226 protein-coding genes, 1 tRNA gene, 1 pseudogene and 1 other annotated feature (2 of these 229 cut by a window edge) are annotated in these 223,030 nt (G+C 63.8%); of the genes and pseudogenes, 123 read left to right on the top strand and 105 right to left on the bottom strand.

The features are described from left to right. A protein-coding gene (locus BMY84_RS03630) for a ComF family protein (protein ID WP_093080653.1) crosses the window boundary here: on the bottom strand, nt 1-653 show its 5' portion. The gene continues 85 nt to the left of window position 1, outside the view; the window shows 653 of its 738 coding nt (coding positions 1-653); the start codon lies at nt 651-653; the stop codon falls past the left edge of the window. A gap of 41 nt (nt 654-694) precedes the next feature. Between BMY84_RS03630 and BMY84_RS03625 the strand changes: the two genes are divergently transcribed. The 3 genes from BMY84_RS03625 to BMY84_RS03615 all read left to right on the top strand — a co-directional run bounded on the left by BMY84_RS03625 (nt 695) and on the right by BMY84_RS03615 (nt 2,179). Further along, nucleotides 695-1,546 carry a class I SAM-dependent methyltransferase gene (locus BMY84_RS03625; protein WP_093080651.1) on the top strand — a complete coding sequence of 284 codons (852 nt, stop codon included), beginning with the start codon at nt 695-697 and terminating at the stop codon, nt 1,544-1,546. Between the two features lie 76 nt (nt 1,547-1,622). Beyond that, complete coding sequence (locus BMY84_RS03620; RefSeq protein ID WP_093080648.1) at nt 1,623-1,889, top strand: CopG family ribbon-helix-helix protein; 267 nt, start codon at nt 1,623-1,625, stop codon at nt 1,887-1,889. Continuing rightward, on the top strand, nt 1,886-2,179 hold the full coding sequence (locus BMY84_RS03615) for a type II toxin-antitoxin system RelE/ParE family toxin (protein ID WP_093080646.1): 294 nt from the start codon (nt 1,886-1,888) through the stop codon (nt 2,177-2,179). Before BMY84_RS03620 ends, BMY84_RS03615 begins: the two co-directional genes overlap by 4 nt. Nucleotides 2,180-2,200: 21 nt before the next feature. Here BMY84_RS03615 and BMY84_RS03610 read toward each other — a convergent pair whose 3' ends face one another. Together BMY84_RS03610 and BMY84_RS03605 are read right to left on the bottom strand one after the other, a co-directional pair. Beyond that, the gene (locus BMY84_RS03610) at nt 2,201-3,682 is read right to left on the bottom strand and encodes a SulP family inorganic anion transporter (protein WP_093080643.1); all 1,482 of its coding nucleotides are present in this window, start codon (nt 3,680-3,682) and stop codon (nt 2,201-2,203) included. Nucleotides 3,683-3,752: 70 nt separating this feature from the next. Further along, nucleotides 3,753-3,808, bottom strand: a sequence feature (sul1 is cis-regulatory element that is thought to sense ions involved in sulfur or methionine metabolism; They are found in Alphaproteobacteria). Nucleotides 3,809-4,019: 211 nt separating this feature from the next. Then, complete coding sequence (locus tag BMY84_RS03605) at nt 4,020-4,901, bottom strand: metallophosphoesterase family protein (protein WP_093080641.1); 882 nt, start codon at nt 4,899-4,901, stop codon at nt 4,020-4,022. A gap of 70 nt (nt 4,902-4,971) precedes the next feature. Between BMY84_RS03605 and BMY84_RS03600 the strand changes: the two genes are divergently transcribed. Continuing rightward, on the top strand, nt 4,972-5,865 hold the full coding sequence (locus BMY84_RS03600) for a diacylglycerol/lipid kinase family protein (protein ID WP_093080638.1): 894 nt from the start codon (nt 4,972-4,974) through the stop codon (nt 5,863-5,865). A gap of 98 nt (nt 5,866-5,963) precedes the next feature. On the opposite strand, the gene rpsI is transcribed toward BMY84_RS03600, so the two are convergent. The 4 genes from rpsI to BMY84_RS03580 all read right to left on the bottom strand — a co-directional run bounded on the left by rpsI (nt 5,964) and on the right by BMY84_RS03580 (nt 8,946). Next, complete coding sequence (gene rpsI / locus BMY84_RS03595; RefSeq protein WP_093010607.1) at nt 5,964-6,506, bottom strand: 30S ribosomal protein S9; 543 nt, start codon at nt 6,504-6,506, stop codon at nt 5,964-5,966. Further along, nucleotides 6,506-6,985: a 50S ribosomal protein L13 gene (gene rplM / locus BMY84_RS03590; protein ID WP_084438944.1), complete on the bottom strand. Its 480-nt coding sequence runs from the start codon at nt 6,983-6,985 to the stop codon at nt 6,506-6,508. The genes rpsI and rplM overlap by 1 nt, the downstream gene beginning before the upstream one ends. A gap of 147 nt (nt 6,986-7,132) precedes the next feature. Beyond that, complete coding sequence (locus BMY84_RS03585) at nt 7,133-7,915, bottom strand: hypothetical protein (protein WP_093080634.1); 783 nt, start codon at nt 7,913-7,915, stop codon at nt 7,133-7,135. Beyond that, nucleotides 7,912-8,946 (bottom strand): COX15/CtaA family protein, encoded by a 1,035-nt coding sequence (locus tag BMY84_RS03580; protein ID WP_371262392.1) that lies wholly within the window; start codon nt 8,944-8,946, stop codon nt 7,912-7,914. Before BMY84_RS03580 ends, BMY84_RS03585 begins: the two co-directional genes overlap by 4 nt. Nucleotides 8,947-9,082: 136 nt before the next feature. Between BMY84_RS03580 and BMY84_RS03575 the strand changes: the two genes are divergently transcribed. After that, complete coding sequence (locus BMY84_RS03575) at nt 9,083-11,116, top strand: hybrid sensor histidine kinase/response regulator (RefSeq protein WP_256215031.1); 2,034 nt, start codon at nt 9,083-9,085, stop codon at nt 11,114-11,116. Between the two features lie 6 nt (nt 11,117-11,122). Here BMY84_RS03575 and BMY84_RS03570 read toward each other — a convergent pair whose 3' ends face one another. Further along, complete coding sequence (locus BMY84_RS03570) at nt 11,123-11,755, bottom strand: 2-dehydro-3-deoxy-6-phosphogalactonate aldolase (RefSeq protein ID WP_093080625.1); 633 nt, start codon at nt 11,753-11,755, stop codon at nt 11,123-11,125. Then, entirely contained in the window at nt 11,752-12,657 is a 906-nt protein-coding gene (locus BMY84_RS03565; protein WP_093080622.1) for a 2-dehydro-3-deoxygalactonokinase, read from the bottom strand. The genes BMY84_RS03570 and BMY84_RS03565 overlap by 4 nt, the downstream gene beginning before the upstream one ends. 138 nt (nt 12,658-12,795) lie before the next feature. Between BMY84_RS03565 and BMY84_RS03560 the strand changes: the two genes are divergently transcribed. The 4 genes from BMY84_RS03560 to BMY84_RS03545 all read left to right on the top strand — a co-directional run bounded on the left by BMY84_RS03560 (nt 12,796) and on the right by BMY84_RS03545 (nt 18,014). Beyond that, nucleotides 12,796-14,598: an IlvD/Edd family dehydratase gene (locus BMY84_RS03560; RefSeq protein ID WP_093080620.1), complete on the top strand. Its 1,803-nt coding sequence runs from the start codon at nt 12,796-12,798 to the stop codon at nt 14,596-14,598. A 158-nt stretch (nt 14,599-14,756) separates the two neighbouring features. Then, the gene (locus BMY84_RS03555) at nt 14,757-16,334 is read left to right on the top strand and encodes an aldehyde dehydrogenase (NADP(+)) (RefSeq protein WP_093080617.1); all 1,578 of its coding nucleotides are present in this window, start codon (nt 14,757-14,759) and stop codon (nt 16,332-16,334) included. Continuing rightward, the gene (locus BMY84_RS03550; protein ID WP_093080615.1) at nt 16,331-17,254 is read left to right on the top strand and encodes a Gfo/Idh/MocA family protein; all 924 of its coding nucleotides are present in this window, start codon (nt 16,331-16,333) and stop codon (nt 17,252-17,254) included. Before BMY84_RS03555 ends, BMY84_RS03550 begins: the two co-directional genes overlap by 4 nt. 19 nt (nt 17,255-17,273) lie before the next feature. Further along, a complete protein-coding gene (locus BMY84_RS03545) occupies nt 17,274-18,014 on the top strand; it encodes a FadR/GntR family transcriptional regulator (RefSeq protein WP_093080612.1) in 741 nt (246 codons plus the stop codon). A 106-nt stretch (nt 18,015-18,120) separates the two neighbouring features. On the opposite strand, the gene BMY84_RS03540 is transcribed toward BMY84_RS03545, so the two are convergent. The 4 genes from BMY84_RS03540 to BMY84_RS03525 are packed head-to-tail and all read right to left on the bottom strand — an operon-like array spanning nt 18,121 to nt 19,932. Next, nucleotides 18,121-18,810, bottom strand: a complete 690-nt coding sequence (locus BMY84_RS03540) for an aspartate/glutamate racemase family protein (RefSeq protein ID WP_093080610.1) — start codon at nt 18,808-18,810, stop codon at nt 18,121-18,123. Between the two features lie 48 nt (nt 18,811-18,858). Next, on the bottom strand, nt 18,859-19,524 hold the full coding sequence (locus BMY84_RS03535) for an NAD(P)(+) transhydrogenase (Re/Si-specific) subunit beta (RefSeq protein ID WP_093080607.1): 666 nt from the start codon (nt 19,522-19,524) through the stop codon (nt 18,859-18,861). Then, nucleotides 19,521-19,799 (bottom strand): hypothetical protein, encoded by a 279-nt coding sequence (locus tag BMY84_RS03530; RefSeq protein WP_093080603.1) that lies wholly within the window; start codon nt 19,797-19,799, stop codon nt 19,521-19,523. Before BMY84_RS03530 ends, BMY84_RS03535 begins: the two co-directional genes overlap by 4 nt. A 25-nt stretch (nt 19,800-19,824) precedes the next feature. Beyond that, nucleotides 19,825-19,932, bottom strand: a complete 108-nt coding sequence (locus tag BMY84_RS03525; RefSeq protein ID WP_177184892.1) for an aa3-type cytochrome c oxidase subunit IV — start codon at nt 19,930-19,932, stop codon at nt 19,825-19,827. 168 nt (nt 19,933-20,100) lie between these two features. On the opposite strand from BMY84_RS03525, the gene BMY84_RS03520 reads away from it, so the two are divergent. The 3 genes from BMY84_RS03520 to BMY84_RS03510 all read left to right on the top strand — a co-directional run bounded on the left by BMY84_RS03520 (nt 20,101) and on the right by BMY84_RS03510 (nt 22,902). Next, complete coding sequence (locus BMY84_RS03520; protein WP_093080600.1) at nt 20,101-21,549, top strand: sigma-54-dependent transcriptional regulator; 1,449 nt, start codon at nt 20,101-20,103, stop codon at nt 21,547-21,549. A 236-nt stretch (nt 21,550-21,785) separates the two neighbouring features. Then, the gene (locus BMY84_RS03515; protein ID WP_093080597.1) at nt 21,786-22,412 is read left to right on the top strand and encodes a hypothetical protein; all 627 of its coding nucleotides are present in this window, start codon (nt 21,786-21,788) and stop codon (nt 22,410-22,412) included. 4 nt (nt 22,413-22,416) lie between these two features. Continuing rightward, a complete protein-coding gene (locus tag BMY84_RS03510; RefSeq protein ID WP_093080595.1) occupies nt 22,417-22,902 on the top strand; it encodes a GNAT family N-acetyltransferase in 486 nt (161 codons plus the stop codon). Between the two features lie 277 nt (nt 22,903-23,179). On the opposite strand, the gene BMY84_RS28995 is transcribed toward BMY84_RS03510, so the two are convergent. From BMY84_RS28995 to BMY84_RS03500, 3 genes are all read right to left on the bottom strand, one after another. Beyond that, complete coding sequence (locus BMY84_RS28995; RefSeq protein ID WP_143074974.1) at nt 23,180-23,998, bottom strand: hypothetical protein; 819 nt, start codon at nt 23,996-23,998, stop codon at nt 23,180-23,182. Between the two features lie 89 nt (nt 23,999-24,087). Further along, the gene (gene folP, locus BMY84_RS03505; protein ID WP_093080592.1) at nt 24,088-25,218 is read right to left on the bottom strand and encodes a dihydropteroate synthase; all 1,131 of its coding nucleotides are present in this window, start codon (nt 25,216-25,218) and stop codon (nt 24,088-24,090) included. A gap of 124 nt (nt 25,219-25,342) precedes the next feature. Next, nucleotides 25,343-26,470: a site-specific DNA-methyltransferase gene (locus BMY84_RS03500; protein ID WP_093081691.1), complete on the bottom strand. Its 1,128-nt coding sequence runs from the start codon at nt 26,468-26,470 to the stop codon at nt 25,343-25,345. A gap of 289 nt (nt 26,471-26,759) precedes the next feature. Here BMY84_RS03500 and BMY84_RS03495 point away from each other — a divergent pair, with 289 nt between their 5' ends. After that, a complete protein-coding gene (locus BMY84_RS03495; RefSeq protein WP_093010642.1) occupies nt 26,760-27,098 on the top strand; it encodes an ArsR/SmtB family transcription factor in 339 nt (112 codons plus the stop codon). Between the two features lie 194 nt (nt 27,099-27,292). Here the strand turns inward: BMY84_RS03495 and BMY84_RS03490 are convergent, their stop codons facing one another. Both BMY84_RS03490 and BMY84_RS03485 read right to left on the bottom strand, forming a co-directional pair. Further along, nucleotides 27,293-27,613 carry a hypothetical protein gene (locus BMY84_RS03490; RefSeq protein ID WP_093081688.1) on the bottom strand — a complete coding sequence of 107 codons (321 nt, stop codon included), beginning with the start codon at nt 27,611-27,613 and terminating at the stop codon, nt 27,293-27,295. A gap of 64 nt (nt 27,614-27,677) precedes the next feature. Further along, on the bottom strand, nt 27,678-28,136 hold the full coding sequence (locus tag BMY84_RS03485) for a hypothetical protein (RefSeq protein ID WP_093080590.1): 459 nt from the start codon (nt 28,134-28,136) through the stop codon (nt 27,678-27,680). Between the two features lie 112 nt (nt 28,137-28,248). Between BMY84_RS03485 and betI the strand changes: the two genes are divergently transcribed. The 3 genes from betI (at nt 28,249) to ahpF (ending at nt 31,350) form a co-directional block, all read left to right on the top strand. Continuing rightward, entirely contained in the window at nt 28,249-28,887 is a 639-nt protein-coding gene (betI, locus tag BMY84_RS03480; protein ID WP_093080587.1) for a transcriptional regulator BetI, read from the top strand. A 139-nt stretch (nt 28,888-29,026) separates the two neighbouring features. Continuing rightward, the gene (gene ahpC, locus BMY84_RS03475; protein ID WP_093080585.1) at nt 29,027-29,590 is read left to right on the top strand and encodes an alkyl hydroperoxide reductase subunit C; all 564 of its coding nucleotides are present in this window, start codon (nt 29,027-29,029) and stop codon (nt 29,588-29,590) included. Nucleotides 29,591-29,769: 179 nt separating this feature from the next. After that, nucleotides 29,770-31,350 carry an alkyl hydroperoxide reductase subunit F gene (ahpF, locus tag BMY84_RS03470; RefSeq protein WP_093081686.1) on the top strand — a complete coding sequence of 527 codons (1,581 nt, stop codon included), beginning with the start codon at nt 29,770-29,772 and terminating at the stop codon, nt 31,348-31,350. Between the two features lie 8 nt (nt 31,351-31,358). On the opposite strand, the gene BMY84_RS03465 is transcribed toward ahpF, so the two are convergent. Continuing rightward, nucleotides 31,359-32,654, bottom strand: coding sequence for an MFS transporter (locus BMY84_RS03465; protein WP_256215029.1), 1,296 nt, complete (start codon nt 32,652-32,654; stop codon nt 31,359-31,361). 253 nt (nt 32,655-32,907) lie between these two features. On the opposite strand from BMY84_RS03465, the gene BMY84_RS03460 reads away from it, so the two are divergent. Beyond that, the gene (locus BMY84_RS03460) at nt 32,908-35,337 is read left to right on the top strand and encodes a TonB-dependent receptor (RefSeq protein WP_093080582.1); all 2,430 of its coding nucleotides are present in this window, start codon (nt 32,908-32,910) and stop codon (nt 35,335-35,337) included. Nucleotides 35,338-35,390: 53 nt separating this feature from the next. On the opposite strand, the gene BMY84_RS03455 is transcribed toward BMY84_RS03460, so the two are convergent. Beyond that, nucleotides 35,391-36,065, bottom strand: coding sequence for a L,D-transpeptidase family protein (locus BMY84_RS03455; protein ID WP_093080580.1), 675 nt, complete (start codon nt 36,063-36,065; stop codon nt 35,391-35,393). 89 nt (nt 36,066-36,154) lie between these two features. Continuing rightward, the gene (locus BMY84_RS03450; protein WP_093080577.1) at nt 36,155-37,036 is read right to left on the bottom strand and encodes a LysR family transcriptional regulator; all 882 of its coding nucleotides are present in this window, start codon (nt 37,034-37,036) and stop codon (nt 36,155-36,157) included. 190 nt (nt 37,037-37,226) lie between these two features. Here BMY84_RS03450 and ilvD point away from each other — a divergent pair, with 190 nt between their 5' ends. The 8 genes from ilvD (at nt 37,227) to BMY84_RS03405 (ending at nt 47,644) form a co-directional block, all read left to right on the top strand. Continuing rightward, the gene (gene ilvD, locus BMY84_RS03445) at nt 37,227-39,077 is read left to right on the top strand and encodes a dihydroxy-acid dehydratase (protein ID WP_093080575.1); all 1,851 of its coding nucleotides are present in this window, start codon (nt 37,227-37,229) and stop codon (nt 39,075-39,077) included. A gap of 124 nt (nt 39,078-39,201) precedes the next feature. Then, nucleotides 39,202-40,101 (top strand): hypothetical protein, encoded by a 900-nt coding sequence (locus BMY84_RS03440; protein WP_093080572.1) that lies wholly within the window; start codon nt 39,202-39,204, stop codon nt 40,099-40,101. A 279-nt stretch (nt 40,102-40,380) separates the two neighbouring features. Then, nucleotides 40,381-41,160 carry a sulfite exporter TauE/SafE family protein gene (locus BMY84_RS03435; RefSeq protein WP_093080570.1) on the top strand — a complete coding sequence of 260 codons (780 nt, stop codon included), beginning with the start codon at nt 40,381-40,383 and terminating at the stop codon, nt 41,158-41,160. A gap of 512 nt (nt 41,161-41,672) precedes the next feature. Further along, nucleotides 41,673-42,794 carry a hypothetical protein gene (locus tag BMY84_RS03425; RefSeq protein WP_093080565.1) on the top strand — a complete coding sequence of 374 codons (1,122 nt, stop codon included), beginning with the start codon at nt 41,673-41,675 and terminating at the stop codon, nt 42,792-42,794. A gap of 328 nt (nt 42,795-43,122) precedes the next feature. Continuing rightward, nucleotides 43,123-45,309, top strand: a complete 2,187-nt coding sequence (locus tag BMY84_RS03420) for a penicillin acylase family protein (RefSeq protein WP_093080562.1) — start codon at nt 43,123-43,125, stop codon at nt 45,307-45,309. 47 nt (nt 45,310-45,356) lie between these two features. Then, a complete protein-coding gene (locus tag BMY84_RS03415; protein WP_093080560.1) occupies nt 45,357-46,031 on the top strand; it encodes a glutathione S-transferase family protein in 675 nt (224 codons plus the stop codon). A gap of 5 nt (nt 46,032-46,036) precedes the next feature. Continuing rightward, nucleotides 46,037-46,690: a hypothetical protein gene (locus BMY84_RS03410; RefSeq protein ID WP_093080557.1), complete on the top strand. Its 654-nt coding sequence runs from the start codon at nt 46,037-46,039 to the stop codon at nt 46,688-46,690. A gap of 105 nt (nt 46,691-46,795) precedes the next feature. Next, nucleotides 46,796-47,644 (top strand): sulfite exporter TauE/SafE family protein, encoded by an 849-nt coding sequence (locus BMY84_RS03405; protein ID WP_093080555.1) that lies wholly within the window; start codon nt 46,796-46,798, stop codon nt 47,642-47,644. A gap of 70 nt (nt 47,645-47,714) precedes the next feature. Here BMY84_RS03405 and ndk read toward each other — a convergent pair whose 3' ends face one another. After that, nucleotides 47,715-48,137, bottom strand: a complete 423-nt coding sequence (ndk, locus tag BMY84_RS03400) for a nucleoside-diphosphate kinase (RefSeq protein ID WP_093010670.1) — start codon at nt 48,135-48,137, stop codon at nt 47,715-47,717. Between the two features lie 290 nt (nt 48,138-48,427). On the opposite strand from ndk, the gene BMY84_RS03395 reads away from it, so the two are divergent. Continuing rightward, nucleotides 48,428-49,213, top strand: coding sequence for a hypothetical protein (locus tag BMY84_RS03395; protein WP_143074973.1), 786 nt, complete (start codon nt 48,428-48,430; stop codon nt 49,211-49,213). A gap of 213 nt (nt 49,214-49,426) precedes the next feature. Here the strand turns inward: BMY84_RS03395 and BMY84_RS03390 are convergent, their stop codons facing one another. Both BMY84_RS03390 and BMY84_RS03385 read right to left on the bottom strand, forming a co-directional pair. Next, complete coding sequence (locus BMY84_RS03390) at nt 49,427-49,864, bottom strand: DNA polymerase III subunit chi (RefSeq protein WP_093080550.1); 438 nt, start codon at nt 49,862-49,864, stop codon at nt 49,427-49,429. A 107-nt stretch (nt 49,865-49,971) separates the two neighbouring features. After that, nucleotides 49,972-51,417, bottom strand: a complete 1,446-nt coding sequence (locus BMY84_RS03385) for a leucyl aminopeptidase (protein ID WP_093080547.1) — start codon at nt 51,415-51,417, stop codon at nt 49,972-49,974. 164 nt (nt 51,418-51,581) lie between these two features. On the opposite strand from BMY84_RS03385, the gene BMY84_RS03380 reads away from it, so the two are divergent. The 6 genes from BMY84_RS03380 to BMY84_RS28990 all read left to right on the top strand — a co-directional run bounded on the left by BMY84_RS03380 (nt 51,582) and on the right by BMY84_RS28990 (nt 58,153). Further along, nucleotides 51,582-53,861, top strand: a complete 2,280-nt coding sequence (locus tag BMY84_RS03380) for an LPS-assembly protein LptD (RefSeq protein WP_177203880.1) — start codon at nt 51,582-51,584, stop codon at nt 53,859-53,861. An 88-nt stretch (nt 53,862-53,949) separates the two neighbouring features. After that, nucleotides 53,950-55,335 carry a peptidylprolyl isomerase gene (locus BMY84_RS03375; protein WP_093080542.1) on the top strand — a complete coding sequence of 462 codons (1,386 nt, stop codon included), beginning with the start codon at nt 53,950-53,952 and terminating at the stop codon, nt 55,333-55,335. Next, a complete protein-coding gene (gene pdxA / locus BMY84_RS03370) occupies nt 55,313-56,350 on the top strand; it encodes a 4-hydroxythreonine-4-phosphate dehydrogenase PdxA (protein ID WP_093080540.1) in 1,038 nt (345 codons plus the stop codon). Before BMY84_RS03375 ends, pdxA begins: the two co-directional genes overlap by 23 nt. Then, nucleotides 56,343-57,179, top strand: coding sequence for a 16S rRNA (adenine(1518)-N(6)/adenine(1519)-N(6))-dimethyltransferase RsmA (rsmA, locus tag BMY84_RS03365; protein ID WP_093080537.1), 837 nt, complete (start codon nt 56,343-56,345; stop codon nt 57,177-57,179). Before pdxA ends, rsmA begins: the two co-directional genes overlap by 8 nt. Nucleotides 57,180-57,204: 25 nt before the next feature. Next, a complete protein-coding gene (locus BMY84_RS03360; RefSeq protein WP_093080534.1) occupies nt 57,205-57,756 on the top strand; it encodes a pseudouridine synthase in 552 nt (183 codons plus the stop codon). 151 nt (nt 57,757-57,907) lie between these two features. Then, nucleotides 57,908-58,153, top strand: coding sequence for a hypothetical protein (locus BMY84_RS28990; RefSeq protein ID WP_143074972.1), 246 nt, complete (start codon nt 57,908-57,910; stop codon nt 58,151-58,153). A 265-nt stretch (nt 58,154-58,418) separates the two neighbouring features. Here the strand turns inward: BMY84_RS28990 and BMY84_RS03355 are convergent, their stop codons facing one another. The 3 genes from BMY84_RS03355 to guaB form a co-directional block, all read right to left on the bottom strand. After that, entirely contained in the window at nt 58,419-58,937 is a 519-nt protein-coding gene (locus tag BMY84_RS03355) for a tetratricopeptide repeat protein (protein ID WP_093081681.1), read from the bottom strand. 77 nt (nt 58,938-59,014) lie between these two features. Further along, nucleotides 59,015-60,190, bottom strand: a complete 1,176-nt coding sequence (locus tag BMY84_RS03350; RefSeq protein ID WP_093080532.1) for an RsmB/NOP family class I SAM-dependent RNA methyltransferase — start codon at nt 60,188-60,190, stop codon at nt 59,015-59,017. 156 nt (nt 60,191-60,346) lie between these two features. Continuing rightward, nucleotides 60,347-61,804, bottom strand: a complete 1,458-nt coding sequence (guaB, locus tag BMY84_RS03345) for an IMP dehydrogenase (protein WP_093081678.1) — start codon at nt 61,802-61,804, stop codon at nt 60,347-60,349. A 256-nt stretch (nt 61,805-62,060) separates the two neighbouring features. Here guaB and BMY84_RS03340 point away from each other — a divergent pair, with 256 nt between their 5' ends. Then, on the top strand, nt 62,061-63,167 hold the full coding sequence (locus BMY84_RS03340; protein WP_177203879.1) for a glycosyltransferase family 61 protein: 1,107 nt from the start codon (nt 62,061-62,063) through the stop codon (nt 63,165-63,167). Nucleotides 63,168-63,334: 167 nt separating this feature from the next. On the opposite strand, the gene BMY84_RS03335 is transcribed toward BMY84_RS03340, so the two are convergent. The 7 genes from BMY84_RS03335 to ptsP all read right to left on the bottom strand — a co-directional run bounded on the left by BMY84_RS03335 (nt 63,335) and on the right by ptsP (nt 72,713). Continuing rightward, entirely contained in the window at nt 63,335-64,957 is a 1,623-nt protein-coding gene (locus tag BMY84_RS03335; protein WP_093080527.1) for a family 43 glycosylhydrolase, read from the bottom strand. A gap of 158 nt (nt 64,958-65,115) precedes the next feature. Further along, the gene (ftsH, locus tag BMY84_RS03330; protein WP_093081675.1) at nt 65,116-67,065 is read right to left on the bottom strand and encodes an ATP-dependent zinc metalloprotease FtsH; all 1,950 of its coding nucleotides are present in this window, start codon (nt 67,063-67,065) and stop codon (nt 65,116-65,118) included. Nucleotides 67,066-67,147: 82 nt separating this feature from the next. Further along, entirely contained in the window at nt 67,148-67,339 is a 192-nt protein-coding gene (locus BMY84_RS03325; protein ID WP_093080524.1) for a hypothetical protein, read from the bottom strand. Nucleotides 67,340-67,477: 138 nt separating this feature from the next. After that, the gene (gene tilS / locus BMY84_RS03320; RefSeq protein ID WP_093080522.1) at nt 67,478-68,422 is read right to left on the bottom strand and encodes a tRNA lysidine(34) synthetase TilS; all 945 of its coding nucleotides are present in this window, start codon (nt 68,420-68,422) and stop codon (nt 67,478-67,480) included. After that, the gene (locus BMY84_RS03315; RefSeq protein WP_093080519.1) at nt 68,413-69,339 is read right to left on the bottom strand and encodes a YbgF trimerization domain-containing protein; all 927 of its coding nucleotides are present in this window, start codon (nt 69,337-69,339) and stop codon (nt 68,413-68,415) included. Before BMY84_RS03315 ends, tilS begins: the two co-directional genes overlap by 10 nt. 75 nt (nt 69,340-69,414) lie before the next feature. Further along, entirely contained in the window at nt 69,415-70,362 is a 948-nt protein-coding gene (locus BMY84_RS03310; protein WP_093080516.1) for a helix-turn-helix domain-containing protein, read from the bottom strand. Between the two features lie 74 nt (nt 70,363-70,436). Then, nucleotides 70,437-72,713 carry a phosphoenolpyruvate--protein phosphotransferase gene (ptsP, locus tag BMY84_RS03305; protein WP_093080513.1) on the bottom strand — a complete coding sequence of 759 codons (2,277 nt, stop codon included), beginning with the start codon at nt 72,711-72,713 and terminating at the stop codon, nt 70,437-70,439. Nucleotides 72,714-72,874: 161 nt separating this feature from the next. On the opposite strand from ptsP, the gene BMY84_RS03300 reads away from it, so the two are divergent. From BMY84_RS03300 to BMY84_RS03290, 3 genes are all read left to right on the top strand, one after another. Beyond that, complete coding sequence (locus BMY84_RS03300) at nt 72,875-74,032, top strand: pyridoxal phosphate-dependent aminotransferase (RefSeq protein WP_093080511.1); 1,158 nt, start codon at nt 72,875-72,877, stop codon at nt 74,030-74,032. Between the two features lie 124 nt (nt 74,033-74,156). Next, entirely contained in the window at nt 74,157-75,323 is a 1,167-nt protein-coding gene (locus tag BMY84_RS03295; protein ID WP_093080508.1) for a pyridoxal phosphate-dependent aminotransferase, read from the top strand. Between the two features lie 168 nt (nt 75,324-75,491). Continuing rightward, nucleotides 75,492-76,760, top strand: coding sequence for an oligogalacturonate lyase family protein (locus BMY84_RS03290; RefSeq protein WP_256215027.1), 1,269 nt, complete (start codon nt 75,492-75,494; stop codon nt 76,758-76,760). Between the two features lie 87 nt (nt 76,761-76,847). On the opposite strand, the gene BMY84_RS03285 is transcribed toward BMY84_RS03290, so the two are convergent. The 5 genes from BMY84_RS03285 to BMY84_RS03265 form a co-directional block, all read right to left on the bottom strand. Then, nucleotides 76,848-77,315 carry an SRPBCC domain-containing protein gene (locus BMY84_RS03285; RefSeq protein WP_093080506.1) on the bottom strand — a complete coding sequence of 156 codons (468 nt, stop codon included), beginning with the start codon at nt 77,313-77,315 and terminating at the stop codon, nt 76,848-76,850. Further along, nucleotides 77,312-77,803 (bottom strand): VOC family protein, encoded by a 492-nt coding sequence (locus BMY84_RS03280; RefSeq protein WP_093080503.1) that lies wholly within the window; start codon nt 77,801-77,803, stop codon nt 77,312-77,314. The genes BMY84_RS03285 and BMY84_RS03280 overlap by 4 nt, the downstream gene beginning before the upstream one ends. Continuing rightward, nucleotides 77,803-78,600, bottom strand: a complete 798-nt coding sequence (locus BMY84_RS03275) for a VOC family protein (RefSeq protein ID WP_093080501.1) — start codon at nt 78,598-78,600, stop codon at nt 77,803-77,805. The genes BMY84_RS03280 and BMY84_RS03275 overlap by 1 nt, the downstream gene beginning before the upstream one ends. Nucleotides 78,601-78,714: 114 nt before the next feature. Beyond that, complete coding sequence (locus BMY84_RS03270; RefSeq protein ID WP_093080498.1) at nt 78,715-79,077, bottom strand: DUF1428 domain-containing protein; 363 nt, start codon at nt 79,075-79,077, stop codon at nt 78,715-78,717. Between the two features lie 23 nt (nt 79,078-79,100). Further along, nucleotides 79,101-79,541: a VOC family protein gene (locus BMY84_RS03265; protein WP_093080494.1), complete on the bottom strand. Its 441-nt coding sequence runs from the start codon at nt 79,539-79,541 to the stop codon at nt 79,101-79,103. Nucleotides 79,542-79,653: 112 nt separating this feature from the next. Between BMY84_RS03265 and BMY84_RS03260 the strand changes: the two genes are divergently transcribed. Next, nucleotides 79,654-80,337 carry a winged helix-turn-helix transcriptional regulator gene (locus tag BMY84_RS03260; protein ID WP_093080491.1) on the top strand — a complete coding sequence of 228 codons (684 nt, stop codon included), beginning with the start codon at nt 79,654-79,656 and terminating at the stop codon, nt 80,335-80,337. On the opposite strand, the gene BMY84_RS03255 is transcribed toward BMY84_RS03260, so the two are convergent. Continuing rightward, nucleotides 80,312-80,632 carry a DMT family transporter gene (locus tag BMY84_RS03255; protein ID WP_093080489.1) on the bottom strand — a complete coding sequence of 107 codons (321 nt, stop codon included), beginning with the start codon at nt 80,630-80,632 and terminating at the stop codon, nt 80,312-80,314. The genes BMY84_RS03260 and BMY84_RS03255 overlap by 26 nt on opposite strands. A 209-nt stretch (nt 80,633-80,841) precedes the next feature. Continuing rightward, nucleotides 80,842-81,582, bottom strand: coding sequence for an SDR family oxidoreductase (locus BMY84_RS03250; RefSeq protein ID WP_093080486.1), 741 nt, complete (start codon nt 81,580-81,582; stop codon nt 80,842-80,844). Between the two features lie 99 nt (nt 81,583-81,681). Between BMY84_RS03250 and BMY84_RS03245 the strand changes: the two genes are divergently transcribed. Beyond that, a complete protein-coding gene (locus BMY84_RS03245) occupies nt 81,682-82,116 on the top strand; it encodes a winged helix-turn-helix transcriptional regulator (RefSeq protein ID WP_093080484.1) in 435 nt (144 codons plus the stop codon). Nucleotides 82,117-82,119: 3 nt separating this feature from the next. Here BMY84_RS03245 and BMY84_RS03240 read toward each other — a convergent pair whose 3' ends face one another. The 3 genes from BMY84_RS03240 to BMY84_RS03230 all read right to left on the bottom strand — a co-directional run bounded on the left by BMY84_RS03240 (nt 82,120) and on the right by BMY84_RS03230 (nt 85,508). After that, nucleotides 82,120-83,016, bottom strand: coding sequence for a hypothetical protein (locus BMY84_RS03240; protein ID WP_093080481.1), 897 nt, complete (start codon nt 83,014-83,016; stop codon nt 82,120-82,122). An 86-nt stretch (nt 83,017-83,102) separates the two neighbouring features. Beyond that, the gene (locus tag BMY84_RS03235) at nt 83,103-84,116 is read right to left on the bottom strand and encodes an NAD(P)H-dependent flavin oxidoreductase (RefSeq protein WP_093080479.1); all 1,014 of its coding nucleotides are present in this window, start codon (nt 84,114-84,116) and stop codon (nt 83,103-83,105) included. Nucleotides 84,117-84,242: 126 nt separating this feature from the next. Further along, nucleotides 84,243-85,508 carry an aspartate kinase gene (locus BMY84_RS03230; protein ID WP_093080476.1) on the bottom strand — a complete coding sequence of 422 codons (1,266 nt, stop codon included), beginning with the start codon at nt 85,506-85,508 and terminating at the stop codon, nt 84,243-84,245. A gap of 203 nt (nt 85,509-85,711) precedes the next feature. Here BMY84_RS03230 and ubiG point away from each other — a divergent pair, with 203 nt between their 5' ends. The 3 genes from ubiG to BMY84_RS03215 all read left to right on the top strand — a co-directional run bounded on the left by ubiG (nt 85,712) and on the right by BMY84_RS03215 (nt 88,882). Continuing rightward, the gene (ubiG, locus tag BMY84_RS03225; protein WP_093080473.1) at nt 85,712-86,449 is read left to right on the top strand and encodes a bifunctional 2-polyprenyl-6-hydroxyphenol methylase/3-demethylubiquinol 3-O-methyltransferase UbiG; all 738 of its coding nucleotides are present in this window, start codon (nt 85,712-85,714) and stop codon (nt 86,447-86,449) included. An 80-nt stretch (nt 86,450-86,529) separates the two neighbouring features. After that, nucleotides 86,530-87,132 carry a YdeI/OmpD-associated family protein gene (locus BMY84_RS03220; RefSeq protein WP_093080471.1) on the top strand — a complete coding sequence of 201 codons (603 nt, stop codon included), beginning with the start codon at nt 86,530-86,532 and terminating at the stop codon, nt 87,130-87,132. Between the two features lie 175 nt (nt 87,133-87,307). Continuing rightward, nucleotides 87,308-88,882 carry an ABC-F family ATP-binding cassette domain-containing protein gene (locus tag BMY84_RS03215; protein ID WP_093080468.1) on the top strand — a complete coding sequence of 525 codons (1,575 nt, stop codon included), beginning with the start codon at nt 87,308-87,310 and terminating at the stop codon, nt 88,880-88,882. Here BMY84_RS03215 and BMY84_RS03210 read toward each other — a convergent pair. Genes BMY84_RS03210 through BMY84_RS03200 form a run of 3 tightly spaced genes read right to left on the bottom strand, consistent with a single transcriptional unit; the run spans nt 88,876 to nt 93,060 of the window. Next, nucleotides 88,876-90,402 carry a DHA2 family efflux MFS transporter permease subunit gene (locus BMY84_RS03210; RefSeq protein ID WP_093080465.1) on the bottom strand — a complete coding sequence of 509 codons (1,527 nt, stop codon included), beginning with the start codon at nt 90,400-90,402 and terminating at the stop codon, nt 88,876-88,878. The genes BMY84_RS03215 and BMY84_RS03210 overlap by 7 nt on opposite strands. Nucleotides 90,403-90,416: 14 nt before the next feature. Next, nucleotides 90,417-91,553, bottom strand: coding sequence for an EmrA/EmrK family multidrug efflux transporter periplasmic adaptor subunit (locus BMY84_RS03205; RefSeq protein WP_093080463.1), 1,137 nt, complete (start codon nt 91,551-91,553; stop codon nt 90,417-90,419). Continuing rightward, complete coding sequence (locus BMY84_RS03200) at nt 91,546-93,060, bottom strand: efflux transporter outer membrane subunit (protein WP_093080460.1); 1,515 nt, start codon at nt 93,058-93,060, stop codon at nt 91,546-91,548. Before BMY84_RS03200 ends, BMY84_RS03205 begins: the two co-directional genes overlap by 8 nt. Nucleotides 93,061-93,149: 89 nt before the next feature. Here BMY84_RS03200 and BMY84_RS03195 point away from each other — a divergent pair, with 89 nt between their 5' ends. Further along, entirely contained in the window at nt 93,150-93,821 is a 672-nt protein-coding gene (locus BMY84_RS03195; protein ID WP_093080458.1) for a TetR/AcrR family transcriptional regulator, read from the top strand. A 53-nt stretch (nt 93,822-93,874) separates the two neighbouring features. Next, on the top strand, nt 93,875-94,498 hold the full coding sequence (locus BMY84_RS03190; protein ID WP_256215094.1) for a response regulator transcription factor: 624 nt from the start codon (nt 93,875-93,877) through the stop codon (nt 94,496-94,498). Here BMY84_RS03190 and BMY84_RS03185 read toward each other — a convergent pair. The 4 genes from BMY84_RS03185 to argH form a co-directional block, all read right to left on the bottom strand. After that, on the bottom strand, nt 94,484-95,236 hold the full coding sequence (locus tag BMY84_RS03185) for a precorrin-2 dehydrogenase/sirohydrochlorin ferrochelatase family protein (protein ID WP_093080453.1): 753 nt from the start codon (nt 95,234-95,236) through the stop codon (nt 94,484-94,486). The genes BMY84_RS03190 and BMY84_RS03185 overlap by 15 nt on opposite strands. After that, entirely contained in the window at nt 95,236-96,498 is a 1,263-nt protein-coding gene (gene lysA / locus BMY84_RS03180; RefSeq protein ID WP_093080450.1) for a diaminopimelate decarboxylase, read from the bottom strand. Before lysA ends, BMY84_RS03185 begins: the two co-directional genes overlap by 1 nt. 116 nt (nt 96,499-96,614) lie before the next feature. Next, a complete protein-coding gene (locus BMY84_RS03175; protein ID WP_093010758.1) occupies nt 96,615-96,872 on the bottom strand; it encodes a hypothetical protein in 258 nt (85 codons plus the stop codon). Continuing rightward, nucleotides 96,869-98,239 carry an argininosuccinate lyase gene (gene argH, locus BMY84_RS03170; RefSeq protein ID WP_093080447.1) on the bottom strand — a complete coding sequence of 457 codons (1,371 nt, stop codon included), beginning with the start codon at nt 98,237-98,239 and terminating at the stop codon, nt 96,869-96,871. Before argH ends, BMY84_RS03175 begins: the two co-directional genes overlap by 4 nt. Before the next feature lie 43 nt (nt 98,240-98,282). Here argH and BMY84_RS03165 point away from each other — a divergent pair, with 43 nt between their 5' ends. The 8 genes from BMY84_RS03165 (at nt 98,283) to BMY84_RS03130 (ending at nt 107,129) form a co-directional block, all read left to right on the top strand. Then, complete coding sequence (locus BMY84_RS03165) at nt 98,283-98,876, top strand: TlpA family protein disulfide reductase (RefSeq protein ID WP_093080445.1); 594 nt, start codon at nt 98,283-98,285, stop codon at nt 98,874-98,876. A gap of 243 nt (nt 98,877-99,119) precedes the next feature. Beyond that, nucleotides 99,120-101,651, top strand: coding sequence for a TonB-dependent receptor plug domain-containing protein (locus BMY84_RS03160; protein WP_093080442.1), 2,532 nt, complete (start codon nt 99,120-99,122; stop codon nt 101,649-101,651). A 72-nt stretch (nt 101,652-101,723) separates the two neighbouring features. Then, nucleotides 101,724-102,221, top strand: coding sequence for a RidA family protein (locus BMY84_RS03155; RefSeq protein ID WP_093080439.1), 498 nt, complete (start codon nt 101,724-101,726; stop codon nt 102,219-102,221). Nucleotides 102,222-102,311: 90 nt separating this feature from the next. Beyond that, nucleotides 102,312-103,898 carry a flavin monoamine oxidase family protein gene (locus BMY84_RS03150; protein ID WP_093080437.1) on the top strand — a complete coding sequence of 529 codons (1,587 nt, stop codon included), beginning with the start codon at nt 102,312-102,314 and terminating at the stop codon, nt 103,896-103,898. A gap of 2 nt (nt 103,899-103,900) precedes the next feature. Next, nucleotides 103,901-104,299, top strand: a complete 399-nt coding sequence (locus BMY84_RS03145; protein WP_093080434.1) for a c-type cytochrome — start codon at nt 103,901-103,903, stop codon at nt 104,297-104,299. Next, nucleotides 104,296-105,426 (top strand): aminotransferase class I/II-fold pyridoxal phosphate-dependent enzyme, encoded by a 1,131-nt coding sequence (locus BMY84_RS03140; RefSeq protein WP_093080431.1) that lies wholly within the window; start codon nt 104,296-104,298, stop codon nt 105,424-105,426. Before BMY84_RS03145 ends, BMY84_RS03140 begins: the two co-directional genes overlap by 4 nt. Next, a complete protein-coding gene (locus tag BMY84_RS03135; protein WP_093080429.1) occupies nt 105,423-106,679 on the top strand; it encodes an aminotransferase class V-fold PLP-dependent enzyme in 1,257 nt (418 codons plus the stop codon). The genes BMY84_RS03140 and BMY84_RS03135 overlap by 4 nt, the downstream gene beginning before the upstream one ends. 18 nt (nt 106,680-106,697) lie before the next feature. Next, nucleotides 106,698-107,129, top strand: coding sequence for a RidA family protein (locus BMY84_RS03130; protein ID WP_093080426.1), 432 nt, complete (start codon nt 106,698-106,700; stop codon nt 107,127-107,129). A 6-nt stretch (nt 107,130-107,135) separates the two neighbouring features. Here BMY84_RS03130 and BMY84_RS03125 read toward each other — a convergent pair whose 3' ends face one another. The 7 genes from BMY84_RS03125 to BMY84_RS03095 all read right to left on the bottom strand — a co-directional run bounded on the left by BMY84_RS03125 (nt 107,136) and on the right by BMY84_RS03095 (nt 112,084). Further along, nucleotides 107,136-107,330, bottom strand: a complete 195-nt coding sequence (locus BMY84_RS03125; RefSeq protein ID WP_256215026.1) for a Trm112 family protein — start codon at nt 107,328-107,330, stop codon at nt 107,136-107,138. Further along, nucleotides 107,327-107,941 (bottom strand): LON peptidase substrate-binding domain-containing protein, encoded by a 615-nt coding sequence (locus BMY84_RS03120; protein ID WP_093080421.1) that lies wholly within the window; start codon nt 107,939-107,941, stop codon nt 107,327-107,329. Before BMY84_RS03120 ends, BMY84_RS03125 begins: the two co-directional genes overlap by 4 nt. A gap of 5 nt (nt 107,942-107,946) precedes the next feature. Continuing rightward, complete coding sequence (locus BMY84_RS03115; RefSeq protein ID WP_093080418.1) at nt 107,947-108,858, bottom strand: tetratricopeptide repeat protein; 912 nt, start codon at nt 108,856-108,858, stop codon at nt 107,947-107,949. An 88-nt stretch (nt 108,859-108,946) separates the two neighbouring features. After that, nucleotides 108,947-109,795 carry a MipA/OmpV family protein gene (locus tag BMY84_RS03110; protein ID WP_256215025.1) on the bottom strand — a complete coding sequence of 283 codons (849 nt, stop codon included), beginning with the start codon at nt 109,793-109,795 and terminating at the stop codon, nt 108,947-108,949. 75 nt (nt 109,796-109,870) lie between these two features. Continuing rightward, nucleotides 109,871-110,224 (bottom strand): DUF2141 domain-containing protein, encoded by a 354-nt coding sequence (locus tag BMY84_RS03105; RefSeq protein WP_093081668.1) that lies wholly within the window; start codon nt 110,222-110,224, stop codon nt 109,871-109,873. Nucleotides 110,225-110,298: 74 nt separating this feature from the next. Next, nucleotides 110,299-111,027: a sterol desaturase family protein gene (locus BMY84_RS03100; protein WP_093080416.1), complete on the bottom strand. Its 729-nt coding sequence runs from the start codon at nt 111,025-111,027 to the stop codon at nt 110,299-110,301. Nucleotides 111,028-111,193: 166 nt separating this feature from the next. Then, nucleotides 111,194-112,084, bottom strand: coding sequence for a prephenate dehydratase (locus BMY84_RS03095; RefSeq protein WP_093010786.1), 891 nt, complete (start codon nt 112,082-112,084; stop codon nt 111,194-111,196). A 162-nt stretch (nt 112,085-112,246) separates the two neighbouring features. On the opposite strand from BMY84_RS03095, the gene BMY84_RS03090 reads away from it, so the two are divergent. Both BMY84_RS03090 and BMY84_RS03085 read left to right on the top strand, forming a co-directional pair. Then, on the top strand, nt 112,247-112,867 hold the full coding sequence (locus BMY84_RS03090; protein WP_093080413.1) for a c-type cytochrome: 621 nt from the start codon (nt 112,247-112,249) through the stop codon (nt 112,865-112,867). Between the two features lie 33 nt (nt 112,868-112,900). After that, complete coding sequence (locus BMY84_RS03085; RefSeq protein ID WP_093080411.1) at nt 112,901-113,470, top strand: GNAT family N-acetyltransferase; 570 nt, start codon at nt 112,901-112,903, stop codon at nt 113,468-113,470. Nucleotides 113,471-113,473: 3 nt separating this feature from the next. Here BMY84_RS03085 and BMY84_RS03080 read toward each other — a convergent pair whose 3' ends face one another. Continuing rightward, nucleotides 113,474-114,484, bottom strand: a complete 1,011-nt coding sequence (locus tag BMY84_RS03080; protein ID WP_371262400.1) for a S66 peptidase family protein — start codon at nt 114,482-114,484, stop codon at nt 113,474-113,476. A gap of 38 nt (nt 114,485-114,522) precedes the next feature. Next, a complete protein-coding gene (locus tag BMY84_RS03075) occupies nt 114,523-114,966 on the bottom strand; it encodes a cupin domain-containing protein (protein ID WP_093080408.1) in 444 nt (147 codons plus the stop codon). 57 nt (nt 114,967-115,023) lie between these two features. On the opposite strand from BMY84_RS03075, the gene dapE reads away from it, so the two are divergent. Beyond that, a complete protein-coding gene (gene dapE, locus BMY84_RS03070; RefSeq protein ID WP_093080406.1) occupies nt 115,024-116,163 on the top strand; it encodes a succinyl-diaminopimelate desuccinylase in 1,140 nt (379 codons plus the stop codon). Nucleotides 116,164-117,614: 1,451 nt separating this feature from the next. Here dapE and BMY84_RS03065 read toward each other — a convergent pair. The 4 genes from BMY84_RS03065 to BMY84_RS03050 all read right to left on the bottom strand — a co-directional run bounded on the left by BMY84_RS03065 (nt 117,615) and on the right by BMY84_RS03050 (nt 121,868). Next, the gene (locus BMY84_RS03065; protein ID WP_093080403.1) at nt 117,615-119,300 is read right to left on the bottom strand and encodes a putative bifunctional diguanylate cyclase/phosphodiesterase; all 1,686 of its coding nucleotides are present in this window, start codon (nt 119,298-119,300) and stop codon (nt 117,615-117,617) included. 101 nt (nt 119,301-119,401) lie between these two features. After that, complete coding sequence (locus BMY84_RS03060) at nt 119,402-119,950, bottom strand: Smr/MutS family protein (RefSeq protein ID WP_093080400.1); 549 nt, start codon at nt 119,948-119,950, stop codon at nt 119,402-119,404. A gap of 3 nt (nt 119,951-119,953) precedes the next feature. Further along, nucleotides 119,954-121,207 carry a murein transglycosylase A gene (locus BMY84_RS03055; protein ID WP_093080397.1) on the bottom strand — a complete coding sequence of 418 codons (1,254 nt, stop codon included), beginning with the start codon at nt 121,205-121,207 and terminating at the stop codon, nt 119,954-119,956. A 7-nt stretch (nt 121,208-121,214) separates the two neighbouring features. Further along, entirely contained in the window at nt 121,215-121,868 is a 654-nt protein-coding gene (locus BMY84_RS03050) for a Tim44/TimA family putative adaptor protein (RefSeq protein WP_093080395.1), read from the bottom strand. A 192-nt stretch (nt 121,869-122,060) separates the two neighbouring features. Between BMY84_RS03050 and secB the strand changes: the two genes are divergently transcribed. The 10 genes and pseudogenes from secB (at nt 122,061) to nadB (ending at nt 133,284) form a co-directional block, all read left to right on the top strand. Then, entirely contained in the window at nt 122,061-122,561 is a 501-nt protein-coding gene (gene secB, locus BMY84_RS03045) for a protein-export chaperone SecB (protein ID WP_093010802.1), read from the top strand. 213 nt (nt 122,562-122,774) lie between these two features. Then, on the top strand, nt 122,775-124,364 hold the full coding sequence (gene murJ, locus BMY84_RS03040; protein WP_093080392.1) for a murein biosynthesis integral membrane protein MurJ: 1,590 nt from the start codon (nt 122,775-122,777) through the stop codon (nt 124,362-124,364). A 17-nt stretch (nt 124,365-124,381) separates the two neighbouring features. Then, nucleotides 124,382-125,386, top strand: a complete 1,005-nt coding sequence (trpS, locus tag BMY84_RS03035; RefSeq protein WP_093080389.1) for a tryptophan--tRNA ligase — start codon at nt 124,382-124,384, stop codon at nt 125,384-125,386. Nucleotides 125,387-125,623: 237 nt separating this feature from the next. Next, nucleotides 125,624-126,280 (top strand): DUF4136 domain-containing protein, encoded by a 657-nt coding sequence (locus BMY84_RS03030; RefSeq protein WP_093080387.1) that lies wholly within the window; start codon nt 125,624-125,626, stop codon nt 126,278-126,280. A 189-nt stretch (nt 126,281-126,469) separates the two neighbouring features. Then, complete coding sequence (locus BMY84_RS03025; protein ID WP_093080384.1) at nt 126,470-127,705, top strand: dicarboxylate/amino acid:cation symporter; 1,236 nt, start codon at nt 126,470-126,472, stop codon at nt 127,703-127,705. 157 nt (nt 127,706-127,862) lie between these two features. Continuing rightward, nucleotides 127,863-128,957, top strand: a complete 1,095-nt coding sequence (gene purM / locus BMY84_RS03020; RefSeq protein WP_093080382.1) for a phosphoribosylformylglycinamidine cyclo-ligase — start codon at nt 127,863-127,865, stop codon at nt 128,955-128,957. A 102-nt stretch (nt 128,958-129,059) separates the two neighbouring features. Next, nucleotides 129,060-130,010, top strand: coding sequence for a phosphoribosylglycinamide formyltransferase (purN, locus tag BMY84_RS03015; RefSeq protein WP_093080379.1), 951 nt, complete (start codon nt 129,060-129,062; stop codon nt 130,008-130,010). Nucleotides 130,011-130,278: 268 nt separating this feature from the next. Beyond that, a complete protein-coding gene (locus BMY84_RS03010) occupies nt 130,279-131,208 on the top strand; it encodes an ABC transporter ATP-binding protein (protein WP_093080375.1) in 930 nt (309 codons plus the stop codon). Continuing rightward, nucleotides 131,205-131,543 (top strand): annotated as a pseudogene (locus BMY84_RS03005) (endonuclease domain-containing protein); the annotation flags it as partial. The gene BMY84_RS03010 and the pseudogene BMY84_RS03005, both read left to right, overlap by 4 nt. Nucleotides 131,544-131,679: 136 nt before the next feature. After that, nucleotides 131,680-133,284 (top strand): L-aspartate oxidase, encoded by a 1,605-nt coding sequence (nadB, locus tag BMY84_RS03000; RefSeq protein ID WP_093080373.1) that lies wholly within the window; start codon nt 131,680-131,682, stop codon nt 133,282-133,284. Between the two features lie 120 nt (nt 133,285-133,404). Here nadB and BMY84_RS02995 read toward each other — a convergent pair whose 3' ends face one another. Next, the gene (locus tag BMY84_RS02995; RefSeq protein WP_093081663.1) at nt 133,405-134,235 is read right to left on the bottom strand and encodes an alpha/beta fold hydrolase; all 831 of its coding nucleotides are present in this window, start codon (nt 134,233-134,235) and stop codon (nt 133,405-133,407) included. Between the two features lie 184 nt (nt 134,236-134,419). Here BMY84_RS02995 and BMY84_RS02990 point away from each other — a divergent pair, with 184 nt between their 5' ends. Beyond that, nucleotides 134,420-135,568, top strand: a complete 1,149-nt coding sequence (locus BMY84_RS02990) for a serine hydrolase (RefSeq protein ID WP_093080370.1) — start codon at nt 134,420-134,422, stop codon at nt 135,566-135,568. Nucleotides 135,569-135,782: 214 nt separating this feature from the next. Here BMY84_RS02990 and BMY84_RS02985 read toward each other — a convergent pair whose 3' ends face one another. Then, a complete protein-coding gene (locus BMY84_RS02985) occupies nt 135,783-136,595 on the bottom strand; it encodes a transporter (RefSeq protein ID WP_093080367.1) in 813 nt (270 codons plus the stop codon). A gap of 106 nt (nt 136,596-136,701) precedes the next feature. Here BMY84_RS02985 and BMY84_RS02980 point away from each other — a divergent pair, with 106 nt between their 5' ends. From BMY84_RS02980 to BMY84_RS02955, 7 genes are all read left to right on the top strand, one after another. Continuing rightward, the gene (locus BMY84_RS02980; RefSeq protein ID WP_093080364.1) at nt 136,702-137,790 is read left to right on the top strand and encodes an FUSC family protein; all 1,089 of its coding nucleotides are present in this window, start codon (nt 136,702-136,704) and stop codon (nt 137,788-137,790) included. Nucleotides 137,791-137,979: 189 nt separating this feature from the next. Next, nucleotides 137,980-139,233 (top strand): glycosyltransferase family 4 protein, encoded by a 1,254-nt coding sequence (locus BMY84_RS02975; RefSeq protein ID WP_093080362.1) that lies wholly within the window; start codon nt 137,980-137,982, stop codon nt 139,231-139,233. Nucleotides 139,234-139,239: 6 nt separating this feature from the next. Continuing rightward, nucleotides 139,240-139,758: a sigma-70 family RNA polymerase sigma factor gene (locus BMY84_RS02970; protein WP_093080359.1), complete on the top strand. Its 519-nt coding sequence runs from the start codon at nt 139,240-139,242 to the stop codon at nt 139,756-139,758. Further along, complete coding sequence (locus tag BMY84_RS02965; RefSeq protein WP_093080356.1) at nt 139,748-140,473, top strand: anti-sigma factor family protein; 726 nt, start codon at nt 139,748-139,750, stop codon at nt 140,471-140,473. Before BMY84_RS02970 ends, BMY84_RS02965 begins: the two co-directional genes overlap by 11 nt. Before the next feature lie 40 nt (nt 140,474-140,513). Next, nucleotides 140,514-143,297, top strand: a complete 2,784-nt coding sequence (gene polA / locus BMY84_RS02960; protein ID WP_093080353.1) for a DNA polymerase I — start codon at nt 140,514-140,516, stop codon at nt 143,295-143,297. Then, entirely contained in the window at nt 143,279-143,590 is a 312-nt protein-coding gene (locus BMY84_RS28980; protein WP_143074970.1) for a hypothetical protein, read from the top strand. The genes polA and BMY84_RS28980 overlap by 19 nt, the downstream gene beginning before the upstream one ends. A 60-nt stretch (nt 143,591-143,650) precedes the next feature. Then, nucleotides 143,651-143,944, top strand: coding sequence for a GIY-YIG nuclease family protein (locus BMY84_RS02955; RefSeq protein WP_093080350.1), 294 nt, complete (start codon nt 143,651-143,653; stop codon nt 143,942-143,944). Between the two features lie 140 nt (nt 143,945-144,084). Here BMY84_RS02955 and BMY84_RS02950 read toward each other — a convergent pair whose 3' ends face one another. From BMY84_RS02950 to BMY84_RS02940, 3 genes are all read right to left on the bottom strand, one after another. Next, nucleotides 144,085-144,378 (bottom strand): TFIIB-type zinc ribbon-containing protein, encoded by a 294-nt coding sequence (locus BMY84_RS02950; protein ID WP_093080347.1) that lies wholly within the window; start codon nt 144,376-144,378, stop codon nt 144,085-144,087. Then, the gene (locus BMY84_RS02945; protein ID WP_093080343.1) at nt 144,378-145,088 is read right to left on the bottom strand and encodes a Bax inhibitor-1/YccA family protein; all 711 of its coding nucleotides are present in this window, start codon (nt 145,086-145,088) and stop codon (nt 144,378-144,380) included. Before BMY84_RS02945 ends, BMY84_RS02950 begins: the two co-directional genes overlap by 1 nt. 256 nt (nt 145,089-145,344) lie before the next feature. After that, a complete protein-coding gene (locus BMY84_RS02940) occupies nt 145,345-146,109 on the bottom strand; it encodes a MerR family transcriptional regulator (RefSeq protein WP_093080340.1) in 765 nt (254 codons plus the stop codon). Nucleotides 146,110-146,208: 99 nt separating this feature from the next. Between BMY84_RS02940 and cysS the strand changes: the two genes are divergently transcribed. From cysS to BMY84_RS02925, 3 genes are all read left to right on the top strand, one after another. Beyond that, nucleotides 146,209-147,723, top strand: a complete 1,515-nt coding sequence (gene cysS, locus BMY84_RS02935; protein WP_093080336.1) for a cysteine--tRNA ligase — start codon at nt 146,209-146,211, stop codon at nt 147,721-147,723. 93 nt (nt 147,724-147,816) lie between these two features. Further along, entirely contained in the window at nt 147,817-150,756 is a 2,940-nt protein-coding gene (locus tag BMY84_RS02930; RefSeq protein ID WP_093080333.1) for a CHAT domain-containing protein, read from the top strand. Between the two features lie 107 nt (nt 150,757-150,863). Then, nucleotides 150,864-151,361 (top strand): GNAT family N-acetyltransferase, encoded by a 498-nt coding sequence (locus BMY84_RS02925; RefSeq protein WP_093080330.1) that lies wholly within the window; start codon nt 150,864-150,866, stop codon nt 151,359-151,361. On the opposite strand, the gene BMY84_RS02920 is transcribed toward BMY84_RS02925, so the two are convergent. Then, nucleotides 151,358-153,229 (bottom strand): ABC-F family ATP-binding cassette domain-containing protein, encoded by a 1,872-nt coding sequence (locus tag BMY84_RS02920; protein ID WP_093080328.1) that lies wholly within the window; start codon nt 153,227-153,229, stop codon nt 151,358-151,360. The two genes, BMY84_RS02925 and BMY84_RS02920, sit on opposite strands and share 4 nt — an antisense overlap. Before the next feature lie 494 nt (nt 153,230-153,723). Between BMY84_RS02920 and BMY84_RS02915 the strand changes: the two genes are divergently transcribed. Genes BMY84_RS02915 through BMY84_RS02905 form a run of 3 tightly spaced genes read left to right on the top strand, consistent with a single transcriptional unit; the run spans nt 153,724 to nt 158,038 of the window. Then, the gene (locus BMY84_RS02915; protein ID WP_093080325.1) at nt 153,724-155,862 is read left to right on the top strand and encodes a TonB-dependent siderophore receptor; all 2,139 of its coding nucleotides are present in this window, start codon (nt 153,724-153,726) and stop codon (nt 155,860-155,862) included. 2 nt (nt 155,863-155,864) lie between these two features. Next, nucleotides 155,865-156,596: a hypothetical protein gene (locus tag BMY84_RS02910; RefSeq protein ID WP_093080321.1), complete on the top strand. Its 732-nt coding sequence runs from the start codon at nt 155,865-155,867 to the stop codon at nt 156,594-156,596. Continuing rightward, complete coding sequence (locus BMY84_RS02905; RefSeq protein WP_143074969.1) at nt 156,593-158,038, top strand: PstS family phosphate ABC transporter substrate-binding protein; 1,446 nt, start codon at nt 156,593-156,595, stop codon at nt 158,036-158,038. Before BMY84_RS02910 ends, BMY84_RS02905 begins: the two co-directional genes overlap by 4 nt. Before the next feature lie 240 nt (nt 158,039-158,278). Here BMY84_RS02905 and BMY84_RS02900 read toward each other — a convergent pair whose 3' ends face one another. The 21 genes from BMY84_RS02900 to BMY84_RS02805 form a co-directional block, all read right to left on the bottom strand. Beyond that, a complete protein-coding gene (locus BMY84_RS02900; protein WP_093080316.1) occupies nt 158,279-160,414 on the bottom strand; it encodes a TonB-dependent receptor domain-containing protein in 2,136 nt (711 codons plus the stop codon). A 334-nt stretch (nt 160,415-160,748) separates the two neighbouring features. After that, nucleotides 160,749-163,034, bottom strand: a complete 2,286-nt coding sequence (locus tag BMY84_RS02895) for a glycoside hydrolase family 3 N-terminal domain-containing protein (protein ID WP_093080313.1) — start codon at nt 163,032-163,034, stop codon at nt 160,749-160,751. Nucleotides 163,035-163,152: 118 nt separating this feature from the next. Continuing rightward, the gene (locus BMY84_RS02890; RefSeq protein ID WP_093016766.1) at nt 163,153-163,410 is read right to left on the bottom strand and encodes a hypothetical protein; all 258 of its coding nucleotides are present in this window, start codon (nt 163,408-163,410) and stop codon (nt 163,153-163,155) included. A gap of 293 nt (nt 163,411-163,703) precedes the next feature. Continuing rightward, nucleotides 163,704-163,937, bottom strand: coding sequence for a helix-turn-helix transcriptional regulator (locus BMY84_RS02885; RefSeq protein WP_093080311.1), 234 nt, complete (start codon nt 163,935-163,937; stop codon nt 163,704-163,706). A gap of 274 nt (nt 163,938-164,211) precedes the next feature. After that, the gene (locus tag BMY84_RS02880) at nt 164,212-165,486 is read right to left on the bottom strand and encodes an AAA family ATPase (protein ID WP_177203877.1); all 1,275 of its coding nucleotides are present in this window, start codon (nt 165,484-165,486) and stop codon (nt 164,212-164,214) included. Nucleotides 165,487-165,541: 55 nt separating this feature from the next. Further along, the gene (locus BMY84_RS29605) at nt 165,542-165,919 is read right to left on the bottom strand and encodes a hypothetical protein (RefSeq protein WP_218146910.1); all 378 of its coding nucleotides are present in this window, start codon (nt 165,917-165,919) and stop codon (nt 165,542-165,544) included. Further along, nucleotides 165,916-166,179 (bottom strand): hypothetical protein, encoded by a 264-nt coding sequence (locus tag BMY84_RS02875; protein WP_093080306.1) that lies wholly within the window; start codon nt 166,177-166,179, stop codon nt 165,916-165,918. The genes BMY84_RS29605 and BMY84_RS02875 overlap by 4 nt, the downstream gene beginning before the upstream one ends. Nucleotides 166,180-166,188: 9 nt before the next feature. Then, a complete protein-coding gene (locus tag BMY84_RS02870) occupies nt 166,189-166,485 on the bottom strand; it encodes a hypothetical protein (RefSeq protein ID WP_093080303.1) in 297 nt (98 codons plus the stop codon). Further along, a complete protein-coding gene (locus BMY84_RS02865; RefSeq protein ID WP_093080301.1) occupies nt 166,482-167,315 on the bottom strand; it encodes a DUF6551 family protein in 834 nt (277 codons plus the stop codon). The genes BMY84_RS02870 and BMY84_RS02865 overlap by 4 nt, the downstream gene beginning before the upstream one ends. Then, on the bottom strand, nt 167,312-167,572 hold the full coding sequence (locus BMY84_RS02860; RefSeq protein ID WP_093080298.1) for a hypothetical protein: 261 nt from the start codon (nt 167,570-167,572) through the stop codon (nt 167,312-167,314). Before BMY84_RS02860 ends, BMY84_RS02865 begins: the two co-directional genes overlap by 4 nt. Next, nucleotides 167,569-169,716: a ParB/RepB/Spo0J family partition protein gene (locus tag BMY84_RS02855; protein ID WP_177203875.1), complete on the bottom strand. Its 2,148-nt coding sequence runs from the start codon at nt 169,714-169,716 to the stop codon at nt 167,569-167,571. Before BMY84_RS02855 ends, BMY84_RS02860 begins: the two co-directional genes overlap by 4 nt. Before the next feature lie 233 nt (nt 169,717-169,949). Continuing rightward, nucleotides 169,950-170,300 carry a hypothetical protein gene (locus BMY84_RS02850; RefSeq protein ID WP_093080293.1) on the bottom strand — a complete coding sequence of 117 codons (351 nt, stop codon included), beginning with the start codon at nt 170,298-170,300 and terminating at the stop codon, nt 169,950-169,952. Beyond that, nucleotides 170,293-170,796 carry a hypothetical protein gene (locus tag BMY84_RS02845; RefSeq protein ID WP_093080290.1) on the bottom strand — a complete coding sequence of 168 codons (504 nt, stop codon included), beginning with the start codon at nt 170,794-170,796 and terminating at the stop codon, nt 170,293-170,295. Before BMY84_RS02845 ends, BMY84_RS02850 begins: the two co-directional genes overlap by 8 nt. Continuing rightward, nucleotides 170,793-170,984, bottom strand: coding sequence for a hypothetical protein (locus BMY84_RS02840; protein WP_256215023.1), 192 nt, complete (start codon nt 170,982-170,984; stop codon nt 170,793-170,795). Before BMY84_RS02840 ends, BMY84_RS02845 begins: the two co-directional genes overlap by 4 nt. Further along, nucleotides 170,981-171,160: a hypothetical protein gene (locus BMY84_RS02835; protein WP_093080285.1), complete on the bottom strand. Its 180-nt coding sequence runs from the start codon at nt 171,158-171,160 to the stop codon at nt 170,981-170,983. The genes BMY84_RS02840 and BMY84_RS02835 overlap by 4 nt, the downstream gene beginning before the upstream one ends. Further along, complete coding sequence (locus BMY84_RS02830; protein ID WP_093080282.1) at nt 171,160-171,510, bottom strand: hypothetical protein; 351 nt, start codon at nt 171,508-171,510, stop codon at nt 171,160-171,162. The genes BMY84_RS02835 and BMY84_RS02830 overlap by 1 nt, the downstream gene beginning before the upstream one ends. After that, on the bottom strand, nt 171,510-171,752 hold the full coding sequence (locus tag BMY84_RS02825; RefSeq protein ID WP_093080279.1) for a DUF2312 domain-containing protein: 243 nt from the start codon (nt 171,750-171,752) through the stop codon (nt 171,510-171,512). The genes BMY84_RS02830 and BMY84_RS02825 overlap by 1 nt, the downstream gene beginning before the upstream one ends. Then, nucleotides 171,749-171,940 (bottom strand): hypothetical protein, encoded by a 192-nt coding sequence (locus BMY84_RS02820; protein ID WP_093080277.1) that lies wholly within the window; start codon nt 171,938-171,940, stop codon nt 171,749-171,751. The genes BMY84_RS02825 and BMY84_RS02820 overlap by 4 nt, the downstream gene beginning before the upstream one ends. A 3-nt stretch (nt 171,941-171,943) precedes the next feature. Further along, on the bottom strand, nt 171,944-172,336 hold the full coding sequence (locus tag BMY84_RS02815) for a helix-turn-helix domain-containing protein (protein ID WP_093080274.1): 393 nt from the start codon (nt 172,334-172,336) through the stop codon (nt 171,944-171,946). Between the two features lie 113 nt (nt 172,337-172,449). Then, entirely contained in the window at nt 172,450-172,911 is a 462-nt protein-coding gene (locus BMY84_RS02810) for a hypothetical protein (RefSeq protein WP_093080272.1), read from the bottom strand. Nucleotides 172,912-173,224: 313 nt separating this feature from the next. Then, a complete protein-coding gene (locus BMY84_RS02805; protein WP_093080269.1) occupies nt 173,225-173,482 on the bottom strand; it encodes a transcriptional regulator in 258 nt (85 codons plus the stop codon). A gap of 83 nt (nt 173,483-173,565) precedes the next feature. Here BMY84_RS02805 and BMY84_RS02800 point away from each other — a divergent pair, with 83 nt between their 5' ends. From BMY84_RS02800 to BMY84_RS29600, 8 genes are all read left to right on the top strand, one after another. Further along, nucleotides 173,566-173,985, top strand: a complete 420-nt coding sequence (locus BMY84_RS02800) for a helix-turn-helix domain-containing protein (protein ID WP_093080267.1) — start codon at nt 173,566-173,568, stop codon at nt 173,983-173,985. Then, nucleotides 173,982-175,085: a hypothetical protein gene (locus BMY84_RS02795; protein WP_093080264.1), complete on the top strand. Its 1,104-nt coding sequence runs from the start codon at nt 173,982-173,984 to the stop codon at nt 175,083-175,085. The genes BMY84_RS02800 and BMY84_RS02795 overlap by 4 nt, the downstream gene beginning before the upstream one ends. Before the next feature lie 75 nt (nt 175,086-175,160). After that, nucleotides 175,161-175,727 carry a hypothetical protein gene (locus tag BMY84_RS02790; RefSeq protein WP_093080262.1) on the top strand — a complete coding sequence of 189 codons (567 nt, stop codon included), beginning with the start codon at nt 175,161-175,163 and terminating at the stop codon, nt 175,725-175,727. A 25-nt stretch (nt 175,728-175,752) separates the two neighbouring features. Beyond that, nucleotides 175,753-175,944, top strand: coding sequence for a hypothetical protein (locus BMY84_RS02785; protein ID WP_093080259.1), 192 nt, complete (start codon nt 175,753-175,755; stop codon nt 175,942-175,944). A 129-nt stretch (nt 175,945-176,073) separates the two neighbouring features. Beyond that, nucleotides 176,074-176,397, top strand: coding sequence for a hypothetical protein (locus BMY84_RS02780; RefSeq protein WP_093080257.1), 324 nt, complete (start codon nt 176,074-176,076; stop codon nt 176,395-176,397). A gap of 74 nt (nt 176,398-176,471) precedes the next feature. Next, nucleotides 176,472-176,930 (top strand): LexA family protein, encoded by a 459-nt coding sequence (locus tag BMY84_RS02775; protein ID WP_143074968.1) that lies wholly within the window; start codon nt 176,472-176,474, stop codon nt 176,928-176,930. Then, nucleotides 176,836-177,513, top strand: a complete 678-nt coding sequence (locus BMY84_RS02770; protein ID WP_256215022.1) for a hypothetical protein — start codon at nt 176,836-176,838, stop codon at nt 177,511-177,513. The genes BMY84_RS02775 and BMY84_RS02770 overlap by 95 nt, the downstream gene beginning before the upstream one ends. Nucleotides 177,514-177,521: 8 nt before the next feature. Further along, nucleotides 177,522-177,686, top strand: coding sequence for a hypothetical protein (locus BMY84_RS29600; RefSeq protein WP_177203874.1), 165 nt, complete (start codon nt 177,522-177,524; stop codon nt 177,684-177,686). Here the strand turns inward: BMY84_RS29600 and BMY84_RS02765 are convergent. From BMY84_RS02765 to BMY84_RS02755, 3 genes are read right to left on the bottom strand one after another with little or no spacing between them, the layout of a single operon-like run. Further along, on the bottom strand, nt 177,683-178,126 hold the full coding sequence (locus tag BMY84_RS02765) for a hypothetical protein (protein ID WP_093080252.1): 444 nt from the start codon (nt 178,124-178,126) through the stop codon (nt 177,683-177,685). The genes BMY84_RS29600 and BMY84_RS02765 overlap by 4 nt on opposite strands. After that, a complete protein-coding gene (locus BMY84_RS02760; protein ID WP_093081658.1) occupies nt 178,113-178,325 on the bottom strand; it encodes an HNH endonuclease in 213 nt (70 codons plus the stop codon). The genes BMY84_RS02765 and BMY84_RS02760 overlap by 14 nt, the downstream gene beginning before the upstream one ends. A 29-nt stretch (nt 178,326-178,354) precedes the next feature. Next, the gene (locus BMY84_RS02755; RefSeq protein ID WP_093080250.1) at nt 178,355-178,648 is read right to left on the bottom strand and encodes a hypothetical protein; all 294 of its coding nucleotides are present in this window, start codon (nt 178,646-178,648) and stop codon (nt 178,355-178,357) included. A gap of 216 nt (nt 178,649-178,864) precedes the next feature. Here BMY84_RS02755 and BMY84_RS02750 point away from each other — a divergent pair, with 216 nt between their 5' ends. The 19 genes from BMY84_RS02750 to BMY84_RS02660 all read left to right on the top strand — a co-directional run bounded on the left by BMY84_RS02750 (nt 178,865) and on the right by BMY84_RS02660 (nt 190,746). Next, on the top strand, nt 178,865-179,149 hold the full coding sequence (locus BMY84_RS02750) for a hypothetical protein (RefSeq protein WP_093080248.1): 285 nt from the start codon (nt 178,865-178,867) through the stop codon (nt 179,147-179,149). Between the two features lie 13 nt (nt 179,150-179,162). Then, a complete protein-coding gene (locus tag BMY84_RS28975) occupies nt 179,163-179,348 on the top strand; it encodes a hypothetical protein (RefSeq protein WP_143074966.1) in 186 nt (61 codons plus the stop codon). Further along, nucleotides 179,345-179,974 carry a host-nuclease inhibitor Gam family protein gene (locus tag BMY84_RS02745; RefSeq protein WP_093080245.1) on the top strand — a complete coding sequence of 210 codons (630 nt, stop codon included), beginning with the start codon at nt 179,345-179,347 and terminating at the stop codon, nt 179,972-179,974. The genes BMY84_RS28975 and BMY84_RS02745 overlap by 4 nt, the downstream gene beginning before the upstream one ends. Next, nucleotides 179,971-180,282 carry a hypothetical protein gene (locus tag BMY84_RS02740; RefSeq protein WP_093080242.1) on the top strand — a complete coding sequence of 104 codons (312 nt, stop codon included), beginning with the start codon at nt 179,971-179,973 and terminating at the stop codon, nt 180,280-180,282. The genes BMY84_RS02745 and BMY84_RS02740 overlap by 4 nt, the downstream gene beginning before the upstream one ends. 1 nt (nt 180,283) lies before the next feature. After that, nucleotides 180,284-180,703: a hypothetical protein gene (locus BMY84_RS02735; RefSeq protein WP_093080240.1), complete on the top strand. Its 420-nt coding sequence runs from the start codon at nt 180,284-180,286 to the stop codon at nt 180,701-180,703. 522 nt (nt 180,704-181,225) lie between these two features. Further along, entirely contained in the window at nt 181,226-181,738 is a 513-nt protein-coding gene (locus BMY84_RS02725) for a P27 family phage terminase small subunit (RefSeq protein WP_093080235.1), read from the top strand. After that, nucleotides 181,725-182,015: a hypothetical protein gene (locus tag BMY84_RS02720; protein WP_093080232.1), complete on the top strand. Its 291-nt coding sequence runs from the start codon at nt 181,725-181,727 to the stop codon at nt 182,013-182,015. The genes BMY84_RS02725 and BMY84_RS02720 overlap by 14 nt, the downstream gene beginning before the upstream one ends. Before the next feature lie 3 nt (nt 182,016-182,018). Then, nucleotides 182,019-183,776, top strand: a complete 1,758-nt coding sequence (locus BMY84_RS02715) for a terminase large subunit (protein ID WP_093080229.1) — start codon at nt 182,019-182,021, stop codon at nt 183,774-183,776. A gap of 9 nt (nt 183,777-183,785) precedes the next feature. After that, on the top strand, nt 183,786-185,129 hold the full coding sequence (locus BMY84_RS02710) for a phage portal protein (protein WP_218146909.1): 1,344 nt from the start codon (nt 183,786-183,788) through the stop codon (nt 185,127-185,129). After that, nucleotides 185,116-186,003, top strand: a complete 888-nt coding sequence (locus tag BMY84_RS02705; protein ID WP_218146908.1) for a head maturation protease, ClpP-related — start codon at nt 185,116-185,118, stop codon at nt 186,001-186,003. The genes BMY84_RS02710 and BMY84_RS02705 overlap by 14 nt, the downstream gene beginning before the upstream one ends. A gap of 11 nt (nt 186,004-186,014) precedes the next feature. Further along, nucleotides 186,015-187,292: a phage major capsid protein gene (locus BMY84_RS02700; RefSeq protein ID WP_093080224.1), complete on the top strand. Its 1,278-nt coding sequence runs from the start codon at nt 186,015-186,017 to the stop codon at nt 187,290-187,292. A 95-nt stretch (nt 187,293-187,387) separates the two neighbouring features. Beyond that, nucleotides 187,388-187,825, top strand: coding sequence for a hypothetical protein (locus tag BMY84_RS02695; RefSeq protein ID WP_093080221.1), 438 nt, complete (start codon nt 187,388-187,390; stop codon nt 187,823-187,825). A 14-nt stretch (nt 187,826-187,839) separates the two neighbouring features. Further along, nucleotides 187,840-188,379, top strand: a complete 540-nt coding sequence (locus BMY84_RS02690; protein WP_093080218.1) for a head-tail connector protein — start codon at nt 187,840-187,842, stop codon at nt 188,377-188,379. Continuing rightward, nucleotides 188,379-188,750: a phage head completion protein gene (locus BMY84_RS02685; RefSeq protein ID WP_093080215.1), complete on the top strand. Its 372-nt coding sequence runs from the start codon at nt 188,379-188,381 to the stop codon at nt 188,748-188,750. Before BMY84_RS02690 ends, BMY84_RS02685 begins: the two co-directional genes overlap by 1 nt. Next, on the top strand, nt 188,747-189,226 hold the full coding sequence (locus BMY84_RS02680; RefSeq protein ID WP_093080211.1) for an HK97 gp10 family phage protein: 480 nt from the start codon (nt 188,747-188,749) through the stop codon (nt 189,224-189,226). The genes BMY84_RS02685 and BMY84_RS02680 overlap by 4 nt, the downstream gene beginning before the upstream one ends. Beyond that, the gene (locus tag BMY84_RS02675; protein ID WP_093080208.1) at nt 189,223-189,633 is read left to right on the top strand and encodes a hypothetical protein; all 411 of its coding nucleotides are present in this window, start codon (nt 189,223-189,225) and stop codon (nt 189,631-189,633) included. Before BMY84_RS02680 ends, BMY84_RS02675 begins: the two co-directional genes overlap by 4 nt. A gap of 5 nt (nt 189,634-189,638) precedes the next feature. Next, complete coding sequence (locus BMY84_RS02670) at nt 189,639-190,070, top strand: phage tail tube protein (protein ID WP_093080206.1); 432 nt, start codon at nt 189,639-189,641, stop codon at nt 190,068-190,070. Continuing rightward, a complete protein-coding gene (locus BMY84_RS02665; RefSeq protein ID WP_093080203.1) occupies nt 190,070-190,411 on the top strand; it encodes a hypothetical protein in 342 nt (113 codons plus the stop codon). Before BMY84_RS02670 ends, BMY84_RS02665 begins: the two co-directional genes overlap by 1 nt. A gap of 86 nt (nt 190,412-190,497) precedes the next feature. Then, nucleotides 190,498-190,746, top strand: a complete 249-nt coding sequence (locus tag BMY84_RS02660) for a hypothetical protein (RefSeq protein WP_093080200.1) — start codon at nt 190,498-190,500, stop codon at nt 190,744-190,746. Here BMY84_RS02660 and BMY84_RS02655 read toward each other — a convergent pair. Together BMY84_RS02655 and BMY84_RS30800 are read right to left on the bottom strand one after the other, a co-directional pair. Continuing rightward, complete coding sequence (locus tag BMY84_RS02655; RefSeq protein ID WP_143074965.1) at nt 190,731-190,979, bottom strand: hypothetical protein; 249 nt, start codon at nt 190,977-190,979, stop codon at nt 190,731-190,733. The two genes, BMY84_RS02660 and BMY84_RS02655, sit on opposite strands and share 16 nt — an antisense overlap. A 92-nt stretch (nt 190,980-191,071) precedes the next feature. Beyond that, entirely contained in the window at nt 191,072-191,494 is a 423-nt protein-coding gene (locus BMY84_RS30800) for a zinc ribbon domain-containing protein (protein WP_093080195.1), read from the bottom strand. 41 nt (nt 191,495-191,535) lie between these two features. Here BMY84_RS30800 and BMY84_RS02645 point away from each other — a divergent pair, with 41 nt between their 5' ends. From BMY84_RS02645 to BMY84_RS02600, 11 genes are all read left to right on the top strand, one after another. Then, nucleotides 191,536-193,908: a hypothetical protein gene (locus BMY84_RS02645; protein WP_143074964.1), complete on the top strand. Its 2,373-nt coding sequence runs from the start codon at nt 191,536-191,538 to the stop codon at nt 193,906-193,908. Next, nucleotides 193,905-194,498 carry a hypothetical protein gene (locus tag BMY84_RS02640; RefSeq protein WP_093080190.1) on the top strand — a complete coding sequence of 198 codons (594 nt, stop codon included), beginning with the start codon at nt 193,905-193,907 and terminating at the stop codon, nt 194,496-194,498. The genes BMY84_RS02645 and BMY84_RS02640 overlap by 4 nt, the downstream gene beginning before the upstream one ends. Further along, complete coding sequence (locus BMY84_RS02635; protein WP_093080188.1) at nt 194,495-195,154, top strand: hypothetical protein; 660 nt, start codon at nt 194,495-194,497, stop codon at nt 195,152-195,154. Before BMY84_RS02640 ends, BMY84_RS02635 begins: the two co-directional genes overlap by 4 nt. Then, nucleotides 195,151-195,555, top strand: a complete 405-nt coding sequence (locus BMY84_RS02630; RefSeq protein WP_093080185.1) for a DUF6950 family protein — start codon at nt 195,151-195,153, stop codon at nt 195,553-195,555. The genes BMY84_RS02635 and BMY84_RS02630 overlap by 4 nt, the downstream gene beginning before the upstream one ends. After that, complete coding sequence (locus BMY84_RS02625; RefSeq protein ID WP_093080183.1) at nt 195,555-197,159, top strand: hypothetical protein; 1,605 nt, start codon at nt 195,555-195,557, stop codon at nt 197,157-197,159. Before BMY84_RS02630 ends, BMY84_RS02625 begins: the two co-directional genes overlap by 1 nt. Beyond that, complete coding sequence (locus BMY84_RS02620; protein WP_093080180.1) at nt 197,159-198,736, top strand: tail fiber domain-containing protein; 1,578 nt, start codon at nt 197,159-197,161, stop codon at nt 198,734-198,736. Before BMY84_RS02625 ends, BMY84_RS02620 begins: the two co-directional genes overlap by 1 nt. 27 nt (nt 198,737-198,763) lie before the next feature. Continuing rightward, nucleotides 198,764-201,934: a hypothetical protein gene (locus tag BMY84_RS02615; RefSeq protein WP_093080177.1), complete on the top strand. Its 3,171-nt coding sequence runs from the start codon at nt 198,764-198,766 to the stop codon at nt 201,932-201,934. A gap of 6 nt (nt 201,935-201,940) precedes the next feature. After that, nucleotides 201,941-202,129: a hypothetical protein gene (locus BMY84_RS02610; RefSeq protein ID WP_093080175.1), complete on the top strand. Its 189-nt coding sequence runs from the start codon at nt 201,941-201,943 to the stop codon at nt 202,127-202,129. 7 nt (nt 202,130-202,136) lie between these two features. After that, a complete protein-coding gene (locus tag BMY84_RS02605; RefSeq protein ID WP_093080172.1) occupies nt 202,137-202,736 on the top strand; it encodes a glycoside hydrolase family 108 protein in 600 nt (199 codons plus the stop codon). Then, nucleotides 202,733-202,900: a hypothetical protein gene (locus BMY84_RS29595; protein ID WP_177203872.1), complete on the top strand. Its 168-nt coding sequence runs from the start codon at nt 202,733-202,735 to the stop codon at nt 202,898-202,900. Before BMY84_RS02605 ends, BMY84_RS29595 begins: the two co-directional genes overlap by 4 nt. A gap of 452 nt (nt 202,901-203,352) precedes the next feature. Next, entirely contained in the window at nt 203,353-204,525 is a 1,173-nt protein-coding gene (locus tag BMY84_RS02600; RefSeq protein WP_093080170.1) for a tyrosine-type recombinase/integrase, read from the top strand. A 198-nt stretch (nt 204,526-204,723) separates the two neighbouring features. On the opposite strand, the gene BMY84_RS02595 is transcribed toward BMY84_RS02600, so the two are convergent. The 3 genes from BMY84_RS02595 to BMY84_RS02585 all read right to left on the bottom strand — a co-directional run bounded on the left by BMY84_RS02595 (nt 204,724) and on the right by BMY84_RS02585 (nt 206,970). After that, nucleotides 204,724-205,449, bottom strand: coding sequence for a hypothetical protein (locus BMY84_RS02595; RefSeq protein ID WP_093080167.1), 726 nt, complete (start codon nt 205,447-205,449; stop codon nt 204,724-204,726). A 19-nt stretch (nt 205,450-205,468) separates the two neighbouring features. After that, complete coding sequence (locus tag BMY84_RS02590; protein WP_093080165.1) at nt 205,469-206,722, bottom strand: tyrosine-type recombinase/integrase; 1,254 nt, start codon at nt 206,720-206,722, stop codon at nt 205,469-205,471. A gap of 161 nt (nt 206,723-206,883) precedes the next feature. Beyond that, a tRNA-Tyr gene (locus BMY84_RS02585) sits at nt 206,884-206,970 on the bottom strand. A gap of 105 nt (nt 206,971-207,075) precedes the next feature. Here BMY84_RS02585 and rlmB point away from each other — a divergent pair. Continuing rightward, a complete protein-coding gene (gene rlmB / locus BMY84_RS02580; protein WP_093080162.1) occupies nt 207,076-207,816 on the top strand; it encodes a 23S rRNA (guanosine(2251)-2'-O)-methyltransferase RlmB in 741 nt (246 codons plus the stop codon). A 23-nt stretch (nt 207,817-207,839) separates the two neighbouring features. Beyond that, a complete protein-coding gene (locus tag BMY84_RS02575; RefSeq protein ID WP_093080160.1) occupies nt 207,840-208,580 on the top strand; it encodes a hypothetical protein in 741 nt (246 codons plus the stop codon). Between the two features lie 340 nt (nt 208,581-208,920). Here the strand turns inward: BMY84_RS02575 and BMY84_RS02570 are convergent, their stop codons facing one another. Then, the gene (locus tag BMY84_RS02570; protein ID WP_093080157.1) at nt 208,921-209,238 is read right to left on the bottom strand and encodes a 2Fe-2S iron-sulfur cluster-binding protein; all 318 of its coding nucleotides are present in this window, start codon (nt 209,236-209,238) and stop codon (nt 208,921-208,923) included. 78 nt (nt 209,239-209,316) lie between these two features. On the opposite strand from BMY84_RS02570, the gene BMY84_RS02565 reads away from it, so the two are divergent. Continuing rightward, the gene (locus tag BMY84_RS02565; RefSeq protein WP_093080155.1) at nt 209,317-209,946 is read left to right on the top strand and encodes a DNA-3-methyladenine glycosylase family protein; all 630 of its coding nucleotides are present in this window, start codon (nt 209,317-209,319) and stop codon (nt 209,944-209,946) included. Between the two features lie 34 nt (nt 209,947-209,980). Here BMY84_RS02565 and BMY84_RS02560 read toward each other — a convergent pair whose 3' ends face one another. The 5 genes from BMY84_RS02560 to BMY84_RS02540 all read right to left on the bottom strand — a co-directional run bounded on the left by BMY84_RS02560 (nt 209,981) and on the right by BMY84_RS02540 (nt 217,091). Beyond that, entirely contained in the window at nt 209,981-211,705 is a 1,725-nt protein-coding gene (locus BMY84_RS02560; protein ID WP_093080152.1) for an acyl-CoA dehydrogenase family protein, read from the bottom strand. Between the two features lie 175 nt (nt 211,706-211,880). Continuing rightward, nucleotides 211,881-212,465, bottom strand: a complete 585-nt coding sequence (locus BMY84_RS02555) for a TetR/AcrR family transcriptional regulator (RefSeq protein ID WP_177203871.1) — start codon at nt 212,463-212,465, stop codon at nt 211,881-211,883. 449 nt (nt 212,466-212,914) lie between these two features. Further along, entirely contained in the window at nt 212,915-213,844 is a 930-nt protein-coding gene (locus BMY84_RS02550) for a diguanylate cyclase (protein ID WP_093080149.1), read from the bottom strand. After that, the gene (locus tag BMY84_RS02545) at nt 213,841-216,672 is read right to left on the bottom strand and encodes a response regulator (protein WP_093080147.1); all 2,832 of its coding nucleotides are present in this window, start codon (nt 216,670-216,672) and stop codon (nt 213,841-213,843) included. Before BMY84_RS02545 ends, BMY84_RS02550 begins: the two co-directional genes overlap by 4 nt. Beyond that, entirely contained in the window at nt 216,669-217,091 is a 423-nt protein-coding gene (locus tag BMY84_RS02540; RefSeq protein ID WP_177203870.1) for a hypothetical protein, read from the bottom strand. The genes BMY84_RS02545 and BMY84_RS02540 overlap by 4 nt, the downstream gene beginning before the upstream one ends. Before the next feature lie 491 nt (nt 217,092-217,582). Here BMY84_RS02540 and BMY84_RS02535 point away from each other — a divergent pair, with 491 nt between their 5' ends. The 4 genes in view from BMY84_RS02535 to BMY84_RS02520 are tightly spaced (at most 5 nt apart) and all read left to right on the top strand, a layout consistent with a single transcriptional unit that may run on beyond the window. Beyond that, entirely contained in the window at nt 217,583-217,918 is a 336-nt protein-coding gene (locus tag BMY84_RS02535; protein ID WP_093080141.1) for a hypothetical protein, read from the top strand. A 5-nt stretch (nt 217,919-217,923) separates the two neighbouring features. Next, nucleotides 217,924-218,640 carry a cellulose synthase operon protein YhjQ/BcsQ gene (locus BMY84_RS02530; RefSeq protein WP_093080139.1) on the top strand — a complete coding sequence of 239 codons (717 nt, stop codon included), beginning with the start codon at nt 217,924-217,926 and terminating at the stop codon, nt 218,638-218,640. Next, entirely contained in the window at nt 218,637-223,022 is a 4,386-nt protein-coding gene (gene bcsA / locus BMY84_RS02525) for a UDP-forming cellulose synthase catalytic subunit (RefSeq protein WP_093080136.1), read from the top strand. The genes BMY84_RS02530 and bcsA overlap by 4 nt, the downstream gene beginning before the upstream one ends. Continuing rightward, on the top strand, nt 223,019-223,030 hold the start of the coding sequence (locus tag BMY84_RS02520; RefSeq protein WP_093080133.1) for a cellulose biosynthesis protein BcsC. 3,360 nt of this gene lie beyond the right edge of the window; 12 of the gene's 3,372 nt are visible here — the first part of the coding sequence; its start codon is at nt 223,019-223,021; the stop codon falls past the right edge of the window. Before bcsA ends, BMY84_RS02520 begins: the two co-directional genes overlap by 4 nt.

The raw sequence follows: 223,030 nt of genomic DNA, 5'->3' as shown, positions 1-223,030 counted from the left end.
GCCGCCGCCGTCGCCCCGCTGGTATGGATATCGTCGATCAGCAGCACCCGCCGCCCGCGCAACCCATGCCCCGGCCCCAGCGCAAAGGCGCCTCGCACCGTGCGCGCGCGCTGAGCCGGGTTCATCCCTCGCAACGGCGCGGTGCGCTTCACCCGTTGCAACGCCCGCTTGTCCACCCGCCATCCGGTCATCCGCCCCAGATGATCGGCGATCAGCGCCGACTGGTTGAAGCCCCGCTGCCACAGGCGCCAGCGATGCAGCGGCACCGGCACGATCACCGCCTCCTCGCGCCCCACATGGCGCAGCATCTGCCGCGCGATCAGCCGCGCCATGCCTATCCGTCGGCCATATTTCAGCCGGAGCGCCACCGTTCGCGCGACATCGCCATAGGCCAGCACCGCCCGCGCCCCATCCCAGGCCGGCGGATCGGCCATGCACGCGCCGCACTCCGCCCCCTCCCCCATGTCATGCGGGAAAGGCAGGCCGCACCGCGCGCAGCAGGGCTCGCCCAGAAAGTTCATCCCACCCCAGCAGGACAGGCAGAAAGCGAAATCCTCCGCCACGATCATCCCGCATCCCGGACAGCGCGGCGGCAGCGCATAATCGACCATCGGGCGCAGCGCACCCTTGAGAAGCGGGAGGACAGCCATCATCTGCCTTGTCCGCACTTCGCGCCCGATGCACAAGGCCCGCCATGGAATCCCGTCCCGACATTTTCGACCGCGCCCGCCGCGCCCGCCACCGCGACCGCATGCTGCCCCGTTTCGCCGATCATGACTTTCTCCACCGCGCGATGCTGGACGAACTGCTCGATCGCCTGACGGACGTGCAGCGCGACCTGCCCGAAGTGTTGCTGATCGGCTGTCCCGATGGCAGCGCCCGCGCCGCGCTGGAGGCGATGGGCAAGCGCGTCGCCTGCGCCGACCCCGGCTTCCTCGCCGCACAGGCCACAGGCGGGGTGCAGGCGGACGAGGACGCCCTACCCTTTGCCGATGACAGTTTCGATCTGGTCATCGCCTGCGGCACGCTCGACAGCGTCAATGATCTGCCCGGCGCGCTGATCCTGATGCGCCGGGTGCTGCGGCCCGACGGCTTGATGCTCGCCGCCTTCACCGGCGCGGGCAGCGTCCCCCGCCTGAAATCCGCCTTGCTCGCGGCCGAAGGCGATCGGCCCGGCCAGCATGTCCATCCGCAAGTCGATGTGCGCTCCGCCGGCGATCTGCTCAGCCGCGCCGGCTTCACCATGCCGGTCGCCGACGGCGATGTGCTGAACGTGCGTTATGGCGACATCGTCCGCCTGATGCACGACCTGCGCGGCATGGGCGCGGGCAATATACTGGCGACCCAGCCCCCCGCACTGACCCGTGACGTACTGATGCGCGCCGCCACCCATTTCGCCGCCGCCGCCGACCCGGACGGCCGCACGGCAGAGCAGATGGCGATCATTTACCTGTCCGGCTGGAAACCCGATCCCAGCCAGGCGGGACCGGCCCGGCGCGGCAGCGCGACCGTATCACTGGCGGCGGCACTCAAGGGGAAGGAGTAGCGCCTTCGTCGCGGCCGACTTGTGCCCAACCGGCCAAAGGATTAGATTTCAATCAAACCGATTGGGAGCCCATCTCATGGCCGCCACCCGCGTCATCACCGCCCATGTCCCCACCGATCTCGCCGATCAGGTCGATGCCCTGGCTGCACGGCTCGATCGCTCGCGCGGATGGATCATGAAACAGGCGCTGTCTGCCTGGGTGGATCAGGAAGAAATGCATCACCAGATGACGCTGGAGGCGCTGGCCGATGTCGATGCCGACCGGGTGATCGATCATGCAGCGATCCGCGCCTGGGCGGATAGCCTGTCCACTGACAGCCCCCTGCCACCACCAGAGGCATGAAAATCGTCTGGACCGGCAAGGCCACCGCCGACCTCGTCCGCCTCCACAACCATCTGAAGCCCATCGCCCCCGATGCCGCCGCCCGCATCGTCCAGACCCTCGCCAGAGCACCATCGCGCCTGATCGACTATCCCCGCCTTGGCGAAAGGCTCGACACCTACAACCCGCGCGAAGTCCGCCGCATCATCATCGGCCATTATGAGATGCGTTACGAAATAGCGGGCGAGCGGATCATCATCCTGCGGCTATGGCACGGCCGCGAAGATCGGGCGTCTGGCGAACCGGGATAATATGCGGCATTGCCACGCCACTCAAGATATGGTCGCCCCCACCCCCGGTGCCAGCCGGTCGACCAATATGGCGCTGGCGTCGTTCAGGCCGATCAGCTCCACCGTGATGCCATGATGGCGCATCCGGGTGACGACTTCCTCCAGCGCGCCAACCGCCGTGATGTCCCATAAATGGCTGGCGGTCAGGTCGATCCGCACATGCCGGGCCATGTCGCGCAGATCGAACCGGTCGGCGAAGATATCGGCGCTGGCGAAGAAGATCTGGCCTGATACGTGATAGGTCCGCGTGTCGCTCGCCGCGTCATAGCTTGCGCGCACGTCCATCAGGCGCGTCACCTTGAACGCGAAGAAGACACCGCTCAGCAGCACACCCACGGCGACACCCGCCGACAGGTCATGCGTCGCGACCGTCACGATGACGGTGGCGACCATGACGATGCCCGACACTTTGGGATGCCGGGCCAGATCGCGGATCGATCCCCAGGAAAAGGTGCTGATCGACACCATGATCATGATCGCCACCAGCGCCGCGACCGGCACCTGCGCGACCCATGGCCGCAGCGGCACCATCACCAGCAGCAGGAAGACCGCCGCGACCAGCGTCGACAGGCGCCCGCGACCACCATAGCGTATATTGCCGACCGTCTGCCCGATCATCCCGCATCCCGCGATGCCGCCGAACAGGCCCGCCGCGACATTGGCGAGTCCCAGCCCGGTACATTCGCGCGCCTTTATACTGGTGGTTTCGGTCAGGTCGTCGACCACGCTGGCGGTCATCATCGATTCCAGCAGGCCCACCGCCGCCATGGCCAGCGCATAGGGCGCGACGATGCGCAGCGTCTGCCAGTCGAACGGCACCATCGGCCAAGCGAAGGAGGGCAGCGAAGACGGCAGGCGGCCAAGATCGGCAATGGTGTGGATCGGCATCGGAAAGGCGATGCTGATCCCGGTCAGCACCAGGATGCAGATTAGCGGTGACGGGATGGCCGTGGTGATGCGCGGCACCAGATAGATGATCGCCAGCCCGCCCGCGATCATCGCATAGCTGTGCCAGCTCACGTCCAGCATCTGTGGCACCTGCGCCGAAAAGATCAGAATGGCCAGCGCATTGACGAAGCCGGTCCGCACCGATCGCGACACGAAGCGCATCAGCACGTCCAGCTTCATCAGGCCGAACATAATCTGGAACAGGCCGGCCAGCACCGTGGCGGCGAGCAGATATTGCAGCCCATGGGCATGGACCAGCGCCGCTGCGACCAGCGCGACCGATCCCGCCGCGCCGGAAATCATGGCCGGACGGCCACCGGCAAAGGCGATGACGATGCCGATGATGAAGGAGGCAAACAGGCCGACTTCGGGATCGATCCCGGCGACGAAGGAAAAGGCGATGACTTCCGGGATCAGGGCAAAGGTGCCGACCATCCCGGCGAGAATGTCGCGCCGGGCATTGACCGCGCCGCTGAACCATTCGGCGCGATAGCGTGAAAGGGTGATATTGTTCATGATGAGGAGTAACCGACGATTGTCGCGGGGAAGACCGCAGCGGGGCGCGGCAATATCACTGGGCGACATACGTTGTCCGGCGGATCGGCGGCCGGAATAGCCACCCGGAATTTCACCGGGTCCATACGAATGGCTGCTTCCCTAGCGGCCCTGCACCCAAAGCACAATCGCCACGGCCGCTGTCCTACGATGAAGGGGACAGGATATTATGGCCGACGTTCTTTCCTATCGTCAGCCACCCCACCCCCGCCGTCGCTCGCACGATAATTTCCAACATGGGTTATGAAATGTCGAAACTTGCGGGAAATGTGCGAAGTTAAGCGCGCGATTTCCTATTTCACGCCCTGCTCCTTTGCGGGGCCGTGACCTCTCCCACCGTCGGCGCATCCACCATGTCGCGCGATGCCCAGCCCGCCTCGCCATGCCGATATTCGACATGGCTCGCCCGGCGGAAAGCCGCGCCGTCCCACACGATCACCTGCAATTCCATCTCGTTATTGCGCCGGACATGCAGCCAGTTGAAGCTCTGGGGTTCGGCATTGCGCAGCCGGGTGGAGGTCGCGGTGCCCGCCTGTATCACCAGCGCCCCGCCGCTATGCTCCACCATCTTCTGCGCCGCCTCGGCATAGGTGCGATGGAAATGCCCGGCCAGCGCTACATGCACCCCCGCTTCGCAAGCCGCTCGCACCGCATCCTCATGCTGGCCCACCGCCTCGCTCCATTCATTCCCCTTGCCGATCGGCATGGAAAAGAGCGGATGATGGGTCACGAGAATGCGGGTCTTGTCCGGCTGCACCTGGGCAAAGCGGTCGCGCAGCAAATCCATCTGCGCATGGTTGATCCGCCCGTCCTTGATCGTCAGCGACCGCGCGGTGTTCAGGCCCAGTATCGCCACCTCCCGATCCTCGTAAAAAGGGCAGAGGTCATGGCTGATATAGCGTTTGTAGCGATCGAGCGGCGCGCCAAAGCGCCGCACCACATCATAGAGCGGCACGTCATGATTGCCCGGCACGACCAGCGTCCTGAGGCCCGCAGCATGCAGCCGCCCCAGCCAGCCAGCCGCCTGCCGGAACTGCTCGACCCGCGCCCGCTGGGTAAAATCCCCGCTGATCACGACCAGATCGGGCCGCCGCTCCTCCAGCCAGGCGGTGGCGGCGTCCACGATCCGCTGATCATTGGCGCCAAAGTGAATGTCGGAAAGATGTGCGATGCGAGCCATGCCGGAGTAACGAATCCACGCGATATGGTTTCCCGTCGGACCCGAATCCCTCGCGCGGAGTTATTGCGGCATGGAAACGAAACCCCTGCCCAAGGAAGCCATCCTCGTCGTCAACGCCCATAGCCGCCGCGGACAGGACATGTTTGCCCAGGTCCGGGACGGGCTGGAAGCGGCCGGCGTCCGCCTGATCGAGGCGCATGCGGTGGAAGAGCCGGAGAAGATGGCCGCGACTGTCCGCGCCGCGGTGGCAAGCGGCGCGCCGATGGTGATCGTGGGTGGCGGCGATGGCTCCATGTCCGGCACGGTGGACGAACTGGTCGGCAAAGACTGCGTGTTCGGCGTGCTGCCGCTCGGCACCGCCAACAGCTTCGCCCGCACGCTCGGCCTCCCGCTCGATCTGGACGGTGCGATGCAGGCGATCGCCAACGGCCAGCGCCGTCGCGTAGACCTGGGCATGATTGACGATGATTATTTCGTCAACGCCGCCTCGCTGGGCCTGTCGCCCATGATCGGCCGCACCGTGCCGCATAAGCTGAAGCGCTATCTGGGGCGGATTGGCTATCTGCTCTGGGCGGTCAAATGCTCGGTCGGCTTCCGCGCCTTTCGCCTGACGATCGACGACGGCCAGAATGCACGGCGGATGTGGTCGACCGAGGTGCGCATCCTCAACGGCCCCTATCATGGCGGGGTGGAGCTATCCGACAATGCCGCCGTCGATACGGGCGAGATCGTGGTGCAGGCCGTGGTCGGCCGCAGCAAGCCGCGCCTTGCCTGGGACTGGTACGCCAAATTCTTCAAACTGCGCGACCGCGACGCCCATACGGAGGAATTTCACGGCAAATCCTTCCGCATCAAAACCAAACCGCGCCAGCGTATCTCCATCGACGGCGAGGTGCTGGCCAAGACGCCGGTCACAGTGAAGATCGCAGCAGGCGCGATTGAAGTAGCGGTGCCTGCTTCCTGACAGAGCCTCTCCCCTTCAAAGGAGGCGCTTAAGATCGAAGACAACAAAAAAGGGACCGGAAACCGGCCCCTTCTCTGTTTTCGCTGTTCCGAAGAAACTCAGCGCTTAGAGAACTGGAAGCTCTTGCGTGCCTTCGCCTTGCCGTACTTCTTACGTTCGACAACGCGGCTGTCGCGGGTCAGGAAGCCTTCGGCCTTGACCGCGCTGCGCAGGGCAGGCTCATACTTGGTCAGCGCCTGGGCGATGCCGTGCTTCACGGCGCCGGCCTGACCCGACAGACCACCACCCTTGACAGTGGCGATCACGTCATACTGACCTTCACGCTCGGTCACGCCGAACGGCTGGTTGATCACCAGACGCAGGGTCGGACGGGCAAAGTAGATTTCCTGATCGCGGCCGTTGACCGTGATCTTGCCGGTGCCGGGCTTCACCCACACGCGGGCCACGGCATCCTTACGACGGCCGGTGGCATAGGCACGGCCGAGACCGTCGATTTCCTGGGCGCGCAGCGGAGCCGAGGGCTGAACCGGAGCGACGGGCGCGTCGACGGCGTCCGAAACCGGAGCAGCGGCAACCGGAGCGGCAGCGGCTTCAGCGGCGATCGCCGCGAGGTCGGACAGAGACTGGCGGTTATCGGTCATTATGCACCCACCTTGTTCTTGCGGTTGCGCGACGCGAAGTCGAGCACTTCGGGGTTCTGGGCTTCATGGGCGTGCTCGGCGCCGGCGAAAATGCGCAGGTTGCGCATCTGCTGACGGCCCAGCGGACCACGGGGGATCATACGCTCGACGGCCTTTTCCAGGACGCGCTCGGGGAAACGGCCTTCCAGAATCTTCTGGGGGGTGGTTTCCTTGATGCCGCCGGCATAACCGGTGTGCTTGTAGTACACCTTGTCGGTCAGCTTGCGACCGGTGAACTTCACCTTGCCAGCGTTGATGATGATGACATTGTCACCGCAATCGACGTGGGGCGTGAAGCTGGTCTTGTGCTTGCCGCGCAGGATATTCGCGACGGTCGAAGCGAGACGGCCCACGACGAGGCCTTCGGCGTCGATCAGGATCCACTTCTTTTCGACCGTTGCCGGGGTTGCCGGCTTGGTGGTCTTCATCAGCGCCTTCATGGTGCCAATACTCCAGAATGAAAAAATGAAACCGGACGCCGTTGCCGACGTCCGGAAGTGGGGCGCTAATGACGACTGCACCCCGCGAAGTCAAGAGATTCGGCGCGTTTCACGACGGGTAAAATAATACCATGCCTGATGAACGCCTCATTTAGCCGGAGTCAGGCTCCGGCTTTCGACCAGTGGCTGGCCACCCGCGATCAGGCTGCGTTCCTGATTTTCGACAAGGCCGGTGACGCGCGAGAGATGATAGCGGATGGCCACCTGCACTCCCTCGCCCGCCAGCTTTTCCTCCAGATCCAGTCCGTTGCCGTCCTGCTTGGCGAGCGTCAGCGCGCCCTCCACCGGTACCGGTCGGACCAGCGGCGATCCCGCAACGGTGCGAACGCCCCGGCCCGCGCCATCCTCGACATCGCTCGCGGCAAACAGGAAGAGCGGCTGCAATTCGCCCGCCAGCAGCGCCAGCCGTCCTTCCGGCGAGAGGCTGGCGAACAGCGCCTGCACATTCTTCGCCGCGCGCTGCCGGTCGCTGTCCCCGCTGACTAGCATGGAATCGACACCGGCCTGCACCTTCGCCCAGACCGCATCCAGATCATCGACCGCCACGATCTTGCCCGCGTCATTCAGGCGGAAGCGCATGGCTATGCCGACCAGCGGTTCCAGGGCCGCGCGATAAGGTACGGCTCCCGCAGTGGCCGCATCAGTATCAATCGCCCGCAAGGTTACTGTGACGCTATAGCCCTCCCCCGTCCGCTCGAAGCGCAGGTCGCGTGTGGCGGTAAAGGCGCTGACCTTGCCCGCGATCGGCCGATGCTGTTCGATGCGATAGACCAGCGCATGGTCGACCGGCGGCGCAAAGGGGATCACGACAGTCCCTGCCGTAGCGGGAGCGGCGATAGCGAGCGATGCGAGGGCGAAGACCATTTTCATGCCCGGCGCGCTCCGATGGCATGCGCGCCCCATGCGGCGGCGGCCACGACCAGCGCGCCAACCGCCTGATGCAGCACGGCGAGCGGCAGGGCGATACCGCTGATAACGGTGGCGATGCCCAGCAATATCTGCGTGCCCAGTGCGGCCTGTATCGCAATCGACGCACCGCGCTGCCCCGCCCGCTTCGCCCGGCGCGCCAGTATGAACAGCGCGACCGCCGCGACCCAGGCCCACCAGCGATGCAGGAAGTGGACGAGATAGGGATCGGACGAGACGGTCGCCCAGAGCGATCCCATCCAGCTAATCCCCTCCGGCACGAAATGATCGTTCATCAGCGGCCAGGTGCTGGAAACATAGCCCGCATCCAGCCCGGCGGTAAAGGCCCCCAGCATCAGTTGCACCATCAGCACCAGCAGCACGACCAGCGCGAAGGGGCGCAATATTGCCGGTTTCGCGCGTGAAGAGCGGGCCAGCACAAACAGATCCAACGCGGTCCAGATCAGCCCGCCGATGATGAACAGTGCGGTCAGCAAATGCACCGCCAGCCGATAATGGCTGACATCGGTCCGCACCGACAGGCCGGACTTGACCATCCACCAGCCGATCGCCCCCTGCAACCCACCCAAAGCCAGCAACGCGACCAGACGCGGCCCATATCCCGCCGGAATGGCGCGCTTCCACGCGAACCAGATCAGCGGCAGCGCGAAAGCCACGCCGATCAGTCGCCCCAGCAGCCGGTGCATCCATTCCCAGAAGAAAATGAACTGGAAATCCGACAGGGTCATGCCCTGCCGCAACTGCTGATATTCCGGAATTTGCTGATAGAGGCGAAACGCCTCCATCCACTGGTCGCGCGTCAGCGGCGGGATGGCGCCCGTAATCGGCTTCCACTGGGTGATCGACAGGCCGGATTCGGTCAACCGGGTGATGCCTCCCACCACCACCATGCAAAAGACCAGAAAGGCCACGATGAGCAGCCAGCGGGCGATAGCGGCGGGCCGCGCGGAGCGGGAAAATGCGGTCGAACTCATGGCCCGGTCCATGCGCCCAAGCCCTGTCCTTTTCAAGCCATCGGACATGGACAAAGGGTCCAAGGAAAGGCTAGCCGGGGATACAAAGATCAGCCGATGCGTATCTGACTGACAGGGTATGAAGCAGGATATGTCGATGACCAGCGCGCCAACAGGCACAGCCGCGATGATCGCAGCGCAGGGGCCACTGGGCGCCCTGACCGCCGCCATCGATGCGCCATCGCCGCTCGGCCCGGTCAATCAATGGTCGCCTGCGCTAGTATCGACCGTGCGCATGATGCTGTCGTCCAAGGCCGAAATCGTGCTTTTCTGGGGCCCGGATTTTTGCGCGCTTTATAATGAAGCCTATGCCCCCACGATCGGCGACAAGCATCCCCACGTCCTGGGGCGGGCAGGTCGGGAGGGCTGGGCCGAATTATGGGACGATCTTGGCCCGTTGCTGCAATCCGTGCGCGAAACGGGCGAGACATTCCATGCCAAGGACCGCCCTTTCTATATCGAGCGGGATGGCGGACGCGGCGAGGACGTCTATTTCGATATCAGCTATTCGCCCGTGTTCGAAGCCGACGGATCGATCGGTGGCGTGCTGTGCATCGTCAGTGAGACGACCAAGCGCGTATTGGCCGAGCGGGCCATGCTGGCCGACCGCAACCGGCTATGGGCGCTGGCCCGCGATCCGTTCCTGATCGCCGACACGGCAGGCGTCTGGATCGCCGCCAGTCCGGCCTGGACGGACATATTGGGTTGGAGCGAAGAGGAACTGATCGGCCATACGTCGCAATGGATGGAGCATCTCGACGATGTGTCGGCCACCCGCGAGCGGATCGACGATCTGGCCCACGGCCAGCCAGTGCTGCGTTTCGACAACCGGTTCCGCGCCAAGGATGGCAGCTACCGCACGTTCAGCTGGACGGCCGTACCCGAAGGCGACCTGATCTATTGCGTTGCCCGCGATGTGACGGAACATCGCGCCCATGCCCTCGCGCTGGCTGACGCGGAATCGGCCCTGCGTCAGGCGCAGAAGATGGAAACGCTGGGCCAACTCACCGGCGGGGTCGCGCATGATTTCAACAATCTGCTCCAGATCGTGACCGGCAATCTGGACCTGCTCCGGCGCGCATTGCCCCATACCGACGAGCGGCTGCGGCGCATGGCGGACCGGGCCATGGCGGGGGCCGAACGCGCGGCGATCCTGACCCAGAGGCTACTGGCCTTTTCCCGCCGACAACCGCTCGATCCCCGCCCGATAGCTCCCGCCCGCCTGGTGGCCGCCATGTCCGATCTGCTGTTGCACACGCTAGGCGAAACCATCGCCGTCGAAACGAAGGTCGCGCCGGATGCGTGGACCATCGAGGTCGATGTCAACCAGATGGAGAATGCGCTACTCAACCTGGCGGTCAATGCGCGGGACGCGATGCCAGACGGTGGTCGCCTTTCCATCGCGGTCGACAATGTCGTGATCGGCACCGAAGAAAGCGATATTGCACCGGGTCAGTATCTGGCGATCACCATGACCGATACCGGGAAAGGCATGGATGCCGATACGCTGGCCCATGCGATCGAGCCCTTTTTCACCACCAAGGAAGTGGGGCGCGGCACCGGGCTGGGCCTGTCCATGGTCTATGGCTTTATCAAACAGTCCGGCGGCCATGTCCGCGTCCAGTCCGATCCCGGCCATGGCACGAGCGTCCTGCTCTATCTGCCTCGTCACCATGGCTATGTCGCAGCGAATGAGGATGAGGCGCCCGGCCGCGCAAAAACAGTTATCGGCGGGCGGGAAACCATCCTGCTGTGCGAGGATGACGACAATGTCCGTGCTTATTCGGTCGAGGTGCTGCGTGAACTGGGCTATCGGGTCATGCCCGCCATCGACGGTGCTGCGGCGCTTGCCGCGCTGGAGGCAGCAGAAAGCCCGGTCGACTTGCTCTTCACCGATGTCGTTCTGCCCGGCGGCATGACCGGCGCCGACCTGGCCAACGCGGCGTCCGCGCACCAGCCCGGTCTGCGCACGCTGTTCACCACCGGCTATGCCCGCGACGCCATCGTCCATCATGGCCGACTGGACGCGGGCGTGGACCTGCTGCCAAAGCCCTTCAGCTACAGCGACCTAGCCGCCAAGGTTCGGGAGGTGCTGGATCGTCCCGAGAAGGTAGAGCAGCGGGCAGGCTGAAAGCTGTCAGCCTTGCGTCGCCTTCCACGCCGCCACCAGATCGCGACCCCGCTGGCCCACGGTCACGGCATCGTCGCCCGGCTTGTAGAGTGCGCCGCCCACGCCAATGCCCTCACAACCGCCCGCCAGCCATTCGCCGATCGTGTCCGCGCCCGTGCCGCCCACGGCCCAGACGCCGACATGTTTGGGCAGCACATCCTTGACCGCCTTCACATAAGCCGCGCCAAGGCGGGCGGCCGGGAACAGCTTGATCCGCTTGGCTCCCGCTGCAATCGCGGCAAAGGCTTCGCTGGGCGTCATGAAACCGGGCAGCAATTCCAGCCCCAGTTCCGCGCCGCGCCGGATGACGTCGGGGTTGGTGTTGGGCGTCACCATGATCCGACCGCCTGCCTGATGCAGGTCCTCCACCGCTTCGACGCTCAGCACCGTGCCGCCACCGATCAGGGCGACGTCGCCAAAGGCCTGCTGCATCGCCGCGATGCTCTTGAGCGGTTCGGGCGAATTGAACGGCACTTCGAGGATACGGATGCCCGCTTCGACCAGCGCAGCGCTGACGTCCAGCGCTTCTTCCGGCTTGATGCCGCGCAGGATGGCGCAGACCGGCGGCGCGCCGTCGGCCAGCAATTCGTCCAGGGTCATGCCGTCACTTCTCCCAAATATCCAAGCCCGGCGAGCGCACAGGCATCGCCATCGATCGCCGCAGAGCCAACGCCCTGCGCCTCCAGCGCCTGCGCATAGCGGGCCGAAAGCCGCTTGTCGCCGATCAGCAGCACGTCGGCATCCTCGCCCAGGCTGGCGCGCACTTCAGCGACTTCGCACCCGATCAGCAAGCCGGACAGATAGCCCAGCGCCCAGTCGGTAGAGCGCCCGGCGCGCAGCCGCATCGCGCGCGCGGCGAACAGCGATTGCAACAGCTTGCCGACGCCCGCCTTTTCAAGACCTTCGGCAAAACCGGCGGCTTCCTCGGCCGGATCGGTGAGTTCAACCTTCGGTCCTAGCGTGGACTGATCGCGCAGCAGGGCGAACATCTCGCCGGTCGGCACAGTGCGGAAAGCGACGACCCGGCCATCCTCGACCAGCGACCATTTATTATGGGTGCCGGGCAAAACGATCAGATGCCGCCCCTGCGCCAGCGCCGGATCGCGGGCTATCGCGCCGAAAATCTGGGCTTCCTCGCCGCGCATTACATCCGGGATGCCGTCTGCGCCCTCGCAGGCCAGACCCGCCATGATCGCCAGCGGCGCGCCGCGCCAGTCGAAGCGGACCGCCGCCTGCCGCCATGTCGCTGCATCGGCGGGACAATCAGCATAGGGCGCCTCCACCCAGCCGTCGCGCGCGCCGACCATGCCGCACAGGGTAATGGACTGCGGCGTGCCATCGGCCAGCCAGGGCGCGATCGTGTCGGCAAAGGCAGTTTCCGCAGCACGCCCGACCGCACCGATCCCCGGCCCATCGCGACGGGCAGTGATCACCCCATTTTCCACCCGGAACAGCCGCAGGCGACTTGTCCCCCAATCACCGATCACGGCATAATCGGTCATCGGGCACCCCTCTGAAGAATATTTATGGTAGCGCTCACATTTCCCCACTTCGGGTTCTTGAAATTCAATTTGTATGAGTATATCAGGACGGTGAGCGCGTCAACGCGCCATGCCCTATTTTTGCGTCAGGATGCCCCGATGAGCGATTCGCCGAAGACTGCCCCCAAGCTGCGCAGCCGCGCCTGGTTCGATAATCCAGAGAATATCGACATGACCTCGCTCTATCTGGAGCGATATCTGAACTTCGGCCTGTCCCTCGAAGAACTGCGCAGCGGCAAGCCGATCATCGGCATCGCCCAGACCGGCAGCGACCTGTCGCCCTGCAACCGCCATCACCTCGTGCTGGCCGAGCGCATGCGCGAAGGCATTCGCGAAATGGGCGGCATCGCGCTCGAATTCCCGGTCCATCCGATCCAGGAAACCGGCAAGCGTCCGACCGCCGGTCTGGACCGCAACCTGGCCTATCTGGGCCTCGTCGAAGCCATGTATGGCTATCCGCTCGACGGCGTAATCCTGACCAGCGGTTGCGACAAGACGACCCCCGCACTGCTGATGGCCGCCGCCACCGTCAATATTCCCGCCATCGCTCTGTCGGTCGGCCCGATGCTGAATGGCTGGCACAAGGGCGAGCGCACCGGTTCCGGCACCATCGTCTGGCATGGCCGCCAGCTGCTGGCCGCCGGCAAGATCGATGATGAAGGCTTCATCAAGCTGGTCGCGTCTTCCGCGCCCTCGACCGGTTTCTGCAACACCATGGGCACCGCCAGCACCATGAACGCCCTTGCCGAAGCGCTGGGCATGATGCTGCCCGGCAGCGCGGCAATTCCCGCCCCCTATCGCGACCGTCAGGAAGCGGCCTGGCGCACCGGCAAGCGCATCGTGGAAATGGTGCATGAGGACTTGAAGCCCTCCGACATCATGACGCTCGACGCCTTCCACAACGCCATCGTCGCCAACTCGGCAATCGGCGGTTCGACCAACGCGCCGATCCATCTGGCCGCGATCGCCCGCCACATGGGCGTCGAACTGCCGCTCAAGGATTGGGAAACGGTCGGCCACAAGGTGCCGCTGCTGGTCAACATGCAGCCGGCCGGCGAATATCTGGGCGAGGATTATTACCGCGCCGGCGGCCTGCCTGCCGTCATCAGCCAGTTGATCGACCAGGGCCTGATCAAGGAGGGCGCCATGACCGTCAATGGCAAGACCATGGGCGAAAATTGCAAGGGCGTGGAGATCGAGGATGAAAAGGTCATCCGTCCGTTCAACCAGCCGCTGAAGGACGAAGCGGGCTTCCTGGTCCTGACCGGCAATCTGTTCGACGAAGCTGTCATGAAGACCAGCGTCATCAGCGAAGAATTTCGCATGCGCTATCTGTCGAACCCCGACGATCCCGAAGCCTTTGAAGGCCCGGCGGTCGTGTTCGATGGCCCCGAAGACTATCACCACCGCATCGACGATCCGTCGGTCGGCATCACCGCCGACACGCTGATGTTCATGCGCGGCGCCGGCCCGATCGGCTATCCGGGCGCGGCCGAAGTCGTGAACATGCGTCCGCCATCCTATCTGATCACCGAAGGCGTTTCGGCCCTGCCCTGCATCGGCGACGGCCGTCAGTCCGGCACCTCGGGCAGCCCGTCGATCCTGAACGCTTCGCCCGAAGCGGCGGCGATGGGCGGCCTCGCGCTGCTGGAAACCGGCGATCGGGTTCGCATGGACCTGAAGAAGGGTGTCGTGAACGTCCTGATTTCCGACGAGGAACTGGAAGCACGCCGCGCGAAGCTGGTCGCCGAGGGCGGATTCAAATATCCCGCTTCGCAGACGCCGTGGCAGGAAATCCAGCGTTCGGTGGTCGGTCAGATGAACACCGGCGCGATTCTGGAAGGTGCGGAAAAATATCAGCGCATCGCCCAGACCATGGGCCTGCCGCGCGATAACCATTGATCGGGCACTCAACCGTCAACGGCGCGTCATCGAAAAGGGGCAACAGGACATAATTTCCGTGCAGTCATGCTCGAAATCATATCCTGCCACCCCCATCTGACGCACGCGCCGTTCCGGCAAGATTTTCAAAACGTTCCACGACATTTCGGGAGATATCCATGTTTAACGGAGCCATTCTGGTCGGTGCCGCCGAGCGCACCGGCGGTGAGCCTTTCTTCGCGGTCGATCCTTCGACCGGCGCCAAGGGCGAGGTCGCCTTCCACAACGCCTCGACCGCCGATGTCGCCGATGCCTGCGCGCTGGCCGACAGCGCGTTCGAGAGCTTTTCGACCCTGTCGCCTGAAACCCGCGCGGCCTTTCTGGAAGCCGTTGCCGACCAGATCATGGCAATCGGCGACCTGCTGATCACCACCGCCATGAGCGAAACCGGCCTGCCGCGTGGTCGCCTGGAGGGCGAGCGTGGCCGCACCGTCGGTCAGCTCCGTCTGTTCGCTTCTTATGTCCGTCAGGGCGACTGGCTGGACGTCACCATCGACAAGGCGCTGCCGGAACGTGCGCCCCTGCCCCGCAGCGACCTGCGCCGCGTCAACCAGTCGGTCGGCCCGGTCGCCGTGTTCGGCGCGTCCAACTTCCCGCTCGCCTTCTCCGTCGCGGGCGGTGACACCGCATCGGCCTTCGCTGCCGGTAGCCCGGTCGTCGTGAAGGGCCACCCCGCCCACCCCGGCACCGGCGAACTGGTCGCCCGCGCCATCGCCGCCGCGGTCAAGGCCAGCGGCCTGCACGAAGGCGTCTTCTCCTACCTGCCCGGCACCACCAATGATCTGGGCGGCGCGCTGGTCGCCGATCCGCGCATCAAGGCGGTCGGCTTCACCGGTTCGCGCGGCGGCGGCATTGCGCTGATGAAGATCGCCGCGAACCGCGAAGAGCCGATCCCGGTCTATTCGGAAATGTCGTCGATCAACCCGGTCGTGCTGCTGCCGGGCGCGCTCGCGGCCCGCGCCGAAGCACTGGGCACCGCCTTCGTCGGTTCGCTCAGCCTCTTCGCCGGCCAGTTCTGCACCAACCCCGGCATGGTGATCGCGCTCGACAGCCCCGATCTCGACCGTTTCGTCGCTTCGGCGGCAACGGCCCTGTCGGCCAACCAGCCCCATGTCATGCTGACGCCGGGCATCCACGCCGCCTATGAAAAGGGCGTCGAGGCGCTGGCTGGCGCGGAAGGCGTCACCACCGTGGCGCGCGGCGCCGAAGCCGAAGGCGTGAACCTGGCCCAGTCGGCCCTGTTCGCCACCAGCGGCGAGCAGTTCCGCACCAACCCGGCGCTGTCGCATGAAGTGTTCGGTTCCTCCTCGATCCTGGTGAAGTGCGCCACGATCGAGGAAGTGATCGCCACCATCGCCCAGATGGAAGGTCAGCTGACCGCCACGCTGCAGATGGACGCAAGCGACACCGACAATGCCGCCAAGCTGCTGCCGACGCTGTCCCGCAAGGTCGGCCGCGTGCTTGCCAATGGCTGGCCGACCGGCGTCGAAGTGACCCATGCCATGGTCCATGGCGGTCCCTTCCCGTCGACCTCGGACGGCCGCACCACTTCGGTCGGTACGCTGGCGATGATGCGCTTCCTGCGTCCGGTCTGCTATCAGGACGTAATTGATGCCGTGCTGCCGCCCGCGCTGCAGGATGCCAATCCCTGGGGCCTGACGCGCCGCATGGAAGGCAAGCTGGAAGTGGCCGCCTGATGATCAGGGCAGGTCTTGTAGGCCTCGGCAAGATCGCGCGCGACCAGCACCTGCCCGCGATCGAGAAGATCGACGGCATCGAGCTGGTCGCCGTCGCCAGCCGCAACGCGCAGGGCGAAGGGGTGAATAATTACCCCGACCTCGGCGCGATGCTGGCGGGTGAACCCGATCTGGATGCCGTCATCCTCTGCCAGCCGCCGCAGGTCCGCTATCAGGCGGCCCGGCAGGCGCTGCTGGCGGGCAAGCATGTGTTCCTGGAAAAGCCGCCCGGCGCGACCGTGTCCGAAGTGGAAGCGCTGACCGCGCTGGCCAGGGCACAGGGCGTGACGCTCTATGCCAGCTGGCACAGCCGCTATGCCGCCGCCGTGGCACAGGCCAAGGCGTGGATCGCGGAGCGAAAGGTCGAGCGCATCGACATTCAGTGGCGTGAAGATGTGCGCCACTGGCATCCGGGTCAGCCCTGGATCTGGGAAGCTGGTGGTTTCGGCGTGTTCGATCCGGGCATCAACGCCCTGTCGATCCTGACCGAGATCGTCGGCGAGCCGATCACGGTGCTGTCGGCTTCGCTGGAAGTCCCGTCGAACAAGCATGCGCCGATCGGCGCGACGCTGAGCATGGCGACGGCTTCGGGCGCGGCGATCGACACCGTGTTCGACTGGCGCCAGACGGGTCCGCAGACCTGGGACATCGCGGTCGATACCGACAAGGGCAGCCTGCTCCTGTCGGAGGGCGGCAATACCCTGCGGCTGGACGGCGAAGTGCAGATGAAGGCGCCGGACGAGGAATATCCGACCATGTACCGGCGTTTCGTGCGCCTGGTGGCGGATAAGGCGATCGACGCCGACACCGCGCCGCTGCGTCTGGTGGCCGATGCCTTCCTTTGCGGACGGCATTGCCCTACGGCTGCGTTTGAGGACTGATATCAAAGGAAGAAGAGGCATGGGGAGCGCGCGCAGGGAAGGACCGTTCGGATCGGACGAGGGCGCGCTCCGCATCCATCAGGCGATCGCCCGCGATCTGGGCACCGCCATATTGACCGGCAAATACAAGCCCGGCGACCTGTTCGAGGGCGAGATCGAGGCGTCCGAGCGGCTGGGCGTGTCACGCACCGCTTATCGCGAAGCGGTGCGCATCCTGATTGCGCGGGGCATGGTGGAAAGCCGGCCCAAGGCCGGCACCCGCGTCCTGCCGCGCAACCGCTGGAACGTGCTGGACCCCGAAATGCTCGCCTGGATGTTCGCGGGCGAGCCGGACCCCGACTTCATCCGCGACCTGTTCGAATTGCGTGGCGTGATCGAACCGGCGGCGGCTGAGTTCGCTGCGCGCCGCCGCACCGATGACCAATTGGCGACCATGGATGCCGCGCTGGAGGAAATGGGCCGCTATGGCCTGTCGACGCCCGAAGGGCGCGCCGCCGACCAGCGTTTCCATCATGCGATATTGGCGGCCACCCGCAATGATGCACTGTCGGCGCTCGCCAGTTCGGTCGGCGCGGCGGTCAGTTGGACCACCAAGTTCAAGCATCGCAAGAAGCTGATGCCGCGCGATCCCCTGCCCGACCATCGCGCCGTCTATCAGGCGATCGCCGCCCGCGACACGGCGGCAGCGCGCGCGACCATGGCCGAACTGCTGCGGCTGGCGCTGGCGGACATGGATATCGCGATCAGCGAGCCGGGTTGATCCCGGAACCGACGTGTTCCTGCCAAGGCAGGAACCCAGTCCCGCGCTTACGATAATCTCCGCGTTCCGAACTGGGCTCCTGCTTTCGCAGGAGCACGTTCCGGCATCAGCCCAATATGAAGTCCACGCCTGCCTTCGCATGAATGCCGGTGCAGTCGTAGATCGGCAGGACATTGGCCTTCACATCGACGATCATCTCCAGTTCGGTGCAGGCCAGCACCACCGCCTGCACATCTTCCTTGGCGATGTCGGTCAGTTCCGACTTCATATAGCGTTCGGATTCCTTGCTGACCTTGCCCAGAGTCAGCTCGTCATAGACGATGCGGTCGATCCGGTCGGCCAGTTCCATGTCGGCGGGCAACAGCGATACGCCATGCGCCACCAGACGCTGGCGGTAGAATTTTTCGGTCATGACGTTGCGGGTGCCGATCAGCGCGGCCTTTTCGATCCCGTCGGCCTGCATCCTGTCGCCCACCACTTCGGCGATGTGGATGATGGGAATGCCGACCTCTGCCTGCACCTGATCATAGACGCGGTGCATGGAATTGGCGCAGATCAGGATGCTGCCGGCCCCGCCCTGTTCCAGTCGGCGCGCGGACGCGATGAGCTGCCCGGCGGCGCAATCCCAATCCTGCTGCGTGGCGCAGCGGGCGACTTCGGCGAAATCCAGGCTGTCGATCAGCAGCGGGGCGCTATGCTGGCCGCCCAGCGCGCGATGCACCGCCTTGTTGATGATCTCATAATAGCGGGCGGTGGACGTCCAGCTGAGACCACCGATAAGGCCGAGTTTGCGCATTGCTTCTCCAAGGGGGCGCGACCGGAACTGGCCGCTATCGCCCAAGGGTTAGGGCAGGCCCGGCGCGCGGGGCAAGCCCCCAGATGCCGTCGGTCCCATCTTCCTCACGCGCCAGCCCAGCGTCAGGCTGCCCGATGCGGCGAGCGCCCCGCCGATGACCATCGCGCTGTTGCCGATCGCAAGGCCCAGCACCGCCCCCGCTCCGCCCGCGCCGGCGATGAGCCAGAGCCGCACCAGCCCGTCGCCGATCCGCCCGGTCCACCCTGCAAGCAAGGCCGCGAAGAGCTGAGCCGCACCGATCAGGCCGCCGATGATCGCACAGATTGCAGCGCCCCCCTCAAGATCAAATGGCCCGCGATTGCGCAGGATCGCCGCCGCCAGCGCCATCGCCGCCGCGCCCAGCAGGCCCAGACCAAGGCCGATCAGCGTCGGCAAGACCGCCTGCGCGGCGCGGCGGACCAGCAGCAGGCCGATGCCCCCGCCGATGATGACCGCACCGACCATCTCCGGCAGGTTGACGACATCATGGCTGTAGACCGCCGCGCCACAGGCCAGCACCAGACCAGCCAGCGCCAGCCGATTGCCGCGCCGTTGCGGGCTGCGCATGGCAATGAGGAAGATCAGGCCCGCCAGCAGATAGACGCCCGCGACGAAAGGCGACGGATCGACGCCATCGATCCGGATGCCCAGCAGAGCGGTAAGAGGCCCGGTCATGGCGCGTCATCCTCCGCCTGATCCGGTCGCCAGTCTTCGCCCGCGCCAAAGGCCAATATGCCTGCGATACTGGCGCAAGCCACGGCCAGTAGCGCCAGATAGCGCGCGGCCACGCTGCCGGTTTCGGCGGCGGCGATCAGGGCACCGACCAGAATCACGGACGCGATACCCGTACCCAGAGTGGGCAGAAAATCGACAGTCGCCCGCCGCCCGACGACGAGGCCAGCGGCGCAGGCGATCAGAAACAGCGGCAGCAGCGCGAGAGGAGCCGTCATCGGCCCGCTGCCCTGACAATCCCGATCAGGTGGAAATCAGCAGGACCACCAGCGCGGCCAGAGCGACGCTGACGATCGTGCCCCATTTCACGAAGCCGACAAAGCTCGCATAGGTCTGATCCGCAGCCTTCATATTCCCGTCCGACGCCATATCCTGTCCCCTGTTCCGGTGCTTATGCTCCCTCTCATATCCACTCGGCCCGCCCCCCTCAACCCGCGCGCCAAGAAAATGACAGTCGGTTAAGCCCACCTTTACCCGCGCGCCCTAGCATCGGTCCCCTGTTGCAGATGAGGGGTTTGAATGACGCGCGACGGCGTACCGATGCTGATGCTGATCGACGACGAGCCGGCCCAGAGGCGGCTAGTGTCGGCGCTGGCCGCGCGCGCGGGATGGCGCACCATCTTCGCGCCCGATGGCGAAACCGCCATTGCCACGCTCGGCACGCAGGACGGGATGCAACTGGACGCGATCGTGCTGGACCAGTGGAGCCCGGACTATGAGCCCTCTGGCCTGATTCGCGAAATTCATGGGCGCCGCCCCGCGCTGCCGATCCTGATCCTGACGGCGCATAATAATGTCGCCGTTGCCGTGGAAGCGATGCGGGCGGGCGCCACCGATTATCTGTCCAAGCCGATCGCGCCGGAACGGCTGCTTGCCGCGCTCAACGCCACTTTGGTCGAAGGCGCCAGCGCGGGCGAATTGCGGCCGCTCACCGAAAAGATCACCGCCCCCCTCTCCTTCGAGGATGTCGTCGGTTCCGCGCCGCAGTTTCGCGCGGCGCTGGCCATTGCGGCAAAGGCAGCGCGCGCCCGCGTGCCCGTGCTGATCGAGGGGGAAAGCGGCGTCGGCAAGGATGTGATCGCCCGCGCCATCCATGCCGCCTCGCCCCGCCACAAGCAGGCGATGGTCACGGTCAATTGCGGTGCGATCCCCGCCAATCTGGTCGAATCGGAATTGTTCGGCCATGAACGCGGCGCCTTTACCGGGGCGTTCGAACGGCATGTCGGCAAATTCGCCAGCGCCGACATGGGCACCATCTTCCTGGACGAAGTCAGCGAAATGCCGCTTGATGCTCAGGTGAAGTTGCTGCGCGTGTTGCAGGATGGCGAAGTGCAGCCGATCGGCGCGCGGCGGCCGGTTCATGTCGATGTCCGCGTGATCGCGGCGACCAACAAGCGGCTGATCGAGGAGATCGAGGCGGGGCGCTTCCGCGAGGATCTCTATTATCGGCTGAATGTCGTTCAACTCACCGTACCGCCGTTGCGCGAGCGGATGGGGGATATTCCCGCACTCTGTCGCCATCTGCTCACCCGCATCGCGACCCAGCCGGGGCTGCGCGGTCTGGGCCTGACCGACGATGCGCTGGCGCTGCTGATGCAGCATGGCTGGCCGGGCAATGTCCGCCAGCTTCAGAACGCCCTGTTCCGCGCCGCCGTGCTGTGCGAGGGCGACGCGCTGACGGCGCAGGATTTCCCGCAGATTGCGGCCCAAATTCAGGCGCAGGGGTCGCAGGCAGTCCACCCGCTGCGCCCGCGTGCTGCCTCCCAACCACATCGCGACGGGGCGGGCATCACCCTGTTCGAAGGGGACGGCCATGTCCGGCAACTGGCGGAGATAGAGGCGGACGTCATTCGCCTGGCCATCGGCCATTATCGCGGCCGGATGACCGAAGTCGCCCGGCGGCTGGGGATCGGCCGTTCGACCCTGTATCGCAAGCTCGCTGAACTGGGCATCGACAGCGCGGCTTAAGAGTCTTTTGGGAAATACGCCTCCGGCGCATCCGCACCAGCCCACACCCCCACCCGACCTCCCAGACATGGTACCCTGATGGGCGGTCGGGTGGGGGTGTGGGCTGGTGCGGGATCGGAAATGCGCTCTTCCGCGCATTTTCCAGAAAGACTCTGACCGATCACTGGCCACGCACCGCCGCGCGATATGATCGTGCGGCGTTGAAATCCGGTGGCGGCTATGCTTTTGAATGAGGCATGAAAAACGCCCCCCTCGCTTATTGCCTGCCCGTCCTGTTGCCAGTTCTGCTGATCGCAGCTTGTGGCCGCACCGAACCGGTGGGCGACTTGCCGAGTCAGGAGGAACTGGCGGCCGCCGCCAATGCCGCCGCGGCCAGCGCGCTGGCCAACCAGCAGGCCGAAGCGCAGGAACTGGCCGAGAATCGCAATTATGTGAATATGGCGCACGGCTTTTCCGTCACGCTGCCCGAAGGCTGGGTGATGGACAAGGCGGCCAGCAATGCCGAAGGCATCGTCTATCAGGACCCCGGCGCCGGGGCGGATGTGCGGGTCTTCTGGCAGAAGAATGACGGCGACCAGACGCTCCAGCAGATTGTCGAGGCGATCAACGACAGTTCCGAAGGGGTGGATGGCGATTTCGTCGGCGATAAGGAGTATCGCGGCACCGCCAATGATGGCGAAGGCAATGCTGTGTCGCTGCGCCTGCTCAAGCAGCCCGACGGATCGATCGTCACCGCGACCTTCGTCTATCCCGAAATGCTGAGCGAACAATATCAGGCCATGGCCGACACGGCGCTGGCCAGCCTGCGCCTGTTCACGCCGAAGGCCGAAACGGAAGAGGCCGCGCCCAAGGCTGCCAACTGAACCGATGGTCCGCATCGCCCCCTTCACGCCTGCCGACCAGCCGGCGATCCTGGACCTGATCCTGTCGATCCAGCGCGACGAATATGGCATCGCGATCAGCGCGGCGGACCAGCCGGACCTGACCGACATTGAGGACTTCTATCTGCCGGGTGCGGGCGGTTTCTGGGTGGCGCATGAGAACGACCGGCTGGTCGGCACGATCGCGCTCAAGGATATTGGTGCGGGTCAGGCCGCGCTGCGCAAGATGTTCGTCGCGGCCAGCCATCGGGGCGCGGCGGCGGGTGTAGCGCAGGGGCTGCTCGACACGCTGATCGCGGCGGCCGGGGCGCGGGGGCTGTCGCACATCTACCTCGGCACCACGGATCTCTTTCTGGCCGCGCATCGCTTCTATGAAAAGAACGGCTTTGCGCTGATGCAGCCCGAAGCCCTGCCATCCGCCTTTCCCAGAATGGCCGTCGACAGCCGCTTTTATGCGCTGACCATCGCCTGACTGGCGGCGGCGGGGAAGGCTCCGGAATAGGACATGCGCCACTTAACTTCGCACATGTCCCGCAGATTTTGACATTCCGGAACAAGAGTTGGACATTTTATTTCGCGGGGTGATGTGAGGCGAGGGTTCGGGTGACACCCTAATGGAGGGCGCCGGAATAGGATAGGCTGGGGGCTGCCAAGGCAGATCGTAGAAATACGGTTAGCGCCATCAAGCCGCTCAAGCGCCCAAAACACCTAATCTTCCCGCATCAGTGAATGGCTGGGAAGCTGACATTCTAAGGCGTTCGAAACACGTCGTTCACAAACGAAGCTTTCAGTCTTGCACGCGCGCGTTCAAACTCAAATGGAGCGTCTACAATATCCCTTAGCTGGTCTGTTACTTGAAGATAGACTGTCTCACCCACCTTTTCAAACAGTGACGCTTGTTGAGCTAAACTTACTGCATTGTAGCGACCAGAAAACTCCGGACCAAAGACATTTGCCCAAGAGAGTTCCGAGAGAAACCTGTAATGTCGACGCTCCTCAAAGCGAAAACTGTCGGGCCGACGCCAATCACCTGAAGACGAAAGCCACGACGTGAAATGGGTTTCATGAGCGATTGGCCCATTAAAGGCGAAGCGTTGCCGTTCATCTATCATACTAAGCTCCCGCTCAGTGAAAATGTGAAGCATCGCATAGGAAGGCGAGAATATGGATACCAGAGAACGGAATAGCTTAACCCAATCGAGGCTTTCCGAAAAATTGTGCTCTAGCGTGACAGTGTGCGATCCTCTCGGATCGGTGTCGGGGGTGAAAAGAACCTGTCCACCTCCAGAAAATACCCCCTTAGTTCGCCATTCGGCTCCCCTGTGGGAGACGTATCTGTCAACTATATTCCCGCCTTTTCGATCTAATATTTCTACAGGAATCGCCGTATGCCAGTGCGCGGCAAAATCTTTTGCGGAGTTGACGGGGTATCTTTCAGAGTCGACGGCGACCTGATACGGCACGATTCTGCTTGAGACGGCCTCATAGGCCTCAAATAAAAGCTTACCGAAATCTGCATCGAGAATTGGTTTGTAGGTGGTAATGCCGATTGCAACTCTAGGTTTCATATTCGCTCTGATAGCCCCCTGACCTAACCCTAATTAGCCCACCTTGCCAAAGGTCCGCTAATAGGCGCTACCTGTCCTCCGCCACCCCATCAAACCGCGCTCAGCCCCGCATCGGCCAGGCCGCGCCACAGGTGCAGCGCCTGTACGCTTTCGCGAACATCATGCACGCGCACCATCTGGGCGCCCTGTTCCGCCGCGCGGAAGGCCAGGGCGACGGAGCCGCCAAGACGGTCCGCTGCCGGCGCTTCGTTGGATAGCGCACCGATCAGGCGCTTGCGGCTGCCCGCGAAGAGCAGGGCCACGCCCAGTCCCTGAAAGGTCGCGAGGCCATTCACCAGCGCCAGATTGTCGGCCAGCGACTTGCCGAAGCCCAGACCCGGATCGACCATGATCTTTTCGCGCGGGATGCCTGCCGCCTCCGCCACCGCGATGCGGGCTTCGAGATGGTCGAACACATCGGCCACGACATCGCCATAGCCGCCCGGATTCGCATGGGGATCGTCACCGGCCGAGGGTGCATGCATCAGGATGACCGGGCAGCCGGCCGCCACCACCACTTCCAGACTGCGGGGATCATGGGCCAGCGCGCTGACATCGTTGACGATATGGCCGCCGGCGGCCAGCGCCGCCTCCATCACTGCCGCCTTGCGCGTGTCGACCGACACCGGCACGCCCGAAGCCGCCAGCCGCTCGATCACGGGGACGATGCGGGCGATCTCATCCCCTTCCCACACCTTGGGCGCTTTGGGCCGGGTCGATTCGCCGCCCACGTCGATCAGCGCGGCACCGGCCGCCGCCATGGCGAAACCGGCATCGGCCGCCGCCTGCGGATCGGCCATATGCTTGCCGCCGTCGGAGAAGCTGTCGGGCGTGACGTTGAGGATCGCCATCACCTGTGGCGCGTCGAAGCGGATGGTACGATCGCCCAGATGCAGCGGCGGGCGGACGGCGGAAATATGGGCCGCCAGTTGCCGGGCGCGCCGGGTGAGCGGATCGGGCAGCGTAGCGATCGCATCCTCGAACCCGGCGACCGGCACGGTGAGGCGCGCGATCCGGCGGGCGCCGTCCAGCGCGGTCAGTTCATAGCCCTGAAACCAGAGCAGCCCGTTGGCCATCCGCGCCGCCGATCCGTCCGGCAGGCCGATCGGGCTCGGCACGAACCAGACGGGCTTGAGGTAGAGGCGGGCGTGGGGCGGGATGGTGGGCAGCGAGACAGACATGATGGACCCCGTTCGTGCTGAGTAGGGGCTGAGCTTGCCGAAGCCCCGTATCGAAGCATCGCCCTACCCTTCGATACGCCCCTTCGACAAGCTCAGGGGCTACTCAGGGCGAACGGATATGGGATCAGGGTTCGTTGGCGAGGAGATAGGTCTGGCGCAGGCTGTCGATCGGGGCGAGCTTGCCCTGCGTTTCGACATGCCAGAAGGTCCAGCCATTGCAACTCGGCGCGCCTTGCAGGGTGGCGCCCATCTTGTGGATGGAGCCGCTGTCGGTGCCGACGCTGAGCGATCCGTCGGCGCGGACCACGGCCTGCCAGCGGCGCTTGCTGTCGGTCAGCACCGCGCCGGGGTTCAGATAGCCGGTTTCGACCAGCGTGCCGAAGGCGACCTTGGGCTGCTGGCGCGCGGTCTGCATGATGGTGAGCGAGGATTCGTCGAGCGGCAGGGCGGCTTCGATGCGCTCCAGCGCGACTTCGATATAGTCCGGTTCGCGCTCGATGCCGATCCACTGGCGGCCCAGGCGCTTGGCAACCGCGCCGGTGGTGCCGGTGCCGAAGAAGGGATCGAGCACCACGTCGCCCGGCTTGGTGCAGGCGAGCATGACGCGATAGAGCAGCGCCTCGGGCTTTTGCGTCGGGTGCGCCTTGGTCCCGTTGCGCTTCAGCCGTTCCTGCCCGCTACAGATGGGCAGCACCCAGTCGGAGCGCATCTGCAACTCGTCATTGAGCGTCTTCATCGCCTTGTAGTTGAACGTATATTTGGCGTCTTCGCCCTGGCTGGCCCAGATCAGCGTTTCATGCGCGTTGGTGAAGCGTGTGCCCTTGAAATTGGGCATGGGGTTGGACTTGCGCCAGATGATGTCGTTGAGAATCCAGAAGCCTTCGTCCTGGAGCGCGGTGCCGACGCGGAAGATATTATGATAGCTGCCGATCACCCAGATCGAGCCGTTGGGCTTCAAAATGCGGCGCGCTTCGCGCAGCCATGCCTTGGTGAAGCGATCATAACTGCCCAGCGTGTCGAACTTGTCCCAGTCATTGTCGACCGCGTCCACCCGGCCGCCTTCGGGGCGGAACAGGTCGCCGCCCAACTGGAGGTTATAGGGCGGATCGGCAAAAATCATGTCGATGCACGCATCGGGCAGCTTGGCCATTTCGGCGATGCAATCGCCCCGCAGCAGGCGGTTCGCCTCGATCTCGACGGGCGCAATCGCCTTCTTCCGCCGCGGCGCTGCAACGCGCTCCATAACACCCATGATCTTGGCCCCCATTTCGTCTTGAGGAACTGCGATGAGTCCTCGGGAGTCCGGCGTCAAGATCAGCAACTTAGGCGTCGAGCTTCAGAAAAAGGTTAACAAGGGGCGGAACGAAGCGTGGACCCACAAGATGTAGAGTCGGTCGAGTCGCGACAGACTCCATATGGGGCGGTGTGACTCAAAAGACTCAGCCATGACAGGCCCGCGACTTTTTTTGGTTAACGCCGCTTTCGCACCGTCCGACGCACCGAAACTTGACCAACTCATAACCCGATGATTATGGGAACACATGAATCAGTCTCTTTCTTCCCCCGATCATCAGCTTGCCACCGACGCCCTGTTCAAGGCCCTATCCGATGGCACGCGCCGCGCCCTGCTGGAAGCGCTGGTGCGCGACGGCGAACAGAATGTGCAGACCCTGACCGACGGGTCGGGCGTATCCCAGCCGATGGTGTCGCGCCATCTGGCCAAGCTGAAGCGTGCCGGCCTTGTGACCGCGCGCCGCACCGGGCGCGAAACCTGGTATGCCGCGCGGGTGAAGGGGCTGGGGCCGGTAATCCAGTGGATGGCCGTGCATGGTGCACTATGGTCGCAGCGGTTTACGGCGCTGGAAGGGTTGAGCGGGTAGAGCTTCGCGCGTTAAGCCTGCACCACCTCCGTTCGGTTCGAGCCTGTCGAGAACGCACGCGCTGCCTTCTCGACAGACGGTTCTCGACTTCGCTCGAACCTGCTTGAAGCGAACGGGCAGATTAGAAGCATGACATTTTGGGCACGAATTGAGTTGCCCATCGTTGGGCAGCCCCTCTCACCGACGCCCAAAGCTCAATTCCCGTCGGCGTCGACCTCGAACGTGACCGGCTTGCCGCGGGAGGTGGGCTCCCATCCGGCTTCAAGGGCCGCGCGGACGCCGCGTGTGATGATCGCGTCGTTGATCTGGAGGCGACCGGGTTTCAGCCCCTTCATCAGGCGCTTGGGCGGGGGAAATTCCAGCAGGGCGCCGCGCTGCATATCCACCTGCATCAGCGCGACGACCATGCCCAGCCAGCCGTCAAAATCATTGCGCTGCGGTTCGCGCCGCAGTTCCCATTCATATTGGATGCCATCGACGGTCACGACACCGCTGAGCGTATTCACATGTTGCATGGCTGCGCCCATATCATGCTTCTGATCCCGTGCCACCCATGCGCATGGACTTTGCGACCCGCGCTTATCGGCAATAGCCCTCCTGCCCCGGCACGACGATCAGGCAATCCTGCTTGCCGGCCAGATATTTGAAGCCCGTTTCGTCGCCGGTGCCGGGGCGGATCGCCAGATCCTTCCCATCGCGGACGAATCGGATGGTCGATCCTTCGGCGACGCCCTGATAATCACCCTGCCGGTCCAGATTATCCTTGTTGGTCAGGGCATAATGGCCGGGCTTTCCGTCCGGGGCGGGCTGGATATCGAGGAACAACCCTTCCGGCCCGGTCCATTTTCCGACCCAGTCGTCCGTCGGCAGGCGCGCGTCCGCAACGCCATTGACCGGCGCGGCATCGGCATCATCGACATTCTCGATCGTCGGCGCTGCCGCCATATTATTGGCCGTCGCCTGATTGTCCGTGCCTTTGGCGCATCCGGCCAGCAGCACAGGCAGAGCCAGCGGAATGAGAAGGGCGCGCATCATCATAACATCTCCTGAAGGGACTATTTGTGTCGAAACCCCTTTCCGGCCCGGTTCGATCCCTTGTCACCCGCCTGTCATAGGCTCAAAGGGTGGCGTAGGGCGCCGGGGGTAAAGAATGACGCAAAAAAGGGAAAATAACGTGAGCAGGACGCGCGAGCGGGCGCGCTTCGTGCGCGAGGCGGCGGATGTCAGGCGGCAGGCGCTGATCGATGCGACGGCGCGATGCCTGGCCGAAAAAGGCGTTGGCGGCACGTCGGTCCGCGCCATCTGCGCGCGGGCGGGCGTGTCATCCGGCCTGCTGACCCATTATTTCGACGGTGTTGATGCGCTGATCCTTGCCACCTATGCCGAGGTCGGTGCGAAAGTGTCGGCCGCGCTGGATGCGGCGATCGAGGCGGCCGGGGATGATCCCAAACAGCGGCTGAGCGCCTGCCTTCAGGCCAATTTCAAGGCGCCGATCCTGGACCCGGACCTGCTCGCCACCTGGATCGCCTTCTGGAGTCTGGTCAAGTCCGACGCGCAAATCGCTGCCATCCATGCCGATGTCTATGGCGGGTCGCGCGCCCAGATGGAAAGTCTGCTGCGCGCGGCCGCGCCGGGGATGAGCGAAGCGCAGGCCCGCATCGCGGCGATCAGCCTGACCGCGCTGGTCGATGGACTGTGGCTGGAGCTTTGCCTCGACCGGTCGGCTTTCTCGCCGGAAGAGGCGCAGGCGATGGTGGAAAAGGCGATGCACCAGGCGATATCGGTATAAGTCGATCCGGTCGATCAATAAGATCGGCTGTGATCGCTTTTCTCACTTAACGCATCCGAGAAAACCAATTTCCCCCGAATCGTCCGTATCCCTACATGGGTCAGGCAACAGCAACCCCGTTAAAGGAACTGGACAGCCCATGGCTCTTATCAACACCCCCCTGAAGCCCTTCAAGGCGACCGCTTACAAGGAAGGCAAGTTCGTCGACGTCACCGATGCCGACGTGAAGGGCAAGTGGGCCGTATTCTTCTTCTACCCCGCCGACTTCACCTTCGTCTGCCCGACCGAACTGGAAGATCTGGCCGACATCTACCCGACCCTTCAGGGCATGGGCGTGGAAGTCTATTCGGTGTCGACCGACACCCATTTCTGCCACAAGGCCTGGCATGACACCTCGCCGGCGATCGGCAAGATCAACTATTATATGCTGGGCGACCAGAACCACGACATTTCGAACCAGTTCGGCGTTCTGCGTGAAGGCGTTGGCCTGGCCGACCGTGGCACCTTCGTCCTCGATCCCGAAGGCGTGATCCAGCTGGTCGAAATCACTCCCGAGGGCGTGGGTCGCAACGCGGCCGAACTGCTCCGCAAGGTGAAGGCGCTCCAGTACTGGACCAGCCATCCGGGCGAAGTCTGCCCCGCCAAGTGGGAAGAAGGCGAAGCCACCCTGGCGCCTTCGCTCGACCTCGTCGGCAAGATCTAAGTAAAGACCTGCAAAGGCACCTGCCGGACCGGGTCGAGCCAGACGCTCCCCGGCCCGGCGGGGTTTTTATACCGAAATTCATCGCTATCTTTGACGCCGGGCCTTCGGGTCGCACCATCCCGGCGACAGGATAGTCGCGTGCCCCGCAGCGGCGCGCCAACCCCATGGAGAAGCACAAGATGTTGGACGCAAATCTCAAGGGCCAGTTGAAGGCCTATATGGCGAACATCACGCAGCCCATCGAGCTGGTGGCGTCGCTGGACGATGGCGCGAAGTCGCGCGAAATGAACGAATTGCTGACCGAAATCGCGGAACTATCGGACAAGGTTTCGGTGGCGACCGGTAACGACAAGCGCAAGCCCAGCTTCATGATCCGCCGCGTCGGCACGGATATCGGCGTGACCTTCGCCGGCCTGCCGATGGGGCATGAATTCACCTCGCTGGTGCTGGCGCTGTTGCAGGTCGGCGGCCATCTGTCGAAGGCGGCGCAGGATCTGATCCAGCAAGTCAAGGATCTGGACGGCGATTTCGCGTTTGAAACCTATTTCTCGCTGTCGTGCCAGAACTGCCCCGACGTGGTGCAGGCGCTGAACCTGATGAGCGTGCTCAATCCCCGGATCAGCCATGTCGCGATCGACGGTGGCCTGTTCAAGGATGAGGTCGATGCGCGCAAGGTGATGGCCGTGCCCACCATCTTCCTGAACGGCGAACCCTTTGGGCAAGGCCGGATGGAACTGGAGCAGATCGTCGCCAAGATCGACAGCGGCGCCGAAGCGCGTGCCGCCGAAAAGATCAAGGCGCAGGACCCGTTCGAAGTTCTGGTGATCGGCGGCGGTCCTGCCGGCGCGGCATCGGCCATCTATGCGGCGCGCAAGGGCATCCGCACCGGTGTCGCGGCCGAGCGTTTCGGCGGTCAGGTGCTGGACACGATGGATATCGAGAATTTCATCTCGGTATCGCGCACCGAAGGGCCCAAGCTGGCGTCGGCTCTGGAAGCGCACGTCAAGGATTATGATGTCGAGATCATGAACCTGCAAAAGGCAGCGAAGCTGATCCCGGCCAAGGTCGAGGGCGGCTATCATGAAGTCGTGCTGGAAAATGGCGCATCGCTCAAGGGCCGCACCATCATCCTGTCGACCGGTGCCCGCTGGCGGCAGATGGGCGTGCCGGGCGAAGACCAGTATCGCAACAAGGGCGTGGCTTACTGCCCGCATTGCGACGGTCCGCTGTTCACGGGCAAGCGTGTGGCGGTGATCGGCGGCGGCAATAGCGGCGTCGAAGCGGCCATCGATCTGGCCGGTATCGTCGCCCATGTGACGCTGATCGAATATGACAGCCAGTTGCGGGCCGATGCGGTGCTCCAGCGCAAGCTCGCCAGCCTGCCCAATGTGAAGATCATCACATCGGCGCTGACCACCAAGGTCGACGGCAATGGCGAGCGGGTGACGGGCCTGTCCTACAAGGACCGCAACCATGGCACCGAACATGATGTCGAACTGGAAGGCATTTTCGTCCAGATCGGTCTGGTGCCGAACACCGAATGGCTGAAGGATGCAATCGCTTTGTCGCCACGCGGCGAGATCGAGATCGATGCGCGCGGCGAAACCAGCCAGCCGGGCATTTTCGCGGCGGGGGACTGCACCACGGTTCCCTATAAGCAGATCGTGATCGCCATGGGCGCGGGATCGACGGCGGCGCTTTCCGCTTTCGACTATCTGATCCGCTTGCCCGCCAGCGAAGAGGCAGCGCAGGCGGCATAAGGCAAGGTTTATGCAGGCGGCCGATCCGGTGACGGGTCGGCCGCCTTGCTTTTGCAGGGCGCAGTTTCCGGCAGCAGCGCCAGTATAGGCAGCACGCAGAGCGCCACCACCGCGATCATCGCGCCCGGCGCCGGCGCCCAGCCGCTGCGCTCCACCAGCAGATGCGCCAGCCAGGGCGTCAAGCCACCAAACAGGGCGGTGGCGCTGGTCGCGCCGAAAGCGAGGCCGCTCAGCCGCCCTTCACCCGGAAATTGCTCCGCCGTGGCGACGGCCCCCACCGCGCTGACCGCGCCGCCCAGACAGGCGAGAACCACCGCGCCAGCCAGCGCCATGGCAAAAGCGCCCTGCATCATCGCAAACATCAGGACGGGCAGCACCATGCCCGCCAGCGCGAGCCCTACCAGCACCGGGCGTCGGCCGATCCGGTCCGTCAGCCATCCGGTGAACGGCGTCACGATGATGACGGCCAGCGCCGCCAGCGTCGCCAGCCACAATGCGTCCGCCTCCCCCGTCGTCCCCATGGCGGACAGGAAAGCGGGGACATAGGTGATGCCGACATAATAGCTGATCGATCCCAGCGCCGAAATCGCAAACCCCCGGCCGATCGCGGCACGATGATGGCGAATGCTGTGGCGCAGCGGATTTTGCGGGATCGTGGCTTCGGCCCGCTGGCGGAGAAAATCGGGCGTTTCTTCCATGGTCGATCGCGCCAGCAGGATGATCCCGGCCAGTGCCGCCCCCACCAGAAAGGGAATGCGCCAGCCCCATGCCGCCAGCGCGGCTTCATCCAGTGAGGCGACGACGATGGCCGAGACTCCCGCCGCCAGCAGCGCGCCCACTTCGCTCGCCGCCGACGCCAGCGACGTCACCAGTCCGCGCCGTTCGGCTCGTGCGCCTTCCAGCAGATAGGCGACCACGCCGGTATATTCGCCGCCGACGGAGAAGGCCATCAGGCAGCGCAGGCCGATCATCAGCCATCCCGCCATCGGCCCGACCTGCGCATAAGTGGGCAGCATGGCCGTCGCCAGCATGGCCGCCGTCATCATACCCATGGACAGCAGCATCGCCCGCCGCCGCCCGTGCCGATCGCCGATATGACCGAAGATGATCGCGCCGACCGGGCGCATCAGATAGGCGATGGCAAAGCCCGCCAGCGCATCGCCCAGCCCCACCGCGCCACCACCGAAGAAGGTGCTGGACAACAACGTCGCAAGATAGAGATAGAGGGTGAAATCATACCATTCGACAATGGTGGACAGGCCCGCGATCAGCAGCGATCGGTTGGACATGCGATCGGCCAGCATCGGCCCTCCTTCTCTGCTTTCCTCGGCATCAACACGCATCGTGCAGGAAAAGCGATCCCAGTCCAACCGCGCATCGGCGCAGGAGTCGCATCGGGCGATCCCCCGCTACGCCATGCGCCGCGATCCGACCGATAAAATTGTACTAAATTGTAACCGGGCAGACATTCATTGCTAACGCCTCGCAATTGATATTGCATAATTTGGCAATCATTCGCATTAGCGCTCCAGCAAAAGACTGATTCAGGGAGTTTCCATGTCAAAATCTGCCCATGCGTCCAAGCTGACGCCGACTTTCCTTGCGCTCAGTTGCGTCGGCATGGTGTCGATGCCGCTGGCTGCTGCCGCACAGGAGCAAGGTGCCACCGAAGGCCAGAAGCTGGGTTCGGTGACCGTCACCGATACCGCGATCGACGAGCAGGGCTATAAGGTCGACAAGCCTTCCTCCCCCAAATATACCGCGCCGCTGGTGGACACGCCCAAGAGTGTGACCGTCATTCCCGCGCAGCTGATCAAGGACACCGCCGCCGCGTCGCTGACCGAAGCGCTGCGCACCGTGCCGGGCATCACGCTGGGCGCCGGTGAAGGCGGCAATCCGCTGGGCGACCGCCCCTTCATTCGCGGCATGGATTCGCAGGCCAGCACCTATCTGGACGGCGTGCGCGACGTCGGCGCGCAGAGCCGCGAAGTCTTCGCGGTCGAGCAGATCGAAGTGGTCAAGGGTTCGGACAGCAGCATGGGCGGTCGCGGCAATGCCGGCGGCTCCATCAACCTGGTCACCAAGGCGCCGACGGCGGATCGTTTCGTCGCGGCTACCGGCGCGCTGGGCAATGCCGATTACAAGCGCGCGACGATCGACATCAACCAGCCGATCAACGATTTCGTCGGTGTGCGCCTGAACGCCATGTGGCATGATCAGGATGTCGCCGGTCGCGACGCCATCTGGTCGAAGCGCTGGGGCGTCGCGCCCTCGATCAAGCTGGGTCTTGAAGGCCCCACCAGCCTGACCGTCAGCTATTATCATCTCGAAACCGACGAACTGCCGGATTCGGGCATCCCCTATCTCTATACCATCGCCAATGCGCCCAGCGGCGTGACCGAAACCGGTCCGGCAAAGAGCTACACCAACTCGGCTGGCCAGACGGTGTCGGTTCCGCGTGGCGCTTATTATGGTCTGGCCGATCGCGATTTCCGCAAGACCAATGTCGACAATCTGACCTTCCGCTTCGAACATCAGTTCGACGGCGGCGTGACCCTGCGCAACACCAGCCGTTACGGCACCAGCAAGCAGGGCTATGTCTGGACCCAGCCCGACGACAGCCAGGGCAATGTCGCCAATGGTCAGGTGTGGCGCCGCGTCAACAGCCGTTACAGCGAAACCTGGGGTCTGCTGAACCAGACCGACCTGTCGGGCGAATTCACCATCGGCGGCATCAAGAACAGCTTCGCCGCCAGCGCGGAGTTCAGCGAAGAGGTCGCCTGGAACGGCAGCTATGTCTCCAACGCAGCGACCGGCGCAGCCATCGCCACCGGCACGAGCGCGACGGGCGGCCGTTGCGGTACGGCCTCGATCTCGCGCTACAACTGCACCAGCCTGACCGATCCCAACCCCTATGATCCCTGGGTCAGCTATGCCAGCGACGCATCGTCGGTTGAATCGCCCATCGTGTTGAGCGCGAAGAAGACCTGGACGAAGTCGGCCACCACGACCAAGGCGGCGTCCTTCTTCGACACGATCACCTTCAGCGATGCGCTGTTGCTGAACATCGGCGGCCGTTACGACCGCTATGAAACGACGGTTACGCCGGGCATCGCCGTCACCTCGACCGCGAATCGGGTCAGCTACAGCCGCACCGACAATCTGTGGACCTATAATGTCGGTCTGGTCTTCAAGCCCGCGTCGAACGGCAGCATCTATGTGTCGACCGCGACCGCCGCGACGCCTCCGGGCGCTTTCCTGGCCAACGGTTCGGAAGGCAACGCCATCAGCACCACGTCGCAGGCTGCGACCGACGCGCTGAAGGTCGAAAAGACCAAATCCTATGAAGTCGGCACCAAGTGGAACCTGCTGGATGACAGTCTGGCGCTGACGCTGGCGGCCTTCCGCACTGAAACGAAAAATGCCCGCGCCACCGACGCCAATGGCACGGTCAGCTTCATCGGCGAAAAGCGGGTGCAGGGCATCGAATTCAGCTTCAACGGCAATATCACGCCGGAATGGAATGTGTTCGGTGGCTATACCTATATGGACTCGGAAGTCGTTGATGGCGGCTATACCGCCACGACCGTATCGGGCGTGACGCTCTATGCGCCGTCGGCCACCACCGGCAAGCGCTTCCCCAACACGCCCAAGCACAGCCTGACCACTTTCACCAATTACAAGATCACGCCTGCCTTCACCGTCGGCGGCGGCGCGATCTACATGGGCAAGGTCTATGGCGGCTATGCCGACACCCGCACGATCAGCAACGGTGCGGTGGTCATCACCAAGCAGCTGGCGCGCATGGTGCCCAGCTACTGGCGGTTCGACGGCAACGCCTCCTACAGCTTCAGCGATGCGATCCAGTTGCAGGTCAATGTCCAGAACGTGCTGAACAAGCGCTATTATGACAAGGCCTATAGCTCGCATTATGCGAACCAGGCGGCAGGCCGCACGGCCATCGCCACGCTGAACATCAAATATTGATGATGGATCAGGGGGCTGCCAACCGCAGCCCCCTTTTTCTTATCTGGCAGATATCAGGGGGGCGACAGGCGCAATCCGAAGATCGCCGGATCGACTTCCAGCATCGGCACGCCATCCTGTTCGGAATCGGGCGGCGCGATCATGCCGGTCCCCCGCCCCGTCCCGAAACTCACCACCGCGCTGCCGGGATCGCTCAGCACCAGCGGATCGAGCTTCAGCGCCGCCGTCAGCCGCGCCTGCGTCACTTCGACCAGCGTGCCGATCCGGGTGAGCGTGAAGAGTTGCCGGGCGAAGGCATAGGGCAGACGGATGCAGCCATGGCTGGCCGGATAGCCCGGATTATGGCCCGCATGCAGCGCAATCCCGTCCCAGGTCAGGCGCTGCATGAACGGCATGGGCGCATTGCTGTAGAGGTTGGAGCGGTGCCATTCCCGCTTTTGCAGGATCGGATAGGCGCCGGTCGGGGTGCGATGCCCCTTCATGCCCGTAGAGACGCTGGCGATGCCGATCAGCCGGTCGCCGCGATAGACATGGACCCGCTGCTTTTCGATGCTGACGATCATGTAGAGCGGGCCGTCGCTGCCGCCCTCCTCCAGCCAGCGATAGCCGCCCGGCGCCAGCGTGGCGTCCGCCAGCATATCCGCCGCACCCGCTGGCGCAGCGGACAACAATCCTGCCGCGAGCCCAAGGGCTAACAGGCGCAGGGGCGGGAGGCGGAAAACATGCATAATGCTTTCTTAACCATGATTTTGGGCATCGCCAGCCCCGTTTCGGGCACGCGCTGTCCGGTCCCGCCTTGGGACAATATTTGCGCGGATCAGCCCTGCAACAGCGAGCGGATCAGGGCTGCGGTCGCACCATAGGTGGCGGTGGCACGCAGGCGCGCGGCATCGGCATGGGGCGCCACCAGCAGGCCGATGGTGCGGGTCAGGGTGAAGCCCGCCAGTTCCGGCATGGCAATGCCCGACTGGGCGAAGCAGGCAGGCATCACCGTCACCCCCAGCCCCGCCCGCACCAGCGCCACCGCGCGATCGTCATTCGCGGTCTTGGCCGCGAAGAAGGGACGCACGCCACGCGCGGTGAAGTGGCGACTGGTATCGGCCAGCGCCTCACAATTGCGGCGCGCGATCATGACATTGTCGGCCAGCGCCTCCGCCGGCACGGAGGATGTGGCGGCCAGCGGGTGATCCAGACTTAACGCCAGCCGATAGGCTTCATCGAACAGCGGTTCGGCGACAAAGCGATCATCCTCCGCCCGCACCAGCGTCAGCGCCAGATCGATCCGCCCTCGTGCCAGCCGGTCGATCAGGTCGCGCTCGCGTGCTTCGACAAATTCGACCCGCTCCGTGGCTGCATGGGGGCGCAACGCGCGCGCCAGCGCTTCATGCCATGCCGTGGGGATGGTCGTCAGCATCCCCAGCCTGATCGTCGCCTGCGCATCCTGCCCATGGACCGAACGTTCGGCCTGATTAAACTCCGCCTCGATCCGCCGGGCGTGGACGGCGAAGCGCGCACCGGCCGGCGTCAGTTCGACCCGCCGGTTGCTGCGTTCGAACAGGGCCGTGCCCAGCGCGCGCTCCAGCTTGGCGATGCCAACCGACAAGGTGGGTTGCGATACATGGCATTGCGCGGCGGCGCGGGAGAAATTGCCATGGTCGACGACGGCCAGAAAATAGCGGATGGGATAGCGATCGATCATAGATGTTATCTATGGCGGGGGAAGCGCGCGGGCAATGCCGCTTGCGCTGGCCCATGCGCCGGAATGTCGAGCGAGTGCGATAATCGGACGCAAGAAAATGACGCAATGCATCCAAAAAAGGAATAATATGTTTCAAAGCCCGGTCCTCGGCTGTAGAGGGACCGCGAATATTCCCTGAAGGATCTGAGTCATGCCTGCCTATCGTTCCCGTACCACCACCCACGGCCGCAACATGGCGGGCGCGCGCGGCCTGTGGCGCGCGACGGGGATGAAGGACGAGGATTTCGGCAAGCCGATCATCGCCATTGCCAACAGCTTTACCCAGTTCGTGCCCGGTCACGTCCACCTAAAAGACCTTGGCCAGCTCGTCGCGCGCGAGATTGAGGCGGCGGGCGGCGTCGCCAAGGAATTCAACACCATCGCGGTCGATGACGGCATCGCCATGGGCCATGGCGGCATGCTCTATTCGCTGCCCAGCCGCGACCTGATCGCCGACAGCGTCGAATATATGGTCAATGCCCATTGCGCCGACGCGATCGTGTGCATCTCCAACTGCGACAAGATCACGCCCGGCATGCTGATGGCCGCGATGCGCCTCAACATCCCGGTCGTGTTCGTGTCCGGCGGGCCGATGGAAGCGGGCAAAGCCACCGTGCGCGGCAAGAAGGTCGCGCTCGATCTGGTCGACGCGATGGTCGTTGCCGCCGACGAAAATTATACCGATGAAGAAGTGAAGACCATCGAACGGTCGGCCTGCCCGACCTGCGGCAGCTGTTCGGGCATGTTCACCGCCAATTCGATGAACTGCCTGACAGAAGCGCTGGGCCTGTCGCTGCCGGGCAATGGATCGACGCTGGCCACCCATAGCGATCGCGAACGGCTGTTCCGCGAAGCGGGGCATCTGATCGTCGACATCACCAAGCGCTATTATGAGCAGGATGACGAGAGCGTCCTGCCGCGCAACATCGCCAATTTCGCCGCGTTCGAAAATGCGATGAGCCTGGATATCGCCATGGGCGGCTCGTCCAACACCGTGCTGCACCTGCTAGCCGCCGCGTTCGAGGGCGGCATCGACTTCACTATGGCCGATATCGACCGGCTGTCGCGTCGCGTTCCCTGCCTGTGCAAGGTCGCGCCCGCCAAGAATGACGTGCATATGGAGGACGTCCATCGCGCCGGCGGCATCATGGCCATCCTGGGTGAACTGGAGCGGGGCGGCCTGATCGACGGATCATTGCCGACCGTGCATGCGCCGACCATGTCGGCCGCGCTCGCCCGCTGGGATATTGGCCGCACCAATAGCGAGGAAGTACGCAACTTCTATCGCGCAGCGCCCGGCGGCGTGCCGACGCAGACCGCCTTCAGCCAGTCCGAACGCTGGGAAGAGCTGGACACCGACCGCGAAAAGGGCGTGATCCGCTCGGTCGAACATGCTTTCTCGAAGGATGGCGGCATCGCCGTGCTCTATGGCAATCTGGCGCCCGAAGGCTGCATCGTGAAAACGGCGGGCGTGGATGAAAGCATCCTCGTCTTCCACGGCACGGCGCGTGTCTATGAAAGCCAGGACGCGGCGGTCGCGGGCATCCTTGGCAATGAGGTGAAGGCGAATGACGTCGTCATCATCCGTTATGAAGGGCCAAAGGGCGGGCCGGGCATGCAGGAAATGCTCTATCCGACCAGCTATCTGAAATCGAAGGGCCTGGGCAAGGCCTGCGCGCTGATCACCGACGGGCGCTTCTCCGGCGGCACGTCGGGCCTGTCGATCGGCCATGTTTCCCCCGAAGCGGCCGAGGGCGGCATGATCGCGCTGGTCCAGACTGGAGACCCGATCGTCATCGACATCCCGGCGCGCGTCATCAAGGTCGATCTGGACGATGCGCTGCTGGCCGAACGCCGCGCCGAAATGGAAGCGCGCGGCGCCAAGGCGTGGAAGCCCTTCGGCCGCAAGCGCGAAGTCTCCCCGGCCCTGCGCGCCTATGCTGCGATGACCACCAACGCCGCCAAGGGCGCGGTGCGCGACGTCAGCCAGATCGAACGCTGATCCTGAAAGGGCGACGGCCTGTGCCGTCGCCCGTAAAATTCTCCACGTCATCTGCGCCATTTGGCGTTCATATGCGTTGGTCCATGAAATATTCCACCCGATGACGGGCGAGAAAGGATCTTTCATGGACGTCAAAGCCTGGATCATGCTGCCTCTGGCGATCGGCGGGACAGCCGCTATCGCCGCGCCGCGCACATTGCTCGACATGAATTTCGACAAGGAACGCCCGGCCGCTCGCGCCCAGATGGGGGCCATCCACGGACCGGCAGGCGAAGAGCGCCTGCCCACCGTGGACAAGGGCACACGCGCCGATCTCGACAATGGCGTCGTCCAGTCGGGCTGCCTGTCGCCACCATCTTGCTTGCGCGTATCGATGGCACCCACCACGCCCAAGGCGATTAAGAACAAAATCATGTATCATGTCTGGTCGCACTATAAGCCGAACCCTGGCGGCGATGCAGGACCATTCCGCATCGGCGACGGCAAACCGCTGCGGCTGCAATTCGCGATGAAATTGGGGCCACGCTATGACACGCCGGTTCATCAGATGATTCATTTTCAGGTATTCCAGCCCAAGGGCGGTCCCAATAAGGGCAAGGCCGTGCCTGGTGTCGATGCGGGTGGCGCGATCCTGACGTTGCGCATCGTACCCAAATCTCGGCGCGTGAACAAATCTCCCGATGTGGAAGAGTTTATTGTCGCAGTCCGCAATGCCAAGGCGCAGAAACTCAAGACATTCGACAAACGCGATGCTGCAGTGATCTATCGGGGTACTATGCGCAAGGGGGTGTGGACCCGTTTCACCTTCGACCTGCTTTCCACCCGGCAAGGTGACGCCACAGGCGGCCGGATTCAGGTCGGAGTCGATGGCCGCAAGGTAGCCGACTATCGCGGCCCCTGGGGCTTTGCGCCCGATGTCTATAATGTCAGTCCGACGATGGGCTTGGATCTGGGCATCTATCGTTCGGCCGATGCAACCGGTTATCAGACCGCCTTTTTCGATAACGTTTCGGTTTCTCGCTAAATATACCCTCCGTCACATCGTCCCTGCCAACCACCATCTCATCCCTGCAAGTGGCATGACCGCTTGCAGGGATCGATAACATGTTGCACATGCAGCATAACAAACGTCGGGGGACACAGCGACATGCGGGACTGCACGAAAGCAACAGGCGCGCGCCGAAAGGAAATGGCGACTGCTTTGTCTGTGCGTCAATAGTATGAAGCGGACGGCGTCGGCGCTTAATCTCTCCCATGTCCCGCGATCGCCAATGGCATCCTCGCGTCTCTTTCGGGACCGCCCATGACTTTCATAAACCCCCTTTATTCACTTGCCGGCTTTGCTGTTGGCGTTCTGGTCGGCCTGACCGGTGTGGGTGGCGGATCGCTGATGACGCCGTTGCTGGTGTTGATGTTCAACTTTCATCCGGTCGCGGCCGTGGGCACCGATCTGCTCTATGCTTCCATGACCAAGAGCGTTGGAACGCTGGTGCATGGCTGGCGTGGGTCTGTAGACTGGCGCATCATTGGTTGGATGGCGCTGGGCAGCCTTCCGGCGGCGATCCTGTCCCTGCTGTTGCTGGCCCAGCTTGGTCCGCCTTCTGCCGGGGTCATCGATCCGATCAAGGTTGCGTTGGGAGTGATGCTGTTTTTGACCGGCCTCGCTTTGCTGGCCAAGAACTGGATCATCAGTTGGTCGCGCCATCACGGACAGGATCGTAGCCCGTTACTGACCCGCAACCTGACTGTTCTGCTGGGCATAGTGGTGGGTGCCGCTGTCACCGTGACCTCCATAGGCGCGGGTGCGATCGGCGCCACTGCGCTGATCATTCTCTATCCCCGCGTGCCGCTGGCGCGGATCGTGGGCAGCGACGTGGCCCATGCCGTACCGCTAACGCTCATCGCCGGGATCGGCCATTGGTGGCTGGGATCGGTGGATTTTACGCTGCTCGGATCGCTGCTTGTAGGCTCTGTGCCGGGGATCATCCTGGGCAGCATGCTGGCATCGCGGGTACCGGAAGCCGTGCTCCGCCCGATCCTCGCCTGCATCCTGATCGTCGTGTCCCTCAACCTGCTTCTGTGACAAGAAGGGGTGATGAAGCAGGATGAAAATGACTGGAAATTATTATATCTTCAGGCATAATTCTGTGAAATTTTATCGAAATCATGTCGATTAGCCTACCGAAACAGGAGGTGGCGTAAGTGACCAGGTTCATTATTCATGGCGCGACGCCCCGAATGCGGCAGCACCATGCGACGAATAGACAGGCTGGTGACAGCAGGCAGGCGCCGCATCACGCAGCAATCCAAAAAAGCAGATAGAATGATGGGTCGCCTTGATGGCATGCCCCTGTTCTATCAGTTCGGCCTCATTGAGGCAGGATCGTTCACAGAAGTCTGAATATAATTGAATTATCCTTCCACCATCCAAAAAATTGCAAATAATATTCTAATTCAATGTTTAATGATTGTCATATTTACATAGTTTTTGGATATTTATTTTCAATTTTGATAAATTTCTCGAAAATTGACATGGGATTTTTTCGATAACCAAAATCGAAAATTGAACATTATTTTATATTTTGAGGTCCACATATGGCTGCGAAAATCATCCTGCACATCGGCGACGCAAAATGCGGAAGCAGTTCGATCCAATCCAGCATGCAGGTAGCACAGAAAGAATTGCTGGAAGCCGGCATCCTATATCATGCGCCAAGCAAGACCAGCGGCCATTTTTCCTATATAACCTTAATGAATGGAAAGACGCGAGGCGACAACGAAAAACAGAAAGAAATTGCCAAGCGCAACATTTCTGAAATAAAAGAACTGATAGAACAACATTCTCCGAAATATATCGTTCTTTCCGCTGAAAATTTTTTCAACACCCATCCCAGCAAAATATTAAATTTGTTGAAAGACATATTGGGCGCATTTCCCGAGGAACTGCACGTCGTAGCTTATGTGCGCCACCCTATATCGCATTATCTTTCCACAATTCAGCAAATGCTGAAGGCGAACTCCCAATTTATTCAACCGCAAACATATTGCCGCGACACCGCTTCGACATTTTCCAGATGGCTTAATGAACCCCTTTGCACCAGCGTCGACGCACGCCTGTTTGACCGGACCCGATTGAAGGGCGGATCGACTGTTACGGATTTTCAGGACTATCTTCGGGGTGTCACCGGAATAGAGAATTTCGAACTCGAAGATATTAGCGAGAATAACGGACTTTCGACTGAGCAAATTATTTTGCTTCAGCGGTTCCGGCGCGACTTTATGGCCAATCAGGATGGACGTTTTCTGCCGGAATCGACGCATCTGTTGAAATTATTCGAGGAATTGAATGAGATAAACGGGCGCATTGGTTCACGCGCTGAACTCCTGCCGGAAGTACGCGCCTGCATCGGGCAGCAAAATGCGGCGTTTGTCGATCGACTGAACGAACTCTTTCCCTCGTTGCAAATGACCGGCCCCGTTGATGAGACAGATCTCGAATGGGCAGAAGCAGCGAAAGAATGGAATGGCGATGTTCAAAGCATTTTGAAGCCATCCGATGACAATATCGTATCATTACTAGCTGATCTTATTCCAGAATATAATGAGTCTTTAAAATCTGGGGATGACAGGACCGCTCGGAAAAATGTGAAGATTTTGACGAATAGCAAAGCTGCGAACAAATCTCTGAAAAAATATATGAAGAAGCGCGGCATATAGTTTAGCATTTTGATAGTGCTTTAGCTTGAAGAGGCTGCTGCATGCCCTGTGCATGGCGACGCTACCGCGCGCAGGGCTGAAGAAGGCCGATAAGGACGCTTTGCCAGCCGCACTGCGGCATGGATGCGGGCAGCACAGACCGCACCGTTCGATTATCCGCCGGCCGCTCATTGAAGGTTCATCCAGACGCCCTATATAGGTCTTGTCACTCCTTTCCCCCTTTGGAGTGGCACCTCCCTGAACCTTGGCCCCGCCGTGCAGCTTTTGCTCCGGCGGGGTTACTTTTATCCTGCTGGCGCGGGCGGCGCTTCCGGTCTAGCGATGGGCCATGAAAAGCCTTCGCGCGCTGCCGCTGCTCGCCGCCCCGCTCCTCTTCATCCAGCCGGTTCTGGCTCAGCCTGATCGCTTGGCCGATCCCATGGCAGGTTGGCGCACGCAGGCGGCCCGCGTGACGATCGTCCGGGACGATTGGGGCATCGCCCATATCCATGGGAAGAGCGATGCGGATGCAGTGTTCGGCATGATCTATGCCCAGGCGGAGGATGATTTCCCCCGGATCGAGGCCAATTATCTGACCGCGCTGGGCCGCACCGCCGAAGCGGAGGGGGAAGCAGCGCTGTGGCAGGATCTGCGCGCACGGCTCTATATGGACCCGGCCAAGCTAAAGGCGGACTATGCCGCCAGCCCTGCCTGGCTGAAGCAGTTGATGACCGCATGGGCCGATGGGCTGAACTATTATCTGGCGACCCACCCGCAGGTGAAGCCGCGCGTCATCACCCGCTTCGAGCCCTGGATGGCGCTCAGCTTCACCGAAGGCAGCATTGGCGGCGATATCGAGCGCATTCCGCTCGATGATCTCAAGAGCTTCTATGCCGGTCCCGGCGGCCCGGCGATCGCCATGGCGGACCCAGACCCCGAACCGCGCGGATCGAACGGCTTTGCCCTTGCGCCGAAGAAGAGTGCGAGCGGCCATGCGCTGCTGTGGATCAATCCGCACACCAGCTTCTTCTTCCGGTCCGAATTGCAGATGCGCAGCGATGCGGGGCTGAACAGCTATGGCGCCGCGACCTGGGGCCAGTTCTTCATCTATCAGGGCTTCAACGAAAGCGCGGGATGGATGCACACGTCCAGCACGGTCGATGCGGTCGACGAATTTCTGGAAAGCGTCACCCGCCATGACGACGGATCGCTGACCTATCGCTATGGCACGCAGCAGCGGCCGGTGAAGAGCAGCGACATCACCCTGTCCTATCGCACCGAGAGTGGCGAGATGGCGCAGCGCCGCTTCACCACCTATGCCACCCATCATGGCCCGATCATCGGCCAGAAGGATGGCAAATGGATCGCCTTCGCCATGATGGACAAGCCGATCGCGGCGCTGGAGCAATCCTATCTGCGCACCAAGGCGCAGGATTATGCCCAGTTCCTGAAGGTCGCGCAGCGCAAGGCCAATTCGTCCAACAACACGATCTTCGCCGACGCGAAGGGGACGATCGCCTATCTGCATCCGCAGTTCATCCCGCTGCGCGACAACCGGTTCGATTATCGCAAGCCCGTGGACGGCAGCGACCCGGCGACCGACTGGAAGGGGCTGACACCGCTTAACAAGGTGCCGCATCTGCTGAACCCGGCGGGCGGCTGGGTCCAGAATACCAATAACTGGCCATGGTCGGCGGCGGGCAAGGATAGCCAGAAGGCGTCCGACTTCCCCCGCTATATGGACATGGTGGGCGAAAATCCGCGCGGCGACCATGCCGTCATGCTGCTGGAAAAGGGACAGGGTTTCACGCTCGATACGCTGACCGCCGCCGCCTTCGATTCCTTCCAGCCCGCCTTCGCGCGATGGATACCGGACCTTGTGCGCGACTGGGACGCCCTGCCCGCCACCGATCCTCTCAAAGCGAAACTGGCCGAACCCGTCGCCGTGTTGCGGGGATGGGATTATCGCTGGAGCCTGAAATCGATCGCCAACAGTCTCGCCTGCCTGTGGGCCGAGGATTTGCGGCAATGGACGCTGACCCGGAAGGCCGACGACAGCCAGACCCTCTATGACCGGATGAACGCCGCCCCGTCCGCCGAACGGCTGCGCCTGCTGTCCGGCGTGATCGACCGGATGGAGACGGATTTCGGTGGCTGGCGCACGCCCTGGGGCCAGATCAACCGCTATCAGCGGCTGACCGGCGCGATCACCCAGGACTTCACCGATGACGGCGTCAGCCTGCCCGTGCCCTTCCCGTCCGCACGCTGGGGATCGCTCGCTTCCTTCGGCGCGAAACCCTATCCCGGCACGAAGCGCTGGTATGGCACCAGCGGCAACAGTTTCCTGGCGGCGGTCGAATTCGGCAAGCGGGTCGAGGCGAAGGCGATCAGCGTCGGCGGCGAAAGCGGCGATCCCGCTTCCCCCCATTTCAACGACCAGACGCAGCGCTATATCCACGGGCAATTGCGCCCCGTCTATTTCCACGCCGACGAACTGGCCGGCCATGTCGCGCGGACATATCGGCCGGGGGAATGATGGACAGGCTCTCGACACCGGCTTCCTCCCCCGTCTAAGACTATGCCATGATGAAGCTCTTTATCGGTAACAAGGCCTATTCGAGCTGGTCGCTGCGCGGCTGGCTGGCATGCAAGCTTTCGGGCCTGCCTTTCGAGGAAGTGGTCGTCCCCCTCTATGACGAGGCATGGGAGAAGCGGCGCGAAGGCGACGAGTTCGCCCCCTCCTCCGGCAAGGTGCCGATCCTGTGGGATGGCGATGACATCGTCGTCTGGGACAGTCTGGCCATTGTCGAATATCTGAACGAAAAGACGGATAATGCAGCATTCTGGCCGACCGATCCGGCTGCACGCGCCATGGCCCGGTCAATGGCGGCCGAAATGCACAGCAGCTTCGCCGCGCTGCGTCGCGAGCACAGCATGAACATCCGGCAAATCTATCCGGCCGTGCCGCCATCCGAAGGCGTGGCGCAGGATATCAGCCGCATCATGCAGCTCTGGGCACAAGCCCGTGCCCGTCATGGCGGCGATGGCGAATTTCTGTTCGGCCAGTTCAGCGCGGTGGACGTGATGTTCGCGCCGGTCGTGACCCGCTTCATCACCTATCAACTGCCGGTCGCCCGCTTTGCCGAAGCCTATATGGCCGCGATCATCGCTCATCCCTGGATGCAGGAATGGATCGGCGGCGCGCAGGCGGAAGACTGGGTAATCGACCGGTTCGAAGCCCCGCCCCAGCCGGTATAAGCAGCATGAGCGACACGCCCGACAGCCCGACACCGGAAAGCCCCAAGGAAGCGCGCGCGGCCGAAGCCGCCGCCATTCGTCGTCGCTGGATCACGCTGGGCGAGATCATCGCCGTGCTGGCGGTGTCGATTTCCGCCCTGACTTTGTATCTCAACTGGTCGGACAAGCGGGACGAGCGCGCCGACAAGGCGTCGGAAAGCCGCAAGGCATCGAGCCGCGCGTCTGCTCTGGTGCTGAATGCGGAAACGGTGAAGGATGACCGGATCGTCCTGAAACCCACCGATCCCGAGCAGATCGTGCAGAGCCAGACCATCGCCTTCCCCCGCGCGCTAGGCATCGATCCCGTCGACACCACCGGCGATCCGCGAATAGAGGCCGGCTGGTTCGCCGACGCGCTCAAAAAGGCACGAGCGAAGGCCAAGCTGCCCGACGACAGCGTGGGCGACGAGCGGCTGCCGGTAGCGATCACCACCCGCTTCGTAGTTGGCGGCGATGCCTATGAGAATGTCGCCCTCTATGACATCGGCTATGGCATAGCCGGGCGCTGGATCGCGGGGCACAGCCTGTCTCTGCGCGGTCTGTCGCGGGTCGAAACGGTGAAGGCCAGCAACGCCCAGGCGCGCATCGACGCGCGCTGGGCGCGGTTGAGCCAGAAATAGTCCAGCCCTGTTTCCCCCCGAAACGCCTGACCTGAACGCCTTTTCCGCCGCGAGCGGCTGGAAGCGCGGACACAGGGTTGGGACAATAAGGATAAGACGCGCATCATGAATCTGATGGCATCGATCGACTTGTTTCACGCGATCGCCGGCCTGCTGGTCGGCCTGCTGGTGGGCGTGACCGGGGTAGGCGGCGGATCGCTGATGACGCCGCTGCTGGTGCTGATGTTCGGCGTCAGCGCGAAAACGGCGGTCGGGACCGACCTGCTGTTTGCGGCGCTGACCAAGATCGTCGGATCGACCGTCCATAGCAAGCGCGACACGATCGAATGGCCGATCGTGCGGCGGATGGCCGCGGGCAGCATTCCGGCCGCCATCGCGACGCTGCTGATATTGGGCTGGATCGGCGACATCGGCAAATCCAGCGAACATATCATCCTCTATTCGCTGGCGAGCCTGCTCGCCGTGACGTCGGCGGCTGTCATCGGCCGCAAATGGCTGTTCCGCCATCGCGGCGATCTGGGCGCCAGCCATTCGCATGCCGCCATCCTCTATGGCACGACGGGGCTTGGCGCGCTGATCGGCGTGGCGGTGTCGCTCTCGTCGGTCGGCGCGGGCGCGATCGGGGTGACGGTGCTGCTGTTCCTTTACCCCCGCCTGCCGGTTGCGCGCATCGTGGGATCGGACATCGCCCATGCCGTGCCGCTGGCGCTGATCGCGGGGACGGGGCACTGGCTGATGGGCGACGTCAACGGCGTGCTGCTGATGAACCTGCTGATCGGATCGATACCGGGCGTGATCGTCGGCAGCTATCTGTCGTCCCATGCGCCGGACAAGGTGCTGCAACCGCTGCTGGCCGCCGTGCTGGCGGTGAGTTCGTGGCAGCTTTTCGTTAAAGCGCGGACGCCCGATCCGGTGAAGGTCGAGGCCCCCGCACCGGCTCAGCCTCACCCCTGACCCAAAGAAAAGCCCGGCCGCTCCATGGGGAGCGCCGGGCCTTTTTTTCATCCGTCAGGATGATCGGCTATCAGCCGACGATTTCTTCCGGCTTGAAGAAATAGGCGATTTCGATCGCGGCATTTTCTTCGCTGTCCGAACCATGGACCGAATTGGCTTCGATCGATTCGGCCAGTTCCTTGCGGATGGTGCCGGCGTCGGCATTGGCGGGGTTGGTGGCGCCCATGATGTCGCGGTTGCGCTTCACGGCGTCTTCGCCTTCCAGAACCTGGACGACGACCGGGCCGGAAATCATGAAGGCGACCAGATCGGCGAAGAAGGGGCGTTCCTTATGAACGGCATAGAAGCCTTCGGCCTGTTCGCGGCTCATGCGGATGCGCTTGGAAGCGACGATGCGCAGACCGGCTTCCTCCAGCATCTTGGCGACCGCGCCGGTCAGGTTGCGACGGGTCGCGTCGGGCTTGATGATCGAGAAAGTGCGCGTGACGGCCATGGCCCTCAATACTCCAGATGGTGGGAAATAAAGTTGCGCGCCCTTTAGACGCGGGCGGGCCGGGCCGCAAGAGGCTTAACCGTGTGGGGTGGAGTGGGGTTGAGGGAGGAGATGGGGGGAGGGGGTGAGATGGGTGGTTGGTGGACGCTCTGCTTATGGGGAAACCGAACCAACTCTTCTCGCAGCGTGTCGCCCTTTATTTAGGAAATTTCTTGTAGGATGCGCTGAACCTGAACGCGCCGGATGGAAATTTGATAATGCACTCCTGGTCCCGAATATTGAGCATATGTGTGTTGCCTGCTGCGCTTGTAGCATGTGCCAAGATTAGCGATCCACCGGGTATGATTGGCGACCCGCCGGAATATCTGGCTGCGAACTACTATCGTGGACCAGCGGATATCCGCAAAGTCGTTCCTGATGGGAAAGGCATGATCATCGCGCTGAGCTACTTCACTGAAGCGCAGATGCGAGATGCGCGCTGGGAATTCTCTAGAGTACAAATGACGGACGGCTTTATGTGCGGCACAAACGTCGACATCGTGAGGCGTGATATCAGGTGGTATAACCCTACCCCGGTTAGCAAAGTCGCGTGCGCAAAGGTAGTTTACTCACTTTACTGCAAGCCTGAAGCGTATTGGGGCACGGACTACGACCATATCTTGCCAGAGGCATTTGATGATGATGTGGCGAAGGTTTTAGCTGCTCCGATTTCATCACCTATACCCGAAAATTGTGGTGAGAAAGATGGATATGCGCGTTGGGAGAAAGAGGTGGCGGAGAAAAACCCCAGCCTGGTTCAGCCTACGATGCTGGAACTCAGGCAGAAGGAGGTGGAGAGGCTCGCAAAAGTCACACTACAAAATATCGATCCACCTAAAACGCCTTATGCTGAGATTGCGCTCCGCGACATCAGCATACGAAATGTCATTTGCCGGCCACAATCTCTCAAAGGCTTCTACTGTAAATATGAATTGAAAATCGATTATGAAGGGCATCCCGACAAGGGAAAATGGACAGTCCGCCGTATCGTGATGATCGCGCCTGCCGGCGTTTGGCACCAAAGCGAATATTTATAGCCGGGCAATAGGCTTTAGGAGGGTGGAAATAGATATGACGGCCCGACACCAGCCCCTGAGATTGGATAGTATCTGATCCTACCTGTGTCGGCTTTCGGTTCCGCATCCGTCGCGCCATCGGGTCCATTGACCAAAAGGAGGAATGGACCCTGAAACAAGTTCAGGGTGACGGCGATGGAGATGTTCGCCTTTGGTACAGAACCAACCCGCCCGTCAAGGCCCCTGCACCCATTTGCGGCCTTCCTGCCGCCAGAAGCGGGGTTCGACGCCGTCTGCCTTGCTGAGCGCGCGCCAGCTTGACCGGGCCCCGTCGATCGTGTCGGCGTCGAAGAAATAGAAAGCGCGTTCGAAGCCCAACGCCTCCTCCCGCCAGATGCCGTCGGCCAGCGCGATATGGGCCGCGCCGTTGAGCGGGGCACATTGCCCGCTCAGCAGAATCGGCTGATGCGCCTCCCCGCCCTCGCCCGCCCGGCCATGGGCCAGGAAGCTGTCGGGCGGGCCAGCCCACAGGCCTTGCGAAATCCGTTCCAGCCGTTCGGGCTCCTGCGCCACCACCAGCAGGCGCGCGCCCATGCCCAGGATGCGGCCCGCGATGGCGGGCAACACCTGATCCACCGGATCGCGGCTAAGCTGGTAGAAGTCGACCTGCATGGGCTCCATCCAAATGCCGTTCGCCCTATGCTTGCAGAAGGCCCGCTCTTCCCCAAAGAAAAGAGCAGGGCTTCGACAGGCTCAGCCCGAACGGTTGAGAGGGTCGTTTACGCCTCGAACTTGTCCGCGACCAGACGGTCGATCAGGCGCACGCCATAGCCGGTTGCGCCCTTGTCCCAGGTGCCGCCGGGCTTGTCGGACCAGACCATGCCGGCAATGTCGAGATGCGCCCATTTCACGCCCTCTTCGACGAAGCGCTTGATGAACTGGGCGGCGGTGATCGATCCGGCGAAACGGCCGCCGATATTCTTCATGTCGGCGATCGGGCTGTCGATCAGCTTGTCATAAGCGGCCGACAGCGGGAAGCGCCACAACTGGTCGCCGGTCGCCTTGCCCGCCGCGATCAGATCGTCGGCCAGGGCATCGTCATTGGCGAACAGGCCGCCATATTGATCGCCCAGCGCCACGATCATCGCGCCAGTCAGGGTCGCAAGATCGATCACGACCTCCGGCTGATAGGTACGCTGCGCCCAGGTCAGCGCGTCGCACAGCACCAGACGGCCTTCGGCGTCGGTGTTCAGCACTTCGATCGTCTGGCCCGACATGGAGGTCACGATGTCGCCGGGGCGCTGGGCATTGCCGTCCGGCATGTTTTCCACCAGCCCGCAAATGCCCACGACATGCGCCTTCGCCTTGCGCCCGGCCAGCGCCTTCATCGCGCCAACGACGGCGCCCGCGCCGCCCATGTCCCACTTCATGTCTTCCATGCCGGCGGCCGGCTTGATCGAGATGCCGCCCGTGTCGAAGGTCACGCCCTTGCCGACGAAGACGACCGGCTTTTCAGATGCGCCATTGGTACCGTCCCATTCCAGCGCCAGCAGCCGGGCTTCGCGCACCGAACCCTGCGCCACGCCGAGCAGCGATCCCATGCCCAGCGCTTCCATCGCCGCCTTGTCCAGCACGGTGATCTTGATGCCCAGCGCTTCGAGTGGGCGGCAGCGTTCGACGAAGCTCTCAGGGTAGAGGATGTTCGCCGGCTCCGACACCAGTTCGCGGGTGAAGGCGACGCCTTCGGCAATCGCCGCTTCCTTCGCCCAGGCGGCGTCCGCGCCGGTCGCGACCAGCGTCAGCCTCTTGAGCGTCGGCTTGGCCTTTTCCGGCTGGCGGGTGCGATAGGTGTCGATGCGCCAGCCACGCAGCCGCGCGCCAAAGGCCAGCCGGGCAGCCTGTTCGCCGGCGGCGCCGCCGAAAAACTCGACAGCGGCATGAACCGCGCCGCTGGTCGACAGCTTCGCGGTCAGCGCGGCGCCGGCCTTTTCATAATCCAGTTCGCCGGCCGAACCCACGCCCAGCAGCAGCACGCGCACCGTCTTGCCGCCTTCTTCCACGAAGCTCTCGAAGCTCGTTCCGGTTTCGCCCGTGAAGCGCGACGCGGCAGCCCCCGCCGCCAGCGTCGGCGCGGCGGCCAGCGGCAGCGCGTCGAATCCGCCCTTGGGCACAATGAAGGCCAGGGTGTCGGCATCGGGGCGGGTCGGGCTGAACTGGATATCCATCGGGGCTATGCTTCCTCTTATCTTGATCGGCGGGAAAACCGCCTTCTTGCCTGTCAGATAGTGCGGCTTTCCCCGTCTGGCAAAGCCGTTCGACCGATTTTGCATGGCCATGGATGCAGCGGGCGATTGCGGACCGGCCCGCTGTGCGATAGGCGAGAGGTCCGATGCGCCCGTCTATAAGGCCCGACCGCTTGCGAAACACCCTGTTCCTTCTTTCCTTCCGCGCCGCATTGCTGGGCGGCGCCGCGCTCGCGGCCAGCCAGTCCGCGCTGGCGCAACAGCTTAACGAACCGCAGACCCCGATCAGCGCGCCCGACGCGCCCGTCCCCGACAATCAGGATGAGATCGGCTTTGCCGCCGACGCGCTGCAATATGACAGCAACAGCGAAATCGTCACCGCGACCGGCAATGTCCAGTTGCTGCGCGACGGCAATCGCCTGCGCGCCGACAAGGTCGTGTGGGACCGCAATACCGGCAAGGTGGAGGCGCAGGGCAATGTCTCGGTCGTCGATCCCGAAGGCAACACCGCCTATGGCGATCGATTCGACGTTACCGACACGCTGAAGGACGGCGCGGTCGACAATATGCTGCTGGTGCTCCAGTCGGGCGGTCGTCTGGCGTCGCAAAAGGGGGAGCGGGTAGACGGCGTCTACACGCTGCACCATGCTTCCTACACCGGTTGCACCGTCGAGGGTGGCGATGGCTGCCCCAAGGAACCGACCTGGCAGATCAACGCCGTGCGCGTCATCTATGACCCGGTGCGGCAGCGCGTGACGTACAAGAACGCCAATATCGAACTGTTCGGCCTGCCGCTGATCCCGTTGCCGGGCCTGTCCCATCCGGTCGGCGATGGCGGTGCCAGCGGCCTGCTGGTGCCCAATCTGCGCTATGACCGTAATAATGGCTTCGAAGCGGCGCTGCCCTATTATTTCAAGCTGGCGCCCAATCGCGACCTGACCGTCACGCCGCATGTCTATTCCGACACGCTGCCGATGCTGGAGACGACCTATCGGCACCTGACCGATCGGGGCGCCTATCAGATTACCGGCTATGTCACCCATGGCCGGCGCGTGGGCATTGGTGACAGCGACACGACGACCGCCAATACCGAAAAGGATATTCGCGGCTATCTGGATGCCAGCGGCAAGCTGCAACTCTCGCCGGAATGGAGCGTCGACGGGTCGATCCGGGCCGTGACCGACCGCACCTTCCTGCGCCGCTACGACATCAGCCGCGAAGACCGGCTGCGATCGACCATCGGCGCCCAGCGCATGGACGATGACAGCTATCTGTCGATTCGTGGCTGGGTGGTGCAGACGCTGCGTCAGGGCGATTCGCAGGGGCAGACCCCGATCGCGCTGCCGGTCGTCGATTATCGCAAGCGCATCAAGGACCCGTTGCTGGGCGGCGTGCTGCAATTGCAGGCGAACACGCTGGCCATCACCCGCACCCATGGGCAGGATACGCAGCGCGCCTTTGCCGCGGCCGAATGGAATCTGCGCACGTTGACGGGCATGGGGCAGGAAGTGACCTTCATCGGCTATCTGCGCGGTGACCTCTATCATAGCGGCGACAATGATCTGACGTCCGTCGCCAGCTATGCCGGCAGTCCGGGCTGGCAGACACGCGGTATCGCCGCCGCTGCGGTCGACATGCGCTGGCCGTTCGTGGGTGAAGCCTTTGGCGGCGTGCAGCGCATTGCCCCGCGTGTCCAGATCGTCGCCTCCCCCCATATCGCCAATCTGTCGCTGCCCAATGAGGATGCGCGCGCGGTCGATCTGGAGGACAGTAATCTCTTCGCGCTCAACCGCTTCGCCGGTTATGACCGCTATGAGGATAGCTCGCGCATCACCTACGGGCTGGAATATAGCCTGGACCTGCCCAATTTCTCGCTGCAGAGCAATGTCGGCCAGAGCTATCGCCTCGACAGCCGGGAAAGCATCCTGCCCGACGGCACCGGCCTGTCCGATCGCACGTCCGACATCGTCGGCCGCACGACGATCCGCTACAAGGATTTCATCAGCTTCACCCACCGGTTCCGGCTGGACAAGGATAATCTGTCCGTCCGCCGCAACGAGATCGACGCCACCATCGGCAGCAAGAACACCTATGTGATGGCGGGCTATCTGCGCCTGAACCGCGACGTGATTTCGGGGCTGGAAGATTTGCAGGATCGCGAGGAATTGCGCCTGGGCGGCCGGGTGCAGTTCGCGCATTTCTGGTCGGTGTTCGGATCGACCGTGATCGACCTGACCGATGCGCGGGAAGACCCGGTCAGCGTGTCGGACGGATATCAGCCGGTGCGCCATCGATTGGGCATTGCCTATGAGGATGATTGCCTCACGCTGGGCTTCACCTGGCGGCGCGACTATCAGACCAATGGCGACGCGCGGAAGGGAAATGGCTTCGCGCTACGTCTAGCTTTCCGTAATATTGGCATATAAGGGTCACGCATCCCGTGTTCCCTGTCAGGGCTGGTTAAGGCGGACCGGCGCATCACGCGCCGTACCGTATTGGAGATTTTTGCCGACGATGCTGTCTGTCGTTCCCTCGCCCAACCGCCTGTCGCATGGCGTTCGTTCGGGCCTGCGCACCCTGCTTTTGTCCTCGGCGCTGCTCAGCGCCGTCGCCCAGCCTGTTCTGGCACAGACGGTCGGCGACGATGATGGCATCGGGGCGCAGCAGCTCAACCTGCCCAAGGACGTCACCGTCTTTGGCAAGAGCGACCCCAATGTCCGCAAGGCGACCGCGATCGTCAACGGCCGCATCATCACCGGCACCGATGTCGACCAGCGCCTCGCCCTGATCATCACCGCCAATGGCGGCAAGGTGGCGGATGACGAGAAGGAGCGGCTGCGCGTGCAGGTGCTGCGCAACCTGATCGACGAAACGCTGCAAATTCAGGAAGCTGCCGCCAACGACATCAAGATCGACCCGGCTGAGGTCAACCAGAGCTATGAGCGGGTGGCGAGCAATTTCCGCCAGTCGCCGGCCCAGTTCGACGGCTATCTGCGCGAAAAGGGCAGCTCGGCCGCCAGCATCAAGCGCCAGATCGAAGGCGAACTGGCCTGGAGCCGTCTGCAACGCCGCAATATCCAGCCCTTCGTCAATGTGTCCGAAGAAGAAGTGAAGTCGGTGGTCGACCGGCTGAACGCGGCCAAGGGCGCCGACGAATTCCGTCTGGGCGAAATCTATCTGTCGGCGACGCCGGAAAATCGCGAACAGATTGTCGCCAACGCCCGCAACATCATCGAACAGATTCAGAAGGGCGGCAGCTTCCAGGCCTATGCCCGTCAATTCTCCGAAGCATCGACCGCTGCGGTCGGTGGCGATCTCGGCTGGATCAAGCCGGGGCAGTTGCCCAGCGAACTGGCCACGGCCGCCGCAGACATGCAGGTCGGCCAGATTGCCGGCCCGATCGAAACCGTCGGCGGCGTGTCGATCATCTATGTGATGGACAAGCGCAAGGTGCTGACCGCCGATCCGCGTGATTCGCTGCTCAGCCTGAAACAATTGTCGGTCCTCTTCCCGCAGGGCACGACCAAGGAAGCGGCCAGCAGCAAGGCCGCCGCCTTCGCCGCCGCGGTCAAGGAGATCAAGGGCTGCGGTCAGGCCAATGAGATTGGCGGCAAGATCGGCGCCGATGTCGTTGACAATGACAATGTGAAGATCCGTGACCTGCCGCCGCAGTTGCAGGACATTCTGCTGAACTTGCAGGTCGGCGAAACCACGCCGCCCTTCGGTTCGATCACCGATGGCGTGCGCGTGCTGGTGGTCTGCGGCCGCGACGATCCGGCATCGGCCAATGCGCCCAATCCGGACCAGATCATGGCCCAGTTGGAAGAAGAACGGGTCAACAAGCGCGCCCGCATCTATCTGCGCGATCTGCGACGCGATGCCATCATCGAATATAACTGATACCGGCGCGCCGGATCGAACCGATCTGGCGCCCTTCGCCGTCTCGCTGGGCGATCCGGCGGGCATAGGGCCGGAAATCGTCGCCAAAAGCTGGGTGATGCGGGAAGCACGCGGCCTGCCGCCTTTCTTCGCGGTCGGTGATGCCGCATCTCTGCGCGCGGTCTGGCTTGGCCCGATAGCGACGATCAGTTCGCCAGAGGAAGCCGCCGATGTGTTCGGCCGCGCCCTGCCCTGCCTGCAAGTCGCCGAAGCGGGCGAGATCGTGCCGGGCAGCCCCAGCATCGATGGTGCCCGCACCGCATTTCAGGCGCTGGAAGTCGCGGTCGGCCTCGCGCGGTCGGGATCGGCCGCCGGCATCGTCACCGCGCCGGTGGGCAAGGAACAGCTTTATGGCGTGGGCTTCACCCATCCGGGCCAGACCGAATTCGTGGCGGAACGCTGTGGCGTGGCGCCGCATAATGCGGTGATGATGCTGGCCGGCCCGTCGCTGAAGGTCGTGCCGATCACCATCCACATCGCGCTGGCGGACGTGCCGAGCGTGCTGACCATCGACCTGATCCGTGCCCGTGCGATGACCACGGCCAAGGGATTGCAGCGCAATTTCGGCATTGCCCGCCCGCGCCTCGCCGTCGCGGGCCTCAACCCCCATGCGGGCGAAAATGGCGCGCTGGGCCGGGAAGAGATTGACGTGATCCGCCCGGCCATCGAACTGCTGCGCGCCGATGGTCTGGATATTGTCGGCCCGCTGGCGGCCGATGGCATGTTCCACGCCCGCGCCCGCGAAACCTATGACGCGGCGCTGTGCATGTATCATGATCAGGCGCTGATCCCGATCAAGACGCTGAATTTTGACGATGGCGTCAATATCACGCTGGGCCTGCCGATCGTGCGCACATCGCCCGATCATGGCACCGCCTTCGGCATTGCCGGCACCGACAGCGCCAATCCGGGCGCCATGATCGCCGCGCTCAGAATGGCGGCCGAAGCGGCCCGCGCTCGCATCACCTATGGCTGATACCCGCCCCTCTTTGCCGCCGCTGCGCGACGTGATCGCGCGCCATGGCCTGGCCGCCAGCAAGGCGCTGGGCCAGAATTTCCTGCTCGACGAACAATTGCTCGATCGCATCGCCGCCATTCCCGGCCCGCTGAAGGATGCGCCTGCGTTCGAGGTCGGCCCAGGCCCCGGCGGCCTGACCCGTGCCATCCTGCGCGCAGGCGCCCGGCTGGTGGCGGTGGAACGCGACCGTCGCTGTCTGCCCGCGCTGGATGAACTGACGGAGGCCTTCCCCGGCCAGCTTCGCGTCATTTCCGGCGATGCGATGGAAGTGGACGCCCATGCCGAAGCGGGCGCGGGCGCGCATATCATCGCCAACCTGCCCTATAATGTCGGCACGCCCCTGCTGGTCGGCTGGCTGTCGGCCGACTGGGCGCCGTTGCCCTGGTGGAACAGCCTGACCCTGATGTTCCAGATGGAGGTAGCCGAACGCATCGTCGCGAAGCCGGGCACCGACCATTATGGACGCCTCGCCGTGCTGTCTCAGTGGCGCAGCGATGCGCGGATCGCGATGAAAGTGCATCGCAGCGCCTTCACCCCGCCGCCCAAGGTGATGTCGGCCGTGGTCCACATCACGCCCAAGCCCGCCCCCGACGGCGTGCAACTGAAGTTTCTGGAGCGCCTGACCGCTGCCGCCTTTGGTCAGCGGCGCAAGATGATGCGCCAGAGCCTCAAGGGCTTGCCCGGCGCGCTGGAAGCACTGGAAAGCCTGGGCATCGATCCGCAACGGCGGGCGGAAACGGTGAGCGTCGAGGAATTTGTCGCCATAGCGCGGATATTGAGCCAGTGACGGCGGACAGAGGCGCGGCCAGCCCATGTCCCGCCTGATCCTGTTCAACAAACCCTATGACATGCTGTCCCAGTTCACCGACCGGGGCAGCGAAACGACGCGCGCCACCCTGTCCGATTCCATCGCGATCCCCGGCGTCTATCCGGCGGGACGGCTGGATCGGGACAGCGAAGGCTTGCTGCTGCTGACGGACGACGGCCGCCTGCAATCGCGCATCGCCGATCCCAAGTTCAAGACGGCCAAAACCTATCTGGTACAGGTGGAAGGCGAAATTGGCGAGGAGGCTCTGACGGCGCTGCAACGCGGCGTGCAGTTGAAGGACGGCCTGACCCGCCCGGCCGAGGCCGAACGCATCGCCGACCCCGATCTATGGCCGCGCAATCCCCCGATCCGCGTGCGCAAGAGCGTGCCCGATGGCTGGATCAGCCTCACCATCCGCGAAGGCCGCAACAGGCAGGTCCGCCGCATGACCGCTGCCGTGGGCCACCCCACGCTGCGGCTGGTCCGCTGGCGCATCGGCGACTGGACGCTGGACGGCATCGCGCCGGGCGAATGGCGCGAGGGGCGCTTGGATTGAGGTGCGTTTACCTTGGGCCGTTTGCTTCGAGATGAAGGCCCCAGACGTCGTGGACAAATTCCGGATGACGGAACGGGAGCATGATCTGTCATTCAGTCGGAGTGCCGCCATATCCAATTGCTACAGCACCGTCCGGGTGCAATGAAGCATCATGAGCGAAGATATATACGGACCAATTATCACGATCCTATGCACGGGACTGTTCGGTTACTTGCTCGTCCGGGGCTTTTCATCCGGTGTAATGACGTTTGAACAGCCAGTAGTGAAATTTTCTGGACGACGGAAAGATCAACCGCTCCGCTTTTGGGCGATTGCTGCACTGTTGAGCTTTTTGACCGCCGCTTCTGCAGTTGCCACCATCGGGCAGTTTTTCTTTCCCAATGGGATAGGTGGATAGCAACCAATAGCAGAACTTATTCCCCCTCCCGCTGGCGGGAGGGGGTTAGGGGGTGGGCTGGCGCTAGGTTGCAAATGCCCACCCCGCTGCGACTAAATTCGCTACGCTCATTAAGTCTCGCCGCCCCTCCCGTTTACGGGAGGGGCAATAAAAGCGTGACCTGCGCCAACCACCCAAATCCGGCATTTGTCGGCACTTGAATAAATTCACGCTACTTAAAAAGTAAAGCTCCGGCGCAGCCTTTTCTCTCCGCCTAAAGCCCCGATCAGGGCTTCTCGACCGGCGCGGCCTTGGGCTCCGGCGCAACCGTCTTGTCGGTCATTGCGACGGCGGGCGGGCCCTTCTGGATCGCGGCGGCGAGTTTGCCGACCGGGGCGCAATCGCCCTTGCACAGGGCCTGCGCCTTGGCGAGGACATCCTTGGCGCTTGTCACCGCGCCCTTTTCCATCATCGCTTCGCCCTGTCCGGACAGCGCGGCGATGTCGGTCGGGTCGAGCAGCAGCGCTTCCTTGTAGAGGCGGATCGCCTTGCCCTGAAGCCCCTGCGCGCGGGCCACTTCGGCCAGTTCGACATAGGCCGTGCGATTGCGCGGATCGATCGCCAGCGCGCTTTCCAGCGCATCGGTGGCGCCATCCAGATTGCCGGCCCGGCGTGCGGCCTCCCCCGCCTTTTGCCATTCCACCGACTGCGGACTGATCTGGCTGTCGGGCTTCTGGCTCAGCCCCACGCTCGACACGGTGGTCAGAACGACGGCAAGGGCAATTGAGGCAGGGGTGAAACGCATCATTATCTCCAGCCATGTTTCAGGCGCTGATTCCACGCAATAGTCGCGATTTTGCGCGGCTTTGTCCATGGTCTGTTTCAAGTCCCCCGCTTGAGCCGCGCGAAGTAGAAGCCGTCGCTGCCATCATGCCCCGGCGTCAGCAACAGCCCCGCCCCGTGCCGGCGCCCCACTGGCAGGTCGATCGGGTCCGCCACCCAACCGGCATGGCGCGCGAGGAAGGCGTCCGCCTGATCGCGCCCCTCCCGGTCCGTCAGGGCACAGGTAGCATAGAGCAGCACGCCATCGGGCGCCAGCAGCGGCGCGGCGAAATCGAGGATACGGGCCTGCTCCGCGACGAGCCGGTCCAGCCGCTCCGGCGTCAGTCGCCAGCGCGCCTCCGGATTGCGGCGCCAGGTGCCCGTGCCGGAGCAAGGCGCATCGACCAGCACGATGTCCGCCTGCCCCTTCAGGCTGTCCAGCGCGCGCGTTTCATGGCTCTGGTCCAGCAGCAGCGTTTCGATGAAGGTCGCGCCCGCCCGCTCGGCTCGTGGCCCCAGCCGCGCGAGACGCGACCGGATCGTGTCGGCGGCGATCAGCATGCCCTTGCCCGCCATGGCGGCGGCCAGCGCCAGCGTCTTGCCACCTGCGCCCGCGCACATATCGACCACGGTCATGCCCGGTTGCGCGCCGCAGGCCTGGACGATGAACTGGCTGCCGGCATCCTGCACTTCGACCAGACCCTGCTTCCAGGCGGGATTCTGTTCGATCGGGAAGCCTTCGGGCAGGCGGCGCCCCTGTGCGAGCCCGGCGATGGGATCGGCATCGGGCAACAGCGCGGCGAAATCGGCCGGCGTTCCCTTGAGCGCATTGACCCGCAGGTCGACCGGGGCACGGCCCAGCAGCGCGTCCTGCTCCACCGGCGCCGCCAGCAAGGGCATCAGCCAGCCGGGTACGGCCCCCGGTGCCGCGCCCTGCTCGCCCGGCGCGATGGGCGCGGGCGCATGGGCGCTGCCATCGAACAGGGCGGCGATTTCGGGCAGGTCGCGCGCCAGCCCGACCATCGCCATCCGCCCGTCATCGGGCCGCTCGGCCGCACGGCGGATCGCGCGATAGACATGGTCGCGCACCGCCCGCCGGTCCCGCGAGCCGGCATAGCGGCGGTCCTTGAAATAGCGGGCGATCAGCGTGTCGGCGGCCGGGCCGCCATCACGCGCGGACGCGATGATCGCGTCGAGCAGTTCGATCGCCGCCTGAATACGAGCCGATGGAGTCATATCCTCCCCCGCAGGGGGAGGGGGACCGCGTCGCGCAGCGGCGTGGTGGAGGGGACAGGCGGCAGGCGCAGAGTCAGGAGAGGCAGCGCCAAGCAGCGTGCCCCCTCCACCACTGGCTGCGCCAGCGGTCCCCCTCCCCGCATCGGGGAGGAATGATTAACGTGTTGGATAATTGGGCGCTTCCCGCGTGATCGTCACGTCATGCACGTGGCTTTCGGACAGGCCCGCATTGGTGATCTGGACGAAGCGGGCGCGCTCCTGAAGATCCTTGATCGTGCGGCTGCCGGTATAGCCCATCGCCGCCTTCACGCCGCCGACCAGCTGGTGGATAACGTCCTTGGCCGGTCCCTTGAACGGCACCTGGCCTTCGATGCCTTCGGGCACCAGCTTCATCTGGTCCTTGATGTCCGCCTGGAAATAGCGGTCGGCGCTGCCGCGCGCCATCGCGCCGACGCTGCCCATGCCGCGATAGCTCTTATAGGCGCGCCCCTGATAGAGGAAGGTTTCGCCCGGCGCTTCGGCCGTACCCGCCAGCAGCGAGCCGACCATGACGCAGCCCGCGCCCGCCGCCAGCGCCTTCGCCACGTCGCCCGACGTGCGCAGGCCGCCATCGGCGATCACCGGCACGCCATGCTTCGCGGCTTCCTCAGCGGAATCCATCACGGCGGTCAGCTGCGGCACGCCCACGCCTGCGACGACACGGGTGGTGCAGATGGAGCCGGGACCGATGCCGACCTTCACACAGTCGGCGCCCGCGCCGATCAACGCCTTGGTCGCTTCGGCGGTAGCGACGTTGCCGGCCACGACCTGCACATGGTTGGACAGTTTCTTCACCGCTTCCACGGCGACGGCCACCTGCTTGCTGTGGCCATGGGCGGTGTCGATGACGATCAGGTCACATTCCGCGTCGATCAGCGCCTTGCTGCGCTCCAGCCCCTTCTCGCCTACGGTGGAGGCGGCGGCGACGCGCAGGCGGCCGGTGCCGTCCTTGGTCGCCTGCGGATAGGTGACGGCTTTTTCGATATCCTTGACGGTGATCAGGCCGACGCAATGATAGGCGTCGTCCACCACCAGCAGCTTTTCGATCCGGCGCTGGTGCAGCAGGCGCTGCGCCTCTTCCTGACCGACGCCGACCTTGACCGTCGCCAGATTGTCCTTGGTCATCAGTTCGCTGACCGGCTGGTTCGGGTTTTCGGCAAAGCGGGTGTCGCGATGAGTCAGGATGCCGACCAGCTTGCCGCTCTGCTCGACGACCGGAATGCCGCTGATCTTGTGGCGCTGCATCAGCATCTGCGCATCGGCCAGCGTGGCGGTCGGCAGGATGGTGATCGGGTTGACGACCATGCCGCTTTCGAAGCGCTTGACCGCGCGCACGGCGTCCGCCTGTTCCTCGACAGTCAGGTTCCGGTGCAGCACGCCGATGCCGCCCAGCTGCGCCATGACGATCGCCATGTCGGCCTCCGTCACCGTGTCCATCGCGGACGACAGGATCGGGATATTCAGCTTGATCGCCTTGGTGACATAGGTGGACGTATCCGCCTGGCTGGGCAGCACATCGGATTCGGCGGGCTGCAACAGCACGTCGTCAAAGGTGAGGCCGAGGCGGATGTCCATGGAAAAAGCCACTTTCTTCTGTGCGAACCGGGCTGATGGAAAACCGATCGCTGGGGATTTGTGGCGGCCCATGTAACCATTTCGTGCCGAAACGGCCAGACCCGATCGGCAATTTATTACGCGCTCCGCGGCCCGGCGGCGTCTGACCCAAAAAGCCGTCTGCAAACGACATGGCTTTGTGTAACAAGGGCGTAACCGGTAACCGAGGTATATGATGAGTGGCGCGATAATCGAAACATTTTCCAACGGCAGCGTCATGCCATTGACCAAGCTGGAATTTGCCGCACCCCCGACAAAGGGGTTATTCGACGGTGGTGCCTATTATGAGAATGGCAATGCCTGCCCGCTCTCGATCCAGGCGAAGGGCTCGTACGACAATATCCCCAAGCCCCTGCATTCTTCTGAGCTGAATCATTTTCCGGGGCGTCATGTCTTTTGCGGCATGCTCCAGAATGAGCATTTCGGCCATTTCATCACCGAAAGCCTGTCGCGGCTCTGGGCCTTCGACCAGCTAAGCCCGAAATTCGATACGGCGGTCTTCTATCTGCGTGACCGGCAGCGGCCCATTGCCCCCTTCGTGTTCGAAACGCTGGGGATATTGCTACCGCACATCAACCTGCTATTCGCCGACCGGCCGATGCGGTTCGACACGCTCGCCGTGCCGGCGCAGCTTGCCAACCGCGATAACGGCTTCATCTACGGCCATCCGCTGAATATCGAGATGTTCCGGAGGCTGCGCCAGAATAGCGGCGGCCCGGCGCGCAAGATCGGCGCGATGCGCGGCTATATGAGCGGCAGCCGGCAGGTGCATAATGACGATCTGCCCAAAAAGGTCTATGTCTCCCGCTCCCGCCTGTCCAAGCGGCAGGGCGGCATCCTGTCGGACCAGATGATCGACCATCATATGGTGCGGGAAGGCTATACGGTCATCTACCCCGAAACCATGTCAATCTCCGAGCAACTGACCATCTATGCGGCGGCGGAGAAACTGGTCTTTTCGGAGGGATCAGCACTGCATCTCTATGCGCTTGTCGCCAATGCCAAACAGTCCGTCTTCGTGATCTGGCGGCGGACCCGGACGCTGGTGTTCGACTGGCAGATCCGCTCCTTCACCGGAAAGGGCCTGATCGGCAATTCGCACACAGCCACCGTCTGGGTCCCCAAGCCCGACATTCCTGATCCGGTCCATGGTCAGGCGGTGCTGGATTTCACCGCGCTCAGCACGGAAATGCAGCAGCATGGCTTTCTGGAAGGCGGCCTGTGGGACAATCCGCCCCAACAGGCGATGGAGGAACAACTTGCCACCATCTCTGCCGCGACCGGGCGGGAATATCTGCCCTTCCCTGCCGTCACACAAGGCTGATCAGCGCGGCGGGAAAAAATTCGGGCAAAGCAAAGGGGCGCGGCCACAACGGCCACGCCCCTTTTTTCGTTCGTTTCTCCTGCGCCTCAGGCTCCCGCGCGCGAAGCCTCACCAACCCACAAAACGGTCAGACCTTTTGGGCATTTTCCGCGGCTTCCAACCTGTCGCTACGCCCGCGGCCCATCCCGTCCGCGATAGAGCAGATTGGAAAAGCGCGCCTGTCCGTTGCCCGACACGAACAGCGCCGGGCGCAGGCTCAGGAAACCATCCGCCAGATTGTGATTATAACTCGACACTTCATAGGAAATGATCTTGCGCCACGCCTTGCCGGCGCCGCGAATGAAGAAGCTGGCGACATTATCGTCATTGACGACCCGCAGCGAAAAGCGGCTGCCCACAGCCGGTCCGGGCGGCGGATAACTCTGTTCCTGCCCGACCTTGTAACTGTGCAGCGCGTCCGCATCCGACCCCAGACCTACAAAATATCGGGCATTATAGAAGAGAAGAAGGCCCGCCTGCGCGCCGCCCTCCAGTTCGACATCGACGATCATTTCATAGGAACGATCCCCGGTGATGAAGGCCAGCGGCGAGGATTCCGCCGGCCCCTTCCCCTGCGCCTTCAACGTCAGCGTGCCATCCTTGAAAGCAACGCGATCAAGATAGTCCACGCCGGGCGCAAAGAAGGCCAGCCGGCTGCCCATGTCGTCCGGCTTGAACGGACCGGACAGGGCAAGTCCCGGCCCGACCGCACGCCGGGCCGCCGGCATGGGCAGCGGCGCCGACAGGTCGCCGCCGGTCATGCGCGGCCAGCCATCCGCATCCCAGACGAACGGTTCCAGCAGCATCTGCCGCCCCAGCGTGCGATAGCCATTTTCATAGCCATGATAGGCCAACCACCAATCACCCGCGGGGGCCTGAACCGCCGTGCCATGGCCGCGCGACCACCAGGGTTCACCCGCGCTCACCGTCCGGACAATCGGGTTATGCGGGCAATTTTCCCACGGACCGTTGATCGATCGGGATCGCGCGACGATCACCATATGGCTGGTCGGCGGCCCCGCCGTGCCGCCCTGCCCGGAAAACAGGTAGAACCAGCCGTCACGACGCAGTATCTTGGGGCCTTCCAGCGCCAGCCCCTCGATGATCCAGTCCTCCGGGATCGGCCAGCCTTCATAGACCTGCTCGATCGGTCCGTCCCGGCGCAGGCCATCATCGCTGATCCGCACCCGCGCGCCGCCATTCAGGAACAGATAGCGTTTACCATCCTCGTCTGCCGCATGGCCGGGGTCGATATAGCCCTTGATATCCATGTCGACGGGGTCGCTCCAAGGCCCCTCCATCCGGTCGGCATGGACGACGAAAATCTTGCAGGGAATGGCCGGCCCCGCCGAAAAGCTGGGATCGGTGGGGTTGAACACCGGAATATAGATGAAATAGCGGCCATCATGCTTGGCAATGTCCAACGCCCAGACGGAACCGAGCGGCACGGTCAGCGCCGGCCCCACCGGCCGCCAGTTCACCAGATCGCGCGAATGCCAGATCACGACCGCCGGGAAATAGTCGAAGGAAGAGAAGGTTGCCCAATAATCGGCACCATCCTTCAATATGTTGGGATCAGGCCGATCCCCCGACAGAACCGGGTTCAGGAAGCGCCCATTGCCCAGGTCCGCCAGTCGCTCACCCTCCGCACCACGGCGCCAGACCGGACTGGTGGCACAAGCTCCCGCCACCTTTGCCTCGCCCAGCCCCGGCATAGCCAGCCCGGCTGTCGAAGCCAGTCCGAGGAACATCGCATCACGGCGGGAATGGGCCAAGATATCTCCCCTGAATTTTCCTGTATCAGACTCTGCTTCTGATCCCCCCGCCCTCGCAACGCAATGGCACGAAACGAAAAAAGGGGCGCGGCCATCACGGCCACGCCCCTTTTTTCATTCACCTGTCCTGCGCCTTATGCGCCTGCGGGCGAAGCCTCACCGAACGGTCCGTTGCGCTTGCGCGTGCGGGGGATGGAGGAGCCTGCTGCCGGGATCACCGAAGGCTTGATCGTGGTGCCATCGTCGCGGGTGATCTCGCCCTTGTCGAGCAGGGTCTTGATCTCCTCGCCCGACAGCGTCTCATATTCCAGCATGGCGTTGGCGAGCAGGTGCAGCTGGTCCTCATGACCCTTGAGCAATTCCTGGGCGCGGGCATAGCCCTGCTCCACCAGAGCGCGGATTTCGGCGTCGATCAGCTTCGCCGTCTCGTCCGACATATGGACGCGCTGGCTCTGCGAATAGCCGAGGAAGGTTTCGCCCTGCTGCTCTTCATATTGCAGCGGACCCAGCTTGTCGGACATGCCCCATTGCGTGACCATGTCGCGCGCCAGTTTGGTGGCGTACTGGATATCGCCCGACGCACCCGACGAAACCTTGTCGTATCCGAAGATGATTTCCTCGGCCACGCGGCCACCCATGGCGACAGCCATGTTCGCGTGCATCTTGTCGCGATGATAGCTGTAGCTGTCCCGCTCCGGCAGGCGCATCACCATGCCCAGCGCGCGGCCGCGCGGGATGATCGTCGCCTTGTGAATCGGGTCGGACGCGGGTTCGTGGACCGACACGATGGCATGGCCAGCCTCATGATAGGCGGTCATCTTCTTCTCGTCGTCGGTCATGACCATGGAGCGGCGTTCCGCGCCCATCATCACCTTGTCCTTGGCCGATTCGAACTCGTCCATCGCGACCAGCCGCTTGCCACGCCGCGCCGCCGTCAAGGCAGCTTCGTTGACCAGGTTGGCAAGGTCAGCGCCCGAGAAGCCCGGCGTACCGCGCGCGATGGTGCGCGGGTTGACGTCGGGCGCCAGCGGCACCTTCTTCATATGGACGGCGAGAATCTTCTCGCGACCCTCGATGTCGGGACGGGGCACCACGACCTGACGGTCGAAACGGCCCGGACGCAGCAAAGCAGGGTCCAGCACGTCGGGGCGGTTGGTCGCCGCGACGATGATGATGCCTTCGTTGGCCTCGAAACCGTCCATTTCGACCAGAAGCTGGTTCAGCGTCTGTTCGCGCTCGTCATTGCCGTTGCCCAGGCCCGCGCCACGATGGCGGCCGACCGCGTCGATTTCGTCGATGAAGACGATGCACGGCGCGTTCTTCTTGGCCTGTTCGAACATGTCGCGCACGCGGCTGGCGCCGACGCCGACGAACATTTCGACAAAGTCGGAACCCGAAATGGTGAAGAAGGGCACACCCGCTTCGCCCGCAATCGCACGGGCCAGCAGCGTCTTGCCGGTGCCGGGCGAACCGACCAGCAGCGCGCCCTTGGGAATCTTGCCGCCCAGACGCGCGAACTTGCTCGGGTCCTTCAGGAACTCGACGATTTCCTGCAATTCCTCGCGTGCTTCGTCGATGCCGGCGACGTCATCGAACGTCACTTTGCCATGCTTTTCGGTCAGCAGCTTCGCCTTGGACTTGCCAAAGCCCATCGCGCCACCGGCGCCGCCGCCCTTCTGCATCTGGCGCAGCACGAAGAAAGCGATGCCCAGGATCAGCAGGAACGGCAGCGACTGGAACAGCAGATATTGCCAGAAGCTGGGCTGTTCTTCGGCCTGACCGCTATATTTGACGTTATAGTCATCCAGCATCTTGGTCAGGCCCGGATCATTGACCGGGATGGTGGTGAATTTCTGTCCGCTGGTGAGCGTGCCGCTGATCTTGTCAGCAGCGATGGCCACGTCCTTGACCTGGCCTTCCTGCACCTTCGAACGGAATTCGGAATAAGCGACGCCCGAGCCGGCCGTGGAAGCCGTGCGCGTTTCGAACAGCGATACGAACAACAACAGGGCGACGATCACGCCAGCCCAGATCATCGCACTTTTCATCCAGGGATTGCCCTGCGGGTCTTTCTCGTCGTTCATCATCACTCTCTTTCGCCAGCCAAGATAGGGCACGCCCGCAAAATCGCAAGCGACGGCGGCGATATGTGCATCTTTACGGCTATCAGGCCCCGAACAATCCGGTCAGCGCGACATAGCCCAGCGCCAGCGCCAGTCCCGCCGACAGGCCGCACAGCAGATAGCCCATATAAAGCAGCAACGGCGGATGCGGCTTTGCCAGCTTCCGGTTCCGTTGCGCCGCTGAAAGAATGATGCTGGCCAGCAAACCATAGGTCAGCGCTGCAAATTCCACCATGTTCCGATATTCCCCACAATCCGTGCAGGGCGATTAACCATAAGGCCGGTTAAGAAAATATCATTGCAGCGCAGCAAAGCGGCGAATCGTGGGAGTTCAGCGGTCGCCCGTGGAACCTTTCCGTAACGATATTTTCGATCAGCGGCGCGGCGGCGCCGGTCGCAATGTCCAGTGCAGCCCACCCTTCAGCAGCCAGTCGCCCAGACTCGCCTGTCGTCCTGCCAGCGCTTCGGCGATCGCCCGATCGAGACTGTCGCCGCGCGGCGGCGGTGCCTCCGCCTGTGCCAGCATGTGCAAAAGCAATCGACGCAGATATTCGCGTGGCAGGTCGGTGCGATCCAGACGCCAGCCTGCCCCATCCGGGCGGATATGATCGGCCGCCAGCATGGCGACGGTCCAGTCGAGCGCTGTCTCCGCCTCCGCCAGCGCCGCCGCGCTGCGGGCCGCCGCTTCCGGATCGAGCCAGTGCGCATCCGCCAGTGCCAGACGCATCGCCGCCCGGTCGAAACGGGGATCGGCATTGGACGGATCATGGACATGCGGCAGGCCTTCCGCCTGCGCCAGTGCCTGAAGCATCTGCTTGCGCACGCCCAGCAATGGTCGGATCACCCGCCCGGAGCGGCCACGCACCCCCGCCAGCCCGCCGACCCCCGCGCCTCGGTTAAGCCGCATCAACAGGGTTTCAATCTGATCGTCAGCATGATGCGCGGTCATGATCCAGTCGATGCCGCGATCCGCGCGCCAGGCCTCGATCACCCGATAGCGCATCGTCCGTGCCCAAGCCTGTACATTGCCCTCCAGCGGCGCATCGGGGACCAATATGGCATGGTCGACCCCCCGGTCCGCGCACCAACGCGCGACCATCGCCGCTTCTTGCGCAGACTCCCGGCGCAACTGATGATCGACCGTGATCCCCGCCACCCGTCCCGGAAAGGACTGCGCCGCGAGGAAGAGCAGCGCCATGCTGTCCGGCCCACCCGACACGGCGACGCCAAAGCGCGCCGCCGGATCATGCCCGACCAACGCCTGCGTCGCCGCAATCAGCCGCGCCGTCAGCGCTGCGCTATCGCTGTTTAGCTGCACTTCGCCTTGACGCGACCCTTGTCCATCATGCCGCGCAGGCTGGAGGACAGACTGTCGCCATAGACCTGCTCCAGTTCCTCATAGACCTTGCAGGCGTCGGCAGGCTTCTTGAGCTGGATCAGGGCTTCGCCCAGATAGGTCAGGCTGTCGGGCGCGCGTTCGCCGCGCGGGCGCTTCTGGTAATTTTCATAGAAGGCAACCGATGCCAGCGCTGGCTTGCCATCGTCCAGATAGGCGCGGCCCAACAGATTCTGCGCCTTGCTGGCCACCGAACTGCTGCCATATTTGTCGACCGTCGCCTTCAACTGGGCCTGCGCTTCGGGATAGAATTTCGCATCCCACAGGCGGAAACCGTAATTATAGGCGTCGCTGGCCGCATCCGATGTGCTGGGGCGTTCGATCGCGGCGACCGCCGCCTTGCGCTCTTCGCTGGCCGGGCCGGGCGCCGCCGGCTTGGGCGCGGCGGGCTTCGCCGCTGTCGGCTTGGCGGCTACGGGCGCAGGTGCGGGATCGACGGCGACCGGCGCGGACACGCTGGGCCGGGGCGCGGCTTCTGCCTGCGACAGGCGCGCGTCGGTATCCGCCTTGTAGCGGTTGAAGGCTTCTTCAAGCTGGCGCAGCTTGTAGCTATTTTCTTCCGTCTGCCCGGTCATGGCGGCCAGTTGCGATTCCAGCGCCCCGACCCGTGCGGTCAGGTCCGAAATCGGCGTGCCAGACGGCGTACCCGGTGTCACGGTCGGCGCGGCGGGGCGCGTAATCTCCGCCTCCAGCGGCGTACCGGCCGGGAATACCTTGCGCTGCACGGCGCGCATTTCCTTTTCCAGCCGGTCCACCCGACCTTCGACAGACGACTGTGCGATGGCCGGTGAGGCGACCGCCATCAGGACGGCCGTTGTGGCAAAAAGGGCGTTACGCATGATGATCCCCGACTAACTTTGTCGCCTTAACCATAAGGCGTAATTTTCCGCGGTAAAGCGCGACGTGCGGCGGGTTCAACCGGCGGTCGGCTGAACGCTGCCCGCCCCGGTTCCGCCCGGTGCAGGCGCGACAGGCGCGGCCTGCGGCACCGGGCTGTTCAGCGTCGGCGTACCGGTGGCGGGCGACCGGCGCGGAGCCGGGCGCGATGCCGGGGCAGCAGGTTCGGGCGCCGCCGCCGGAGCGGTCCCCCGCGCCAGCAGCGCCTCGGCGTTCACCGGTACATCGGCGATGGTGCGGTCCGCCGCGCCCAGCGGCGGGATCGGCTTGCCACCGACCGTCACCGACAGCGCCTGCGGACGACCGGTCAGGATCATCGGCCCCTTGGCGGCGGGCGGCAGGGTGAAACTCTCGCCCTTCTTCATCAGCCCGTCCTTCAGCCGTTCGCCGGCCTCGTCATAGATGCGCAGCCACACATCATCGACAGCGGTGAAGACGACCGGCTGGGCAGCGGGCGGAACCGGCGCGGCGCCGGTGGGACGCGCGGCGGCGGGCTTCGCCTCTTCCTGTGCGATTTCCTCACCGGTCGGCGGAGTCAGCAACTGGGTGCGCCAGATCGTGTAGCCCGCGATCAGCAGCACGACGATCGCCGCCACCACCCAGGCCAGCCGACGCGGCGGCACACGCGCCGGATCGACCGGCTCGAACGCTTCGTACCGGTTGGCGCCGATATCGCTGGCATGAACGCCATGACGTACTTCGGCGGCGATCACCACCTCGTCCAGATCGACGGCGCGGGCATAGGCACGCGCAAAACCAACGGCATAGGGAATGCCCGGCAGCGCGGCATAATCGTCCCGCTCCACCGCCTCCAGCTGACGCTGCGCGATCCGGGTACGGGTTGCGACATCCTGGATCGAAAGACCCTGCGCCTCCCGCGCCGCACGCAATTTTGCGCCGGGGGTAGTGAGCTGCGCTTCCGGCGCGCTATCCGCGCCGGTATCCAGTTGATTTTCTTCTGCCATGCTGCTCCGCGACCTTTTGGGCTGCGCCTTGTCTCACTGTGGGACGGGCCTTGTCAACGCCGCGTCCCGGCAATTCAGCTCAGTTCGATATTCCGTTCCGTCGCCCAGTGGGTCAGCGGCGTGCGAATGTCCGTCACCCCGCCATCCAGCCATTCGCGCATCAGATCCTGCAATTGCTGCGCGTCGATCGCCCGGATCATCGCCTTGACCGGCCCTACCGAGGCCGGCGTGATCGACAGGCGGCGGATGCCAAGGCCAATCAGCGCCATCGCCTCCAGCGTGCGCCCGCCCATTTCGCCGCACACGCCGACGGGCACCTGATGCGCCACGCAGGCCTTCACCACCCGGTCCAGGAAGCGCAGGATCGCGATGCTCAGCCAGTCATAGCGTTCGGCCAGCTTGGGATGGGCGCGATCGGCGGCGAACAGAAACTGGGTCAGGTCGTTGGTGCCGATCGACAGGAAATCGACGCGCGGCAACAATATGTCCAGCACTTCCGCCAAAGCCGGCACTTCCAGCATCGCGCCATATTTGATCGCGATCGGCAGTTTCTTTTTCTGCGACTGCAACCATTCGCGCTGATGCTCCACCAGCGCGCGGGCCTGCTCATATTCCCACGGCTCCGACACCATCGGGAACATGATGTTCAGCACCTTGCCCGCGCTGCCCTCCAGCAGCGCCCGCGCCTGCACCTTCATCAGCGCGTCGCGATCCAGCGCCAGCCGCAGCGCGCGCCAGCCCATCGCCGGATTATCCTCCAGTTCCTCGTCGCCGTCCCGCGTCATATAGGGCAGCGCCTTGTCGCCGCCGATATCGACCGTGCGGAAGATCACCGGCCGGTCGCCCGCCGCGTCCAGCACATCCTTGTAGAGCCGCTGCTGCTTTTCCCGCTGCGGCAGGGTGGCCGACACCAGAAACTGGAATTCGGTGCGGAACAGGCCGATGCCGTCGGCGCCGACGATATCCAGCGCCTGCGCATCCTCGCGCAGGCCCGCATTGACCATCAACTCCACCCGCTGCCCGTCCGTCGTCACCGAAGGCAGATCACGCATAGCGGCAAATTCGGCCCGGCGCTTCTGGGTGACGTGCAGCTTGCTCTCGAACGCCTCATCCATGTCGGCGTTGGGACGGATCAAAAGCGCGTTTTCCGCGACATCCATCAAAATAAGGTCGCCCTCATTCAACTGATGCCGCACGTCGCGCACCCGGCCCAGCACCGGCACGCCCATGGCGCGCGCGACGATGGTGACATGGGCGGTCAGCGATCCTTCCTCCAGAATCACGCCCTTCAGCCGCCGCCGGTCATATTCCAGCAGTTCCGCCGGACCCAGATTGCGCGCGATCAGGATCGCGTCCTGCCGCAAGCCCATGGTCGCCGCCGTGCCCAGCTGGCCGGACACGATGCGGAGCAGGCGGTTCGCCATATCCTCCAGATCATGCATCCGGTCCTGCAACAGCGCATCGTCAATCTGCCGCATGCGCATCCGGGTGCGCTGCTGCACATGTTCGATCGCCGCCTCGGCGGTCAGGCCGCTGTCGATCGCCTCGTTGATCCGGCGGATCCAGCCTTCGTCATAGGCGAACATCTTGTAGGTTTCGAGCACCTCCTGATGCTCGCCCTCGGTGCCGAATTCGGCCGCGCCGGTCATCCGGTCGATCTGTTCGCGCATCTTGGCAAAGGCGGAAATGACGCGCGCGCGCTCCGCCTCCGTATCCTCGGCCACCGTATGTTCGACATGGATGCGCGGCTGATGGAACACCGCATGGCCCCGCGCCATGCCCATCACCAATTGCAGCCCGTGCAGCATGGTCGTGCTGGTGTCCGCCACGCGCGCATCGGCCGGGCCATCGTCGGCCAGTTCAGCGTTCGCGATCAGTTCGGACAGCACCATGGCCACCGTCTGCAACGCCTCTATCTCGACCTCTTCATATTTGCGCGGGTCGGCATGCTGCACGCTCAGCACGCCGATGGCGCGTTCCCGCCGCACGATCGGCACGCCGGCGAAACTGTGGAACAGTTCCTCCCCCGTTTCCGGGCGATAGGAAAAGTCGGGATGGGCCGCTGCCTCGTCCAGGTTCATCACCTCGACATTGGTGGCGATCAGGCCGACCAGCCCCTCCCCCATCGCCATGCGGGTGACATGCACCGCTTCCTGCTTCAGCCCGCGCGTCGCGAACAGCTCCAGCACGCCCTCCCGTACCAGATAGATGGAGCAGACCTCGCTCGACAGCGATTCGCCGATAATCTCCACCACCTTGTTCAGTTTTGCCTGGGCGCTGGTGCGCGCGGCCATCACTTCCTGAAGGCGGACGAGAATCTGGCGGGCGGCGGCGGCGGGGGAGCTTGGCATATTTGTTGCGCTATCAGATTGATGCGCCCACTTCCAAGGCGTTTCCTATCATCCGCGCCGCAATATTGTTGAGCAGAGCTTATTTGCATGGCGGGAACAATCTGTACAATCGTTCAACGGAACGAACGGGCCTCTATCGGCCCGGCAGGGAGACATGGGACATGGCCACGCAACTCGACACCGAATTTGAACAGGATCTCGCCGAACGGGGCTATTCGCGCCGTCAGATGGCAAAGGCCGCCGCCCTGCTGGGCGCAGCAGCCGCCACCATCCGCGTCACCGGCGCCGCAGCGCAGCAAGCGGCCAAGGCTGTCGCCGGCGCGGTGCGCATCGGCGCCAATGAATGCTGGACCGGTCCCTTTCCCGTCGCGGCCGAAGCCGCCTTCAAGCTGGTGAAGGAAGGCAATCGCTACGAACCGGACAATGAGCATCAGAAGCTGTTCGACGCCGTCGCCTCGGTCGAGGGGATTCCCGCCGATCGCGTCGTCGCATGGCCCGGTTCGTCCGATCCGCTCAGCCGCGTCGCCGTCGCCTATGCCTCCCCCACGCGCGGCATCGTGACTGCCGACCCGACCTATGAAGCCATCTGGCGCACCGCCGACTGGCTGGGCGCGAAGGTGACGAAGGTGCCGCTGACCAGCGATTACGCCCATGATGTGAAGGCGATGCTGGCGGCCGATCCCAATGCCGGCGTCTATTATATCTGTTCGCCCAACAACCCGACCGGCACCGTCACGCCGATCGCCGACATCGAATGGCTGGCCAATAACAAGCCCAAGGACGCGATTCTGGTCGTCGATGAAGCCTATATCCACTGGGTCGACGGCCCCAATGCCGCCAAGCTCGCCGCGACCCGCGACGACGTGCTGATCCTGCGCACCTTCTCCAAGCTGTTCGGCATGGCCGGCATGCGCCTTGGCCTGACCTTTGCCTCGCCGGTGCTGATGGAAAAGATGATGCGTTATGATGGCGGACAGGTGACCGGCATGCTGCCGATGACCGCCGTCGCCTGCGGCACCGCCTCCGTCACGCAGGCTGCGCTGATCAAGGCCCGCCGCGCCGAAATGAACGCCGCCCGTGAAAAGGCAGTCAGCCACCTCACCGCCAAGGGGATCAAGGTCATCCCCGGCAGTCATGCGAACATGTTCATGGTCGACTGGGGCAAGCCCGCCAAGCCGATGATGGAGGCGCTGCTGGCGCAGAATGTCCAGATCGGTCGCAGCTGGCCGATCTGGCCCAACGTCTCGCGTGTGTCGGTCGGATCGATGAAGGAAATGGAAGCCTTCAATGCCGCCATCGACAAGGTGTGGAAGGCCTGATTGCCCTAACGTCAGGGCACATAGAAAAAATATAGAAAAGAAAGGGCGGCGCATTGCGGAAATGCGCCGCCCTTTCGTCTTCCCCCATGTGATTTGAACCGATTTTCAGACGGGGACGGACGACATGACCATGATGCTGAACAAGGATGCTCAGGAAGACCTGATCGAGCGCGGCTATTCGCGCCGTCAGCTGGGCGAAGTCGCCGCGCTGTTGGGCGCCGGCGTTGCCGCCAGCTCGCTGCTGGGTGGCGCCGCCATGGCGCAGCAGCAGGCAGCACGCGGCGTCAAGGGCGCGGTGCGCATCGGCTCCAACGAATGCTGGACCGGCCCCTTCCCCTCGGGCGTTCAGGCCGCTGCCGAAGCCGCCTCGTTCGGCAACTGGTACGACCCCGACAACTACAAGGGCGACCTGATCACCACCGTCGCCGCTGTCGAAGGCATCCCCGAAGCGCAGGTCATGCCCTGGCCGGGTTCGGGCGGCCCGCTGGTCAGCATCGTTGCAGCCTATTGCTCGCCCACCAAGGGTCTGGTGACGGCCGACCCGACCTTCGAATCCGCCTGGCGCACCGCCGATTACATGAAGGCCCCCATTGCCAAGGCGCCCCAGGCGATCGGCAAGGGTCATGACGTCAAGGCAATGCTGGCCGCCAACCCGAACGCCGGCCTCTATTACATCTGCACGCCCAACAACCCGACCGGCACCGTCACGCCGCTGGCCGACATCAAGTGGCTGCTGGACAACAAGCCGGCCGACGCCATGCTGCTGGTCGACGAAGCCTATATCCACTTCTCCGAAGCGCCCAGCGCCGCTTCGCTGATCGGCAACCGCAAGGACATCATTGTCATGCGGACCTTCTCGAAGCTGTTCGGCATGGCCGGCGTTCGCCTCGGCCTGACCTTCGCCGATCCCGAAGTGCAGAAGCGCATCTCGCTGTTCGGCCCCTCGGCCGGCGGCCTCGCCATCACCGCCATGCACTGCGGCAATGCGGTCTACAAGGAAGCCGCACTCATCAAGGCGCGCCGCAATGAAATGATCGCCAACCGCGACGAAACCATCGCATGGCTGACCAAGAAGGGCATCGAAGTGCAGCCCGGCAGCCAGGCGAACATGTTCATGGTCAACTGGAAGAAGCCGGCCAAGGAAATGCAGGCCGCCCTGCTCGCCGCCCCTGAAAAGGTACAGATCGGCCGCAACTGGCCGATCTGGCCCAACGTTTCGCGCGTGACCGTCGGTTCCGCCGACGACATGGCCAAGTTCCGCGCCGCCGTGGACAAGGTCTACAAGGCGTAAGATACGGCTCCCACCGTTCACGAAGGAAGGGCGTCCGGACAACCGGGCGCCCTTTTTTATTGGTGGCGGGGCAAGCGGAGATATCCGGTTTTGCGAGAGGCACGCCACATTGCTTAAATTTCCACCATGCGTTACCACGTTCCATAAAATGGATATGCGGAGACGAAGATGCGTGGAAAAGGGCTGGCTTTGATGGGCGTTTTGCCGCTGCTGGTCGCGGCGGCGCCGGCACCTCAACCAGCCAGCTGGATCGACACCACCGGCCACCGCATCGTCCGCGTCGATGATCGCCCCGGCAATTACGGCCTCTATTTCAACTATAACCCGTTCACCCCTGACGGGAAGCGCATGATCTATCTGACGCCCGAAGGGATCCGCGTTGCCGACACCAGCAACTGGACGACGAAGCTGGTCCTGAAGGAAAAGATCGACCGGCTGCTCTTCGTCGGCAACCGCGCGCCCGTCGCCTATTACAGCATGAGCCCGATCGGCAACGAAGCCGCCTCCACCATCTGGTCGGTCGACCTAGACACCGGCAAGCGCCGCCGCATCGCCGACCTGCCGGGCGGGCGCATCGCTTCCATCAATGCCGACGATACGCTGCTGGCCGGCCATCGCGAGCTAGCCCCGCCGCCCGCCGCCATCGCCGCGCAGGGCAATCGCGATCCGAAAACCGGCTCCCCCACCTATGCCGCCAACGGCCCGGATGGAAAGCCCCTGCCCTTCGCCGTCGCCAAGGAACAATGGATGGCAAAGCGGCTCGCCGCCGGGGTGCCGATGGAAATCTTCACCATCGATATCCGCACCGGCGAGCGGAAGACGGTGACGCAGTCGAACGACTGGCTGAACCACGTCCTTTTCTCGCCCTCCGACCCGACCTTGCTATCCTATTGCCATGAAGGCCCATGGCAGAAGGTCGACCGCATCTGGACCATCCGCACCGACGGCAGCCAGAAGACGAAAGTGCATCAGCGCAACTTTCAGGGCGAAATCGCCGGCCATGAATATTGGGCGCCGGACGGCCGCACCATCTGGTATGACCTGATCCAGCCGATGGGCGTACGCTGGCTCGCCAGCCTCGACGTGGTGAGCGGCAAGCGCATCTGGTACCGGCTGGGCGAGGGGCAAGGCAGCTATCATTACAGTTCCTCGCCGGACAACCGCCTCTTTTCCGGCGACGGCAATGATGATGGCAAATATATCAGCCTCTTCCATACCCGCGCCGACACCAACCCCCGCGTGCCCGATACGCTGGACGGCGACAAGCTGATCGCGGCCGGCGACCTGCAGACCGAGCGGCTCGCCGACCTGTCGAAACAGGATTATACGCTGGAACCCAACCAGCATTTCACCCCCGATGGCAAATGGCTGGTCTATCGCGCCAATGTGGAGGGCAAGCCGGCCATTTATGCCGTGGAAGTGGCGAAGGCTGAATAAAACTTCGTCATTGCGAGCGCAGCGAAGCTATCCACTGGCGCACCCATGGATTGCTTCGCTGCGCTCGCAATGACGGTTGATAGCGGTTTAAGCGCTCGCGGCCGACGTCTCGCACAACGCCTTGAACTGCGCCATCATCATGTCCCAGCCGGGATGGAAGCCCATTTCCTCATGCCGCGCCTTTGCTTCGGCATCCCAGTGGCGCGCGATCGCGGTGAAGCGCGTTCCTTCCCCTTCCTCGTCGAAGCGCCAGATGGCAGTGATGAAAGGCGTCTGCGGCACCCAGCCCGACGCATAAGCATCGGTCGTCACCGCCAGTGCGTTCGGCACCACATCCAGAAACACGCCCTCCATCGGCCCGGTTTCCTCGCCATCGGGACCGAACATCTGCACCGCGCTGCGTCCGCCGGGGCGCAAATCCTGTTCGATCACTTCGGCCCGCCAGGGCTTGGGGCAGAACCATTCCTCCTTCAGGTCGACCCACACTTTCCAGCATATCTCGCGCGGCGCGGCGATATGGCAGGTCACCGACAGTTCATGTTCTGCGCTGCTCATGCGACTTTCCCTTCGAAGGCCGCCTGCATCGCGGCGGTGTCCAGCTTCCGCATGGTCATCATCACGCCCATCATCCGGGCGATCCCCTCGCGGTCGTCGGTCTTGTAATTGTCCATGATCTGCCGCGTCACCAATTGCCAGCACAGGCCATATTTGTCCGTAACCCATCCGCACGGCCCATCCTTGCCGCCATCGGCGGTCAGCGCATCGAAATAGCGGTCCAGTTCCGCCTGATCCGCGCAGGCGACGGACAATGACACCGCCTCATCGAACTGAAATTGCGGACCGCCGTTCAGCGCCTGATAGCTTTGCCCGAACAGGGTAAATTCGACCAGCAGCACACTGCCACCCGGCAGTGGCGAAGGCGACGGATTGTCCTGCGGATAATAGCTGACATGGTCGATCGATCCGCCAAAGACGGACACATAATATTGCGCCGCCTCCAACCCATTGCCGTCGAACCAGAGACAGGGGGTGATCTTGTCCATCACGCCGCCCCCTTCATACCCACCAGAGCGAACATCGCGCCCTGCGGATCGGTCGCCTGAATGATCCAGCCGCCGCCCGGCACTTCCATGGGGCCATTCAGCACCGCGCCGCCGCCCGCCTTAACCTTCTCCACCGCGACATCGATATCGCCGACGACGAAGTAGAAAAGCCAGGCCGGTCGCGGCATTTCCTTGGGCAACGGCATGATGCCGCCCGTCATATCCTGAAAATCGTTGCCGCCGGTCTGGGACACAAGCTGGTAGCTGCCCATCTCGCCCATATCCATGGCGTCGCCCTTCGCCCAACCGAACTGAGCAGTATAGAAGGCCAGATCCTTGTCGAAATCACCGGCATAGAGTTCATGCCAGCCGACATGCCCCGGCGCCATCGGCGGCGGACCATCCATGCCGTCGGGGCTGGAACCCTTCAACAGCATGAATACCGCGCCGCCCGGATCGGCCATCACCGCAAAACGGCCGACGCCGGGGATATCCTCCGCCGCCCGCATCACCTTGCCGCCAGCCGCACTCAGTCGCTCCGCATCCGCATCGACATCTGCCGAGCCGACATAGCCGCCCCACCAGGGCGTCATGCCGCAATCCTTCGCCTCGGCCGGGATCGCCATGACGCCGCCCAGCGGCCCGGCGCTGCCCGAAACGACATGATAGGGTTCCCCCAGATCACCGCCAAAGGGCGCGTTGGTCCAGCCGACCACATCGCCATAGAAAGCCAGCGCCGCCTGCGGATCGCTGGTCATCAATTCATACCAGAAGAATTTGCCGGTTAGATCGGTCATCGTCTTTCTCCTGAAAAAACACCATAAAACAGCGTGCTCCTGCGCAAGCAGGAGCCCAGAGCCGAACGGAATGCCATATATGCTGGGCTCCGGCTTTCGCCGGAACACGACCTTCTAAGCCTTCGCGTCCAGCAGCACCTCAAACCCGCCATAAATCAGCCGCGCGCCGATGAAGGGCATGTCCTCGCCCTCCTTGGGCTGCATGCGTTCATCCTTCATGACTTTCTCGGCCCCGGCGTCGCGGGTTTCCTTGTCGGGCCATTCGATCCAGGAAAAGACGACTTCCTCATCTTCCTCCGCGATCACGGCGGTCCGGAAGTCGTTGACCTTGCCCGGCTTGATATCGTTCGCCCAGCATTCCACCACGCGCAGCGCGCCATATTCGATGAAGATCGGCGCGGCATAGGCCGCTATCTCACGATAGCGCTCCTTATTGCCCCTGGGCACCGGGATCACGAAACCGTCCATATAGGCCATTTTCTCTCTCCTCTTCGGCTTGCTTATGCTTCGGCGGGCTGACCGGCCGCCATCATGGCGTCCATGTCCATCCACATCACTTCCCAGATATGGCCGTCCAGATCGGCAAAGTTGCGGCCGAACATGAAGCCATGATCCTGCCGGGGATTGGGTTCGCTGCCGCCCGCCGCCAGCGCCTTGTCCACCGTCGCATTCACCGCGTCGCGGCTCGTCTCGCTCAAACACAGCAGCACCTGTGCGGTTTCATGCGCATCGGGAATGGCGCGCGGTGTGAAGCTGCGGAATCGATCATGGGTGAGCAGCATCACATGGATCGTCTCGGAGAATGTCAGCATCTGCGCATTGTCGTCAGCGAAATCCCGGTTCGGCACCGCGCCGACCGATTCGTAGAAAGCGATCGCAGCGGACAAATCTCTGACCGGCAGGTTGACGAAAATCATCTTCGGAGCGGGTTCATTGGCCATCACGCTTCTCCTCTGAATTTTCCGGGCGATCGCCTGATCCTGCGACTCACCGCTTGAACTTTTTGCGCCTGATGATTATTTTGTGCAATAGTTAAGTTAGAAAAGATAACCAATGAGTCAGAAACGCGCCTATCAGGACGGTTGCGCCGTCGCCCATGCGCTCGATATCATCGGCGATCGCTGGGCGATGCCGATCATGCGCGAACTGATGCTGGGGCCAAGGCGCTTCACCGACCTGCGCGCCGGCCTGCCCGGAATCAGCGCCAATGTGCTGACGCAAAGGCTGGAAGAACTGGAAGCGTCCAGCATCCTGGTCCGCCGCCGCCTGCCCCCGCCCGCCGCCAGCCAGATTTACGAGCTGACTGATTGGGGCCGCGAATCGGAAATTCTCTTTCAGGTGCTGGGCCGCTGGGCCTGCCGGTCGCCCACGATGCAGCCGGGCAAGCCGATGAGCCCGGTATCAGTGGTCCTGTCGATGCGCACGATGATCGACCGCAGCCGCATCGGCGATCTCGACGCTACAATCGGCTTCCGCTTCGGCGAGGAGGAATTTCGCGCCACGCTCAGGGACGGCGACTTCCTGATCGACCGGGACGACGCGGCCGGTGCGGACACAATTCTGCGCGGCGACCAGAATGCGCTGGTCGCGGTCCTCTATGGCGGCGCGCGCTATGTCGACATGACGGGCGCCCTGACGGTGGAGGGAGACACGGCACTGGGCGAACATTTCGCCACGCTCTTCCCCCTGCCCCCCAAGGCGCCCGACATGGTCAACCCTGCGCAGACAGTTTCATAAGCACCAGACCGCACAGGATCAGCCCGGCCGCCACAAGCCGCGCCGGGCTGATCGCCTCGCCCAGAAAAGCGACACCCACTGCGAACGCGCCCAGGGCGCCGATCCCCGTCCAGATCATATAGGCCGTCCCAAGCGGCAGACTGCGCATCGCCAACGACAGCAAGCCGAAGCTGGCGATCATTGCACCCAGCGTGATCAGGCTGGGGATCAGTCGCGTGAACCCTTGCGACTGCTTCATCGCAAAGGCCCAGACGATTTCCAGCAAACCGGCAAAAAATAACGCAATCCAGGCCATGATGGCTCTCCTCAAGAGAGCCGGGCCGTCCCGGACTTGAAACCCGCGCGATGCGGGGGAGGACGTGGCCTCGCTTGTCGGGAGTGAGATAGGCTTGCCGTTTGCAAGAGGCAAGCCCACCAATCACCGTGCTCCAGCGAAAGCAGGAGCCCAGGGCCGAACGAAGCGCCCTGCATACTGGGCTCCTGCTTTCGCAGGAGCACCTATCCTCAATGCCCCCCGTTCAGCATCCCGAACACCTGCGCGAAGTCGCCGCGCTTCGTGGCTTCACTCAGAAACTTCACCCGCTCGACATGAATTTCGTCGGGCGTCGGTTCCTGCCGCAGCAACGCCATGGTTTCGGCGATGAAGTCGGCCAGCGGCATCATCTGCTCATTTTCGGCATGGCCGGGCATCAGGTCGGTCTGTACGCCGGGCGGCACGATCTCGACCACGTCCACGCTGGTCGCCTTCAACTGTTCGCGCAGCGCGATCGACCAGCTATGGATCGCCGCCTTGGTCGCGCTATAGGTCGGCGTCGCCGCGAGCGGTACGAAGGCCAGGCCCGACGACACGGTCAGGATCGTCGCGGCCGGCTGCGCCTCCAGATGCGGCAACAGCGCATGGGCCAGTCGGATCGGGCCAAGCAGATTGGTCGCCACCGTGGCCTCCGCGATGGCAAGGTCGATCTTCTCTTCCGCCACCATGATCCCGGCGTTCAGCAGCACGGCGTCGAGCGCCGGGAAATCCGCGACCAGCTTCGCCGCGAAGGCGATGATCGCCGCCGGGTCTTCCATGTCGAGCGTCATCGACGCCATGCCGGGATGCGCCGCCACGACCGCGTCCAGCGCTGCCTGACGCCGCCCGGCGATGATCACCTGATTGCCCGCGGCATGAAATTCATGCGCCAGCGCCGCGCCGATGCCCGATCCGCCGCCGGTGATGAGGATGGTGTTGCCTGCATTCTTCATGGGGAAGCTCCTTTCGATTGGCTTGAAAGGCAATTTAGACCTATACTCTCTTTTAGAAAGTAGGCACCGGAAAGTGCTGTAGTTACCTAAAGGTTAGAAATGGCAAATCCGCTGCAATCCCGCTTCGCCGCCGACGATATTGCGCAGGCAGAGTATTATCTGGCGCATGAACCACCCAGCGATATCGATCCGCGCATCGAACGACTCGTCAACGACCTGATCGGCCGCATCGCCGACAAATGGACGTTGCTGGTGCTGGAACTGCTGGAGGAGAAGGGCACGCTGCGCTTCACCGAAATCGGCCGACAGGTGGAGGGCATCAGCCAGAAGATGCTGACCCAGACGCTGCGCCAGATGGAGCGCGACGGCCTGCTGACCCGCACCGTGCATCCGGTGGTGCCGCCGCGCGTCGATTATGCGCTGACCCCGCTCGGCAACAGCCTGAGCGCCGCCTTTTGCGGCGTCTGGGTCTGGGCCGAACGCAATCTGGAGACTGTGGAGGCCGCGCGCGCCCATTTCGACGCGCGCGACTGATCGTTATTGGTCGGACGTGGTCGGCACAGGCTGCACCACCAGCTTGGGTACGCTATTGTCCGGCAGCGTGCGCGCGACATCGGGCGGCCCTGCCATCGTCCCGGTCGCAGCCGGTACTGGAGCGGGCACAGCAGCCGACGGCGGCGCCATATTCTGCACCGCGCTGGTCGAACTGGGCTGCCATCCTTCCGGCGGCACTTCGGCCGGCGGACGCGGTGGCGGCGGCAGCGGCGTGGGCGACACCACGACCGTCACCGTCCCGCCAAAGCGCGACTGCCATTCCGCCAGCCGCCGCAGATAATCGGCATAGGCGGCGTAAAATTCCTGATAGGGCTTTTCCAGCTCCTTCAGCGCCTGGGGCGCATAGGCCAGCAGCTGATCCGACGGCATCGTCATGATCTTGGCCCCCACCGTGACCGCGACCGGGCAGAAGCTCTTGATCACCGGCGGCAGGGCGAAGAAATTATAGACCACGGTATTAAGCTGCTCGCGCGATCCCACGCCGGACCGGCCATAGGCCACCCGATAGTTGCGATCGACGGCCGCGTTGGCGGCGGTCAGGATCGGCTTATGCACCGCCAATATCTGATTATACTGGCTGCGCGCCGTATCGCCGAACCGGTCGCAATTGAGCGCCGCGACGTTCAGCGCCATGCGCACATGCCACAGCGCCGTGTTCGACGTGATGCCCTTATTGGGCGTCAGATAATCGCCACTTTCATCCTTGGTCGGCAGCGACATGTTATCGGCTGCCTGATTTGGCGGCACCGGACGCACGGTGGGCACCACCGGTGGCGGCGGGGTCGGCGGCGGTGGCGGTGGCTTTGGCGTCGAACAGGCGGCCAGAACCGCCAGCGACACCAAAGAAATCCGGCCATAGAAACGGCGGGTTGCGGACATCAACTTCTCCGATGGAACTCTGCCCCGGTCATGCCGGGCATTAGGGCCAGAGGAAATATGCCTTATGCTCCGTTCACCGCAAGCCTTCAGGCGGCTCGCCGCTCCAAAGCGGTTGCGGCCTGCGCCATCAGCTCGGCAATGATGTCGGCGACCGGCTCTTCTTTGGTCACCATACCGACCGACTGGCCCGCCATCAGCGACCCGCCATCGACATCGCCGTCGATCACTGCCTTGCGCAGCGCGCCGGCCCAATAATGTTCGATCTGGAGCTGCGCCTCCATCATATCGACCGCGCCACTGTCCAGCAGATTGGCGACTTCGCGCTGCTTGGCGGTAAAGGCTTCAGTGCCCGCATTTTTGAGCGCGCGGACCGGAATGACCGGCAAACGCGGGTCGATCTGCACGCTGGCGATGGCATCGCGCGCCGACGCGCGAAAGAAGGCTTTCTTGAACGCGGGATGGGCGATGCTCTCACTCGCGCAGGCAAAACGGGTGCCCAGCTGCACGCCGGCCGCGCCCATTTCCAGATAGGCGGCGATCGCCTCGCCCCGGCCGATGCCGCCAGCCACGAAGACCGGCACTTGGCTTGCCATCTCCGGCAGGATTTCCTGTGCCAGTACGCTGGTCGCCACCGGACCGATATGGCCGCCCGCCTCCATGCCTTCGACCACCAGCGCATCGACGCCCGATCGCACCAGCTTCTTCGCCAGCGCCAGCGCCGGGGCGAAACAGATCAGCTTCGCGCCCTTCTGCTTGATCGCCTCGATGCTGCCCTTGGGCGGCAGGCCACCGGCCAGCACGACATGGCTGACATCATGCTTGGCGCACACGTCGATCAGGTCGAACAGCTGGGGATGCATGGTGATCAGGTTCACGCCGAACGGCTTGCTCGTCAGCGCCTTGGTCGCGGCGATTTCCTTGTCCAGCAGCTCAGGCGTCATCGCGCCACAGGCGATCACGCCGAAGCCGCCAGCATTGGAAATGGCCGACACAAGGTTGCGCTCGCTGACCCAACTCATCGCCCCGCACAGGATCGCGCTCTCGCACCCGAAAAATTCGGTGCCGCGAGCCATCAGGGAAGCGAGTTTGGCGGTGGTCATAGCTTTAGCCTTCAAGAATCACAAAAAGCCCCTCCCCTTCAGGGGAGGGGTTGGGGTGGGGGCGCGCCGCAGCAGTCCCCCTTACACCCTTCATCTCCTCCCCCCTGACCGGAGAGAGGCAAAAAATCAAGCCGCCGGGGCGTCCAGACCATAGGCCGTGTGCAGAACGCGGACCGCCAGTTCCGTCTCATCCTCGTCGATCAGCACCGAAACCTTGATCTCGCTGGTGGAGATGGCTTCGATGTTGATGCCGCGTTCGGCCAGCGTCTTGAACATGGTGGCGGCGACACCCGGATGGCTGCGCATGCCCACGCCCACGACACTGATCTTGGCGACCTGCGTATCGGTGATGATGCGGCGGAAGCCGATTTCTTCCTTCAGGCCTTCCAGGATGTCGACGCTGCGGGCCAGGTCCGCGCGCGGCACGGTGAAGGTGACGTCCGTCTCTTCCTTCTCCTTACTGTCATTCTGGATGATCATGTCGACATTGATCGCCGCATCGGCCAGCGGGCCGAAGATGCTGGCGACCGCGCCCGGCTTGTCGGGGACGCGAGTGACGATGATCTTCGCCTCATTCTTGTCATGGGCGATGCCGGTGATGAGCTGACGTTCCATCTTCGTTTCCTTGAGCTTGGCTTCCAGTTCCTCGTCGCTCACGATCAGCGTGCCGGGGAGGTCGTCCTGGGTGGGATCATCGAAGGAAGAAAGCACCTGTACGACAACGCCTTCCTTCATGGCGAGGCCGACCGATCGGGTCTGGAGCACCTTGGCGCCGACCGAGGCCAGTTCCAGCATTTCCTCATAGGTGACGAGGTCCAGCTTGCGGGCGCGGGCGACGATGCGCGGGTCGGTGGTATAGACGCCGTCGACGTCGGTATAGATGTCGCAGCGATCGGCCTTGACCGCCGCAGCCACGGCAACCGCCGACGTGTCAGACCCGCCACGGCCCAGCGTCGACACGCGGCCATCGGCCATCATACCCTGAAAGCCGGGGATCACCGCGACCTGCCCCGCACCCATGGCCGACAGCAGCGCGCCGGTATCGATCTTCTCGACACGCGCCTTGGCATGGGCCTCGACCGTGCGGATCGGCAATTGCCAGCCCAGCCAGCTGCGCGCATCCACGCCCATGGCCTTGAGCGTCATCGCCAGCAATCCGCTGGTGATCTGTTCGCCCGCGGCGACCACGACATCATATTCGGCCGGATCGTAGAGGGCGGAGGCTTCCTTGCAGAAACCGACCAGACGGTCCGTCTCGCCTGCCATGGCCGACACGACGACGGCGACTTCATGCCCCTGTTCGACGACATGTTTGACGCGCGCCGCCACGTTGCGAATTCGCTCCATCCCCGCCATGGAGGTGCCGCCGAATTTCATCACGATGCGCGCCATTTGCTTGTCGAACCTATTCCAGTTTGTGAAACAATATGTCCCAAAGGGGCAAAACGGCGCTCCTATTAGCAGCCGCGACGGATATGGCAAGCAATCCTGCCGTTCTTCGCGCCCGTCCCGCCACCCCCTGCCGCAACGGCTTTTCGCTTCAAGGGGATAGGCCGGACATTGGCCTGCGCGTCTCGCCCTGCTAGAAGCCATATATGACAATCGAAACCGCCACAGCCACGATCGACCCGAAGGAAGCCGCCCATTTCGGCGCCATGGCCGCCGACTGGTGGGACCCCAATGGGTCCAGCGCGATGCTGCACAAGCTGAACCCGGTGCGGCTGCGCTATATCCGCGCCGCGATCGACCGGCACTGGCCGGGCAGCGAACAGGCCTTCCGCCCGCTTGGCGGCAAGCGCGCGCTGGATGTCGGCTGCGGCGCGGGCCTGCTGGCCGAACCGCTGGCGCGCCTTGGCGCCGCCGTCACCGGCCTGGACGCCGCGCCGGAAAATATCGCTGCGGCGCAAGCCCATGCACAGGGCCAGCATCTGACCATCGACTATCGCGCCACCCCGGTCGAGGATATGGCCGATAGCGGCTATGATCTGGTCACATCCATGGAAGTGATCGAGCATGTCGCCGATCCCGCCACCTTTATCGCCGCGCTGGCCGCGAAACTGGCGCCCGATGGCATGATGATCCTCTCCACGCCCAACCGCACACCGCTGTCCCGCCTCGCCATGATCACCATCGGCGAAAGCGTGGGCGGCATTCCCAAGGGCACGCATGACTGGCACAAATTCATCACGCCCGAAGAACTGACCGCGCTGCTGGAACAGGCCGGGCTGGAGGTCACCGACAGCATCGGCCTCAGCTTCGATCCCGGCCGGGGCTTCACCCTGTCGGCCAACACCGCGATCAACTATCTGCTGACGGCACGGCACAAGTCTTAAACCTTCTCCCCCTTGGGGGGAGAAGGATACGCAGCCTTACCGGCAAAGCCGGTTAGGCGAAGTTGGATGAGGGGGATTGGATGACCGACGAATCCGCCAGGATCGACGCCTATATCGCCGCACAAGCGGATTTCGCCCGGCCGATCCTCACCCATTTCCGCACTCTCGTCCATGCCGCCCGGCCCGACGTGACCGAAGCGATCAAATGGGGCTTCCCCCATTTCATCCACGCCACCAAAAATCTCGCTTCCATAGCCGCCTTCAAAAGCCATGCCGCGATCGGCTTCTGGTATAGCGAGGATCAGACGGAGGCCCGCAGGGAAAAGGGCGGCATGGGCCATCTGGGCAAAATCACCAGCCTGTCCGATCTGCCGTCCGACGAAGAATTGCGCGCCATGCTGGACCGGGCCGCCGCCATGATCGATGCAGGCGCCAAACCGCAATGGATGGAGCGCCGCCAGCCCCGCGCCGCGCTGCCCGTTCACCCGGCCCTGACCGACGCCATCGCCGCCAATCCGGCGGCGCAAGCCGTCTGGTCCGCCTTCCCGCCCGGCAAGGTCCGCGACTATGCCGAATGGATCGGCGAGGCGAAGACCGACGCCACCCGCGACAAGCGCATCGCCCAGGCGGTCGAGTGGATCGCGGAAGGCAAGGGCCGCAACTGGAAATATGAAAAGCGCTGAATCAGGCGTGACAAGACATCAGGCCTAACTTCATAATAGGCTATCCGCCGCGTCCCTGCTCCGCTATGCTTGCCGACATCGCACGCCCCACGGGCGCTATTTCGAAGGACCGCCGCCATGGACATCAACCTGAACGCTCAGCCCCTCCGCTCTGCCTTCAGGAAAGTTTTCGTCCATGCCTGCCATTCTTCTTTCCGGCCTCTTCTGGTCCGCGCCTGACGGCACAGCCGTCCTTTCCGGCCTCGACTTCCGCTTCACCTCCGAACGCATCGGCCTGATCGGCCGTAACGGTGTCGGCAAATCCACTCTGCTCGCCCTGATGGCGGGAGAGCGTCAGCCTTCGGCCGGGCGCGTCCAGATCGATGGGACTATCGCCATGCTGCGCCAGTCCCCCGACCCGGATCAGACCATCGCCGACCTGTTCGGCGTTGCCTCGGCCCTCGCTCTGCTCGACAAGGCCGAAACCGGCACTGCCACCATGGCCGAACTGGAGCAATGCGACTGGACCCTGCCCGCCAGACTGGCAGACGCATTGGCGGAGGTCGGCCTCACCGCCGATCCCCTGACGCACCTCACCCATCTGTCCGGCGGCCAGCGCACCCGCGCCGCACTGGCGGCCTGTGTCTTCGCGCAACCCGACTGGCTGCTGCTGGACGAGCCGACCAACCATCTGGATGCCGAAGGGCGGGAGGCCGTCGCCGCCCTGCTGAAACGCTGGCGCGGCGGCGCGATCGTGGTCAGTCACGACCGCACGTTGCTGGACAACATGGATGCCATCGCCGAACTGACCAGCCTGGGCATCGCCCGCTATGGCGGCAACTGGTCAGCCTATCGCGCGCACAAGGATGTGGAACTGGCAGCAGCGCAGGATATGCTCGACCATGCCGAGCGGCAGGCCTCCACCATCGCCCGCAAGGCCCAGACAGCCACCGAGCGCCAGCAACGCCGTGACGGCGCCGGTGCCCGTCAGGCGGCCAAGGGCGGCATGCCGCGCATCCTGCTGGGCCGGCGCAAGGAGCAGGCGGAACGATCCGGCGGAGACGCCGCCCGTCGCAGCGACCAGCAGCGTCAACAGGCCCAGGAGGCTATCGCAGAGGCGCGCGGCAAGATCGAGATTCTGGCGCCGCTGACCGTCGCTCTGCCATCGGCCGATCTCCCCTCCAGCCGGACCTTGCTGCGGCTGGAGGGCGTCACGGCTGGTCATGATCCCGCCCATCCGGTTCTTCGCGACCTGAACCTGACGATCACCGGACCCGAACGGATCGCCATCACCGGGCCCAATGGCGCGGGCAAATCGACGCTGCTGCATCTGATCGCCGGTCAGATCGCGCCGCTCATCGGACAGGTCTATCGGCCGGAGAGCAACGCCCTGCTGGATCAGGAGGCGAGCCTGCTCGATCCGGAAAGCAGCATCGCCGACAATTTCGCGCGACTGCATCCGGGCGCGACACGCAACGTCATTCACGCGGCTCTGGCGCGTTTCCGGTTCCGGGCGGACCTGGCGCTACAACGGGTCGCGACGCTGAGCGGCGGGCAGAAATTGCGCGCCGCTCTGGCCTGCGTGCTGGGTGGCGACACGGTGCCGCCGCTGCTGTTGCTGGACGAGCCGACCAACCATCTCGACCTTGATTCGATCGCTGCGATCGAACAGGGGCTGGCCGCCTACAACGGCGCGCTGGTCGTGGTCAGCCACGATCCGGCCTTCCTCGACGCCATCGGGATCACCCGTCGGATTACCTTACCTCAGTGAGCCGCAGACGTATCCACATTGGCGCGCGGTTTGGGCGCGATCCACACGATCACGGCCGCGCTGAACAGGATGATCGCCGATATGAAGAAGACATGATCGACCGCGATCACAGTGGCTTCCTGTTCGACCAGATTGGAGATCGTCTGCCGTGCCTGCTCTATCGAGAAACCCAGGTTGGTCAGCACGGACTGGGTCTGGTCGGGTTGCAGGACGGACGCCATTTCGCTGCGCGACACGCGCTGGGAATCGCCCCATTCCGTCAACACCAGAGACGTCGCGATCGCCGTCGCCATGGTCCGCACGAAATTCTGCAAACCCGCTGCTGACGCCGTTTCACTGGGCAGCACGGACCCCAGCGTCAATGTGGTCAAGGGAATGAAGAAGAAGGGCAAGGCAAAGCCCTGAACGAATTGCGGAACGATCATGGTCCCGAAATCGACGCCGCTGGTCCAGTGCGCCCGCACCAGCGACATGATGCCGATCCACGCCACTGCGCAGGAAATCAGCAGCCGCGCGTCGACCTTCGTCATCATCCTGGCGGCGATCGGCGCGGTGAACAGGGCCGCCATCGCCGTCATCGCGGTCACGATCCCGGCCCATGTCGCGGTGTAGCCCATCGACATCTGCAACCATTGCGGGATGACGACGATACTGGCGAAATAGGAGCCGAAACAGAGCGACAGGGTGAAGAGGCCAGAGCTGAAACCGACATGGCGGAATACGCGGAGATCGACCACTGGATGTTCTTCGGTCAGTTCCCAGATGACGAACACGAGGAAACCGATAAAGGCCATCAGCGCCAGCGCCACGATCATCGGATCGGCGAACCAGTCATGATCGCGCCCGATATCCAGGATGATCTGAAGACAACCGATCCAGAAGACCAGCAGGAACAGGCCAACCTTGTCGATCGGTATCTTCGCCGTATCCGTCTCCACCGGCCGCAACAGCGCCTGCGCGGCAAACACGCACAGCGCCGCGATCGGCAGGTTGATGAAGAAGATCCAGTGCCAGCTCCAATTGTCGCTGATATAACCACCCACGATCGGGCCAAGCGCCGGCCCCATCAGCGTCGTCATCGCCCACAGGCCCATGGCGCGCCCGCGCGTTTCGGGCGGGAATATACGCATCAGCAGCGTTTGCGACATGGGCATGATCGGCCCGCCGCAAATGCCCTGACCAATGCGGCAGGCGACCAGCATCGTCAGCGTGCTGGACAGGCCACACAGCACCGAGAAAAGGCCGAAGCCGATCATCGACAGCGTGAACATGCGCACCACGCCGAAGCGCATCGCCAGCCATCCGGTCAGCGGGACGCAGATAGCCTCGGCCACGGCATAGGATGTGATGATCCATGTGCCCTGATCGGGCGAAATGCCCAGATTGCCGGCGATATGCGGGACGGACACGTTGGCGATCGTCAGGTCCAGCACAACCATCAGGTTGCTAAGCGCCAGAACCAGCCCCGCCAGCGTCCGGCTGCGCGGGGAAAGCCTTGAGAAGATATCGTCGCCAGCCATCGCCGGGGCGCCCCTTATTTTTCGCTCAGGTCGATCTCGACGTCCATGGACAATCCGACACGCAGCGGGTGCGCAGCCAGTTCCTTGGGGTCGAGCGCAATGCGCAGCGGCAGGCGCTGCACGATCTTGATCCAGTTGCCGGTCGCATTCTGCGCGGGGATCAGGGACAGGGACGACCCCGTGCCGCCAGAGAAGCCGACAACCTTGCCATGATAGACGACATCGCCGCCATAGAGGTCGGACGTCACGGTTGCCGGCATGCCGACCTTCACGTCACGCAACTGGCGTTCCTTGAAATTGGCGTCGACATAAAGATGGCCGAGCGGAACGATCGTCATGATCGAATTGCCCTGCGCCACGCGCTGGCCCACCTGCACCTGCCGCTTGGTGATCACACCGTCGATCGGCGCGCGAATGATGCTGCGATCCAGATCCAGCTTCGCCGAATCCAGCTTCGCCTGCGCCGCCATGACTGCCGGGTCGGTGTCGATGGTCGATCCGCGCACCAGCGCATCATTGGCTTCCAGCTGACCGGTGGCCGCGCCACGGGTCGCCTGCGCCGTCTGAACGCCAGCACGGGCCAGATCGAGCGCCGCCTTGGCAGCGGCATAGCCCTTGCGCGCGGTGGTCACTTCATCGCCCGACACGGCGCCGTCATTCACCAGCGCTTCACGGCGTTGCAGGTCGATCCGGGCCTTGTCGAAATCCGCCTGCGCGGTGGCAAGCTGGGCACGCGCCTGCACGATATCCGCGCCACGTGCATCGACCTGCGCGGCGAGCGACTGGCTGGTCGCCTGCGTCTGGCGGAAGCGGCGACGCGCATCGGCCAGATCGGCTTCCGCCTGCGCCACGGCAATCTGGGCGTTGGTCGGGTCCAGCTTGACCAAAACATCGCCCTTCTTAACCGCCTGCGTATCGCTGACCAGCACTTCGATGGCCTGGGCCGAGATCAGCGGCGTGACCTGCGCCATTTCCGCATTCACATAGGCATTATCAGTGCCGACATGGTTGCGGCCGACCAGCAGATACCAGGCGGCCCACAGCAGCCCGACGACGATCACGACCACCGCCAGGCGGATCAGCCATGTCTTGCGCGCCGACTGACGCTCTTCCTGCTTCGCTTCGGTGGTTTCGAGGGCGGCGTCAGCCATGCGGTTGATCCTTGGAGAGGGGTTCGCCTGCGGTGAAACCACCGCCCAGCGCACGGATAAGGGCAATATCGGTGGAGAAGGCGCTGGCTTCCAGCCCCGCCAACTGCTGACGCGCGGCCAGCAACTGATCCTCGACATTCAGCACGTCGAGATAGGTGGAAAGCCCGCCTTTGTAGCGTTTCTGCGCGATGGCATAGGCATCTTCCGACGCCGTAACGGCCGCTTTCGCATCGGTCACGCGCTGGTCCAGCGTCTTGCGGGTGGTGACGGCATCCGCCACCTCCTGATACGCGCCCAGCACGGCCTTGTCATAAGAAGCGACCGCTTCGTCATAGGTGGCGCGGGCACCGCGATATTGCGCCCGCAAAGCCCCCCCATGGAAGATCGGCAGGCTGATCGCCGGCCCCGCATTGCCGAAGATCGAATCCTTCGAAAACAGCGTGTCGGTGAAGGGCCTGTTCGTGCCGTTGATCGTGTTGCCGGCGAAGATCGCGTCATAGCCAAGCGACTGCACGCCGATCAGCGCGCTCAGCCGCACCGCCGGATAGAAATCGGCGCGCGCCACCTTGATCCGGCTCGCCGCCGCCTCCGCGCGGGCCAGCGCAGCGGCGACATCGGGGCGACGGGCAACCAGATTGGTCGTCACGTCCGCCGGCAGGCCAAGCGGCGCCAGCGCGCCGATCTTCGGCCGGGTGATGGAAAGGCCGCGATCCGGCCCTGCGCCAATCAGGGCAGCAATCTGATGCTGACGCAGTTCGATCGCCATCTTTGCGCCGGCCAGTTGGGCCTTGGCGGACGACACGGTGGCATCGGCCTGACGCACGCTGCCGCGCGTTTCCAGACCATTTTGCCGCCGGTCCGCCACCAGCTTCTGGCTGGCCAGCCGCAGGTCCAGCGTCCGCTGGGCGATCTCCGCATCGTCATGCAGACGGGCGAGATCGGCATAGGCGTCGGCGATTCCCGTCGCGAGCACCAGCCGCGCCTGCTGCGTATCGATCGTTGCGGCGCGCGCTTCGGAGGTGGCCGCCGCCAGCGACGCCTTGTTCTTACCCCACAAGTCGAGGTCGAAGCCCAGATCCAGTGCCAGACGGCCCGTGCCCAACCAGCCCTTCGGCACGAAAGCCGAGGGCGTGCCCATATTATAGCTCTGCTTGGTCGCCGCTGCACTACCCTCGGCATCGACGGTCGGCAGCAGCGCTGCACCCGCCTGCCGCTGCATGGCCATGGCGCTGCGGAAACGGGCATCGGCCATCGCCACGTCGGGGGACGCGCGCAGGCCTTCCTCGATCAACTGATCGAGTTGCGGATCGCCATAGGCCTTCCACCAGCCATCGCCGGGCCAGGCGGCCGGCGCAGCGGCAAGACTGCTGCTGGCGGCGACGCTCTGGGCCGACCGCATTTCGGGTTTCGGCCCCAGATCGGGCACTGCCGCACAGGCAGACAGGATCAGGATAGATGAGGCCACGCCTCCCATGCGGGTGGCCAAGGCAAAGCGACTCAAGGACATATTAAACCGTACCACCTAGTATGAAAATCGCCATTGCGCCCGCTGCAAAGCCTTGTCAACAAAATTAGCGTACTCTATAGTACGTTTTTATGACAGAGCCGCCCGCCCCCCCGATTCCCACCAAAAGGGAAGCCCGTCGACAGGACCGGCGCGACACGATCCTGAATGTGGCACAATGCTATTTTCTGGAACATGGCTATGCGGGCACCAGCATGTCCGGCATCGCCGCCGAACTGGGCGGCTCCAAAGGGACGCTGTGGAATTACTTCCCGTCCAAGCCCGCGCTCTTCTCTGCCGTGCTCGACCGGGTGGCAAAGGCCTATCGCGCCCGGCTTTCGCAATTGCTCGATCCGGGCAATGCGCTGGAGCCGACCTTGCGTGCCGCCTGCCTCAGCCTGCTGACCAAGGTGACGTCTCCCGAAGCGATCGCCCTGCATCGGCTGATCGTCGCGGAAGGGCGGCGCTTCCCGGAACTGGCGCAGATTTTCTTCGATCTCGCGCCGATGAATACCCGGCTACTGCTGGCGGACTTTCTGCTCGGCGCCATGCAGCGCGGCCAGTTGCGACAGGCTGACCCTGTGGATGCCGCCCGCGCACTGATGTCGCTGACCATGTCGAACAGCCATCATCAAATGCTCATGGGCCAGATCGAGCAACCCGATCCGGCGCAACTCGAAGCAGATGTCCACTTCGCCGTCGACCTGTTCCTGCGCGCTTACGGCATCCATGATGCAAGCAATCCGGCAAACGCCCGCCATTAACCATTTCTTTGCGCGCCGATCCTATCCTTCCTCCGTCAAGAAGGTGGGACATGATTCAGTTCTTCAAGCGTAACCGGAGCCGTCATCCAGACTCGCTGGGCAAGGCCGACAAAGGGCAACCGCAGCGGCGGCTGCGCCTGCTGCTGGTGGATGAAAACCCGACCGCGCGCGCCGTGATCGCCCGCCGCCTTTCGCATCTGAACTATGACATCGTGCTGGCCGAAAATGGCTTCATCGCCCTCACCCTGCTGGTGACGCGCCCGGTCGATGCCATATTGATCGACATGGACCTGACCATGTTGCCCGCCGTCGCGACCATGCAGAAGATCCGCGCCGCCAATCTGGCCGGCAATGCCTGTTTCGTGATGATCGCCGGTCGACTCGACGGCCAGTCGACGATCGAGGCGCTGGAAGCGGGCGCGGACGATCATGTCGTAAAGCCCTTTGACTTTGACGTCCTTGACGCGCGCTTGCGGCATCTGTGCCATCGCGCCGACGCCATGGGCGCCCTCACCCGCCATAATGCCGATCTGGACGCCCGTATTGCGCGCCGCGCGGTGGAACTGGGCGAAACCCGCGAAAGTCTGCGCGAATTGCAGGCGGACCGGGCTCGACTGGTGTCGTCTATACAGGCGCTACAGGATGAAGTGACGCGGCTCCAGTCAGCCCCGGCCTAACCAGACCGACAACCCATCCGTCAATTTCGCAGGCGGCGCTTCCACAGCGATCCGCGCCGCATCGGCACGGGCACGATCCAATATCGCGTCAGGCGTACCCGACGGATAATAGACGCGATCGGCCAGCGCCAGCATACGCGCATCACGCAGCGTCAGGTCATCGGGATCGTCCGACCGCAGCCGGACATGATGGACAATATCAGCCGCACCATCCGATCCCGCCGCCAGCCAGGCGCTGACATCGGGATCGCCACCCAGCGGATCGATCGCACCGCCGGGCGCAAGCCCCTGCGCGATAGCCCGGCGCCTTTGCCCCGCATCTGGCCATAGCCGCCGCAGGTCCGGTCGGGCAGCAAATAAATGGCGGGCGAGCGATCCGATATGCTGTGGCAGCATCGCCTCCAGCCTTTGCCGCAAGGCCGCCGCCAGCCCCGCCGACGCCCCACCGGTGCCGATCGCGATCAGCACCGGGTCGCGATCCACGATCGCAGGCAGGGTAAAATCGCACAAAGCCGGCCGGTCGGTCGCGTTCACCAGCACGCCTCGCGCCTTCAGCCGCGCCACCACCGCCTCGTCGCCATCCGACACGATGGCGATGCGCGCCTCCCCATCATCCTCGCCGACGATGATCGCGCCCGCCCGCTCCAGCAGGCGGCGCTTGGCGTCAGCCGCCTCGCCCTCCCCCGTCAGGATGACCGGCCTGCCCGCCAGCAACAGGAAGACGGGCAAGCTGTGCATCAGCCGACCCAGTCGGGAATGATGTCCGCGTCGATCAGCGCCTGCACCGGCGGCCGTTCCCGCACCACCGCCCATTTGTCGCCCGACACCAGCACTTCGGGGGTCAGCGGGCGACTGTTATAGGTGCCAGCCATGGTCGCGCCATAAGCACCCGCCGTCATGAAGGCGACCAGATCGCCGGCCTTCACCACATCCATGTCGCGATGCATGGCGAAAGTATCGCCCGTTTCGCAGACCGGCCCCACGACATTGGCAGTCTCACGCACACCCGCCGGCTTCACCGCGCGGATATCATGCCAGGCATCATAGAGGCTTGGCCGCATCAGATCATTCATGGCCGCGTCGACGATGACGAAGGGCGCCTGCGCGCCCTGCTTCACCCGCACCACGCGCGACAGCAGCACACCCGCATTGCCCACGATCACCCGGCCCGGCTCGAACATCAGCCGCACCGGCCAGCCCTGCGTCACTCGCGTCACCATCGCGCCATAATCGGCGGGGCTGGGCGGCAAGGGCTGTGAGGGATCATAGGGCACGCCAAGGCCACCGCCGAGGTCAGCCGTGCGAATGTCATGGCCCGCCGCGCGCAGTTCCGTGATCAGTGCGCCGACCTTCACGAAGGCGGCCTCCAGCGGGGCGAGATCGGTCAGCTGGCTGCCGATATGGACGGCGACACCCTGCACATCCAGACCGGGCAGGTCACGCGCGGCGGCATAGCTTTCCAGCGCGCGGGCATAGGGAATGCCGAACTTGTTTTCCGACTTGCCGGTCGAAATCTTGGCATGGGTGCCAGCGTCGACATCCGGGTTGATGCGATAGGCGACCGGCGCCTTCTTCCCCATCGACACGGCCACTTGCGACAGCATTTCGGCTTCCGGCTCGCTTTCCAGATTGAACTGGTAGATGCCCTGTTCCAGCGCGATCCGCATTTCATCGGCGGTCTTGCCGACGCCGGAAAAGACGATGCGGTTCGCCGGAATCCCCGCCGCAACGGCGCGCAGCAATTCACCACCCGACACGACATCCGCGCCCAGCCCCAGCTTCGCCAGCGTCGCCAGCACGGCGGCATTGGGGTTGGACTTGACCGCAAAGGCGATCAGCGGATCGGCCAGCGCGCTCAGCCCTTCGCGGAATACGGCGACATGGCGTTCCAGCGTCGCGGTCGAATAAATATAGACGGGCGTGCCGACCGCCTGCGCGATCGCATCCATCGGCACCTGCTCCACCTGCATGGCGCCGTCGACATAGGTGAAATGATCCAAGGTCTGTTCCTGTAAACTTAACCTCGTCATTGCGAGCGTAGCGAAGCAATCCAGTGTCGCTTCGTGGATTGCTTCACTACGCTCGCAATGACGATCCGATTATATACGCATCTATTCTATTGCGGCTGCCGTTCGGGCGGCAGATCGAAACCGTCATCGTCGCGTTTTCGCGACTGGGTCAGCAATTCCACGTTCCGCTCTGGCCGGGCCTGGATGGAAGGCTGCATCAGTTGCGCCGCTGTCGGCGCCGTTGCCGCGCCGTTCGGCACGGCCGGCAGGCTCTGCCCCTTGAGCGGCTTGAGCGGCTGACGCCCGCCACAGGCCGTCAGCGCCAGTGCCACCAACGCCAGACCGGCAAGCGTCCGCTTCTTCATGCACCCAGTTCCTTCCTGGCATCTGCAATCCGCGCCCGCACCTGCGAGGGCGCGGTGCCACCATGGCTTTGACGGCTGGCCACAGATGCATCAACCGTCAGCACGGCATAGACCCGATCGTCGATCCGCGCATCAATCTCTTTGAGCGTCGCCAGCGGCAACTGGTCCAGCGGCACCGCCGCCGCTTCGGCCGCAGCCACGGCGCGACCAGTGATATGATGCGCCTCGCGGAAGGGGATACCGCCTTCCCGCACCAGCCAGTCGGCCAGATCGGTCGCGGTCGCAAAGCCGCTTTCGGCCAGACCGCGCATCCGGTCGGTGCGGAACGTCACCGTTTCGATCATGCCGGTCATCGCCGCGATCGACAGGCCCATCAGGTCATGCGCCTCGAACACCGGCGGCTTGTCGTCCTGCATATCCTTCGAATAAGCGAGCGGCAGGCCCTTCATCGTCACGCACAGCGCATTCATGCAGCCCATGATCCGCCCGGCATGGCCGCGCACCAGTTCGGCCGCATCGGGATTGCGCTTCTGCGGCATGATCGAGCTGCCGGTCGAATAGGCGTCGGGCAGCTTGACGAAGCCAAAGGGCTGGCTGGCCCAGATGATGAATTCCTCCGCCAGCCGCGACAGGTGGAGCGACGCCTGCGTCGCCGCCATCAGATAATCGAGCGCGAAGTCGCGGTCGGAGACGCTGTCCAGACTATTGTCGGTCGGCTTGGCAAAGCCCAGAGCCGCCGCCGTCATATGGCGATCGGTCGGAAAGCCCGTGCCGGCCAGCGCCGCCGCGCCCAGCGGGCATTCGTTGAGGCGCGCGCGGGCGTCAGCAAAGCGACTGCGATCGCGGCGCACCATTTCATAATAGGCCATCAGATGGTGGCCCAGCGTCACCGGCTGCGCGGACTGGAGATGGGTGAAGCCCGGCATCACCGCATCGGCATTCTCTTCGGCCCGCGCCACCAGCGCGCGTTGCAGGCTCAGCAGCCCCGCCTCGACCTCATCAATCGCATCACGAACCCACAGACGGAAATCGGTCGCCACCTGATCATTGCGGCTGCGCGCCGTGTGCAGGCGACCCGCCGCCGGGCCGATCAGTTCGGCCAGCCGCGATTCCGTGACCATATGGATATCTTCCAGGTCCAGATTCACCGGCACGCCGTTCGCTTCATATTCGGCGGCGATGGTATCGAGGCCGGCGGAAATCACCTTCGCATCATCGTGCGAAACGATGCCCTGCTGGGCCAGCATCGCGACATGCGCCTTGGACCCGGCGATATCCTGTTTCCACAATCGCTTGTCGAAGGGGATGGAGGCATTTATCTCACGCATGATCGATGCCGGGCCGGCCGCGAACCGGCCACCCCACATGCTGTTGGAGCCCTTCCCAGTGATCTCTTCTTCACGCGCGCTAATGATACTGCTCCTGCCTGCCGCTCTGGCGGCCTGCGATAGGCAATCCCCGCCCCCGGAGCAAGACACTGCGCAAGCCAATGCCGCCACCAGCGGCGAAGTCGCTCCGGCATCGGGGCAGGCCGACAAGGACAGCGCCTTCAACTATAAACTAGACCGCAGCAAGGCCGGCACGCCCGCGCCCGATTTCGCCTTCCTCGATCCGGACGGGGGCGAAAAGACGCTGAAGGATTTTGCCGGCAAGCCGATGCTGGTCAATCTCTGGGCCACATGGTGCACGCCCTGCGTCGCGGAAATGCCCACGCTGGACCGGATCGCCGCAACCTATGGCCCCAAGGGTCTGGCCGTGCTCACCATATCGCAGGATAATCAGGGGCTGAAGGTCGTGAAGCCCTTCTTCGCCAAACATAACCTGCCGCACCTCAAGGGCTGGGCCGATCCCGAAACCGAATTCGGATTCAGCTACGCCACCGGCCTTCTGCCCACCACGGTCATCTATGACGCACAGGGCAAGGAAATGGTGCGCGTCATCGGCGCGATGGATTGGGAAGGCCCCGAAGCCAAGGCGCTGATCGATGCGGCCATGGCAAGCTGATCAAGACGCGGTAGCGAGGAAACGAGCAACCGCGAAAAATCCGCCATGACAAATGATAAGATGAATGCGGTTAGCAATCATGTGTATCATTTTAACAACAGCCATAGCACCGCACAGTCTTAGTGTCAGAAATGTTTGAGAAATAATTCGGTTCTTCGAAGTTTTTTTGCAGTGCAATAGAGGCTTTTGAGCAGCCGCCCGTCATCCTTCCTGTCATCCATAATGCATAAACAGGGGGCATGAATGACGCGACTTTCCGCGCTTAAGATTTCTTTGATTATGGCTTCGTCCTGGTCTGCTTGCGCCATGGCGCAGACAGCACCGCAGGAACCCCAGGCTGATGATGGCACCGCCATCATCGTCACCGGCACCCGTGCCGTGGGCATGTCCGCCGCAGACAGCGCCGCACCGGTGCAGGTTCTGGGCGAATCCGCCCTCGCCAAGGTAGGTCAGCCTAACCTCAATCAGGCACTGACCCAGATCGTGCCGAGCTTCACCGCCCAGACTCAGGGCACCGACATGTCGAACTTCGCCCTGTCTGCCCGCCTGCGCGGCCTGTCGCCGAACCACACGCTGGTCATGGTCAATGGTAAGCGCCGCCATGGCTCTTCCATCCTTCAGGTGATCGCCGGCCCGTTCCAGGGTTCCGCCGCGCCCAGCATCGACCTCATTCCGCCAGATGCCGTCGACCATATCGAAATCCTTCAGGACGGCGCCGCCGCCCAATATGGCACCGACGCGATTGCCGGCGTCATCAACCTGATCCTCAAGGACCAGGATGAAGGCGGCAGCTTCAAGATGACCGGCGGCCAATATTATGACAGCGAAGGCGAATTGTTCAGCGTCAGCGGCAATGTCGGCTTCAAGCTGGGCGAAGACGGCTTCTTCAACGTCACCGCCTTCCATCGTCGTCAGGATTACACCACGACCGGCACCGGCCAGGTCCAGATCACCAAGCCCGACGGCACGCTTCAGCCCAATGTTCCGACCCAATGGTCGAACCTCTCGGGCGACGCCCTATCGGGCATCAATGGCGGCCAAGCCAAGTCCGAACTCAGCCTGCTTTTCTACAATATGGGCTATGATTTTGGCGGCGTCGAATTCTACAGCTTCGGTGATATCTCGCACCGCGTCGGCTATGCCAATCAGGGCTATCGCCACCCCTCGCGCATCTGTAACGTTCCGGGGAACAGCGGCGGCAGCATCACCCCCACCGCCTATGACCCTTCGCTCTGCCTCGGCAACACCGGCGTCGTCGGCATGGTGCCGCAGCAGAAGGTGGTCCAGGACGAATATAGCATCACCGGTGGCGTGCGCGGCGATGTCGCGGACTGGAACTACGACTTCGGCGTGACCTATGGTTCGGACAAGAACCAGATTTACACGATCGAGTCCGCGAACCGCTCGCTCTATCAGAACACCGGCTTCACCCCGACCGACTTCTACGACGGCATGTTCAAGCTGACCCAGTTGACCACCACGCTCGACATTCGCAAGGAATTCGACGTCGGCATGGGCGGCCCACTGACCTTCGCCTTCGGTGGTGAGTATCGGCGTGAACGCTACACGATCGGCGCAGGCGACGAAGGCTCCACCTATCTGGAGGGCGGCCAGTCCTTCCCCGGTTATCAGGCAAGCGACGCAGGTGTCTTCGGCCGTCATGTGAAGGCCGTCTATGCCAACGTCATCCTGGAACCCGTGGATCGCTGGACTGTCGACCTTGCCGGTCGCTATGAAGACTATAGCGATTTCGGCGACACCAGCATCGGCAAGATCACGACTCGCTACGACTTCAACGATGCCATCGCCATCCGCGGCACGGCCAGCACGGGCTTCCGCGCACCGACGCTTCAGGAAGGCAATTATTCGGCAACCAATGTCAGCCCGACTGGCGCCGTGCTTCAGTTGCCGCCGTCCTCGGCCGCCGCGCAACTGCTAGGCTTCAGCGCGCTCAAGCCGGAAAAGTCGACCAACTTCTCGGCCGGTATCGTTCTGCGGCCGATCCCGAAGCTGGCCATCACGCTTGATGGTTATTACATCAAGATCAAGGATCGCATCGCGGGCACCGCGCAAATTCGCGGCACCGTCAACGGCGTGATCCAGCCGGGTAATGCGGCTACCGGCGTGCCGACCGGCCAGCAGGTGCTCGACGCCATCGCCGCTCGCGGCGTGGCCATCGACAATGTGCCGAACCTGGGCGTCGCGACCTTCACCAATGGCATCGATACCCGCACGATGGGCCTCGACTTCTCGGCCAGCTACCCGATCCAGTTCGACTTCGGTCGCCTCGATCTGACGCTGTCGGCCAACTACACCAAGACGAAGGTCACGAAGAACCGCATCCCGGGTCTCTTCAGCGCCCAGTCGGTCAGCTATCTGGAAGATGCATCGCCCGACTACAAGATCGGTTGGGGCGGCCTGTTCACCAGCGGCAAGTTCAGCCTGAACCTGCGTGAAACCTTCTATGGCAGTTCCAGCATCCTGGTCTATCCGGCGATCAGCGGCGCACCGGCCTTCACCGGTGTCGTGAAGGCAGCGGCGATCACCGACCTGGAAGCTGGCTATGAGTTCACCGACTCGGTGACCGTCTCGATCGGTGCGAACAACCTGTTCAACAAGCGCCCCGAAGTGCCCAAGCTGCTGACCGGCTACACCATCGCACCGGGCGTCTCGCCCTATGTGAACGGCAGCACGACGTACAATTCGCCTTATGGCCATGGCGCCTATGGTAGCTCGGGCGGCTATTATTACGCCCGTATCGACTTCAAATTCTAAGCGAAGTCACGAAGGAAGGGCCGGTCCATACAGGATCGGCCCTTCTGCTTTACGAAATCTGGGGGGAAAGCCATGAAAGCAGCGATTGCCGCATTGACCCTGGCCGCCATGGCCACCGGTTCGGCAATGGGATCGGCTTCGGCCGCGACCGTCGAACATAAGCAGACGCCCGGCGCCATGATCGCCAGCGCCGCCATCATTCCGCCCGGCAGCACTTTCTATTATCTGTCCGGCGCTACCGCCGCGCCGATCAACCCGGCCGACACCGACAGCGCGGACGCCTATGGCGATACCGAAGCGCAGGCCATGTCCATCTTCACCAAGATGAAGGCACAACTGGGCGAAATGGGTCTGACCATGGGCGACGTGGTGAAGCTCACCGTCTTCCTCGTCGGCGATCCAAAGCAGGGCGGCAAGATGGACCGCGACGGCCTGACCCGCGCCTACAAGAAATTCTTCGGCACCGCCGACCAGCCCAATCTGCCGACCCGGTCGGCGTTCCAGATTTCCGCACTCGCACGGCCGCAGCAACTGATCGAGATCGAAGGCGTCGCGGCAAAGGCGCCCTGATCCATTCCGGTTTCCAGCAAGACTATTGGCAGGGGATAAGGGGGCGAGGCCCCTGCCGCGACATTCTCGCCCGTCCAGACGGGATCAATCATGACAGACAGCATAGCACCCAGCCGCCGCGACCTCCTGACCATGATCGGCAAGGTCGGCGGCGCTGCGGCCATGTATCAGGCGATGACCGCGCTTGGCCACGCCGCCGAAACCCAGTTCACCGGCCCGCCGGTCCTGAGCGGCGCGAAGCCCGGTGCCTCCGTCATCATCCTGGGCGCGGGTCTGGCCGGCATGGCCGCCGCCTATGAGCTGCAAAAGGCCGGCTATGCGGTCAAGATACTGGAATTTCAGGATCGCCCCGGCGGCCGCAACTATTCGCTGCGCGGTGGCGATAGCTTCACCGAAAGCGACGGCACGGTGCAGAAGGTGCAGTTCGCGCCCGGCAACTATATCAATCCCGGCCCCTGGCGCATCCCGCACCATCACAAGGCGCTGCTCCATTATTGCCGCCAGTTCGGCGTCGCGCTGGAGCCCTTTATCCAGCTCAACCATAATGGCTTCATCCATTCGACCGAAGCCTTTGGCGGCAGGCCGATGCGCTACAAGGAAGTCGCGACCGACTTCAAAGGCCACACGTCCGAACTGCTGGCCAAGGCGGTCAGCGCCAATGCGCTGGACGACAAGCTGTCTGCCGAGGACAAGGAAAAGCTGATGGAGGCGCTCCGCAACTGGGGCGTGCTGGACAAGAATATGGCCTATACCAGCAGCCTCAAGGTCTCCGCCCAGCGCGGCTATGATCAGGCGCCCGGTGGCGGCCGCAACGGCGCGCCCACCCCGTCGCAGATCGCCAAGCTACAGGATGTGCTGGACCCGCAGGTCTGGACGGCCATGTCCTTCTATTTCAGCTATGTGATGCAGACGACGATGTTCCAGCCGGTCGGCGGCATGGACATGATCGGCAAGGCGTTCGCGAAGAAGATCGGCAAGATCGTCATCTACAATGCCAAGGCAACGAAGGTCGCCCAGTCCGACAAGGGCGTGACCGTCAGCTACAAGGATGTCGCGACCGGCCAGATGCATGATGTCAGCGCCGACTGGTGCGTCTGCACCATCCCGCTGTCGATCATCAGCCAGGTCGACATGCAGGTGTCCCCGGCGCTCAAGGCTGCGATGAAGGCGGTGCCCTATGGCGGCCATGCGAAGATCGGCATGGAATTCAAGCGTCGCTTCTGGGAAGAGGACGACAATATCTATGGCGGTCACAGCTTCACCGACCAGACAATCACCCAGCTTTCCTACCCCAATGACAAGATGTTCGGCCAAGGCCCGGCCGTGTTGCTGGGCGCCTTCGCCCGTGGGCTTGCCGGGTTCCAGATCGCCAGCATGACGCCGGAACAGCGCATCGAAACAGCGCTGAAACAGGGGGAGGTCTTCCATCCCCAATATCGCAAGGAGTTCCTCAGCGGCGTGTCCGTGCCATGGACCCGCGTGCCATGGATTTTGGGCTGCACGTCCGAATGGAGCGAGGAAAACCGCAAGGCGCATTACAAGAATCTGGTCGCGCTCGACAATCGCGTCGTTCTGGCGGGGGAACATGCCAGCTACTATGGTGGTTGGATGGAAGGATCGATCCTGTCGGGTATCGACGCCATCACCCAGATTCACGAACGCGCGCAGGCGGCATAGAGATGCGCGGCACGATCCTTCGCCTCGGCCTGCTGACCATGCTGGCCGCCGCGCCTGCTCTGGCGGACTCGCCCGGCGGCAGGCCTGCCAAGGTCGCGCTGCCCGACGGGGAGCAGGTCTATAATCAGATCTGCGCCGCCTGCCATCTGGACAAGGCGCAGGGCTCGCCCGACGGCACCGTCCCTGCCCTTGCCCATAATGCCAAGCTGGCCGACCCCGATTATCCGGTCACCGTGGTCATGAAGGGTCAGGGCGGCATGCCCTGGTTCTCCGAAATGCTCACCCCGGCGCAGGTCGCTTCGGTCGTCGGCTATGTCCGCACCCATTTCGACAATGCGTATCCCGAACCGATCAGCGAAGCGGACGTGAAGCGCATCGCCGCAAAAGGAAGCGAAGAATGACGGATACCAGCTTCTCCCGCCGGATGCTGATGCGAGGCGCCATCGCGGCGGCGGGCGCGGCCAGTGCCGCCCCGGCCCTCGCCCAGCGCGGGCGCAAGGTTGCCATGCCCGAAGACCCTAAAGCCATGGTGTCCACGCTGACCGACGCGGTCTATATCAACAGCAACGAAAATCCGCTCGGCCCCTGCCCGGCTGCGCTGGAGGCCTTGAACGGCCTCGACAAGCTGTCCGGCCGCTATGGCATGGCCTTCGCCGCGCAACTGGAGCGGCTGTTCGCCCGGCAGAACGGCCTCATCCCTGAACAGGTGCAGGTCCATCCCGGCTCCTACATGACCCTCCGTTCTGTAGCGCTGACCTATTCGTCGCAGGACCGGCCGATCGCCTTTTTCGAACCGACCTTCGACAGCGGCTTCGTGGGGAAGGGGAACAAGGTGGTCACCAGCGCCGTGCCCATCCCCCTGTCGGGCGATTTTCGCGGCGACCTGCGCCAGATGCTCGCCGCCGCGCCCAATGCCGGCGTCTATTATATCTGCAATCCCAACAATCCGACCGGCCTCGTCACGCCTCGCGCCGACATCGAATGGCTGCTCGCCAACAAGCCGGCCGGATCGGTGCTGCTGATCGACGAAGCCTATATCCATTTCAGCGACGCGCCCTCCTGCCTTGATCTGGTCGCGAAGGGTGCGGACGTGCTGGTCACGCGCACCTTCTCGAAAATCTATGGCCTTGCGGGCCTGCGCTGCGGCCTCATCGCCGGGCGGAAGGATCTGCTCGACGGCATGGCCGATTATGGCGTCAACATCACGCCCATGCCCGCCGTCGTCGCTGCCGAAGCCAGCCTGCTCGACCCCAAATTGCTGCCGGATCGCAAAGCCTATAACAAGGCTGTGCGTGACGATCTCTTCGCCTGGCTGGACCAGCGCGGCATCCGCTATCTGCCCAGCGAAGGCAGTTTCGCGATGATCCATGTCGGCCGTTCCGGCGCGGACGTCACCGCCGCGCTCGCCAGCCAGAAAATCTTCATCGGCGGCGCGCGCAAGCATATGGACGACTGGGTCCGCGTCTCCTTCGGCACGCCGGCGGAAATGCAGGCGTTCAAGATCGCCTTCGCCAAGATCATGGCGTGACCTTCAGCCGTCGTCAGGCGCTGGGCGCCGTCCTTGCCGTGCCACTGGCGGCGCAGGCCGCGCGTGCCGCGACCTCGCTTAGCCTGCCCGACAAGGCGAGTTTCGCCGCCACGCCCGTCGCCTATCTGGACAGCGCCTCCACCCATCCGATCAGCCTGGGCGCGCGAGCGGCGATGGACGCCTATGTCGCCACGCGCACGCTCGATCCCGCTGCAACCGCGCGCAAGCCAGTGGATCGCGCCGCCACCATCGCCAAATTCGCCCGACTGGTGAACGCGGACCCGGATGAAATCTGCTGGGTCCAGTCCACCACCATGGGCGAACAGGCGGTGCTGCGCGCGCTCGGCTTCCCCCACAAAGGCGGCCGCATCGTCACCGATACGCTGCATTTCTATGCCGGTTTCCCCATGTATCAGGAACTGGCCAAGCAGGGCGTCGACATGCATTGGGTTCAGGCCCGCGACGGCCGCATCGCCATGGAGGATATGGCCAAAGCCATCACGCCGGCCACGAAGCTGGTCAGCCTCTCGCTCGTCTCCACCTATAATGGCTTCCAGCACGACCTGAAGGCCGTCTGCGACCTCGCCCATGCGGCCGGCGCGCTGGTCTATGCCGACATCATCCACGCCGCCGGCGCCGTGCCGGTGGACCTCCACGGCAGCGGCGTCGATTTCGCCGCCTGCGCCACCTATAAATGGCTGATGGGCGATTTCGGCCTCGGCTTCCTCTATGCCCGGCGCGGCGTGCTGGACAATTTGCCGCTCGCCGACTTCGGCTATTATGGCTTCGCCGCCCCCGGCACCCCGCCGGGCATCGGCCTCTCTCCGCCAGCAACCCATATCTATCCTATGGACCCGCCGGGCGATACGCCGGTCAGCTACAGCATCCGCCCCGGCACGCTCGGCCATTTCGGCACCGGCACCTATGCGCAGGCGGTGGTCGCCGCGATCGATCATGGCCTGGACCATATCGGCGCGCTGGGCGTTCCCGCGATCCAGAGCCATGCCCAGAGCCTGATCGGCGAATTGCGACAGGGGCTGACCGGCAAGGGCTATCGCCTGATCACCCCGCCCGGCACCACCACGCCCATCCTGACCGCGCTGCACCCGGAAGCCAAAGCCCGCCTGACCGATCCGCTGGCCAAAGCACAGGTCCGCATTTCGCTGCACGACCATCATTTCCGCATCTCGCCATCGATCTTCAACGATGCGACAGATGTCCGCCGCCTGCTCGACGCCCTGCCTCGCGCCTGACTAATGGGAGACTATCCGATGAAGCGCCTTCTTGCCGCCGCCCTGTTGCTGGGCGCCACGCCCGCTCTGGCCCAGCCCGCCACCGCGCCGCAACCCCTGCCGGCCAAACTGCCCTTCTCGCCTTCGATCCGGGTCGGCGACATCCTCTTCATGTCGGGCCAGATCGGTCAGGTGCCCGAAGGCATGGACAAGCATAAGGAAGGGTTCGACGCCGCCGTCAAAGGCGCAATGGATTCGATCGGCAAGATATTGGCAACCAATGGCCTCGACTATGGCCATGTCGTCAAATGTACGGTGATGCTGGCCGACATGGCAGACTGGCCACGCTTCAACGCCGCCTATCTGCCCTATTTCGAAGGCAAGCGCCTGCCGACCCGCAGCGCCTTTGGCGCCAGTGGCCTGGCCTTGGGCGCGCCGCTGGAAGTGGAGTGTATCGCCGCGTTCAAATAAGCCCGGTTAAAGCGGTACGGCTTCCCGCAGGACCAGCACCGGCACGCCATCGCGAACCGGAAAAGCCAGTCCTGCGGCGTCCGACAGCAGCGCCTGTCGCGCCGCGTCCCACCGCAGGGGCGTGCGCGTCACCGGGCAGACCAGCTTCGCCAACAGCCACGGGTCGATCGGCGCGGCTGCATTCATCGTCGCATCACTCATTGCATCGTCGTCCCGCCGTCGCGCTCGATACGGCCAACGATCTGCATCAACTGGATGATCCGGTCGGCCCGTTCGGACAGCGTATCGGCCTCCAGCAAGGTCTGCTTGGCCGCCGGATCGAAGGGCGCGATCTGTGCGATGCCGTTGACCAGCGCGGTGTCATCCAGCCGCGACACCGCCGTCCAGTCCACGACATAGCCCAGCGCATCGGCGAAGCGCCGCGATTCCTGCTCCAGCGCAGCGCGCTCCACGGCGTGCAGCACTTCATCCTCCTGCGGCGCCTGCTCCACATCCGCCTCGATCTGGCGGAACTGGGTCGCGACCGGCAATTCCCGCACCAGCCGGAAACGCGCCAGTCCCGTCAGGATGATGTTGAACCGGCCATCCTCCAGCGCCTCGATATGGCTGACATGTCCCAGACAGCCGACATCGAACAGCGGCTGCACAGGACCACCACCGCGCGGCTGGATCATCCCGATCCGCCGGTCCCGCGCCATCACGTCATGGATCAGCGCCCGATAGCGCGGCTCGAAGATATGCAGCGGCAATTCCATGCCCGGCAGCAGCAAGGCGCCGGACAGCGGGAATATGGAGATACGCGCGATCGGCACGGTCTTTACGAGAACAGGATCTGCGACAGCTTGCGCCGCTGCGCCGAAACCCAGGGATCTTCCAGCCCGACGGCCTCGAAAATCTTGAGCAACTGCGCCCGCGCAGCGCCATCATTCCAGGCCCGGTCGCGCCGGACGATTTCCAGCAGCGCTTCAGCCGCAGCATCGCGATCCCCATTGGACATCAGCCCGCCGGCCAGTTCGAAACGCGCTGCATGATCGTCAGGGTCGGCGGCGACCTTCGCCTCGATGCCCGACAGGTCGGCGACCGGCTTGGCGTCACGGGCCAGCGCGATGGCAGCGCGCGCCTGATCGATCGCACCATGTTTGGCCACATCGTCGGGCAGCGCAGCGATCACCGCTTCGGCCTCGTCCAGCTGTCCCAGCGCCACCAGCGCACGGGCCAGCCCGGACACGACTTCGACATTGTCCGGCACCATCTCGGCGATCTGGCTGAAGACCGACAAGGCGCGATCATGCTCGCCGCCCGCCAGCATTTCTTCCCCCATGGCGATCAGCGGGGCGATTTCCTGCAACTGCGCCTTTTCATCCGATTCGATCGGCAATTGCGACAGAAGCTGGTCCAGATACTGCTTCAACTGCCCTTCGGTGCGCGCCTGGCTCAGGTCCGCGACTGGCTGGCCCTGGAACACGGCATAGACGGTCGGGATGGACTGCACGCGGAACTGGCTGGCGATGAAGCCATTCTCGTCGACATTGACCTTCACCAGCTTGACGCCCTTGGGCGCATATTCCTCGCACACCTTCTCGATCACCGGCGTGAGTTGCTTGCAGGGGCCGCACCATTCGGCCCAGAAGTCCACGATCACCAGGCTGGTGCGCGACGGATCGACCACATTGCGGCGAAACGCCTCTACCGCCGCCTTGTCGGCCTCGCTCAATCCCAGGGTCGCCACGCTTCAATCTCCTGCTGTCCATGCGGGTTCGCCCGCCACATAGACGGCAATATGGGGCGCGTCACCCTCCCGGTGCAAGGGAAAGGGATCAGAAGGTATAGCCGACGCCGACTGCGCCGACCCACTGGCTCTTCGATCCCGCATCGGCAACGATCGGCGAATCCGCATATCGGCCCAGCACACGGGCATAGCCGACCACGCCGAACAGCGCCCAGCCATGGCGCAGGTCGCCCGACAGCGATTTTCCGGCGGACAGGTTGGCATTGATCCGCTTGAAGCCCGATCCACGCCCCGCCCGATCATAAGCGGCAAGGCCACTGGCCGCCGCATCCGCCGGGCTGATATCGAAATAATAGCGGCCATATTTCTTGCCGACATAATCGGCCGACAGCGACGCGCCGACGAAGCTGCTTTTCGACAAGGGGGTGAAATATTCGACCGTGGGGGTGATCACATAGCTGCCATGGGCGCCAGCCACATCCTTGGTCACGGCAACGCGGGCCGACAGATTGTCATAGTCGCTGGTGATCACGCCGGTCTTGCCGATGCCGACAAAACCGCCCGCCTCCACCGCGACATCGCGTGTGCCCAGCAGGCGGACCGCATCATCGCGGATCGCCTTGCGGCTCGACCGATCGAGCCGGACATTGACGACCGGCCCCAGTTCGACGTCGATCCCGGTGCCGTCAGGATCGGGTATGGCATCAACATAAAGCGCCGTACCGCGCGTCCAGAAGGAAAAATCATGCAGCTTGCCGCGCATCTGGATCAGCGGCATCACCCGATAGTCATCCGACCCTTCATAACTGGGAATGACGGCCGCGCCCGCACCGATCGTCAGGCTGCTATGCTGTTCCTCTTCCTGGGCCAGCGCAGGCGCGGCAAAGGCTATGGTCGCGACAATAGTCGCGCCCATCAGGCGGCAAAAATTCTGCATGATTGACCCTGTCCGAAATGGCTTCGTTCAGGGGGAAGAATGTTTCGAAGGGGTTAGCGGTTCCGCAGGCTGCAATCAGAGGAAATATTTGAGCCTGATCGCCTGCTCCACCGGGGCGCCGGAAATCGCGAAACTGGACGATCTGAAGCTGGGCGCGCCAAAACGGATTACGGGATTGCGGGAAAACCCCACCCCCTCGCGCGGGATGCCCGCAAAAGTGTCCAGCTTCCCATTGCCATTTTCGTCATGGATGATGGCGATGGCATAGGTGCCGGGCATGGCCTGTCCCAGCGTCACCGTTCCGCCCTTGGCAGGGACGATGAAATGCCGCTTGTCGGGGTCTTTGCTGCAATCGGGGAAATGGTCGGCCGATCGGGTGACGCACACCAATATCTGCCCCTTGGTCGAACGCAGTCCATCGATCGCCATGCCGAGCGACTGGGGCTGGCCAGCGGGCGCCGCGCCGATCGCAAGAATCGCCGTCGCCGCCAATAATCTATGCGTCACGCACGCCCTTTCGAAAAATCGCCAAGCCCCCGGTCCGTGCCGCACAAGCGGTCCCAGACGCGAAAATACAGGCCGTAATTGCAGGCATAGAGATCATGATGCCGCTGATGATGGCTGGCGGTGATCAGCCAGCCGCCCAGCGGCCCGCGCACCAACCAGCGCGGAAACATTTCCCAACCCATATGGTTACTCACGCCCATGACGGTCATGATCGTCAGTACCAGTCCCAGCGCGCCGACATGGATGGGGATCAGGAAGACCAGCGCCGGAATGACGATGGCGCCGGTCAGCGCCTCCCACGGGTGAAAGCTCATCGCCGCCCAGGCCGTCGGCGGGCGGCTGGCATGATGGACGGCATGGGCGATGCGGAACAGCCGGGGCCGGTGCATCCAGCGATGGGTCCAGTAGAACCATGTGTCATGCGCCGCCAGATAGAGCAGAACCGACACAGGAAGCCACCACAGCGGATAAGCGTCCACATCGCTATAAATCCGGGTCCAGCCCCGCGCCTGCCAGCCCCAGGCGACGACGCCGGCCGGCACGCCATAGATCAGCGCGGACAGCAGCGACCAGCCGATTTCCCGGCCCATCTGCCGCTCCAGCCCCTTGTACAGGCCCGGCTGGCGAATCCGCGTCGCCAGCGCGAAGCCGCCACTGGCCAGCAGGTAGCGGACACCGACGATGGCCGTCATCGCCAGAGCAGACAGAAGGATCGCTGCGATCATGCGACGGCTATAGCCTTTGTCCGGCAGAATTGGTCGAGATTTCGTCCAGACGGAGCCGAAAAGCGTGATTTTCGAGTACCGGAGCGCAGCGTACTTAAAGTACGTGAGCACCGGAACGCAGAAAAGCGCGCTTTGCAGGCCCGTATGGGCGGAAGCTCGGCCAATTCTAAGTACGCGGGCGTGCTTGCCGATAACTGCCCAGCTGCCGCACCCATTTGGTGTGGAATTCCAACTCCGCCAGCGCGCGATCGACGGCGGGGTCACCTGGCATCCCTTCGATATCGCAGTAAAATTCGGTCGCCGCGAAGCTCGCGCCGCGCTGATAGCTTTCCAGCTTGGTCATATTGACACCGTTGGTCGCAAAGCCGCCCATCGCCTTGTACAGGGCGGCGGGCACATTCTTCACTTCGAACAGGAATGTCGTCATCACCGGGCCGACATTGGCGGTCGGCACCTTGGGATCACGCGCCAGCACCAGGAAGCGCGTCATATTGTCGTCGCTATCCTCGATATTTTCCGCGACCAGACGCAGGCCATAGATTTCCGCCGCCAGATAGGGCGCGATCGCCCCTTCGCCCGGAATTTTCTTTTCCGCCACCAGCGCCGCCGCGCCCGCCGTATCGGCATAGGCGACCGGCTGGATGCCACGTTCGCGCAGATAATGGCGGCACTGGCCCAATGCCTGCGGATGGCTGATCGCACTCTTCACCGGCGCGGTATCCGGCGCCATCAGGCAATGACGAATCCGCAGAAAATATTCGTCGACGATCGACAGGCCCGATTCGGGCAGCAGGAAATGCATGTCCGCCACGCGCCCGTGGAGGCTGTTTTCGATCGGAATGATCGCGCGGTCCGCTTGGCCGTTCCGCACCGCATCGATCGCGTCTTCGAACGCAAAACAGGGCAAAGGCACGCAGTCGGGCGCATATCCCAGCGCCGCCAGATGGGAGTTGGCGCCCGGCGCGCCCTGATAGGCGACGGCGCGGGCCGGATTGGCAGCAGCCTTTGCAGCGAGGTCTGCAACAATGGCGCGAGCGGGGGCGGGATAATTTTCCATGGGCGTGCGCGCGCTTAGGATTTCCACCCGAAACACGCAAGCGTTCGCATGCAATAGGGATGAACCCGGCTTGCGCCACCGCGTGTCCCCGATTATGGCAACGGTCAAGAGGGGGCGCGACTGACAGTCTCCAGAACAATAAACTAAGGGAAGTCGAGCGAGATGGGCGATCGTTTCAATACCGTAGCGGGCTGGGCTTTGTTTGCGGGGATCATCGCCCTTGGCGGTGCGATCGTCAGTTCGAAATATTTCCATGACGAACGGCCCGAAAAGATGGGCTATGCTATCGAAGGCGTCGAAGCGGAAGGCGAAGGCGCTGCCAGCGGCCCCAGCCTCAACAGCTTGCTCGCCAGCGCGGACGTTGCCGCGGGCGAGAAGGTCTTCGCCAAGTGCGCGGCCTGCCACACCGTCAATCAGGGCGGCGCCAACGGCATCGGCCCCAACCTTTATGCCACGGTGGGCGAGGCCATCGGTCAGGGCAAGGGCGGCTTCGCCTTCTCCGAAGCGCTCAAGAGCAAGGGCGGAGAGTGGAGCTTCGAGCAGCTTGATCACTGGCTCAAGAGCCCGCGTGAATTCGCCCCCGGCACCAAGATGACCTTTGCGGGCCTTGGCAATCCGGCCGACCGCGCCAACCTGATCGCCTGGCTGAATACGCAGGGTTCCAACCTGCCGCTGCCCGCTGCCGATGCGGCCCCGGCGGCGGAAGGCGACAATGCAGCTGCGGGCAATGCCAGCAATGCGGCCGAAGCCCCGGCGGAAAATGCCGCCAACGCCAGCGAGTAAGTAGCGATCCCGGACGCAATCCGGATCGAGGATCTGACGGGCGCGGCGCTGGTCGCCGCGCTCGATGCGCTGGCGGACCTGCGCATTTCCGTTTTTCGGGCCTTCCCCTATCTCTACGAAGGCACGCGCGCCTATGAGCGCGACTATCTGACCGCCTATGCCGACAGCCCCTGCGCGCTGATCGTAGGCGCCTTTGCCGGCGATCGATTGGTCGGTGCCGCCACCGCCGCGCCGATGGCGGACCATGCTGCCGAATTTGCCGCGCCGTTCGAAGCGCGGGGCATCGATATCGGCCGCGTCTATTATTTCGGCGAATCGGTCCTGCTGCCCGAATGGCGCGGCCATGGCGTGGGGCACGCCTTTTTCGACCGGCGGGAGGCGAAGGCCCGGCAACTGGGCTTTGCCATGGCCAGTTTCTGCGCCGTCATCCGCCCGGCCGACCACCCCGCCCGCCCTGCCGATTACAGCCCGCTCGACCCCTTCTGGCGCAAGCGCGGCTTTGTACCGGTCGACGGACTGACGGCGCGATTTGGCTGGCGCGATGTCGGCACGGAGCAGGACAGCGACCATGACATGCAATTCTGGGTGAAATCGCTGGCCTGAGCCCTAGGTCACGGCCGGTTCCAACAGGCGGATCGTCCCCGCGCTCGCGTCCATTTCCGCCTGCACACCGATCGGCAGGCAATATTGGTCGGCGACATGACCGAACTGCCCGCCCTGAAAAGCGGGAATGCCCAGCGGCTCCAGATGCTGTTGCAGCACTTCCGACAGGGTGAAGCCGCCATAGCTGGCCCCCGCCGCGCCGCAATCGGTGCATTGGCCAAAGGCCACGCCCTTGAGCTTGCCCAGCACGCCCGCCAACTTCAACTGCGTCAGCATCCGGTCGATACGATAGGGCTGCTCGCCAATATCCTCGATAAACAGGATCGCGCCGCTGAAATCGGGCAGCCAGGGCGTGCCCATCAGCGCCGCCAACACCGTCAGGTTACCACCCAGCAACCGCCCGCGCGCCACGCCGGGGCGGAAAGTACGGATGCGCCCGATACGCTGCGCCAGCCGATCCTCATGCCCCTGCGGATTGGCGAAGGTCGGCGTCCCCGCGTCGAAGGCAACAGCCCGAAACGCATCCCAGCTATATTGGCCCCACCGGCTCGACGCGACCGGGCCGTGAATCGTGGTGAAGCCCGCCTTCGCCGCAAAGGCCAGATGCAGGGCGGTAATGTCCGAATAGCCGATCAGCAGCTTGGGATTTTTGCGGATCGTCGCGAAATCCAGCAGCGGCAGTAGGCGCGCGCAGCCCCAGCCGCCGCGCACAGCGAACACCGCCCGCACCTCCGGATCGGCGAACATCGCATTGACATCCGCCGCGCGATCCGCGTCCGTCCCCGCCAGATAGCCATAGCGGTCGGCCAGATGCGGCGCATCCTTAGGCTTCAGCCCCATCGCCCTGATCGTGTCGCGCACCAGGTCCAGGTCGAAGGCATCGTCCGTGAACCCCGCCGGCTCGATCAGGCCCACCGTATCGCCCTCCCGCAACCGCTGCGGCCGCACCAGACCCGGCGTTGCCGCCGCAGCGGGCATCTGCGCCGCCGCCAGCATCGCACCCAGCCCCATCATCCATCCGCGCCGGTCCGCCTGAATCATCTCGTGCATCGTCAATAGTCGCTCCCATCCTTGTGGCGGTAGGCGCCGCCCGACCAGAGAAGGTCGATATCCGAATAATGGCAATCCCCCGCCGGGGGCCGCCCGAAGGCCAGAAAGACGCAATCCGCATCGCTTTCGTTCAGCAGATGATGGCCATTCGGCTTGCCCTTGGGGAAAGCCGCCATGTCGCCGGGCAGCATCGCCGTACGCGCGCCCTCCTCCACCAGCACCGCCCGCCCGGCCAGCAGAACGAGAAATTCATCCTCATCTTCATGCCAGTGGCGGTGGGAGGATGCCGCGCCGGGCTTCAGCACGACATGGCTGACGCCGAAATCGCTGAGGCCGCTTACCGGCCCCAGTCGGCGCACCCAGCGCCCGGCGACGATATCCGCATGATCGCCCGGATAGCCGGTGCTGTTGCTCTGGGCGATGCTGTCCAGATCGATGCGGGGCATGGGCTGGTCCTCCTTCTGCCGCTGGCCAAGGGCGCAGGCTTTCGCTAACGCCACGGGATGAGCATGACCAGCAGCAATAATGATGTGGTGGCACTGGCGCAGCGCCTGCTCGCCTGCCCCTCCGTCACCCCCGCGACCGGCGCCGTCTTCGCTGAGATGGAAGCGATGCTGGTGCCGCTGGGCTTCACCGTCGACCGCTTTGTCGTGGGGGAGGCGCCCGACGGTCCGGTCGAAAATCTGCTGGCATGGCGCACCACCGGCGCGGGGCCGCATTTCGCCTTTGCCGGGCATCTGGACGTGGTGCCGCCGGGGCCGGGCTGGGCCAGCGATCCGTTCGCGCCGGAGATTCGCGGCGACCTGCTCTACGGGCGCGGCGCGGTGGACATGAAGGGATCGATCGCCGCCTTCGTCGCGGCGCTGGCCGACCTGCCCGACGATCTGCCCGGCACGATCAGCCTGATCATCACCGGGGATGAGGAAGGCCCGGCCGTCTATGGCACGCTGGCGCTGATGGACCGGATGGCGGCGCGCGAATTGCGCCCGGACATGTGTCTGGTGGGCGAACCCACCTCTTCCCAGCGTCTGGGCGATGTGGTGAAGATCGGCCGGCGCGGGTCGGTGAATATGTGGATCAGGGTATCCGGGTCGCAGGGCCATGTCGCCTATCCGCATCTGGCCGACAATCCGATCCCCAGGCTGGTCCGCGTCCTGACGGCGATCGAAGCCGAAGTGCTGGACGAAGGGACCGACTGGTTCCAGCCGAGCAATATCGAGATCACCGATCTGGAGGTCGGCAATGCCGCCCATAATGTGATCCCCGGCGCAGCGACCGCGCGCATTTCGATCCGCTTCAACGATCAGCATAGCGGCGCGTCGCTGATCGACCGGATCAAGGCCATCACCGCCACCGAAGGCGGCACGGTGGAAGCGCGGATCAGCGGCGAATCCTTCCTTACCCAGCCGGGCGCGTTCAGCGACCTGATCAGCGGCGCGATCCGCGATGTGACCGGCCTCGACACCGAATTGTCGACCACCGGCGGCACGTCCGACGCGCGCTTCCTCTCGCGCCTGTGCCCGGTGGCGGAATTCGGCCTCAACAATGCCACCATGCACAAGCTGGACGAAGCGGTCGCGGTGCAGGATTTGCGCGATTTGCAGCGCATCTATGCGCTGGTTGTAGAACGCGCATTGGGCTGACCGGCGGCGTGGCGGGCGCGACAGGCCGAAGTTCACAGTGTCGTCGGGCTGTTTGACGCGAAATGCGCCTGCAACGCGCCCGCCAAGCGTCAGGAACGCGCCTGTCATGCCACACTAGCCGGGGTGGATGCGCCATCGCGGCGCGCCTGCGACGCGCAACATAGGCCACAGTAACGCGCCATCTGCGCGACGGGGCGGGCGTGGGAGTGCGAGAGGAAGCCGGCGCTTTCATCCCGCAGGATAGATCAGAGAATTTCCAACATGGAAAGGCTGCCGGAGCGGGGTGAGCTATGACGGGAGGCTATGGGCGATTACGACCATTTGTTGCCCTCTAACCTCTACCGGTCGGCACCCGAAACCCGCCGTCGCGGAACTACAGGTCCGCGTCGGGCATACCGACCCCTCCGCCGCCCTTATGGGGTCTTGCAAAATATCCTTGAGGTGCGTCGGGAATGCGGGCGGTGCATTCAGAAGAACAGGTGTGAGCTAGCAAGGGAGCCACATCGGTTCCGATCCGCTGGGTGGTCCAAAAGGGTTTCGCGTTGCGCTCGCCAAATGGCTCATCGCAAACGCTGCAAGTCTGAGGTCGAAGGGTCTCCAGTGCGTCTGACAATCTCGGGAACGGCAGTCTCGTCTTGATATTTCCATAGAGTGCTCGCGTGCTCATTCTCGTGTCACGCAAACCGGTGCAGCGCACTACCTCGTAGGGCAGCCAATGCAGGGAGTAGGAGGTATAAATGTCCAGATTAGTGAGTGCGGACAATCTTCCAATTTCAGGGGGAAGCCGGCGCAGATGGCTACCATAAAGCCGCAATTGGCTCGTTGCTGAGAGAATGTCTATTTCGGCTGGCAAAGTGATGATCTCAGACCATTGTTCAGCATTTACCACCGCCGATGGCTCAAATACGGACGCGGTTTTACTGTCACTGATCAAAGCCAATAGCGCCTGCCATCCAGGCGCAGACGTATCTTGAATCTCCACATGGAGATTTGGAACGCTAGGGCGACCGGTCTTACCTCGCGAGCCAAGGCAGGAGCAGTGCCCACTTCGTTCGACGCGCTGCGCGGCTGAGAATGTCACGGGATCAATGCTGAAAACGGGAGGTCTGCCGGGTTTGGACTTCCCGAATATCCGCTTACGTATAGACATGCCCCTTCCCATATGCTGCCGTATTTATGGCAGCAATTTAGCGGAATTCAATCAAAAGCCGTCCATCTGCAAACCACCCAAATTCGTCATTCCCGCGCAGGCGGGAACCCATCTCCCAACCTGTCAGCGAGGGGAAAAGGCGAGAGATGGATCCCCGCCTTCGCGGGGATGACGGTGGATATGGAGGTGACGGGGGACATGATGGGCGCCCTCACTCGATCGCCACTTAAAACATGGCATCTACGGGGCTTGAGCTGAAAAAAGCATCTGACGGGAAGGACATGCCTTCCCGGCCCACTCCCTACCCCGCGTCCCGCGCCAGCAGCACTGGCTGGCCTCCAAACTGGGCCAGATAATCCTGCTCCCCCGTGGGTCGGGCGAGGTGATAGCCCTGGAACAGGGTGCAGCCGATGATGCGCAGCACGTCCATCTGCGCCTCGCTCTCTATCCCTTCGACCACCACTTCCATGCCCAGCCCCTGGATCAGGCCGACGACGGCGGAGCAGATGGTGCGCGCTTCTGCCGAAGTGGCGATGTCGCGGACCAGGCTGCGGTCGATCTTCACCCGGTCGACCGGCAATTCCTTCAGGCGCGACAGGTTGGAATAGCCGGTGCCGAAATCGTCGATGGCGATGCGTACGCCATCCTGCCGCAGCCCGCGCAACTGTTCCAACACGCGCGGGTCCATGTCCATCGCCAGCGATTCGGTGATTTCCAGTTCCAGCATGGCGGGCGGCGCGGCGTGGGTGGCGATGGCGTGGCGCAGGCGCAGGAAGAAATCGGGCTGGCCCAGTTCGCGGGTCGAGATATTGATCGCGATCCGCTGGCTGATCCCGACCTGCGACCAGCGGGCAGCGGTCTGGCACACGCGGCCCATCACCCAGTCGCCCAGCGCGACGATGGTGCCGCTTTCCTCCGCGATCGGCACGAAAGCGCCGGGCATGACCAGATCGCGCTGCGGATGCGCCCAGCGCACCAGCGCTTCGGCGGAAACGGCCCGGCCACTGGCCACATCGATCTGCGGCTGGAATTCCAGCAGAAATTCGTCCCGTTCCAGACCGCGCAGCAGTTCGCGCTCCAGTTCCGCCCGGTCTTCCGCCTCCAGCGCGAGTTGGTCGGTATAGATTTCGGTGCGGCCGCGGCCCTGATGCTTGGCATGATACATGGCGATGTCGGCCGCGCGCAGCAATTCTGTCAGGCTGTCCCCATGGTCGGGGCAGCAGGCGATGCCGATCGATGCGCCCAGATCGACATGCTGGCTGCCAAGGTCGAACCGCTCGCCCAATGCGAACTGGATGGCGCGCGCGATCCGCTGCGCCGCCGCCAGTCCCGACAGATGCGGGAAGAACATGGTGAATTCGTCGCCGGCCAGCCGCCCGATCACGCCATCGCTGCCGCCCGCGCTAACCTGCGCCATCACGACTTCGCGCAGGCGGCCAGCGACGCGCGCGAGCAACTGGTCGCCCGCCGCATGGCCCAGCGTGTCATTGACCGCCTTGAACCCGTCCAGATCGATGAAGAGGAGCGCGCCGATCCCATCGGCCGGCCGCTCCGCCAGCAGCCGCTCCACCTGTCGGCAGAAGCTGGTGCGGTTGGCAAGGCCGGTAATCTGGTCGAACAGCGCCAGCGCCTGAACATGGTCCAGATTGGTGCGAACCTGGCTGAACAGGCTTTCCATCGCCACCGACAGGTCCGGCAATTCCTGCCCGATGTCGCCCGGCACCGGCGATTGCAGGTCGCCATGGGCGGCGGACAGCAGCCGTTCGGTGGCGGCATCGATGGCGGTGGCGGTCGTGGCGATGGTGCGCCGGGCCGACGCCCAGCTCATCGTGCCGCATAATATGGCGATGATCAGTGATCGGCTGACCTGTTCCAGATCATCTTCCTGGCCCGGCGTATAGCCCAGCACCAGCGACAGGATGAAGACCAGCGCCCCTGCGGCACAGGCGAAGGCAGCGGCGCGGCTTTTCAACGTCACGCCCCGCATGTGCCTGCCTGCCCCCCACTTAAGCCCCGATGCAGGGCGCCCGATCAGCCGGATATGAAGGACGGTGGTTAAGAAAGGGTCAGCGCGGGCGGCGAAAATGCCTATTTCTTGCGGCGCAGGATCAGATAGAGCGCGCCCGTACCGCCATGGCGCGGATGGGCGACGCGGACGCTGGCGATGCGGTCGGCATAGGGGCTGGTTTCCAGCCAGTGGCCGATTTCGCCACGGATCGCGCCGCGCCGGGCCTCGCCCCCGCTGGCGGCGGCCTTGGGCGGTTTTCCAGTGACGACCAGCAGCACGCGCGCCCCCTGCGCCAGCGCGGCGGACAGCGCATGGTTAAGGCGGGCATGGGCGGCCGACAGGCTGTGCCCGTGCAGGTCGATGCTCATTTCCGGGATGATCGCGCCGCTACGGATACGCCGCTCCCAGCCATTGTCGAGTATGGCAGCAGGGGTTCTTTGCGGCGGCGCAGCAACCGGGCCGGGCGGCGGAACCGTTAACCTTTTCTTGGCCGGCGTCGGCAGCGGCGCGACCGGCAGAGGAGCGGGGCGCAGGGACGGCATCGGCACAGGCGCGCGGATCGGCCGAACCGACCGGGTCAGCGCGGTCCAGAGCGCCTCTTCCTCGACAGACAGGCGCCGCCGGACCATGGATCAGGGCTTGGCGAGGCGCGCGGCCGATCCGATCGGCAGCAGGATGAGCGCACTGCCCCGCGCCGACATGCCACCGGCGATGCCACGCGCACGGGCGCCCGCGCCCCAGAAGCTGTCGAACCGATTCGCGCCCTTGATCGCGCCGCCGGTATCCTGTGCGATCCAGATGCCGTTGGGCTCGCTACGGTCGAGCGAGAGCAGCACCGGTGCGCCCAGCGGGATGAATTTCGGGTCGGCCGCAACAGTGGCTTCGGGCGTGACCGGCACGCCCAGCGCGCCGAGCGGACCGGCGCCGGTCAGTTCGCGGAAGAAGACGAAGCTCTTATTTTCGTTCATGATCGCCGCACCTTCGACCGGGTGGGCGCGCAAATATTGCATGATATCCTGCATCGACCCGGCCTGGATCAGGCCGCGATCCTTCATCAGCTTGCCGATGCCGGTATAGTCGCGGCCATTCTGCCCGTCATAGCCGATGCGCATGACGCCGCCGCCGGGCAGGTTCAGCCGACCGCTGCCCTGCACCTGAAGGAAAAAGAACTCGACCGGATCGGCGGCATAGGCCAGTTCCAGCCCGCGCCCGGCAAGCGTGCCCGCCACGATCTGGCTGCGTTCGTCATAGGGGACGAACTTGCTGCCCTGCACCTTGCCACGGATCGACTTGCCCTTGAGCGCATCGTTGAACTGGCCGAGGTCGACATCGATCAGGTCGGTCGGGCGGCGATAGATGGGCACGGCATAGCCGGGCTGCTGCGTGCGCGAACCGGCGATTTCCGGCTCATAATAGCCGGTGACGAAGGCGGTGCCGTCACCCACCTGCACCGCTTCGAAATAGCGGGCGAAAAATTCGGAGGCTGAGGCTTCGGGCCAGCTGGAGGCCGCGGCGCAGCTATTATTCCAGTCGGCCCCGCGGGTCAGGCCGCTCTGGTCGGCGCGGCGCATCAACGTGGGGCAGGACAGGCGGAAGGCCTGAAGCGCCAGACGCGCACGCTCGCCCGAGGGCATGAGGCTGGCGATATCCGGTCCGCGCGTCACGCCCATGCCTGCCGCCGTACTCTTGTCGAGCGCAGGGTCGGCGGGAAGATCGACCGGCAAGGTGGGACGCGGCGTGGCGGGCACGGGGCGGGTCGCCCCCTCCCCAGACGGCACGGGACGCGGCGCTGCCGGTCCACCGGCCGAAGGCGGAATGACGCCACCCGCACAGGCGGACAGCAACAGCGCCGCAAGCAGTGCGGCTCCCGACTGACGACGCATCATGCCGCGATCAAACTTCGTCGGTTTCGCTGAGCTTCCAATTGGGGTCCGCGCTGCGAATGTCGCGGCTGAACGTCCAGATATCCTTGGTGCCGACGGCATCGGTCAGCGATCCGGCGATCACCATGCCATCCTTGTCGCGGGTGACGGCGGAAATATCCGCTTCGAACCGCAGGGCCACTTCGGCGATGCGGCCGTTCATCGAGGCTTCGATAATCTGCGCCTTTTCGATGCGCACCAGGCGATTGTCGAGGACATGGCCATCAGCTTCACGGGCCGCGATCGCTTCTTCGAAGGAACCCAGCACATCAGCGTCGCACAGCCAGGCCAATTCTTCGCGATCGCCGCGCCAGAAGGCCTCCAGCACCATCTTATAGGCGCTCTTGGCGCCATCCACGAACTGCGGCACGTCGAAATTGCGATCGGCGGCGATCAGCGCGCGCACGCCGGTTTCCGCGCCCGGCGCGATCAGCCCTTCCGCCAGCCGCACCGAATCGCCGCTATTCTGCCCGACAGGGGCGGGCTGAAGCACCGTTACCTTGGCCCGCTCCTCGGCCGGACGCAGCGCGGGCTCCTGCTCATGCCCCGTGCGCTTGCCAAGGACAGAATAGAGCCGAAGCGCCAGAAAACCGGCAATCATGGCGAGGATTACGATCACATACACGGAAGGCTATACCCTTTTCGTGGGACAAGGTTCCGGCCAACATAGGCATGTTTGCGCGCAGTTTCAAATAGAGGCTTGCCCTTACCCCGCCTGCGCCGCCATTGCTCCACCCTGCGCGCCCTGCTAAGCGCGCTGATCGAGATATCCGGGGCCTGATCGCCGCCGGATCAGCAAGGAAAGTCAAGGAAGAGCATGGCCGACGAAGCGGATCACATCACCACCAACATCGGCAATGGCGCCGACACCGCGCCGCAGATCGCCCTGATCAGCCAATATGTGAAGGATCTGTCGTTCGAAAATCCGAACGCTCCGGCCGTCTACCAGTGGCAGGACCAGCCGCAGATCGACGTGCAGTTCAACATCGGCGCAGAGCGCGTGGGTGACGAAGTGCTGGAAATCGCGCTGAAGATCGAAGTGAAGGCCGTGGCGCCGCAGGGCACCGCCTTTGCCGCCGAACTGCTCTATGCCGCGCTGTTCGGCATGCGCAACGTGCCCGAAGAGCAGATCCAGCCCTTCATGCTGGCCGAAGCCCCGCGCCTGATCTTCCCCTTCGCCCGCCGCGTGCTGGCCGACGCGATTCGCGACGGCGGCTTCCCGCCGCTGCTGCTGGACCCGATCGATTTCGGCGCGCTCTATTTGCAGCAGGCCGAGCAGATGGAAGTGACCGCAGGCGAGCCGGCCGGCCACGCCTGATTATATACGCAAAACCGTTCGTGCTGAGTAGGGACTGAGCTTGCCGAATTGGACAGGTAAAACATCCCCCGGATGTTTTAGGATCGTCCGGGGGACGATCCGACCCGTCCAACGTATCGAAGCATCCGTGCAACTGTCCTTCGATACGCCACTTCGACTTCGCTCAGTGGCTACTCAGGACGAACGGATTTTGCTTATTAAAAGGGTTTGGTCATGAAACTGATCAAAGCCCTCGGCTCGGTTGGCGGCCTCACCCTCGCCAGCCGCATCCTTGCGCTGGTGCGAGATTCGCTGGCGGCGCGCTATGTCGGCGCGGGCTTTGCGTCGGACGCCTTCAACGGCGTCGCCTTCCGGCTGCCGAACATGTTCCGCGCGCTCTTTGCAGAAGGCGCCTTTTCCGCCGCCTTCATCCCGCTGTTCAACAAGAAGGCGGCCGGAGACGGCGGCCTGCCCGCCGGTTATGATTTTGCCGAGCGGGCGCTGGCGGTGCTGCTGCCGGTGCTGATCCTCTTCACCGCCGTTCTGATCGCCGCCGCCTGGCCGATCACCTGGGCGCTGTCGGGCGGTTTTTCGCGGCAGAATCCGACGGCGGAGCAATTTGCCTTCGCCGTCACCCTGTCGCGCATCACCATCCCCTATCTGGCGCTGATCAGCCTTGCCTCGCTACTGGGCGGAATCCTCAATTCGCTCGACAAATTCTGGGTCAATGCCGCCGCCCCGATCCTGCTCAACGTCGCGATGATCGCGGGCCTGTGGTTCTTCCACGGCGCCGACGAATATGAAACGGCGCGGGTACAGGCGATGTCGGTGACGATCGGCGGCGCACTGCAACTGCTGTGGCTGATCTGGGCCTGCAAGCGGGCGGGCGTGTCGATGAAGCTGAAACGCCCCCGCCTTGATAACGACGTGCGCGAACTGCTGCGCAAGATCCTGCCCGCTGCCGCCGGTGCGGGCGCGTCGCAGATCAACCTGCTGATCTCCACCGCTCTGTCGGGCTGGCTGCTGGCCTCCGGTTCCATCACCTATATCTATTATGCGGATCGCTTGAATCAGCTGCCGCTGGGCCTGATCGGCATTGGCCTTGGCACCATCCTCCTCCCCACCATTTCGCGCATGCTGTCCAAGGGGCAGGAGGCGGAGGCGATGGAGACGCAGAATCGCGGTATCGAACTGGCGCTGTTCCTGACCCTGCCCGCCACCGTCGCCTTCCTGACCGTGGCCGAACCGATCGTGCGCGGCCTGTTTCAATATGGCCGCTTTACCGCGCAGGATGCGCAGGCCTGCGGCTGGGCGCTGTCCGCCTTTTCGATCGGCCTGCCCAGCTATGTGCTCGTGAAGGTGCTGACGCCCGGCTATTATGCGCGGGGCGACACGAAGACGCCGGTGCGCTATGCGATGCTGTCGATCGGGATCAACATCGTGGGCAATCTGCTGCTGATCCCCGCGCTGGCGCCGTTGGGCATCGGCCATGTCGGCCCGCCACTGGCGACGGCCCTTTCCTCCAGCGTCAATGTGATGATGCTCTACACGACGCTGGTGGCGCGTGGCCATTTCGTGATGGACGCGCAACTCAAGCGCCGCCTGCCACGGCTGGCGACCGCCGCCATGGTCATGGGCGGGGCGCTTTGGGCGGGCAAAGGCCTGTTTGATCCCTGGCTGACAGGCGCGATGGCGCAACGCTATGTGGCGCTCAGCCTGCTGGTCGGCGCGGGCATAGTGCTTTACGGGCTGGCATCCGTCGTCACCGGGGCCTATCGGCTGTCCGACATCAAGGCGCTGATGCGCCGCAAAAGTGCAACCTGAAGAAGAAGAGAAGTATAATGCGCGTCCTCTCCGGCATCCAGCCCACCGGCAATCTGCACCTTGGCAACTACCTCGGCGCGATCCGCAACTGGGTACGCATGCAGGATGAGATGGACGATCAGAGTCAGTGCTTCTTCTTCCTCGCCGACATGCACAGCATCACCGTGCATGAGGGGCGCGAGCAGCGCATCCGTAACGTGCGCGACATGGCCGCCGCTCTGGTCGCCGCCGGGATCGACCCGGACCGCAGCGTGCTGTTCAATCAGGCTCGCGTCCCTGCCCATGCGGAACTGTGCTGGTTGCTGAACGGCACGGCGCGGATCGGCTGGCTCAACCGCATGACCCAGTTCAAGGACAAGGTGGGCAAGGACCGCGAAGGCGCGTCGATCGGCCTGTTCGTCTATCCGGTGCTGCAAGCCGCCGACATCCTGCTCTATAACGCGACCCATGTGCCGGTAGGCGAGGACCAGAAGCAGCATCTGGAACTGTGCCGCGACATTGCGGCCAAGTTCAACACCGACTTCGGCGTCGACCTGTTCACCCTGCCCGCCCCGATCATCCCCAAGGAATCGGCGCGGATCATGTCGCTGCGCGATGGTACGGCCAAAATGTCCAAGTCCGACCCCAGCGACATGAGCCGCATCAACCTGACCGACGATGACGATGCGATCATGGCCAAGGTGAAGAAGGCCAAGAGCGATCAGGAAATGCTGCCCGAAACGGCCGAGGGCCTGGTCGGACGACCGGAAGCGACCAATCTGGTCGGCATCCTCGCCACACTGACCGGGCGGACGACCGACGCGGTCTGCGCAGAATTTGCCGGCAAGGGCTTTGGCGCGTTCAAGCCAGCGCTGGGCGAAGTGCTGGTCGAAACGCTGCGTCCGATTCGCGAGCGGTTCCTGGAGCTGCGCACCGACGACGCAGCGCTCGACGCGATTCTGGACAAGGGCGCGGCCAAGGCAAAAGCGGCGGCCGAGCCGGCGCTGCGCGCCGCTTATGACGCCATGGGTCTGATGCGCTGACACGGGGGCCTGATGCGATGACCCACACTGATGCATGAAGGCAACAGGGCCGTTCGAAAGGATGGCCCTTTTTTTGTCGGACTACGGAATAGACGTCCCTGCGTCGTCGTATCTGCGAGAACATGGTTCTGCGCCCGTTCGATGGGTTCGTGCGTTCAAACGATGTTCAGTTGCGTTCTGCTATCTCAGGGCGCTAATAAGGACTCAGGCGCTTTGCCTGACACAGGACGTAAAAACATGGCTCGTTTCAACAAGATCGGTCTGTTCGCAGCGCCTGCCCTGGCGCTGGTGGCATTGTCGGGCTGCACCACTGGCTTCAAGGCCGATGTCGCTCGTTTCCAGCAATTGCCCGCGCCCGCAGGCCAAAGCTATACCGTCGTCGCCGACGATCCCAAGCTCGCCGGTGGCCTCGAATTCGCTCATTATGCCGACATGGTCGGGCAGCGCCTGGCGCAGACCGGTTATGTCGCCGCGAGCGACCCGGCCCGTGCCGACCTGATCGTGCGCGTCGCCTATGATGTCGACAATGGTCGCGAAAAGGTCCGCTCGACCGGCTTTGGCGGTGGTTATGGCGGATGGGGTGGCCCGTGGGGCGGCGGCTTTGGCGGTCGCTGGGGTCGTCCCTGGGGCTATGGCTTCTATGACCCCTGGCTGTTCGGCGGCGCGGGCTATAACGACGTGTCGAGCTACACCGTCTACACCAGCGATCTCAGCATGAAGATCGATCGTGCAGCCGACAATCGCCGCCTGTTCGAAGGCAAGGCGAGCGCGCAGTCGCTGTCGAACAAACTGACCTATCTGGTGCCGAACCTGATCGACGTGATGTTCACCAACTTCCCCGGCCAGAGCGGTGAAAGCGTGAAGGTGACGCTGCCGCCCGAAAAGAAGGGCTGAGGTCAGACTCAAGCCGAATGCACAAAGGCCCGACGCTCCCCAGGGAGTGTCGGGCCTTTGTGCGTTTTCAGCCTAAAATCGTCTACGCCCATGCTGACCGATAATTTTCGCTGTTCCATCAAGGGGGATAGCGGATAGCCTGCCGCGACCCGTTGCCCTTCAGGCACGCCACAGAGGAAAGTTCGCCGCATGTCCCTGACCGTCCGTATCCTGATCGCCCTTGTGCTGGGGCTGGGCTGCGGCATCGCCCTGGCCGAAGCGGGCGGGGCATGGGAGGCCGATGTCGTCGCGGTGGCGCAACCGATCGGCAAGGCCTGGCTGGGCGGGCTTCAGATGCCGCTGATCCCGCTGATCTTCGCCCTGCTCGTCACCGGCATCACGCAGGCGGCCACGACCGCGCGGACCAATGGCATGGCCGGCCGCGCGATCGCACTCTTCGCGATCCTGCTGGTCGCGTCCGCCACCGTCGCGGCGCTGGTCGGCCCGCTGATGCTGCATTTCTGGCCCGTTCCAACGGGCGCCGTCGGCGCGCTGGCGGGCTCTGGCCCGATCGCGGAAGTGCCCGACGTGCGCCCGTCGGCCGAATGGCTGCTGGGCTTCATTCCGGTGAACCCGCTGAAATCTGCGAGTGAGGGACAGGTGGTTGCCGTCGTCCTGTTCGCGCTGATCTTCGGCTTTGCCGTCACGCGCATCGCGCAGGAACGGCGCGCGATGCTGACGGATTTTTTTCAGGCGCTGGCGGACGCCCTGCTGGTCTTGGTCGGCTGGGTCTTGTGGCTGGCGCCGTTGGGCGTGTTCGCGCTGGCGCTGGTCGCGGGCGCGCGCTCCGGCCTCGCAACGGCGGGCGCGCTGCTCCATTATATCGGCTTTATCGTGCTGATCTGCGTCATAGTGACGTTGCTGGTCTATCCGCTGGTGATGATCGCGGGGCGAATCGCGCCAGGCCGCTTCATCCGCGCCGCCATCCCCGCACAGGCCATCGCCTTCTCGACCCAGAGCTCCATCGCCTCGCTGCCCGCGATGATTCAGGCATGCGACGGGCCGCTGATCGTGCGGGAGACGACCCGCAGCATCGTGCTGCCGCTCGCCATCTCGCTATTCCGGATCACCAGCCCACCCGCCAATCTGGGCGTCGCCCTCTATGTGGCGGCGATGAACGGCGTGGTGCTTGGCCCGACGCAACTGATCATGGGGGTACTGGTCGCCGCCATCGTCAGTCTGGCGGCGGTAGGCCTGCCCAGCCAGATCACCTTCTTCACCACCACCGGCCCCATCTGCCTGGCCATGGGCGTCCCGGTGGAGGCGCTGCCGCTCTTGCTGGCGGTCGAAACCGTGCCTGATATCTTCCGTACCGTCGGCAATGTCACCGCCGACATGGCGACAGCGCGAATCGTGGATCAGACGGGCGTTCCATCAACACACTAAACTGCCTCCGTTCGCCCTCGTCTTAGGCAGTTAGGCTATTCTTCGATTTCCACGTCGATGGTGAAGCCATGGGTTCCTGGACGAGGAAGAACGGAGATATGGGTTAGGGCGGCGCGAAACTCGACATTCGACCGTTTCGACCGTAGAGCGCAGCCTCATGAGCGACAACGAATCCTACAGCTACGCCAAGGCTGGCGTCGACATCGCCGCCGGCAACGCCCTTGTCCGTGCCATCGCCCCGCTGGCCAAGGCCACCCGCCGCCCCGGCGCCGACGCTGAACTGGGCGGTTTTGGCGGCTTTTTCGACCTCAAGGCCGCGGGCTATGACGACCCGTTGCTGGTCGCGGCCAATGATGGCGTCGGCACCAAGCTGAAGCTGGCGATCGACCATGACCGCCATGACGGCGTGGGCATCGACCTGGTCGCCATGTGCGCCAACGACCTGATCGTGCAGGGCGCAGAGCCGCTCTTCTTCCTCGACTATTATGCCACCGGCAAGCTGGAGTCGGGCGTGGCCGAGCGAGTCATCGCCGGGATTGCCGAGGGCTGCCGCATGGCCGGCTGCGCGCTGATCGGTGGCGAAACCGCCGAAATGCCCGGCATGTACAGCGATGGCGACTATGACCTGGCCGGCTTCTGCGTGGGCGCGGTGGAACGCAGCAAGGCACTGACCGGCAACCGGGTGAAGGCCGGCGACGTGCTGATCGGCCTCGCCTCCTCGGGCGTGCATTCGAACGGCTTCTCGCTGGTCCGCCGCCTCGCCACCGACAAGGGCTGGAAGCTCGACCGTCCGGCGATCTTCGACAATGAAGTGCTGCTGATCGACGCGCTGATGGCCCCCACGAAGATTTACGTGAAGAGCCTGCTGCCGCTGGTCCGCGCCGGCATGATCAATGCGCTGGCCCATATCACCGGCGGCGGCCTGCTGGAAAATATCCCCCGCGTCCTGCCCGACGGCGCCCATGCCACGGTCGATGCCGATGCGTGGGAACAGCCGCGCCTGATGGCCTTCCTCCAGGCGCAGGGCAATATCGAGCCGCAGGAAATGGCCCGCACCTTCAACTGCGGCGTCGGCATGGTGCTGGCTGTGGACGAAGCCCATGTCGCCGCCGTGACGAAATCGCTGGAGGATGCGGGCGAAACCGTGTTCCGTATCGGCGCGGTGGAAGAAGGCGAAAAGGGTTGCACCGTCAAGGGCAGCGCCGAGACCTGGAGCGCCAAGGCCGACTGGTCCGCCACGCATCTGGGTTAAGCAATCAAAATTTTCCGTTCGCCCTGAGCCTGTCGAAGGGCCGTACTTCTCTTTATAGAAAGAGCAGGGCTTCGACAGGCTCAGCCCGAACGGAGTTTTGAAATGGCCAAAGCAAAAGTCGGCGTCCTGATTTCCGGCCGTGGCTCGAACATGGCGGCTTTGCTCTATGCGGCCAAGGCCGACGACTGCCCCTATGAGATCGTGCTGGTCGCCGCCAACGACCCCGAAGCGCCGGGCCTCGCCCTTGCCGCCGCAGAAGGCATCGCGACCTTCGGCCAGAGCCACAAGGGCCTCAAGCGCGCCGAGTTCGACCAGATCATCGACGCGCAACTGCGCGAGGCCGGTGCCCATTATGTCGCGCTCGCCGGCTATATGCGCCTGCTCTCGCCCGAATTCGTGTCGGGCTGGGAAGGTCGAATGCTCAACATCCACCCCAGCCTGCTCCCCAAATATAAGGGCCTCGACACCCACCAGCGCGCCATCGACGCGGGCGACAGCCATGCCGGCTGCTCGGTCCATATCGTCACGGCCGAACTGGATGACGGCCCGGTGCTGGGCCAGACGCCCGTCGCGATCCTGCCCGGCGACACCGAAGACAGCCTCGCCGCCCGCATCCTGATCGCCGAGCATCAGCTTTATTCCCGCACGCTGGCCGATTTCGTCACCCGCGAACGGCAACCCGACTGGCTGCTGAACAAGGTCCGCGAAGCCGCCCTCGCTTTGCCGCAGGCCGACGAGATCGTCTCGCACGGCATGCCCTGTTTCGGCATCGTGAAGGGCAAGAAGTTCGCTTATTTCACCCGCGACCATCATGGCGACGGCATCATCGCCGTGCTGGTGAAAACCACCGCGCCGGAAGAACAGGCAACCCTGATGGAGGCCGACCCCGAACGCTATTACCGCCCGGCCTATTTCGGCACCGACTGGGTCGGCATCCGCCTCGACCTGGGCGACACCGACTGGGACCATATCGCCGACCGCCTCCGCTCCAGCTGGCGCCAGATCGCACCGAAAAAGCTGCTCGGCCTGATGGATATCGCCGATCAGTTTTGAGGGAGCGGGCGCTCAACCGCTATTTATCGCACCTGCCGACGGCCCATAAATTTGTTCGCGCAGAGGCGCAGAGATCGCAGAGGAGCAGTCCTTCTGGCTCTGCGGCCTCTGCGCCTCTGCGCGAAATCTTCTTCGCCCTTTGTCAGGCGGGGACTGGGAGGGGTTACGCATCCCCTGCCTGCCTCTGGGGCACCGCGTAAACAGATTTTTATTGCTTACGCCGCCGATCCCTTCCCTTCCCCGCCGTCGATCCCCATAGAGATCAGCCATGACCGACGCTCCACAAGCCGCAATCGAGATCCGCAACCTCACCAAAGTCTATAAGGGCGGCAAGCGCGCGCTCGACGGGATCAATCTCACCATCCCGCGCGGCCAGATTTACGGGCTGCTCGGCCCCAATGGCGCGGGCAAGTCGACCACGATCAACATTCTGGCCGGCATGGTGAACAAGACGGCCGGCGATGTCAGCATCTGGGGCTTCGATATCGACGCGCATCCGCGCAACGCGAAGAACAGCATCGGCATCGTGCCGCAGGAAATCGTCTTCGACCCCTTCTTCACCCCGTTCGAAACGCTGGAAAATCAGGCCGGCTTCTATGGCGTGCCCAAGGACAGGCGCCGCTCGATGGAGTTGCTGCGCGCCGTCCATCTGGAGGACAAGGCGAACGCCTATGCCCGCACCCTGTCGGGCGGCATGAAGCGCCGCCTGCTGGTGGCCAAGGCGATGGTGCATTCGCCGCCAATTCTGGTGCTGGACGAACCGACAGCCGGCGTCGACGTGCAACTGCGCCAGCAATTGTGGGAATATGTCCGCGAACTCAATGCCATGGGCGTGACGATCGTGCTGACCACCCATTATCTGGAGGAGGCCGAGCAGCTGTGCGACCGCATCGGCATCATCAACCATGGACAGGTCATCACCGACAAGCCGACCCGCGAATTGCTGGCGATGGCGCAGGAAAAGGTGGTGCAGGTCACGGTCGACCGCGACGTGACCGTCGCCCCTGACGCGCCCTGTTTCGAAAAGGTCGAACTGTCAGGCGAACGCACGCTGACCATCACCTATATGAAGGACCGCGCCAATGCCGGGCAGGTGCTCAGCGCCGTGCAGGCCAGCGGCCTTGCCATCGTCGACGTGGTAACGCGCGACCCGGATCTGGAGGATGTCTTCCTCAATTTGACCGCGGCGGCGGAGTGAAGGACGAGGCGCCACCTGTTCCCCCTCCCGCAAGCGGGAGGGGGTTAGGGGGTGGGCCAGCGCAACCTTTCAAACCGCGCGACACCACGCGCGCCAAAGCCCTACGCAACGCAGCCCCAGCACCCGAACGTCTTCTATGGCAACAACTTCGCGGCAAGAAAATCGGCTACAAGTTCAGCCGCCAGATGCCCGTCGGCCCTTATTTCGCCGACTTCCTGTGCCGGGAACTGAACCTCATCATCGAACTCGACGGCGCAAGCCACGATCACCAGACGGACTATGACATGCGGCGCACGGAATATTGCGCCTCTCATGGCTATCAAATCTTGCGATTTTCCAATGCTGATGTGATGGCGAATCTCGAAGGCGTTGTAACGCACATCCAGACCACCCTTGCGCAGGCCCACCCCCGGCCCTTGGCCGGAGTCACGTGCCTCCGGCCAACGCAAGCGGGAGGGGAGAAAGTAGTATATGCCCACCACCACCCACGACATCGTCATCATCGGTTCCGGCGCGGCGGGGCTGACGGCCGCCATCAACCTCGCGCAGGATCGCAAGGTGCTGGTGCTGGCCAAGGGCGCGCTCGACGGTGGCTCCACCAACTGGGCGCAGGGCGGCATTGCCGCCGTACTCGACGCTGGTGACAGTTTCGAGGCACATGTCCATGACACGATGGTCGCGGGCGCCGGTCTCAACAATCTGGAGACGGTCGAGTTCGTCGTTTCCGAAGCCCCCGCCGCGATCGATCGGCTGGCCGACCTCGGCGTCCCCTTCAACGGCGGCGAGGAATTTGGCGAACGCTGGCACCTGACCCGCGAGGGCGGCCATAGCCACCGCCGCATCGTCCATGTCGATGACGCCACCGGCCATGCGGTGCAGGTTGCCCTGCTCAAGGCCGCCCGCGCCAATCCCAACATCACCCTGATGGAGGATATGGTCGCGATCGACCTGATCACCTCCCGCCATGGCGAGCGCTATTCCGGCGACGGCCATGTCTGGGGCGTCTATGCCTTCAACCGGGCGACCGGCCATGTCGACGCGATTCTGGGCCGGGCGACGATCCTATGTACGGGCGGAGCGGGCCGCACCTATCTCTTCTCCACAGCCCCGCGCGGCGCGACCGGAGACGGCATCGCCATGGCCTGGCGCGCGGGCTGCCGCGTGTCGAACATGGAGATGAACCAGTTCCACCCGACCTGCCTCTATGATCTGGAGATCAAGAATTTCCTGATCACAGAGGCCGTGCGCGGCGAAGGCGGCCATCTGAAACTCCCCCCCGGCGTGGCCGGCGGCGGCGAGCGCTTCATGCCCCGCTTCGATTCCCGTGGCGAACTTGCCCCGCGCGATGTGGTGGCCCGCGCCATCGACCATGAAATCAAGCGCCTGGGGCTGGACTATGTCCATCTGGACATCAGCCACAAAGACCCGGAATTCGTGAAGCACCACTTCCCCACCATCTATGCGCGACTGCTCGATCTCGACATCGACATAACCAAGGAACCGATCCCGGTCGTCCCCGCGCAACATTATACCTGTGGCGGCGTGGTGATCGATCTGGACGGCCGCACCGACCTGCCCGGCCTCTATGCCGCCGGCGAAGTCAGCGAAAGCGGCCTGCACGGCGCCAATCGCCTCGCGTCCAACTCGCTGCTGGAATGTTTCGTCTTCGGCGAGGCGGCGGCCAAGCATATCCGCGCCAACTGGGACAGCCTGCCCCCGCCCCCGCCGATCCGCCCCTGGGACGAAAGCCGCGTCACCAATGGCGACGAGGAAGTCATCGTCCAGCATAACTGGAAGGAAATCCGCCGCTTCATGTGGGACTATGTCGGCATCGTCCGCACCACAAAGCGGCTGGAGCGCGCCCAACACCGCATCGATCTGCTGGCGAAGGAAGTCGATGAATATTACGGCAATTTCCGCGTCACCCCCGACCTCATCGAACTGCGCAACCTGCTGGAAGTCGCCCGCCTCGTCGTCCGCTCTGCTCTCCATCGCAAGGAAAGCCGGGGGCTGCATTACACGCTCGACTATCCCGAAACGCTGGACCGGGCAGTGGACACGGTGCTGGCGCCATAAAAAAAGGCGCGGTCGTCCGGGGTATTGGACGCCGCGCCATGAGGTGGAGGAGGGACGCGCTGCAAGCGCATCCGGGATCTCTTCCCTAGGTGCCTGCGCCCGCGCCCGCTTTGACCGGTGTCAAATGGTCAGAAAATCCCTGAGCGTCGCGGTGAAACGGGCGGGCTGGTCCGCCATCACCAGATGGCCGCTGGGGCCGATCGCCCGCAGCCGTGCATCCTTCTTCCCCGCATAGTCGGCGCGGAAGCGACTGGTGATGGCGGCGGCCTGCTGCATGTCCGATCCTACCGCATAGACCACCTCCAGCGGCACCGTCAGCCGTGCCAGTTGCGGGCCGAGGTCGACATTGGCCAGATCGCGCAGCGCATTGGCGATGACATCGGGATCGCTGCCCTGCGCGCCGGGCATCTGGCCGACCATCTGCGCCAGATAGCGCCGCCCCGCCGCCGTTCCGGTGAAATAGCCGCTCAGCTGATCGGCCAGAAAGCCCATGCCGTTTGCCGTGCCGCCCACCATCGCCGCACCGGCCGGCAGCATGTCGACCACCATGACCCGGCTCGCCAGCCCCTTGAGCCCCAGCAGCATCGCCAGCGTGCCACCCATCGAATGGCCGACAATAGCCGGACGCTTCAACCCGGCGCCCTGCACATAGCGGGCAATCTCGTCGGCGATCGGTTGCAGCAGCGTGCCGCTGGCGTTCGCTTCGGGCGCCAGGCCTGCAAAACCGCGCACATGGACCAGATGATAGCGATAGCCCGGCAAGGCCCCGACCACGCCGTTCCAGATGCCCGGCCCGCTCGCCAGACCGGGGACCAGCAGGACATCGCGCCCCTGCCCCCGCACCGTCATCGCAATCCGGCGCGATGCGAACGGCGCGGCCGATGCCACACCACCGCCCGCCATCATTCCCACAGCCGCCGCACCCAGCAGCCATGTCCGTCTGTCCATCATCCCGATCATGCCGCCGCTATTGCCCGTCCGCCGCTGAACCGCAACTGAGCGCACATCCCGCCGAACCCGAACGGTGCCTCGTTCATTCTCCTTACATCGCATTTGTGGAATCATTCGTCGCAGGCCCCTTGCCGGATATGGGCCGGGCCGCGCCTTATGGCTTGTAAAGAGTGCGGGGACGCGGATGACATCGAATAAAAGCCGGGGCGGATCAGCGCGCCTGGTCCTGTTGATGGCGGCATTGTCCGCCTGCGTGGGTGCGCCCGAACCGCGCCGGGCAGAGGCCGCCGCCGCGAAGCCGCAAAAGCCGGCGCCCGGCCGTCCGCAACCCACCACCAACACCTGGCCGATCCGCCCGGTCGCCAACCCGCCCTTGCCCTATCAGGCCGTCGATCAGCATGAAGCGCCCCCGCCCGCGCTGGTCAATGTCGTGCGCAATCTGGGGCAGAGCTTCCGGGGCAAGGTGGGCATAGCGGTCCGCCGCATTGGCTCCGACTGGACCGTCGCCTGGAACGGCAATGCCCTGTTCCCGCAGCAGAGCGTGTCAAAACTCTGGGTGTCGATGACCTTCCTCGACGCGGTCGACCGGGGCAAGCTGCGGCTGGCCGACACGACTACGATCACCCGCAACGACCTGACCCTGTTCCATCAGCCGACCGCCGCGCTGGTCGCGCAAAATGGCGGCTGGACCAGCAGCTATTCCGACCTGATGCGCCGGGCGATGACGCAAAGCGACAATACTGCCAACGACACGCTGCTGCGCGCGGTCGGCGGGCCGGATGCGGTGCGCGGCTTTCTGGCCCGGCGGATGATCAAGGATATCCGCTTTGGCCCCGGCGAACGGCTGTTGCAGTCGGCGACGGCCGGCCTCGACTGGCGGCAGGATTATTCGATCGGCCGCAATTTCTACGCCGCCCGCGCCAAGTTGCCGATGAGCGTGCGGGTGAAGGCGCTCGACAATTATCTGGCCAATCCGCCAGACGGCGCCGCCCCTGCCTCGATCGTACAGGCGCTGGCGAAGCTGAAACAGAATGAGATGCTGTCCAGCGCCTCGTCCCGCCTGCTGCTGTCGATCATGTCGGAAGCCAAGACCGGGCCACAGCGGATCAAGGGCGGGATGCCGCCGGGCTGGCATTATCTGCACAAAACCGGCACCGGGCAGGATCTGCCGCCACGCTCCACCGGCTATAATGATGTCGGCATCATGACCGCGCCGGACGGCACCAGCTATGCCGTCGCGGTGATGATCGGATCGACCACCGTGTCGATCCCCGAACGCTGGGCATTGATGCAGGGCGTGGCCAAGGCGGTCGCGGCCAACCACGAACGGTGATGAGGCGGGTGGGTTGAGCGACGTGCGCTGGCGCAGCGCGTTTCAAATAATACCCGTTCGCCCTGAGTAGGGACTGAGCTTGTCGAAGGCCCGTATCGAAGGGTCTGGCGTGCCCAATCAATCCTTCGATACACCGCTTCGACTTCGCTCAGCGGCTACTCAGGACGAACGGAGTGTAATTCAGATTCGGCGCTGCACACTCCACCGCACATCCCTAAAACCGCCGCGCCAGCCCCAGATAGACCTCACTGTCGGGGCTGGCGCTGTTCAGGCCGATCGCGACACCGATGTCGAACTGCATGGCGTCGCTCGGCTGCCAGGCCAGCGCCAGTCCGCTCAATGCCTGCGTTTCATGGTCCCCCGGATCATCATCCCGCATCAGCGAGGTTTCGATCGTCGCCGACAGGGTATCGCCCAGCGCCACGTCCAGCCCGATAACACTGCCAAAGGCCAGATGGCGCCCATCGCCATCTTCGTCCACCGCCGCATCGACCTCCGGCGTCAGACCCAGCGACAGGCCATGGCCCAGATCGAAACTGACCGGCAGTAGCAGGCCCGCGCCCCAATCCCCCGCGCCGATCGCCTGCCCGCCGACCGGCAGGCTGGCATAGGGCATCAGGGCGACCGAAAAGCCCGATCCGTCCGGATTATGCAGGTTCCGCCGCAGCGCCACCGTCATGTCCCCCACGCCATCCATCCGGTCGACCGCGCCGCCCAGCCGGTCGCGCGTGCGCACATGCCCATAGGCGGTCCAGCCCCATTGCGCCTCCAGATCGTCGGTCAACCCGACCCGCAGCAGCATGTCGCCCGCCTCGACCGTGTCGGTGCGGGTCTGCGCATCGCTCGCGCGCGTCCAGTCGCCCAGCCCGACTTCGAAGACCATATGCCCCGGCTCCACCGTACAGGCTGGCGTGCCGAGGCCGGGCCGATCCGCACAAAGGTCACGCCCCGTCGCTTCCTGTGGCTGGGCAAGAGCCGGAACGGAAAATAATGCCGCCAGAACCGCCACGATACGCGCCGCCTTCATATCCGCCCCTCCCACAAACAGCCCGGAAACGGATCGGAAATAATCGACACGGCCGCTTGTTCCGTCACAGGCTGGCAATCCGCTCCGCCGTGCGGCATGGAAAGCCATGGCATCAGGCACAAAGCTGCTGGATCGGGTGACGCCGCGCACGATTGACGAGGCGGAATGCGCCGCGTCGGTGCTGCTGGCGATCCTGTTCGCGCATCTGCTGGGCGCGCATCATGTCTCCTGGGCCGCCTTTGCCGGCTATATGGTGATGCGCGGCCATGTGACCGAAACGCTGATGCGCGGGGCGCTGCGCATCGTCGGCACGGTGGCGGGCGGCGGGCTGGCGCTGGCGGCGGCGCCGGTCATATTGCCCGGCTGGCCGCTGGCCGCGCTGGCGATGATGCTGGTGGGCACGGTCAGCCTCTATGCCGCGATCACCTCGCGCCGTTCCTATGCCTGGCTCTTCTTCGGCCTGACCTTCGCCATGGTGATGCTCGACAAGCTGGAGCATCCCGATATCGCGCTGCGCGATTTCGTCCAGACCCGCATATTGGAAACGATCGCCGGCATCGCCGCCTGTCTGGTCGTCAGCCTGTTGTCCACGCTCACCCTGCGGCGGCGCTGGCCCGCCCCGCCCGCGCCGCCGCCGCCCAGCGCGCGATGGCACCGCGATGCTTTCCGCCACGCCTGTCAGGCCGGGGTCGCGCTGGCCCTGCTGGTGGCGCTGGGCGCGGCTTTCCGCCTGCCCGCGCTGGCGCAGGGGGCGATCATGGTGATGGCGGTGATGGTCCTGCCGATCACCGGTATCGGCCATAGCGGGCTGGCGCCGGTCAGCCGCCGCATCCTTCAGCGGATCATCGGCTGCGGCGTCGGCGCACTCTTTGCCGCCACCTTCCTCTTCGCCGCGAACGGTTCGCCCGCGCTGCTGCTGATCGGCACTTTGATCGGCGTGACGCTGGGCCGCCATCTGGAAAATGGCGACCCGGCCCATCGCTATGTGGGCACGCAATTCACGCTGGCCGTGCTGGTGACTTTGGTGCCCGATCGCTATGACGCCGTCGGGCTGGAACCCGCGCTCGAACGGCTGATGGCCATCTTCGTGGGGATCGGCGTGCTGCTGCCGGTGCTGCTGATCGGCCATGCGCTGGGCGTGCGACGGCCGATGGAGCCGGCGATCCCGCCACAGGACGAAGCGGGCGGCGTATAACTATCCTATCCCCTCTCCCATCGTCATAATCGCGCCCGACCTTGAACATCGCCCCTTTCCGATAGGATCAAGGCAGCGCAACAAAATGTCAGAAACCGCGGGAAACATGCGAAGTTAAGCGGCGCAAATCCTATTTTCGTCGCTGGCTTTCGCAGGGAATAAACCACCCCCGGCAAGCGTAAGCCGGTCATGAATGCCCATAGCCCGTTCCCGACCGACCAGAATATCGTCCCCCTGCGCCCCGACCGGTCCGGCCGTCGACCGATCCGTGTCGCGCTGTTTTCCGGCAATTATGATTGCGTGCAGGATGGCGCCAACCGGGCGCTCAACCGGCTGGTGGGGCATTTGCTGCATCGTGCCGGGATGGCGGTACGCATCTATTCGCCGACCGCGCCTTTGCCCGCTTTCCAGTCGATCGGCGATGTTCGATCGGTGCCCTCGCTCGCCATTCCGGGCCGCCCGGAATATCGGGTCGCGATCGGCCTGACGCGCGGGGTCCGGCGCGATCTGGAGGCCTTCGCGCCAGACATCATTCATTTGTCCTGCCCCGACCGGCTGGGGCGGCAGGCGCAACATTATGGCCGGTCACGCGGCATTCCCGTCGTCGCCAGCCTGCATACCCGGTTCGAAACCTATCTGGACTATTATCGCCTGTCCTTCCTGCGCGGGACGATGGAACGCTATCTCGATCGCTTCTATGGCGACGCGGACCTGATCCTGGCGCCGACCCCGCCGATCCGGGACGAGATGGCGGCCCGCCATGGCGCGGACAGGGTTTCGATCTGGAGCCGGGGGATCGATCCCCATGGCTTTTCGCCTGTCCTGCGCGATCCCGCCTTCCGCGCCGCCCATGGCTATGAAGAAGGCGATATCGTCCCGCTCTTCTTCGGGCGGCTGGTGCTGGAGAAAGGCCTTGGCATCTTTGCCGATGCGATCGCCGCGATCCGGGCGCAGGGCCATCATGTCCGCCCGCTGATCGTGGGCGAAGGACCGGCGCGCGGCTGGCTGGCCCAGCGCCTCCCCAACGCCACCTTCCTGGGACATCAGAGCGGCACCGATCTGGGCCGGGCGGTGGCCAGCGCCGACCTGCTGATCAACCCCAGCGTCACCGAAGCGTTCGGCAACGTCAATCTGGAGGCGATGGCCTCCGGCCTTGCGGTGCTGTCGGCCGATGTGCCGAGTGCCAGCGCCCTGATCGACCACGACCGCACCGGCCTGTTGCTGCCGCCCGCCGATGCCACCGCCTATGCCGACGCCGCCATCGCCCTGATGCGCCATCCGGACCGGCTGGCCGCGATGCGGCAGGCGGCGGCGCAGGCAGCATCGGTATATCGGTGGGAGGATGTGCTGGATGCCGTGGTGCAGGCTTATGCCGGTCTTCTGCCGCGTCAGCCATCGTCCCGACGGCTTGCCGCTTGCCCGCCCCGCACCGGCACGGGATAAGCGACGATGATGGACGACCGGCACGACATGGAAGCGGACCTGCTGGCGATGCGCCGCTATGCGCGCGTCCTGGCCCGTGACGATGTGGATGCCGACGATGTCGTGCAGGACGCCCTGCTCCGCGCGATCGAGCGCAAGGCAACCTATCAGCCCGAACGCAGCCGCACCCGGTGGCTGCTGGCGATCGTCCATAATGTCTTCGTATCGGGCAAGCGGCGACAGGCGGCCGAAGCCCGGCGCAACGACCGTTTTGCTGAGAGTCTGACGTCCAGCATCGATCCGCAGCAGGAGGAGCATGTGCGACTGGCGGAGATTGCGCGGGGCTTTGCCGCCCTGCCCGACGCCCAGCGCGCCGTGCTGCACCTCACCGCGATCGAGGGGATGAGTTATCAACAGGCGGCCGATGTGCTGAGCGTGCCGATCGGCACGGTGATGTCGCGCCTGTCGCGGGCACGCGCCGCGCTGCGCGAAAACAATGGGACAGGGCCGCGCCTGCGGATTGTGGGAGGACAGGATGACCAATGATGTGAACGCGCTGGAGATCGACGCCTATGTCGATGATCAGCTGGACCTGCCCCGCCGCTTCGTGGTGGAGACGCATCTGTCCCGCCATCCCGATCAGGCGGCGCAGGTCATGGCCGACCTGTCGACCCGCAGCGCGCTTCGGCTGATGACGCCGCAGCCGGACAGTCCGCTACAGTCCATGCTCGACAGCGCCGTCCGGTTGCAGGCAATGCCCATCCGACCACGCTGGCGCCGCGCCCTGCCTCTGGTCGCCCCGCTCGCGGCAGCCGCCGGGCTGGCGTTCGTATTCCTGCGTCCCTCCGGTCCGCCCGACTATGTCGACTATGCGGTCAATTCGCACCGCATCGCGATGATGCGCGCGGCCATGGTGTCGCAGGTGGAAACACCCCGCTACGACGCGCGCGAAATCGCCTTTAACACCAAGATCGCCATGCCGCATCTGCCCGACGACTGGCGCGTGACCGACGTCCAGCTCTTCCCCACCGAACGCGGTCCGGCGCTGGTGATCGCGGTCAAGACGGAGGGGGGACAGAATTTCTCGCTCTTTGCCCTGCGCGATCGCAGCCGGGCGCCCGAGCGGCCCGACGCGGTGCAGGAAGGCGCGGAATCGGTCGCCTATTGGCGGCGCGGCGACATGTCCTATGCACTGACCGGCAGCGGCGAACCGCGCCTGATGGACGCCACGGCGGAGGCATTGACGCGCGACTGGTCCTGAAGGCTGGAGAGGGCCGTCATAACGGGCTATCGCTCTCTCCATGACCCAGAATCATCTCTACCTCGTCGACGGCAGCGGCTATATCTTCCGCGCCTATCATCAGCTTCCCCCGCTCACCAACCAGCATGGCCAGCCGGTCGGCGCGGTCTATGGCTATACGACGATGCTGTGGAAACTCGCCGAGGAACTGGGCAAGGCGGAGGGACCGACGCATCTGGCGGTCGTGCTGGACAAGGGATCGCACACTTTCCGCAACGACATGTACGACCAGTATAAGGCGAACCGTCCACCCGCACCGGAGGATCTGGTCCCGCAATTCCCGATGATCCGCGACGCGACCCGCGCCTTCTCCCTCCCCTGTATCGAGGAAGCCGGGTTCGAGGCCGACGACATCATCGCCAGCTATACCCAGGCCGCCGTGCGCGCGGGATGGCATGTCACCATCGTCAGCTCCGACAAGGATCTGATGCAGCTGATCCAACCCGGCGTCGACATGTACGACACGATGAAGAATGAGCGCCGCGGCGCTGACTATGTGGTCGGCAAGTTCGGCGTGCAGCCCGAGCAACTGGGCGACGTCCTCGCGCTGATGGGCGACAGCGTGGATAACGTCCCCGGCATCCCCGGCATCGGGCCGAAGACCGCGGCGAAGCTGATCACCGAATATGGATCGCTGGAGGCCGCGCTGGAGGCGGCCCCTTCGATGAAGAAGTCGAAGATGCAGGAAAACCTCATCGCCCATGCCGACATGGCGCGACTGTCGCGGCGGCTGGTGGCGCTGCATGACAGTATGGACCTGCCCGAACCGCTGGACGATCTGACACTCAAGGGCATTCCCAAGGAACCCTTGCAGGAATTCCTGTCGCATCATGGTTTCAAGACGCTGCTCAACCGGCTCGGCGCGCCTGCCGCTGCCGTCGCTGTGGCAGCGACAGCCACGACAAGCGTGGCAATCGCCCCCACCGCACCGGCACCTGCCGAAGAACCCGCGATCGATCGCAGCCTCTACGAGACGGTCGTGACCGAAGACGCGATCGATCGCTGGATCGCCGCAGCTTATGCCGAGGGTCTGGTGGCCGTCGATACCGAGACGGACATGCTGGACGCCGTGTCCTGCCAACTGGTCGGCATCAGCCTGGCCACCGGGCCGAACAAGGCCTGCTACATCCCGGTCGGCCATGGCGGCACCGACATGTTTGCCGAGCGGCCGGAGCAACTGGACAAGGCACTGGTCATCACGAAGCTGAAGCCGCTGCTGGAGGATGACTCCATCCTCAAGATTGGCCAGAATCTGAAATATGACATGACCGTCCTGCGCCGTCATGGCATCGAGATCGCACCTTATGACGACACGATCGTCATGAGCTTCGACCTTGACGCCGGGCAGAGCCTCGCCGGTCATGGCATGGACGAAGCGGCGAAGACCCACCTCAATCATACATGCATCAGCTTCAAGGAAGTGGTCGGCACCGGCAAGAGCCAGATCAGTTTCGCCGAAGTCCCCCTGCCCCGCGCCACCGAATATGCGGCCGAGGATGCCGATGTCACGCTGCGCCTGTGGAAGCGGTTCAAGACGCGCGTCGCCAATGAGGGCGCGAACCGCGTCTATGAACTGGTCGACCGCCCGCTGGTCGGCGTGATCGCAGGCATGGAGCATCAGGGGATCAAGGTCGATCGCGAGCATCTGTCCCGCCTGTCGGCCGAGTTCACCGCCGGCATCGCGGCGCTGGAAACGGAAATCCACGAGATTGCAGGGCAACCCTTCGCCATCGGCTCCACCCAGCAGCTTGGCGCGATCCTGTTCGACAAGATGGGTTACAAGGGTGGCAAGAAGGGCAAGTCGGGCGCTTACTCGACCGACGTCACCATCCTGGAACAGCTGGCCGCCCAAGGCGCGCCGATCGCCGGCAAGGTGCTGGAATGGCGGCAGCTATCGAAGCTCAAATCCACTTACACCGACGCGCTTCAGGCGCAGATCAACAAGGATACGGGCCGCGTCCATACCAGCTACTCGCTGACCGGTGCACAGACCGGCCGTCTGTCCTCGACCGACCCGAACCTCCAGAATATCCCGATCCGCACCGAAGTCGGCCGTCAGATCCGCCATGCCTTCGTCGCGGAACCGGGCAATGTCATCCTGGCGGCGGACTATAGCCAGATCGAACTGCGGCTGGCAGCGCATATGGCCGATGTGCCGGCCCTGAAAGAAGCGTTCGAGGCGGGCGAGGACATTCACAACCGCACCGCGCAGGAATTGTTCGGCGAGGTCAATCGCGATACGCGCGGCCGGGCGAAGACGATCAACTTCGCCATCCTCTATGGCATTTCGCGCTGGGGGCTGGCCGGTCGGCTGGAAATCAGCGCGGACGAGGCGCAGGACATGATCAGCCGCTATTATGAGCGCTTCCCCGGCATCAGCATCTATATCAACGAGACGATCGAGAAGGTCCGGGAACGCGGCTATACCGAAACGCTGTTCGGCCGGAAAACCTGGTTCCCGCGCATCAAGGCATCGGTCCAGCACGAACGGCAGGGTGCCGAACGCGCCGCGATCAACGCGCCGATTCAGGGCACCAGCGCGGACATCATCAAGCGGGCGATGGCACGCATGGGACCGGCGCTGGAGGCGGCGGGCCTGCCCAACGTCAGGATGCTGCTGCAAGTGCATGACGAACTCGTGTTCGAACTACCCGAAGGCGATGTGGACGCGGCCAGCGCGGTCATCCGGCAGGTGATGGAAACGTCCGCCGAACCGATCGTGAAACTGAGCGTCCCACTGGGCGTGGAGATCGGAACGGGGCCGAGTTGGGGCGCGGCGCATTGAGGATTGAGGAGATCGAGGAAGTTGGGATCGATGCAGAAGGCAGAATTTACATCTGCCCTACCCAAACCAGCTTCGATCATATTTATCGGGCCGCTATGGAAGTGTATTGGGATAAATCAAAAAGGCGATTGCATAGCCCTATTCCTCGCAAATTGAGTGTTGACCAATGGTTTTCTCAAATCTTGGCTGCTGCTGTCGACGAATATGGTATCCAGCTTAAATTACAGCCCAGCACTCTTTGGGTTAACGTGCCCGAAGAGGTGCGCTCACGTTTGCAAGCGACACCCACGTAAAAACTCCCGTCATGCCAGCGAAGGCTGGCATCTCACTGCCTTTTGACACATCCTCGCCAAATGAGCGGCGGCTGGGTCTATATCATGACGAACCGCGCCTATGGCGTGATGTATATCGGCGTAACGGCCAGCCTGCCGCACCGCGCCATGCAGCATCGCGACGGAACCGGTTCCGATTTCTGCCGCCGCTATCGGCTCGACCGACTGGTCTATGCCGAACGGCACGCAACGATCATGGACGCGATCACCCGCGAAAAAGCCGTGAAGGCGTGGAAACGCGACTGGAAGATCAATTTGGTCGAAAGCATCAACCCGAAATGGGTCGACCTGTTCGACACGCTGCATCTGGACTGAGGAAGGGAGATGCCAGCCTTCGCTGGCATGACGAGAGCGAGAGGATCGCCCATCCCCACCCATCACACCAGCGAACGCTGAAATCTCTCTTCTCTTTACGGCAACGGAAAAGGCCGGCCCCATCGGGGCCGGCCTTTTTGTCAATCGAACAGCTCTTCCAGAAAGCTCTTCTTGCGCTTCTTCGGGTAGCCGCGCCCGTCGTCGCGATAGTCGCGATCTGGCCGGTAACTCTGCTGCGCAAACGGCGCGGGTTGCGGAGCCGCCCCGCTTGCCTGCGCCGATCGTTCGATGATCTTGTCCAGTTCGCCCCGGTCGAGCCAAACGCCCCTGCATTGCGGGCAATAGTCGATTTCGACACCTTGCCGGTCCGTCATTGCCAAACCGACATGACAGACCGGGCAGAGCATCGCCGACACGGCGGCCTGATCGCGCATTATTCGCGTTCGCCCGTCAGGCTGAGCAGCATCTGGAACAGGTTGACGAAGTTCAGGTAAAGCGACAGCGCGCCCATCACCTGCATCTTCCCGGCAACCTCATGGCCGGCATAGTAGAAATATTCCGACTTGATGCGCTGCACGTCCCAGGCAGTGAGGCCGGTGAAGACCACCACGCCGATGATCGAGATGACCATCGCCATCGCCGACGAGCCGATGAAGATGTTGATCAGACTGGCCACCATGATGCCGATCAAGCCCATGATCAGGAAGCTGCCCATCTTCGTCAGGTCGCGCTGAGTGGTGTAGCCCCACAGCGCCATGGCGAGAAACATCACCGCGGCCGAGAAGAAGGCCTGCGCGATGCTGCCGCCGGTGAAGACGAGGAAGACGCTGCCCAGCGACACGCCCATCACGGCGGCGAAGGCGTAGAAGGCGGTACGGGCGCCCGAGGTGCTCATCTGCTCCATGCGGAAGCTGAAGAAGAAGACGAAGGCCAGCGGCGCAAAGATCGCGACCCACTTCAGGGGCGTGCCATAGATGGCGGCGGCCAGCGCCGGGGTGTTGCCGACCAAGGCGGCGACCAGCCCGGTAATGACCAGGCCGATACCCATATTGCGGAAGACGCCGAGCATGTGCGCGCGCAGGCCGGCATCGGTCTGCGCCGTCTGGCTGGCACCATAGCCCGGCGTGCGAACGGGATTATTCATGAGAAACACTCACTCCATCATCAAATGTGATTCGAGTGGCCCGGCGCAGTGTCCTGCGGTCCTGAGAGGGGGCTTTTGACCGCAAAACCTGCACCGAGCGCACTCGATGCGGTCCGACATCGCAACAGGATCAAGGGGGAGATCCATGTCGCCAGAGGGGCCCGGGCCGCTCCAGCAATATCGGATGACCAAAGGCCGCCTGCAAGGGATCGGCCCGCCCGCAACATTTTATTACAATTGCGGCCGATCCCCCACATCATCCGGCCTTGCGCGCCTGCCCCACCGCCTTGATGAAGGCCCAGACATCGGCGGAGAAAGGCGGGGTCTGTTCGGCCTGCCATTCATCGATATTGTCGTAAAGCTGCGTCACTCCCTGCGTCATGGCAGGCGTCGCCACCGCCATGAAGGGTGCCAGCAGCGCCTGCCATTCGTCATAGAAGGCCCCGGCCTGCGCCGACGCCGGGTCTAGCGGCAGCGCTTCGACGATACGGGCGGTCAGGTCCGCCCATTGCGCTCCATAGGCCGCCTGATCGAAATTGGCGGGCAAGGCCCCCTGCGCATCGGCGAAATCCGCTTCCGCCTGCGCGCTCATATAACGGTCGGTCACAGTCTTCCATTTTTCCTGATCCATATCGATATCTCCGGTTCGGATCAGCGAGCAAAGGGTCGCGGCATCGAGCGGCTCGCCACGGTCGATGCGGGACAAGGCGGTGGCGAGATGGGCGCGCGCTTGCACCAGCCCCTGCGCCTGTTCGTCCAGCACGGCGATCTGCGCACGCAGCAGCGGCGCCAGATCGACCGGCCGGTCGTTCAATAGTCGTTCAATCTGGGACAGGCTGAAACCGGCCCGTTTCAGCGTGATGATCCGGTGCAGCCGGGCCAGTTCGTCCCGGCCGAACAGCCGCCGCCCCGAAGCGGTGCGCAACGGCGCGACAAGGCCGCGCCCTTCGTAGAAACGCAGCGCCCGACTGGTCAGGCCGGTCAGGCGGGCGACGGCGGCGATATCCATCAGATCGGTCATGGAGCCGGGATAGCGGTTGACGCTGGGTCAAGTTCAAGCGCTTTTTTGCCTTATGCGCGCTGTTGACGCCCGGCCCTTCTGACGACATGGCTGGCCATCATGTCCGACGACCAGCATATCCCCGCGCCGCTGCGCCTGTTCAACAGCCTGACCCGCACGATCGAGCCGTTCGCGCCGATCGAGGATAATCATGCGCGCGTCTATAGCTGCGGCCCGACCGTCTATAATTATGCCCATATCGGAAACCTGCGCGCCTATGTGTTCGTCGACACGCTGCGCCGGACATTGTTGTGGAAGGGGCTGAGCGTCACCCAGATCATCAACATCACCGATGTCGGCCATCTGACCAGCGATGCCGACGCCGGTGATGACAAGATGGAAGCCGCCGCGCGGGCGAGCGCGAAGAGCATCTGGGATATCGCCGCCCATTATACCGAAGCGTTCAAGTCGAATGTCGCCGCGCTCAACATCATGGCGCCCAGCGAATGGACCGTCGCGACCGACTATGTGCCGCAGATGATCGCATTTGCAGAGAAGATCGCGCCCGACCATTGCTATGAGCTGGAGAGCGGCCTCTATTTCGACAGCACAACCGTCCCCGATTATGGCGCGCTGGCCGGCGGGCGGGACGATGCGGCGCACGCCCGGATCGATCCGGTCGCAGGCAAGCGCAACGCATCCGACTTCGCGATCTGGCGCAAGTCGCCGCCGGGCGAGCAGCGCCAGATGGAATGGGACAGCCCCTGGGGCAAGGGCGCACCGGGCTGGCATCTGGAATGCTCCGTCATGTCGCAGGCCCGCCTTGGCCAGCCGTTCGACATTCATACTGGCGGCATCGACCATCGCGAGATTCACCACCCGAACGAGATCGCCCAAAATCAGGCCTTCCATAGCTGCTGCGGCGAACCCGATGTGGCGGCGGCGGGCTTCACTGGTGCGCGCTGGTGGATGCACAATAATTTCCTCGTCGATCGCCAGGGGAAGATGAGCAAATCCAAGGGCGGCTTCACCACGTTGTTCAGCCTGATCGACGCGGGCGTGCATCCGATCGCCTACCGCCTGCTGTGCCTTGGCGCCCATTATCGCAGCGAACTGGAGTTCAGCGCGGAGAATCTGGCGGCAGCGCTGACGCGGCTCAAGCGGCTGGTCATGGGCGTGGAAGGTCTGAAGGCGCGAGCCGAGGGCGTGACCTGGCAATCGCCGCGCATCGACTATCTGCGGGCCAATCTGCACCCCAAGCTGGCGCCGCTGCTGGAGCAGTTCGATGCCGCGATCGCCGACGATCTGATGACACCGCGCGCACTGCCGCTGCTGGAAGAGGTCATTGGCATGAAGAAGGTGCCGGTGGACGAGAAGCTGTGCCTGATCGCCGCCTTCGATTCTGCGCTGGGCCTCAACCTGCTGACGCTGAGCCGCGCCGACCTGCGCGTCCAGCCCAAGGATGCGCAGATCACGCCGGAGGAGATCGAGGCCGAACTGGAACGCCGCACCGCCGCCCGCGCGGAAAAGGATTTCGCCCTGTCGGACGAGATTCGCGATGCCCTGATTGCGCGTGGTGTGGAGGTGATGGACGGCGATCCGTTGCGCTGGGACTGGCGCCTGACGCTGGCCTGATATCGTAACGGCGGGGGGCTGACCCATGCTTCACTTGACGCCTGCCTGCGTCCGGCCGACAACATATTCGGGTCGATAGATGGTGGGGGCGCGATGAGTCTTTCCGCTTACCGATCGGCTGTCCTGCTGGCGCTGGCTATTGCCACGCCTGCAAAGGTGATCGCTGCGCCGGTCGCCTTTTCCGCTACCGATCCGCGCCATGCCCGGCTGCACCGGCTGGAAACGCAGGCGTTCGACCTCTACAATAGCGATGATTATGCGCTGTCCATGTCGCAGAAGACGCGCGACGCCTGGTTGCGCCTGCATGCGGCTGCGATCCGAACCAAGGTGAATGGAAAGGCGCATCCGCTGGCCGGCGTGGCGCTGGTCAACCTGGCCGCCATGGATCAGATCGACGGCAAAAATCCCGATGCGCTGACCCGGTCGAACGAGGGGTTGGCGCTGCTGGCGCCCTTTGCCGACGCTTATCCGATCGCCTGGATGCAGGGGCTGTCGGTCAAGGCCTATGTCCAGATCGCGCTGGGCGACGTGCCGGGCGGCGCCGACACGCTGGCGCAGGCGAGCCATTATATGGATGGCTATATCGCCCGGACGCCGGTCGACAAGCTCGACAAGGATACGCAGATGCTGCGGTCCAACATCGCCTTTTCCCATGCGCAGGCGCTGACCCGACTGGGGCGGAATAGCGAAGCGGTCGAGGCGCAGAAAGCCAGTATGGAAGCGCGGATCGCGGCGGCCGGGCCGGACAGCGCGGACACGATCGGTTCCTATTATGGCTATGCGCAGATGCTCCAGCGCGCGGACCGCGACGCGGAGGCGGAAGTCTACGCCCGGCTGGCGGTGGACAAGGCGACCGACCATGTCGACCGCAAACATCCAAGCTATGCCCGTGCGCTGGAGGCGCTGGGCCTGCTGCTGTCGCGCACCGGGCGGCGCGCGGAAAGTCTGGACTATCTGCAACGCGCCATCGCCATCAAGCGCGAGACGGTGGGGACCGACAGCCTCTATTTCCAGTTCGGCTTGCAAAATCTGGGATCGGTGCTGCTGCCGCTGGAACGCTATGCCGATGCCGAGCCGCTATTTCTGGAGGCCGAACGCGGCTTTCGCAAGATCGAGGGTGACAGCAGTCCACAATCGGCCCGCGCACTGGCCTTCGCCGCATCGGCGGAACTGGCCGAAGGACAGCGCGAACAAGGGATAGAGCGGCTGGAGAGCGCGCTGGCGCGGGTCCATGCCGAATCGGACAAGGATCGCGAGATCGGCCAGCGGGTCTATCCCTATCTGATCCCGGCGCTGATCGCGGCAGGCCAGACGGATCGGGCGCGTACCGCCGCTACCGCCTTTGCCGCAGAAACGCAGCAACTGGACAATGCGCCTGCCTTCCCGCTGGCGCAGGCGGCGATGCTGGCGTCCTGGACGACGCCGGATCACACGGCTCTGAGCGAAAATGCCCGGCGACTGGCCGGGGTGGTGCGCGATGGCGCAACGATGAACGACAATGGCGAACTGACGGAAGATCAGCGCTCCGCTCTGGATACGCTGCTGGCGGTTGCGGCGGAGACGCAGGATAGCGCACTCGCACTGGATGCGATGGCCGTGCTGGCGGGATCGCGCATCGCGCAGGCCAATCGTCTGGTCGCGCAGCGGTTGGTGGCCGATCCAGTGCTGGCCGGCCGGGTTCGCGCGCTACAGGACAAGGGCAAGGCGCTGGAAGCGGCGGACCGGGACTTGCTGAAGGCGCTGGCCGTGGACAGCGGCGTGACGGAAGCGCGCGCCGCACGGGCAGCGGTGGCGGCCGATGTCGAGGCAGAGCGCGCTGCCATCGCCCGCGCCTATCCCCGCTGGGTCGAGGTACGGGGTGGCGAGCGACCCGACCTGTCGGCGTTGCGGGCTGGCCTCGGCAAGGATCAGGCGCTGCTGGCAGTGATGCCGGCCTTTGATGGCGTCTACCTGCTGGCGGTGAGCGCCAATGGCACAAGGATCGAGCGGGCAAAGCTGGACCGCGCGGCCATGGTGTCGCTGGTCAACCGACTGCGCCTGTCGCTGACGCCGGTGGGGTTCGATCAGGCAGCGGCGCAGACACTGTATGACCAGATTTTCACGCCCGGCATAGTGGCGGCGCTGGGCAAAGCCCCGATGTTGCGGATCGTGCCAACGGGGGCCTTTGCCTCCCTGCCCTTCGCCATGTTGCCGCAGCGCCCCGTGGCGAAGGTGGATCGCCGCACGCCCTGGCTGATCCACCGCTTCGCGATCGAGGTGCAGCCCGGCTTTGCCATCGATGCCGACAAGCGCACCCGGATCGCGACACGCGACCAGCGTTTCCTGGGCATCGGCGCGCCACAGTCCTTCGCCAGCGCCGTGTCCGCCCCGGTTTCACGCGGTGGCAATGCTCTGCTCGCGGCCAATCATTATTTCCGCAACGGCGGCGCGGATGCGCATGCCCTGTCCGAACTGCCTGCCCTGCCCGGATCGCTGAACGAGTTGCAGGCGGTCGCCCGGCGTTTCGGTGCGGACCATGCGACATTGCTGGTCGGCGCGGATGCCAGCGAAGGGGGGCTGAGGGCGCAGGACCTGTCTGCCTATGGCGTGATCCTGTTCGCGACTCATGGGCTTGTGAGTGGCGAGATGGAGGGCGTGACCGAACCGGCGCTGGTCCTGTCACCTCCGGCCGCCGCCAACGCCGATGAAGATGGCCTGCTGACCGCATCGGAGGTCGCGTCTATGCGGATCGGCGCGGACTGGGTGATTCTGTCCGCCTGCAACACCGCGGCGGGCAATGATGCGCAGGCGGCGGCCTATTCCGGGCTGGCGCAGGCGTTCCGCTATGCCGGCGCGGGATCACTGCTGGTGTCGCACTGGCCGGTGCGGGACGATGCCAGCGCGTTCGTGACGCTGGAGACGGTCAAGGGCGCCAATCGCGGACTGCCCCGTGCGGTTGCGTTGCAGCGGGCGATGCTGAAGCTGATCCGGTCGAAGCAGGACAATGCGGCGCAGCCCTATATCTGGGCGCCGTTCATCCTGATGGGTCGATGATCCCGCATCCGGGATAGTCCTTATAGGTTTCCGTGAACGGAAAGCCGATGATCCGGAGCGAGGCGGCCCAGCAGAGAGCGCCGTCCCCGGAGTGAAGGACTGTTCCGATGATCGCACTTGAAACCCGCTATGGCTTCCGTTTCGACATTCGTCTGGCGACGCACAGCGATGAGCCGGCGCTGGCCGATTTCTTTGCCGAAGTGACCGAAGAGGACCGGCGGTTCCGCTTCCTGTCGGCGGTGCGGCAGGTCAGCCCCAGCCAGTTGCATGCCATGACCGATTTCGATCATCACCGGCATGAGAGCTTTGTGGCCTTTGCGCCGGAGAGCGGCGCGATCATCGCGGCGGCGACGCTGGCGGTGGACCCGGAAGGCAAGACCGGCGAGGTCGCCATCTCCATCCTGCCGGATCACAAGGGCAAGGGGATCGGCTGGACGCTGCTGGACCATGTCGCGCAGGAAGCGCGGGCTTGGGGCGTGACCCGGCTCCAGTCGATCGAGAGCCGGGACAATCGCGCCGCGATCAGCCTGGAGCGGGAAATGGGCTTTTCCGCCCGCGCCATTGAGGGTGATCCGGCGCTAGTGCTGCTGGAGCGGGCCTTTTAACCCGCTTCCAGCGCCGCGCCGGCTTCCATCCACACTTCCTCGGCCGCTTCCAGCTTCTTTTCCACGTCGGCGCGCTTGACCATCAACTGGCTGGTGGTCAGCTTCGCTTCGGCACCGGTGGCCGATTTGGGATCGGACAGGACGGCGTCGATGCGCTTGCGCTCGGCGATCAGGCTGGTCATTTCGCGCTCCGCCTTGTTGACCGCGTTCTTCAGCACCTTCTGCTTTTCGCGCCATTCGGCGGCGGCTTTCTTGTCGGCCTTGCGGTCGACCTTGGGCGCGTCGCCGCTGCTGCTGGCATTGCCGTCCGCCTTGCGCAGGATGATGTCGGTATAATCATCGAGCGACCCGTCGAAGGGCTGGGCCGTGCCGTTGTCGACCAGCACCAGACGGTCGGCGACCAGTTCGATCATGTGCCGGTCGTGCGAGACGATCACCACCGCGCCCGAATATTCGTTGAGCGCCTGCACCAGCGCCTCACGACTGTCGACGTCGAGGTGGTTGGTCGGTTCGTCGAGGATCAGCAGATGCGGCGCGTCGCGGGTAATGAGGGCGAGCGCCAGACGGGCGCGCTCGCCACCCGACATGGAGCCGACCTTCTGCGTCGCGCGCTCGCCCGAAAAGCCGAAGCGACCGAGCTGGGCACGGACCGCGCCGGGGGTCGCGCCCTTCATGACGCGGGTCATATGTTCCAGCGGCGTGTCGGTGACGTCCAGTTCCTCCACCTGATATTGGGTGAAATAGCCGACATTCATCTTGGCCGAGCTTTGCATCGTCCCTTCCATTGGGGCGAGTTGCGCGGCGATCAGGCGGGCCAGCGTGGTCTTGCCGTTGCCGTTGCGGCCGAGCAGCGCCAGCCGGTCGTCCGGATCGATGCGCAGGTTGACACGGCGCAGGATCGGCGTGTCGGTATAACCGACGGACGCCATGTCCATGGTGATCAGCGGCGGGCGCAGTTCGGCCGGGCTGGGAAAGCCGAAATGCAGGGTCGGATCTTCGATCGCGGCGGCGATGGGCTGCATCCGGGCCAGCGCCTTGGCACGGGACTGGGCCTGTTTCGCGGTCGAGGCGCGGGCCGAATTGCGGGCGACATAATCCTGCAACTTCTCTCGTTCCGCCTGCTGCTTGGACCGGGCCGCTTCCTGCTGGGCGAGGCGTTCGGCGCGCTGCCGTTCGAAAGCGTCGTAACCGCCGGGATAGAGGGTGATCTTCCCGCCTTCCAGGTGGAGGATATAGTCCACCACATTGTTCAGCAGATCGCGTTCATGGCTGATGACGACCACCGTGCCACGATAGGCCTTGAGGAAATTTTCCAGCCAGAGCGTGGCTTCGAGGTCGAGATGGTTCGACGGTTCGTCGAGCAGCAGCAGGTCGGGATTGGAGAAGAGCAGCGAGGCGAGCGCCACGCGCATCTTCCAGCCGCCCGAATAGCTGTCGAGCGGACGGCCCTGCATTTCTTCGTCAAAGCCGAGGCCGACGAGGATGCGGGCGGCGCGGGCCGGGGCGGTATAGGCGTCGATCGTGGTCAGCCGCTCATAGATATGGCCGAGGCGATCGGGATCTTCGGTATGCTCCGCCTCCGCCATCAGTTCGGCGCGTTCCTTGTCGGCCTCCAGCACGGTGTCGAAGGGGGTCGCGGTGCCGGAGGGGGCTTCCTGTGCGATATAGCCCAGCCGCGTATCGCGGGGCATGTCGCAACTGCCCTCATCCGGATCGAGCTGGCCGATCATCACCTTCATCAGGGTCGACTTGCCCGCGCCGTTGCGGCCGATCAGGCCCACACGGCTGCGCGGCGGCAGCGCAGCGGCTGCGCGGTCAAGGATAGTGCGGCCGCCCAGGCGCACGGTGATACCGTTCAAGTTAAGCATGGGGGCGGCCTGTAGCAGAGGTGCGCCGGGTGGTGAAGGTGTTGGCGGTGCGTTTTGCAGGGGGGCTTAGCGTTGCGAAGTTCACACTGTCGTGGGCCACGCAAAAGTGCGGCGGACGCACGGGTGGCGTGAATTTCGCAATAGGAAAATTTTGCGAAATGGCGCGCGCCGGGATGTGGGGCGGCGCGGGACGCGAAAGGGCGGACGGTGGGAAAGAGCGGGGTGGGATTATGGCGCAGAAGTCAGATGTTGGACAGGAATTTGGCCGTAAAGAGACTGGCAGGTTTGCTGTCAGCTGCCCGAGATAGCTGCCGATGAAGAACGCTGCTGGCAGACACCATATCTCCGGGCGTATGAGCAAGATTGCTCCGTTCGCCTTACAGAAACAGTCGTGTTCCGGCGCGATCTGCGGCCAATCCTCGGAGCTTGCAATCTATTCGCAGTAGCAATATGTGCGCTGCACAATCAGGCCTACTTTTGGGGAGCATCACATAATGGACCGCATCAATTCCCGCCTCCGGGCCGGGACGAGCGCGCTTGCGCTGGTTTTGGCCATCAGCGCCACAGCCCCCGCGTTCGCCGACGAAGCTGCGACCGATGCCGAGCCGCAGGACGTCAGTTCCTCGGAGATCACCGTGCTCGGCACGCGCAGCGAAGACTACAAGGTCGATCAGCTGACCACCGCCACGCGAACCGGCACCAGCATTATGGACGTGCCGCAGTCGATTCAATTTGTGCCTCGCGATGTCATCGACGACCAGCAGGTCCTCGATCTCACCAGCGCACTGCGCAACGTCAGCGGCATCCAGGCGGGCACCGACGCGGGCAACCGTTCGGAAAGCTTCACCATTCGCGGCTTCCGTTCCTCGTACTATGCCATCGATTCGATCATGCTCAGCCCCGCGATCGAGACTAACGACAGCTACCGCGACCTTGCCAACGTCGAGCGCATCGAAGTGCTCAAGGGTCCGGCCTCGGTTCTCTACGGGCGCGGCGATCCGGGCGGCCTGATCAACATCGTCACCAAGCAGCCGCGCTTCGAGCGAGGCATGAACTTTTCCGTCCAGGGCGGCAGCAACAACTTCATGCGCGGACAAATGGATGTGACCGGACCGGTCGATGCCGCCAAGACTCTGGCGGTGCGTTTCATAGCCGCCGCGCAGACCGGCGACACCTTCCGCGACGTGCTGCAGCCTTATCGCCGCCAGTTCCTGTCCGGTTCGGTCTTGTGGGAACCGAGCGATCGCACCCGCGTGATCGCCAGCCTAACTTTCGCGCACCAGAAAAACCAGACCGATCGCGGCATTGTCGCCACCACCGACGCCGACGGCGATCTCGTGGTCGATCTGCCGCGCGACCGCTTCTTGGGCGAAAAGTGGGCGACCACCGAATCCAGCCGTTACGAATTCAACTACCGCATCGAGCACGAACTCGCGGACTGGCTCACGGTCCGCCAGATCGGCCATTATGACGAGGGCAAGCTCGACCTGTTCGGCATCAACTATGGCAACGCCGTTGCCGTCAATGCCACCACCGGCGCGCGCACCCTGACGCGCACCGCCGTCGAACAGCACGAGCAGAACCACAACTACGACGCGCAGGCCGACATGGTCGCGCGCTTTTCCACCGGCAGCATCGGCCATACCGTCGTGGTCGGCGGCGAATATGTGAAGTCCTATCGCTTCCGCACGTTCGCCCGCGCCACGCTGGCGCGCATCGACATCGACAACCCGGAATACGGCGCGCAGCCGAGTGCGTTCGTCCCCGCCGCCGACCGGACCGTGCGTTCCAAGTCGCTTTCGGGTTACGTGCAGGACCAGATCGACATCGGCGACCAGATCAACCTGCTTGCGGGCGTACGCTACGACCATGCGCAGCAGTCGGATTTCGGCACCACCCAGTACGCTTCGGACGACAAGGCCTGGTCGCCGCGCGTCGGCGTGGTGTTCAAGCCGGTGCCGAACGTCTCGCTGTTCGCCGACTTCACCCGCTCGTTCCAGTCCAAGCCCGAACCGACGATCGACGGCAAGCCGATCGATCCCGAAAAGGGCAAGCAGTACGAGGCAGGCATCAAGGCCGAACTGTTCGGAGGTCGCCTCGCCTCGACGCTGTCGGTCTACCAGCTCAAGCGCGAGAACGTGACGCAGCAGGACCCGAACAACGTCGGATACAACATCAACGCCGGCGTGCAGCGTTCGCAGGGCGTTGAATTCGACATGTCGGGCACCATCACGCCTGCCGTCAAGGTCATCGCCAACGGCGCCTATACCGATGCGACTGTGCGCTCCTCCACCGACTACGCCAAGGGCAACAAGCTGATCGGCGTGCCGAAGTGGAGCGGCAGCCTGTGGGTCACGCTGGAGCCGGTCGACGGCCCGTTCAGCCGCTTCGGCCTGGGCGGGGGCGTAGTCGCCGCAAGCAACCGCATGGGCAATCTGGAGAACACCTTCTCGGTGGGCGGCTACACCCGCTTCGATTCCAGCCTGTGGTACAAGCTGGCCGACAAAGTGCGTCTGACGGCGAACGTCAAGAACATCACCAACGAATATTACATCTCCAGCACCGTCTCGCGCGCGCAGATCACGCCGGGCGAGGGGCGCAGCTTCCTCGTCGGCCTGAGCGGAGGGTTCTGACGATGAGAAAGGCATTCGCCGCCGCGCTGCTGGCGCTGGCCATCCCCGCCGCCGCCGCCTCCGCAGCGGCAGCGGAGGCCGGCAAGGTGCTATTCCTGATGCGCGCCGATGTGCCGGGCGGTTCCGCCGACCCGGCGGTCAAGGCGCGGCTGGAGGCGCTGGGCTACACCGTCACCACCAGCGGGGGCCTGGACGGCGCGCCCGATCCCTGCGGGTTCGATCTCGTCGTCATGTCCTCGACGGTGCGCTCCAACCAGTTCACCGCCAACCGCCCGGCGATCGCGCGCTGGCGCGACATGGGCGTGCCGCTGGTGACCTGGGAGAACGACCTGCTTGACGACTTGTGGATGACCGGCCTGCGCCGCGACACCGACTTCGGCGAACTGGAGACGGGGCACTACTTCTGGCTGGTGCGCGCGCCGCACCCGATGGCGGCGGGCATTCCGGCAGGCCTGGGCACCTGGACCGAGGCCCGCACGCCTGCGGGCTGGGGCAAGCCGGGCCTCGGCGCCGACGTCATCATGACCTGGCCCGGAGAGCCGGACAAGGCGACCTTGTTCGGCTACGAAGCAGGCGCGACGATGGACCACGACCACCTCGCCCCGGCGCGCCGTGTGTTCATCGGTATGGAAAACAACAGCTTCAACCGCATGACCGACACCGGCCGCACGCTGTTCGACGCAGCCATCCAGTGGGCGCGTGCGGGCGCGAAAACCTGCAAGGTGAAGAAGTGAGACGCGCTCTTGGCCTCGTGCTGGTTTCCGCGCTTTTCGCTGGCTCCGCTTCGGCGCAGGACAGCGGGCCCATCCCCGAGGCGCAGCCGCTGCTGGCGCGCTACGTGCTGGCAAGCGGCGCACTCGCTGTCGGCGGTGGTCCGGAAGCCGATGCCATCGCAGCGGCAGCCAGCGGCCTGTCCCCCCGCATCGTCGGCCCTTCCGGAGCGATGCCGCTGCTGACGCAAGGCACCATCGCGCTCGCCGTAATCCCGCGCGAGATGACCGTGATCGAGCGCGCCGCCGTGCGCCGCTTTTCCGGCGGGTTGCCGCTGGCGGTGCCGGTGATGCAGGGCCTCTACCTTTACGCCCGCTGCAACAAGGACGGCGCCGTCGACGAACGCCTGCGTCCTGTGCTGCAGGCGCTGCTCTCGGATGGCGGGCAGGCCAGGCTGAAGGTGGCACTGGCGATGTACAAGCCCCTCGATGCCGCAGCGCTCGCCGATGCGCGGGACAAGCTCGCGAGCCTGCACGGCATCACGATCCCGCAGCGCAGGCCGGGCTATCTCGCGCCGGACGGCAGCCTCTCGATCATCGGCAGCGACACGCTGACGACGATCATGCCCGAGATGCTCTCCGCCTACGCACGCCATGCGCCCAAGGTGCGCTTTACCGCCGACTTGCGCGGCTCCTCCACTGCGATGCCTGCGCTGGCGGCCGGAACCACGATCTTCGCGCCGATGGGCCGCGAACTGTGGCAGAACGACCTCGACGGCTTCCGCCAGGTCAAAGGCTACGATCCGGTACGCATCCGTGTGGCCTATGCCAGCCATGGCCCGCGCACCGATGGCAAGACGCCGCCTGCGATCTACGTCAACGCCCGCAATCCGCTTGCCGGCATGTCGATGGCGCAAGTGCAGCGCGTCTTCGCGGCCGGAGCACCAGGCGGCGACATTGCCGACTGGTCGGCGCTAGGCGGCGCGGCGGGCGCGATCCATGTCTACGGCGCGCGCGACGATGGCGGCTTCGGCTCGGCGATGCGCGCCTCGAAGCTGGACGGATTGCCGTTCAGCGCCCGGTATCAGGCGATGCCGAGCGGCAAGGCGATCCTCGCCGCCGTCGCGGCAGACCCGCTGGGCATCGGCTATGCGACATGGATCGACGCGGGCGATGCGCCTGCAGGCGTGCGCGTCCTGCCGCTTTCCGCGCATGACGGCGGCCCTTACGTCCTACCCCTCGCGGGCGCGGACCGGGGCGCTTGGCCGATCTCATACTTCCTCAACATCTACGTCGACAAGGCGCCGGGCAGGCCGATCGCCCCGGCGGCCAAAGACCTGCTGCGCTTCCTACTCTCTGACGAAGGACAGGCGATCATCGCTCGCCACACCGAGGAGGAGGATGGTTACGTGCCGCTTGATTTGCACGATCTTGTGGCAGAACGAGCCATAGCCGAAGGTTTATAAATAGCTCAATCTGTACTTACGCCTAACACCTGGTTCCGCACGGCGGATTTCAGGCGTTCGCCTATGGTTGCCGAACGACCGGCATGGGCGCAACCCCGACAGCCCCCTCCCGTCACTCAAAACCGACGGCGCGCTGTTAAGCGTTGGAGCCAAAGATCAGGTTGACCAGGAGTGCCATCCACTTCGCCGTACCGCTGATGCAGGGGCAGCGCCACTGGCACCGCCCCTGCGCAAGGATGATCAGAAGTCAACCGTGGCCGAGAGCCAGAGGCGGCGGCCTTCCTGGTTGATCGAATAGGCCGGGGTGAAGGCCGTGAGGTTGGCTGCCGTCTGATAGGGGACATAGACGGCATAATCGGTGTCGAGGATGTTGTAGATCGTCGCCGACAGGCGGAAGGCGGGCGTGATCTGGTAATTGCCGCCCAGATGGAAGACTTCATAGCTGCGGAAGTCGCCCAGCGCCGTCTGCTGTATGTTATTGCCGCGATAGCGGCTGGAGCGGATCTCGGCGCGCGCCCAAAGGCTGGCCTTGTCATCCAGCTTCCAGCGCAGATTGCCGTTCAGCATATGTTTGGGCATGCCCACCAGCGGCAGGCCCTTTTCCGACCCGCTAAGCTGCTCGGTTTCGGTATAGGTATAGTTGGCCGACAGCGACAGGCTGGGCGTGAAGGCGAAGCGGGTCGCGACCTCGACACCGCGGGTGCGGGCCTTGTCGATGTTGATCGACTGGCTGAACTGTTCGACATTGGGGAAATTGCCGACATCGACGCAACCGGCGGGCGGCTGGCCCTGGAAGCCGGAGAAGGTGCAGTTGTTGACGCCGGGGCCGGACGCGATCTTGTCATCGAAATCATTGTTGAACAGGGTCACATTGCCGCTGAAGAAGCCCTGATTGTCGAAATAGAGGCCCGCTTCATAGCTGGTGCTGGTTTCCGGCGTCAGGCCCGGCGATCCCAGCAGCGGCACGCGGCCCTGACTGCCGAAGCCGATGATGCCGCTGGCAATCTGTTCTACGCGCGGCGTCTTGAAGCCTCGGCTGACGCCGCCCTTCAGCGTGACGGCATCATTGATGTTCCACACTGCATAGGCGCGCGGCGACCATTTGTTGCCGAAGGTGGAATGATCGTCATAGCGGGCGCCGCCGGTGATGTTGACGCCCTCGGTGACGGTCAGGGTCGCTTCGGCGAAACCGGCCCACTGGGTGAATTTGAACGGTTCCGGGGCCACGCCTTCGACCATGCGAGCCTTCCAATATTGGCCGCCTACGGTGAAGGCGAGCGCGCCGAACTTGCCGGCGAAGCGGGAGTCGAGAATGTCGTTGCGCGCCTCCAGCTTGCGCGGGCTGCCCGGCACGGCGCCCGGCGTGCCATTGGGGATGAGGCGGCCGATGGTTTCGGTTTCGTTGCGGGTCAGCGTGGTGTCGAGTTGGCCAAAGCCCATGCGCCAGCTATGCGCGGCGACATAGTTGGTGCGGTTGAACCGCTGTTCGGGGGCGTAGCCGCCCGATCCCAGCGTGCCGAGCTGGCCCCGGCTATTGTCATAACGCTGTTCGTTGCGGTCATATTCGAACCACAGGTCATGATCGGCATGGGGCGTGATGCTGAGACGGCCGCCATAGGTGTAAGTGTCGGATTCCACCGGATTGCGGCCCAGCGTCAGCGCCGGATCGCCGGGGATTTCGATGTTCGATCCTTCGCGATGGAAGACGCTGCCGCGCAGGGTCAGCCCGACCAGATCCTTGACGATCGGCCCTTGGGCAAAGCCGTTGATCGACTGGATATTGCCGAAGCGGTCATCGCCCTGAATGGTGCTTTCGGCGGTCGCGGTGCCGACCCAGCGACTGCCGACCTTGCGCGTGATGATGTTGACAACACCACCCATCGCGTCCGAGCCGTACAGGGTGGACATGGGGCCACGCACCACTTCGATCCGGTCGATGGCGGAGAAAGGCGGCAGGAAGCTGGTGGAGGTTTCGCCAAAACCGTTGGGCGTGACGCCGCCCGGTGCATTCTGGCGGCGACCGTCGATCAGGACCAGCGTATAATCGCTGGGCATGCCGCGAATGGAGATGTTGAGCCCGCCGGTCTTGCCCGCTTCGCCGCCGACGTCCACGCCCTGCACGTCCTGCAACGCTTCGGCGAGGCTGCCAAAGCGCTTTTCCTGCAATTCTTCGCGGCCCAGCACGGTGATGCTGGCGGGTGCCTCGGTGATATTCTGTTCATAGCCGGCGGCGGTGACGACGATGGCGCTGCCGGACTGGTCATCCGCGTCGGGCGCGGGTGCATCGGCGGCGAAGGCAGGTGTCGCCAGAGCGGCGGCTAGAACGAGCAGGCTGCTACGCAGCGCAAAAGGATGCGCAGAAAATGCTGAAGACATGGAAACCCTCCCCCAAGCTAAGAACGCGAATAAGTCGCATTAGAGTCAAGGGGCCTGTGCGGAGGCGGTCGGTAGCGGTCAATTGCGCGACGCGGCCGAGGGGCGTGGGCAATAATTTCTTACAGGCAAGGCATCAGATGGCAGGGAGTGCGTCTTGCGCTGAAATATTCACGCTACATTTGCAACATTTGGCTACAATCAGACAGGCGGTCAGAGCGGATGACTTCATGTTGAATCGTCATTGCGAGCGCAGCGAAGCAATCCAATGGCGCGCCCATGGATTGCTTCGCTGCGCTCGCAATGACGGCGTGGGGCAAAGCAATCTCATCTCACTCTATGAGGCCACCCCCTGCCCTTTCACCTCGGCATAGAGGGTGAATTGCGCGTTCAGGCCGCCGACGCTCGACTGGCCAACCCACAGGTCGAAGACGCCCGGTTCGGCAAGGCGCTGGTTGCGGGCGCCGACAAATTCCAGATCGGTGCGCGACAGGGAGAAGCGGACGGTCTTGCTTTCGCCCGGTGACAGGGTGACGCGCTCCATATGTTTGAATTCGCGGATCGGGCGGGTGCGGCTGGCGACGCGATCGCGGGTGTAGAGCTGGACGACCTCGCTGCCCTTGCGCTTCCCCTTGTTGGTGATGCGCGCCGTGACCTCGATCGCGGCATCCCAGCGGAGCGCGGTGTCGGACAATTTCAACTGATCGAGCGCGAATTCCGTATAGCTGAGGCCATGGCCGAAGGGGAAACGGGCGCTGTTGTCGGTGGTGGCGTAGCGGGCCTTATATTCGGTGCTGCCCTTGTCGAGCACCGGGCGGCCGGTCGATTTACGGTCATAATAGAAAGGCTCCTGCCCGCTTTCCCACGGGAAGCTGACGGGCAGTTTGGCCGACGGATCGACCCGACCCAGCAGGATATCGGCGATGGCATGGCCCGCCTCGCTGCCCAGGAACCAGGTCGCCAATAGGGCATTGGCGTTGGCGACACCATCATGCAGGGCGAGCGCCCGGCCATGGCGCAACAGGACCGCGACCGGCTTGCCAGCCGCGACAACGGCGTCGGCCAGCGCCTGTTGCGCGGCGGGGATTTCGATCGTGGTGCGGGACTGGGCTTCGCCCGACATGGCCTGCGATTCGCCGATGGCGAGCAGGACGATATCGGCCACCTTCGCCGCATCGACCGCTGCGGCAATGCCGCCATCGATGGGCGCGCTGATGTCACTGCCGCGCGTGACGGTCAGGTGCGACGGATCGGGGAGCGCGACACGCAGGCCGGTGGCGATATCGACGCCCTTGTCCGGGTCGCCATAAAAGGCCCAGGGGCCATAGAGATTGGCATGATCTTCGGCAAAGGGACCGATCAGGGCGATCTTCTGCCCCTTCGCCGGATCGATCGGCAGCAGGCCATCATTCTTGAGCAGAACGACCGACTTGGCCGCCGCTTCGCGGGCAAGGGCGCGGTGGGCAGGCGTGAAGATGCGGGTCTTTTCCACCTCCTCATTCAGCGACCGGTAGGGATTGTCGAACAAGCCGATCGCCGCCTTCACATAAAGGATGCGGCGCACGGCGACGTCGATCGTGCCCATGGGGACGGCGCCGCTCTTCACCAGATCGGGCAGGTAGCGGATATAGAGCCCGCTTTGCATCGACATGTCGACGCCCGCCAGCACGGCAAGGCGCGCGGCATCGCGATCATCCTCGGCAAAGCCATGGGCGACCAGTTCCTCGTCGGCTGTATAATCGGAGAAGACGAAGCCGCGGAATTTCATCTCGCCGCGCAAGATGTCGGTGAGGAGTTCACTGTCAGCGGTGGCAGGGACGCCATTAATCTCGTTGAACGCGGCCATGGTGGTGAGGGCGCCGGCCGCGAAGGCCTGACCAAAGGGCGGCAAATGGGTTTCGCGCAGCGTTTCTTCGCTGATGTCGACATTGCCATATTCAAGGCCGGCGGCGACCGCCCCATAGGCGGCGAAATGTTTCGGGCAGGCCAGCAGCGAATCGTCGCGGCGCAGATCGCGACCCTGAAAGCCGCGAATGCGGGCGGCGGAGAGCAGGCCGGTGAGGGTCACATCCTCCCCTGCCCCCTCCACCACGCGACCCCAGCGCTGGTCGCGGGCGACGTCGACCATGGGGGCGAAGGTCAGATGCAGGCCAGCGGCGGTGGCTTCGACCGCCATGGCGCGAGCGGTACGCTCCACCAGAGCGGGATCGAAGCAGGAAGATTCGCCCAGCGGCACGGGGAAGATGGTCTTGAGGCCGTGGATCACATCCCCGGCGAAGAGCAGCGGGATGCCAAGGCGGCTGTCCTTTACCGCCATGTCCTGCGCGCGACGGGCACCGGCAACACCGATGCCGTTGAACAGGCAACCGACCCGGCCCCGGCGGACTTCCTGCGCCAGCCGCTTTTCATCCTGAATGCCGGCCTGCGGATTGGGCGGATTGAACGGGCGGAAACTGTCGGCAAGGCAGGTCATCTGCCCGGCCTTCTCCTCGATCGTCATGCGCGCGATCAGATCATCCACCCGCGCCACGTCATCGGCGGCAAGCGCACGATGGGGGCGGATGAGAGCGATGGCGCTACCCAATATTCCGGACAGGAGGGTGCGGCGGCGAATGGTGGTCATGCTGGCAGAAATAACGAGCCCCGATGAATGCAACTTGTCCGAATGAATGCATCAGGACGATTTATGTTGCACCGCAAGATGCAGCATATCGTCCCGGCAAAGGGGCAGTCCGCCAGAATTACTCTACCGGCCGCAATTCCGGTGCCTGTTCTTCAGGCATATGGTTGCGGCGCGCGATCCGGGGGGCGGCGCTATAGGTGCTGAAGCTCTCCATCGGGATGGCGGAGCCGCAATAACCGCATTCGGCCATCATCCGGCCCACGATCCACTGCTGACCGCCGCAACCGGGACAATGATTCTGCCCGCCCACATGATAGAGCGGCATGAAGCCCCTGGCACCCAATGCCGAAGGCGGCGAAACCGTCGCTGTGATCATCGACCAAGCCCTTTTCTCAGTTGACCTTGGTAAGGCAACGGGTCGGCCAACAGATGGTTTCATTAACAGAATGAAATGATCGGATATTTCGCGGTTTCCGTAGCGGATATGGGCGAAAAATAAATTTGCGGGGCTGTGCATAACTAGCCCGATCGCCCCTTGGGCGCTGCCGCTCCCCGTGCGGGGGAGCGTGGTGGACAGGGCTGGATTCGATTTTTGCTGTGTGATCGGCGTTAAACATGGGTTTCCCCCTTAGCAAGCTGATTTAATACCCCCTGAGATACCCCCGCATCTCAGTGGTTAGGCGTGGCGGCATTCTGCAGGTGACCGGCCATCCACGCGTCGATCTCGCGCTCCAGCCAGGCCACGGAGCCTGGTCCGATCGCGTGCGGACGGGGGAATCGTCCCTCACGAATCCAGCGGTAGATGGTGGTCGTCCCCTTCGGCACGCGCTCCTTGACCTGGGGGAGCGTGAGGAAGCGATCGGCCGACGATATGTCGGCCGGCTGGACCGGCGGCGCGTTCATGCGTTCTCTCCTGTGTTGCGTTCAGCCCGCGTCTGGCGCCGCGCCTTCCAAAGCCGGAACTCGGCGGCATGTTCGGGGCAAAGGTCTTTTTCCGGTGCCGGTGAGGCAGCGCACTCGCGGCAGATCGGCGCGTCGCAGGTACCGCTGCGCCGGTCCGCCACCTTCCAGTCGCAGGCCAGCGGCGCCGGCTGGCCGCATTCGCAGCGCGGACGACGCACTGACGAGCAGACAATCGCGCGCCCGCCGTTCGGCAACTGGACAAACTCGCAAGCCACTATGCGCTCGCCGCCGCTTGTGCGTCACGGATCAGCTCGGCCTTGAATTCGTTCATTGCGAAGCTGTGTTCGAGGCCCTTATTCTCCTCGAACAGATCGTTGACGGCCTGCAGGACGTCGGCAACCGTCACGCCCTTCGCCTCGCCGCTCAGCTTGTCCCGGGCGAAGGCGTGGCGGGTGGCTCTGGCCGGTATCGATGCGGCCATTGCGCCCGAGACGATATGTTCCAGCAGGAAATGCTTGCGTAGCAGGTCCGTCGTTTTCTGGTCGGTCAGGTCGATCTTGATGGCGTGGCCTTCCATCAGGATCTTGTTCGGATCGAGCAGGCCCTCGACCGCGGCGAAGACGAGGTCCTCGATGCCGGCGTCGCCAAGCAATGTGCCCGCGAAGTTCTTGCGCAGGATCGTCTCGATCGCTGCGGCTGTCGGCCGCTGGACGACAACCTTGATGTCGCAGCGGCCATCGCGCAGCACGGCCTGGTCGATCACCTCCGGGCGGTTGGTCGCCAGCAGTATGAAGGCGCCACTTTCCCGGATGCCGTCCATTTCGGCGAGGAATGTTGCGACCTGGCTTTCCTCCCAATGCATCACGCGCCGGACGCGGCCGGTGCGATCGGGGAGAAGCACTTCCGCCTCGTCCATGAAGACGAGAAGCGGATGGCCGTGGAGGCTTTGATACTCACGGGCGAAGGTGAAGATGGCTTTGATGTGGCCTTCCGTCATGCCAACATAGGGCGACTGGAGTTCGGAGCCGGAGATCGAGATGAACTCGACCTTGTCGCCATAGAGGCGCCGCATTTCCGAGGCGGCGGCGCGGGCGAACATCGTCTTGCCGCAGCCCGGCGGGCCGGACAGCAAGGCACCTTTGGGCATTTTCATTCCATAGGCGGCATAAACGGCCTTGTGCAGGACTGGTGCCTGGATTGCGTCGCGCAGCTGCTCCAGCGCCGCATCATTGCCTGCGATATCGTCGAAGGCCTGGTGCGGCGCCTTGATCAGCCATTTCTCGACAGCTTTGCGGGCGGAAGTGTAGCTGGCAGGCGGGCCAGATTTTGCGGCGCCAGACTGTTCCATGATCGCCTCGAACATCGAGTCACCAAACAGCCTCGAAAAATTATCGAAAGAGGCAGGGCCTCCACGAAACTCCAGCCGGGGTTCGATCTTAACTGTCTCCCAGCGTGTTTCAGCCGCGGCCTGATCCTCTTTTGCAAGCGGCTTCTTCATCTTGCCGATATGGTTGGGGTCGTAGGGCGATCCGAATTTTTCCCAGGACATGATGGTGGCTCCGATATGAAGGCGGCGGGCAAAGTCTGTGAGGTCGGCGATCATTTCAGCGCGGCGACCGGTGGCTGCAGCCGATGTCGCCGCGAACGCCGCATTTGAAGCAGGGGTCGCGGTCGACCGGGGAGAAGGCGACCTTTGGTGTGCCGGGCCGCGCATAGTCAGGATTGATCCGGCGGCCGACATATTGGCCAGACGGCTGATATTTCTGGCGGCCGGGGATGGCGCGGCCCTCCAGCAGGGCGCGCACCCGGGCGAGTGTCACCTCGCGCGGATGATGGGCATTGCTCACGTCCCTGATCCAGCGTGATGGGGAGGCAGAGAGCGGCGCGATGAAGCGCATCAGGGGGATGTTCTGGCGCGCGGCGGCGGCTGTAACGGCGGCGATGACGTCGGCGCCGGTGGTGAGGTCGGCGGGCGCAATCATGATGCGACCTTTCTGGCCGCGCGGGCAGCCTTCCATGTTTCGAAATCCTGCGCGTGGGCCGGGCACAGATCCTTGTCCGGGGCTGGCGAGATGGCGCACGCGCGGCAGATCGGCGCGTCGCAGGTGCCGCTGCGCCGGGCCGGAACCTTCCAGTCGCAGAGCAGCGGCGCCGGCTGGCCACAGGCGCATTGCGGGCGACGGCCGGAGGAACAGACGATCGCTGTTCCCCCGGTCGGCAGGCGGACATGCTGGCAGGGCATGGCTGCGCCTCATGCCGGCTGCTTGCGGCGCAGGTGCTGCAGCTGCTCCACCCATTCTGCGTCCTCGGCCGGCTCCGTGTCCGGCCGAACCTTGCGAAACTGCAGCGCGTGGAAGAACAGTCGTGCGTCCTTGCCTTCAAAGCCAAGGAACAGATGCCCCCGGGTCTGATCGACCGCCCTGACACGCAGCAGTTCTTCCTTGCGTGGGGCCCGATCCTTGATCTGACAATCCGCCCGGCCGCAGCACGTCCATTTGTCGTCGATGCAGACAGCGAGATCGCCGACGCTCCAGCCCTCGCTGCTCACGCCGCCATCTCCGTGCTTTCCGCCGCGGCCTCCTCATAGGCGGTGGAAATGATATGCGTGGCGCATGTCGGCACGCGCATTTCGGGGAACTTGCCCTTGTGCGCCATGATCTCCCGATACCATTCGGCCTGCTCGGCGCCGCCCAGGACCGCGATCAGCAGCGCATCGCTGATGCCGCCGCCTGTCTTCATCGCATCGCCCACGGTGCCGGCGATGCCGCCGAAGATCGTGCCGGCATAGCGCAGCACCTGGCCATCGAACGCCTGGCGCAGGATCCGCAGCGACCGGACGGTCGCCTTGTCGCCATGCAGGCGCTGCGCTTCCTTGATGCCGCCGATATTGGACACAGCGCCGGGTGCCTGATCGACGTTGTTGGTGCTGGTGGCGAGCGTGATGCCGGCCTGATGCAGCAGGCTCATGGTCCGGCAAGCGTCCGGATCCTTCCCGGCAACCGCCGCCTTGAAGATGTCGATTGCCTTGAGCGGTGTCCGCTGGCGATTGAGCTTGGCGAAGATCGCCGCCTCTTCCTGTGCGGACGCATAGGTCGCAACGACGCAGGGAAGCTGGCCGATATCGGGCCGCTGCTTGGCTGCCTGCAGCCGGTGCTGGCCGTCGACGACGAACAGCCCCTGATCACCGCGGCGCGAGACGACGAGGACCTGACAGAGATCCCAGTTCCATTCCCTCGCGATCTTCGCGATCAGGTTGCGGCTCTGGCTGTTCTCGATCGACCGCTGGTAGCTGGCATCGACCTTCAACTGGGAGGGCGAGAGATATTGCAGCACCGGCAGGCTGCCCTTGGCCGGCGTGAAAGCGGGTTTCCGGGTCATGCTGCCCTCCGAAACTGAAATGACAGCGCCGATTCCGCCGCCGCCAACCACGCGCCACTGAAGAGACGAGGCGCCAAATTCAGCGCCAGCCACCGATCGCCTGCGAGGACCGCCTTCAGAAACTCTTCAAGTTCGTCTGCCGAAGGCTCATCATTGCTGAGCTGCTCCACTTCATGGACGATGGCAGCGAGGCGTTCGCCCACATCTTCCGCAGCAACGAGGATGGCGTCGCGATGCTTCAGGAATTTCGCGTTCATGCTGCCTTCTCCATCTGCTGTTCGGCCCGCGCGATTGCGCTGAGGCGCGGGCGGAAGCGGAGCATGGGGTGGACCCAGTCTTTCAGGCGCGACAGGGTGCGGGTGACCGGTGCCGGCAGCGCGTCCGCCTTCAGCTTTTCGAGGCCGAGATATTCGGCGTGGCTGACATGGGGGTGGACCAGCTCCAGCTGGCGGGCCTTGGGCAGGAGGGCGATCAGTTCTTCGGTCGGCTCGATTAGGGAGCGGACCTGTTCGTCGCTGGACTGGCCGGCCAGCGCGGCGACATGATCGTGCAGTTCCACCTCATAGCCCGTGGCGTTGGCCGAGCGCTCCAGCGCCAGCCCCGCGACGATCGCGGCGGCGAGGCCGCGCAGCTGCGCCGCATCGGCGCGAAAGGAGTCGAACGCCATGACGAGATCCGCATCGGTCATGGACGGGTGCGCCTTCAGCTGAGCCACGGCGCTCTTCCAGACGCCATGCGCGAAGGTGCGACCGACATGGTCGAATGTCTGTTGCGGCTGCAATTCCTGCCGCACGGACAGGCCAGCGAGGCCGCGCTCGATCGCGCGGCCGCCCGGCGCCTCCCCGGACGGGGGCGTCAATCGATCCCGCGCCAGCGACCAGAGCAGATAGTCGAGCGCCAGATCGCCCAGCTCCTGATTGTCCAGGACCAGCGTGGCGCGCAGCGCCGTTTGCCGCAGCGAGCGCATGATCTGGATGCCATCGGCCGTCAGCCCATGTTCGTCGCGGACCAGCGTGTCAGCCTTCTGCCGGTCACCCATGCCATAGTCGCGATCGATCGCGGCGCCCGGCTTGACGATGGGGCGGGCTTCCGTGACCGGGGTCGCCGCGCCGATCGGCCCGGCCGAGACGGGGCGCGGTGCCGGGGCGTCGGGCAATTTTCGGGCAGCGGCTTCCGCCTTCTGCTTGTCCTTGCGGCTGGCCCACCAGAAGCGCAGCTCCGGCTCGCCTTCTTCCTGAACGATAAGCGTGGCGAAGACCTGGCTGGATGGGAGCGGAATCTGCATCCGGGATTCCAGGAACGCCAGTTCATCCTCCAGCGGCTCGAAGACTTCGTCGATCGCGGCGATGCAGTGGGCGCGCAGATCCTCGTCCAGTTCGGCGTCGTCGAGATGGAAGCGGGCCCAGCCTTCCCAATAGGACATTTCGTAGCGCAGTTCGGCGAGCCACTGGGCGTCGGCCGCATCGACCGGTTCGGGGTGGGCGGTGATTTCCAGCCCGGTGTCGACGCCCTGGTCATAATTGGCGAGCATCAGACGCGGCGGCGCGGTTTCGAAGCGCAGGTCGGAACCGGCCTGGCGGCGCACGCGCGCGCGGATCGTCTCCAGCTTCGCGTCGTGCAGCTGCATCAGCAGCCCTTCGTCCGCCACGCGGCCGCGCTGGTCCGCTTCGCCAGCGAACAAATCCAGTTCGTAGCGGCCGCCTGCTTTGGCATAGGCTTCCTCCCCCACGAAACGCAGGGCGCGTTCGAGATCCGCGTCGCCGAATTTCAGCAGCTTGCGGACGAGGCTGGCTGGCTTGCCCCAGTCGCGATGCGGGTGCGCCATGAACTGTTCGAAGACATGAAGCTGAAGCGCGACATCTTCGGTCGCGCCGATCGCCATGGCGACGGACCGGCCAATCTCGTCCGCCTCCAGCGCGGCGAAGACGGTGGGGTGGAGCTGGCCCAGGCGCGCCCATTGGCGGACAGTCTGGATCGTCTGGCCGTTGGTGTCGGCGATGTCGGACAGGCTGCGGCCGCGATCGAGCGCGCGGGCGACAGCCGCATAGATTTCATAATCGCGCAGATCGCGGCGGATGAAGGTGGCGGCGAGCGCCAGATCATGCAGCTCGCCCTCGTCCGTGCATTCGCGGACGGCGACCTCGATCGGATGGTCGGCGGGCAGGCGGCCGGTTTCGATGGCACGGGCGAAGGCGCGATAGCGGCGGCCGCCATCGAGCACGCCGAAGCGCTTCTTCGCGCGGCCCTTTGCCTTCAAGGGGTGGACGATCAGGGGGTAGAGCTGGCCGCGGGCGACGAGCGAATTTTCCAGCGCGTCGATGGCGTTGGCGTCTTCCTGATTGATGCGGGCGTTGTAGGGCGAGACGCATAGCGCCTCGATCGTCATCGTGGTAACGGACATCGGACTTCTCCTGGATAAGCACCTCTTTGTGCGGGGGTTTTCAGGGGGAGATTGGCCCGGACCGATACAGGGCAAGGATCGGTCCGGGCCCGCGACCCCTGCCGGGGTGAGCATTGGGACGTTGGCAGGGGCAGCGTTCGGGTGGGCGACCAGCAGCAGCTGGACGCCGTCATTCGGATAGCGCGCGTCGAGAGCGCGACATTCGGTGCAGGTGCAGAGGGCGGGCGACGCGGTCATGCGGCCTGCTCCGTACCGGGGCCGCCATCGTCCGGTCGGCCGCGCGATGGGTAGCGGTCAAGGAAGCCGCGCAGACGCCGGAGCGCGTCCAGCCAGCCAAAGCGGCCGGCCGCGTTGACTCTCACCAGTTCGATCAGTTCGTCATCGACGCAGGTGCGCATCGCGTCGTCCAGCGGTTCCAGCGCCGCGCGTTCGCCGATCATGCGCCCCATGCGCACCGCGTTGGCGACGACCTGAACCCGCACGAGGCCCCAGGCGCGCCCATGACCGGCGGCGTCGGCCGTCGACAATATGATCGAGGCGATATCCTCGTCCGACATTCGGGTGACGAAGCGGGTGTCAGCCATGGACTGCCTCCCCCTGGCCAAAGCTGCCCTGCAACATCGCACCCAGGCGGGGGCCGAGCAGGCCGCTGCTGATGAATACCTCTATCGCCTGTTGCAGGGTGATGCCGATCGGCGCGGCGTCGATAGGGGAGGACGGCGCTTCGGGCTCTGGGACTTTAGGTGTCTGGCCGGCGAAGCAGGCGCTGACAGCCTCCATCCCGGCGGGCGTTATGCGCAGCCAGACGCGGCGCGCGTCATGCGAACAAGCGTAGCGATGAAAATAGCCGTCCTTCAGGAGTCGGCGGACCCAGCGCAGCGCTGTCGTGGCAGGATGACCGGACATGACGCAGGCGCCCGTTATGCTGATCGGCCGACCGGACAGATCTGCATAGGCCACTTCAAGCAGGATGTTCCATCCGCAATCGCTGCGCGCGATGTCCAGATGGAGCCGTTTGGATCGACGGACGCGATCGGCGCGCGACCGGGTGATCTCACGCATAAGGCGATCGGTGCTCATGACGGCGTACCCCGCTCGTCGGGCGCGTCGATCGTCATGGTGGCGTCGCAGCAGCGCGGCCAGCCATGGCGCAGCGCGCCGGCCGGATCGACGCGGGTCGAGCGGCCACAGGACCGGCACCACACCAGACCGCGCATCAGCTTGGCGTGGCTGGCGGCAAGGCGATCGTGCAGGCCCTGGCACATCATGCCGGCGCCTGATCGAACAGGATGGCGCGGACCCGATCCTTGGTCATGGCGCGGTCGATGCGGTAGGCGCGGGCATGGACCTGCGCTACGCTGTCGCCCTGCGCGAACATCGCCCGCAGTTCGGCCGGGCTGAAGGGCGCGGTGCGGCGCGCGCTGGTGGTGGCCCAGCGCGGCATCAGTCCTGCTCTCCGAGCTGGCGATCGATAGCGTCAAAGCTGGCGATCAGGGCACGGATGCCCGCGCGGCTAAGGGTCACCGCGATGGCTTCATCCGTCGGCTCGGCCGGGTTGCCGCCCGAGAATACCAGCAAGGCGCCGTCGGCTTCGGGGCAAGGTGCCCAGGCCAGGCCAACGCCACGCAACAAGCGGAGTTCGGCCGACCTGCCGACATAGTGTCCATGCGGGACGAAGACGGTGCCGCGATCGGTGTGGAGGATGGGCGTCGCGATCGGGGGGAAGTCACCCTCCCCAATGTTGACCAGCGGGCCAAGCAGCGCCTCCAGGCCGGAGAGGGTGATCGCGCCCATCAGGCCATCCCCAGCGCAGCGAGATAGGTCTGCAGGATAGCGTCGCGTTCCTGGCGGTCGTGCGGCTGCATCTTCCGCAAGCGGATGATCTCGCGCATGATCTTGGTGTCGTAACCGGTGGCCTTGCCCTCCAGATAGACGTCCTTGATATCGTCGCCGATGCCCTTCTTTTCTTCTTCCAGGCGTTCGATACGCTCGATCATGAGGCGGAGCTGGTCCGCCGCGATGTCGCCCTCGCTCATGACTGGAGCCACCAGATGAGGGCCACGGCGATCAGGCCGCAGGCAATGCCGGCGCCCCAGATGATGTTGAACTCGCGCAGGTCCGCGTCGATGTCGCGGACGAAATCGGCGCGCGGCCGGGCGTCATCCCAGAAATCGACCTGCGGGTCGGCGGGCGCATAGTCGCGCGGGCGGAAGGGCGCGTTCATGGATCAGGACTCCTTGATCGAGAGGGATTTCGGGGCGCAGGCGGTGCAGACATCGTCGCTGGCCCAGCCGCAGGTGGCTTCGCCGGTGAAGCAGGCATCGTTCTGCGAGCAGCCGCAGATGAGGCAGAGTTGCGGCGCGTGCTGGACGGCCGAAGGGCCGTAGCTGCGGATCGTGATGAGCTGTTCGAGCACGCGGCGCGAGAAGCGGAAGACATCCGACAGAGCGGCGACGACATCGGGGCTGAGGGCGGCGATGTCCTTTTCGATCCGGTCTATCCAGGCGACCTTGTCGATACCGCCCAGCCGCGGGCTGGTGTTGACCAGCGCGGCGACGTCAATAATCGAGAGGCCGGCGGCGACGCGGCGCTTGTTCAGATAGGTGCCGGGCGACATCATTGACTGCGTCCTTTCAGGATGCAGAAAAGCCACTCCGAAAGCGCCGCTGGCGCGATCAGAAGACCAAAGTTTTGATCGGGTTTTGATCGGGACGGGGGTCCCTTAGCCTGGACTTAGGGGGGCTTACGGCCGAGGCGGGCGAGGATACGGTCCGCCCAGTTGCGGACGTCGAGCACTTCCTTGCTGGCGCGGGCGTTCTCGGCCTCGCCGGCGTCGGGTTCGGCCGCCTCCAGCAAAGCGAGGCTGGCGTCGCCGGTTTCCCGGATGAAGCTGATCGATTCCCGGCGCAGCTCATGCTTGTCGGCGAAGGCGGCGGCATCGGAGCCGCCGACCATGTCGGCATGAGCCTGCAACAGCGGATCGCCCACGCCACCGGACTGGCGGTAGAGGATGCCGAGCGTCACGCAGGCGGTGAGCGGCGGCTGTTCGTCGCGATCGGGATCGCCCCAGCCGCGGACGGTGCGTTCATGATAGCCCGTCGCCTGGGCCATGCCGGCCCAGCCGCCGACGCCATCCTGCCCAGCGATGCGCGCGAGGGCGGCGTCGATCGATAGGGGGGCGCGTAGCTTGGTCATGGGCGCCCTCCAAATTGTCCGGCACTCCGCAACGGTGCGACCCGAATGATGCGGAGCTTTGACCTCGCGCCAGCGCCCGGAGAGGCGGGGCAGGCGGCGATGGGACCGGGGCGGCCGGCGCGCCCGGATGGGAATAAAAGGGCCGCCGCCGGACGGTTATTCAGGACGGTTCCGGCGACGGCAGGATAGTCCCCGGCAAAGGGTCTGCATGAAAAGCCGGGGGCCATGGGAAGGCAGGCGCGCGACCCAAAAGGACGCGGCGATTGGGAGAGACGGGGCAAAGCGAGGCGGATAGCCCGGAGCGGTGACGCGATCATGGCCGCACCCCTTCCATTCCAATATCGCGAGATGCTTCCTCGCGCGGATAGATGTCGGGGCGCAGATCGTGGCGGGAGATGCCGGTGGCTTCCTCCACGGTGAAAACATACTCGGCCGGCAGCGGACGATCATCACGGAGCCAACCGAAGATGACTGACTGTCGCTTGCCGAGCAGGCGGCCGAACGCAGATTGGGAACCCGCTGCGCGGACTGCCAAGGCAAGAGCCGAATCTGAGTCATGTTCTAACGCCATGACGTTTAACTAACGTGATTACGTTATGTGTCAACAGCGAAAACGGAAATGACCCTAACGCAATTTCGTTAGATAATGGTTGCATGAGTATTGGCGCGCGTATCGAGGAACGGCTGGGCAAGGTTGGGATTTCCCAATCCGAGCTCGCACGCCGTGTCGGTGTCCGCCAAAGCACGATGAACTCATTGATCCGGGGTGATAACCGTACTTCGCGGAGCATCTTGAAGATCGCACGCGAACTGCGCACGACACCAGCCTATCTGACCGGTGAAAGCGACGATCCGAATATCGACGCAGAACCGTCGGCGAATCTCGATTCGGAAGAGCTGGAGCTGGTCGACCATTTTTCTCACCTCGCGCCGGCCGACCGCAAGGCGCTGCTTCAGATTGCCCGTTCGATGGCGGGAGGTGCTCAGCCGTCCGACACGGTTCACGCGGGCGGCACGACCCAAGCCGCAACCCTGCATGACCGCGCGAATGATTTTCGCGGTGAGGGCAAATGAGCGTGGATGCCGGCGATCAAGAGCAAGATCGTAAAGGGACATGGTCGAAGCTAGCGCGATGGGGCGGAAGTCTCGTCGTGATCCTCGCGCTGCTGGCTTTAGCGCATGTGGGTATAGACATATTCAAAAGCGCAAATCGCCAAGAATATCCCGTCCGCGCATATAATCCAGCCCGTGACGCGATCGTAGCTGCGCCGGGCAAAGATGGCAAAATGGCTGCCGAGGCCCATGAGCCCTATTGCAATGCACCAGGCAATGAAGGCGACGCTGATCTCTGTGCTCAATGGGCTGCCGTTCAAAGCGTGGAGGAGGGAAATCGCCTCACCCGTATATCATTGTGGGTCAGTCTGGGCGAGGCGATCGGCCTGACGCTGAGCCTGTTCTTCACCGGTTGGGCGGCGTTGGCTGCTTCCAAGGCAGCGAAGATTGCCGAAGAGAGCATGGCCGATGCGGATCAGGCGCGCGATCTGGCACGACAAAGCACCGAGGCCGCGGTCAAATCCGCCGAAATTGCGCAGGCTGCGCTGAGCCAGAGCAGGTCTGCGGTCGATGCTTCCACGCGCAGTGCCCAGGCAGCCGAAAAGGCGATCGTCCAGTCGCATGAGCAATATGTGAATTCGCACAGGCCCTATCTTTCTTTGCGCATGTCTCCCCGGTTCGTAAAAAATGGCAGGGTCGAGCGACACGGGAAGTGGGTTTATGGGCACGTCTTCCTGGCCGAAGCCGAGTTGAAGAATCTCGGCAAGGTTCCTGCCACCGACATCAAGCATATCATGCAGATGTATATCCTCGTCGATGGCACCGACATAGCTGAGTGGGACGATAGCTTCATCGACAAGAATGTTATCCCCCTGGCGCCGGGAGACGATTGCCGGTTGGAGGCAATTCAAATTCTTGAGCAAGAATATGATGCCGTCGGGCAGGGCAAGGCGAGGATAATATATCGCGCCGCCGTGCAATATACCGATCCCTTATCCGGTCGGACCTGCCAGACGATTACTGTCGAGGAACTGGTCGTTGAAGGAACATATGATCGGTACGTCAATGACCACAAAGGCGTCGTAGGATTTGCCGTTTGCCCCGGCGTGCGCATGACTTGAGCGGTTCATAGCTGGGGACAGGGTGGCCGAAGCTGGCCGCCGGGTTGGTTCCCTGGAATGTCGACGGGAGGAAGAATGACGAATTTGCTGACGGTTCAAAATCCGACCTGGCTGCTCCACCCGGACTATCTGAAAGTGGTCGGTCAGTTCACGGTCAATTTTGGCCGGATCGAATGGTTTCTGAAGCGGGTGATCACCAAATATATCGGCTGCGACGAAAAGGTGGCCAGGATCTTCGTGGGGCAGGCGAGAGTGGTCGATCTGCTGGCGACATTGAGCCAGATCATCGTCGCGGGCGGGATACCGGAAAAGCAGTCAGCCCATCTGTCGATGCTGATCAGTGCGATCCGCGAACTGAATGTCCATCGGAATGCCATCGTGCATCGGGCCTGGTTCGAGTTCGAAGGCCGGACGGTGTTGACGAACGAGCTGGTGTCCAAAGGAAAGTCGGAAACGCTCTATTATAGCTGTGACCAGATTTACGAGTTGGGCAAGGTGGCGGAAGCCATCATCATGCATCTGGGGATACATCAGGCGAAGCCCGAGGATTGGGAGAAGCTTACGGCGGAGTCGGGCGCGTGGGGGCCGCTGACATCATCGCTTGGAAGAGATCTGCCAGTGGTGGATATGCCGGATCCATGATGTCGGCCCGCATGTCCAGGAATGCTTGGCCGGCGGTCTCCATTTCGGCCGTGGGCCAATTGACGGCCCGGGCGAGCATCGCGATCTGCGCCAGCCTTTTCGAGTGAAGCCGTTGCTGACCCGCGTCCGCCAGTCGACCGATCAGGTCGAGCAGTTCATCTTCCGTGTCCAAGCCAAGCCAGATCCCGGCGCTTTCGGAAGCGATGGCAACGCCTGACGCGCCGCTGGAGATATGGATTTTCTCGCCAGTCATAGCCGCTGGCTTAGCATGAACTTTTTCCCGGCGACACAGCGTTGACCGACTCCGGACTTGTTCTTCATATGTTCCATATGAAGGGCATGGATCATGGCGCGGAATGAGGGCAATCGGATCGTTCCGACCAGCCTGTTCGAATGCCTGACGTGGAAGCAGGCGGTGCGGGTCGCGTGCCAGTGCGGCCATTTCAATCATTTCGATCCGGCAGGGCTGTGGTGGCATTTCCACCGGAAAGGGTGGAGCGACGAGTTTCGCGACGCGCGCGAGCATTTCTATTGCCGGCCTTGCCGCATCGCCGGCGGCGTGCTGGTGCGGCCTGTATCGATAGAGCCGTGCATTCACTGGCCGATCGTGACCCTGCCTGTGCCGGGAGAACGGGAATGGAAGCGCGCGATCGCGCGGATGCGGGGATGATCCGGGCAATAGCTGGATAAATTGCGACTTTCCCCCTATGTTCTCCCCGACCGGGAGGCAGCCCTGTGGGCATCATGGACGACATACCCCGCCTGACACCGGAAATGGTGAGCAGGAAGAACCAGGTGCTGCGCTTCATCCAGCTCTACTGGTGCGACCATGGCATCGGTCCTTCGATCAGCGAGATCTGTGCTGCGGTCGGTTGCGTGCGGTCGCGCGCGCAGGCGGCGGTGCGCAAGCTGGCGCGCGAGGGCCGCATCCATCGCGTGCCGGGCAAGGCGCGCGGCATCCGGCCGGCCGAGACGCATGAACTGGCGTTACAGCTGCTGCAGTCCGAAGGCTGGATCGTCAATCCGGCGCGGCTGGAGTTGATCCACCCGCTCCCTCCCCTCCTCGACCTGGACGATCGCGGCCGCCTCGTCCTGCTGGGCGGAACAAATGCGAGCCTCCCGCCCGATCGCGCGCGCGCGCATGGTGCTGGCCAGGCTGGAGGCGAGCGGAATGCAGGTGACGGGGAAGACAGGCGGGCCTAGCGCCGCTGAATTGGGGCGGCTGGAATGGGCGCAGCGGCACCCCGCACGGGCGAAAGAAGAGCGCGGTTTCCGCAAAGCGCGGGCCGAGCTGCTGGATCGCTGGCATCACAAAAATGAAGGTACGCCGGAAACGCATGAGGCGCATCGTCGGCGCCGCGCCGGCGCGATCGCGCGGCTGCATGCGTCCGGCTATCTGACAGATGACGAACTGGCCTGGTCGCAGGAGATAGCGGCGGCGGCCGCGTTGGTGATGGCCGACGCTACGGTGCGGACATGCAGCCTGGAAACGCGGATCGATGTCAGCCGCCATGGCGATGCCTTTTTCGAGGCGCTGGGCGCGGTGTGGAACGAGATGGCCTATTCGCGCTGGCGCGCGGCGATGGGGCCTGATGCGGCAATGGTGCTCGACATCGTCGTGCATGATGTCGGGCTGGTCCGCGCGGCAGGACAGCGCGGCATGCCTGTTCGGCGGGCGCGCAAGATGCTGGTCGATGCGCTGCATCTGTGGATGCGGATCCATGCGGGCGTGCGGCGCGAGGTGAGCGCGGCCGATCTGGCAGCGGCGCAGGCCGGCCTGTCATGAGGGCTGCAATGAAGGTCGGCGATCGCGTGGTGATGGTCGACGGGATCCGCGTCGGCACGACCGAGGCGATCACGGTACCGCGCGGCAAGGAAATTCGTATCAACTTGCGGTTTCGGCCGTATTGGCCGGGGCTGTTTCACCTGATGGCGCTGACGGCGGACCGGCTGGACTAGGCTGGAGCGACGGCCCGGATGCGCGCGGCGAGATCGGCGTCGATCATGCGGTCGCCATCCTCGAAGCGCCGCATCGCGCGGCTGATGCTGGGCTGCTTGCCTGTCCAGCCCAGCGCCCGGCCCAGCGAGGCCAGGGAATGACCGGTGCGACGGCGGATGATCGCGAATTCGGCTGCCGTCATCGCAGGGTCGCGCAAAAACACTTCGCCTTCGGCTGTCAGACCGGGGCTATGCTGTGGTGACGATGCCGTGCGGCGGTAGAGATGGGCGTCACTACGGCCAACGCTTTTGTCCGTCCGCTCGATCAGGCCAGCTTCAGCCCAGCGGTGCAGCAGGCGGCGGGCGTGGCTTTCGCTCGCCAGGCCAGCCTGCGCCACATCGATGCTGGTCACGCCATCGGGCGCCGCCAGTGCCGACCAGATGCGATCAACAGCTTTCATGAAATAGCCTCATAAATTCGGGACCGGGCATCATCCCCTTACGATGATTGCAGGGCTGGCAGGCGGCGACGATGTTGCCGGCGCTATTGGGGCCGCCCAGCCCGCGGGGAAAGAAATGATCCTGGGTCGCAAGATTGGACGGATCGGCGGAATCGAGCATGATCGGCCGCTGGCAATAAGCACAACGGCCCGATTGCATTTCGAGTTGCCGCAGGAATGCGGCCCGCCTCACGCGGCGATCGTGAAGTGGACGCGCGCCTTCGCATCCCAGAGCCGCGCACCGATGACGGTGCGATGCGGGGCATCACGCTTGATGACGCGGACGGCGGCGGCATAGGGATGCGTGAGATCGTGAACGCTCTCCACAGGGACGATCCATTCATTGCGGCAGCTATTGGCATACCCGACCACCGAGATCCCGTAGCGCGGCGCCATCCAGCGCTTTTCATAAGCGCCTTCGCGATAGACGCATTCCACCTGGTCGTTCAGGTCGATGTTCGCGATCTGGTAAGGGACAGACATGTCGTTTCTCCATTTGCGGGTCCGGCGATTCGCCGGCGGGCCAGTGGCCACGCACTATTCATAACACCAAATAGATCGCAGTCAAACGGAAAGCGGAACAAAAGCGTGTCTCCCCAAATGGCCACGTAAATGCCAAATCGACCCCGCCACAATTGCGCCCTTCGCAGCCCGCCATTCCCCCGGATGGCGGGTTTTCCTGTTTCTGGAGGCCCTGACATGCCCCAGTCTACGCCAGCCGCAGGTCCTGCGCGCCGCGACATTCGCCGCGCCACGCCTGCCGGCCTTGCCGACGCCATCGAGAATCCGCGTGATGACCTCGATCGCCTGATCGGTGACCTGCGGCTGGCTACCCGTTTCAGCGCGGCGGACTTCGACCGGTTCGAAGAGCGGATGCAGTTGATCGTCGCCGCGCTGATCGAGCCCTTCCGGGGCGCCCGAGCGCCGAGCGCGCCGCCACTGCACATCGAGCAGCAGGGCGGCATGTGCAGCGCCTTCTATTGAGCCGGAGTTCCGCATGACAATTCAGACCGGCATGAATGCGGTCGACGTCGCCGCCCTGTCGCAGATGGCGCAAGGCGATGGCGAGATGCACCTTTCCAAGCGTCTGGTACGCGCGCTGCTGGCGCAGATGGCGCTAGCGGACACGATCCACCGCACGCAGGCCATGGTCGATCGCAACCGCCGGAGAATTGCGCGATGAGCCGGGTTCGATCGGCTGCACAGCGAGCGCCCCAAACAATCGAAGCGGCGACAGCGCTGTGCGCCCGCTTTGCCGAGCGCAGCGCGGCCGCCGCGCTGATCATCCAGGCGCGGGACGAGACCATCGCCAAGGCCAATCAGACGGCCGATACCGAGCTGGTCCCGATCACCGCCGAGCTCAAAGATATCGAGAAGCAGCTGAAGCCCTTCTTCGCTGCGAAATTCGATGAGTTGACGTGCGGCAAGCGCAAGTCGATCGAGCTGGGCGGCTGCTATCTGGGCTATCGGCTGGACAAGGCCAGCGTCGCCTTTGCCCATGGCAAAGATGATGACATGGCGGTGACGCTGCGCGCGGCCGAGCTGACCGACTATGTGCGGACCAAGCATTCGCCCGACAAGCCGGCGATCATGAAGGCGCTGGAGGGTGAGCGCGACGCAATCGCGCTGCGGGATGCCGAGTCGGTCGCGCCGATCGGCCACAACGGCGGCGAGGCGATTGATGATGGCGCCGCCGCCGCTGAGCCAGTACCCTCGCTTTCGCCGCTCCATGATATCGGCTTCTCGATCAAGCAGGGCGAGAGCTTCTTCCTGGAGCGGGTCGGACAGGACCGGGCCGTCGAACCGTGACCGATCCGAGCGTCGCCGGCGAACGGTTGCGGCGGAAGCTGGAGCAGTCGGCCGAGATTGCTGGCTGCACCTTGGATGTCGTCACCGGCGACAGCCGCGACCTGTCGGTCAGCATCTTCACATGCGCCCAGCATTGGCTGACCGTGATAGTTGGTGGCGACAATGCCCGCTGGTGGCTTGACCAGCTGGACGAGCATTCGGTGTGCGTGCCCGGCTATGTGCTGGCGCAGCTGGCCATCGGCGCCATCGAGGAGAAGGACGGGCAGCTGCTCGCCGAGATCGAGGCGCAGACCGCCAAGGAGGCTTGAGATGTTGCGATATCTGTTGATGCTGGCGGCCTGTTTGCTCGCCATTCCGTTAGCTGCCTGCGAAAGCGTGGCTGACCAATGCGCCAAGGCGGCCAATCCGGCCGAATGCGCCAAGGTTGCCAGTGCCGGCGGCAATGTGAATGACTATCTGCTGTACGGGATGGCCGGCTATATGCTGTCCAGCGCCATGAATGGCGGGCAGCGACAGACGGTGATCGTGCCGGATCCCCACTATCGCGGGTATCGCAGGCCCATCCCCAGCTATCAGGCCAGTCGTGACTATGTGCGATCCCGCACGGTGACCACCACCACGACGAAGCGTTCGCTGTTCGGTGGGACCAAGACCACCACGTCCAACACGCGCTTCAGCTACCGCCCGTCCTACAGGCGCTCCTCCTTCAGCTCCTATCGTCGGCGCTGATGCCGACGCAGGCGCCGCGCTTCCGGCCGCCAGGCTGGCGCCCGCCTGAGCCTTGGGCGACGTCGAAGGGAAAGAGCAGGCAACAGCGCGGCTATGACGCTGGCCATGATGAGATGCGCAAGCGCGTTCTCATTGAGGAGCCATGGTGCCGTGAGTGCCTGCGAACTGGCGTGGCGCCGCCGCGTCGCACGACGGTCGCGGATCATATCCACAACCGCGCGGAAGGCGGCGGCAATATTCGCGAGAATTATCAAGGGCTTTGCGATCCGCATAGCAAGGCGAAAACCGCCCGCGAATCGGCGCGCGCGCGGCGTCGCAACCGAAGTGATTCGGAATGAAAATCGCCCCTCGCGAGGCATAAATCGCAACGAAAACAAGCAAAATCGGACGCATTCCAGCCGATTTCGGGGCCTTTTGCCCCCGGGGGGAGGGTCAAAACCTTCCTTCAGCACCCCCTGGGACCGCGCCTGTGGTCATTTTCTTACGCGGTCAAATTCAAAGGGTAAAAAGTGAGGGCCTTGAATGGCTAGAGGCGGCCCCCGATCCGGCGCTGGACGGAAGCGGAAGGACCCGGCGCTGAAGGAGGCGCAGGGAACATACCGCGCCGATCGCGATGCGCTGGTCAACGAAGACGTGCCGCTGGGGCCGATGACGGCGCCGCTGCATTTGTCGGAAATTGCGCGCGGTCATTTCGCGACGATCGCTGGCATCCTGGAACAGCAGAAGCGATCGAGCCCGCACTATGCGGAGCATGTCGGCCTGCTGGCGCTGCGGCTGGAACAAATCGCCATGTATCAGGCCGTGATCGACATGGAGGGATGCACCTTCACGACGCAAAGCGTGATCACGACGAAGGACGGGTCCGTCTCAGCGCTGAAGATCATGAAGCGCGCTCACCCCGCCGTCGCCATGCTCGACGCAGCAATGCGCCACGCGCAATCGCTACTCGGCGAGATGATGCTCAATCCATCTGCCGCGCTGAAACTGGCGACCGGGCACAAGCAGGTTGAGGAAGATCCCTATGAAGGTTTCTGAAGGCGGGCGCCGGTCGGGTAGGACCTTCCGCCAGCTTGCCGATTTGCCGGATGGTGCGGTCTACTTGGTCCATACAATGAAGGAGGCGGAATACTGCCGCTATCTTCTGAAGCACATGGGCCGAAATCCCAAAGCGATCACGTTCGCCACCCTTCAGAATTATCACCGGCTGGAAGGCGCACGCTTCACCGCCTTGGATGCAGACCATAGTTTTTGGCGCCACGCGGTAAGCCGTCATCACGAGGCCCATGCCTTCCTTTCGCTTTGCGTTTTCTAGCGTGTGGAAGGTCGTGATTATGCGGGGATCGCCCGCAAATATGCGACCGATGTTTGTTCGGGTAAGATCCCGGCCGGGTTGCAGATCCGGTTGCAGTGCCGGCGGTTCCTGGATGAGCTGAAGCTCAGCCGGGCGCGAGGTACGAAGTTCCCCTTCGTGTTCGATGCCGAGCGGGGCGGGAAACCCTGTCGGTTCATTGAGACGCTGCCGCATAGCAAGGGTAAATGGGCGCGCTCGAAAGAGCGGCTGGTCCTTCAGCCTTGGCAGGTCTGGATCATCTGCGTCACCTTCGGGTGGCTGCACCGGTCCGGACCGCAAAAGGGGCTGCGCCGGTTTCGGCGGCTGTTCCTGGTGGTGCCGCGCAAGAACGGCAAGTCGGCGATCGCGGCGGGCCTCGGCCTCTACATGCTATGCGCCGACGGCGAGTTCGGCGCCGAAGTCTACTCGGGCGCGACCAACGAGAAACAGGCATGGGAGGTCTTTAAGCCCGCCCGCCTGATGGCGGACCGGACGCCGGCGCTGAAGCGCAGGTTCGGCATCGAGATGCTGGCCAAGACCATTTCCCGACCGGGAGATGGATCGAAGTTCGAGACGATCATCGGAGATCCGGGCGATGGGCAGTCGCCCAGCTGCTCGATCCACGACGAATATCACGAACATCCCGACGACGGCCAGGTCGACACGATGGTCACCGGCATGGGTGCGCGCGATCAGCCGCTTCAGCTGCTGATCACCACTGCCGGCGATAATCTGGCAGGCCCCTGCTATGCGCTGATCCAGGAAGAGCGGAAGAAGCTCGCCGGGATCGGCCATAATGGCGGGCCGCCGCTCGATCATGAAACCCTGTTCGTCGAATATACGATCGACAAGGAGGATGACTGGAAGTCGGAGGTTGCGCTCCGGAAAGCCAACCCGAACGCCGATGTGTCGGTCTCGATGGACTTTCTCCGGGCGCGGCAGCGGGACGCGATCTCCACGCCGCGCAAGGCGGGTGTCTTCAAGACGAAGCACCTCAACCTGTGGGTCTCGACAAAGGCTGCCTATTATAGCGTCGAGCATTGGCGCAATTGCGCTGATCCCGAGATCCCGGTTCGGGCAGCCGATGCGGTCGAACTGACCCGACTGCAGGGCAGGCGTTGCATCATTGGGCTCGATCTGGCTTCGAAGATCGATATTGCGGCACTAACCTATCTCTTTCCACCGATCGGCGAGAAGGCGACACGAGACGATCCTTGGATCGTTCTCACCCGTTATTTCTTACCGGAAGACACAATCGCGGACGTCGAAGCCTATCAGGGTTGGGACGCGCAGAACCTGATCGATGTCACGCCAGGCAATGTCATCGATTATGATGAAATAGCCGAGGCACTCGACTTCGCTCTAACCAGGTTTCAACTCGATTTTGTCGGCTACGATCCGCACCAGGCCACATGGTTCGCAACCACCATGGTGAAGCGCGGCATCCCGATGATCGAGATTCGTCAGATCGTGATCAACATGAGCGATCCGATGAAGGAAACCGACGCCGCGATGCGGGCCGGCACGATCGCCCATGGCGGGTGCCCCGTGATGGAGTGGCAGGTATCCAACGTCGTTTCGAGCGTCGACAAGAAGGACAATGTCTATCCGAACAAACCGGACGGGCAGGCACATCTGAAGATCGACAATTGCGTTGCCATGATCATGGCCTTCGCCCTGGCGCTGAAAAACGAGGCTGAAGGGCCTTCAGTCTACGAGACGCGCGGCGTGCGCGTGCTCTGAGGAGAGTGCATGAGCTTTTTCGACCGCATCCTCGGCCGCGCGGCCGGGGGTGGCTCCTTGCATTCTGTTGCCGGCGGCGCGCCTTTGTCGTTCGGCGCGAGTGGCCGTCCGTTGGCGCAGGCGATGGCGCCGGACGGTGGCTTTGTCATTTCCACTCCGGACGAACTGGAGGCCGCGCTGCGCGGTGACGCCGGGCTGACTGGTGAGGTCGTTACCCCGGACACCGCCCTGCGCGTCGGCGCGGTGTTCGGCTGCATCCGGCTGATTGCCGGCAAGGTGGCGACACTGCCGATCGATGTGAAGCGCAAGGTCGACGAACGGACCCGCGTCGACGCTTCGGACCATGCGGTCGCCCAGCTGCTGCAACGAAAGCCAAATCGTTGGCAGCGGCCTGCACAGTTCAAACGGATGATGCAGGCGCATGTCCTGCTGCGGGGCGACGGCTTCGCGCTCAAGTCGCGATCGCGCGGCGAGGTTCGCGAGTTAATCCCGATCCACCCTGATCGCGTGTCGGTCCGCCAGCTTGATAGCCTGGAACTGGAATATCGAGTGACCCGCAAGAACGGGACGCAGATCACTGTCGGCCAGGACGACATGTTTCATCTCTTTGGCCTGACGCTCAACGGCTATACCGGCGTAACGCCGCTGACCTATGCCCGCGAGACGATCGGCCAGTCGCGGGCGCGCGATCGGCAGGTCGCCGCGACCTTCAAGCATGGCGCGCGGCCGTCCGGCGCCGTGTCGATGCCAGACGGCAAGAAACTGACCGACCCGGCCTTCGACCGGTTGCAGCGCTCGCTCGACGATTTCCGTGCCGGCGGCGACAAGGATGGCGGCGTGCTGCTGCTGGAGGAAGGGCTGAAGTGGGAGACCATCTCGCTGAGCCCGACCGATATGGCGTGGATCGACGGGCAGAAATTGTCCCGGTCCGAAATCTGCATGTTCTTCGGCGTGCCGCCCAGCATGATCGGCGACAATAGCGGCTCCGATTCCAACTGGGGCACCGGTCTGGAGCAGAAGTCGAACGGCTTCAGCGCCTACACGATGGATGACCATCTGGTCATGTGGGAAGAAGAGATCGGGGCGATGATCCCGGATCCGAAAGTCTACGCGCGCTTCAATCGTTCCGCGATGGTCCGGACCGATATCAAAACCCGCTATGCTGCGCATGCAGTGGGGCTGCAATGGGGCTTTACCTCGCCGAACGAGGTTCGCGCGCTGGAGGACATGAACCCCCGCGAGGACGGCGACATTTTCTATCCGCCGCCGAACACGGCCGGCGACGCCAAGACAGGCTCGGATGATGGCGACGAGGGCGAGCCACCCAAAAAGGACCAGAATGATGATGCGTAACGCGCCGCGCCTTTTCGCGAGCGCGCGCCCTGGCGCGCTGCCGCTTCCCGCTGATCGCCGGTTGCAGGCGTTCACGCCGGCATCGGTGATCGATCGCTACGGTGATGCGGCCGCTGGCGTGCGCGCCGTGGCAAAGGGCGACAACATCATCACCATGTTCGACAGCATCGGCGAGGATTATTGGACCGGCGGCGGCGTCACAGCGAAGAAGGTGCAGAGCCAGCTGCGCGCGATCGGAGATCGCGATGTCGAGGTCCACATCAACAGTTATGGCGGCGACATGTTCGAGGGCATCGCCGTCTATAACGTGCTGCGCGAACATCCGAACAACATCACGGTCAAGGTGATGGGTATGGCCGCGTCAGCCGCGTCTATCATCGCCATGGCCGGCGACACGATCGAGATCGGCGCCGCCAGCTTCCTGATGATCCATAATTGCTGGGTCATTGCCATGGGCAACCGGCATGACATGGCCGAGACGGCCGCCTGGCTGGAGCCATTCGATGGCGCCATGGCGGATGTCTATGCCGCGCGATCGGGAGCCGAGCGCGACGAGATCGTCAAATGGATGGATGCTGAGACCTATATGTCCGGCAGCACCGCCGTCGACCGCGGCTTCGCCAATGCTCTGCTGTCGGCCGACGCCATCACCGTCGATGAGGATGCGCAGGCATGCGATCGCAGCGTCAACGAGCTGCGCGCGATGGAGCTGGCGCTGGTGGCGTCGGGCATGACGCGCACCCAGGCGCGGGCAAAGATCAAGAATCTGAAGGGCACGCCGGGCGCTGCCACGGACCAGGACGTCACGCCGGGCGCTGACGACCGCAAGCTGAATGAGGCGCTGACCGGGCTCCTCGCCAATCTCACCCAATAGGGAGCAACCCCATGAAGAATTTGCAGCGCGCCGCCCTCCTGGCGGCCGGCGCGACCCTTGTCGCGTCTACGCCCCGTGCAGTATTTGCCGCGCCCCGCGCCGAACCGCAGGATGCGGCGTCCCAAATCGCCGCGATCAACGCGGCTGTGACCGCCATGCGCGAAAAGCATGAGGAAGCCCTTGCTGGTCGCCTCACGCAGGACGAAGCCAATGCGCTGATCGAACCGATCAATGCCGAAATCGATCGCCTTTCGGCCGCCCTGACGGCTGCTTCGCTCGGCGGAGGCGCCGGCGACGGCCTGAATGCCGCCGAGCGCGAGCATCGCACCGCTTTCGCGACCTGGTTCCGCCGCGGCAATGTCGACGCCGATCTCAGCCAGTTGGCGGTCAACGCCGCACTTACCACCCAGTCCGATCCGGACGGTGGCTATATTGTGCCGGTCGACTGGGAACAGGGCATCGATCGCGTGCTGACCCGCATGTCCGTCATGCGCCAACTCGCCCGCGTCGTCCAGATCGGCGGCCAGACCTACAAGAAGCTGGTCAGCGTCGGCGGTGCGACCTCCGGCTGGGTCGGCGAAGAGGATGATCGCGAAGAAACCGCTACGCCGGTGCTCCGCGAGCTGTCGCTGCCCTCCGGCGAGCTCTATGCCAATCCGGCGGCGACCCAGACCTTGCTGGATGATGCCCGCTTCGACGTGGCTGCTTGGCTGGCGGACGAAATTTCGATCTCGTTCGACGAGGCGGAAAGCCCCGCCTTCATTCGCGGCAATGGCAAGAACAAGCCGCGCGGCTTCCTGGCCTATGATGCAGTCGCCAACGACAGCTATGCCTGGGGCAAGGTCGGTTTCGTCACCACCGGTGCGGCCGCCGCTTTCGCTTCGAGCAATCCGGGCGATGCTCTGATCGAGCTGCTGTTCGCCCTGAAGCAGGGCTATCGCAACGGCGCAGCCTTCGTCACCTCGGACAAGACGATGGCGGCGATCCGGAAGTGGAAGGATGGCCAGGGCAATTACTTGTGGGCCGCGCCGACCACGTCGGAGCAGGTCGGCACCATCCTGGGCAAGCCCGTCTACACCGACGACTATATGGATGAGCTGGGCGCCAACAAGTTCCCCGTCGCGGTCGCTGACTGGAAGCGGGCCTATACGATCGCCGATCGCATGGGCGTCAGCATCCTGCGCGATCCTTACACCAACAAGCCCTTCGTGCAGTTCTATGCCACGAAGCGCGTTGGCGGCGGGATCACCAACTTCGAGGCGATCAAGCTGCTGAAGTGCTCGACCTAATCGGCTGATCGGGCCGGATTTCTGGCTTTCTGCCTTTCTGGCCGCCGGCATCCGCGCCGGCGGCTTCTCCCTTCCCCAATTCCTGGAGACAATCCATGAAGGACATTCACTCGGCGATCCTCGCCGCGGTCGCGATCGGCAACGCCACGCTGTCGGCCGACAATACGCCGGCAGCGATCGATCTGCTCGGCTATGACGCGGCGGAGATCCTGCTGGCCATCGGCGTCGGCGGTATCACCTTCAGCGGTACCAACAAGATCGAGTTCGTGCTGACGCACTCGGACGACGACGTCACCTACAGCGCGGTTGAGACCAAGGACATGCTGGGCGTGACCGTGGCGGCGGGAGGCATCATCAAGTCGCTGATCGCCGCTCATGCCGCTGCGGCCGCTTATCGCTTCGGCTACAAGGGCGGCAAGCGCTACCTGAAGTTGCTCGCCGACTTCAGCGGTACGCATGGCACCGGCACCCCGATCGCGGCGATTGTGCTCAAGAGCTGGGGACACGACAACCCGCAGGCCAACCAGGCCTGACGGACTGATCAGCCATGGATGGTCCGATCAGCATCGACGACGCCCGCATCCATATGCGGGTGGACACGCGCGATGAGGACGAGAACATCGGCCGCCTCATCCGCGTGGCGGCGCGCGAGATCGAGACCATCTATGGGCTGGTGTCCATTCAGCGGGAGCAGAGTTTCAGCTTCGACGCCTTCCGGCCCGAGATGCGGATCCGGCTCATTCCGGCCAAGCCGGATAGTGTCGCGATCTCCTACCTCGATCGGTCGGGCGCCGAACAGAATTTCGAGGGCTTCCGCGCTTTCGTGCGGGACGACTATCTGTTCATCACCCCGGCGATTGGCGCGCGCTGGCCCAGCGCGGCCGACGTGCCCGGCGCGGTGACCATTACCGCAACGGTCGGCTTCATCGATTCGGACCTGAAGCCGGACGAGCAGCAAGCGCAGGTGCCGGAGGATCTGCAACAGGCGGCGCGGCTGCTGGTCGAGCATCTGTATCTGCGATCGGGCGGTGCGATGCCCGCAGGCATCGACGATCTGATCAACCATTATCGATATCGGCGGCTGTGATGGGTGATCCCCGGCTGACCGCCAAGGCGCGCGATAAGCGCATCCTGATCGAGACGGAAACTGGCGGCAGTGATGGCTTTGGGCATAAGCCGATCAACACCGAATGGAACGCCGTCGCCAATCCCTGGGCGAACATTGCCTATGGCAGTGGGTCTGAGCAGCGAGAGGCCGCGCAAATTGGCGGATCGCAGACCGCCAGCTTCGCCGTTTTGAACAGCGGCGAAACGAAGACGGTCAGCGTCCGCGACCGCATCCGCTATCCGCTGAGCGATCCGGACCCTGCCAAATGGCCGGCCTGGGAGATCAGCGCTGTGGCCGAGCTGGGGTTTAACGAGGGCTTTGCCTTCACGGCTACCCGGGTGGCAGCATGAGCGGCGAGTTCAAAATGGAGGGGCTCGACGCCCTCCTCAACACCTTGAACGCGCTGCCCAAACAGATGCAGAAAAATGCGCTGGAGCGCGCGGGTAAGCGAGCGCTGCAGCCTTTCCTTGCTGTGGTGAAGGATATCGCGCCGACCGACAGTCCGTCCGATTCTCCTGATCGCCCGGCCTACGCCTATCGCGACAGCTTCATCATCAGCACGAAGCTCAATGAGCGCCAGGCCAAGATCAAACGGAAAGCCGGGAATACCCGCGCGGAGGTCTACGCCGGCACCAATGACCCTGTCGGCACCTGGCTGGAGTTTGGGTTCATGCACAAGCGCGGCGACACACTGACATGGGTGCCGCCGCAGCCGCACGTCTCTGTCGCCTGGAACACGACGGCCGGTGATGTCCTGGGCGAATGCGCGATCGCGCTGGCCGAGGAACTGGATGCCGCTCTGATGCGCGTGGTGCGCCGGCAATGACTTTCGAAGAGGATCTGCGCGCGCGCGTCATCGCGGCGCCGCTGGCCGCCCAGCTGGCGCACTGGGAAGGCGCGCCGACCGTGCACTGGGACGATCGACCGGAGGGCGCCGGTCTGCCGGCGATCATCTTTACCGTCATCGATGACGCGCCGGACTATGACCATGACGGCCGGGACAATCTGATCATAACACAGGTCCAGGCCGACACGCTGGCGCCGCACCCAGCGCTGGCCCGATCGATCTCGGATGCGCTCGGCCAGCTGCTGGAAGGCGCGGCCGAGGTGAATGGCCGCCGCTTCGTCCAGGGCCTGATTGAACTGGCCCGCACTATTCCCGTCGTCGGCGTCGCCGGCGCGCGGTCCGTCTATGGGCGCACGCTGCGCCTTTCCATCTACCACAAGGAGTAAGGCCCATGTCCAACGCCAATAAGGGCGCGGAATTCTGGCTGCACGACACGGCCGAGGATGAACTGGCCAAGCTGGCCGGCGTGCTTTCCGTGACGCCCAGCAACCCGACCCGCGCAACCTATCAGGATAGCGACCATGATACGGTCGCCGCCCACACCTATCAGGGTGAAGATCTGATGGAGCCCGGCACGCTGACGGTGCGGATCAACTATCTGTCCGGATCCGCCACCGACACGCTGCTGCTGGCCGCGCTCGCGGACAAGGCGCCGCGCCCCTATAAGTCGGTCCATAATGCGGCTGCAAGCACGAAGCGGAAGATTAGCGGCAGCGTTATCCTGACCAGCTATGCTGTCCAGGACATGCCGATCACTGGTAAGCAGGAAGCGGTGCTGACCTTCCAGGCGAGCGGCGCCGCGACCCATGCGGTCAATAGCTGATGAACCCGCTGCGCGGTGAAGTCCCGCTGGTGCTGGGCGAGCGAAGGCTGACGCTGAAGATGGGCGTCAATGCGCTTTGCGCGGCCGAGCCGGTGCTGGGCAAGAAGACCCGGGCCATCCTGGACGATCTGGAAGATAGTTTCGATGGCCCGGCCATGGATACGATCCGAGTCATGATCTGGGCCGGTTTGCGTCGGCATCATCCCGATGTGCACCTGATCGAGGTGGGGGAGATGATCGAAGAGTTTGGCGCGCCGCGCTTCCTCGATGCGATCCTGAAGGGGATGAAAAGCGCGTTCGGTACGGCGGAGGATAAGGACGGCGCAAACCCTCCGGCGTAGATCAGGAGGACTGGGACTGGCTGAAGCTTCACCAGCGCTGGTGCGAGGCGGGCTATGATCCGGACAGCTTCTGGGAGCAGACCCCGTTGCTGATCAGATCCGCGCTCACCGGCCATCTTGACGCAGTTCGTCGCGACGATCGGGCAGCGCTGGAAGTGGCCTGGCATAATGCCTGCTGGACTTCCTTCACCAAGACCCTGCCAGCTCTATCCGAAGTGCTGGCGCAGGCCGATGGTGAGGAGGATAGCGACGACACCGCCTGGCACAAGATGAAGGTCTGGGCGGCGGCCTACGGCCACGCGATCGAAGAGGATGACGATCAGTCGGAATCGTGACGGGTCATGAAACTGATCAGGGCGCCCGTCGCCAACAGGATCGCACCGGCGATCAGCAGATCCCCCGCCAACCCGTAATAGATACCGGCGATAGCCGTGTTGTTTGCCGCTGGAACCGCTGGACTTAGCGAGAAACTGATCGGCGTCCCTTCGGCCCGCCAGAATAGCGCCGCGCTGGCCACAAGAGCCAGCAACCCAAAGAAGTAAAAAACGCTGACCGCAATCTTCTTCATGCGGGCTTTGATATTGAACGAATGGAGATCGCACAATGGCGAACGATATTATCGGCGCCGTGCGGGTGACTCTGCGCTTCGATACCAGCGATTTATTTGTTGCAGAAGTCGTTCCACCGCGTCCTAAATGACGTTGGCGCATCTTCTCGAAACACAACGCCTTTAGAAGTAGCTATGAATGGGACATCGCCGGTCATTCCGCCAAATCCATTTCGAGCATTAACGTAGCCGCAACCGTTCCTGAGATGCTTAAACCTCGCAGAATCAGGATCGCGAAGGCGAGATCTGACGGCCGCCTCTATACGAACACGTGCCTCAATAGCGTGGTCGACGGCTTGGTCCTTTTTCTTTGCCGTCGAATCGCACTGTGTGACCACTATCACGAGGCTGATCAATATCGCTGCCGTGGTCAGGCACCCTTTGCTGCTCTTCGACAAGCCAAATTCATAGCCGCAATATCGGCATATCTCCGCGTCGGATTGAATCGCTTCCGCGCATTTCGGACATTTCTTCATTCTGATTCTCCCCGTCCACAGACGGTATCGTGGAGGCACGCATGGCAAAAGACATCATCGGCGCTCTCCGCGTTACGTTGGGCTTTGACACCTCCGACTTCGAACATGGCTCAGAGCGGGCCCGTGAAACGATCGAGCGGGATACGACCGCTATCAAGCGCGATTTGTCTGGCGTCCGGACTGCAATTACCGGATTTGTCGGCGCCTTTCTCGGCGCAGAAGCGCTTCAGGCGGCGAAGCGGGCACTGGATTATGCGGCGTCGATCGGCTCTGTTGCCAGTGAAGTGGGTGTCACCACCAACCAATTGCAGGAATATCGCTATGCCGCTTCCGAGGCAGGCGTGGCCGAGAAGGACATGGATGCGGCGCTCAAGGCGCTGAACAAGAATATCGGGGAAGCCCATGCTGGCACCAAGGCACAGGCCACGCTTTTCCATGATCTAGGGGTTTCCGTTCAAGACGGCGTTACAAAGCGTGCCCTGACGGCAGCCGAGGTTTTGCCCAAACTCGCCGATAAGCTCCAAGGCATAGAAGACCCAATCAAACGGGCCAGGACTCAGGCCAAATTTTTTGGGGAAGACCTTGGGCCCAAGCTAAACGGCCTCCTGGAACAAGGCAGCGAGGGCCTCAATGGCCTCCGCAAGGCGGCCTACGACACCGGCGTTGTCCTATCCGACACGCAAATCCAGAATGCCGACAAGGCTGCCAGCAAACTAGAGCAGGTCAAAAACGTCCTTTCGATCCGGATCGCCGGCATCGTGGCGGACAATGCCAATTCTGTTAACTTACTGGCGGAAGCATTGGAAACCGCGGCCGAAAAGGCTGCCTGGTTCTTCAAGACCTGGAAAGGCTCCGAGCGCATCATGCGCGATGAGAGTTGGGCCTCCGGCTTCGTCGCAAGCGCAAGAAAGCAGGAGCTCGCCGGCGATCCTGTAACCTATCTCCAGATGCGCACTGGAGAGCTCCGACGGGCAACGGCGGCACGCAAGCAGATCGAAGAAGGCGGGGTCTCGACGCGCGCGCAGATCCAGGCGCTGGCCGAAGCGCGGGCGAGAGAGGTCGAAGCGCACCGGCTGATGCGGGCTGCTCAGAATGACACCGACTTCCAGCGTACCCTCGCCAGCGAGCGCAATAAAAATGCGGTCAGCACCTTCATCCCTGAAGGCGCATTGCCGACACCGAACACGAAACCCAAAAAGGGTCCGAAGGATCGCACCGAAGAACTGGCGCAGCGCTACCGCGATGAGTTGGCCGGCCTCTATGACGATCAACTCGGGTTGGAGCGCGACCTCAACACCAATCTCAAAGAGCGGACCGCTTACGAAGATGAGAGGCTCCTGCGCGCGAAGGATGCCTATGATGCTGACGTCGATAGCCGGGTCAAGCAGGGCGAACTGACGGAGGAGCAGGCGGCAACGCTGAAGCTCCAGCGGGCACGCAACTATGATCTGGAGAAGCAGCAGATCAACTGGGCGCTGGATGATGCACTGCTGGAGCAGCAGACGCAGGTCGCCCAGGACAGTCTGGACCGCGAACGGGAAATGCTGTCGATGCGCGCCGCGACGGCCACGACGGCGAAGGAGCGCCGCGCGCTCCAGCTCGCGCTGCTGGACAATGAGCTGGAGAGCGTGCGCCTGGCGGCGCAGGAAGTGCTGGACCGACACGACAGCAGCGACATCGACAAGGACATCGCCCGCGCCAAACTGGAGCAGCTGGGCAAGCTGCGCACCGGCAAGACGCTGGAAATCAACCGGGAAACCATGGGGCCGATCGAGTCCTATATGGACAGCATCCCGGACACGGCCGACGAAATCAACGAGGCCTATGAGAATATCGCGGCCAACGGCATCAGCAATATGGTCGACGGGCTGGCGCAGGCCGGGGCCAATACGCTGAAGCTGAAGGGGCTGGCGGGCCAGCTGTTCAATCAGCTGATCGCGGACCTCATCCGCTTCCAGGCGCAACAGGCGGTCGGCGGTAGCGGCGGCATCGGATCGATCATCAGCGGCATCGGATCGATTTTCGGTACCAGCAATAATCTGGGCGGCGTCAGCGCATCGTCAATGGCGTCGATCAACAGCCAGTATGAAGCCCTCTCGGCGCCGAGCAGCATGAGCTTCGCCGGCGGCGGCGACATGACGGTGATGGGGAAGCGTGGCATCGACCGTAACGTCCTGTCGCTCAACGGCATGCCGATCGCCAACGTCTCCTACGGCGAGCGGCTGTCGATCGCGAACGACAATCGGTCGAGCCGCATGCCCGGCAGCAGCTTGACGTTCGACATGCGCGGCGCGGTGGTGACCGAAGATCTGCTCGTCCAGATGCAGTCGATCGGGATGCAGTCCCAGTCGAATGCCGTGGTGATGATGGACAAGCGCAACGCGCGCCGTGTCCGGAGCAGGCTCGGCAAATGATCGACATGACCGATGTGCGGATGCAGTCCTCCGAAGAGGTCATGCTGGATTACGGCGTGTTTCAAAAGACGACGCTGGGCGGCCCTATCTCCAGGGTGGATCGCTTGGGTGGCGGCTTCGGCTATCGTTTCTCTACGCCACCTATGCCTGTCGAACCCGACAGCCGGATCTTCACGGCGCGGTGCCACATGGCGAAGCGCAAGGGCATCATCGTCCGCCTGCCCCAACCCGGTCTGATCATCGGCGCACCTGGCGCGTCGATCACGGTGCAGGGCGCTTCGACGGGCGGCGAGGAAGTGGCGATCACCGGCGCGGCCGCCGGCTATGTCGTTCGCCAGCATCAGGCCCTCAACATCACGAAGAACGGCCACCGCTATCTCTATTTCGCCGCGGCGTCCGTGACCCTGAATGGGTCCGGCGCCGGCACCGTCCTGCTGACCACGCCGCTGCGCACCAAGCTGGCGGGGGCAGAGGCGATCAATCTGGCCGCACCGGTGATCGAGGGCTGGATGCAGGGCGACAATTTCACGCGCGCCATTCCGGTTGACCGGAAAGTGGTGCTGCAATTTGATGTGCTGGAGCGGGCATGACCGTCCTTTCCCCGGCGCTCGACGCTGCCTTCGCCGGCAGCCGCGTCACCATGTTCGGCGCGCTGAAGATCGAGATGCCGGCAGGCACCTATCGACTGCTGGACGGCTCGGCCGAGATCGACATCGATGGCGAAACCTATCGCGGCCTTGAACCCGGTTTCGGCAGCTGGGATTCGATCGAGGAGATCAGCGACGGCTTTGGTGATGAAGCCCCGTCCACCAGCATCGGGATCCTGCCGGAGAGCGATGCCGCGGCGCTGGCAATGACCGACCCGTCCGTCCAGCGATCGCCGGTCACCGTCATGATCGGCGCGCGGGATGAGGCCACTGGCATGTCGATCGGCGACCCCTATGTGCCGATCCGCGGCATCATTGATTATCCGGTTCACAAGATCGGACAGGCCGCCACCAGCGTCGACTTCGAGATCGTCAGCGAGATGGAATATCTGATGCTGAACGACGAGGACCGGGTGATGTCCAGCGCCTTTCATCATCGCGTCTGGCCCGGCGAGACCGGCATGGACCATGTGACCGGCGTCACGGAGAATAGTTATTGGGGCCAGAACCCGCCGAGCGGCGGCGTTTCGACGGCCAGGGGCTGGCGGGCGATCAAGCAAAAGCTGGCCACGGCGCAGGATTATCGGTTCTCCACATGAATCTTTCCGATCGGCGTGACGCCACCCGACAGACCATGGAGCGGTTTGTCGGACCTGCCTTTGCGTGGGGCGAACATGATTGCGGCGTCATGGTCATCAGCCATTTGCGATTGTTCGGCTATGCGATCGAGGAAGGCGGCTGGTCGACGCCGCTAGGCCTCCAGCGCTGGCTGTCCCGCAACGGCGGCAGCGGCCCGGCCTTTCTAGACGGCCTGATCGGCAACCGCATTGCGCCGGCGCAACGTATCGTCGGCGATATCGTCGAGATGCCGGCGCCGCTTTCTTTCCTGGGCGCGTTCGGCATCGCCATGCCCAACAGCCGCGTGCTGGCCTATTATGAAGGGGCGGAGAGCGCCGCGATCATCCAGCCCAGCAGCTTCCTCGCTGCCTGGAGGCCCTGATGAAGGTGCTGAAGATCGTGGCGATCGCGGTGGCGATCGCCGCTGCGATTCCGTCAGGTGGTACGTCGCTGCTCGGCGCTGGGCTGGGGATGACAGCGACGGCCGCGTCCATGGTGGCCACCGGCCTGACACTTGCTACGACAATCCTCGGATCCCTGACAGCCAAAAAGCCAAGCGTTACCGGCGTCCAGACCAGCTGGTCGGCCGATCCGGACGCGCCAATCCCGATCATCTTCGGGCGGACCTTGGCGAGCGGCGACATCCGGTACCGGAAGCAGCACGGCAACAAGAATAAATGGGACACGATGACCAGTGTCCTGTCGGGCTGCGGCCCGATCCACGCAATCAACCAGACCTATATGGAGAAGGACCCGATCAATTTTTCGGGTACCTATGGACTGGTTGGCGCCTATTTTATCGATGGGCATGCCCGCATCTGGCAGGACGTTCAGGTCGGCGAATGTCCCGAGGCCGCTCCGCTGACACCGCAAATCGGTGCGCCGCCGGGACTGACCTCCGCCAGCAAGCTGTCCGGTTATGCGGCGGTCATCAATACATTCGAATATGATGCGTCCGGCGATCATACGCTGACCAGCACGCCGCAAATGAATTGGCTGGTCCACGGGGTTCGCTGTTACGATCCGCGCCAGGACAGCACATTCCCCGGCGGCTCTGGGTCCCAGCGCTGGGATGACGAAAGCACCTGGGGCTGGTCCGGCAACGCCTGGATACAGGCGCTGACCTTTGCGATCGGCTGGCATCAGGGACCGAACAATATCCGCGTGGGTGGGGTCGGCATGTCGATCGACGCGATCGACGTCGCGGCCTTCGTCGAAGCCGCCAATGTTGCGGACGCCAATGGCTGGCAGTCCGGCGGCCGGGTCACGACGGCCGACGACAAGTGGGAGGTGATGAAGGCGCTTTGTCAGGCGGGCGGCGGCGAGCCGATCCGGTACGGCGCGATCCTGTCCTGCTTTGTCAATGCACCCCGGATATCGATCGGGACCATCACCCGCGACGATATCATCGGCGAGGTGTCGATCCAGACCGCGCAGACGATCCGGGACCGGGTCAATGGCATCACGCCTCGCTACACGAGCGAAGATCATTTCTGGGAGCAGGTCGCGGCCGGCACTGTCCAGCATGCGGCCTGGCTGGCCGCGGACGGTACCGAGCGCACCAAGATGGTGTCCTATCCCATGGTCCAGTGCGAGGCCGGTCAGACGCCCGACCAGCTGGCGCAGCTGGCGGGCTATGACATAGTCAACGCGCGCGAGGCCCAGCCTATCACGCTGCCGCTCAAACTGCGCTGGCTTGGATATAGATCCGGCGACTGTCTGACGATCGACGCGGGCCTGACCGAACTTGGATGGCTGGCAGGGCGCGATGTCATCGTGATCAAACGCGGGATCGATCCCAGTAGCGCCCAGGTGTCGCTGACGCTGCGCACCGAAGACCCGAACAAGCATGACTGGGCGCTGAGTCGCACCGGCACGCCGGCGCCGCTGACCGACAGCAGCACGCCGATCCCCGACGTCCCGATGAGCGCCGACAGCAGCCTCGTCACCGCCGACAGCACCGACCGAACAGCGGATGGTTCCTAATGACACAACAGCAAATCAACACCGGTACCACGGCTGACGATGGTACCGGCGACCCGCTTCGCACCGCTTTCGGCAAGGCGAACCTCAATTTTACAGAGCTTTATGGGTTTGCGAACGGTTCGGCGCCGGACGGTGGTACGCCGGTCGGGTCGGATCGCCTTCATGGCTCCTCCGCCGACGCGGCCTGTGACTGGAGCTACAACCAGGTCGTCGAATTCGTCATGGCGATGGCCACCGGCTTTTCGAAAAGCCTCACGATGGACGGCGTCGCCGCGGCGGCGGAGCGGGCTTTCGCGATTAACGTCACCAGCGGCTATTCATCGCGGTATAATCATTATGTCGACGGCGTCCTGCGGTGGGGTACCGCCCGCCTGGCCACCGGTCATTGGGTGGTGCGCCGCTATGACGCCACCGGAGCGGCTATCGACAACCCGATCGACATTGATGATGTGACCGGGGCTGTCACATTTCCAAACGCGATCACGACCAACAGCCAAACGATCAATGGCGTCGGCGCGGCCGCTACGCGCGAGCTGGGGATCAATGTCGACGCCGGATATTCGGGCGGCATCCGATGGCGCACCGGCACGTCGTCGCGCTGGATGATGTCTAAAACCGGCACGGCGGAGACCGGATCAAACGCTGGATCGAACTTCTCTCTTTCGCGTCAGGATGACGCCGGCACGACTCTCGGGACGCCGTTCACCGTCAATCGTGCGACTGGCCTGACCACGATCGCCGAGGGTCTGGCGGTCAGCGGCACGGGCGGCGCGGCCACCGGCTTCAGCTCGCTTGGCGTGACTAGTTCGACCACGACGGCGCCGATCAATATCGACAGCATAGCAGGCCAATATGCGATCACCCGCTATCGCACCGGCACCACGACGCGCTGGGACCTGGGCAAGGAAACGACCGCCGAGGGCGGATCCAACGTCGGCTCCGATTTCTCGATCCGGTCCTTCACGGACGGCGGTTCGGTCAGAGCCGTTACGCTGAGGATTAGCCGGGCCAATGGCGACATTTCCTTCGAAGGCAATCTGATCCCGACCGCCGACAATGTTAAGTCGCTGGGCACCGGCTCCTTCAGAATGTCCGTCATCTACGCCGGCACCGGCACGATCAACACGTCGGACGAGCGTGCCAAACAAGAAATCGGCCCGGTACCAGATGCGTTGCTGGACGCTTGGGGCAATGTCGAGTGGCGTCAGTATCGCTTCATCGACAGCTATGCGCTGAAGGGAGAAGACGCTCGCTGGCATTTCGGCCTGATCGCGCAGCATGTGCGGGACGCGATCGACGCTGCTCTGGGCGAAGGATCCGCGATCCGGCTGGGTCTGGTCTGTCATGATGAATGGGACGCGGCGCCGGCGCAATTCGTGCCTGAAATGCATTTCGTCACCAGACAGGACGACGTCGAGGTCGAGGAGCCGACCGGCAACATGATCGAGGTGTCGCCGGCGATCGAAGCGGGTGACCGCTGGGGCCTGCGCTACGACGAATGTTTCGCGCTGGAGGCCGCTTGGCAGCGCCGGCGCATGGACCGCATCGAAGCGCAAATAGCAGCGCTGACCGCCTGACCCCCCTGAATTTGAAGGAATAGCCTGATGACCCTGGCGGGCCTGTCGCCCGCCGGCGTGCTGCTTGTGCGCGCCGGCGAACCCCTTGTGCTGCGCTTCATCCTTCAGGATGCCGCCGGCGATCCGCAGGATCTGATCGGGCGGACCTTTGCCCTGACGCTGCGGCGATCGTCGCGCATCGTGCCGATCGTCACGATCGATGGCGAACTGACCGAAGATGGCGCGGCAGTGATGATCGCCATTACGGCCGAACAGGCGACGGCGCTGTATGAAAGCGGCCAGAGCCAGGCGCTCAGCTATGATTTCGTCGAACTGAGCGGCGGCGCCTCCATCACCCGCTGGACGGCGCGCGTCAATATCGCTGAAGGGCCGGAGCTTCCCAGCGATATCGTGCCGGTATGGATCGAGCTTCCTTATAGCGAAGCGACGGTCAACCCGCAGACGATCGCCGTGCGCGAGCGCGGCGCGCGCGGGCGATCGCCGCAAGAAGTGCTGTTCGACGCCGGCCTGATCGACGCACCGACGGTCGACGCGATGCTTCAGCTGATCAAGCAGAACCAGACCTGGACGAGCACCGCCGATCTGGAGGCGGCCGGCATCTCTGGCGGATCGGCCGTGCTGACCGAGAACGGGAAGGCGGGCCTTTTCACGATCGGCGATTATGCGACCTATGCCGCGCAGGTCGAGGCTGACACCGGCAAGATCAATTATATCCGGTCGACCTACGATGCGACCAAGGTCTGGGTGCGCACGTCGATCCAGCAGCAGGCCGCAGGCCAGATCGGCGCGACCGGCGGCGCGACCGTGCAGGCCGAACTGGAAGCTAACAAGTCCGCGACCATCATCCGTACCGGCGGCACCCTGACGTCGCGGGAGGCCGGCGTTCGGATCGATGATGAGGACAGCAGCCAGAACGTGCTGCAATGGCTGGAAGATTGCCAGAAGCGCAGCTCGGTCGCGGTGCTGAGCAAGGAAGATTTTGAGGATGCGCCGGGCACCTACACTTGCGCACCGGTGCCCGTTGAAATGCTGGCAGGGAAAGAACTGCGCATCGACGCGCGTCCCGGCACTGCCATCAAGGGGTTGTCCGATGGCGTTTTGAACGGCGTCCCCATCGTAAACAGCATCGCCGCTCTGCGTTTTCAAGGTCCTGACCATGCCGACCCGCTCGATCCGAGCATCCCGAACCTGCATATCAGGGGGCTGCGGGTTGATGTATCTGACCGGACCTATAGCCTCGCGGCACCGTCCGGGACGGCCATCACAATCCGCGATATCGGCCACGCTACCTTTGATCTTTGCGATTTCTATGGCGGCCCTGATTATCAGGCGGCGCTGGATGCGGTCGATCCTGTATCGCGCACCACCATCGGCGGTGACAGCGCAATCTCCTTCACCCGTATCCGCAACTTCGACTTTAGTCGTTCGAGGGCAAGAGGTTTTCTCGACAAAATCTGGTACGGCTCCCTGTCAGGCCGGATGCGGGGCTGGGCCAATTTCTATTACGACAGCAACACGGCCGGCGCGTTTAATCGTGATGGCACCAGCATAACGCTTTGGGGCGAAAAAGTCCGCGGTTGCGGCCTTGGCTTCGGGATGACCGAAGGCAATATCGGCAGCGTCACCTATCCGCCGGCGCACGACCTGTTCGCGACCGACTGCGAATTTGACGAGATGGGCGGCCGGATTTTTCGCATCTACATGGCCAGCGCCAAGATCAAAGGATGCAAGGTGCGCGACTGGGGCTATCAGCCGCGCAAAGCCGCGAGCGGCCTCTATGTTCCGGTGCCAAGCCTTGCCGCTGTCCGCTTGGACGGTGCCTATAATTGTGAGATCGAGATGGATATCTCGATGCGCGACTGGCCTGACACGGCTAATCATGTCGGCTTCGACCTTCGCGACAAGACGTTGAACGGCGTGAAGTGGACCTGCCGCGACAATAATATTCGCGCGTCGGTTTCCGGTCTGCCGAACGGCTTGGCGCTGTTGGAATTTGGCGGCACTGATCGCACCAATTCGACCATCATGGTCGATAATGTGGGGACGAACCGGGTCGCTGAATATCCGGTGCAGAGCCGGTCGACCAACATGTCGACACATAAGGTCCGACCGCGCGGCAGCAAAGAATATACGCTGCGCAACAATCAGAAGCTCAGCACCTATTTCACGCTGACACCCATCGCGCTCAACTCATCCAAGGTTGTTTTTGGAGCGCCTGCGGCGAACGAATGCCATGCCCAGCGGGTAGGCGATGAGTCTCTGACGCATATTCGCAATGTCACGCCTTTCACGCTTGGCTCCGATGCATCGTTCGTTGGCGAGATCATCGGCACTGTGCTGCACGTCACTCAGATGACGAGCGGCGCGCTGGCGGTGGGGCACTGCGTCCGCTGGACCGGCATGGAGTATAGCCCGGTCATCGTGCCGGGTGGCACCGGTACGGGCGGCGTCGGCACCTATAATCTGGACCTGATGCAGACCGTGCCGGCCGGGACGGCAATGCTGAGCCTGATGGATGGTGAAATCCGCTTCGACGCCCAGACATTCGCCGCTGCAGTCGGCGTTGGCTCGATCGAAGGCAATCTCCTGACCGTTAGCTCGACCAGCAGCGGTTCCTGGGCGGTGGGCCAGACGGTCAAGGGCGAAGGGACGCTCAGCAAAACGACTATCCTCGAAAATCTGGGCGGTGGCCACTATACGGTCAGCCGGTCGCAGTCAGTCCCGAGCGGCCCGATCACCGGTTTCACGGTCAGCACAGTGCGCGGACGTTGTTCGATCGTCGGGACCACGATGTCGGTCATCAGTCTGGCTGTTGGCGCGCTGGCTGTCGGCCAGGGTATCGAAGGCGACAACATTATTCCCGGCACCTTGCTGATGGAGAATCTGGGCGGCGGTAACTGGCGCGTGAACAAGTCGCATGCGGATGCCGTCGAAACGAATTTCCGCACTTTGCCGTCAGGATTGCCTTGGATCGCCGCACCGGCAGGTGGCGGTGACGCGGAGGGTGTGACCGGCATCGATGACGGCGTCATCTTCCCGGCCAAAAGCCGAACGCTGGTCGGTCAGGTGCCAGCAGGCCGCGACTATATTCGTTGCTGGTGGCAGACGATGGGGCGTGCGCTGCGCGTGCGCGACCTCAATCCTGAAGACGGCACAATCCGCGCCAACATCACGATCGTCTATCGTTGCGAGGACTGACATCCCATGAAAATCGAAAGCGAAGCGGCGATGTCCGGGCTGAAGCATGCGGCCGATGGCCTCTCGATCGGCGTGCTGCTGGGCACGATCGCCAACATTCTCCCCTCGATCGCGGCGGCGATGACGATCGTGTGGACCGCCATCCGCATCTGGGAAACCGAAACCGCCAAGCGGCTGACCGGCCGAAAGGACTGACATCATCATGAGCAAGGGTAAGATACTCGCCACGGCCAGCGCCGCGGCGCTGGCCATCGTCGCGTCCGTCTTCAATGTCGAAGGCGGCTATGTGAACAATCCGGCCGATCCGGGCGGCGCCACCAATCACGGCGTCACGCAGGCGGTGGCGCGCGCCGATGGCTTCACCGGCGACATGCGCGATTTCCCGAAAGAATGGGCGCAGAAGATCGTCTATGAGGGCTATATCGTGAAGCCCGGCTTTCTGCCGCTGGTCGACCTGTCGCCGGCGGCGGCCGAGGAGCTGATCGATAGCGGCGTCAACGCTGGGCCGACCAAGCCGTCCATCTGGTTGCAGACCGCACTCAACAGCCTCAACCGTCAGGGCAAGGACTGGCCCGAGTTGACCGTGGATGGGCAGGTCGGCGCCAAGACGATCGCCGCCTATGCCAGCCTGCAGAAATTGCGGGGCCGGGCCGAGGCCTGTCGCATGATCGTGAAGCTGCTGGATGCGCAACAGGCCGCGCACTATCTGAACCTGGCCAAGAATAATTCGAATTTCGAGACGTTCATGCCGGGATGGACCATCAACCGGCTGGGCAATGTGCCGCTGGAGAAATGCGCGTGAAGATCCGGGTCGACAAGATTGCCGCGTGGATCGGCCGCGCGCTGCTCGGTGCGCTGATCAGCGAAGCGGCCGATCGGCTGTCACGGCCAAAGCAGTCCGACGACAAAGGATCCGAAAGCAAGGATCATGGCGACGACAAGGCAGCCAGCCTCCAGCCGGAATAGGAAGCGGCGCAGTGGGGTATCGGGTGGGGTATCACTGGGTCTGCGCATAGCGGAAAAGTCGCAGATTTCTGCGGCGTTGGGAAGATGCGCGACGGAGGGGTTGTCCGTCTAACTTGCGGCGTCGGGTTGACAGGCGAGGCATACGAACCCTCCATCCTCGGTCAACCTTAGCGGACCTTTGATGGTGACGAATGTCTTTGTGGCTTCGTCTGTTGTTTCTTCTTCGAAGATAATTTCTGCCGAAGCACCACAATCGCATTTCCGCTTTCTGGTGACGATCCGTTCGCGGTGCATAGATACCTCTAAAAATGGGGTGGTTTAGATCGCCCGATAGCGATCAAGACCGAGGGCCTCGCGAGCCGTATCCATCCTGTCGCCACCCCCGCTCTGCCGTGGGTTATGACGCAATCTTGCGGCCGATAGCGGCCACAAATCAAGCCCGGAAAATTAACATGCCCCTGAGCAACGCCGCGGTGAAAGCCGCGCGGCCGAAGCCGCGCGCCTATAAAATGTTCGATGAGCGCGGGCTCTTTCTATTCATCAAGCCCAATGGCCTGCGCAGCTGGCGGCTGCGATACAAGCTCGACGGCCGGGAGAAGCTGCTGTGTCTAGGCCAGTGGCCGGACCTTCCGCTGGTCGACGCCCGCGATCGTGCCGAGGAAGCGCGCGGCCTGGTCGCACTGGGCGTCGATCCATCAGGAACGAAGACCGTGCAAATTTGCACGTTCGAATCGGTCGCCCGCGCCTGGCATGCGCAAAGCCAGGATCATTGGACCGAGCGCCACGCCCAGGACGTCATCGACAGCCTGGTGCGCGATGTCTTTCCGGAGCTGGGCTCCCTGCCGATCGGCACCATCACGGCGCCGGCGGTGCGCGATGTGCTGCGCGATGTGGAAGCGCGCGGGTCGATCGAGACGGCACGCCGTATCCGGCAGCGGATCTCGATGGTCTTTTGCTTCGCGATCGCGGAGGGATGGGCCAAGGAAGATCCTGCCGCCGTCGTCGGCCGGGTGCTCCGGCCGAAGCCGATGGCGCAGCGCCAGCCGGCGCTGGTCGAGATCGAGCAGCTGCGCGACCTCCTCGCCGCCTGCGAGAGCGCTGGCGGCCCGCCCATCGTCCGGCTGGCCTCGCGCTTCCTCGCCCTGACGGCCGTCCGCATGGGCGCGCTGCTGGGCGCGCGATGGGAAGAATTCGAGGACCTGGACGGCGCCGCGCCGCTATGGCGCATCCCGGCCGCCCGGATGAAGATCTCGCGCGATAAAAAGCAGGACGCGGCCAATGATCATCTTGTGCCGCTCAGCGCCGGAGCCGTCGCCGTGCTGAAGATCATTCGTGAGAATGGGTATGATACCCGTTCTTCGGGCGTCTTCCCCATTACGGCCGCCGCGATCGGCCGCCTCTATAAGCGCGCCGGCTTCGCCGGCCGTCATGTACCGCACGGCTGGCGCGCCAGCTTCTCGACCATCCTCAACGAGCGGTTCCCGCTGGAGCATGCCGCGATCGACCTGGCGCTGGCCCATGTACCGGCGAAGATGAGCAAGGTCGAACGGGCCTATAATCGGGCGGAGATGCTGGATCAGCGCCGCGATTTATATGCGCGCTGGGGCGCGCTCCTGGGCGGCTGAAGCCACCGGCCCGAAATGACGGGCGATCCCAACCTCTTGGCCCCCTGGGAAGCCAAGCGGGGAGACAAGCGTCTCCCCGTCTGAGGGCGCGATAGGCTACCCTCAGTGCAAATTCTGCGTGTGTGGCTGCATCCTGGTATGGCCGACTAGGCCATTCCTTCTCCTCTTAAACCCCTGTGAGGGTATACATCACCATCTCTAGACTCGCGCCTCTATCCCGGCTTCCATCCTTTTGAGAACGGCCTCCAGGGCTGGATCGCCTTGTCTAGGAGGCTGCGGCGGCACCTGGAGCGCTGGGCTGGCAGTGTTGGGGGTTTTTGATGCCCGACGTCGGCGGGCCTCCCTGAGGTTCAGGAAGCGCGCACGTACTGCCTTGCCGGCATCGCCGAGTGCGCGACCGAGGCGGCCGATGTCGAAGTGATAGGCGTTGGTGGCCTGCTCGCGCTGCGGCCCTGCATCGCCCGTGTTGGTGGTGCGCTGGCTGCGCCGGACCCAGTCTAGGAAGCCGTGCTCCTTGAGGCGCTTGAGTGCGTCAACGACCGCGTTCTTCGATAGCGCGGTCACTTTCATCAATGCAGTTATAGCAGGGTCACACTGCCCGGTTTTGAAGTCGAGGAATTGGCGCAGCATTGCTTCGTAGACACGAATGCCGTTCGCCATCAGCGGACTGCGCTCCCCCTTTTTCTTGTGGATAACGTCATATTCCTTGGCGAGGCGTAACATGTCGTCGACCCAGGCGAGGCCGCCCGCGGTTGTGCCGTTGGCGATCGGGCGAAAAACGTCCGCCTGTCTGCTGTCGACATCATAGCTGTAGCGATGGACGCGCTGGTCCGGGCCGCGCTTCTTACCGCCTAGGGCAGCGCCCGCGCCTTTCAGCAGCTTGCGGGTTTCGCGCGCTATCGCGCGTGCGTCGGCGCCGCTCATGCGCGCGCCGCCGTGCGTGTCAGGGCGCCCGAACGATCAGCAGCGACGAGACGGGCGGGAAGCCCTCCAGAAGCATGTCGGCCCACTCCTGCGCGATCGCGCGCCGGCGTGGCATATAGACCGCGCGATTGTAGATCGATTCGGTACCGCGCGGCCGATGGGCCAGCATGAGATCGATGATGGCGCGATCTTCCGGCCGGTCGCGGTGCGACGCGAGCTCGTTCATGATCGTGCTGAAGGACGATCGCCAGCCATGCGGGACATGCTGGCCCGTGAACCCGCAGTCCCGATACATTTTCGAGATCGTGGCGTCGCTCATTGGCTTGCGCGTCGATCGACTCTGCGGAAAGGCCAGCGGTCCCCGGCCGGTCAGGATCCGCAGCGAGGCCAACAGCTCCATCGTCTGCGTAGCTAGCGGCACATAATGGTCGTAGGCCTCTTCCTGCTTGCGCTCCTGCGACAGCTTCATTCGCGTGGCCGGGATGATCCACACCGGATTTTCCCGATCGAGATTGTCCAGCTCGATCCAGGGCAGCGACTGGACGACGCCGGGCCGCACTGCCGTCAGTGCAATCATCCGCGAAGCCAGCTTCGTCACCGGTCGCGCCCGCGACTGTTCCACCGTCCAGAGCATGGAGCGTAGCGCCGCGATCGTGGTGAGCGCCGGCATCTCTTTCTGGATAAGGGGCTTCAGCGAGAATTTTCCGGCGGCCGGGTTCTCGATATTGTGCCCCTCGCCGATCGCATACTCGAATATGTCGGCCAGTTGCTGGCGCGCCCGCTTTGCAGTCTCGATCGCGCCGCGACCCTCGATTGCCTTCAGGCGCTGCAGCACCATCGGCCGCGTGATCGCGCCGATCGGAAGCGCGCCGAACTCCGGAAATAGATCTCGCTTCAGCGCATTCATCACCGTCTTCGCGTAGTGACCGCTCCAGGTCGGCGCCATCTCGCCGTGCCACTGGAGCGCCATCACCTGAAAGGTGGCGGCCGCGTCCGCCTTCAGTGCCGCAGCCTTCTGCTTCTTCTCGATTCCCGGATCGATCCCCTGCTCCAGCAAGCGACGCGCCTCGATGCAAGATTCTCGCGCCTGCGCCAAAGATGATTCGGGATAGCGGCCGAGGGTGAGCAGCTTCTCCTTGTCCGCGAAGCGATACTTCAGGCGCCACGACTTGACGCCGCTGACCGCCACGTGAAGAAACAGACCGCGCCCGTCGAACAGCTTCAGTGGCTTGTCGGCCGCCTTCGCCTTTCTGCACTGCGTATCGGTGAGCAAATCCCAATACCCCCAGAACGCTGAGGATATACCCCAGCACTACCCCCAACGGGTCCGGCCTTAGATGGTATGGGATGGCAACGCATGGCAAGGCCAAATCGAGGAATACCCCGGATTTTATGGCCTTTTGGCACTGATCGGCACGCCTCGATATGAGAGCGTGGTGGACAGGGCTGGATTCGAACCAGCGTACGGGAAACCCGGGCAGATTTACAGTCTGCTGCCTTTAACCACTCGGCCACCTGTCCAGTGCCCTACCCGGTGAGGAATTTTCGTTCCCCGCCGCGCTGGAGGCGGCTCAATGGCGAAAGGAGGCTTGCCTGTCAATGGGGTGATGTGAAAAGAGCAAAATCATGAAAAAGCCCAATCGCTCCACCAAGCCCAAGAGTGCCTTCCCGCGCTTCTATGGACGTCACGCCGTCATCGCGGCCCTTGCCAATCCCGACCGCATCGTGCGCAAAATCTGGGGCACGCGCGAAGCGCTGAACCAACTCGACCTGCCGCCGGTGCTGCCGATCGTCTATTCCGATGTCGCCGACATGGGCCGGATGGTGCCGTCCGACGCGCCGCATCAGGGCATCGTCGCCGAAGTCGAGCCGCTGGACGATGTCTGGCTGGGCGAGATTCTGGAACAGGGGCAGGATGACAAGCGGCCGATCCTGGTGCTGGACCAGGTGACGGACCCGCATAATGTGGGCGCGATCCTGCGCTCCGCCGCCGCGTTCGACGCGCTGTGCATCGTGACGCAGGACCGGCATGCGCCGCCCGAATCGGGTGTGCTGGCGCGTGCGGCATCGGGGGCGCTGGAAAGCGTACCATGGGTCCGCGTGGTCAATCTGGCGCGCGCGCTCGAAGAAATTGCCGAAGCGGGCTATTGGCGCATCGGGCTGGACGGCGATGCCAACGCCACGCTGGGCGAGGCGATCGGCGAATCGCGTGTCGCGCTGGTGCTGGGCGCCGAGGGCGAAGGGCTGCGCCACAATACGATCGCCCATTGCGACATCATCGCCAAATTGCCGATCAGCCCGCGCATGGAGAGCCTGAACGTATCCAACGCGGCGGCTATCGCGCTTTACGCCGCCACGACGCGATAATAGCCGATAAGGGGGAGAGGTTGATGCACCGTCTGTTTCGCAGCCTGAGCGCGCTGGCAGGCCTGCTCACCCTCTCCGCCTGTCTGGTGACGCCGGGCAAGTTCGAATCGAGCCTGGACATTCGCGCCGATCGCAGCTTCGCCTTTGCCTATAAGGGCGAGATATTGGCGTCCGACGTGGACAGCGATGCCCTGTCCGGCACGACATCCTCCGGCGATGGCGACGCGCAGGAGGGCGAAGCGGATGCCAGCCCAACATTGATGCAGATCGCCGCCAAGGAAGAGGATTTCAGCGACCCCGACGCCAAGGATGATAATGCGCAGATGCAGGCGATCGCCACCGCGCTGTCAAAGGAGAAGGGCTTCCGGTCGGCCCGCTATGTCGGCAATCACCGGTTCGAGATCGACTATGCGATCAACGGCCGACTGGACCACACCTTCCTTTTCCCCTTCAACATCGATGCGCAGATCGTCCTGCCCTTTGTCGCGGTGGAATTGCGCGGGACGGACCGGGTGCGCGTGAAGGCGCCGGGCTTTGCCAATGAATTCGACAAGAGCCATGGGATGGGCGGCATGGGCGGCAGCGGCAATGACGAGGCCGCCAAGGCGCTGAACGGCACCTTCACGCTGACCACGGATGCCGAGATCATCAGCGTGAATCAGGAAGATGGCGCGGAAAGCGGGCCGCAGGGCAAGAAGATCGTCTGGACGGTTACGCCGATGACGAGCGAAGCGCCGATGGCGACGCTGCGGCTGAAGCCTTAGAACACCGAGCCTTTAATCTGAACCGTTCGTGCTGAGTAGGGGCTGAGCCCTTCGACTGCCTGCTTGCAGCAGGCGCTCAGGATAAACTTCACCAAAGGTGAAGTAGAAGACCCGTATCGAAGCATCCAGCGCTGTGCCTGATCCTTCGATACGCCATTTCGACAAGCTCAATGCCTGTCCTGAGCGCCTGCCTTGGCAGGCAGTCGAAGGGGCTACTCAGGACGAACGGATGTCGGCCTGATTATAAGCGCGATGCTATAAAGTGGAATAACCCAATATCAGATCGTCGTTGCGAACGCAGCGAGCCGAAGGCGGGCTGCGCTCGCAATGACGAGATAGGTCAGTCTTCCGGCGCGATGGTGACGCGCAGGCCGTCCATGGCGTCGTTCAGCACCAGCTGGCAGGACAGGCGGCTGCTTTCGTTGCGATGATCGGAGCTGTCGAGCAGATCGTTTTCATCCTCGCTGAGCGGCGGCAGGATGTCGGCAAAGGCCGAATCGACATAGATATGGCAGGTGGCGCAGGAGCAGCAGCCGCCGCACAGGGCCAGCAATTCGTCGAAGCCATTATCGCGAATGACCTCCATCACCGACAGGCCATTGTCGCCATCGACAGCCTGTTCCTCACCCGCACGGTTGACCACGATCAGTTTCGGCATTTATCCAGTCCCCTCGAATTTTTCTCCGCCGCTCTGAATGACAGGGGCCCGGAAATCAAGGGGCACGGCAGAACAGTTATGGTGTCGACCACAGATCAATTACGCGCCAGCCTGGACGCGATCGCCCTGCTGGAGCCCGGCTTCGTCGCGGCGATCGGCCGGCTGGGCTATCCCGAACCGCGCGTGCGGGAGCCGGGCTATGAAACGCTGCTGCGGACGATCGTGGGCCAGCAGGTCAGCGTCGCGTCGGCCGCGGCGGTGTGGCGCAAGCTGGAGGCGGAACTGGGGCTGGGCTGCGCGCCCGAGGCGCTGCTGGCGCGCGATTTCGATGCGTTGCGTGCCTGTGGCCTGTCGCGCCAGAAACAGGGCTATGCCCGGAGTCTTGCCGAACTGGTGGTGTCAGGCGCGCTCGACCTGCATGCCCTGCCGCAGGATGACGAGGCGGCGATCGCGCAACTGGCCCAGACCAAGGGGATCGGGCGCTGGTCAGCGGAAATCTATCTGCTGTTTGCCGAAGGACGGCCCGATATCTGGCCGGCGGGCGATCTGGCGGTGCAGATCGCGATCGGCCAGATGCTGGGCCTGCCCGAACGGCCGAGCGAGAAATTGACGCGGGAGGTGGCGGAAGCCTGGCGCCCGCATCGCGGCGCGGCGGCGATCATGGCCTGGCACCATTATAATGCCGGCGCGGATATGCTGAAGACCTGAAGGTGGCGCTCCGGGATGGAGCGCCATTGCAGGATCAGAAAGCGTCGGCCTCCAGCACCATGGTGGTGGCCTTGCCTGCGGCGATGCTGTCGGCCAGTCCCTTTGCCTGCGGCAATATCCGCTCGGCGAAATAAGCGGCGACGCTACGCTTGGCGCTGTGCAGTGGCGTATCGTCCGTCGCGGCGGCGGCCATGCGGGTCCACATCCAGCCCATGGCGACCAGCGCGAAGAGGCGCAGATAATCGACCGCGACGGCGCCCGACGCATCGACATCCGCGCCGCGCAGGCCCGTCGTGACGTCGCGCAGCAGAGCGAGCGCGGCCTGCGTGCGGCCGCCGATGTCGCCATCATCCAGATCGGCGGCGATCAGGTCGAAAAAGCCCTCTACCACGGCGCCGCCCGCCATGGGCAGCTTGCGCCCGACCAGATCCATCGCCTGCACGCCATTGGTGCCTTCGTAAATCTGGGCGATGCGGGCGTCGCGGACATATTGTTCCATGCCCCATTCGCGGATGTAGCCATGGCCGCCGAACACCTGTTGCGCGCGCACTGCGCTTTCGAAGCCGAAATCGGTGAAGGCCGCCTTCACGACCGGGGTCAGCAACGCGACGAGCGCGTCGGCCTTGGCCCGCTCCGTCGCATCGGGATGAACATGGGCGCGGTCGAGTTGCAGCGCGGTCCAGCCGGCCAGCGCCCGCCCCGCCTCCACAAAGGAACGAATGTCGAGCAGCATGCGGCGCACATCGGCATGGTCGATGATCGCCACCGGCCCGCGCGCGCCATCGGCGCTGCGGCCTTGTAGACGATCACGGGCATAGCCGACCGCCTGCTGATAGGCGCCGCCGGCCACGCCCAGCCCCTGAATGCCGACCATCAGCCGTTCGGCATTCATCATGGTGAACATGGCGGCGAGGCCGCGATGCGCTTCGCCCACCAGCCATCCGGTCGCGCCGTCATAGTTCATCACGCAGGTCGGCTGCGCATGGATGCCCATCTTCTTTTCCAGCGATCCCACCGACATGCCGTTGCGCTGCGTGAAGGCGCCATCGGCATCGGGCAGATATTTGGGGACCAAGAACAGGCTGATGCCCTTCACCCCGGCGGGGGCGTCGGGCAGGCGCGCGAGGACGAGGTGAATGATATTGCCGCCGAAGTCATGATCACCCGACGAAATGAAGATCTTCGTCCCGGTGACGGCATGGCTGCCATCGCCATTGGGCACGGCCTTTGTCTTGAGCAGGGCGAGATCGGTGCCCGCGCTGCTTTCCGTCAAGGCCATGGCGCCGGTCCATTCGCCGCTGACCATCGGCGGCAGATAAGTCGTCTTCAGATCATCGCTGGCATGGGCCATGATCGCTTCGCAGGCGCCGCGCGTCAGGCCGGGGAACAGGCCGAAGGACAGGTTGGTGGCGGACAGCATCTCGTCCAGCCAGAGTTGCAGGATGAAGGGCAGGCCCTGTCCGCCATAGGCCGGATCGGCCGACAGCGACGTCCAGCCCGCCTGCGCGAAATCACGCCATGCCTCCGCAAAGCCGGTCGGGGTCTGCACGGCGCCGTCGACCAGACGGCTGCCTTCCTCATCGCCATGGCGATTGAGCGGGTGGAGCCTTTCGGCGCACATGCGGCCCGCCTCTTCCAGCACCGCCGCTGCAAGGTCCGCATCCACATCCTTGCCGATATCCGCCATCGCCCCGTCGAAGCCGAGAACCTGCGTCAGCAGGAAGCGATAATCGTCGATCGGCGGCACATAGCTGAACATGGCAATCCTCTCCGGGTCTATGCGATTTTCCTACACCAAACACCTGTTACAGTCAATTGAGGGGATGGTCGACAGGGTGCGAGCGTTGTTGGAGGGCGTTGCGCGCGTCGTTGACCTTCGGTCGCCTGCGGCTCGACAAGCTCAGGACGAACGGGGCTTATTCAAGCTGAATGGTTTATTCGTGCCGGAAGATAGCCATGATCTGCGCGGCGACCTGCGCCGGGGTCAGGCGGCCGGGGCGATACCATTCCGCTGCCGAATTGATCTGGGACAGGAGGAGGTTGCGATAGAGGGAGCGGTCGATGGAGGGTGGCAGCGGGAGGTCCGCGACCAGAGCGCGAAACTGATCCTCGAACCGGTCGCGCCGGGCGAGCAATTGCGCCCGGACGGTGTCGGGCACTTCGCGGAAATCATTCATCATCGGCGTGGTGAGCGAATCCGGCGCAAGCTGGATCTCCAGCAGGGTCGAACAGGCCGCCTCCAGCCGTGCCCAGGGATCATCCTGTGCGCTGACGGCCATGGCGATGAGGCGCGCCGCGCGGTCGAGCGCGCTGTTGTGCAGATCGACGAACAGCGCATCCTTCGACTTGATATGATGATAGAGCGAGCCACCCAATATGCCGGCCTGTTCGCCGATGTCGCGCATGGACGTGCCACGATAGCCCTTGCGGGCGAAAAGCTGGGCGGCGATCGCCACGATCTGCTGGCGGCGACTACGCCCTTCCTCGATCGTGCCGGAAGCTATGCTGTCATGTGTCATCAAAATGAGGGTAGCATAAGCGGAACGAAATGGGCCAGCCATGGGTGCATGGCTGGCCCGTGTCGCGGCTTTGAGGGGACGTTTTGACCGTCAGTCCGTGCTTTTTAATCCATTCGTTTTTCGAGAAAAACGCATGGACGCACAGTGACGCTCCCCAGGCTTACGCTCTGCCGCTCGCCCTCCCGCGGGCGATGGATGTCATCCTATCGTAATATGGCTGAGTCGTCTCGCCCCAAATGCGCGTTCGGCGCGGGATTGGCGCGGTTCGGCGTGTCGCCGGCGGGAGCGGAATAGGATATCGCGCGCTTAACTTCGCATATGTCGCGCAAGTTTCGACAGGATATGTCGCGTGATGGAAATTATATATCCTACAGCGGGCGACCCGCCACATCACAGGCCTGTCGCCATCCTATCAGCACCAAGCCGCATAGGATAGGAAGCGATGCCGGTCAGGAGCGGCAATATTCCTCCCGCTGATCAAATTCGCTCATGGTGATGCGGTTCCGGCCTTCCTGCTTGCTGATATAAAGCTGGCGATCCGCTTCGGAAATCCAGTTTTCCGCCGACATGCCGGGCAGGCAGCGGGCGCTGGCGACGCCGATGCTGACGGTGATGAAGGGGCTGACCCGCGACTGTTCGTGCGGGATGTTGAGCGACTGGATCTGGAGCAGGATTTCCTGCGCCACCAGTTCCGCCCCGTGCCGGTCGGTGCCCGGCAGAATACAGGCGAACTCCTCCCCGCCATAGCGGGCAGGCAAATCGGTCGCGCGCTTGACCGCGCGGGTCAGGGCGGCGGCGACCATCATGATGCAGCGGTCGCCCGCCGGATGGCCATAAGTGTCGTTGAACTGTTTGAAGAAATCGATGTCGAGCATGATGACCGACAGCCAGTCTTCCGAACGGGCCAGCCGGGCGCTTTCGGTCTGGAGCGCGCGTTCGAGGTGACGGCGATTGCTGAGGCCGGTCAGCGCATCGGTGACGGCCAGCGTCGCCAGCTGATCGCGCAGGCGCTTCAATTCCACATGATTGCCCACGCGCGCCCGCAAAATGGCCGGCTGGATCGGTTTGGTGACATAGTCGATCGCGCCGAGCGACAGCCCGCGCATCTCATCCTCCGTATCGCCAAGGCCGGTGGTGAAGATGACCGGGATATCGACCAGCAACGGGTCCGCCTTCAGCCGGCGACACACTTCGAACCCGTCGATGCCGGGCATCAGCACGTCGAGCAGGATCAGGTCGGGTTGCGCCGTGCGTGCGGCATCCAGTGCCTGTTGCCCGGAGGTGGCGAAGCAGACTTCATAATCATCTTCCAGCACCGCGTTCATGATCTCGATATTCGAGATTTCATCGTCGACGATGAGGATCGTGCCCTTGCTCATGAAATCACCCCCGTTCGTTCTTCGGGCCGGGCGCTCTCTCCATCGAGCAGCGCCAGCGCGGCTTCATAATCCAGCTTGTCCAGCGCCTGCTGCACAGGGTGGCTGGCGCGCTGATCATCGGGCAGGCCCAGCGCATCGGCGAAGCGGCCGAAGCTGGCGCGTGCGCCCATGCTGCGGCGGCGCAGCAGATCGCGCAATTCATGCTGGGCCGCATGGATCGCGCCGGGATCGGCGGGCGCGATCATGACGACGCTCGTCGCCTGCCCTCCCCCGGTCAAGCTGCGTGCCGCGACGATGGCGGGGGCGATGATGCTTTCCAGATCGACAATCGCGCCGCGCGCCTGATCGACTTCGCCCGCGGCCAGCATGCGTTCGATATCGGCGGCCATCGCCTGAACCTGTGGCAGTTCCAGCGATCCGGCCACGCCCTTCAGGCTGTGGGCCAGCCGCCGCGCGTCAGGCAGCATGCCGGTGCCAATCAGCACCCGCAATTCTCCGGCGACATCGGCATAGGTGTTGCCGAAGGTCACGATCAGCTTGCGCAGCAATGTCGCCTTTCCATTGACCCGCAGCAATGCCCCCTGAATGTCGAAGGGCGGCAGGCTGTCGGGCAAGGCGCCGTCGGGCACTTTGGTCGGCGCGACAGGTTGCGGCGCGAGCGCAGCGACCACGACCGGTTTCAGCCAGTGATTGAGCGTGCGCACCAGCCCGGCCGGATCGACCGGCTTAGCCACATGATCGTTCATGCCGGCGGACAGGCAGCGCTGTTTTTCCTCCTCATAGGCATGGGCGGTCATGGCGATGATCGGCAGGCGGTCGGCCGACCAGCTTTCGCGGATGACCTTCGTCGCGGTGACGCCGTCCATTTCGGGCATCTGCACGTCCATCAGTACGGCGGCATAGCGGGCGCCATGGTCGCGCATCATGTCGCAGGCGATGCGGCCATTTTCCGCGCAATCGACCAGCAGACCGGCATCGCACAGCAATTCGGTGGCGATTTCGCGGTTGATCTCATTATCCTCGACCAGCAGGACGTGCAGGCCGCGCAACGGCTCCGCCACCATCGGCAGCGCATCCGTCATGGGAGCGACGGTCACGACGGGCGCGACATCATCCTGCGCGAACACATCGATGATGGTGTCGATCAGCGTCCTGGGCACAACCGGCTTGGTCAGGAAGGCCGCGATGTCGCCATCCTGCGCATGGTTCACAAAATCGTCAGCACCATAGGCGGTGACGATCAGCGTCTTGGGCCGCGCCCCCTGATAAGGAGCGACGCGCATCTCCTCTACCACCTGCATCCCGTCCATGCCGGGCATCTTCCAGTCGAGCAGCACCAGTTCATAGGGTTTGCCACCCTGATCGGCCGCGTCGATCGCGGCCAGTGCCTCATGCCCCGATGCGACGAGATCGACCGTCATGCCCCAGCCGGCGAACACATCATGCATGATCTGGCGCGAGGCAGGATTGTCGTCCGCCGCCAGCACGCGCAGGCGCCGGATCTGATCGGGCAAGGGCGTTTCCAGCGCGACGAGGCTGTCTTCCAGCGCCATCTGAATGCGGCAGGTGAAGATACTGCCTTCGCCCACCTGGCTGTCCACCCGGATGCTGCCACCCATCTGCTCCACGATCTGGCGACAGATGGCGAGGCCAAGGCCCGTGCCGCCGAAGCGACGCGTGGTGGAACTGTCGGCCTGGGTGAAGGAATGGAACAGGGCAGCCTGCTGTTCGGGCGTCATGCCGATGCCGGTGTCGCGCACCGACAATTCAAGCATGGCCTGCCCCTGCTGTTCGGACAGCAGCGCGACGCTGATCGTAACGCTGCCTTCCTCGGAGAATTTGACTGCGTTGCTGAGCAGGTTGAGCACGACCTGACAGAAGCGCATCTCATCCCCCACCAGCCGGTCGGGCACGGTGGAAGCGATGCGGGACACCAGCTTCACCTGTTTCGCCTCGGCATTGTCGGCGACCAGATGAATCTGGTTCTCGATCGCGCGGCGCAGGTTGAAGGGGTTGGATTCCAGCGTCAGCTTGCCCGCTTCATTCTTCGAGAAATCGAGAATGTCGTTGATCAGGCGCAGCAGCGACACGCCGGCCTGATTGATCTTGCCGACATAATCCTGCTGTTTGGGGTCAAGATCGGTGCGCATCACCAGATGGCAGAAGCCCAATATGGCGTTCATCGGCGTGCGGATTTCATGGCTCATATTGGCCAGGAACAGGCTCTTGGCGCGGTTCGCTTCCTCCGCCTCGCGGGTGCGTTCCTCCAGCGCCGCATTCTTGGCCAATATCTCGTCGCCCATGCGCTGGTTGCGCTGGAAGCTTTCCACCAGCTTGTCGCTGAGCCAGACCAGAACGGCCGTCTGGAAGGCGACGATGCCTGCATGGAGCAGGACGCGTTCCAGATTGCCCTGCCCCGGAAACACCGCATAGGGCAGAAGATAGAGCAACAGCAGATGATGCGCCGCGGTGGCAGTGGCGGCGGCCAGGATGGCGCGCTTGTCGCACCAGGCGATGGTCAGCGCCAGCATGGCAAAGAAATACATGTGCATGTCCATCTGCCAGGCATGGCCGCGCAGCAGGAACAGCAGGATCGCCGGTTCCCCGACCAGCGCGATGGCGGACAGGCAGCGGGTTTCCACGGCGATGCCACGGCTCCACCACATCAGATGATAGGCCCCCGCCAGCACCGCCCCCGCGATCGCTGCACCGGTCGGCGAATGGCCGGTCAGCAGGGCGACGGTCGCCAGCAGCGGCACATGCGCCCAGAAAAGCGGCACGAGGAACCGGCCGAAATGATATCGCAATGTATCGAGTTCGATGGTCATAGGCTCTGTTCCCGAGTGGAAGGGTCGAGGCAACCGCCGCCCGGTGGGGCGGCGACCGCCAGCCAGGCGCCTGCCTTGCGCAGGGCGGCGGGGAAATCGGGCCGGTCGGACCCGGCGATGACGATGTTGGAGAAGCGGCCCGCCTGCACCAGCCGACCGTTGGCCGCGCTGACGAGATTGATCGTCTGCGCGCGGGTCGAGCCCGGTGCGGCGATGACGAGATACCAGCCCGAATCCGGCCCGCCATAGAGCGAGGCGGCGCCAAGACCGGTGAGGCCAGCGAACAGCAGCAGGGCGGCGGGAAGATAGACGAACAGCCGCCCGCCCCCACTGCGCTGTAGCACAGCAGACTGCTTCTCTGCCCCCGTCCGCGAGGAGGAGAGGACCTTGATATGGGATCGGGCCTGTTCCTGTCTCATGCCCGCATGATGACCAGAAGAGGGTTTTATATTGGTTAATTGAACCTAATTATTGTGCGACGAACCGTGACAACATTCGCCTGGACATTGATATCCTTGCGAAACTTCATAAGCGGCGAATTCGGGCAAACGATCACTCATGATTGGCGCGCACAACAACTCAATCGCATGATGCGCCCAACTGGAAAGACGGGATTCGCCGATCAATGCTGATCAGGCAAAATCATAAATCACCCCTGTAATAGACAGTCCAAAACTTGGCCTTTTCTGAACTTTATCAGTCATCATCCAGAAATGAAGGCAATCCGCCGATATCGTTTCGGCTGTGGAATATTATCGCGCCATTCAGTTTTTCTTCTTTCCCGTCAATGGGAAGGCGCAATCACGACGCCGCGCCGCAACGTCAATCGTCGCCGCGAAAGACAGGCTTAAAATTTTGTTAGGCATTGAAGGGTACCAAATTGCGTGGGCCAGCCACTCAAGGAGCCATCATGCGCGCTGACACGACCAGCCTTCTCCAACGCCTCGGGCAAAAGGATTTTCGCTATCGCGAATTTCATGACGCCTTTGCGGACATGGAGCTGTGGCCGATTTTCGAAGCCCTGCTGGCGGACGAACGGGTGGTCGGCAGGCCGATGTCGGCTCTGGCCGAAAAGGAAGCCGCGATGCGCGCGAGCGAGGCGAAACATTATGCGCCCGCCGCGCGCCCGGCCGACAGTCCGGATATGTTTTCCCGTTACGCCGAGCCCAGCCCAGCCGCAGCGAGCCGCCCCGGCGACGATCTGCGCGGCTTTCTGGGCCAGCTATCCTCCAAGAATTCGGGGTAGAGATCATGCCGCTTCTGCTTTGCCATTCACCCAAGGGCGGTGTGGGCACCAGCTTCATCGCAGCACAGCTCGCCATCGCGCTGGCCGAGCGCGGGCATGAGGTGACGGCGCTCGACTTCACCTTTCAGGATTCGCTGAAACTCTATTTCGGGCTGCTGCCCGCACAGCCGCTGCCCAATATGGTGACGCATGTCGGCGAAGCGACGGTGGTGTCCGGGGTCGAATTGCTGGCGGCGCATGAACTGGGCAGCGATCCGGGCTTTCGCAAGCGGCTGAACGCCGACGCGGCCTCCCCCTTTGCCGGGGACCGATTCTATATCGCCGATCTGGCGGCGGGCGACCGGGAGACGAAAGAGCTGCTGCTGCCCCATGCGCTGCTGCACATCTGCGTCATGGACCCGCGTCCCGGATCGCTGGTCGCGCTGTCCAAGGTGCAGCCGGGCACGCCGACGATCGAGTTGCAGAATACCGCCTTCATCCTGAACCAGTTGGACGACACGCATCGGCTGTCGCGCCATTCGCACATCTTTCTGCGCGAACTGGTTGGCGATCGGCTGATCGGCACGGTCCGTCGGGACGAGGCCGTCAATGAAGCCGCCGCCATGTTCGAGCCGATCGGCCGCTTCGCGCCCGCCAGCGTGGCGCTGGCCGACCTTGCCAAGCTGGCGATCGCCGTGGAACGCCGCTGTGGCCTTGGCCTGACGCCGGAGGCGCAGTCATGAGCCGCCTGTGGCAATGGATGAGCGGACCGGGGCTGATTGCTCTGGCCGTGCTGCTGGCCGTGCTGGCCGTCACCGTCCCGCTGAGCCTGTCGGCCCAGTGGGGTTTTGCGTTCCTGACCATTGCCGGTGGCGTCGTGCTGGGCCGGATCGGCACGCGCCGCGCGCTGCTGACGCTGGCGATCCTGTCGATCATCGTGTCGACCCGCTATATGTTCTGGCGCACCACGGCGACGCTGGAATTCGGCACTTTTCTGGAATTCATGCTGGGCAGCGGGCTGTATCTGGCCGAATGCTATGCCTGGCTGATCCTGATCCTGGGTTTCTTGCAGACCGCATGGCCTTTGAAGCGCCAGATCGTGGAAATTCAGGGCGAGCCGGACCAGTGGCCGTTCGTCGACGTCTATATCCCGACCTATAATGAAAGCCTGTCGATCGTCCGCAACACCGTGTTCGCGGCGATGGACATGGATTATCCCGCCGACCGGTTCCGCGTCTTCATTCTGGACGATGGCCGCCGGCCCGAATTTCAGGCCTTCGCGCGGCAGGCCGGGTGCGGTTATCTGACCCGTGGCGACAATCTGCACGCCAAGGCGGGCAATCTGAACGCGGCGATGAAGAAGACCAACGGGTCGCTGATCGCGATCTTCGATTGCGACCATGTGCCCACGCGCGCCTTCCTCCAGATGACGGTCGGCTGGTTCCAGCGCGATGCGCAACTGGCGCTGATGCAGACGCCGCACCATTTCTATTCGCAGGACCCGGCCCAGCGCAATCTGGGCACGGTGCGCGACCTGCCGGGCGAAGGCGACCTCTTCTATGGCGCGGTCCAGTCGGGCAATGACCTGTGGAATGCGACCTTCTTCTGCGGATCGTGCGCGGTCATCCGCCGCGAGGCGCTGATGCAGACCAACGGTTTTGCCGGCGAGACGGTGACGGAAGACGCCCACACCGCGCTGAAGCTGCAACGCATGGGGTGGAACACCGCCTATATCGGCGCGCGCCTGTCCGCCGGCCTCGCCACCGAGCGGCTGGTCGTGCATATCGGCCAGCGCATCCGCTGGGCGCGCGGCATGACGCAGATCTTCCGCATCGACAATCCGTTGCTGGGGCGCGGCCTGAACTGGCAGCAGCGCTTCTGCTACCTGAACGCGATGCTGCATTTCCAGTTTCCGCTGCCGCGGATCGTGTTCCTGACCAGCCCGCTCGCCTATCTCGTCTTCGGCCAGAACATCATCCATGCGTCGGCATCGATGATCTTCGCCTATGCGCTGCCGCATCTTTATTGTTCGATGGCGTCGGGCGCGATCACGCAGGGCGGCGACCGTCGTCCCTTCTGGGGCGAAATCTACGAAACCATCCTGGCCTTCCATCTGGTGAAGCCCACGGTGGTGACGCTGTTCCAGCCGCGCAAGGGCAAGTTCAACGTGACCGACAAGGGCAGCACGCTGGACCAGACCTATTTCGATTTCGCGACCGTTCGGCCACACCTGATCTGCATCGGGCTGATGCTGGCGGGGATCATCATCGGCTTCGTCAAGCTGTTCTTCTTTTCCCACCTGTTCAACATTCAGGCGGACTCGCTGACGCTGAACGTGATCTGGGCGGTATTCAGCCTGATCATCCTGATCGCGGCCGTCTCCGTCGCGCGCGAAACGCGCCAGACCCGCGAGCATATCCGCATCGATTCGCAGCTGCCGGTCACCCTGTACATGCAGGACGGCTATGTGATCGAGGCGTGCACCACCAACATTTCCATGGGTGGCGTCGCCATCACCATCCCCAAGGATTTTTCGATGCGCGACCGGCAGGTTTCCCACATCTCGCTGCCCATGGGCGACGAGACGCTGACCATCCCGGTCGACACCGTGCGACTGGACCGGGGCGAAGCCAGCCTGCGGTTCCGGCCGCTGGACACCACCCTTTCGCGCCAACTGGTGCGGGCCGTGCTGGGCCGGGCCGACGCCTGGGAACCATCCGCCCCGCGCAAGCCGGTATCCACCCTCCGATCGTTGCTGGACATCATCATCGTGGACATGGTCACGCTCAAGCGCATCTTCTTCCTCAACCGCACGGAACGGCGCGACCATAAGCGCCAACTCGCCGCCGCGAAGGCAGAGGCTGCCAAATCCGGCGCGGCCAAGGCCGTGGCGAAGGCGGCCGCGGTCGCCGCGCTGATCGGCCTGCCCTTCGCCAATGCGCCGCAGGTCCGTGCGCAACCCGCCCCCGCTGCTGCGCCTGCCGCGGCTTCGGCGACGAGCGGCGTGCGCAACCAGCGACTGAGCTTCCGCGATCTCCAGCTCAAGACGCCGATCCGGCTGGCCGGTACGCGCGGCGAAATCGGTATCCCGTTCGGCCTGCGCCGCAACGAGGTGGTGACCAATGCCGCGCTGACGCTGAATTTCGCCTGGTCGCCCGCGCTGCTGGGTGACCTGAGCCAACTGGTCGTCATGCTGAACGGCGAAGTGGTGCGAACCATTCCCCTGCCCTCGTCCGAATCGGCGGGCCAGAATATCCGCATTCCGGTCAATCCCGCTTTGTTCCTGCCCGGCGACAACCAACTGAACCTGCGTCTGGTGGGCCATTATGCCCGCGATTGCGAAGACCCGTTCCACAGCTCGCTCTGGGCCAATATCAGCAATGTGCGCTCCTGGTTCGACATGACGATCCAGACGCTGCCGTTGCAGCCTGATCTGGGCCGTCTGCCTGCGCCCTTCTTTGACAAGAGCGACAATCTGCCGCTGCGCCTGCCCTTCATCTTCGCCGGGTCGCCCCGCGCGAACGAACTGGAGGCGGCCGCCAGCATCTCTTCCTGGTTCGGCAGTCTCGCCAGCTATCGCGGCTTCAGCTTCAAGCCGGTCTACAATCAGATCCCGCAGGGCAATGCGATCATCTTCGCCACGCCCGACCGGCCGATCGCCGGCCTGCCGCTGACCTTCACCGGTCCCAGCGCCGCCGTGATCCGCAATCCGCGCGACAATTTCGGCGAATTGCTGGTGATCATGGGCCGCAACGGGCAGGAACTGAAGCTGGCCGCCGCCGCGCTGGCCAGTGGCCGGGGCCTGTTCGGCGGGCAGAAGATGAGCTTCGACGGGGTGCGCATCCCGACCTATGCCCGCTATGCCGCGCCGCGCTGGCTGCGCACCGATCGTGCAGTGCAACTGGGCGAGATCATGGATGCCAATGCGTTGCAGGGCATGGGCCTGCCGCCCGGTCCGCTGTCCGCCCGCTTCCGCGTCGCGCCCGACCTGTTCTTCTGGCCGCGTCAGGGCGGCACGCTGGACATGAACTATCGCTATCCGTCCGCCCCCTGGCTGGACAAGCGGGCGTCGCGCCTCGACGTGTCGATCAACAGCCAGTATCTGCGCAGCCTGCCGCTGGGCGGGGTGAGCTGGTGGGAGCAACTGATCGGCAAGACGGGCGCCAGCTCGCAGGACAGCAATGCGTCCATCGTGCTGCCGCGCTACAATCTGTTCGGCCAGAACGAGCTGATCTTCGATTATAATCTGATCATTGCCGACAAGAAGAAGTGTCAGGGCACGCTGCCCGACAATGTCCGCGTATCGGTGCGGCCGACCAGCAAGATCGACCTGAGCCGTGCTTATCATGCGCTGCACATGCCCGATCTGGCGACCTTTGCCGGTGCCGGCTATCCCTTCACCATCCGCCCCGATCTGGGCGAGACGACGGTGCTGATGGGCGAACGCCCGTCGACCGGCGCGGTCGAAGCCTTCCTGATGCTGATGGGCCGGTTCGGCGACTCGACTGGCGCTGCCGCAACGGCCGTGACCGTGTCCAACGCGGTCGAGCCGGACCGGCTGGGCGGGCGCGACATATTGGTGATCGGCGCCAGCAGCGTGGCGGGTTCCGGCCAGCTGTTCGGCGGGGCACCGGTTCGTTATGAAAATGGTCGGCTGGACGTGACGGAATCGACCCCGGTCGAGCGCATCTTCGGCTTCTTCTCGCCCTTCGAACGGTCGAGCCATGACGAGGTTGCGCAATTTTTTGCCGCGACATCGGGCTTTAGCGGCGTGACCGGTTTCGAATCGCCATTCGAGCGTGGCCGCAGCGTCGTGGCGGTACTGGCCGACGATCCCAATACCCTGCCGCAACTGGTGAGCGGCATGGCCGACACCCGGATCAACGCCCAGATTCAGGGCGACCTGTCGGTCGTCAATGGCGACGGGATGAGCAGCTTTGCGGTCGGGTCGGGCTATTGGGTGGGCTATCTGCCCTTCTGGATGAAGGCGGCCTACTGGCTGAGCCAGCGTCCATTGCTGATGGCGGCCTGTGGCCTGCTGGCGGCGCTGATCCTGACCGGTCCGCTCTATCTCTATCTCAGCCGCCAGCAACGCCGTCGGCTGGGCGAGTCGGAGGAAGCATGATGCGTAAG

The sequence above is a fragment of the Sphingobium sp. AP50 genome (assembly GCF_900109095.1).
GTDB lineage: Bacteria > Pseudomonadota > Alphaproteobacteria > Sphingomonadales > Sphingomonadaceae > Sphingobium.
This window is presented reverse-complemented; position numbering and strand designations above follow the sequence as displayed.

Excerpts from the sequence above, each read along its gene's own strand:
- ftsH (WP_093081675.1), bottom strand. The coding sequence starts at position 67,065 with ATGAACGACGAGAAAGACCCGCAGGGCAATCCCTGGATGAAAAGTGCG.
- BMY84_RS02625 (WP_093080183.1), top strand. The coding sequence starts at position 195,555 with ATGAAGGTGCTGAAGATCGTGGCGATCGCGGTGGCGATCGCCGCTGCG.
- folP (WP_093080592.1), bottom strand. The coding sequence starts at position 25,218 with ATGTCTGTCTCGCTGCCCACCATCCCGCCCCACGCCCGCCTCTACCTC.
- BMY84_RS02915 (WP_093080325.1), top strand. The coding sequence starts at position 153,724 with ATGGACCGCATCAATTCCCGCCTCCGGGCCGGGACGAGCGCGCTTGCG.
- BMY84_RS03555 (WP_093080617.1), top strand. The coding sequence starts at position 14,757 with ATGTTTAACGGAGCCATTCTGGTCGGTGCCGCCGAGCGCACCGGCGGT.
- BMY84_RS02770 (WP_256215022.1), top strand. The coding sequence starts at position 176,836 with ATGCGAGCCTCCCGCCCGATCGCGCGCGCGCGCATGGTGCTGGCCAGG.
- BMY84_RS02965 (WP_093080356.1), top strand. The coding sequence starts at position 139,748 with ATGACCAATGATGTGAACGCGCTGGAGATCGACGCCTATGTCGATGAT.
- BMY84_RS03065 (WP_093080403.1), bottom strand. The coding sequence starts at position 119,300 with ATGCGGGGCGTGACGTTGAAAAGCCGCGCCGCTGCCTTCGCCTGTGCC.
- BMY84_RS03300 (WP_093080511.1), top strand. The coding sequence starts at position 72,875 with ATGGCCACGCAACTCGACACCGAATTTGAACAGGATCTCGCCGAACGG.
- BMY84_RS02925 (WP_093080330.1), top strand. The coding sequence starts at position 150,864 with ATGATCGCACTTGAAACCCGCTATGGCTTCCGTTTCGACATTCGTCTG.
- nadB (WP_093080373.1), top strand. The coding sequence starts at position 131,680 with ATGCCCACCACCACCCACGACATCGTCATCATCGGTTCCGGCGCGGCG.
- BMY84_RS03335 (WP_093080527.1), bottom strand. The coding sequence starts at position 64,957 with ATGTTCCTCGGACTGGCTTCGACAGCCGGGCTGGCTATGCCGGGGCTG.
- BMY84_RS03535 (WP_093080607.1), bottom strand. The coding sequence starts at position 19,524 with ATGACCGGGCCTCTTACCGCTCTGCTGGGCATCCGGATCGATGGCGTC.
- BMY84_RS03315 (WP_093080519.1), bottom strand. The coding sequence starts at position 69,339 with ATGCGTAACGCCCTTTTTGCCACAACGGCCGTCCTGATGGCGGTCGCC.
- BMY84_RS02610 (WP_093080175.1), top strand. The coding sequence starts at position 201,941 with ATGAAAATCGAAAGCGAAGCGGCGATGTCCGGGCTGAAGCATGCGGCC.
- BMY84_RS02860 (WP_093080298.1), bottom strand. The coding sequence starts at position 167,572 with ATGAACGCGAAATTCCTGAAGCATCGCGACGCCATCCTCGTTGCTGCG.
- BMY84_RS02565 (WP_093080155.1), top strand. The coding sequence starts at position 209,317 with ATGGTGTCGACCACAGATCAATTACGCGCCAGCCTGGACGCGATCGCC.
- BMY84_RS03350 (WP_093080532.1), bottom strand. The coding sequence starts at position 60,190 with ATGACTCCATCGGCTCGTATTCAGGCGGCGATCGAACTGCTCGACGCG.
- BMY84_RS02815 (WP_093080274.1), bottom strand. The coding sequence starts at position 172,336 with ATGATGTCGCCCGGCACCTATCTGAACAAGCGCCGCGTCGCCGCCGGC.
- BMY84_RS03385 (WP_093080547.1), bottom strand. The coding sequence starts at position 51,417 with ATGGATATCCAGTTCAGCCCGACCCGCCCCGATGCCGACACCCTGGCC.
- BMY84_RS02750 (WP_093080248.1), top strand. The coding sequence starts at position 178,865 with ATGCCCCAGTCTACGCCAGCCGCAGGTCCTGCGCGCCGCGACATTCGC.
- BMY84_RS03240 (WP_093080481.1), bottom strand. The coding sequence starts at position 83,016 with ATGTCCGCAACCCGCCGTTTCTATGGCCGGATTTCTTTGGTGTCGCTG.
- BMY84_RS02975 (WP_093080362.1), top strand. The coding sequence starts at position 137,980 with ATGAATGCCCATAGCCCGTTCCCGACCGACCAGAATATCGTCCCCCTG.
- BMY84_RS03450 (WP_093080577.1), bottom strand. The coding sequence starts at position 37,036 with ATGATCGATCGCTATCCCATCCGCTATTTTCTGGCCGTCGTCGACCAT.
- BMY84_RS03060 (WP_093080400.1), bottom strand. The coding sequence starts at position 119,950 with ATGGTCCGGCGGCGCCTGTCTGTCGAGGAAGAGGCGCTCTGGACCGCG.
- BMY84_RS02950 (WP_093080347.1), bottom strand. The coding sequence starts at position 144,378 with ATGCGCGATCAGGCCGCCGTGTCGGCGATGCTCTGCCCGGTCTGTCAT.
- BMY84_RS02685 (WP_093080215.1), top strand. The coding sequence starts at position 188,379 with ATGGGTGATCCCCGGCTGACCGCCAAGGCGCGCGATAAGCGCATCCTG.
- BMY84_RS03325 (WP_093080524.1), bottom strand. The coding sequence starts at position 67,339 with ATGGTGGAATTTGCAGCGCTGACCTATGGTTTGCTGGCCAGCATCATT.
- guaB (WP_093081678.1), bottom strand. The coding sequence starts at position 61,804 with ATGGACATCCGCCTCGGCCTCACCTTTGACGACGTGCTGTTGCAGCCC.
- BMY84_RS03160 (WP_093080442.1), top strand. The coding sequence starts at position 99,120 with ATGACGCGACTTTCCGCGCTTAAGATTTCTTTGATTATGGCTTCGTCC.
- pdxA (WP_093080540.1), top strand. The coding sequence starts at position 55,313 with ATGCCATCATCGAATATAACTGATACCGGCGCGCCGGATCGAACCGAT.
- BMY84_RS02605 (WP_093080172.1), top strand. The coding sequence starts at position 202,137 with ATGAGCAAGGGTAAGATACTCGCCACGGCCAGCGCCGCGGCGCTGGCC.
- BMY84_RS02540 (WP_177203870.1), bottom strand. The coding sequence starts at position 217,091 with ATGAGACAGGAACAGGCCCGATCCCATATCAAGGTCCTCTCCTCCTCG.
- BMY84_RS03165 (WP_093080445.1), top strand. The coding sequence starts at position 98,283 with ATGATACTGCTCCTGCCTGCCGCTCTGGCGGCCTGCGATAGGCAATCC.
- BMY84_RS03175 (WP_093010758.1), bottom strand. The coding sequence starts at position 96,872 with ATGAAGAAGCGGACGCTTGCCGGTCTGGCGTTGGTGGCACTGGCGCTG.
- rlmB (WP_093080162.1), top strand. The coding sequence starts at position 207,076 with ATGAAAAAGCCCAATCGCTCCACCAAGCCCAAGAGTGCCTTCCCGCGC.
- BMY84_RS02940 (WP_093080340.1), bottom strand. The coding sequence starts at position 146,109 with ATGACCGATCTGATGGATATCGCCGCCGTCGCCCGCCTGACCGGCCTG.
- BMY84_RS02675 (WP_093080208.1), top strand. The coding sequence starts at position 189,223 with ATGACTTTCGAAGAGGATCTGCGCGCGCGCGTCATCGCGGCGCCGCTG.
- BMY84_RS03280 (WP_093080503.1), bottom strand. The coding sequence starts at position 77,803 with ATGGACAAGATCACCCCCTGTCTCTGGTTCGACGGCAATGGGTTGGAG.
- BMY84_RS02920 (WP_093080328.1), bottom strand. The coding sequence starts at position 153,229 with ATGCTTAACTTGAACGGTATCACCGTGCGCCTGGGCGGCCGCACTATC.
- BMY84_RS03375 (WP_093080542.1), top strand. The coding sequence starts at position 53,950 with ATGCTGTCTGTCGTTCCCTCGCCCAACCGCCTGTCGCATGGCGTTCGT.
- BMY84_RS02910 (WP_093080321.1), top strand. The coding sequence starts at position 155,865 with ATGAGAAAGGCATTCGCCGCCGCGCTGCTGGCGCTGGCCATCCCCGCC.
- ubiG (WP_093080473.1), top strand. The coding sequence starts at position 85,712 with ATGACAATCGAAACCGCCACAGCCACGATCGACCCGAAGGAAGCCGCC.
- rsmA (WP_093080537.1), top strand. The coding sequence starts at position 56,343 with ATGGCTGATACCCGCCCCTCTTTGCCGCCGCTGCGCGACGTGATCGCG.
- BMY84_RS03030 (WP_093080387.1), top strand. The coding sequence starts at position 125,624 with ATGGCTCGTTTCAACAAGATCGGTCTGTTCGCAGCGCCTGCCCTGGCG.
- BMY84_RS02990 (WP_093080370.1), top strand. The coding sequence starts at position 134,420 with ATGACATCGAATAAAAGCCGGGGCGGATCAGCGCGCCTGGTCCTGTTG.
- BMY84_RS03220 (WP_093080471.1), top strand. The coding sequence starts at position 86,530 with ATGACCGACGAATCCGCCAGGATCGACGCCTATATCGCCGCACAAGCG.
- BMY84_RS03130 (WP_093080426.1), top strand. The coding sequence starts at position 106,698 with ATGAAGCGCCTTCTTGCCGCCGCCCTGTTGCTGGGCGCCACGCCCGCT.
- BMY84_RS02545 (WP_093080147.1), bottom strand. The coding sequence starts at position 216,672 with ATGACCATCGAACTCGATACATTGCGATATCATTTCGGCCGGTTCCTC.
- BMY84_RS02700 (WP_093080224.1), top strand. The coding sequence starts at position 186,015 with ATGAAGAATTTGCAGCGCGCCGCCCTCCTGGCGGCCGGCGCGACCCTT.
- BMY84_RS02890 (WP_093016766.1), bottom strand. The coding sequence starts at position 163,410 with ATGATCACAGCGACGGTTTCGCCGCCTTCGGCATTGGGTGCCAGGGGC.
- secB (WP_093010802.1), top strand. The coding sequence starts at position 122,061 with ATGGCCGACGAAGCGGATCACATCACCACCAACATCGGCAATGGCGCC.
- betI (WP_093080587.1), top strand. The coding sequence starts at position 28,249 with ATGACGCAAAAAAGGGAAAATAACGTGAGCAGGACGCGCGAGCGGGCG.
- BMY84_RS02575 (WP_093080160.1), top strand. The coding sequence starts at position 207,840 with ATGCACCGTCTGTTTCGCAGCCTGAGCGCGCTGGCAGGCCTGCTCACC.
- BMY84_RS03600 (WP_093080638.1), top strand. The coding sequence starts at position 4,972 with ATGGAAACGAAACCCCTGCCCAAGGAAGCCATCCTCGTCGTCAACGCC.
- BMY84_RS03530 (WP_093080603.1), bottom strand. The coding sequence starts at position 19,799 with ATGACGGCTCCTCTCGCGCTGCTGCCGCTGTTTCTGATCGCCTGCGCC.
- argH (WP_093080447.1), bottom strand. The coding sequence starts at position 98,239 with ATGTGGGGTGGCCGGTTCGCGGCCGGCCCGGCATCGATCATGCGTGAG.
- BMY84_RS02595 (WP_093080167.1), bottom strand. The coding sequence starts at position 205,449 with ATGAGCGGCGCCGACGCACGCGCGATAGCGCGCGAAACCCGCAAGCTG.
- BMY84_RS02790 (WP_093080262.1), top strand. The coding sequence starts at position 175,161 with ATGACGAATTTGCTGACGGTTCAAAATCCGACCTGGCTGCTCCACCCG.
- BMY84_RS02900 (WP_093080316.1), bottom strand. The coding sequence starts at position 160,414 with ATGTCTTCAGCATTTTCTGCGCATCCTTTTGCGCTGCGTAGCAGCCTG.
- BMY84_RS02830 (WP_093080282.1), bottom strand. The coding sequence starts at position 171,510 with ATGGGCGCGATCACCCTCTCCGGCCTGGAGGCGCTGCTTGGCCCGCTG.
- BMY84_RS03055 (WP_093080397.1), bottom strand. The coding sequence starts at position 121,207 with ATGATGCGTCGTCAGTCGGGAGCCGCACTGCTTGCGGCGCTGTTGCTG.
- BMY84_RS03405 (WP_093080555.1), top strand. The coding sequence starts at position 46,796 with ATGAATCTGATGGCATCGATCGACTTGTTTCACGCGATCGCCGGCCTG.
- BMY84_RS03150 (WP_093080437.1), top strand. The coding sequence starts at position 102,312 with ATGACAGACAGCATAGCACCCAGCCGCCGCGACCTCCTGACCATGATC.
- BMY84_RS02645 (WP_143074964.1), top strand. The coding sequence starts at position 191,536 with ATGGCAAAAGACATCATCGGCGCTCTCCGCGTTACGTTGGGCTTTGAC.
- BMY84_RS03610 (WP_093080643.1), bottom strand. The coding sequence starts at position 3,682 with ATGAACAATATCACCCTTTCACGCTATCGCGCCGAATGGTTCAGCGGC.
- BMY84_RS02930 (WP_093080333.1), top strand. The coding sequence starts at position 147,817 with ATGAGTCTTTCCGCTTACCGATCGGCTGTCCTGCTGGCGCTGGCTATT.
- BMY84_RS28995 (WP_143074974.1), bottom strand. The coding sequence starts at position 23,998 with ATGAAACCTAGAGTTGCAATCGGCATTACCACCTACAAACCAATTCTC.
- ndk (WP_093010670.1), bottom strand. The coding sequence starts at position 48,137 with ATGGCCGTCACGCGCACTTTCTCGATCATCAAGCCCGACGCGACCCGT.
- murJ (WP_093080392.1), top strand. The coding sequence starts at position 122,775 with ATGAAACTGATCAAAGCCCTCGGCTCGGTTGGCGGCCTCACCCTCGCC.
- BMY84_RS02810 (WP_093080272.1), bottom strand. The coding sequence starts at position 172,911 with ATGACCAAGCTACGCGCCCCCCTATCGATCGACGCCGCCCTCGCGCGC.
- BMY84_RS03270 (WP_093080498.1), bottom strand. The coding sequence starts at position 79,077 with ATGGCCTATATGGACGGTTTCGTGATCCCGGTGCCCAGGGGCAATAAG.
- BMY84_RS03215 (WP_093080468.1), top strand. The coding sequence starts at position 87,308 with ATGCCTGCCATTCTTCTTTCCGGCCTCTTCTGGTCCGCGCCTGACGGC.
- BMY84_RS03380 (WP_177203880.1), top strand. The coding sequence starts at position 51,582 with ATGCGCCCGTCTATAAGGCCCGACCGCTTGCGAAACACCCTGTTCCTT.
- BMY84_RS03235 (WP_093080479.1), bottom strand. The coding sequence starts at position 84,116 with ATGACCACCGCCAAACTCGCTTCCCTGATGGCTCGCGGCACCGAATTT.
- ilvD (WP_093080575.1), top strand. The coding sequence starts at position 37,227 with ATGCCTGCCTATCGTTCCCGTACCACCACCCACGGCCGCAACATGGCG.
- BMY84_RS02820 (WP_093080277.1), bottom strand. The coding sequence starts at position 171,940 with ATGAACGCGCCCTTCCGCCCGCGCGACTATGCGCCCGCCGACCCGCAG.
- BMY84_RS02760 (WP_093081658.1), bottom strand. The coding sequence starts at position 178,325 with ATGCAATCGGGCCGTTGTGCTTATTGCCAGCGGCCGATCATGCTCGAT.
- BMY84_RS03290 (WP_256215027.1), top strand. The coding sequence starts at position 75,492 with ATGCGTGGAAAAGGGCTGGCTTTGATGGGCGTTTTGCCGCTGCTGGTC.
- BMY84_RS03285 (WP_093080506.1), bottom strand. The coding sequence starts at position 77,315 with ATGAGCAGCGCAGAACATGAACTGTCGGTGACCTGCCATATCGCCGCG.
- BMY84_RS03125 (WP_256215026.1), bottom strand. The coding sequence starts at position 107,330 with ATGAGTGATGCGACGATGAATGCAGCCGCGCCGATCGACCCGTGGCTG.
- BMY84_RS03575 (WP_256215031.1), top strand. The coding sequence starts at position 9,083 with ATGACCAGCGCGCCAACAGGCACAGCCGCGATGATCGCAGCGCAGGGG.
- BMY84_RS03420 (WP_093080562.1), top strand. The coding sequence starts at position 43,123 with ATGAAAAGCCTTCGCGCGCTGCCGCTGCTCGCCGCCCCGCTCCTCTTC.
- BMY84_RS02635 (WP_093080188.1), top strand. The coding sequence starts at position 194,495 with ATGACCGTCCTTTCCCCGGCGCTCGACGCTGCCTTCGCCGGCAGCCGC.
- BMY84_RS02970 (WP_093080359.1), top strand. The coding sequence starts at position 139,240 with ATGATGGACGACCGGCACGACATGGAAGCGGACCTGCTGGCGATGCGC.
- BMY84_RS03260 (WP_093080491.1), top strand. The coding sequence starts at position 79,654 with ATGAGTCAGAAACGCGCCTATCAGGACGGTTGCGCCGTCGCCCATGCG.
- BMY84_RS02550 (WP_093080149.1), bottom strand. The coding sequence starts at position 213,844 with ATGAGCAAGGGCACGATCCTCATCGTCGACGATGAAATCTCGAATATC.
- BMY84_RS02985 (WP_093080367.1), bottom strand. The coding sequence starts at position 136,595 with ATGAAGGCGGCGCGTATCGTGGCGGTTCTGGCGGCATTATTTTCCGTT.
- BMY84_RS03265 (WP_093080494.1), bottom strand. The coding sequence starts at position 79,541 with ATGGCCAATGAACCCGCTCCGAAGATGATTTTCGTCAACCTGCCGGTC.
- BMY84_RS03205 (WP_093080463.1), bottom strand. The coding sequence starts at position 91,553 with ATGGCTGACGCCGCCCTCGAAACCACCGAAGCGAAGCAGGAAGAGCGT.
- BMY84_RS03355 (WP_093081681.1), bottom strand. The coding sequence starts at position 58,937 with ATGCGTTTCACCCCTGCCTCAATTGCCCTTGCCGTCGTTCTGACCACC.
- BMY84_RS03495 (WP_093010642.1), top strand. The coding sequence starts at position 26,760 with ATGAATCAGTCTCTTTCTTCCCCCGATCATCAGCTTGCCACCGACGCC.
- BMY84_RS02720 (WP_093080232.1), top strand. The coding sequence starts at position 181,725 with ATGAAGGTTTCTGAAGGCGGGCGCCGGTCGGGTAGGACCTTCCGCCAG.
- BMY84_RS03565 (WP_093080622.1), bottom strand. The coding sequence starts at position 12,657 with ATGACCGATTATGCCGTGATCGGTGATTGGGGGACAAGTCGCCTGCGG.
- BMY84_RS03460 (WP_093080582.1), top strand. The coding sequence starts at position 32,908 with ATGTCAAAATCTGCCCATGCGTCCAAGCTGACGCCGACTTTCCTTGCG.
- BMY84_RS02710 (WP_218146909.1), top strand. The coding sequence starts at position 183,786 with ATGAGCTTTTTCGACCGCATCCTCGGCCGCGCGGCCGGGGGTGGCTCC.
- BMY84_RS03155 (WP_093080439.1), top strand. The coding sequence starts at position 101,724 with ATGAAAGCAGCGATTGCCGCATTGACCCTGGCCGCCATGGCCACCGGT.
- BMY84_RS03560 (WP_093080620.1), top strand. The coding sequence starts at position 12,796 with ATGAGCGATTCGCCGAAGACTGCCCCCAAGCTGCGCAGCCGCGCCTGG.
- BMY84_RS03140 (WP_093080431.1), top strand. The coding sequence starts at position 104,296 with ATGACGGATACCAGCTTCTCCCGCCGGATGCTGATGCGAGGCGCCATC.
- BMY84_RS03580 (WP_371262392.1), bottom strand. The coding sequence starts at position 8,946 with ATGAGTTCGACCGCATTTTCCCGCTCCGCGCGGCCCGCCGCTATCGCC.
- BMY84_RS02725 (WP_093080235.1), top strand. The coding sequence starts at position 181,226 with ATGGCTAGAGGCGGCCCCCGATCCGGCGCTGGACGGAAGCGGAAGGAC.
- BMY84_RS03485 (WP_093080590.1), bottom strand. The coding sequence starts at position 28,136 with ATGATGATGCGCGCCCTTCTCATTCCGCTGGCTCTGCCTGTGCTGCTG.
- BMY84_RS03520 (WP_093080600.1), top strand. The coding sequence starts at position 20,101 with ATGACGCGCGACGGCGTACCGATGCTGATGCTGATCGACGACGAGCCG.
- BMY84_RS03570 (WP_093080625.1), bottom strand. The coding sequence starts at position 11,755 with ATGACCCTGGACGAATTGCTGGCCGACGGCGCGCCGCCGGTCTGCGCC.
- BMY84_RS03390 (WP_093080550.1), bottom strand. The coding sequence starts at position 49,864 with ATGCAGGTCGACTTCTACCAGCTTAGCCGCGATCCGGTGGATCAGGTG.
- BMY84_RS02835 (WP_093080285.1), bottom strand. The coding sequence starts at position 171,160 with ATGCCGCGCTGGGCCACCACCAGCGCGCGCCGCACCGCGCCCTTCAGC.
- BMY84_RS02825 (WP_093080279.1), bottom strand. The coding sequence starts at position 171,752 with ATGAGCGAGGGCGACATCGCGGCGGACCAGCTCCGCCTCATGATCGAG.
- BMY84_RS03230 (WP_093080476.1), bottom strand. The coding sequence starts at position 85,508 with ATGGCGCGCATCGTGATGAAATTCGGCGGCACCTCCATGGCGGGGATG.
- BMY84_RS03360 (WP_093080534.1), top strand. The coding sequence starts at position 57,205 with ATGTCCCGCCTGATCCTGTTCAACAAACCCTATGACATGCTGTCCCAG.
- BMY84_RS03200 (WP_093080460.1), bottom strand. The coding sequence starts at position 93,060 with ATGTCCTTGAGTCGCTTTGCCTTGGCCACCCGCATGGGAGGCGTGGCC.
- BMY84_RS03525 (WP_177184892.1), bottom strand. The coding sequence starts at position 19,932 with ATGAAGGCTGCGGATCAGACCTATGCGAGCTTTGTCGGCTTCGTGAAA.
- BMY84_RS03440 (WP_093080572.1), top strand. The coding sequence starts at position 39,202 with ATGGACGTCAAAGCCTGGATCATGCTGCCTCTGGCGATCGGCGGGACA.
- BMY84_RS02695 (WP_093080221.1), top strand. The coding sequence starts at position 187,388 with ATGAAGGACATTCACTCGGCGATCCTCGCCGCGGTCGCGATCGGCAAC.
- BMY84_RS03425 (WP_093080565.1), top strand. The coding sequence starts at position 41,673 with ATGGCTGCGAAAATCATCCTGCACATCGGCGACGCAAAATGCGGAAGC.
- BMY84_RS03010 (WP_093080375.1), top strand. The coding sequence starts at position 130,279 with ATGACCGACGCTCCACAAGCCGCAATCGAGATCCGCAACCTCACCAAA.
- BMY84_RS03515 (WP_093080597.1), top strand. The coding sequence starts at position 21,786 with ATGAAAAACGCCCCCCTCGCTTATTGCCTGCCCGTCCTGTTGCCAGTT.
- BMY84_RS03310 (WP_093080516.1), bottom strand. The coding sequence starts at position 70,362 with ATGGCAGAAGAAAATCAACTGGATACCGGCGCGGATAGCGCGCCGGAA.
- BMY84_RS02955 (WP_093080350.1), top strand. The coding sequence starts at position 143,651 with ATGAGCGGCGGCTGGGTCTATATCATGACGAACCGCGCCTATGGCGTG.
- ptsP (WP_093080513.1), bottom strand. The coding sequence starts at position 72,713 with ATGCCAAGCTCCCCCGCCGCCGCCGCCCGCCAGATTCTCGTCCGCCTT.
- BMY84_RS02755 (WP_093080250.1), bottom strand. The coding sequence starts at position 178,648 with ATGTCTGTCCCTTACCAGATCGCGAACATCGACCTGAACGACCAGGTG.
- BMY84_RS03510 (WP_093080595.1), top strand. The coding sequence starts at position 22,417 with ATGGTCCGCATCGCCCCCTTCACGCCTGCCGACCAGCCGGCGATCCTG.
- rplM (WP_084438944.1), bottom strand. The coding sequence starts at position 6,985 with ATGAAGGCGCTGATGAAGACCACCAAGCCGGCAACCCCGGCAACGGTC.
- BMY84_RS30800 (WP_093080195.1), bottom strand. The coding sequence starts at position 191,494 with ATGAAGAAATGTCCGAAATGCGCGGAAGCGATTCAATCCGACGCGGAG.
- BMY84_RS03025 (WP_093080384.1), top strand. The coding sequence starts at position 126,470 with ATGTCCCTGACCGTCCGTATCCTGATCGCCCTTGTGCTGGGGCTGGGC.
- BMY84_RS02670 (WP_093080206.1), top strand. The coding sequence starts at position 189,639 with ATGTCCAACGCCAATAAGGGCGCGGAATTCTGGCTGCACGACACGGCC.
- BMY84_RS03195 (WP_093080458.1), top strand. The coding sequence starts at position 93,150 with ATGACAGAGCCGCCCGCCCCCCCGATTCCCACCAAAAGGGAAGCCCGT.
- BMY84_RS02615 (WP_093080177.1), top strand. The coding sequence starts at position 198,764 with ATGACCCTGGCGGGCCTGTCGCCCGCCGGCGTGCTGCTTGTGCGCGCC.
- BMY84_RS02535 (WP_093080141.1), top strand. The coding sequence starts at position 217,583 with ATGCGCGCTGACACGACCAGCCTTCTCCAACGCCTCGGGCAAAAGGAT.
- cysS (WP_093080336.1), top strand. The coding sequence starts at position 146,209 with ATGTCCGACGACCAGCATATCCCCGCGCCGCTGCGCCTGTTCAACAGC.
- BMY84_RS02945 (WP_093080343.1), bottom strand. The coding sequence starts at position 145,088 with ATGAATAATCCCGTTCGCACGCCGGGCTATGGTGCCAGCCAGACGGCG.
- BMY84_RS02600 (WP_093080170.1), top strand. The coding sequence starts at position 203,353 with ATGCCCCTGAGCAACGCCGCGGTGAAAGCCGCGCGGCCGAAGCCGCGC.
- BMY84_RS03500 (WP_093081691.1), bottom strand. The coding sequence starts at position 26,470 with ATGGGTGTTATGGAGCGCGTTGCAGCGCCGCGGCGGAAGAAGGCGATT.
- BMY84_RS03095 (WP_093010786.1), bottom strand. The coding sequence starts at position 112,084 with ATGGAAAATTATCCCGCCCCCGCTCGCGCCATTGTTGCAGACCTCGCT.
- BMY84_RS02980 (WP_093080364.1), top strand. The coding sequence starts at position 136,702 with ATGGCATCAGGCACAAAGCTGCTGGATCGGGTGACGCCGCGCACGATT.
- BMY84_RS02735 (WP_093080240.1), top strand. The coding sequence starts at position 180,284 with ATGTTGCGATATCTGTTGATGCTGGCGGCCTGTTTGCTCGCCATTCCG.
- BMY84_RS03110 (WP_256215025.1), bottom strand. The coding sequence starts at position 109,795 with ATGCAGAATTTTTGCCGCCTGATGGGCGCGACTATTGTCGCGACCATA.
- BMY84_RS03455 (WP_093080580.1), bottom strand. The coding sequence starts at position 36,065 with ATGCATGTTTTCCGCCTCCCGCCCCTGCGCCTGTTAGCCCTTGGGCTC.
- BMY84_RS03410 (WP_093080557.1), top strand. The coding sequence starts at position 46,037 with ATGAGCGACACGCCCGACAGCCCGACACCGGAAAGCCCCAAGGAAGCG.
- BMY84_RS02530 (WP_093080139.1), top strand. The coding sequence starts at position 217,924 with ATGCCGCTTCTGCTTTGCCATTCACCCAAGGGCGGTGTGGGCACCAGC.
- BMY84_RS02855 (WP_177203875.1), bottom strand. The coding sequence starts at position 169,716 with ATGTCCGTTACCACGATGACGATCGAGGCGCTATGCGTCTCGCCCTAC.
- BMY84_RS02780 (WP_093080257.1), top strand. The coding sequence starts at position 176,074 with ATGGCGCGGAATGAGGGCAATCGGATCGTTCCGACCAGCCTGTTCGAA.
- BMY84_RS03275 (WP_093080501.1), bottom strand. The coding sequence starts at position 78,600 with ATGACCGATCTAACCGGCAAATTCTTCTGGTATGAATTGATGACCAGC.
- BMY84_RS02895 (WP_093080313.1), bottom strand. The coding sequence starts at position 163,034 with ATGACCACCATTCGCCGCCGCACCCTCCTGTCCGGAATATTGGGTAGC.
- BMY84_RS03545 (WP_093080612.1), top strand. The coding sequence starts at position 17,274 with ATGGGGAGCGCGCGCAGGGAAGGACCGTTCGGATCGGACGAGGGCGCG.
- BMY84_RS03605 (WP_093080641.1), bottom strand. The coding sequence starts at position 4,901 with ATGGCTCGCATCGCACATCTTTCCGACATTCACTTTGGCGCCAATGAT.
- BMY84_RS03625 (WP_093080651.1), top strand. The coding sequence starts at position 695 with ATGGAATCCCGTCCCGACATTTTCGACCGCGCCCGCCGCGCCCGCCAC.
- BMY84_RS03585 (WP_093080634.1), bottom strand. The coding sequence starts at position 7,915 with ATGAAAATGGTCTTCGCCCTCGCATCGCTCGCTATCGCCGCTCCCGCT.
- BMY84_RS03210 (WP_093080465.1), bottom strand. The coding sequence starts at position 90,402 with ATGGCTGGCGACGATATCTTCTCAAGGCTTTCCCCGCGCAGCCGGACG.
- BMY84_RS02995 (WP_093081663.1), bottom strand. The coding sequence starts at position 134,235 with ATGATGGACAGACGGACATGGCTGCTGGGTGCGGCGGCTGTGGGAATG.
- BMY84_RS02865 (WP_093080301.1), bottom strand. The coding sequence starts at position 167,315 with ATGACCCGGAAACCCGCTTTCACGCCGGCCAAGGGCAGCCTGCCGGTG.
- BMY84_RS03185 (WP_093080453.1), bottom strand. The coding sequence starts at position 95,236 with ATGCACAGCTTGCCCGTCTTCCTGTTGCTGGCGGGCAGGCCGGTCATC.
- BMY84_RS02745 (WP_093080245.1), top strand. The coding sequence starts at position 179,345 with ATGAGCCGGGTTCGATCGGCTGCACAGCGAGCGCCCCAAACAATCGAA.
- BMY84_RS02630 (WP_093080185.1), top strand. The coding sequence starts at position 195,151 with ATGAATCTTTCCGATCGGCGTGACGCCACCCGACAGACCATGGAGCGG.
- ahpF (WP_093081686.1), top strand. The coding sequence starts at position 29,770 with ATGTTGGACGCAAATCTCAAGGGCCAGTTGAAGGCCTATATGGCGAAC.
- BMY84_RS02665 (WP_093080203.1), top strand. The coding sequence starts at position 190,070 with ATGAACCCGCTGCGCGGTGAAGTCCCGCTGGTGCTGGGCGAGCGAAGG.
- BMY84_RS02640 (WP_093080190.1), top strand. The coding sequence starts at position 193,905 with ATGATCGACATGACCGATGTGCGGATGCAGTCCTCCGAAGAGGTCATG.
- BMY84_RS03090 (WP_093080413.1), top strand. The coding sequence starts at position 112,247 with ATGGGCGATCGTTTCAATACCGTAGCGGGCTGGGCTTTGTTTGCGGGG.
- BMY84_RS03295 (WP_093080508.1), top strand. The coding sequence starts at position 74,157 with ATGACCATGATGCTGAACAAGGATGCTCAGGAAGACCTGATCGAGCGC.
- BMY84_RS02850 (WP_093080293.1), bottom strand. The coding sequence starts at position 170,300 with ATGGCTGACACCCGCTTCGTCACCCGAATGTCGGACGAGGATATCGCC.
- polA (WP_093080353.1), top strand. The coding sequence starts at position 140,514 with ATGACCCAGAATCATCTCTACCTCGTCGACGGCAGCGGCTATATCTTC.
- BMY84_RS03245 (WP_093080484.1), top strand. The coding sequence starts at position 81,682 with ATGGCAAATCCGCTGCAATCCCGCTTCGCCGCCGACGATATTGCGCAG.
- BMY84_RS03435 (WP_093080570.1), top strand. The coding sequence starts at position 40,381 with ATGACTTTCATAAACCCCCTTTATTCACTTGCCGGCTTTGCTGTTGGC.
- BMY84_RS02570 (WP_093080157.1), bottom strand. The coding sequence starts at position 209,238 with ATGCCGAAACTGATCGTGGTCAACCGTGCGGGTGAGGAACAGGCTGTC.
- BMY84_RS03415 (WP_093080560.1), top strand. The coding sequence starts at position 45,357 with ATGATGAAGCTCTTTATCGGTAACAAGGCCTATTCGAGCTGGTCGCTG.
- BMY84_RS02845 (WP_093080290.1), bottom strand. The coding sequence starts at position 170,796 with ATGAGCACCGATCGCCTTATGCGTGAGATCACCCGGTCGCGCGCCGAT.
- BMY84_RS02800 (WP_093080267.1), top strand. The coding sequence starts at position 173,566 with ATGAGTATTGGCGCGCGTATCGAGGAACGGCTGGGCAAGGTTGGGATT.
- BMY84_RS03075 (WP_093080408.1), bottom strand. The coding sequence starts at position 114,966 with ATGCCCCGCATCGATCTGGACAGCATCGCCCAGAGCAACAGCACCGGC.
- BMY84_RS02775 (WP_143074968.1), top strand. The coding sequence starts at position 176,472 with ATGGACGACATACCCCGCCTGACACCGGAAATGGTGAGCAGGAAGAAC.
- BMY84_RS28975 (WP_143074966.1), top strand. The coding sequence starts at position 179,163 with ATGACAATTCAGACCGGCATGAATGCGGTCGACGTCGCCGCCCTGTCG.
- ahpC (WP_093080585.1), top strand. The coding sequence starts at position 29,027 with ATGGCTCTTATCAACACCCCCCTGAAGCCCTTCAAGGCGACCGCTTAC.
- BMY84_RS03540 (WP_093080610.1), bottom strand. The coding sequence starts at position 18,810 with ATGCGCAAACTCGGCCTTATCGGTGGTCTCAGCTGGACGTCCACCGCC.
- bcsA (WP_093080136.1), top strand. The coding sequence starts at position 218,637 with ATGAGCCGCCTGTGGCAATGGATGAGCGGACCGGGGCTGATTGCTCTG.
- BMY84_RS03340 (WP_177203879.1), top strand. The coding sequence starts at position 62,061 with ATGCCATTGACCAAGCTGGAATTTGCCGCACCCCCGACAAAGGGGTTA.
- BMY84_RS29605 (WP_218146910.1), bottom strand. The coding sequence starts at position 165,919 with ATGATTGCGCCCGCCGACCTCACCACCGGCGCCGACGTCATCGCCGCC.
- BMY84_RS02840 (WP_256215023.1), bottom strand. The coding sequence starts at position 170,984 with ATGATGTGCCAGGGCCTGCACGATCGCCTTGCCGCCAGCCACGCCAAG.
- BMY84_RS02805 (WP_093080269.1), bottom strand. The coding sequence starts at position 173,482 with ATGGCGTTAGAACATGACTCAGATTCGGCTCTTGCCTTGGCAGTCCGC.
- BMY84_RS02655 (WP_143074965.1), bottom strand. The coding sequence starts at position 190,979 with ATGAAGAAGATTGCGGTCAGCGTTTTTTACTTCTTTGGGTTGCTGGCT.
- rpsI (WP_093010607.1), bottom strand. The coding sequence starts at position 6,506 with ATGACCGATAACCGCCAGTCTCTGTCCGACCTCGCGGCGATCGCCGCT.
- BMY84_RS02885 (WP_093080311.1), bottom strand. The coding sequence starts at position 163,937 with ATGAACGCGCCGCCGGTCCAGCCGGCCGACATATCGTCGGCCGATCGC.
- BMY84_RS03080 (WP_371262400.1), bottom strand. The coding sequence starts at position 114,484 with ATGATGGGGCTGGGTGCGATGCTGGCGGCGGCGCAGATGCCCGCTGCG.
- BMY84_RS03465 (WP_256215029.1), bottom strand. The coding sequence starts at position 32,654 with ATGCTGGCCGATCGCATGTCCAACCGATCGCTGCTGATCGCGGGCCTG.
- BMY84_RS02880 (WP_177203877.1), bottom strand. The coding sequence starts at position 165,486 with ATGTCCTGGGAAAAATTCGGATCGCCCTACGACCCCAACCATATCGGC.
- BMY84_RS03100 (WP_093080416.1), bottom strand. The coding sequence starts at position 111,027 with ATGATCGCAGCGATCCTTCTGTCTGCTCTGGCGATGACGGCCATCGTC.
- BMY84_RS02620 (WP_093080180.1), top strand. The coding sequence starts at position 197,159 with ATGACACAACAGCAAATCAACACCGGTACCACGGCTGACGATGGTACC.
- BMY84_RS03255 (WP_093080489.1), bottom strand. The coding sequence starts at position 80,632 with ATGGCCTGGATTGCGTTATTTTTTGCCGGTTTGCTGGAAATCGTCTGG.
- purM (WP_093080382.1), top strand. The coding sequence starts at position 127,863 with ATGAGCGACAACGAATCCTACAGCTACGCCAAGGCTGGCGTCGACATC.
- purN (WP_093080379.1), top strand. The coding sequence starts at position 129,060 with ATGGCCAAAGCAAAAGTCGGCGTCCTGATTTCCGGCCGTGGCTCGAAC.
- trpS (WP_093080389.1), top strand. The coding sequence starts at position 124,382 with ATGCGCGTCCTCTCCGGCATCCAGCCCACCGGCAATCTGCACCTTGGC.
- BMY84_RS02690 (WP_093080218.1), top strand. The coding sequence starts at position 187,840 with ATGGATGGTCCGATCAGCATCGACGACGCCCGCATCCATATGCGGGTG.
- BMY84_RS03250 (WP_093080486.1), bottom strand. The coding sequence starts at position 81,582 with ATGAAGAATGCAGGCAACACCATCCTCATCACCGGCGGCGGATCGGGC.
- BMY84_RS03615 (WP_093080646.1), top strand. The coding sequence starts at position 1,886 with ATGAAAATCGTCTGGACCGGCAAGGCCACCGCCGACCTCGTCCGCCTC.
- dapE (WP_093080406.1), top strand. The coding sequence starts at position 115,024 with ATGAGCATGACCAGCAGCAATAATGATGTGGTGGCACTGGCGCAGCGC.
- BMY84_RS29600 (WP_177203874.1), top strand. The coding sequence starts at position 177,522 with ATGAAGGTCGGCGATCGCGTGGTGATGGTCGACGGGATCCGCGTCGGC.
- BMY84_RS02560 (WP_093080152.1), bottom strand. The coding sequence starts at position 211,705 with ATGTTCAGCTATGTGCCGCCGATCGACGATTATCGCTTCCTGCTGACG.
- BMY84_RS03490 (WP_093081688.1), bottom strand. The coding sequence starts at position 27,613 with ATGCAACATGTGAATACGCTCAGCGGTGTCGTGACCGTCGATGGCATC.
- BMY84_RS03145 (WP_093080434.1), top strand. The coding sequence starts at position 103,901 with ATGCGCGGCACGATCCTTCGCCTCGGCCTGCTGACCATGCTGGCCGCC.
- BMY84_RS02765 (WP_093080252.1), bottom strand. The coding sequence starts at position 178,126 with ATGAAAGCTGTTGATCGCATCTGGTCGGCACTGGCGGCGCCCGATGGC.
- BMY84_RS03105 (WP_093081668.1), bottom strand. The coding sequence starts at position 110,224 with ATGGCGATCGATGGACTGCGTTCGACCAAGGGGCAGATATTGGTGTGC.
- BMY84_RS03620 (WP_093080648.1), top strand. The coding sequence starts at position 1,623 with ATGGCCGCCACCCGCGTCATCACCGCCCATGTCCCCACCGATCTCGCC.
- BMY84_RS02680 (WP_093080211.1), top strand. The coding sequence starts at position 188,747 with ATGAGCGGCGAGTTCAAAATGGAGGGGCTCGACGCCCTCCTCAACACC.
- BMY84_RS02705 (WP_218146908.1), top strand. The coding sequence starts at position 185,116 with ATGATGATGCGTAACGCGCCGCGCCTTTTCGCGAGCGCGCGCCCTGGC.
- BMY84_RS28990 (WP_143074972.1), top strand. The coding sequence starts at position 57,908 with ATGAGCGAAGATATATACGGACCAATTATCACGATCCTATGCACGGGA.
- BMY84_RS02795 (WP_093080264.1), top strand. The coding sequence starts at position 173,982 with ATGAGCGTGGATGCCGGCGATCAAGAGCAAGATCGTAAAGGGACATGG.
- BMY84_RS02555 (WP_177203871.1), bottom strand. The coding sequence starts at position 212,465 with ATGACACATGACAGCATAGCTTCCGGCACGATCGAGGAAGGGCGTAGT.
- BMY84_RS02875 (WP_093080306.1), bottom strand. The coding sequence starts at position 166,179 with ATGCCCTGCCAGCATGTCCGCCTGCCGACCGGGGGAACAGCGATCGTC.